This window comes from Bradyrhizobium sp. CB3481 (assembly GCF_029714305.1).
GTDB lineage: Bacteria > Pseudomonadota > Alphaproteobacteria > Rhizobiales > Xanthobacteraceae > Bradyrhizobium.
Window position 1 is genome coordinate 3,894,560 of the sequence record NZ_CP121647.1, and the last position, 227,178, is coordinate 4,121,737.

The following is a 227,178-nucleotide window of genomic DNA, read 5'->3' on the forward strand; positions in this document are numbered from 1 at the left end:
GCCACTTGTCGGTCGCGAGAATGAGATCGGCCTGCTTCTCGAGCACTGGGAGCGAGCCAAGGAAGGTGAGGGCCAGGTGTTGCTGCTGGCAGGCGAGCCCGGCATCGGCAAATCGCGCCTCGTGCGGGCGCTGCGCGGACGACTTGAAAATGAGCCGCATACGCCCCTGAGCCATTACTGCTCACCGCACCATCAGACCAGCCCGCTTCACCCCGTGATCGGCCTCTTGGAGCGGGCGGCAGGCTTCGCCGCGGACGATGCCGCCGCAACGAGGCTCGACAAGCTCGAGTCGCTGCTTGCGCTATCGACGGACGATGTGGCCGGGGTGGCCCCGCTGCTCGCGGCACTGCTGTCGCTCGATACGAATGCGCGCTACCCGCCGCTCGACATGAGCCCGCATCGGCAGAAGGAGCGGACGCTCGAGGAACTGGTCGATCAGGTTTTAGGCCTCGCAAGGCGCCGGCCGGTCCTGGCCCTCTACGAGGACGTGCACTGGGCAGATCCGACCTCGCTCGAGCTACTCGATCTTCTGGTCGATCGGGTGCAGGGCGCCTCGGTGCTGGTCCTTATCACCTTCCGGCCCGAGTTCGCGCCGCCGTGGATACGCTGCGCCCATGTCACCATGATGACCCTAAACCGGTTGAGCCGCCGGCAGGGCGCGGCCATGGTCGCGCGGCTGAGCGGCGGCAAGGCGTTGCCCCCTGTGGTGCTTGACCAGATCGTCGCCAAGACCGACGGCGTGCCGCTGTTCGTCGAAGAGCTGACACGGACGGTGCTGGAGGCCAATCTGCTCCGCGACGAGGGCGACCACTACGCGCTGGCCGGGCCTCTGCTGTCGATGGCGATCCCAGCCACGCTTCAAGAGTCGCTGTTGGCCCGGCTCGACCGGCTTGCCCCGGCCCGAGAGGTGGCCCAGGTCGGGGCTGCTATTGGCCGGGAATTCTCGCACGAACTGCTCGCCATGGCGGCGGCGCTGCCGCAGAGCGACCTGCAGGCGGGATTGGATGACCTCGTCGGTTCAGGCTTGGTCTTCCGGCGCGGCACGCCGCCTCAGGTGACCTACAGCTTCAAGCATGCGCTCGTGCAAGACGCCGCCTATGCGACCTTGGTGCGGGCGAAGCGGCAACGCTTGCACGCTCGGATCGCTGCCGCGCTCGAGCAGCATTTTCCGGAGACGGTGCAGGCGCAGCCCGAACTTCTGGCCCATCATTTCATGGAGGCGGGGCTGGCTGAACGGGCGATCGACTATTGGCTGAGAGCGGGACAGGCAGAGATCGCGCGCTCGGCCACGGCAGAGGCGATCACGCAACTGAGCAAAGGGCTCGAGTTGATCCCGGCTCTCACTAACGACGCCGCACGATGGAGGCAGGAACTCGAACTGCAAGTTGCCCTCGGTGTCGCGCTGATGGCAGCGAAGGGCTGGGCCGCACCGGAGGTCGGGCGGGCCAACGCACGGGCCCGAGACTTGTGCGAGCGCCTCGGCGACACCTCGCGGTTCTTCCCTGTTCTCTATGGGAAGTGGGTTTTTCACGTCGTGAGGGCGGAGCTCGAGGCCGGTCGAACTGCAGGCGAGGATTTACTCCACCGTGCCCAGGAACAGAACGATGCTGCCGCCGAAACCGTTGGCAACCGCATCGTCGGAACCGCTGAATTGCTTCGCGGCGAGTTAGGGGCTGCCCGCGCTCATTTGGAGCGGACGCTCGCTCTCTACGATCCGGCCGCACATCGGTCGCTCGCCTTCCTTTTCGCGCAAGATCCCCGCGTGGCGGGACTGTCCGTTCTGTCCTGGGGACTGTTCGCGCTCGGCTATCCCGAGCAGGCCCAAGCCAAGATCGAACAGGCATTGACGGACGCGAAGGAGTTGTCCCACCGCAACACTCTCGGATATGCCCTGCTTTACGGCTGCATCCTGTCGCAGCTCCGCCATGACAAAGACGAGGCCCGAGATCGGGCGAATGCACTGATCACACTTGCAGCCGAGCAGGACGCCCCGCACTTCCTCGGAGCCGGCATCATCATTCGTGGCTGGACGCTGGGCGAGGCTGGGGATTTTGGGACTGGCATCGCGCAGATCCGCGACGGGCTTGCGATGTGGCAGGCCACCGGAGCGGGTTTCCTGGTGCCCTATTTCCGAAGCCTGCTTGCCGAGGTCCACGGCCGGTCGGGCGCGGTGAACGAAGGCTTGGATCTCATTACCGAAGCGCTCGACCGAGCGGAAGAAACCAGCGAGGAGTGGTTCGAGGCCGAACTCCATCGGATCATGGGTGAGCTGACGCTGCGGTTGCCGAAGCCCGATCCAATTGCCGCGGAAGCACAGTTCGGACAAGCGGCTGCAACCGCGCGTCAACAAGGCGCCAAGCTGTGGGAGTTGCGAGCGGCGACCAGCCTTGCACGATTGTGGAGAGAACAGGGTCGGCGCGGCGAGGCTCACGACCTGCTCGCCCCGCTCTATAGCCAGTTCACCGAGGGCTTTGGGACACCAGATCTGCAGGCTGCCAACGCAATACTTCGAGAAACCACTGCGAGCTCCGAGCCGAGGATGGATCCCAAATGCCAGTAGTGGGTGCCTGCATACGATATGGCAGGTTGCCTTGGCCAAAATCGCCCGGACGGAATCAGGCATGAAGCCACCCGCGTTTGAATGTTTCTCAAAAGGTAGCTACGCATCTATGAGTATATGCCCTAGAGCATAATCCGGAAAAGTGTGAAGCGGTTTTCCGAAAAGATCATGCTCAAACAAAGACCTAAAGCGCGATGACGATTCATCCAAATCTCATCGCGCTTTAGTCCACCGCCCGTTCCCGCAAGCGCTGGGCATAGACATTGATCACGAGCGCCGCCAGCAGGATCAGGCCGCGGATCAATATCTTCAGAAAACTGTCGATATTGACGTGGTCGAGGCCGTTGTTGAGGACGCCGAGCACGAACAGGCCGACGATGGTGTTACCGATGCCGCCGCGGCCGCCAAAGAGACTGGTACCGCCGACTACGACGGCAGCGATCGAATCCAGCAAGTACGTGTCGAACTCGTTCTGCTGCGCGCTGCCGAAATGCGCGACGCCGAGCATGCCGCCGATGCCGGCGCAGACGGCCGAGATCACCATCACGCTGCCGAGGATGAGCTTGACGTTGAGGCCGGAATACTCCGCCGCCTCGCGGTTTCCGCCGACCATGTAGACGTAGCGGCCGAAGCGGGTGTAGGTCAGCACCAGATGGCCGCCGAGCAGCATCAGCGCCGCCACGATCACGATCCAGGGCACGCCGCCGATCGAGGTCGAGCCGAGCGTCGAGACCAGCGGCGGCACCTTGTAGGCGATCTGCCCGCGCACCAGCAGCGCCGAGATGCCGGCCGCGATCTGCATCATCGCCAGCGTCATGATGAAGGAGGGGATGCCGATGACCGTCAGTCCGAAGGCATTGACGAGTCCGAGCAGGGCGCACAGCGCCAGCGCGAGCAGGATCGCGGCCCATCCGGGCATCGGAACGTTGGCGATGTTGACGTAGGACTCCTGCAGCGTGAAATACGCCACCGCGATGCCGGTGACGTTGGCGATCGCCGCGATCGAAAGATCAATTTCGGCGCACAGGATCACGAAGGTCAGGCCGACGGCGATGATGCCGGTGACCGATATCTGCGTCAGGATATTGCCGAGATTGTCCAGCGTCGCAAAGGAGGGGCTGGCCACCGCGAAGAAACCGAACAGGCAGATCAGCGTCAGGAACGGCGCGATGTTGCGCATTTGCGAGCGCAGCAATGCGGCGAGCCGGTGCGGGCGTTTGCGATCCGCCGCAACTGTCGCGCTTTCACCCGTGGTCATATCCGGTCTCCTCACGCAGCTTCGAGCAGGCGGTCCTTGCTGATCCGTTCATTGGCAAATTCCCGCACCACCGTGCCGCGCTTGAGCACGAGGACGCGGTCGGCGAGCGAGAGCACCGTCTCCGGTTCGGTGGAGAGCACGATGATGGCGAGTCCCTTGTCGCGCAGGTCCCTGACGATGTGGATGACGTCGTTCTTGGCGCCGACATCCATGCCGCGGGTCGGCTCGCACAACACGAGCAGCCGCGGCGGATAGGTCAACCATTTCGCCAGCGCCACCTTCTGCTGGTTGCCGCCCGAGAGCATGCCAAGATCGAGCTCGACCGCGGCCGGGCGGATGCGGAGCTGCTCGACCTGGCGCGTCGCGATCGCGCGTTCACGCGAAGGCTTGAGCAGCAGGGAAGAGATGCGGTCGAGCACGCTGATCGAGATGTTCTTGTAGACCGGCTCCTGGTGAAACAGCATGTCGCGCCGGCTCTCGGGCACGAAGGCGACGCCGGCGCGCCGCGCATCGGCCGTGCTGCGGAAGGCCTTTTGACTGCCGGCGACGGCCAGCGTGCCCTGGTCCGGCCGGAGCTTGCCGAACAGAATGCGCGCCAGCTCGAGCTGGCCGCAGCCCATGAAGCCGTAGATGCCGAGCACCTCGCCGGCGCGGACGTCGAAGGAGACATCGCGCAGGCTGCGGGCGAGCGAGAGCCCGCTGGCATTCAGCACCACCGGCTTTTCGACGGCCGGCGGCAGCATGATGTCGTGCGTATAGGTCTCCTCCAGCGCCTCGCGGCCCCTACCGATCATCGCCTCGATCAGCGCCGACTTATTGGTCTCGGCGGCCCTGGTCTCCGCGACCTTCCGGCCGTTGCGGAACACCGTCACCACATCAGAGACGCGCAGGATGTCCTCGATGAAATGCGAGATGAAGACGATGCTGGTGCCTTCGTCGCGCAGCCGCTTCAGCGTCGCGAACAGCCGCTCGACCTCCGGCGGCGACAGCGCCGAGGTCGGCTCGTCGAGGATGATGATGCGGGCGCCCGAGAACAGCACGCGGGCGATCTCGATCAGTTGCTGCAGGCCGATCGGGAGGTCGCCGAGCCGCGACATCGGGTCGACGTCGATGCCGAAGCGCTTGAGCTGCTCGCCGGCCTCGCGCGCCATGCGCCGCCATTGCACGAGGCCGAGGCGGTTGGTCGGCTGGTTGCCGAGAAATACGTTCTCGGCGACCGACAGATCGGGCGCGACGCTGAGCTCCTGATGCACCATGGCGATACCGGCCGCATGGGCGTCGCGCACCGAGCGGAAGCGGGTTTCCTTTCCATCCAGCACAAAGCGTCCGGAAAAATCCGCATGCACGCCGGCGATGATCTTCATCAGCGTGCTCTTGCCCGCGCCATTCTCGCCGACGAGACCATGGATCTCGCCGGGCGACAGCGCAAAGTCGACACCACGAAGCGCCTCGACGCCGCCGAAGGCCTTCGTGATGTCGATGAGTTCGAGGATGGGCTGATGTCCCGAGGGCATTGATCAGATCAGGAAGTGATCCTCCATCCATTGCATGCCGGCCGCATTGGCCTTGGTCACTACGGGCCCGTCGGTGATGACGTGCTTCGGGATACCCTGTCCGCTCTTCTCGCCCGCGGTCACCGCGGCGACGCCGGCGATGATGGCGCCGCCATGGATGCGGCAGGAGGGGTTGCGCACGGTCGCGAACATGCGGCCTTCGCTCACCGCCTGGATTGCCGGCGGCATGGCGTCGACGCCGCCGATCAGGATGTTGGTGCGGTTGCGGGCCTTCATGATGTTGGCGGCGGCCAGCGCCATGTCGTCATTGTGGAAGAACGCCGCGTCGATCTGCGGATATTTGGTCAGATAAGTCTCCCACAGCCGCGCCGCCTTGGAGACGTCCCAGTCCGCCGGCTGGGTGTCGAGCACCTCGATGTTCGGGAACTGCTTGACGACGGATTCAAAGCCTTTGGCACGCCCTTGCGCGCCAGTGTGGCCGAGCGCGCCCTGTGTCATGATGATCTTGCCCTTGCCGCCGATGGCGTTGCACAGCGCCTGGGTCACCGACGCGCCCATGAATTCATTGTCGGGCGCCAGGAACGAATGGACCTTGATCTGGTCGAGCGGGGCGATCAGCGTGTCCATGTCGATCACGGGAATGCCGGCGTCGATCATCTTCTGCACGGGCTGGGTCAGCGTGCCGATGCCGAACGCCTGGATCGCGACGAAGTCCCATTTCTGCGAGGCCATGTTGTCGATGGCGGCGCGCTGCTTGACGGCGTCGAGCTGGCCGTCGAACCAGGTGACCTCGACGTTGAACAGCTTGCCCCACCATTCCGCCGCCTGCTTGCCTTGCGCGCACCAGGTGGCTTGCAGGCCGGCATTGGAGAACGCAGCCTTCAGCGGTTTCTCCGAACGCGCAGCTGCCGCCAGCGCCGAATTTATGCCGAGTCCCCCGAGCAGGGCGGTCGCTGCGCCAGCCGCGCCCGCCGCCTGAAGAAGGTCGCGCCTGGTCGTAACGGATTTGTCAGTTCCGGACATCGTTTGCTCCCTCGCTTATATTGTTATCGCCGTCGGCGTCGATTGCACGCGCCGCGGATCGAGGCAGTGTTTCACACTCGGCGCAATTGCGCCACGGGGTGACTTGATCGTCCGTATCAATGAGATCGGGGAAATTTTGCTGCGCGCCGCTTCACTGCGCTGCAACGAGGCTTTCGATCTCGCCGAGCAATTGCCGCCATGCTGCGTCGATATCGTCCGACCAGTCGGCGGCAATTACCTCACGCAGCGTCTGGGCGATCATGGCGAAGAACGCGACGAACAATTCGCGCGGCGTGCCATAGCCGTCATGGGACGAAACTTCCGAGGTGATCAGGCGGAAATGGCCAGTGCGCTCGCCGGCAAAGTCGAGGACGGCGTCGATCGTCAGCGCCAGCATCGAGCCCATGACGAGTTCGCCGCCGTCGGTGCGAAACAAGGCGCGCGCTTCTGGATGCGCGTCGAACAAGCGGCGATAGACCAGCGGCGTCAAATCTTCGCAGCGCGTGGCGGCCAGTTCAAAACTGCGCTCGATCGGATTTGACGATGCCATCATTGTCGTTTGCGATCGTCTCAAAAAAAAGAGCAGGGCTCGGAGCCCTGCTCAAAAATTGTGTCGACCCTTAATTTCCTCGAAAATTTAGATTTGATCTTGATTGTCGAGGCGACGCTGCTTGTGCGCGTCAGGGCTCCTCCCGAGACTTGGACCACCAAGCTTTGCCTCTCGGCCAGCCTGAGCTTGAATTGGTAGACCATCTTCTTCGTCTTGTCACCATTTTCGGCAACGTTTGTTCAAAATTCCAGCACTCTGCGAAATGATTGGGAAATTGCAACTGATAGTTGTTGGTTTAGCTGCAATACGCCCGAGGCTTGGTATCATGGTAGGGCGCCCTCCAAATGGCGCAAAAGGCGTCGCTTTCCGCCAGCATCTCTCCTTGAAGCTGCAACATAGTTCCGGGAACCTCGTCTCGACTTCGGACTCCAGAGGTGATTATGGTCTGAAGCGGATGGATTCGTGATGCGCGCGCGACTGAAGCATTTTCTGCCAATTGTCCTGATTGCCCTGGTGGTGCAGATTTTTGCGCCGATCGGCGCATGTTGGGCGGCAAGCATCGCCGCTTCCGATCCGCTCGCCGGCGCCGTGATCTGCCACGGCAATGGTGGCCAAGGTGCCGGGCAGGCCGATCAGATCAATCACCGCGCCCATGACGGATGTTGTTCGGTATGCAGCGTGCTGCATACCGGCGTGCCGGTTGACGTGCCGCACCTCGCGGCGATCGACGTCGATCGAGTTGCCGAGCAGGTGGCCTGGTTCGATTTTGCCTTCCGCCTGACGAACGCCCGGGCCGGCTCGCACGCGCAGGCCCGCGCGCCTCCCTCCATTTCCTGACTTCACTTGACCCTCGTCAATGGCGCGGCCCGTGGCTGTGCCAGTTCGTTCAGTTGAAGCAAGCCGGCCAAAGAGCTGGTGTCAGGAATGTCTTATGTACGCTCATCGTGCCTTGGGGAGCGCGAGCCTGCTGGTGCTCGGCAGCGCGCTATCCCTCATGCCCTCGAACGTGCCTGCCCAGACGGCGCTGCCGGCGGTGACTGTCGATGCGCCGCGCGCCGCCGCCGCCAGACCTGCGGCCCGCAAGCCCGCCGTGCGTGCTGCCGCCCGAACGCAGGCGAGGCCGCCCTCGGCCAACCCCGCGCCCGCGGCGTCGCTGACCGCAGGCATCACGCCGAGCGTGGCGCGCGCGCTGCTGTTTCAGGCGTCCAACGGCCAGACCGAGACGACCATCGACCGCAGCCGGTTCGACAACCGCCCGGCATTCTCCGTGGCCGACGTGCTGCGCGAGAGCCCGGGCATCTCGGTGAAGCAGGGCAACGGCCCGCGCGATATCGGAATCTCGATTCGCGGCTCCAACGCCCGCAACGGCTTTGGCATCCGCAACCTCGTGATCTTCGACGACGGCTTTCCGGTCACCCAGCCTGACGGGCTGTCGCGCAGCGACCTGATCGATCCCAAGGCCTATGGCGCGATCGACGTCATCCGCGGGCCATCGTCGGCGCTGTTCGGCAACTATGCCACCGGCGGCGCGCTCAACTTCCGCACCCGCCCGGGCCGCAGCATCGACGGGGTCGAATACGGCGTCGAGGGCGGCAGCTTCGGCTATCTCAACAATTACCTTGCCGCCGGCAAGCAAGTCGGCAATTTCGAATACTCGTTGTTTGCCAGCGACGCGCGCGGCGATGGCTTTATCGGCAATAGCTGGTTCAATACCCAGACGGTGAATTTTCTCGGCACGCTGCACGCGACGCCGGACGACCGTTTCACAGTCAAGTTTATTAATAACAATCTGGATACACGGCTGCCGCTCCGCCAGAATCTCACCCAGTATTATCAAAATCCGTTCCAGCAGGGCTGCACGACAGGCACGAACCTCGCGCTCGGATGCCCCACGGTGACGCTGAATAAGAACGGCTTCAATGCCATTGGCGGAACTGACACGGAAACCGCGGTGCAGGCGGGTCTCGGCCGCAACGACCGCCGGACCATCGTCGGCGGACGATGGGAGCACGACTTCGATAACACGACGACCTGGCGCAACCAGTTCGTGTTCGACGACCGCAACATCAGCCAGCCCACCGGCGCGACCAGCGCGATCGGCGATTTTCCGTCGTACAACTACATGAGCGACATCACCAAGCGCGGCGAGATTTTCGGTCTGGAGTCAACTGCGTATTTCGGCGCCTTCTACAACACGCTGACAGCGTCGAGCGATACGCGCATGTTGATGCCAGGCGGCAATGCAACGCTGGGCAGGCTGCAGAGCAACACGTGGAGCGAAACGACTAACTACGGCGTTCGGGCGCGCGAGGAGTTGAAGCTGGCGCCGCAACTGACGGCCGTTGCGGGAATCGGCTGGGAAACCACGCATCTGAAGGGAATCAATTCTGCCTACAATTACGGAAATTCGCCGGTCCCGAACCCGACGATCATTCCGACGACGGCCGACCGGCAATTCCAGAACACCGCGCCGGAGCTGGCGCTGCTCTACAAGCTCAATCCCGAATGGCTGTTCCGCGCGCGCGTTGCTACCGGCTACGGCACGCCGCAGATCGGAAACCTCTTCATTCTCCCAGACGGTACCAACGGCAACAACACGCAGCTCAGGACGCAGAAGAACATCGGCTATGACCTCGGCTTCGATTGGACGCCGAACAGCGCGCTCAAATTCAGCGCGACGGCCTTCTATGAGTTCTTCAAGGACGAGCTGGTGAGCCAGGCGACGCAGGTGGCGGGTGTCAGTTATATGTTCAACGCACCAAAGTCCGAACACCGCGGCGTCGAACTCGCCGCCGACTGGAAGTTCTATCCCGGCTGGCGCTTCACGGCGGCCTACACCTATCTCGATCAGTACTACACCGAATACACCGAAGACATCAGAAGTCCCGGTGCGGGCGGAACGGTCTTCAGCTTCAACCGTGCGGGCAACAAGATTCCCGGTATCTCGCCGCACGAACTGACGGCGCGGCTCGGCTACGAACAGATGTGGGGACCGCTTGCCGGGCTCGGAGCATTCGCCGAGGTGCAGTGGAAAGATTCGTTCTACATGGACAACGCCAATCTGCAGAAGGCACCCGGCTACGAACTGGTCAATCTCAACGTCCACTACAAGACTGACCTCCAGTCCGACTACTTCAAGTCGTTGAATGTCTACTTCGAAGTCAGGAACGTGTTCGACCGGACCTACATTGCCTCCGCCAACAATATCGGAAACACGGTCAATGCTGCCGGCTTCCAGGGTCTCAGCACCACCGGCTCGATCTACGCCGGCTCGCCGCGCGCATTCATGGCCGGGATGAGGCTGGCGTTCAAATGACCGGACCACAACGCAAGAGGAGTAAAGCCATGCTGCGAATGAGCCTGCTCGCGACGCTCGCTTTCACGCTTTGCCAGACCGCAGTGCATGCGCAGATGAGCCATCACCAGCATGCCTCGGAAGCGGCGTGCGAGGAGACGGCGCTGCGCTGTGCGTCGAAGGTTACACCGGCGTTTTCGTCAGATGGCACGCTGTGGCTTGCCTGGATGGCCGGCGGGCACATCTCGGTGGCGAGTTCGAAAGATCAGGGTCGGAGTTTTTCGGCGCCCCTTCAGGTGACGAAGGAAAAGTATACCCTCGACTGGGGGCCGGATGCGCGGCCGCAGATCGTGCTGGACAAAAACGGCGGCATCGCGCTGGCGTTTTCGACCTTTCGCGACAAGGCGTTCAACGGCCAAGTGTTCGCGACCAAGTCGGCCGATGGCGGTCAAAGCTTTGCTGAGCCGAAGCCGATCACGGCGAACAATGAGAGCCAGCGCTTTGTCGCGCTCGGTCTCGACACGGATGGTTCGGTGTTCGCGGCCTGGATCGACAAGCGCAACCGGGTGCCGGCGCGGGAGGGGGGCCGGAAGTACGAAGGGGCGGGGGTGTTCTTTGCGTCATCCAAGGACGGCGGCGCGACCTATTCGGAGACGCAGCTAGCCGCCGACAACACCTGCGAATGCTGCCGCCTCGGCCTCGCATTCGCCGGTCCCGGCCGTCCCGTGCTCGTGTTCCGGAACATTTTTGAAGGCGGCATTCGCGATCACGCGGTCATGACGTTTGCCGATCCGGCGACGCGCGGTGAGGTCCGCCGCGTCAGCCATGACGACTGGCAGATCGCCGCGTGCCCGCATCATGGCCCGAGCCTGTCGATCTCGTCGGCGGGCACCTATCACGTGGCCTGGTTCACCAACGGAAAGGCGCGCAAGGGGCTGTTCTATGCCCGCTCGCAGGACGAAGGCCGCAGCTTCTCCGATCCCATTCCGCTCGGCCGCGCCGACCGCAATCCGACGCGGCCTTACGTTCTGGCCGGCCCGCACGGCACCACCGTGGTCTGGAAGGAATTCGACGGCGAGAAGACCGCGGTCAATGCCATGACCTCGCATGACGAGGGCAAGAGTTGGTCGACGCCGTCGACAATCGCCACCACGACGGATACGTCGGACCACCCGATGCTGGTCAGCGACGGACAGAAAACCTATCTGTCCTGGATGACCAAGGCCGACGGTTATCGCCTGCTGCCGATTGGAGGTGGATCATGAGACGTCTGCTCCTTGCTCTCGTATTCCTCATCGCGTGCCTGGGCGAAGCGCCGATGGCCGAGTCGCCGTCTGCCGCGACGCTCAAGCCGTTCGTGCGGGGCAGCTGGCAGGAAATGCTGCGCGCGCATGCGGGCCGTCCGACGCTGGTGCATTTCTGGGGCGTCACTTGCGGCCCGTGCAAGGTCGAGCTGCCGCTGCTCGGCCAGTTCATGAAGGAACATCCCGAGCTCGACGTAGTCATGATCAGTGCCGATCTCGTTCCGAATCTGGAGGGGCCGACCCGCACGATGCTGCAGAAGGCCGGGCTTGCCTCGGCGGAGAACTGGATTTTCAGCGACGGCTTTGTCGAGCGCCTGCGGTTCGAGATCGATCCTGCCTGGCAGGGAGATATTCCCCGCACGCTGCTGATCGCGCGGGACGGAACGGTCACCACGATGGAGGGCTCGGCGGAAATGCCGGAGGTCGAAAAATGGCTGGGTCAGCAAAAGATGGCCGGCAAATAAAGCCGCACTCCCGGTATTGTGAATTTCAACGTTGTATTCTCAAGTTAAGGCAACAGCGGTCCCGGTGGTCCGCTGTGCCGCCATACTTCATCAATCGAAAGACATCCAATGAAACCCGTTCTGCAAGTCTTCGCCTTCGCGCTATTGGCACTGATCGGCGCGCCCGCACACGCCCAGGAAGTCAAGGCGGCAGACCTCGTCATCACACAGGCCTGGAGCCGCGCCACGCCCGGCGGCGCGAAGATTGCGGGCGGCTTTCTCACCATCGAGAACAAGGGAACTGCGCCGGACCGGCTGATCAGCGGCGCCAGCGATATCGTGGGCAAAGTCGAGATCCACGAGATGGCCATGAACAATGGCGTCATGACCATGCGGCCGCTCGACAAGGGCCTCGCCATCGAGCCCGGCAAGACCGTCAAGCTCGCGCCGGGCGGCCATCATCTGATGCTGATGGATCTCAAGCAGCCGTTCAAGCAGGGCGACAAGGTGCCGCTGACGCTCGAGTTCGAGAAAGCGGGCAAGGTCGCGCTATCGCTCGACGTGCAGGGCGTCGGCGCGCAGGCGCCCGCGGGTGAAATGAAGCACGACCATTCCGGCATGAAGAAATAGCCGGTGGTTTGCAGCAGGGGCGCATTTGCACCGTGCCCACCATCCATCGGTGGATCGCGCGAGGGTGGGTTTGCCTATCTTGCAAATTCAACAATTCACCGTCGAAACGAGCTACAAATCCTCGTTTTCAGAGGGTTTTTCGTGGCCTCCGGCCTTGTATTTTCGCACCCGATCCGGTTTCACTGCACCTTCTTCTGCCTAGCCCACTGATTCCTCGAGTTGACCCATGCGATTGTCGCGGTTTTTCCTGCCCATCCTGAAAGAGAATCCGAAAGAGGCGGAGATCGTCTCGCATCGTCTGATGCTGCGCGCGGGCATGATGCGGCAGGAAGCGGCCGGCATCTACGCCTGGCTGCCGCTGGGCTTCCGGGTATTGAAGAAAATCGAGCAGATCGTTCGCAAGGAGCAGGACCGCGCCGGCGCGCTGGAACTGTTGATGCCAACGCTGCAGCTCGCCGATCTCTGGCGCGAGAGCGGGCGCTATGACGCCTATGGTCCGGAGATGCTGCGCATCGCCGACCGCCACAAGCGCGAATTGCTGTATGGGCCGACCAACGAGGAAATGATCACCGAGATCTTCCGCGCCTACATCAAGTCCTACCGCAGCCTGCCGCTCAACCTCTATCACATCCAGTGGAAGTTCCGCGATGAGCAGCGTCCGCGCTTCGGCGTGATGCGCGGCCGCGAATTCCTGATGAAGGACGCTTACTCCTTCGACATCGACGAGGCGGCGGCGCGGCGCGCCTACAACAAGATGTTCGTGGCCTATTTGCGCACTTTCGCGCGGATGGGATTGAAGGCGATTCCGATGCGGGCCGAGACCGGTCCGATCGGCGGCGATCTCAGCCATGAATTCATCGTGCTCGCGGAGACCGGCGAGTCCGGCGTTTATTGCGACAGCAACGTGCTCGATTTGCCGATTCCGCCCGACGATGTCGATTATGACGGCGATCTGACACCGATCATCGAGCAGTGGACGTCGGTCTATGCCGCGACCGAGGACGTCCACGATGCCGCGCGCTACGAGCGCGAGGTGCCGGCCGACCGGCGCGTCAACACGAGGGGCATCGAGGTCGGCCAGATCTTCTATTTCGGCACCAAATATTCCGAGGCGATGAAGGCACTGGTGGCAGGGCCCGACGGCGTTGATGTGCCGATCCACGGCGGCTCCTACGGTGTCGGCGTCTCGCGCCTGGTCGGCGCCATCATCGAAGCCTGCCACGACGATGCCGGCATCAAATGGCCGGAAGCGGTGGCGCCGTTCACCGCCGTGATCCTCAATCTGAAGCAGGGCGATGCCGCGGTCGACGGTGCCTGCGAAAAACTCTATCGCGAGTTGCAGACCAAGGGCGTCGACGTGCTCTATGACGATACCGACCAGCGCGCCGGCGCAAAGTTCGCGGCCGCCGACCTGATCGGCATCCCCTGGCAGATCCTGGTTGGGCCAAAGGGTCTCGCCGAGGGCAAGCTCGAGATCAAGCGACGCAGCGACGGCTCGCGCGAGAATCTCAGTCCGGCGGAAGCGGTGGCGAAGATCGCGGGATAAGATATCCACCGGGGTGGTAATGTTGGCCAATGAGGCCACATTTGGCCCGAATCATGGGATTATCGAGTAATGGATGAAACCATGAACGAGACAGCCCGAACTCCGCCCTTTGCCCCCTTTGAGTGGCTGCTTTCCGGGCGCTACCTGCGGGCGCGCCGCAAGGAAGGATTCATCTCGGTCATCGCCGGCTTTTCCTTCCTCGGCATCATGCTCGGTGTCGCCACGCTGATCATCGTGATGGCGGTCATGAACGGTTTCCGCAAGGAACTTTTGGACAAGATCCTCGGGCTGAACGGCCACCTCCTGGTGCAGCCGCTGGAATCGCCGCTGACCGACTGGAAGGACGTCGCCGAGCGCATCAGCACGGTCGAAGGCATCCGTCTAGCCGCGCCGGTCGTCGACGGCCAGGCGCTGGCCTCGTCCGCCTTCAATGCCGCCGGCGTGCTGGTGCGCGGTATGCGCTCGGCGGACCTGAACAACCTCACCTCGATCGCCAAGAACATCAAGCAAGGCACGATGGAAGGCTTTGACGAGGGGCAGGGCGTGATCATCGGACGCCGCCTCGCGGATCAATTGTCGCTGCATGCCGGCGACACCATCACGCTGGTCGCGCCGAAGGGCGCCGTGACCCCGATGGGCACGACACCGCGCATCAAGCCCTACAAGGTGGCGGCGGTGTTCGAGATCGGCATGTCCGAATATGACGCCAGCTTCGTGTTCATGCCGCTGCCGGAATCGCAGGCCTATTTCAACCGCAAGGATGATGTCACCGCGATCGAGGTATTCACCACCAATCCGGATCGGATCGACGCGTTCCGCAAGTTCGTCACCGAAGCGGCCGGGCGGCCAGTGTTCCTGGTCGACTGGCGGCAGCGCAACTCGACGTTCTTCAACGCGCTCCAGGTCGAGCGCAACGTGATGTTTTTGATCCTGACCATGATCGTGCTGGTTGCCGCACTCAACATCGTCTCGGGACTGATCATGCTAGTGAAGGACAAGGGCCAGGACATCGCCATCCTGCGCACCATGGGCGCCTCGCAGGGCTCGATCATGCGGATCTTCCTGATCACGGGAGCTGCGATCGGCGTGGTCGGCACGCTCACCGGATTCTTCGTCGGCATGCTGATCTGCCTGAATATCGAATCGATCCGGCAGTTCCTGTCGTGGATGACGAACACCGAATTGTTCTCGCCGGAACTCTATTTCCTCTCCAAGCTGCCGGCCGAGGTCGATTTTGGTGAGACCACCGCGGTCGTGATCATGGCGCTGACGCTGTCGTTCCTGGCGACGCTCTATCCGTCCTGGCGCGCCGCGCGCCTCGATCCCGTCGACGCGCTGCGGTACGAGTGAGGACGTGATGGCCGAGGAGGCAGAAGACGTACCGGTTATCTATCTCCACGAGATAAAACGCGAGTACCGGCAGGGCGAGGCGACGTTGACCATCCTCAACGGCGCCAAGCTGGCGCTGTGGGCGGGGCAGTCGGTGGCGTTGGTGGCGCCATCGGGCTCGGGCAAGTCGACGCTGCTGCACATTGCGGGCCTGCTCGAAAGCCCCGACGACGGCGAGGTCTATGTCGCGGGCACGCCGACGTCGCAGCTCTCCGATGTCGACCGCACCCAGATCCGCCGCAACGACATCGGCTTCGTCTATCAGTCGCACCGGCTGCTGCCGGAATTCACCGCGCTCGAAAACGTCATGCTGCCGCAGATGATCCGCGGCCTCAAACGTTCCGAGACGATCAAGCGTTCGGAGGAGATCCTGGCCTATCTCGGGCTTAGCGATCGCATTTCGCACCGGCCGGCCGAACTTTCCGGCGGCGAGCAGCAGCGCGTCGCGATCGCGCGTGCAGTGGCCAATGCGCCGCGGGCGCTACTGGCTGACGAGCCGACCGGCAATCTCGATCCGCATACCGCCGATCACGTTTTCAAGGCGCTGATGCAACTCGTGCAGGCGACGCAGGTGGCGATGCTGATCGCCACCCACAACATGGAACTCGCCGGCCGGATGGACCGCCGGGTCTCGCTCGTCGACGGCCTGGTCGTCGAGCTCGAATAGCGGCAATCTTAGTAGGCAATCTCAGTAGACTTGGCGATACCGCTTGCGCACCGACGGCCCTTGGGCCTGCGCGTAATACGGGTTGACCACGCATTGTGCCGCGCGGCCCGATGCCGACATGTTGCATTGAGGCAGCGAGGTGTAGCGGCATTCGTAGTAGTTGATCCTGCCGTACACATGCAGGCAGACGGGGTAGCTGGGATCGTAGGTCTGGGCCTGCGCCGGCGCGGCTGCCGAAGCTGCTCCGATCGCCAAAATTGCCAAAGCCAGAATGCGCATCACAAGCTCCTATGCGATCAACGCCGCGGTCCGCTCTGCCGCAGCGCTTGCAATCTTCGGTTTTCAAGCAGACGACGCGGCAACGCCCGCGTCAAATCACGTTCACGCGTTGATTGCCTGCGGGCGGCGACAGCAGGAGCGGTCGCGAAATCTTGGTAGGGCCTAATACCTGCCGTAGCCGGGAGCGGGCGGGAGCGCGCGGCCGGGCAGTGGGCGATACCCAGCGCGCGGCGGTTCGCTTTCGCCGACATAATAGGGATTGGCGATGCATTGGAGGAAACGTCCCGAGGCGGTTGCCTGACACTGCTCATAACTTGTGAACGTGCAATAGCTCAGTGCCGGATACTCATCGCCCTGAAGGCAGAACGGATAGCGCGTGCCGACCGCTTCGGCGGGCGCAGCGCCGAGGGCCGCCAGTCCGGTTGCGGTCAAAACGGCCAGAACAGCTCTACGCATTTCGTGTCTCCTTCTCAGCGGATCGGCGCCGCACGTTGGTCGGAGGAAGCCGCACCGGCGCAATTTCGTCAACCGATTCCGGCCGCGCCAATCGCTGTACTATCAAAAGGGAACCTTTTTGCGGGCGCGCTTCGTCGCAATGTTTCAAAAAATGCTTGTGCGGCAACATTAACTTGCGTTCACAAAGTTGCGACCACAGTTGGGCCATTTGGTGCGCGTTGTTGCAGCGAGGTTACAGCAATTCGAACTGACGATGCTATGAGCATGCCGCGGCCTTGGGGGCTGTCAATAAAGGAACGGGAATACGAATGAAGAAGGTTTTGCTTGTTACGGCCAGTCTGATCGCGCTCGGCGCGGCTGCGCCGGCTATTGCTGCTGATCTCGCTGCGCGTCCTTACACCAAGGCGCCCCCGATGGTCGCGGCTGTGTATGACTGGACCGGTTTCTACATCGGCGTGAACGGCGGCTACGGTTCGAGCCGCAACTCCTGGGATCTGGTTGGCTTTGGCGCCGAGGGTTCGCATGACGCGACCGGCGGCACCGTCGGTGGCCAGGTCGGCTATCGCTGGCAGGCCGGCACCTGGGTGTTCGGCGTTGAAGCTCAGGGCAACTGGGCCGACTTCTCGGGCAGCAATGTGAGCCTGCAGGATAACCGCTTCCGCAACCATACCAACGTCGATGCGTTCGGCCTGTTCACTGGTCAGGTCGGTTATGCCGTCAACAACGTCCTGCTCTACGTCAAGGGCGGTGCCGCGGTGACCTCGAACACCTATCGCGTCAACACCATCGGCGGCGCGCTCGCTGGCGTCACTGGTGACGACACCCGTTGGGGCGGCACGATCGGCGCCGGCCTCGAATATGCCTTCGCTCCGAACTGGTCGGTTGGCGTCGAGTACAATCACCTGTTCATGCAGGATCGTACCTATAACTTCACCACACCGGCCGGCGCCGCCTTCGGCAGCGATCGCATCCGTCAGGACGTCGACCTCGTCACCGCCCGCGTGAACTACAAGTTCGGCGGCCCGTCGATCTCGAGGTACTGATCAGCGTTAGCTCTGAACAAGGAAGCCCCGGGGCGATGTCCCGGGGCTTTTTTGTTGCGGCGGGCGGGGGCCGGTTAACCACGCAGGGACGCTGGCCGGACCGGCCGCGAAAGGGCGCTTGACTCCGCGAACAAAAATAGAACAATGTTCCTCATATGTTCTCATCTCGTCAGGGAGTCGGATCATGTTGCGGATGTTCGTGGAAGAAGCTGCGGCGCTGGCCTCGATTGCGCTGTTTGTTGGAATGATCGCGGTCTGGGCCCAGGTGATTCCGCAGCTTTGATGCGGTGGCCCAAGCCGCCGAATCAAGCCGCCAGGCGGGGCTGGGGAAAAGCCGGATGGCGGGCGCGTCGCGTGCGTTCCGCGTGGACTCGGCAAGGCCGAGGCATCACCATTGCGGATAGCGAGTCGGAGTGCGGGAGCCTCCGACGATCGCTTCCCATCACGATGCAAGAGCCCGTTCAGCGACCATGTCCAGTGCCGGATTCGTCCATCTTCACGTTCATTCGGCCTATTCGCTGCTGAAGGGCTCGATCAAGATCGCCAAGCTCGGCGAGCTGGCGAAGGCCGACCGCCAGCCGGCGCTGGCGCTGACCGACACCGACAACATGTTCGGGGCGCTGGAATTCTCCGACAAGATGGCCGGCTACGGCATCCAGCCGATCGTCGGCTGCGAGCTCGCCGTCGATTTCGGCGACCAGGATCCCAATGCACGCAGCACGCTGGCTGCTGCGCCATCGCGAATCGTGCTGCTGGCGGCCAAGGAGCGCGGCTACCGCAGCCTGATGCGGCTGAACTCGCGGGCGTTCCTGGAGACGCCGGTCCATCAATCTCCGCACATCAAGCTTGAATGGCTGGAAGGCGAGGCCGAGGATCTGATCGCTCTGACCGGCGGGCCGGATGGTCCGATCTCGCTGGCGCTGCAGGCCGATCACACCGCGCTCGCGGCCGTGCGCTGCGAGCGGCTCGCGAATCTATTCGGCGATCGCCTCTACATCGAATTGCAGCGCCATGGCATCGACAAGGAGCGCCGCGTCGAGGGCGGCCTGATCGATCTCGCCTATGCCAAGGGCCTGCCGCTGGTCGCGACCAATGAGCCATATTTTGCGTCGAACGACGATTATGAGGCCCATGACGCGCTGCTCTGCATCGCCGGCGGCAAGCTGATCGCCGAGACCGACCGCGAGCAGCTCACGCCCGATCACCGCTTCAAGACCCGCGCCGAAATGGCGGTGCTGTTCGCTGACATTCCGGAGGCGCTGGCCTCGACGGTCGAGATCGCCGAGCGCTGCTCGTTCCGCCCGAGGACGCGCAAGCCGATCCTGCCGTTCTTCACCGTCGGTGCCGCATCAAGCCCGGATGCCGCCGCGGTCGAGGCTGCCGAGCTGAAGCGTCAGGCGGAGGAGGGGCTCGCGGAGCGCCTGCGCGTGCATGGTCTGTCGCCGAACACGACGGAGGAGGATTACAACAAGCGGCTCGCCTTCGAGCTCGACGTCATCGCGCGCATGAAATATGCGGGCTACTTCCTGATCGTCTCCGACTTCATCAAATGGGCCAAGGCGCAGGGCATTCCGGTCGGGCCGGGCCGCGGCTCCGGCGCAGGCTCGCTGGTGGCGTGGGCGCTCACCATCACCGACCTCGACCCGATCCGCTTTGGCCTGCTGTTCGAGCGCTTCCTCAATCCCGAACGCGTCTCGATGCCGGACTTCGACATCGACTTCTGCCAGGATCGCCGCGGCGAGGTGATCCAGTATGTGCAGCAGCGCTACGGCCGCGATCAGGTGGCGCAGATCATCACCTTCGGTACGCTGCAGGCGCGCGGCGTGCTGCGCGACGTCGGCCGCGTGCTGCAGATGCCTTACGGCCAGGTCGACAAGCTGACCAAACTGGTGCCGCAAAATCCGGCCGCGCCGGTGACGCTGGCGCAGGCGATCGAGGGCGAACCCAAGCTGCAGGCGTTCCGCGACGAGGACCCGGTGGTGGCGCGCGCCTTCGACATCGCCCAGCGCCTTGAGGGCCTGACGCGCCACGCCTCGACCCACGCCGCCGGCATCGTGATCGGCGATCGGCCGTTGAGCGAATTGGTGCCGCTCTATCGCGATCCCAAATCCGACATGCCGGTGACCCAGTTCAACATGAAATGGGTCGAGCCGGCCGGGCTGGTGAAGTTCGACTTCCTCGGCCTGAAGACGCTGACCGTGCTCGACGTTGCGTGCAAACTGCTCCGGCAGCGCAACATCCACGTCGACCTGGCGACCCTGCCGATCGATGACGCGCCGAGCTATCAGATGCTGGCGCGGGGCGATGTCGTCGGCGTGTTCCAGGTGGAAAGCCAGGGCATGCGGCGCGCGCTGATCGACATGCGCCCCGACCGTTTCGAGGACATCATCGCGCTGGTCGCGCTCTATCGCCCGGGCCCGATGGCCAACATCCCGACCTATTGCGCGCGCAAGCACGGCGATGAGGAGCCGGAATATCTGCACCCGGTGCTGGAGCCGATCCTGAAAGAAACCTTCGGCGTCATCATCTACCAGGAACAGGTGATGCAGATCGCGCAGGTGATGTCGGGCTATTCGCTCGGCGACGCCGACCTTCTCCGCCGCGCGATGGGCAAAAAGATCCGCGCCGAAATGGACAAGCAGCGCGACATCTTCGTCGCCGGGGCGGTCAAGAACGGCGTGCCGAAGGGGCAGGCGGAGACCATCTTCGAACTGCTGGCAAAATTCGCCGACTACGGCTTCAACAAGAGCCACGCCGCGGCCTATGCGCTGGTGTCCTACCACACCGCCTACATGAAGGCGCATTATCCGGTGGAGTTCTTGGCGGCGTCGATGACGCTCGAACTCAACAACACCGACAAGCTCTCGGAATTTCGCGCCGAGGCGCAGCGGCTCGGCATCAAGGTCGAGGCGCCGAACATCAACCGCTCCGGCGCCACCTTCGAGGTCGGCGAGAACACCATCTACTATGCACTTGCCGCGCTCAAGGGCGTCGGCCAGCAGGCGATCGACCAGATCGTCGAGGAGCGCAAGAAGGGTGCTTTCACCTCGCTTGCGGACTTCGCGGCCCGGGTCAATCCCCGCGCGATCAACAAGCGCATCATCGAGAGTCTCGCCGCCGCCGGCGCCTTCGACACGCTCGAATCCAACCGCGCCCGCGTCTTTGCCGGCGCCGATGCCATCCTCGCCGCCTGCCAGCGCAGCCACGAGGCGGCGACGATCGGCCAGAACGACATGTTCGGCAACGCTGCCGATGCGCCGACCATCATGCTGCCGCAGATCGAGCCGTGGCTGCCGGCCGAAAAGCTCCGCCGCGAATATGACGCGGTCGGCTTCTTCCTGTCCGGTCATCCGCTCGACGATTACGCGACCGTCCTGAAGCGGCTTCGCGTGCAGTCCTGGGCGGAATTCTCCCGCGCCGTGAAGACCGGCGCGACCGCCGGCCGGGTTGCCGCGACCGTGGTGTCGCGGATGGAGCGGCGCACCAAGACCGGCAACAAGATGGGCATCATGGGCCTGTCGGACCCGACGGGGCATTTCGAGGCGGTGCTGTTCTCCGAAGGGCTCGCGCAATATCGCGACGTGCTGGAGCCGGGGGCTGCCGTCCTGCTGCAGCTCGGCGCCGAGCTGCAGGGCGAGGACGTGCGGGCGCGGGTGCTGCATGCCGAGCCGCTGGACGACGCCGCCGCCAAGACCCAAAAAGGCCTGCGGATTTTCGTGCGCGACACCAAGCCGCTGGAATCCATCGCAAGACGGCTCAACATGCCCGAAACCACGCCATCGAACGGCTTGGCGAAAGGTCAGCCGGCAAAGCCTGCGCCTGCGCCATCGGGCGGCGCCGACGGCGACGTCTCGCTGGTCATGATGCTCGACCTGCAGACCGAGGTGGAGATGAAGCTGCCGGGCCGCTTCAAGGTCTCGCCGCAGATCGCCGGCGCGATCAAGGCGGTGGCGGGCGTTGTGGACGTGCAGACGCTGTGAGGCTCGATGAGCTTTCGACCGCACGGAAGCTGACAGTGCCCCCCACCGGGCTTGTTTCGGGGAAAGTGCTGAGCGCCTTGAGGAAATCCGGCGCGCGTCATTCGGTCGATTAGCAACGATTGAAGCAACATACTCCGATGGTCCTAAGCGGAAATTCAAACCGTGCGTGTTAGGATCGTCCGGGCTCACGCGGGCCTTTGGCGGCGAGACGGTCAAGGCTGCGCTTGACCTGGATCAATTCGCGAGCCGCGTCAGGCGGAATAATAATACAGCACGGGAGGAACAAGCGTGGCGCAGACCACCAAGGAGCATGCCGATCAGGTGCAGGCAACGGTGGCGCGCGGCTCGGCCGCGACGTCGGCCATGGTCGCGTCCTGGCGCCGCTCATCCAATTTTCATCGCCTCGATCCCGCCGAATGCAGCCTGCCGCGACGCTTGAGCGGGACCGAATTCGAACAGGCGCGGCAGCAGATCGAGCCGCTGGTCCGCGCCGCGCAGTCCAACCTTGATCGTCTGTTTCTAGCGGTCGGCGGGGTCGGCTGCTGCGTGCTGCTGGCCGACCGCAACGGCGTGCCTGTCGATCGGCGCGGCGCCGCTTCCGACGACGAGACGTTCAAGGCATGGGGCCTGTGGACCGGAACGGTCTGGAGCGAGGAATGCGAAGGCACCAATGGCATTGGAACCTGTCTTGCCGAACAACGCGCGCTGACCGTTCACCGCGACCAGCATTTCTACGCGCGCAACACGCTTTTAAGCTGCACCTCGGCGCCGATCTATGACCATGAGGGCAGGCTGGCCGCGGCGCTCGACGTCTCCTCCTGCCGCGCCGATCTCACCGAGGGCTTCGTCAATCTCATCGGCGTCGCCGTCGGTGACGCGGCGCGGCGGATCGAGATGGAGAATTTCCGCCTGGCATTTCCAAATGCCCGCTTCCTTTTTGCACCTGACATCAACCGCGGTGGCGGCGGGTTGATCGCGGTCGATGCCGACGACCTCGTCATCGGCGCGACGCGGTCGGCGCGGCTGGCGCTCGGGGTCAGCAGGGATTTTCTCAAGAAGCCGCTGCCGGCGGCGGACCTGCTCGGTGGTAGCTCCAGTCCGGCGCGGGATCTCGACCAGGCCGAGCGCGCCGCCGTGCAGCGCGCGCTGGCGCGCAGCAATGGCAACGTATCGGCCGCGGCCGAAGCGCTCGGCATCAGCCGCGCGACCCTGCACCGGAAGCTGCGGCGGCTCGATCTCCATCGCGCGCACTGAGGATTGTTTCGTGCGACTGTCGCAGTTCTGCGACACACGCGCAGACGATCCGGTTTCGACGGGCAGACAATAAACCCAGCCTTCGTCATGGTTTTCCTGAGCGCCGCATACAGCGACGCCATATCGAGGGAACAGCCATGAACAAGGTCGAATTTTCACGGACTGCGAAGGCCCCGTTCGAACGGCGGTACGGGAACTACATCAACGGAAAATGGGCCGAGCCGCGCTCAGGCCGCTACTTCGAGAATTTCTCGCCGGTCAACGGCCGGCTGCTGTGCGAGGTCGCACGCTCCGAAGCCAAGGATGTCGAAGACGCGCTCGATGCCGCGCACGCCGCCAAGGAAGCATGGGGCCGCGTCAGCGTTGCCGAACGCGCGCTGATCCTGAATCGCATCGCCGATCGCATGGAGGAAAACCTCGACCTGCTTGCGCTCGCCGAAACCTGGGATAACGGCAAGCCGATCCGCGAGACCACCGCGGCCGACGTGCCGCTCGCCATCGATCATTTCCGCTATTTCGCCGGCGCCATTCGCGCCCAGGAAGGCAGCCTCTCCGAAATCGATCATGACACCGTCGCCTATCATTTCCACGAGCCGCTCGGCGTCGTCGGACAGATCATTCCCTGGAATTTCCCGCTGCTGATGGCGTGCTGGAAGCTGGCGCCGGCGCTGGCCGCCGGAAACTGCGTCGTGCTCAAGCCGGCCGAACAGACCCCGGCCGCGATCATGGTATGGGCAGGGCTGATCGGCGATTTGTTGCCGCCGGGCGTGCTCAACATCGTCAACGGCTTCGGCCTCGAGGCCGGCAAGCCGCTGGCGTCCTCGCCGCGCATCTCCAAGATCGCCTTTACCGGCGAGACCTCGACCGGCCGCCTCATCATGCAATATGCAAGCGCGAACCTCATTCCGGTGACGCTCGAGCTCGGCGGCAAGTCGCCCAACATCTTCTTCAAGGACGTCACTGCCGAGGACGACGATTTCTTCGACAAGGCGATCGAAGGCTTCGTGATGTTCGCGTTCAACCAGGGCGAGGTCTGCACCTGTCCGAGCCGCGCGCTGATCCATGAATCGATCTTCGACCGCTTCATGGAGCGTGCCTTGAAGCGCGTCGAGGCGATCGTCCAGGGCGATCCGCTCGATCCGGCGACGATGATCGGCGCGCAGGCCTCGTCCGAGCAGTTGCAGAAGATCCTGTCCTACATCGACATCGGTCGCCAGGAGGGCGCGCAGGTACTGACCGGCGGGGCACGCAGCGAACTGCCGGGCGATCTCGCCGGCGGCTTCTACGTCAAGCCGACGGTGTTCAAGGGCAACAACAAGATGCGCATCTTCCAGGAGGAGATTTTCGGACCGGTTGTTTCGGTCACGACCTTCAAGGACGATGACGAGGCGCTCGCCATCGCCAACGACACGCTCTACGGCCTCGGCGCCGGTATCTGGAGCCGCGACGCCAGCCGGCTATACCGGTTCGGCCGCGCTATCCAGGCGGGCCGGGTCTGGACCAATTGCTACCACGCCTATCCGGCGCACGCCGCGTTCGGTGGCTACAAGCAATCGGGCGTCGGCCGTGAGACCCACAAAATGATGCTCGACCATTACCAGCAGACCAAGAACCTGCTGGTCAGCTACAGCCCGAAGAAGCTCGGCTTCTTCTGATCTGTAGTGAGAGGAATGGTGCGGCGCGCGCGGCCAATGCGGTCCGCGCGCCGCGCTGTTTTTCAAGAACTTGTCATCGTCTTTGCGATTCCGGCCACACCCGTTCCGTCGTATAGTTGCGCATCCAGGGGGAAGCTGTGCTGCATCACGTGAGTATCACCTGAAATAGCAGTGACGGAGGTCCGCCATGAAAGTCAAAGACGCAATGCACAAGGGCGTCGACTGGGTCAATCCCGATACGCCCATCACCGAAATCGCCAAGCTAATGCGCGAGCACGATATCGGCTGCATCCCGATCGGCGAGGACGACAAGCTGGTCGGCATGGTGACCGATCGCGATATCGTCTGCAAAGGACTTGCCAACGGCAAATTCGACGCCAATCGTGCCTTGGCGCGCGACGTCATGACCGACGGCATCCATTGCTGCCGGGAGGATGACGACCTTGCCAAGGCCGTGCATCACATGGAGTCGCTGCAGGTTCGCAGGCTGCCAGTCATCAACAAGAATAAGCGAATGGTCGGCATGATCAGCCTCGGCGACGTCGGCCGCCTGGCGCCCAATGATCTGCTGGCCGGATGCGTGAAGCACGTCGCGGCGCATCACTGACGTGCGGCCTCTTTGGGATCGCGGCGTCACACATCCTCTCGCGGCTGTTCAGCCACGAACAGCCGCCAATCTTCTGCTTGAATCACGTTGGCCGCGCGCCGCCTCAGTCGTGTGTGCTGAAGTGGCCGCGCCAGGCCTTCGCCGTCAGCCGTGCGAACTCCTCGCCGTCCATGCGGATCAGCGTCGCGTGGTCGCCGGCCTCCACGTAGATGTCCCGGTGCGGATCGATGCTGTTGTCGACGATGACGTCGAGCCCGTAACACTCACCAAGCGCCGGGATGGCGCCGCGCTCGCAATCCCCGAACAGACGTTCGATTTCATCCTCGCTCGCCAGGTCGACCTTGTGGCCGAGCTGACTTTTCAGCGCGGATAGATGCAGATGGTGCGAGGCCGGAAGCACGGCCATCATGTAGCCGCCGTCACGGCGCAGCACGACCGCCTTGGCCAGCGCCTCGCCGGAGACGTGGCAGGCTTCCGCCGTGCGCGTCGATGACATGGTCGGGGCATGGGCAATCAGGTCATAGCTGACGCCTTGGTCCAGGTATTTCTGCAGGGTCGGGGAAACGGTCATGGCGGCTCCTCCATTGCATGGGCAATCCGCCACATCGGAGGAACTCGCGCCACCGCCTCACGATGCGGGCGAACACGATCTAATGATAAGATACGCCCGCCGGGCGGTCGCCACAATGCCCAATTCTGTCAGGAACCGGGCGGAGCGGGCCGCCGTGCCTTGTTGCGAGCGCATTTGTTCAAGAAATGTTCAGCTCAAAGCGCCTTCGATACGGCGCGTGGGCGGCGACAGGGTGGGACCCATGCGGGCAGTTAGAAGTTTAACGATCCTTTCGGCGTGTCTCGTCACGATATCCGTTCTGGCGGGACATCTGAGCGATGCCGCCGCGCAGCAGCCGGAAAAGCGGATTGCGCTGGTGGTCGGCAACGGCGCCTACGCGCAATCGCCGCTGGCGACGGCGGTCAATGATGCGGGCTTGATCGCGCAGACCCTACAGGCGGCCGGTTTCGACGTGATCGGCGCCCGCGACCTCGACGGCGACACGCTGCGCAGGAGTTTTCGCGATTTCATCCAGAAGGCGGAAAGCTCGGGGCCGGATACCGTCGCGATGGTGTATCTCGCGGGCTACGGGCTGCAGCTCGCCGGCGACAATTATTTCGTGCCGGTCGATTCCGCGATCAACCGCGAAGCCGACGTACCGATCGAGGCGCTGCGGACCGGCGACTATATCCGCCAGCTGGCCTCGCTGCCGCTGAAGGCCGGCATCGTCGTGCTGGACGCGGCGCGGCAACAGCCTTTCGTCAATGGACAGATCGCAAGCGGTCTCGCGCTGGTCGAGGCCGATCCGCACATGCTGATCGCCTTCAATGCGGCGCCGGGAACGATCGCGCCGGCCGAGCAGGGGCCGTATGGCATCTACGCCCAGTCGCTGGCCGAGATGATCCGGACCGGCGGGTTGCCGCTGCCGGAGGTTTTCAATCGCCTCAGGCTGCGCGTCAACGAGGCGAGCAAGGGCGCGCAGGTGCCTTGGGACAGCCAGAAGGTCGATGCCGGCTTCACCTTCTTCGAGCGCGCCCCCGATGCGCCGGCCCCGGCGGCACCGGATCAGGCCGCCGCCGTCAAGGACAAGCCGATCCGCGATCTCGGCGTGCGGGACGCCTACGCCGCGGCGCTGGAGCGCGACACGCTACAGGGCTATGAGGAATTTCTCGGCGCCTATGCAAGCGATCCCTTGTCCAAACGGGTGAGGGCGATCGCGGCAGCGCGGCGCGAAGCGATCACATGGCGCCGCACCTACCGCACCGATACACCGAACGCCTATTGGTCGTATCTGCAGCGCTATCCGCGCGGGCCGCATGCCGCCGACGCGCGCCGCCGGCTGGCCATTCTCACCGCGCCGCTCGAGCCGCCGCCGACATTCGACGTCATCGACTACGATGTCCCGCCACCGCCGCCGGAAGAGATCATCTATGTCGATCGCCCGGTGCTGGCCTTCGGCGATCCCGAGTTCGATTTCGTCCCACCGCCGCCGGCGCCGGTCTACTATCTGCCGCCGCCGCCGGATGATTTCGTGGTGCTGGAGCCGCCGCCGCCGCCGATCGGGCTATTCATCCTGCCGCAGCCGGTGTTCGTGCCGATCCCGGTCTATGTCAGGCCGCCGCGCTATGTCGCGCCGCCGCCGAACAACGTCATCTTTGCCAACATCCATAATCGCGCCGCCATCGACAGCGTCATCAACCGGCGGGGGCCGCCGCCGCCCGCGGCCGGACCCGGGGAAAGGGCTGGCCGTCCCGGCTCGCCGGCGGTTGCGCCGGCGCAAGGAACCGCCACGCCGAGCCTGCCGCCCGCGGTCGCGCAGCGCGCGACGCTGATCCAGCAGGGCAAGGCGCCGGTACCACCGAGCGCCACGATCAATCCCGCAGTGAGGACCGGTTTGCCCGGCGCTCCCGCGGGACAGGCCGGACGGCCGAACGCGCCGCAGCCGGCAAACGCACCGGCCGCGACGCTGCCGTCGCCGCAGCCCCTGCCGAGGGCCAATGCGTTGCCGGTGCCGGGCGCCAGGGGCGCGCCGCCGCCACCGCCTAGCGCTGCAGTCAATCCAAACGCGAGGACCGCGCCCGGCACTCCGCCAACACCGCCCAGCGCGGCGGTCAATCCGAACGCGAGGACCGGGCCCGGCGCGCCACCGCCCAGCGCCGCGGTCAATCCGAACGCCAGGACTGCGCCCGGCACGCCGCCGCCCGCACCCGGCGTGACCGGCGCACGGCCTGCCATTGGCGCAACGGCTCCGGTCGGCCCGCCACCCCGAGGCACGCCGCCACCAAGCGCCGCCGCGCCATCGAGGCCATCAGCTGCGGTTGCCCCGCGACCTCAACCGCCGCCCGACGTGCGGCGAGCCCCGCCGCCCGCGGCGATCGCGGCAAGGCCGCCACCGCCGGCTGCGCGGATCAGCCCGGCGGCGCCGCCGCCCAGGATGGCCCCGCCACCTCCGCCGGCAAGGATGGCCGCGCCATCGCCTCCACCCAGAATGGCCGCGCCACCGGCGCCGCCGCCTCGCATGGCTGCGCCGCCGCCACGAATGGCTGCGCCGCCTCCGCCAGCCCCGCGGATGGCCGCTCCGCCGCCTCCGCGGATGGCTGCCCCGGCACCACCGCCACGGATGGCGGCACCGCCACCGGCGGTGCGCGCCGCGCCGGCCAGGAGCTGCCCGCCCGGCGCCCGCTGCTGAGTGTTAACGGGCCAGATCACTGGATCTGGCCCGGGACGGCTCCAAATCGCAGGGCTTGGGGGCTGAAAATCCAGCCGTATTTCCTTGCTTCTGGCTGGAATCCGGCTATATAGCGCGCCATCTCACACGGAAACATGGCTCTCAAAGGCCGTCCGGTGGCAACCGGGCCAGTCAGGCCCGTTTGCTCACACGTTTCCGGAGGAACCAACCGGAGAACTATACCTATGGCGCTACCCGATTTCTCTATGCGTCAGCTCCTCGAAGCTGGCGTGCACTTTGGTCACCAATCGCACCGCTGGAATCCGAAGATGGCGGATTACATTTTCGGTGCCCGCAACAACATCCACATCATCGATCTCGCCCAGACCGTGCCGATGCTGCACAACGCGCTGAAGGCGGTGTCGGACACCGTTGCCAAGGGCGGCCGCATCCTGTTCGTCGGCACCAAGCGCCAGGCGCAGGACGGCGTGGCCGATGCGGCGAAGCGCTCGGCGCAGTACTTCGTCAACTCGCGCTGGCTCGGTGGCACGCTGACCAACTGGAAGACGATTTCGGGCTCGATTAAGCGCCTGCGTCATCTCGACGAGGTGCTGTCGTCCGGCGAAGCCAACTCCTACACCAAGAAGGAGCGGCTGACGCTGCAGCGCGAGCGTGACAAGCTCGACCGTTCGCTCGGCGGCATCAAGGACATGGGCGGTCTTCCCGACATGATCTTCGTGATCGACACCAACAAGGAAGACATCGCGATCCAGGAAGCGCAGCGGCTGAACATTCCCGTTGCCGCGATCGTCGATACCAACTCCGACCCCAAGGGCATCACCTATGTGGTGCCGGGCAATGACGACGCCGGCCGCGCCATCTCCCTGTATTGCGACCTGGTGGCCCGCGCCGCCATCGACGGCATTTCGCGCGCGCAGGGCGATTCCGGCATCGACGTCGGCGCCGCTGTTCAGCCGCTCCGCGAGGAACTTCCGGCCACGGCCGAAACCTCTGGCTTCCAGGGCCTGGCCGGTCCCCGCGGCACTGCCGACAACCTCAAGAAGCTCACCGGCGTGTCGGGCACGATCGAGAAGAAGCTCAACGATCTCGGCATCTTCCACTATTGGCAGCTCGCCGAGCTCGATCACGATACCGCACACAAGATCGGCGAAGAGGTCGGTCTTCCGAGCCGGGCCGATGCCTGGGTCGCCCAGGCCAAGGCGCTCACTGCGGAAGCGGAATAATTGGTACGCCGCGTGGCCGGATCGTCCGGCCACCGGTTCTGTTCCTCAAGGCTTGAGCATTCCCTGGAGCTGACGATGGCACGGCGCAAAGCGCGCCGGGCCGGCCGCTCACAGGCAAGAAGGATATTCAACGATGGCAACGATCACTGCGGCGATGGTCAAGGAACTGCGCGAGTCGACCGGCGCGGGTATGATGGACTGCAAGGCCGCGCTCACTGAAACCAATGGCGACATGCAGGCGGCTCAGGACTGGCTGCGCAAGAAGGGCCTGTCCAAGGCTGCCAAGAAGGCCGGTCGCGTCGCGGCGGAGGGCCTGATCGGCGCGCTGACGTCGGGCACCAAGGGCGTCGTGGTCGAAGTCAACTCCGAGACCGACTTCGTCGCGCGCAACGAGCAGTTCCAGGGCCTCGTCAAGATGATCGCCCAGGTCGCTCTGCACAACAAGGCCGACGTCGAGGTGATCAAGGCTGCCAAGGTCGGCGACGTCACCGTCGAGGCTGCGATCAACGACGCGATCGCCACGATCGGCGAGAACATGTCGCTGCGCCGCGCCTCCTCGCTCGAGGTCAGCAAGGGCGTGGTCTCGAGCTACATCCATGGCGCGGTGATCGACGGCGCCGGCAAGATGGGCGTGCTGGTCGCGCTGGATTCGGCCGGCAAGACCGACGAGCTGGCCCAGCTCGGCCGCCAGCTCGCGATGCATGTCGCGGCGACCAATCCACTGGCGCTGGATTCGGCCGGCCTCGACCCGGAGACCGTGAAGCGCGAGAAGGACGTGCTGGCCGACAAGTATCGCCAGCAGGGCAAGCCGGAGAATGTGATCGAGAAGATCGTCGAGTCCGGCCTGAAGACCTACTACAAGGAAGTCTGCCTGCTCGACCAGGCCTTCATCCACGACACCGGCAAGTCGGTGGCGCAGGCGCTGAAGGAAGCTGAGGGCAAGGTCGGCGGACCTGTAAAGATTGCCGGCTTTGTGCGCTATGCTCTCGGCGAGGGAATCGAAAAGCAGGAATCCGATTTCGCGGCCGAGGTCGCGGCGGCCAGCGGCAAGAAGTAACCGCTGCGGTCACAGACTTCCGGCGCGATGCGCCGGAAGTCGCCTGCGCGGGACAAGGAAGCGATAAGCAATGGCTGACCCGGTCTATCGTCGCGTTGTGATCAAGCTCTCGGGCGAGTATCTCGCAGGCAGCCAGTCTTTCGGCATCGATCAGCCCACCATCGACCGCATCGCCGACGATCTGATCGCGGCCAAGAAGCTCGGCGTCGAAGTCGCCGTCGTGATCGGCGGCGGCAACATCATTCGCGGCGTGGAAGTGTCCTCGCGCGGCGTGTCGCGCCCGACCGGCGATACCATGGGCATGCTCGCAACCATGATGAACTGCCTGGCGCTGGAAGCCGCCATCGAGCGCAAGGGGACGCCGGCTCGGACCCTGTCGGCGTTCGTGATGCCCGAGATTTCCGAGCTGTTCACCCGCAGTGCGGCGCACAAATACCTCGCCGAGGGGCGCATCGTGCTGCTCGGCGGCGGAACCGGCAATCCGTTCTTCACCACCGACACCACGGCGGTGCTGCGGGCGGCCGAGATCGGGGCGGAGGTCGTGCTGAAGGCCACCAATGTCGACGGCGTCTACAGCGCCGATCCGAAAAAGGACCCGTCCGCCAAGCGTTTTGATCGTCTGACGCATTCGCAGGCGATCACCGGTGGCTACAAGGTGATGGATGCGACCGCATTCGCGCTTGCCCGCGAGACGTCACTGCCTATCATCGTATTCTCGATCGCCGAGCCGGGTTCGATCGGCGCCATCCTGCGCGGGACCGGCCACGGCACGGTGGTCGCCGGCTGATATGCCGGCGCAGTTTCGACCGCAGGCAAGCAAGACGCCGGCGGCTGGTTTCCAAGGAGGGGAGAGCGTTATGCCCACGCCCGGTTTTGACATCAACGAATTGAAGCGCCGCATGCAAGGCGCCACAAACTCGCTCAAGCATGAGCTGGGAGGCCTGCGGACCGGCCGCGCGTCGGCGTCGATGCTCGAGCCGGTGCAGGTCGAAGCCTATGGCTCGCACATGCCGCTGAACCAGCTGGCGACCGTCAGCGTGCCCGAGCCGCGCCTGCTTTCCGTCCAGGTATGGGACAAGTCGATGGTCAAGGCCGTGGAAAAGGCGATCGTCGATTCCAATCTCGGCCTTTCGCCTGCGACCGAAGGACAGGTGCTGCGTCTGCGGATTCCGGAACTCAACGCCGAGCGGCGCAAGGAACTGGTGAAGGTCGCGCATAAATACGCCGAGGCCGCCAAGGTTGCGGTCCGCCACGTTCGCCGCGACGGGCTCGATATCGTCAAGAAGCTCGAGAAGAATCACGAGATTTCCGAGGACGACCAGGAGCGGCTGGCTAACGAGGTGCAGAAGGCGACCGACGGAATGATCGCCGAAATCGATCAGTTGCTGGCGGCGAAGGAAAAGGAAATCCTCACCGTTTAATGACAACCTTCAAGCGTTGAGACTGGAACGGTTCAAGACTGGCCCTGGAATTTTGATGATGCCGAACGCCGCCGCCCCTGCCACGGAAGGACCGGATCGCTCCGTTCCGTTGCATGTGGCGATCATCATGGACGGAAACGGGCGCTGGGCGGCAGCGCGCGGTCTGCCGCGTGCCGAAGGTCATCGCCGCGGCGTCGAGGCGCTGCGCCGCGTGGTTCGCGCCGCCCATGAACTCGGCGTGCTCTATCTGACGATCTTTTCGTTCAGTTCCGAGAACTGGTCGCGGCCCGCGACCGAAATCGGCGATCTGTTCGGCTTGCTCCGCCGCTTCATTCGCAACGATCTGGCAACGCTGCATAGCGACGGGGTGCGCGTGCGGGTGATCGGCGAGCGGGAGGGGTTGGAAGCGGATATCTGCACGCTGCTTAACGAAGCCGAGGAACTGACCAAGGACAACACCAAGCTCAATCTCGTGGTCGCATTCAACTATGGATCGCGCCAGGAGATCGCCGGCGCCGCGCAGCGCTTGGCGCGCGAAGTCGCCGAAGGCAAACGCGATCCGGCCTCGATCGACGCCGATACGCTCGGCCGCTATCTCGATGCGCCCGATATCCCCGATCCCGATCTGATCATCCGCACCAGCGGCGAGCAGCGGCTGTCGAATTTCCTGATGTGGCAGGCGGCTTATAGCGAGCTCGTATTCGTGCCGATTCACTGGCCGGATTTCGACAAGGCGGCGCTGGAAAGCGCGATTGCCGAATATGCCAGACGGGAACGCCGTTTCGGCGGTCTGGCCGCGAAAACCGGATCGTGACCGAGGGCGAGGCCGCGCCGGCGGCAGCGAGCGGATCGGACAAGCGCAATCTCATCATGCGCGTCGCCGTGGCCGTCGTGCTGATACCGCTCGCCGTCGCGATCGCCTATGCGGGCGGCTTTTTGTGGACGGCACTGGTGACGCTTGCCGCGATCGGTCTGTTCGCGGAGTGGCTTGCGATCGTGGGCCTTTCCGGTGCGATGCGCATGACGGTGCCGGGCGTCGTTGCGCTTGCGGTTGCCGGGCTCTGTTTTGCACTTCATCGCCTGGATGCCGCGTTGGTCGTGCTGGCGGCCGGGCTCATCGCCGTCGCCGCGATGGCACCGGAGCGGCGTAACTGGGCGGCGGCGGGATTTTTGTATGCGGCGGCGGCGGAGATCGCCTCGGTGCTGGTCCGCCTCGATCCTGTGAAGGGATTTTCCGCCCTGATGTTCGTGCTGCTGGTCGTGTGGGTCACCGACAGCGGCGGCTATTTCGCGGGCCGCGGCATTGGCGGGCCTAAACTGTGGCCGCGCGTCAGCCCGAAAAAGACCTGGGCGGGCGCGATCGGCGGTTTTGCCGCCAGCCTTGCAGTGGCCGGCGGATTCTCTGCCTTAGACCTGGGCCGGGCAGGACCGTTATTGCTGGTTTCGGCAGTGCTTTCGGTCGTGTCGCAGCTCGGGGATCTCTTCGAATCCGCCGTGAAGCGGCGTTTTGGCGTAAAGGACTCAGGTCACATTATTCCGGGCCATGGCGGACTAATGGATCGCCTGGATGGTTTTGTCGCAGCCGTCGTCGTGGCGGCATTTTTGGGCTTTCTGCGGGCTGGCGCCGATGGCGTCGGCCGCGGTCTTATGGTTTGGTGATACGATGAGCGCAGTTCCATTGCGTAACAACAAGGCTGCGGCGGCTGCCGCACGCACGGTCTCGGTGCTGGGCGCCACCGGCTCGATCGGCGACAGCACGATGGATTTGCTGCGCGGCGCGCGCGACCGCTATCAGGTCGAGGCGCTGACGGCGAATTCCAATGTCGAGGCGCTGGCCAAACTCGCGAAGGAATTCGGCGCGCGGTTCGCCGCGATCGCCGATCCGGCGCGGCTGGGTGAGCTGAAGGCGGCGCTTGCCGGCACCGGCATCGCATGCGGCGCCGGCGAAAGCGCTATTATCGAGGCGGCTGCGCGTCCCGCCGACTGGGTGATGGCGGCGGTCAGCGGTGCAGCCGGCCTGAAGCCCGCTCTGGCGGCGGTCGATCGCGGCGCGGCGGTGGCGCTCGCCAACAAGGAATGCCTGGTCTGTGCCGGCGATTTCTTCATGCAGCGTGCGGCAAAGGCCGGCGCCTGCATCCTGCCTGCCGATTCTGAGCACAATGCGCTGTTTCAGGCGCTCTCGTCCGGCAATCGTGAAGAACTGGTGCGCGTGATCATCACGGCCTCGGGCGGGCCGTTCCGCACCTGGGCGCCGGCCGACATTGAGCAGGCGACGCTGGAGCAGGCGCTGAAGCATCCGAACTGGAGCATGGGTCAAAAGATCACGATCGATTCGGCCTCGATGATGAACAAGGGCCTCGAAGTCATCGAAGCTTCCTACCTGTTCGCGCTCTCGGCCGATGAAATCGACGTTCTCGTGCATCCGCAGTCGATCATTCACGGCATGGTTGAATTTTCCGATCGCTCGGTGGTGGCGCAGCTTGGCGCGCCCGACATGCGCATTCCGATCGCGCACTGCCTTGGTTGGCCCGATCGAATCGTCGGCCCATCGGCCCGGCTCGATCTCGCCAAAATCGGCCAGCTGACCTTCGAGGCGCCGGATTTCGAGCGGTTCCCGGGCTTGCGGCTGGCCTACGAATCGTTACGTACCGGACGTGGTGCGACCACGGTATTCAACGCCGCCAATGAGGTGGCGGTGGCGGCGTTCATCGCCGGAAAGATCCGGTTTGGATCGATCGCGCGCCTTGTCGAAGCCACCATGAACGACTGGATTCGCGCCGGAAACCTGGCGCCCCTGAGTTCGGCCGATGACGCGATTTCCGTTGACTATAACGCGCGAAATAGAGCCGCCTCCCTATTGCCTCAAATTGCCTTAAAGGCATCCTAGAGGGTTGGGGACGGAGCTTTGCTCTCGTCGAGGGGAACCTGATGACCGAATTTTTTCTGCATAGTTTCAATACGTTGAGCCACGGGCTCGTCGGCTACATCATCCCCTTTTTGTTCGTTCTGACCATTGTCGTGTTCTTTCATGAACTCGGCCACTTCCTGGTCGCACGCTGGGCGGGCGTGAAGGTGCTAACGTTCTCGCTCGGCTTCGGGCCGGAACTTGCCGGCTTCAACGACCGCCATGGAACGCGCTGGAAGATCTCCGCGATCCCGCTCGGCGGTTACGTGAAATTCTTCGGCGACGAATCGGAAGCCTCGACGCCCTCATCGGCCGAAACGCTCGCCCGCATGACCGAGGAAGAGCGGGCAGGCAGTTTCCACCACAAGAAGGTTGGCGCCCGCGCCGCCATCGTCGCCGCTGGTCCGATCGCGAATTTCATTCTGGCGATCGTTATCTTCACCTGCCTGTTCACCTTCTTCGGCAAGCCGAGCACGACGGCGCGGGTCGACAAGATCGAAGCCAGCAGCGCCGCCGAGCGGGCCGGGTTCCAGGTCGGCGACATCGTCACCGCCATCGACGGCAAGAAGATCGGCAGCTTCTCTGACATGCAGCGCTTCGTCAGCGTCCGCGCCGGCGAAACCATGACCTTTACCGTCAAGCGCGGCGATTCGACCTTGGATTTGAAGGGCACGCCGGAACTGCGTGAGGTGAAGGATCCCTTCGGGAACACGCAGCGGCTCGGCATTCTCGGCATCACCCGTGCGACATCACCGGGCGAAGCCACGACCGAGAAGGTCGATCCGGCAACCGCGCTCTGGCTCGGGGTCAAGGAAACCTACTTCGTCATCGAACAGACGCTCGCCTATATCGGGAACATTTTTACCGGCCGGGCCAGCGCCGACCAGATCGGTGGGCCGATTCGAATCGCCCAGATTTCGGGGCAGGTCGCGACCCTCGGGCTGATTCCCCTGCTGCATCTGGCGGCGGTGCTGTCCATCTCGATCGGGCTCTTGAACCTGTTCCCGGTTCCGCTGCTCGATGGCGGCCACCTTATGTTCTATACGGCCGAGGTGCTGCGGGGCCGTCCCTTGTCTGAAAAATCGCAGGAATACGGCTTCCGGGTGGGGCTGGTGCTGGTGCTGATGTTGATGGTGTTCGCTTTCTATAATGATTTCCATCAGGTGCCGTGGCTGAAGGGGCTTTTCGGCAGATCGTAGAAGCGGCTTTTTTGTGACGTTGCCCATTGGCAACGCCTTGGAATGAAATTGGAATTGCCGCGCTAAGTCTGGTTTGCCGCCCTGTCGAAATTGGCTACAAGCAATGCAACTTGGGAATCTGCCGGTTTCGTTGGGGAACGGGCCGGCATCGGAATGACGAGGGCGCGTTGCGCATGATGTTGGGAATGCGAGTGCGGGGGGGCTTGCTGGCCGCTCTGATCATGGTTGCCGCGCCGACGGGGGGTGCGCTGGTGTCTGCGCCGGCTGCGGCCCAGACCGTGGCGTCGATCTCCGTTGAGGGGAATCGGCGTGTCGAGGTTGAGACCATCCGTTCCTACTTCAAGCCAGGTCCCGGCGGCCGCCTTGGGCAGGCGCAGATCGACGACGGCCTGAAGGCGCTGATCGAGACCGGCCTGTTCCAGGACGTGCGAATCAACCAGGTCGGCGGCCGCTTGGTCGTGACCGTGGTCGAAAACGCCGTGATCGGCCGCATCGCCTTCGAAGGCAACAAGAAGGTCAAGGACGAGCAGCTCTCCGCTGAAATCCAGTCCAAGCCGCGCGGCACGTTCTCGCGGCCGATGGTCCAGTCGGATGCCCAGCGTATCGCCGAAATCTACCGCCGCTCGGGCCGTTATGACGTGCGCGTCACGCCTGAGATCATCGAGCAGCCGAACAACCGCGTCGACCTGGTCTTCACGATCACCGAGGGCAGCAAGACCGGCGTCAAGTCGATCGAGTTCGTCGGCAACGTCGCTTACTCCTCCTACCGCCTGAAGGACGTCATCAAGACGCGCGAGTCCAACCTGCTGAGCTTCCTCGGCGGTGCCGACGTCTACGATCCTGACCGGGTCGAGGCCGACCGCGACCTGATTCGTCGCTTCTATCTCAAGAACGGTTACGCCGACGTGCAGGTCGTCGCGGCGCTGACCGAGTATGACCCGGACAAGAAGGGCTTCCTCGTCACCTTCAAGATCGATGAGGGACAGCAATATCGCGTCGCCTCCGTCGACTTCCAGACCTCGATTCCGACGCTCGACGCCGCCTCGATGCGGAGCTTCTCACGCGTCAGCGTTGGCTCGGTCTACAACGCCGAGGCCCTCGAGAAATCCGTTGAGGAAATGCAGATTGAGGCGTCGCGGCGCGGCTACGCGTTCGCCGTGGTACGTCCGCGCGGCGATCGCAATTTCGAGCAGCACACCGTTTCGATCGTGTTTGCCGTCGACGAAGGCCCGCGCACCTATATCGAGCGCATCAACATCCGCGGCAACACCCGAACCCGTGACTACGTGATCCGCCGCGAGTTCGACCTGTCCGAAGGCGATGCCTACAACCGTGCGCTGGTCGATCGCGCCGAGCGCCGGCTGAAAAACCTCGACTTCTTCAAGAGCGTGAGGATCGTTACCGAGCCCGGCTCGTCGACCGACCGCGTGATCCTGATCGTCGATCTCGAAGAGAAGTCGACCGGCGACTTCTCGGTGTCGGGCGGCTACTCGACCACCGACGGTGCGCTGGCCGAAGTCAGTATCTCTGAGCGCAACTTCCTGGGCCGCGGTCTTTATGCCAAGGCAGCCGTGACCTACGGCCAGTATGCGCGCGGCGGCTCGCTGTCGTTCGTCGATCCCTATCTGTTCGACTACCGCGTCGCGCTCGGCCTCGACCTGTTCTATCGCGAGCAGCTGGCCAACAGCTACATCGCCTACGGCACCAAGACGTTGGGCTTCAGCCCGCGGCTCGGCTTCACCCTGCGGGAAGACCTCGCGCTGCAGCTGCGCTACTCGATCTATCAGCAGGAAATCTCGCTGCCGAGCCAGCTGGCGAACTGTAACAACGTGCAGTTCTTGCCTGACGGATCTCCGAATCCAAACTTCAATCCGAGCCCGGCCTTTGCGAATGCGAACGGCATCAGCCTGGTCTCCACAAACGGTCTCGGATGTTATTTCGACGGCGAAGCCTCGCTGCCGGTCCGCAGGGAGCTGCAGAACGGCAAGGCGCTGACCTCGGCGATCGGTTACTCGCTGAACTACAACACGCTTGATAATAACAAGAACCCGACCGACGGCTTGCTGATCGACTGGAAGCAGGACTTCGCCGGCGTTGGCGGCGATGTGAAGTACATCAAGTCGGCGATCGACGCGAAGTACTACACCCCGCTGGTCGCCGATATCGTCGGTTTGATCCACCTTCAGGGCGGCATCCTCAACCAGTTCGGCGGCAGCGAGCTGCGCATGCTCGACCACTTCCAGATGGGTCCAAATCTGGTTCGCGGTTTTGCGCCGAACGGCATCGGTCCGCGCGATATCAACCCCTTTGGCACGCGTGACGCGCTCGGCGGCACCAAGTACTGGGGCGCTTCGTTCGAACTGCAGATGCCGTTCTGGTTCCTGCCGAAGGAAGTCGGGCTCAAGGGCTCGGTCTATGCCGACGCCGGCGGATTGTGGGACTACAAGGGGCCGACGTCGTGGGCGGCAACGGGCGAGGTTAATCTGCCTGGTTGTATCCCGCCGACGCAGGCAACGGCGACGGCTGCGGCCACTCCTGGAACGTGTACCGGATTGCAGTACGACAACGGCAACGTCGTCCGTACCTCGGTGGGTGTCGGCATCATCTGGGCCTCGCCGTTCGGTCCGCTGCGCTTCGACTATGCGGTTCCGCTTACGAAGGGTCAGTTTGACCGCGTGCAGGAATTCAAGTTTGGCGGTGGCACATCGTTCTAAGGCGTCTTGACGCGAAGCGGACCTTAAGGTCCGCTTCGAGGACGCGGCGGAATAAGAGGAGAGGTCGGCTCCGTTCACCGGGGCCGACGCTCTGATGTGAGGGCCAGACTGCAGCGGGTAGAATGGCGCAGCCGATATTCTTCAAACAACCTCCTTCCTCAACGCTCGCCGAGCTGGCTGCGTTGACGGGAGCGGCATTGGTCGACTCCGCACGGGGCGATCACGTGATCAGGGGGCTGGCCTCGCTCGACGAAGCCGGTCCGATGCATCTGGCGTTCTTCGACAACCTCAAATATGTCGACCAACTCAAGGCGACCAAGGCCGGTGCCTGCCTTGTCAGCCCGCGCTTCGAGCAGCAGGTGCCCGCCCACGTTGCGGTGCTGCGCGCCGCCCAGCCGTTCCGCGCCTTCGTGAAGCTGGCGCGCGAATGGCACGCCGATGCGCTTCGGCCGCAGTCCTGGTTCGAGATTGACGGCATCGCACCGTCGGCGATCATCGACCCGTCGGCGCATCTGGAGGACGGCGTTATCGTCGATCCGCTGGCGGTGATCGGCCCGCGGGTCGAAATCGGCGCTGGAACCGTGATCGGAGCCGGCGCGGTGATCGGCGCCGACGTCAAGATCGGCCGCGACTGTAACGTCGGCGCGCGCACCGCGATCCAGTTTTCCCTGATCGGTAACAACGTCCTGATTCATCCCGGCTGCAGCATCGGGCAGGACGGCTATGGTTTCATCTTCTTCGGACCCGAGGGCCATCTCAAGGTGCCACAGACCGGCCGCGTCCTGATCCAGAACAATGTCGAGATCGGCGCCTCGACCACGATCGATCGCGGCAGCCTGCGCGACACCGTGATCGGTGAAGGCACCAAAATCGACAATCAGGTCCAGATCGGCCACAATGTGACCATCGGCAGGCACTGCCTGCTCGCGGCCCAGATCGGGCTCGCGGGCAGTCTGACGATAGGTGACAACGTGGCAATCGGCGCCAAAGCGGGACTTAACAATCACATCAAGATTGGCGATGGAGCGCAGATCGCTGCCATGAGCGCGGTTAAGGACGACATTCCTGCCAACGAACGCTGGGGCGGTCATCTAGCTCGGCCAACCCGGCAATGGTTTCGAGAGTCGCTGGCGCTTGAACGCTTGGCTCGCGATAGCGCAGCCCATTTAAAGGGCGAGGGGAAGGAGTGATGGAGGAAGCACCTGTCAGGTTCGAGCTCGTTGACATCAACGAGATCCTCAAGACCCTCCCGCACCGTTATCCGATGCTGCTGATCGACCGGGTGATCAAGATCCGGACCGACTACAGCGGCATCGGCATCAAGAACGTCACCTTCAACGAGCCGCCGTTTCTCGGCCATTTTCCCGAGCGTCCGGTCTATCCCGGCGTGATGATGATCGAGGCCATGGCGCAGACCGCAGGCGTGATCGGAATCAAGTCGGTCGAAGGCACCGAGAAGCCGCGCGCGGTTTATTTCCTGACCATCGACAAGTGCAAATTCCGAAAGCCGGTGATGCCCGGCGACACCGTCGAGTATCACATGCGCTCGATCGGGCGACGCAAGGCGATGTGGTGGTTTCACGGCGACGCCAAGGTCAACGGCACGGTCGTCGCCGAAGCCGACGTCGGCGCCATGCTGACCGACTGAACGCGCTTGGATCTATTCGCCACACAACTGGCGGATTTTTGATGTCTTTGCTCAATCGTTGGTAGTGGAACCCACGCCGAGGTCGATTGAGAGATTCTGCAGCCTGATTCCGGTTTGGGTCCCGCGCTTTTTCAACGGAGGCGTCCGTGAACAAGCTTGTGTCCTTTATTTCGTTTTTAGTCATTTTCCTCCTGGCGTCGCTGCCCACTGATGCGGCTGATCTGAACGGTCTGATTGCTTCGCTGAAGGGCGGCGGCTACGTCATCGTATTTCGGCACGGCGCCACCGACGACAGCCAGAAGGATGTCTATCCCTTCAAATTCGACGACATGAGCGCGCAGCGGCAACTGAACGACAAGGGCCGCGCGATGGCGCGCGAGCTTGGTGCGGCGCTTGCGAAACTGGGCGTGCCGATCGGCGAGGTCTATACCAGCCGCCTGAACCGCGCGGTCGAGACCGGCCGGCTGATCGGCGGCAAGGACGTCTCGCCAGTGGACGAATTGACCGACAGCGGCGCCGGCAGTGCGTCGTCAATGGCCAATCCCGACGGCAAGAACGTCAAGGTCGGACGTGCCGTGCGCGAGCTGGTCAGCGCGCCGCCGAGGGCCGGTGCCAACACTCTGGCCGTGACGCACAAGACCAACGTCACCGACGCCTTTGGCAAGGAGTTTGCCGATATCCGCGAGGGCGAGGCGCTCGTCTATAAGACGAGCGCTTCCGGCCAGGCCGCGTTCGTCGCGCGCGTGCAGGCGAGCGAATGGATCGCGCTGGCGGGCAGCTAGAGCATGATCCGGAAAAGTGTGAAGCGGTTTTCCGAAAAGATCATGCTCAAACAAAGACCTAAAGCGCGATGACGTTTCATCCAAATCTCATCGCGCTCTAGAAGGTAGCTGGGTCACGTCTTGAGATGTCGTTGCAGCCGATGTCGGATCGCCGACACAGTGTAATCACGTCGTCATGATGGCGGAACTTCATTGCTGGCTGCGACTTGATAATTCCGGTGGCAGATCGTCGGTGCCGAGAGGGCCGCATGAAATCGCTCGGATTGGCTGTCGTGCTGATGGGCTCGGCGGCTGTTTTTGCTGGAAGCGCAACGGCGCGCGACGACGGGCGTTACGCCAATTCGCCGCTCAAATCCTGGTTCGACAGCCTGAAAAGCGGCAAGGGGCCGTGCTGCTCCGATGCCGACGGCTCGGCCGTCTCTGACGTCGACTGGGAATCAAAGGACGGCCACTACCGCGTGCGGCTCGAGGGCCAGTGGGTCGATGTCCCCGACGATGCCGTCATTACCGAGCCGAACCGTGTCGGCCGCACCATGGTCTGGCCGATCAAGGGTACGTATGGAATAACGATCCGCTGCTTCCTGCCCGGCAGCATGACTTGAAAGCTCGTTCTGACGTTCGACAAGGCGCCGTCATCTGGCGGGCATCCCATTCGGATGCCTCGAAACACGCCGTAACCATACGTCACTAGACAGCCCTGGTATGCCGCGCTAACCACCGGAAAATGCGAGATATTCGCTGGGCAACGGATGGGCTGGCTTAAGTGATGGGTACGATCGATCCAACCGCGCGGGTTGAGGATGGCGCTGTGATCGGCGAGGGGACCACGATCGGTCCCTATTGCATTATCGGGCCTAACGTCGTGATCGGCGCAAATTGCAAACTGATCGCGCATGTGCACGTCACGGCGCAGACGACGATTGGCGATGGCTGCACCATCTATCCGTTCGTCTCCCTTGGCACCCCGCCACAATCGCTGAGCTACAAGGGCGAACTGACCAGGCTCGAGATCGGCGCCGGCTGCACCATCCGCGAATCCACCACCATGAATGCCGGGACGGTTGCCGGCGGCGGCGTGACACGGGTCGGCGACCGCGGCTATTTCATGAACTGCAGCCATGTTGGGCACGATTGCCTGGTTGGCAATGACGTGATTTTCGCGACATCGGCAACACTCGGCGGTCACTGCGAGATCGGCGATTTCGTCTTCATCGGCGGGCTCTCCGCGGTGCACCAGTTCACCCGGATCGGACCGCAGGTGATGGTCGGCGGCGTCTGCGGGGTGCGCGGCGACATCATTCCGTTCGGGCTCGCCAACGGCCAATATGCCAGCCTCGAAGGGCTGAACATCATCGGCATGAAGCGCCGCAAGTTTACCAAGGAGCGGCTCGCCAAGGTGCGCGCGTTCTATCAGAAGCTGTTTCACGGGCCCGGCGTCTTTGCCGAGCGGCTGAACGCGGTGCAGCCGATGGCCCGCGAGGATCCGGCGATAGCCGAAATCCTCACGTTCATCGCACAGGGCAAGCATCGTCCGCTCTGCCTTCCCGCCAGCGAGGGCAACAAGCAATGATGACGGGATCGCCGCGGCCATGACTTCAGCGGCTTCCGACATTTCGTCACCCGTCGGCGTCATCGCCGGCGGCGGCGCCATGCCGTTCGCGGTCGCGGATTCGCTGGTCGCGCGGGGGATCGCTCCGGTGCTGTTTGCGCTGCGCGGCGCCTGCGACGCGGAGCGCGTCGGCCGCTTTCGCCATCACTGGATTTCGGTCGGGCAGCTCGGGCGTGCGACAAAGCTGTTTCGCAGCGAAGGCTGCCGCGACCTGATCTTCATCGGCACCCTGCTGCGCCCCGCGCTGTCGGAGATCCGGCTGGACTGGGGAACGATCCGCGTTCTCGGCCGCATCTGGGCGGCATTCCGCGGCGGCGACGACCATCTGTTATCGGGGATTGGCCGCATCCTCGAACAGGACGGTTTCCGGATGGTCGGCGTCAGGGACGTGGCTCCCGATGTGCTGATGCCGGAGGGAAATATTGCGCGCGCCGCGCCTGATTCCGCAGGTATCGCCGACATCGCCAGGGGACGGGAGGTGCTTGGCGCGCTCGGCCCGTTCGATATCGGTCAGGCCGTCGTCGTGATCGACGGGCACGTGGTGGCGGTGGAGGACATCGAGGGCACCGACGGGCTTTTGGCGCGCGTGGCGCGGCTGCGCGAGGCCGGGCGGATCAGAGCCAAAGCGGGCCGCGGCGTGCTGGTGAAAGCGCCCAAGAGCGGGCAGGATTTGCGCTACGATCTGCCGACCGTGGGCGCCAGGACGGTCGAGGGCGCGGCGAAGGCCGGGCTCGCCGGTATCGCCGTGATCGCCGGCCATACGATTGCCGCTGACGCGCAGGCCATGATCGCGGCCGCCGACAGCGCTGGCCTGTTCATCCAGGGGCTATCAGCGTGACGCCGTCTCGCGCGACCGCCGGGATGGAGCGGAGGATATTTCTGATCGCGACGGAGGAATCCGGCGATCGGCTTGGCGCCAATTTGATGAAGGTGCTGCGCCAGCGTCTCGGCGACGGCGTGCGGTTCGAAGGCGTCGGAGGGCGCGCGATGGCGCGCGAAGGGCTCGACACGCTGTTTCCGATCGAAGAGCTTTCGATCATCGGGCTTGCCGCGGTCGTCAGGGAATTGCCGAAGATCCTCGGGCTGATCAAGGAAACCGCGATCGCCGTTACGGAAGCTGCACCGGATATCCTCGTCATCATCGACAGTCCGGATTTTACCCACCGCGTGGCGAAGCGCGTGCGTGCCAAGGACCCGTCGATTCCGATCGTCGACTATGTGTCGCCCTCGGTCTGGGCGTGGCGGCCAGGCCGGGCGCGCGCGATGCTGAAATATGTCGATCACGTGCTGGCGTTGCTGCCGTTCGAGCCCGAGGCCTATCAGCGCTTGCACGGGCCGCCCTGCAGCTATGTCGGCCATCCCCTGGTCGAACAATTGGCCTCGCTGCGCCCGAATGCGGATGAGGCCAAACGGCGGGCGGAATCGCCGCCGGTGCTGCTGGTGCTGCCGGGCAGCCGCCGCAGCGAAATACGCCACCACATGACGGTGTTCGGCCAGGCGGTGGGGCTGTTGCAGGAGCGGGGCGTCGCGTTCGAATTGATGCTGCCGACCATGCCGCATCTGCAGGAAACAGTGGTCGAGGCCGTAAAGGGCTGGCCGGTCCAGCCCCAGGTCGTGATCGGCGAGCAGGACAAGCGGGCCGCATTCCGGATCGCGCACGCGGCGCTCGCCAAGTCCGGCACCGTGACGCTCGAGCTCGCGCTGGCGGGCGTGCCGATGGTGACGGCCTACCGCGTCGGTGCCATTGAGGCGTTCATCCTGCGGCGGGCGATCCGCGTGTCGTCGGTGATCCTTGCCAACCTCGTGATCGGCAAGGACGTCATTCCCGAGTTTCTTCAGGAGGCGTGTACGCCCGAAAAGCTGGCGGAGGCGCTTGCCGACGTGCTGTCGGATTCGGCGCTGCGCCGCCAGCAGCTCGAGGCCTTCGCCACGCTGGATACGATCATGTCGACCGGCGATCAGCCGCCGAGCGTGCGCGCCGCCGATATCGTGCTTGCGACGATGTACAAGCCGCGGGTTTCGTAGGGATTTCGTAGGGTGGGCAAAGCGAAGCGTGCCCACCATCTTTCGGACTTCTCGGTGACAATGGTGGGCACGCTGCGCTTTGCTCACCCTACAAGGCTAACCCTTCCCACGAATACGAAAGCCGGACGCGGCGACCGCATCCGGCTTTTGTTTGTGGCGTAAGCGACGCTGCTTACTTGCGGCTATCCATCGGCACGTAGTCGCGGCGGGCGACGCCGGTATAGAGCTGGCGCGGACGGCCGATCTTCTGCTGCGGGTCCTCGATCATTTCGCTCCACTGGCTGATCCAGCCGACGGTGCGGGCGACCGCGAACAGCACGGTGAACATCGAGGTCGGGAAGCCCATCGCCTTCAGCGTGATGCCTGAATAGAAGTCAACGTTCGGATAGAGCTTGCGGTCGATGAAGTACTGGTCGGAGAGCGCGATCTTCTCCAGCTCCAGCGCCACCTTCAGCATCGGATCGTCGCCATGGCCGGTTTCCTTCAGCACGGCATGACACATCTTCTGCATGATCTTGGCGCGCGGATCGTAGTTCTTGTAGACGCGGTGACCGAAGCCCATCAGGCGGACTTCCGAGTTCTTGTCCTTCACCTTCTTGATGAATTCCGGAATCTTGTCGACCGAGCCGATCTCGGACAGCATCGCCAGCGCCGCTTCGTTGGCGCCGCCATGCGCCGGGCCCCACAGGCAGGCGATGCCGGCCGCGATGCAGGCGAACGGGTTGGCGCCGGAAGAGCCCGCGATACGCACCGTCGAGGTCGAGGCGTTCTGCTCGTGGTCGGCGTGCAGGATGAAGATCTTGTCGAGCGCGTCAGCCAGCACCGGGTTGATCTTGTACTCCTCGCAGGGCACCGCGAAGCACATGTTCAGGAAGTTCTCGGCAAACGAGAGCGAGTTCTTCGGATATATGAAGGGCTGGCCGATGGTGTATTTGTAGGCCATCGCCGCCAGCGTCGGGATCTTCGCGATCATCCGCATCGAGGCGATCATGCGCTGCTGCGGGTCGTTGATGTCGGTCGAGTCGTGATAGAACGCCGCCAGCGCGCCGACGCAACCGACCATGACCGCCATCGGATGCGCGTCACGGCGGAAGCCCTGGAAGAAGCGGGCCATCTGCTCGTGCACCATGGTGTGACGGGTCACGCGCGAGTCGAAATCCAGCTTCTGCGCCTTGGTCGGCAGTTCCCCGTAGAGCAGGAGGTAGCAGGTCTCGAGGAAATCGCCGTGCTCGGCAAGCTGCTCGATCGGGTAGCCGCGGTATTCGAGGATGCCGGCGTCGCCGTCGATATAAGTGATCTTCGACTGGCAGCTGCCGGTCGAGGTGAAGCCCGGGTCGTAAGTGAACATCCCCGCTTGGGCGTAGAGCTTGGCGATGTCGATGACATCTGGCCCCACCGTGCCGCTGAGGATCGGGAAATCGTAGGTCTTGTTACCAACCGTGAGCGTTGCAGTCTTGTTGCTGGATTTGGCGTCCATCGTGAATCCCCGATGAAATCGTTACGAAAAACCGTGCCACCTTGGTGCCATTCTCAAGGCAGCGGCAAGGAAGCCGGATTGTTCTAGAAGCGGCGCCAGATGGGTTAGCTTATTGCCCTGTGCACCGCAAGATGGCCGGAAACCCGTATAAGGTAGGGGCTAGCCGGCCGCCTGATCGGCGAGCCGGGCGAGGCATTCCTCCCGGCCCAGGACGGCCAAAACGTCGAAAATACCGGGGGAAGTGGTGCGCCCGGTCAGCGCCACCCGGAGCGGCTGGGCGACGGCGCCGAGCTTGAGGCCGTTTTGCTCGGCGAAATTCCGCATGGCGGCTTCCGTTGTCTCCGCATGCCAGTCGGTAACGGCTTCCAACGCAGTCCGCAGCCGGCCGATCAGGGCGCGGGTCTCCGGCGTCAGCAGCGCGGCGGCCTTGGCCTCGATCTGCAGCGGACGGTCGGCGAAGATGAAATAGGCGCCCGAGATCAGCTCGATCAGCGTCTTGGCGCGCTCCTTCAGGCTCGGCATCGCCCGCAGCAATTGCGCGCGCGTGGTGTCGCTCAGCTTCGCCTTGAGGTCAGCGCCTTCGGGGACGTAGTCGAGCACGCTCTCGAACTGCCTGAGCAACTCGCGGTCGTCAGCCTGGCGGATGTAGTGGCCGTTGAGGTTTTCCAGCTTGGCGAAATCGAACCGCGCCGCGGAGCGGCCGATCGCCGACAGGTCGAACGCGTCGATCATCTCCTGCGTAGAGAAGATTTCCTGGTCGCCGTGGCTCCAGCCGAGCCGGACCAGGTAATTGCGCAGCGCCGCCGGCAGGTATCCCATGGCGCGGTAGGCATCGACGCCGAGCGCGCCGTGGCGCTTGGAGAGCTTTGAACCGTCCGGCCCATGGATCAGCGGGATGTGCGACATGTTCGGAATGTGCCAGCCGAGCGCGTCGTAGATCTGCTTCTGGCGCGCGGCGTTGATTAAATGGTCGTCGCCGCGGATGACGTGGGTGACGCCCATGTCGTGGTCGTCGACCACGACCGCCAGCATGTAGGTCGGGGTGCCGTCGCCACGCAGCAGCACGAGGTCGTCGAGGTTCTCGTTCTGCCAGACCACGCGGCCCTGAACCTGGTCCTCGATCACGGTCTCGCCGGTCTGTGGCGCCTTGAGGCGGATTGTCGGCTTCATGCCTTCAGGCGCCCCGGCCGGGTCGCGGTCCCGCCACATGCCGTCATAGAGCCGGGTGCGGCCTTCCGCGCGTGCCTTCTCGCGCATCGCGGCCAGTTCCTCCGATGTGGCGTAGCAGCGGTATGCCTTGCCGCTGGCGAGCAGTTGCTCGGCTGCCTCGCGGTGCCTGGCGGCACGGCTGAACTGGTAGGTGACGTCGCCGTCCCAATCGAGCTCGAGCCATTTCAGCCCGTCGAGAATGGCCGCGATGGCCGCCTCGGTCGAGCGCTCGCGGTCGGTATCCTCGATACGCAGCAGCATCTTGCCGCCCGTCTTTTTGGCATACAGCCAGTTGAACAGCGCGGTCCGGGCTCCGCCGATATGGAGGAAGCCGGTGGGCGAGGGGGCGAAGCGTGTGACGACAGGATCAGTCATTACCGGGCAGCAAGGAGGTGGGAATTGGCGGTGGTGTATAGCAGGAACGGTGCATAACTAAAGCCTCAGCCACCGCAAAGTAGGCTTGGCTCACAGGGGCGAATTTGGCAGAAGGTTCGCCAATCCCTAACAGGAACTCGTAGATGACCACAGAACCGGTAACGGCAGAGGCGGGGCGCGACTTCATCCGCGACATCGTCCAGGCCGATCTCTCTTCCAAAAAGCACAGCCGGATCGTGACCCGCTTCCCGCCGGAGCCGAACGGCTATCTGCACATCGGGCACGCCAAGTCGATTGCCCTCAATTTCGGCATCGCCCAGGAATTTGCCGGCAAGTGCCATCTGCGCTTCGACGATACCAATCCGACCAAGGAAGAGCAGGAATATATCGATTCCATCCAGGCCGACGTGCACTGGCTCGGTTACGACTGGGGAACCGACCTCTATTACGCCTCCGATTATTTCGAGCGCCTGTACGACTGGGCGGAGAGGCTGATCAAGGCTGGCGACGCCTACGTCGACGACCAGTCGCAGGAGGAGATCCGCGTCAGTCGCGGCACGCTGACGGAACCCGGCAAGAACTCGCCGTTCCGTGACCGCACGGTCGAGGAAAACCTCGACCTCTTCCGGCGCATGAAGGCCGGCGAATTTCCGAACGGCGCCCGCGTGCTGCGCGCGAAAATCGACATGGCCGCGGGCAACATCAACCTGCGCGACCCCGTGCTCTACCGCATCCTGCATGCCGAGCACCCGCGCACCGGCACCAAATGGTCGATCTATCCGAGCTACGACTATGCCCATGGCCAGTCGGATGCGATCGAGGGCATCACCCATTCGATCTGCACGCTGGAATTCGAGGACCACCGGCCGCTTTATGAATGGCTGCTGGAAAAGCTGCCGGTGCCGTCCAAGCCGCGGCAGTATGAGTTCGCGCGTCTCAACCTCACCTACACGCTGCTGTCCAAGCGCGTGCTGACGCAGCTCGTGCGCGAAGGACACGTCTCTGGCTGGGACGATCCGCGCATGCCGACCATCGCGGGCCTGAAGCGGCGCGGTGTGCCGCCGGCGGCGGTGCGCGAATTCGTCAAGCGCATCGGCGTGGCGAAGGCCAACAGTGTGGTCGATGTCGGCATGCTCGAATTCTGCATCCGCGAGCACCTCAACAAGTCAGCGCAGCGCCGCATGGCCGTGCTGCGGCCGCTCAAGGTGGTGATCGAGAATTATCCGGAAGGCCAGGTCGAGGAGCTCGAGGCCGTCAACCATCCCGACGACCTCTCCGCCGGCACGCGAAAGATTTCGTTCGGCCGTGAGCTCTATATCGAGCGCGACGATTTCATGGAGAACCCACCGAAAAAGTTCTTCCGCCTGTCGCCGGGTAACGAGGTGCGGCTGCGCTACGCCTATTTCGTCAAGTGCACCGGCGTCATCAAGAACGATGCCGGCGAAGTCGTCGAGCTGCGTTGCACCTATGACCCAGCGACCAAGGGCGGCAATGCGCCCGACGGCCGCAAGGTCAAGGCGACCATGCACTGGCTGTCGGCGAAGGACTCGGTGCCGGCGGAAATCCGCGTCTACAACCAGCTATTCGCAAACCCGAGCCCGAACGCCGCGAATTTTGCCGCCGACCTCAATCCGGAATCGTTGGAAGTGCTGCGTGAGGCCCGGATCGAGCCGTCGGTCGCTGCCGATAATTCCGGCGAGGTGATGCAGTTCGAGCGCCAGGGCTATTTCGTGCGCGACAAGGATTCCGCCCCCGGTAAGCCGGTGTTCAACCGCACCATCGGCCTGCGCGACACCTTTGCCAAGGAAGTCGGCGGGAAGGGGTAGGTCGACGGTGCAAAGCGCGGCCGGGCGATCGTTCGCGAGGACGGCGACTGGAAGATCGCTAGCCGCCACGTCCTGTCCAAGACCCCGCTGATCGAGCAGTAGGTCCGCCACCCTATGACGCGAGGCTGAGGAAGATCGGCAGCCCGCGCTTGTTGGCGTAGATGGGACGGTAGCGTTCCGTGTTGTACGTGCTGGCGACGTCCAGCTTGCGCGGCCCCAGCTTGGCGTCGGGGATGGGGACCATTTGATAGCGCCCCTCCACCAGCGCCGACATTAGGCCGGTCTTTCCTTCCAGGATGGCATCGTAGGCCATATTGCCGAAGGTCAGGGCCACCAGCTTGTCCATGAAGTCCGGATCGCCCGATCGCAGATCGTAGGTGAGGTCGGAGGTGATCGTCTCTTCGCCGACGCGCCGCTTGATTTCATCTGCAAGCGACTCCGCCACGCTCGCCTTCTTGCGGTGACCATAGGCATCAGGCTCGCCATATTCCTGCACCGTGTAGCCCTCCCATGCGGCACCCTCGCTGAGCACGACCAGCGCGTAGTTGCTCGGGGTGGTACGCTTGTCCTCGAGGAGCAACTGGATCAGCTTGTCGAGATTGACCCTGTACTCCGGTATGACGCATCGTATCGAGGTTGCGTATGCGCTGAACAGCGCCGTAAATCCGGCATCGCGGCCAAAGACGCGGAAGATGCCGATTCGCTCGTGGGAGCCGACCGTGGTGCGTTGCCGCTGGATGGCGTCGCTGGCTCGGGTGATCGCGGTCGAAAAGCCGATGCAGTACTCGGTATTTCGGACATCGTTGTCCATCGTCTTCGGGATGGCGATAATCCTGACGCCGAGCTCGTTGAGCCTCGCCGCGTAACTCAGCGTGTCGTCGCCGCCGATGGCGATCAGATGTTCGATGCCGAGCCCCGAGAGGTTCGCCAGCACCTGGCCGGTGAGGTCCCACGTCCTGGCTGTGACGCCGTCGTTGGTGGTCGAGGAGGCTGGAAAGTCCTTCCCGACGAGATGATCGGGCAGCTTTTTCATCTTGGACGGATTGGTACGGCTCGAGTGCAGCACGGTCCCGCCGCGCCGGTCGATGATGCGTGTGTTCGCACGGCTTAGCGGGATGATGTAATGGGCCTTGCTGGCAGGAGCCTCGAGGTTCAGGTGCGTCAGAGCCTCCCAGCCACGGCGGAGACCGACGACCTCGATGTCGTCCTCACTGCCGCGATACGTCACGCTCTTGATCACGGCGTTGAGGCCGGGGACGTCGCCGCCGCCGGTGAGAATGCCAATGCGCTTTCTTACCATACCGACCTCCCAAGATTGGCATGTTTGGCACCTGCGTTGGGTCATGGTTCGTAAATAGCGGCACAGACTGGGGTGACCCGACCTGCAGGCAGACCGATCGTGACGCCGTATTACTCGGCCGCTTCCGGCTTGCGCTCCTCGCGCAACTGGAAGCGCTTCAGCAGCGCGGACACGGTGTCGCGGAAGCCGCCATACTCCAACTCGGAATAAGGCAGCATCGCTGCACCAGACCAGCCTTGGCTGCGCATCTCGATAGCTTTGCTCTGGGCGCGGCGACGGACCTCGTCCCACGCCGGGTTGTCGAAGAAATCGGTATAGGACTCCGAGAAGCGGCCATCCTTGTCGATCGAGAAGCCGGCGCAGGAAACGATCGGCAGGCAGTACATCCCCGTCACCGGTGTGTTGAGCGGCACGGGCATCAGCGGCATCACGTGCGAGCCGCGCGCATCGCCGCCGACGAAATGCGCCTTGGCGAACGGCGAGATGATTTCTTCCGGCGCCGGGAAAATTCCCTGGTTCCTGACGATCGCGACCGGATCATCCTTGCCGGTGTACTTGCCGGCAATCGCGTGAAGACGCTGCGCCGAAACGGCGACGGCGACCTCGCCATGGGTCCGGGAAATGATGCGATCAATGCCAAAGCGCTCGTTGTCGCGGAGCAGCGCGGCGATGTGGTAGCCATCCGCGGGCGCGTCGAGTTCGATCACGCTGTCGCCTGCCGTGTTGTCCATGTCGATGACATGGAAACGGAATCCCTTGATCATCGGCGGCAGCATCAGCCCGGCGCAATACATGGGATCGGCAAAGGTGAGATAGAGCGGCAGGTTGTAGGCGCCGGGGCCGCATTTGTCGGCGGCGAACACCATGAAAGACTCCGCAGGTCTCGTGCCCGAGAGGCTGTGGTCGAAGCTGAGCTCGGCGACGCCTGGGCCGGCGCCGCGGACGTTCCCGGACGGTGCGTCGGCGAGAAGATCCTGGCCGGCGCCATAAAGCCCGGAGGTTTTCGCTACCGAGGTGGCCGCGAGGAACGCCTTCCAGGCAAGTTGATGCACCGCGGAGCTTCCTTCGCCCCGTGTGTGCGTCATGATGATCGCAATGTCGTCTCCGGTGTGGCAGACGAAAGCATCGATCAGCAGGCCATCGCAGATCGCCTTCGCGACCTCGCCCTCGACAGCCGCCATCATGCGTGTGGACGGTTTCGTGTGGCCGCCAACGGAGCCTATGTCAGCCTTGATGACCGAAAGGGTGAGTCTCATGAGCGTTTCCTCCGACCCAGCGCAGCGCCTCGGCCTCGGCGCTCGCTGCGCCGGGGCACGGCGCTGCTCATTGGCGGAGAGAACGTGTCATGTTGCTGTAGGTTCCATCTGAAGTCATGGCGCCTCGGCTCGCTGCCGAGCTCAGCGAGTAGCATGGCAATTGCTGCGCGGCACGAGTCCGTTTTTGTGCTTTTCCAGACACTAGATGTCGTAATACAAATAGAATTCATATGGATGAGGCCGCAACCGGATCGGATCGACCTCTTTCTTCCGCTTGTAGTCGAGCCAGGTCTCGATCACGTCCGCCGTGAATACATCGCCGCGGAGCAGGAAGGCGTGATCGCGCTCCAGCGCGTCAAGCGCCTGATCCAGCGATCCCGGTGTCGACCTCACGTCCTTCGCTTCGGCGGGCGGCAGGTCATAAAGGTTCTTGTCGATCGGACTGCCCGGATCAATCCGGCTGGTGATGCCGTCGAGGCCGGCCATCAGCATCGCGGCAAAGGCCAGATAGGGATTACAGGAAGGATCCGGGGAACGAAACTCAACCCGCTTTGCACGCGGGTTCGGCGAATACATCGGAATTCGGCAGCAGGCTGAGCGGTTGCGCTGGGAATAGACCAGATTGATCGGAGCCTCATAGCCTGGCACCAGACGCCGGTAGGAGTTCGTGGTGGGGGCGCAGAGCGCGCACAGCGCCCAGGCGTGGGTCAACAGACCGCCGATGTAGTAGCGGCCGAGCTGGCTCAACTCGGCATAGTCGCCCTTGTCGTAGAACAGATTGGTCTCGCCCTTCCACAGCGACTGGTGAACGTGCATCCCCGAGGCGTTGTCCTCGAACAGCGGCTTAGGCATGAAGGTTGCGGTCATGCCGTGCTCGCGGGCGGTGTTCTTCACCACGTATTTGTAGATCATCAGATTGTCGGCCATGCGGGTGAGCGTCGTGAAACGCATGTCGATTTCGTTCTGGCCGCCGGTCGCGACTTCATGGTGATGGGCTTCGATCTGGATGCCGAGCTGTTCCATCGTCAGCACCATTTCGGTTCGGAGAGCCTGCATGCTGTCAGTTGGGGGAACTGGAAAGTATCCCTCCTTCGGACGCGGCTTGTGGCCCAGATTCGGCTCTTCCTCCTTGCCGGTATTCCAATTGCCTTCGCTGGAATCGATTTCGTGGAAGGCGTAATTGATGCCCTGTCCATAGCGCACGTCGTCGAACACGAAGAACTCCGCCTCCGGGCCGAAGTAGCTCGTATCGGCGGGGCCGGTGCCCGTCAGGTTGGTTTCGGCCTTCTGAGCGATGTAGCGGGCATCACGGCTATAGGGTTGACCGGTCACGGGGTCCCTGATGTTGCAGATCAGGACCAGGGTCGATGAAGGGGAATACGGGTCGAGGAAGGCCGTGGTCGGGTCCGGCACGACCAGCATGTCGCTTTCCTGAATCTCCTGGAAGCCGCGAATGGATGAGCCGTCGAATCCAATGCCTTCGCTCAGAGCGTCGATACTCGCTGCACCCGGCGGAATGGAAAAATGTTGCCACACCCCGGGCAAGTCGGTGAAGCGGAGATCTATCATCTGCACCTTCTTGTCCATGATCGACTTCACGAGATCTTCGGCCGTCGCACACTTCGGAAACATGGCTTCACTCCTGTCATGGAGAGCCGCATCTTGAGGTCGCGCCACCATTCAGCCGCGACGAAGCGGCCTGCAATGGGTTGTGGTTCTGCGTTGCCGCGCCGGCAGCCTCAGCTCTGGTGGGGCCCGCGCATGAGCTTCATCGCGTCTTCGATATGCCGCCAGGTTCTGGCCAGTTCGACCTCGCCGTTGGCCTCAAGTTCGATGGCGTTCTGGGCGGCTTCCGCGATGGCCTTGGGGCCATGTGCTTCCAGCAACTGTCGCGCATAGTCGTGGATTTCGATTTCTCGCATGGCGTCATGCTCCTCTCGTTCTGAACGCAACCGTGAATTCCAGTCGAGCCGAGAGCGGTAGACGTGTTGGCACCTGATCGTGCGCGAACAGTGTGCATCCAGCTGCGGCGCACTTGCAAGAGCGCTGTCGAGGGCGCTTTTCCGGGCGGTGGGTTGCCGGGATTGGCGGATGGCCCCGGGGCTAGGCACAGGCGGCAACACAGCGCAGGGCTGGACGGATGCGCTTTGAGAGCCGCACCACCATATCCATGGGAGAGGGAGGTGAGCATCATGCGCATGCGCATTCAACACTGGCAGGACGTTGCCAGCCTGGTGGTGGGTGCGTGGCTGGTCGTTTCGCCGTTTGTCCTGGGTTTGACCGGGGCAGCCGTTTGGCTAACCGTCGCACTCGGGTTAGGCGTCATCCTGTTTGCCGTCGAGGCATTCGTCATTCCTTCCTACTTGGAGGAATGGGGTGAGATGCTTCTGGGTGCGGCGCTCGTGGTAGCACCGTGGACGGTCGGCTACGAGCAGAGCGCAGCTGCGGTGAGCAGCGCGCTGTCGGGCCTGTTGGTGATCCTGTTTGCTGTCTGGGAGCTGATGACAGATCGTGACTTCAGCACCTGGTGGCACGATCGCTGGCATCACGGCGCTGGCTGAGGATGAGGGCGTTGGTCCTCTCGTCGACCGACCGCTATTGGTAGCGGTCGGCTGCGACGGGCATTGTCTTGAGCCTAACGGCCTCTCGCACAATCGCTGTCCACGCCGTTCCGTAAGACGGGCTCATCAATGGTGGACGAGCACATCGATGGCGGTAGATCGTGCCATGGGCTGCAGCGCACCACCAGCTCGCTAGCAGCCGCGGCAAATGCCCCGCATGGCTTTTGCGAGCTGGGCCTCGTCCGCGGTCATCGGCTCGTAGGGCTTTTGCTGCTCGGCCTCCCGGGCCTCGTTCGCCTTTTGCCGGGTGAGCCGCGCTGCTTCCTGGCGCTGATAGCAGGCTTCGCGCTCGGTGCGCGCCTCGATGAAGCGGCATTGTTCCGGCGTGGCGGCATAGCCGGAAGGGGAGGTGAGGACGATCGCAAGAAAAATCCAGGCCGCACGCTTCATGCCAGTTGTTGTCCTGATGCTCGATTCACCCCGCGCAATTGTAACCCCGGACGACATGCATTTCTTGCGGTTTCGTTGCGGGTGTCGGATTCAATGTGACGCATTGATCGGGGCCGTCAGCGCGGATCGCTCAACGATGGCGGAATGCCGCCGGTGACTTCCGACGTATCGCCGGAAATGCGCCAGGCCGCCACTCCGACGCATACCGTGAGCGTCAGAGCGATCATCAGCAGAAGCACGGAAGAAAACTGGCTCACATCGTATTCCGCAATGAACCTGAATTGCACAGAAACCAGCACGGCTGGCCGAGTCGATAAATGCAGTCAGGCTGACTTAATGGAGGTTTTCCACGGCGGATGAAGCATGTGCGGCGCTACCCGCTTGCGGCGAGCCTATCCGTCGGAGTGCATTTCCTGAGGTTTCTGCATCTGTTCTGCTAGCGGGCCCAATACACCGTCCGGTAGTCTTACACCCTTCACGAGATCGTAAGGTGTAGTCAAGGTGTAGGCTCGGTGGCGGAGCAGGGCGACACGTCGGGCCGAAAGCGCGGTTATGCCGGCACCTGGCCGCCGCGCGCCGCGGTGCCTGTCGGCCTTGCGCCGTCACCGCCTGCGTTCTGGCCGCCGCTGATCGAGACCCTGCGCGCCTGGGCGCGCGCCGAAACTGGCGCCGGGCGGCTGCTGCCCTGGGTGCCGGTCGCGTTCGGCTCGGGCATCGGGCTCTACTTCGCGGCCGATCATGAGCCGGTGCTGTCGGTGGCCGCCGGCCTGGCCATTGTGCTGTGCGCGGTGGCGGTCCTGTTGCGGCGGCAGAAATTCTTCCCCGCTGCCGTCATGATCGCAGCCGTCGCGTCCGGCTTTGCGGTCGCGACCTGGAAGACGGCGCGGGTGGCACATGGCGTGCTGGCGCGGCCGATGTTTTCGGTGTCGCTGACCGGCTTTGTCGAGACGCGGGACATCCGCGAGCGCACCGACCGTTTCGTCCTTCGCGTCGTCACCATGGAAAGCGCGCGCGGGACCACCAAGCTGGAGCGCGTGCGGCTGTCGGTGAAGAAGGGCGCGGCGCCCGATGTCGGCCGTTTTGTCGAGCTGAAGGCCCGGCTGTTGCTGCCGCTCGGGCCGGTGCGGCCGGGCAGCTATGATTTCAGCCGCGACATGTTTTTCGCCGGCATCGGCGCCTCCGGTTTCGTGATGGGCGCGATCAAGACGGCGGAGCCGCCGGAGGGCGGCGGGCTGCGCCTGCACTACTCCGCCTTCATGCAGGGCCTGCGCGATACGATCGACGCGCGGATCAGGACCACGCTGGAAGGCGACAAGCGCGCGATTGCGACCGCGCTGCTCACCGGGCGTCGGGACGCGATCTCGCCGCCGGTGAACGATGCCATGTTCATTTCCGGCCTCGGCCATGTGCTGTCGATTTCCGGCTACCACATGGCCGTCGTCGCCGGCGTCGTGTTCTTCGCGGTGCGGGCGCTGCTGGCGCTGTTTCCACTGCTCACGGTCGGTTACGCCATCAAGAAATGGGCGGCGGCCGCCGCGCTCGCGGCAGCCGCGTTTTATCTCCTGCTCTCCGGCGCCGAGGTCGCGACGCAAAGGTCGTTCTTCATGACGGCGGTGGTGCTGATCGCCGTTATGGTGGATCGCCGCGCCATCACCTTTCGCACGCTCGCGGTCGCCGCCTTGATCGTGCTGACGGTCGCGCCGGAGGCACTGGTGCATCCGAGCTTCCAGATGTCGTTTGCCGCCACCTTGGGCCTGGTGGCGCTGGTGCAGATCGGCATGCCGCGCCTGTTCGCAACCGCCGACCACACCGCCACCGCGCGGGCCGCGCTGTGGGGCGGCCGCGAGCTCACCATGCTGCTGCTGGCCTCCCTGGTGGCCGGGCTTGCCACCATGCCCTACGCGGCCTTTCACTTTCACCGGGTGACGCCCTACGGCGTTCTCGCCAACCTCGCGGCGATGCCGGTGGTGTCGGCTATCGTGATGCCGGCGGGCCTGCTCGGCCTCGTCGCCATGCCGTTCGGTTTCGATCGGCTGTTCTGGGCGATCATGGGTTTTGGCATCGACTGGATGATCGCGGTCACGCAATGGGTCGCGGCCTTGCCCGGCGCGGTCGGCCGCGTGCCGGCCTTCGGCATCGGCCCGCTGGTCGCGGCGAGCTTTGGCATCATCCTGCTCGGCCTGCTCCGCACGCCGCTGCGCTGGTCCGGCGCCGCATTGGTGCTTGTGGCGGCCATGTGGGCGGCGCGGGTGACGCCGCCGGACATCCTGATTTCCGCCGACGGCCGCCATGTCGGCGTTCGCGGTCAGGACGGCCGGCTGCATATGATGCACGCGGTGAAGGGCTCGCAGGATACGTTTCTCCTGAAGGAGTGGCTGGCGGCGGATGCGGATGCGCGCACCGTGGCCGATCCCTCGCTCACATCAGGCGTATCATGCGACGATTCCGGCTGCGTCGTGCCATCCGCCGGCGGCGCGCTGGTCGCGCAGGCGTTCCGGCCGGAAGCCTTTGCGGACGATTGCGAGCGCACGGCGCTGATCGTGACGCTGCGGCAGGCGCCAGCCGCCTGCGAGGCTTCCGTCATCGACGGCGGGCGATTGCGGCGCCAGGGCGCGATGGCGCTCCGGCGAAGCCGGGAGGGGCTTGCTGTCGAGGCGGTCAAGCCGCGCGGCATCGATCGGCCCTGGTCGCCAGCCGCAGCCGAGGACGGCGAGGCGGGCGCCGCGGTGCTGGCGCCACGCGTGCCGGCGCGTGCCGTCGATGCGACGCCGGCGGAGGCAGACCTTCAGGCGGAGGAATAGACGACGTTCAGTGCCCGTCGTGCGGAGGGCTTACCGGTATCTCGAACGCGCCGAGGTGAAATTCCTCCGGTGCGTCGGGGTCCGACGGCAGGTTGACCAGTGTGAACGAGGCGTCAGGGAATTGCTGCCAGATCGCGAGATCGTCGGCCGTGACCGTGAGCCAGCCATAGCGGAACATGTAGCGTCCCGGCTCGGTGACGCGTCCGGCTCTTTGCCATGTAACCTTGTTGACCACCGACTGCCCCTCGGCGCCGATTTTCCAGGCAATATAATATCACGTGATCCGCCGATTTGAACCGGCGGATCACGTGCGCGCGGCGTTTAGCCGGTCACGATGGAAGCGGCCGGAGGCGCTTCGACGGCCTTCGGGGCACGCTCGCCGCCGGTCTGGACCACCGGCAATTGCAGCACGGTCGCCCGCTGGCCTTCGCAAAGCTGCGTCACCAGCACGTGACTGCCATCGGGAAATTCGATCGCGTCATGGTGACGGTCGGCCACTTCGGGCTCGATCTGATTGAACTTGCCGACCCGCCACTCGGTGGTTCGCGTCCAGATCCAGCGGTTATCGTATCTGACGTCCTCGGCGAACGCCAGTTCGGTGCCGGGAAGCATGCAGACCGCCACTGCAGGCTCACGCTCTGACGCAAAGCCGCGGGTCGATGTACCGCGGAAGGTCGTGGTAACGAGCGTCTCGCCGACCCGGGCAGGGCGCGTCGCCACGGCGTGCAGGCTATAGTCACACATCGGATGGCTCCCTCGTTAGAGATAGCTGACCCGTGTCTGGAAGGAGGCACAGGCCTCTATCACAGTGGACTTTATCGTAGTGAAATTGGCAGAAGCATTTTCTTGGTTCTGGGCAATTCTGCGACGGGCCTACTGCGACCAAATCACAAGCGCGCTAGCGCGGCTTTTGTTCCTTCACGCAGCAAAAAACCCCGGCCGAAGGCCGGGGCTGGTATTGTCGCCGCGATGTACGCAAACCGACAGATCAATATTGAAAGATCAGTATTTGCGGTACAGCCCGATCAGCTTGCCCTGAATGCGGACCCGGTTGGGCGGCAGGATGCGGACTTCATAGGCGGCGTTGGCCGGCTCGAGCGCTATCGAGGCGCCGCGGCGGCGGAAGCGTTTTAGCGTCGCTTCCTCCTCGTCGATCAGCGCCACCACGATGTCGCCGGTGTCGGCGGTCTCATTGCGCTGGATCAGCGCCATGTCGCCATCGAGAATGCCGGCATCCACCATGGAATCGCCGCGCACTTCGAGCGCGTAATGTTCGCCGGAGCCGAGCATGTCAGGCGGCACGCTGATGGTGTGGCTGCGGGTCTGCAGCGCCTCGATCGGCGTACCGGCGGCGATCCGGCCCATGACGGGTACGGCGACCGGGCGATTGCCGTCGTCCTCGGCGACAGGCGGGGTCGAGGCGCGCTTGCCGAGCGTGCCTTCGATAACGCTCGGCGTGAAGCCACGGCGTCCGTTGCCGGCGGCGGCGAGCTCGGGCAGCTTGATGACTTCGATGGCGCGGGCGCGGTTGGGCAGGCGGCGGATGAAGCCACGCTCCTCCAGCGCCGTAATCAGCCGGTGGATTCCGGATTTCGAGCGTAGGTCGAGCGCATCCTTCATCTCGTCGAAGGAGGGCGGCACGCCGGCCTCTTTCAGCCGTTCATTGATGAAACGCAGAAGTTCGTACTGTTTGCGCGTAAGCATCGCGAGCAATCCCCCGGTTTGGCATCGTCCTTCGGTCTCGAATTTCAGGGCCCAGATCGCGGGAGTCCCCAAACTCCCAACCATAGACACTAGCACTCGAAACAAATCATGAACGGACACTATATGTTCGATATGTGTTCCGCAACCACTTAATTTCAGGTGAACGCATTGCGACAGCGGCCCGAAGCGCCATCTAGGGCGTCACTCCGGCAGGCGTAAGAGCTCGCAACGCGACCCCTTCACGGCAGCCGGCGCGAATGGCGGACGTATCACAAGTGCCCGTGCCGCAGCGAGATTCCCGAGCAGCGAGGAGTCCTGGTGGGTGACCGGCACGGCGGTCAGCGTGCCATCCTCGCGCTCTTCGAGACGGGCGCGGAGATAATCTTCGCGCTGGTCGTTGGCGGCAAGGTCGCGGCCCAAAACGGCGCTTTCCCTGACGTGATGGACGTGGTCGCGGCCCGATAATGCGCGAATCAGCGGCACCAGGAACAGGAAGCCGCAGACATAGGAGGAGACGGGATTGCCGGGCAGGCCGATCACCCGCATTGCGCCGAGCCTGCCATGCATCATCGGCTTGCCCGGCCGCATCGCGATCCGCCAAAAAGCCATCGTCGTCCCTTCGGCCTCGAGCGATCGCTTGACGAGGTCGTGGTCGCCGACCGAGGCGCCGCCCATGGTGATCAGGACGTCCGCTCCTGCCTCGCTAGCGCGGCGGATGCCTGCCGTGGTGGCCTCGACGGTGTCGGCGGCGACCCCGAGATCGATGACCTCGGCGCCCTCGTCCTCGGCCAGCGCCCGCAACGCATAACCGTTGGAATAGACGATCTGGCCGGGTCCGGGCGTCGTACCCGGCATCACCAGTTCGTCGCCGGTGGCGAGCATCGCGATTTTCGGTCGGCGGTGCACGGCGACTTGCGGATAGTTCATGCCGGCGGCGAGCGACAGGTCGCGGTCGGTGAGGCGGCGCCCACGCTTCAGCAGCACGTCACCCTCGCGGAAATCGACGCCGGCAGCGCGGATATGCCGCCCCGGGGCGGCGGCTTCGGTGATGGTGATATGATCGCCGTCGACCGCCGTGTCTTCCTGGATGATGACGGCGTCGGCCCCGTCAGGGATCACGCCGCCGGTGAATATCCGCACCGCTTCGCCTTGGCCGACCTTCCGTTCGAACGGGCGGCCGGCAGCGACCTCGCCGATCACTTTCAGCCGGGCGGAGAGATCGGCGGCGTCAGCGGCGCGCACCGCATAGCCGTCCATCGCCGACATCGCCTCAGGCGGCTGGGTCCGCCGTGCCGCGACGTCGCGCGCCAGCACGCGATGATGGGCGGCTTCGAGCGCGACCATTTCCTCGGGTAGCGGATCGGCGCCACTGAGGATCGCGGATAAGGCATCGGCAACCGGCATCAAGGCCACGGGCAGACCTCCTTATATTCCAAGTGCGGTCAATGCCCTTGCCACGTCATCCGTCGATGTCACGTGGATGGCAGAAAGGCCGCGCGCCCGCGCGCCTTCGATATTGGCGGCTGAATCGTCGAAGAACAGAATCCGCGACGCCGGCACGCCGATCGCTCTTATCACATGATCATAGGCTTCGGCGTCCGGTTTGCGCAAACCGATCGTCGAGGACAGGAATATCTCGCGGAAATGACTGAGCAACTCCGCATAGGCCTGCGAGAAATGCGCGACATGGGCCGGATTGGTGTTGGAAAAAGCATAGAGCGGCATCCGCCGAGCCGCACCGGCCAGAAGCGGCGCGATGCCGGGCATCTCGCCGGTGAAGATCGCGTTCCAACCCTCCAGGAACTGGGCGTCCGTGATGGCGATGCCGAGCGACTGGCGCAGGTTTGCAAAGAACGCGGCGTCGTCGATCCGGCCGATCTCGTGGTGCTTGAAACTGTCGTCGACAATGAAGCGCGCGGCGAGGTCGTTGGGCGTGCAGCCCGCATGGCCTGCCCAGCACGCCATCACGCGGTCGAGGCTGATATCGAGCACGACACGGCCGAGGTCGAACAATAGGACGTCGGCGGAATTGGGCGCTGGCGGAGAATTCATGGCAGTCGTTTACAAAACTGGCCGGGCATGGGCAACGGGCGGGCTGATTTCCGCGCGATCCGGCATTTAAGCCGCTGCATGAGCTGTGCTATGCGTTAGGTCAAAACAGGGAGCGGTGCATGAATATCCCAGGCAGAATTTTGAGCGCTGTGGCTGGACTGGCGCTACTGGCCGGACCGGCCTTGGCACAAAAGGGCCCGGCCAGATATGGCGAGGAGGACAAACCCAAGACGCCGGCCGAAATCGCCGCCGAGAAGGAGGCCGAGAAGGCCTACCAGAGATCGCTCGGTAACATTCCCCAGCAGCAGAAGAGCGACCCCTGGGGAACGATGCGCGGCGACAGCGCGCCGCCGAAAGCCGCCGCCAAGACCCTCGCCAAGCCCAAATCCGCCGAAGGCGCGGCAAAGTAAGAAGACACTTCCCGGCGCCATGCCGGGACAATGATGTCCAAAGGCCAGGGAAGCCACCGATGACGGAAACGCTGCTGTTTTCCCCGATGACGATCCGCGGCGTCACGCTGAAGAACCGCATCGTGGTGCCGCCGATGCATCAATATTCGGCGGTGAAGGGCTTTCCGACCGACTGGCATCTGATGAACGCCGGCAAGTTCGCCGCCGGCGGCGCCGGCCTGGTCGTGGTGGAATCGACCAAGGTCGAGCGGCGCGGTTGCGGCACAGTCGGCGATCTCGGCATCTGGGACGACAAGTTCATAGAGCCGCTCGGCCGCCTCGTCACTTTCATCAAGCAGCAGAACGCGGTCGCCGGCATCCAGCTCGGCCATTCCGGCCGCAAGGCGCGCGCGACGCGGCCTTGGGAGGGCGATCGGCCGCTGCAGCGGACCCCCGAGGTCGAGGATTGGGACGAGTGGGGCCCGGTGGCGCCGAGCGCGATTGCCCATAGCGAGCGCTGGCCGGCGCCGCGCGCGCTCGAGACAGGGGAAGTGAAGGATCTGGTGCAGACCTGGGGGCAGGCGGCGCGCCGCGCGCATGAGGCAGGGTTCGACGTGCTGGAGCTGCACGGCGCCCATGGCTACCTCGTGCATGAGTTCCTGTCGGAGCGCTCCAACCAGCGCAGCGACGAATATGGTGGTTCGGAAGCGGGCCGCATGCGCTTCCTGATCGAGGTGACGGAGGCCGTGCGCACGCATTGGCCCGACCACAAGCCGCTGTTCGTGCGTCTCTCGGTCGAGGACAATGCGGGCTGGGGACCGGAACAGAGCGTGCGGCTGGCAAAAATTCTCAAGGCGAAGGGCGTCGATGCAATCGACTGCTCCTCCGGCGGCATCACCGAAACGGCGCCGATCCTCGGCAAGGAAATCAAATACAGCTACCAGGTACCGCTGTCGGACCAGGTCCGGCGCCAGGCCGACATCATGACCATGGCGGTCGGCCTTATCATCCATGGCGACCAGGCCGAGCAGATCCTGCGGGACGGGCAGGCCGATCTGATCGCGGTCGGGCGGGAAATCCTCAACAATCCCAACTGGCCGATGGACGCGGCGCTGAAACTCGGCGTCGACGGCCCATTCCGCAACGTTCCGCCGCAATTCGGCTACTGGCTGGGCACCCGCGCCAAGCGCGGCTTCGGAACCAGCCCGTCGACGTGGCAAAAAGGGCTGCAGGAAGCCGGAAACGCCTCCTGAAAAACCCGTACTGCCCCGGCCGTGCGTGCCTTGATCCGACCAAAAAGCCATTGTGAGTTGGCGGTGCCGGGACAGGGGCGCCGATTCACCGGGATCGTGGGCGTCCGTTAGGGAAGGGACGCCCCCACATGCGCAGGAATTTCGCCTTTCTTCTCGGCACGGTGACGGGTGCGTGTCTGACCCTGGTCGTGGCCGGACCGCAAGGCGCCAACCTGGTGGCGGCGGCAAAGGCCGCAGCCCGTTCCGACACCTACAACCAGCTCAACCTGTTCGGCAGCGTGTTCGAGCGGATCAAGACCAGTTATGTCGAGAAGCCCGACGATTCCAAGCTGATGGAGGGCGCCATCAACGGCATGATCTCCGCGCTCGATCCTCATTCGCGCTACATGAATGAGAAGGGCTGGAGCGACATGCAGGAGACCACCCATGGCGAGTTCGGCGGGCTCGGCATCGAGGTCACGATGGAAGACGGCCTCGTCAAGGTGGTGACGCCGATCGACGATACGCCGGCGGCCAAGGCCGGCGTGCTGTCGGGTGACGTGATCACCCAGATCGACGACGAGGCGATCCAGGGCATGAGCCTCGAACAGGCGGTGAGCCGGATGAAGGGCCCCGCCAACAGCAAGATCCGGCTGAAGGTCCTGCGCAAGGGCGCCGCCGCGCCGATCGAGGTTGCCATCGTGCGCGAGATCATCCGGGTGCGGCCGGTCAAGTTCCGCACCGACGGCGGCGATATCGGCTACATCAGGATCACCCGTTTCAACGAGCAGACCACCGACGGCCTGAAGAAGGCGCTGGCCAACATCACAAGGGATATCCCGGCGGACAAGCTGGCCGGCTATGTCATCGACCTCCGCAACAATCCCGGCGGATTGCTTGATCAGGCGGTGTCGGTGTCGAGCGCCTTCATGAACCGCGGCGAGGTGGTCTCGACCCGCGGCCGTACCTCGGAGGAAACCCAGCGCTTCACTGCGCGCGGCGGCGATATCACCAAGGGCAAGCCGCTCGTCGTGCTGATCAATGGCGGCTCGGCCTCGGCTTCCGAGATCGTCGCCGGTGCGCTGCGCGACCACAAGCGCGCCACCCTGATCGGCACGCGCACCTTCGGCAAGGGCTCGGTGCAAACCATCATTCCGCTCGGGCAGGGCAACGGCGCGCTGGCGCTGACCACCGCGCGCTACTTCACGCCGTCGGGCCGCTCGATCCAGGCCCAGGGCATCGCGCCCGACGTCGAGGTGCTGCAGGACGTGCCCGACGAATTCAAGGGCCGCGCCGATCTGAAGGGCGAAGCCTCGATGCGCGGCCATCTCGCCGCCGAAGGCACCGAGCAGACCGGCTCGCAGGCCTATGTTCCGCCGAACGAAAAGGACGACAAGGCGCTGATCGCGGCCTTCAACCTGCTGCGCGGGGTCACCGTGAACGCGAACGGCCCGGCGATGGCCAAGCGCGCAGTGCCGAACTGACGGCAGCCGAGCCGCGGGGCGCGGATGCAAAATCGCGAAAACAACCCCATGCACAGTAGAATGGGGCTGCATTTCTGAGCTGCGGCGCGGTTCCGGCGCGCTTTTCTTCTTCACAATTCTCCCAGGAAACCATCGCTCGCTCGCGCGTTGTGCGTGAGGCAACCAGGGAGGATAGCGCATGCGAACCTCAATTCTCGCCATCATGATCGCTTTCGGAACCGCTAGCGCTATGCCAGCACTGGCTCAGCAATCGACAGCGCCTGGCCAGCAGCAGATGCAATCCAACAAGCAGATGCAGGAGGAAGCGGACAAGGGCATCAAGACCCGCGACTCCGGGGAGTCCGGATTTGTGGGAGAGCAGGAGAAGCCAGGGGCTGCCGCCCGCGCGCCAGGGCAACCCGGTCACAACAGCCAGACCACGACAGGTGCGGGTGCCGGCCGCGGTTCCGAGACCGGAAGCAGTCCGCGCTAGCTCAAGTTTCGATCTGCACGCGGATGAGCGGACCGCTTAGCGAGCGATCAGCAATAGCGGGATCGACGCAGTGATCGCCGCCGTAATCATGTGCTCTGGTTCTCGCCCTGATGCTGTCGTCAAGACGCGCGCGGCGGTCCGAAAAACCTCATCTCGTTTGAAACCTCCTCTTCGATCCGGCCGTACTTCGCACGGCGTGATTTTCATCGCGCCGGTTCCCGCTCGATTGTGTGTTTCAAACGGAGTTGCCATGTCGAAGAAACGGATTTTGCTCATCCTGATCCTGTCCCTCGGTTCGACCGGCGTCCTGCAAGCCAACCCGCTGGATTCGCCCGGCATCGTCTATATCGATGGGCAGCCATGCAACAGCGCGTGCCAATCCTACATGGCATGGTCGGCCGAGGCCTTGTCCCGCCGATACCGCGAGCACCACGAGACAAACGTCGCGGCTCCGGAAATCGAAAGACCCGCGCAAGCCGGTCCCGCACGGGCCGCAAGACAGCCGGCGCGTAGTTCTCGTGCCACGCCGCCGCGCGCGCCCGTTGCCGCATCGAAAACCGGGACGTCGAATACCAGGAAGGCCGCAACTCCCAATGCCGCGGCCGGCCGCAAGGATGTTCAGGCTGCCGCAGCAGCCGCAGCAAAGCCGATCTCCCGAAGTGTGGCTCAGGACAGTAAGCCGGAAAGCACCGGCAAGCCGGAGCCGAGCCAGACGGCGGCCGTTGCGCCGCCGCAATCCGTGGAAGCTCCCAAAGAGACCGTAACGCCCGAGGTCGTTCTGCCGCCGCCCGCCACGCTGGAGATTGCCGCGCCGGCGAAGCCTGCGACCGCCACCGGCAGCGAGGCTCCCACAGCGGCGGCGCGGACCATCCAGCAGCAGGTCGTCGAAGCGACCGGCATGGCCGACCTCGTCACCGCGATCGGGACAGGGCAGGCGCCAGCCGAGAAGCCGGGCAATCCGGAAACGGCATCCAGTGAGACCAAGGATGCCGGCAAGGCGGCTGCCGCATCGGATGAGAAGGCCGACAATCTGGTGGCGCTCGTTCTGGCGCGTCCCGAAATCAATTCGCTGTCCGACCTCAACAACCGCAACATCGCGATCGAGGAAAGGCAATCCGCATCGAGCGGCCGTGTCAGCGCCGCCTTCATGGCGGCAGGCGCTGCCGAGGTCCAGTTCAGCGAGGGCCAGCAAGGGGCGGTCGACCGTCTGATCCGCGGCGAAGTCCCGGCCGCCGTGCTGACGCTGGCCTCGCCGCAGGCCGCCGAGTGGTTTCCGGACATTGCGGGCTTCAGGACGTTCCGCGTTCCACTTGCGCAGAAGGCGCGGCTTTAGCTAGCCGCTGTACACAGCGTAGCGGCTAAGCCGAGCGCGCCTCGTTCTTCCGCTTGCGTGGGCGGACCGTGGGGGCCGCTTCGGGGTGCGGCAGATACTTCGACAGCATCGGCCGGATATCGGCCGCCGGCTTCGGCGGGCTGAACAGGTAGCCCTGCATTTCCGAGCAGCCGAGCTCGCGCAGCAATTCGCGCTGCTGCTCGGTCTCGACGCCTTCGGCTGTCGTCGTCATGTGGCGTTCGGCGGCGATGTTGACCACCGCCTGGACGATGCAGGACGAGCCCTCCGGCTCGGCGATATCAGATATGAAGCAGCGGTCGATCTTGATCTTGTCGAACGGGAAGCGCTGCAGGTAGCTCAGCGAGGAATAGCCGGTGCCGAAATCGTCGAGCGCGATGCGCACGCCAATGGCGCGCAGGTCGTGCAGCACCGCAAGCGCCGCTTCGTCGTCGCGGATCAGGACGGCCTCGGTGATCTCGAGCTCCAGTCGGCCAGCGGCGAGGCCGGATTCGGCGAGCGCCGCCATCACCTTCAGCGCCAGCGTGCCGCTTCTGAACTGGATCGGCGAGACGTTGACCGCGAGGCGGACATTGCCGGGCCAGCCCGCCGCTTCCTTGCAGGCCGTGGTCAGCACCCATTCGCCGAGCTGGTTGATCAGGCCGGTATCCTCGGCGAGCGGAATGAATTCGGCGGGCGAAATCATGCCGCGCTGCGGATGGCGCCAGCGCACCAGGGCCTCGCAGCCGGTGATCGCGTTGGTCTGCAGGCCGAGGCAAGGCTGGTAGTAGACCTCGAAACCGCCGTCGATGAGCGCCCGGCGCAGGTCCATCTCCAGGCTGCGGCGGGCGCGGACCTCGGCTTCCATGTCGGCTTCGAAGAAGCGATAGGTGCGGCGGCCGGCGGCCTTGGCGGCATACATCGCCAGATCCGCGTTCTTCAGTATCTGGTCGATGTCGGTGCCGTCCTGCGGCGCCAGCGCGATACCGATGCTGGCGTCGGTGGTGACCTGGTGGCCGAGGCACTGGTAGGGCGAGCGGATCGCCTCGAAGATGCGGCTGACCAGCATCATCACATCGTCGGTGTCCTCGATCCCGGTCTGCACGATGGCGAACTCGTCGCCGCCGAGCCGGGCCACGAAATCGCTCTTGCGTGCGCAAGCCGCGAGGCTGGCGGCAACCGATTTCAGCAATTCGTCGCCGATCATGTGCCCGAGGGAATCGTTGACGCTCTTGAATTCGTCGATGTCGATGTAGAGCACGGCCAGTTGCCGGCCGGGGGCGAGGTGAGACAATTCGCGCTTGAGCCGCTCATGGAACAGCGTGCGGTTCGGCAGTTCGGTCAGCGCGTCGTAATGGGCGAGGTGGGTGATGCGTTCCTCGGCGCGGCGGCGCTCGGTGATGTCTTCATGGGTAGCCAACCACCCGCCGTCCGCCACCGGCTCGTTGACGATCTGGATCGAGCGTCCGTCCGGCGTCGAGATCACCATGACGTTGCGGTGGGCAATGTCGCGCAGCACCTCGTTGAGATATTGATCGATATCGCCGACGAAGGAGCCGGTCTCCTTGCGATGGGCGATCACCTCGCGGAAGGTGCAGCCCGGCTTCACCACGTCGGCCGACAGGCCGTACATTTCCAGATAGCGCTTGTTGCAGATGATCAGCCGCTGCTTCGAATCGAACAGCAGCAGGCCCTGCGTCATGTTGTTGACGGCAGTATCGAGACGCTGCTTTTCCAGGGTCAGGCGCTGCTTCGACGCGCGATGCTGATGCGAAAGCTTGCGGACGACGAGAAACAGCAGGGCGGCAATCGCCACCACCGAAAGCCCGGTCACCGCGACCAGAATTGCGATCTGCTCGCGCCAGTCGGCCAACGCGGCCGAGGTCGTGGTCGAGGCGATGATCAGAAGCGGGAAATTCGTCAGCATGCGCGAGGCGATCAGCCGGTCCTCGCCGTCGATTGGGCTGGTGAGGCGTGAGGTGCTGCGGGGCAATTCGAAGATCTGCCGCTGGACGGCGGGGCCGTTCCTGAAATTCTTGCCGATCAGGTCAGCGACATGCGGGTAGCGGGCCAGCAGCGTGCCGTCGCTGTGATGCATGGCGATGGTGGCGGCGGGGCCGAGCGCGACGGTGGCGAAGAATTTTTCGAAATTGGCGGGCTCGATGCCCCGGCCGATGGCGCCGAGGAATTCGCCCTTGGGGCCGGTGACCTTGCGGGCGATCACCGTGGTCCAGGCGCCGGTGATGCGGCTATAGACTGGCTCGACCAGCATTTCCGGCGAGTGCGGGCTGGACTTGAAGGTCCGGAAGAAAGCGCGATCCGCCGAGTTGACCGGCGGCGCCGGCCAGGCAGCCGATGCATTGATCAAGTTGCCGTCGGCGTCGAAGATGTTGATGCCACCGACATAGGCCAGCGCGTCGAGCTTGGATTTCAGCATCAGATGGATGTCGTGAGCCGACATCCGCCGCTTGTAGTTCTCGGGCGTGGCGATCCCGCTGGACCGCATGAACGCGATCAGGTCCTTCTGGACGACCTGGAAATCTTCGAGCCGCTGGTCGAAATGACGTGCGAGCAGCAGCACGGTGTTTTCCAGCTCGCGTTCGCTGTTGCGCAGCGCGCGTTCGCGGAAATTGCCGGCCATGATGGTGGCACCGATCGCGATGGTCGCGATCAGGAACGTGCCACCCAGGATCAACCAGCGGATCGGGCCGCCGCGAAGGGCGGACGCGATCCTCAATGAACTGATGCCAGTCAAAGCCATGGAACGCGATCGCTGCCGGGAATTGAACCGCCGGAAGCGGCGTTCTCCCAACCCGGCCCATGACTTCGATAGCGTGGTGAAATGGAGTTGACGTTAGGAAGTCTGGTTAATGAAAGGTTAGCCCGGTGGCGAGCGGCTCCTCCGGCAACCACCGCGGATTGTCGCCTGGCAATGGAACCGGCGAGATACCCTCACTGCATGGATGTCGGGGATCGATGTGCGCGCTTGCGTGCAGAGCGGTCGATTGGATGGCTGCCGGCCACGGGCCTGTTCTGGTTGAGGCGAAGCCAGGCGTCACCGGTATAGGGATTGCCCGGGCCTTTGTTCTGGCAATTGGCGTTGGGATAGAAGAACGCGCAGTAGCCGGGTTCGCCCATAACCTGCTGTGCCATTGCGGGTGTCGTGGCGGGTGTCGCGATCATCACCAGCGCCGCCGCCGTACCAAGAAGCTTGTACATCGCCATCGGGATGCTCCTTGTGAAGCTCTCGCAAGAAGCAACCCCGCCATTGTGGGCTCATTCCTCGGTGTAGCGGTCACGCCAGCGTGAGCTCTTCAGGGCTTCGCGCGATAATGGCCGGATTTGCCGCCGAGCTTCTCGACGAGGTGAATGCCCTCGATGCGCACGCCGCGCTCGACCGCCTTGATCATGTCGTAGATCGTCAGGCACGCGACCGACACTGCGGTCAGCGCTTCCATCTCGACGCCGGTCGGCCCGGTGACCTTGACGGTTGCGCGGACGAGGCAGCCGGGAAGCTTCTTGTCGGGCGTGATGTCGACGGTCACCTTGGAAAGCGCCAGCGGATGGCACAGCGGGATCAGCTCGGAGGTGCGCTTGGCCGCCACGATGCCGGCGATGCGTGCGGTGCCCAGCACGTCGCCCTTCTTGGCGTTGCCTGACAAGATCAGCTCGAGCGTCGCCTTGGTCGTGACGACGCGGCCCTCGGCGACGGCGGTGCGCTCGGTTGCCGGCTTTTCCGAGACGTCGACCATCCGTGCTTCGCCGGATGAATCGATATGGGTGAGGGCGCCGCCGCCTTTGGAAGCCTTTCGCGCCATCGTCTAGCCGGTTCCGGTCGCGCGCGGCGCTGGGGTGCGCGCCAGCAGCGTGCGCGTCGCCGCCGTCACGTCTGCCTGCCGCATCAGACTTTCGCCGACCAGGAAGGTCGACATGCCGACGCGTTCGAGCCGGGCGAGATCGTCGGGCGTGAAGATGCCGCTTTCGCCAACCATCAGGCGGTCTCGCGGGATCAGCGGCGCCAGCGCCTCGCTGGTCGCCAGCGTGGTCTCGAAGGTGCGCAAATTGCGGTTGTTGACGCCGATCATCGGCGAACGAAGGTTTAGTGCGCGGTCGAGTTCGGCGCGGTCGTGGATTTCGATCAACACGTCCATGCCGAGCGCAATCGCGGCGTCCTCGATGTCCTTGGCCGCGGCGTCGTCCAGCGCGGCCATGATGATCAGGATGCAGTCCGCGCCATGGGCGCGGGCTTCCACCACCTGATAGGTGTCGAACAGAAAATCCTTGCGCAGCACCGGAAGATTGGTGGCCGCGCGCGCCGCCACCATGAAATCGAGATGGCCCTGGAACGATGGCGCGTCGGTCAGGACCGACAGGCACGCCGCGCCGCCGGCTTCATAGGCCTTGGCGAGAAGGGGCGGATCGAAATCGGCGCGGATCAGCCCCTTGGACGGCGAGGCCTTCTTCACCTCCGCAATCAGCGCGTAATCGCCGCGGGCAAGCTTCTCCCTGATGGCGCGGACGAAGCCGCGCGGCGGCGGCGCCGCCTTGGCCCGCGCTTCGAGTGCGGAGAGCGGATGCGCCTTTTTGGCGGCCGCGATTTCCTCGCGCTTATAAGCCTCGATCTCGGTCAGGATATCGGACATCTGACGCCTTTCGGATCAGCCGCGGGAGACCGCGATCAAATGCTTCAGCCGCGCGGCGGCGGCGCCGCTGTCGAGCGACTTCGCGCCGATCGCAACGCCTTCCGTCAAGGTCTTGGCGCGGCCGGCCACGATCAGGGCCGCCGCGGCGTTGAGCAGCGCGACGTCGCGGTAGGGGCTCGGGTGGCCGTTGAGCACGCTTTGCAGGGCCAGCGCGTTGGCGTCGGCATCGCCGCCCCGGAGCGCGTCGACATTGCAGCAGGCAAGGCCGGCGTCCTCCGGCTTTACCTCAAACGTGGTGATCTTGCCGCCATCGAGGCTGGCGACGAAGCTCGGGCCGGTAAGGGTGATCTCATCGAGCCCGTCGGAGCCGTGCACGACCCAGACGGATTCGGAGCCGAGATTTTTCAGGACCTGCGCCAGCGGCTGCACCCAATGCCTTGAGAATACGCCGACCATCTGCCGCTTGACGCCGGCGGGGTTGGAGAGCGGGCCGAGCAGGTTGAAGATGGTGCGGGTGGCGAGCTCGACGCGGGTCGGGCCGACATTCTTCATCGCCGGGTGATGCGCCGGCGCAAACATGAAGCCGATGCCGGCCTCGGCCACGCAGCGGCCGACCTGGTCGGGGGTGAGATCGATCTTGACGCCGAGCGAGGCCAGCACGTCGGCCGCGCCGGAGCGCGAGGACAGCGCGCGGTTGCCGTGCTTGGCGACGGGCACACCGGCACCAGCCACGATGAAGGCCGCGCAGGTCGAGACGTTGACCGATCCGGAGCCGTCACCGCCGGTGCCGACCACGTCGACGGCATCGTCAGGCGCCTTGACCCGCAGCATCTTGCCGCGCATTGCCGACACCGCCCCGGTGATCTCGTCGACGGTCTCGCCGCGGACGCGGAGCGCCATCAACAGGCCGCCCATCTGCGAGGGCGTCGCCTCGCCGGACATCATGGCGTCGAAGGCGGAGGCCGATTCTTCGCGCGACAGCGTCGCGCCGGTGGCGACTTTTCCGATGATAGATTTCAGGTCGTCCATCGCTTGGCTTTCAAAATCGCGGCATCATCCTTCGAGAGGCGGCCGAACGGCCGCTCCTCGGCATGAGATGCGTATCATTATGCTCAATTGTTGGCGCCCGTCACCTGCGCGAAGGCGGCCTGGTTGATCGAGGTGCCGATCTCGGACTCGATCTTCGCCACATATTGCGCGAGCTGCTCGTCGCTCAGGCTGCGCTGCAGCGTGTCCTTCAGCCGCTTGAACTCCTCCGAGGCGGTGTCGACCGGCGGCACCGTCACGTCGGTGACGCGGAAGACGATCCACTCGCTGCCGCCGGTGCCCGGCGTCTGGCCGACGCCGTCCTTCGGGGTGCGGAACGCCGCCGTGACGGCAGCCGTCGGCACGCCCGAAAGCGAGGCGTCGCGGCGGAATCCGGTCGCGGTCTCGACCTTGGCGCCGAGCGCGGCCGCTTCGGTGGCAAGGCTGCTGCCTTGCTCGACCTTCTGCACCATCTCGGTGGCCTTGGTGCGCAGCTTGTTCGAAATCTGGTCTTCGCGCCACTTCGCCTCGACCTGGGCGCGGACCTCGTCGAGCGGCCGCTCGCGCGAGGGCGTGATGCCGAGCACGTCGTACCAGGCATAGCCGCCGGCAAACTGGATCGGCTCGTTGTCGACCCCGATATCGCTGTTGAAGGCCTGCGAAACCACGTCGAGGCCGCGCGGAATGTTGGCGACCGGCTGGCCGTCGGGCGTGCGGCCGGAGCGGTCGACGGCTTCGATCGTCACCGGGGTCAGGCCGAGCTTCTGCGCGGCCTCGACCAGATTGGCGCCGCCGCTGCGCTCGTCTTCCATCTTGTTCTGGATCTCGTTAACCTTGGCGCGGGCGCGTTCGGTCGAGATTTCCTTCTTGATCTGCGCCGCGACGCTTTCAAAGGTCGGCGTCACGCCCGGCTCGACCTTGCCGACCTTGACCAGGGCGATGCCGAAGCGGCCCTGCACCGGCTGGCTGACTTCGCCCGACTGGAGCGAGAACGCCGCATCGGCAATCGCCGGATCGATGATCGCGTTCTTGGCGATCAGGCCAAGATCGACATCGGCGAGGTTGAGGTTGCGCTCCTTGGCGACGTCGTCGAACGACGTTCCCGACGTAATGCGGCTACGCGCGGCCTGCGCTTCGCTCTCGTTCGGAAAGAACATCTGCGAGACTTCGCGCTTCTCCGGCGTGCCGAACCGGTCGCGGCGCTGCTCGAAAACTTTCTTCGCGTCATCGTCGGAGACCTCGATCCATTTGCCGAGCTCTTCGGGGCTGATCACGACGAACGACAGCTTGCGGTATTCGGGCGCGCGGAACTGGGTCTTGCGATCCTCGAAATAGGCGGCGAGCGCCTCGGGCGAGGGCGGGTCGATGGTGCCGGCCTGCGCGGCATCGAGCTTGACGTACTCCATCGAGCGCTGCTCGTTCTGGAAGCGCGTCAGGGCGTCGACCAGTACTTTTGGCGGCTCCAGCCCGGCCGAGACGGTGCCGGCGATCTGGCGCCGCAAGCCGACGCGCCGCTGCTCGTTGAGATAACGCTGCTCGGTATAGCCGAACTGCCGGATCGTGGCCTGGAAGCGCTGCGGGTCAAACTTGCCGCCCAGCCCCTGGAAATTCGGATCGTTGTAGATCAGGCGCATGATCTCTTCCTGCGACTGCGCGAGCCCCATGCGCCGGGCTTCCTCATCCAGCGCGGCTTCGGCAATGGTCTGGCGCAGCACCTGCCGGTCGAGCCCGAAGGCGCGGGCCTGTTCGGAGGTCAGCGGACGGCCAAAGCTGCGACCGAGCTGCTGCAGCTTCTCCGTGTAGATCTGGCGGAATTGGTCGGTCGAAATCTCGATCTTGCCGACCTTGGCGAGCGACGACTGGCCGAATCCCTTGAAGATGTCGGCAATGCCCCACACTGCGAAACTGACAATCAAGACGCCCATCACGGTGGCCATGACAATCTTGCCGAGCCAGTTTGATGAGGCTTTCCGCATTCCTCGAAGCATGGGTCCAACTTGTTTTTTAAGGAGAGGGGAACCGGGTCGTACCCGCGGGAATTCGGTTCAGGACCGAATCCACAACAAGGCGTCACCGAGTTGAAAACGCATCATAAAGTGGCAAAAGCCCCCCGGCAACCTCGACCCAACGGACCAATTGAAGCGGTTAATGGCGCTGATATTGCCGCCCCGGTATCTGGAACTGGCCGCACGCCTCTGCTAGCGCATCTGCAACGCTGATTTTGCGGGGATAATCGACATGACCGACGCCATCCGGCCGCTGATCGCCGGCAACTGGAAAATGAACGGCCTGAAAGCTTCCTTGAGTGAATTCGAAGCCATGATCGCCGGCGCAGGCGCGCTGGCCGGCAAAGCCGACCTCCTGGTCTGCCCGCCGGCGACCTTGATCGCTCCTTTCGCCGACAAGGCGCTCGGCTCAAAGCTCACTGTGGGGGCGCAGGATTGCCACGCCAAGGCCTCGGGCGCCCATACCGGCGATCTCTCGGCGGAAATGCTGGCCGATGCCGGCGCCAGCGCCATTATTGTCGGGCATTCGGAGCGCCGCGCCGACCATGGCGAAACCGACGCGGTGGTCCGGGCGAAGGCGGAAGCCGTCTGGCGCGCCGGGCTGACGGCCATTGTTTGCATCGGCGAGACCCAGAAGCAGCGCGACGCCGGCCAGACGCTCGACGTCTGCGGCACCCAGCTCGCGGGCTCGCTCCCGGACGGTGCGACCTCGGCCAATCTGGTGGTGGCCTATGAGCCGGTCTGGGCGATCGGCACCGGGCTGACCCCGACACCGAAAGATGTCGAGCAGGTTCATCGCTTTATCCGCGGGGTTCTGACCAGCCGGTTTAAGGCTGAAGGTGGCAAGATCCGCATCCTCTATGGCGGCTCGGTCAAGCCTTCCAACGCGTCGGAGCTGATGGCAGTCCCCGACGTCAACGGCGCGCTGGTCGGCGGCGCCAGTCTGAAGGCTGTGGATTTTCTGGCGATTGCGGAAGCCTGTTAACTCAGGCCAGCACGCCTTCCTGCAATCGCTTCCAGTAGATCAGCGTGCCGGTCAGCCCGCCATGGGGCTTGAACGCGTAATCCGGGATGATTCCGGTCAGCTTGAAGCCGACGCGCTCGTAAAGGCCGGCCGCACCTTCGTCCTCGGCGGTATCGAGCACCAGGAGCCAGCGTTGATGCGCGATCGCCAAGCGTTCGGCCTCGCGTAGCAACGCGGTGGCGACGCCGCGGTGGCGGTGGCTGACGCGCGTCATCATCTTGGCGATCTCGGCGCGGTGCGGCTGGTTTGGCGGCAGATCGAGCAGCAGCGTCACGGTGCCGATCAGTTCGTCGCCGTCGAAGGCGCCAAGAACGATCCGCTCGCCGCGCTCTGCTGCAATGAGTGAATTCGACCAGAACGCCTCGGCGGCTTCCCGTGACAGCGGGTGCATGAAGCTGACCGAGCCGCCATTGGCCACCGTTTCGATCAGCAATTCACCAAGCGCCGCGCATACTTCGTACGAAGGCTTCAAGGCTTCGATCTTGATATCGGACATGATGACGAATTCCGCGTTCAGCTTTGATGATTGCAGGCGCGGGCGGCGCGCGCCCGCTTGATCTCGGCGATGCGCTCGACGTCCTCGACCTGCAGGTGGCGGCCGCGTTCGAGGATCTCCAGCGTGTATTCTTCGTAAGTCAGGCCCAGCCGCTCCGCCTTCTTGATGCGAAACGCGACGATGCCGGGCGAGGGGTTTTTCCAGGCCGCCCGATGCGCCGCCTTCCAGTAGAAGTAATTGCCGATGCCGCCATGGCCCCATTCCGGCGTGTGCTCGTCCTCGAGCGGCGGCCCGCCATTGTGGCCGGCGGAAATCGGATCGTCAGTGCTGGCTGGCTCTGTCGCGTCGCTGCGGCTGACGATCTCCAGCATCGGCATCAGCTCCGCACCAGCGCCACGACATAGGTGCAGGGCGCCGAGCTCTCATTGGCAAAGGTAGCTTCGGCCGGTGGACCGAAGCCGAGACAGTCGCCGGCGCGTAGCTCGTGACGCTCGCCGCCGTCGGTCAGCACGAGTGCGCCCGACAGCACCCAGAGCACCTGCCGGATGTGCGCGTAGGACGAGGCGGGCAGCGTCACGCGCTGCTTTGGCGGCATCTCGACCTTGATGATCTCGATGGGATGATCCGGCCGGTTGAACACCTGCCGGCGCAGGTAGCCGGTCTCGGGATCGCGCCACACGGCCTGGTCGGCGGCGCGCGACAGGCGATCGCCCTGGCCTTCGGCGCGTAGCATCAAGCCGGCGAGGGTGAGGTCGAAGGCGCTGGCAAGCCGGACCAGCACCACCGCGGTCGGGGAGACCTCAGCCCGCTCGATCTTGCTGATGGTGGCCTTGGAAACCCCGGAGCGTTCGGCGAGGTCGGCCAGCGACCAGCCGCGGCTGTCGCGTTCCAGCCGGAGGCGGTGGGCGAGGCGGGTGCTCAGGTCGTCTACTAAAGTATCCATTCGTCTATTATATGAGAAATTGCTGCGACGACAAGTCCCGAGCCGGGGCAGGGCGAGGGGATGTGCAGAGCCTTGCCACCACGCCTGCGGCAATTATCTCCACAGCGGCTGTTGGCGACGGGTTGGGGGTGACAATGCCCCGTCCAATCGTGTAACACCGCGCAACTTCAGGAAAACCCGCAAGCCCTTGCTGCAGCCGAAGCCCGGCGCCCTTGGCTTGTGACGGAAGGTTTTGAGATGCAGACCGTCATCATCGTCGTTCACCTCATGATCGTCACCGTGCTGATCGGTGCCGTGCTGCTGCAGAAATCCGAAGGCGGCGGCCTCGGCATGGGCGGCGGCGCCGGCTTCATGTCGAGCCGCGGCACTGCCAACCTCCTGACGCGGACGACGGCGATTCTGGCGGGGCTTTTCTTCCTGACCAGCATGGCATTGGCCTGGATGGCGGGCATCGATCGCAAGCCGGCCTCGATCCTCGGCGCGCCGGCGACGCAGTCGCAGCCGGGCGGCGCAACGCCGGTGGCTCCGCCGACCTCCGGCGGCGTGCTCGACACGCTCAAGAAAGTGGATGAACAGCAGGCCCCGTCGGGCCCGCAGGCACCGCGTTCGCAATAAAGCAGGGTGGCTATGCAGGACGGGCTCTACCGTCCTGCATCAGAACCTCCCATCAAGTATCTGAAATCGTTTCAATTTTAACGTCACCCACAGGCCGGCGAATAGTTTGCCCGCGCATGCGATTCGTTTTGGCGAATCGGGTCTGTGGCCTTAAAGGTAGGGTCCCATGGCGCGGTACATATTCATCACCGGCGGCGTGGTTTCTTCGCTCGGAAAAGGTCTGGCTTCAGCGGCACTCGGTGCCCTGCTGCAGGCCCGCGGGTACAAGGTCCGCCTCCGCAAGCTCGACCCCTATCTCAACCTCGATCCCGGAACGATGTCGCCGTATCAGCATGGCGAAGTGTTCGTGACCGACGACGGCGCCGAGACCGATCTCGATCTCGGCCATTACGAGCGCTTCACCGGACGTCCGGCTACCAAGGCGGACAACATCACGACGGGGCGCATCTACCAGGACATCATCAGCAAGGAGCGCCGCGGCGATTATCTCGGCGCGACCATCCAGGTCGTTCCGCACGTCACCAATGCGATCAAGGAATTCGTTCTCTCCGGCAACGACGAATTTGATTTCGTGCTGGTTGAGATCGGCGGCACCGTCGGTGATATCGAGGGCCTGCCGTTCTTCGAGGCGATCCGTCAGCTCAAGAACGAGCTGCCGCGCGACCACGCGGTGTATATTCACCTGACGCTGCTGCCCTACATTCCGAGCGCCGGCGAACTGAAGACGAAACCGACGCAGCACTCGGTGAAGGAGCTGCGCTCGATCGGCATCCAGCCGGACATCCTGCTCTGCCGCACCGACCGCGAAATCCCGAAGGAAGAGCGCCGCAAGCTCGGCCTGTTCTGTAACGTGCGCGAAAGCGCCGTGATCGAGGCGCGCGACGTAGACAACATCTATGCGGTGCCCGAAGCCTATCACGCCGCCGGCCTCGACGATGAAGTGCTGGCCGCATTCGGCATCAGCCCGAAAATTCCGCCGGCGCTGCAGAGCTGGAACGTCATCAACGAGCGCGTGCGCAACCCGGAAGGCGCGGTGACCATTGCCATCGTTGGCAAATACACCGGCATGAAGGACGCCTACAAATCGCTGATCGAGGCGCTCTCCCATGGCGGCATCGCCAACAAGGTGAAGGTCAATCTCGACTGGATCGAGAGCGAGGTGTTCGAGAACGAGGACCCGGCGCCGTTCCTCGAACACGTCAACGGCATTCTGGTGCCCGGCGGCTTCGGCCAGCGCGGCGCCGAAGGCAAGATCCGCGCGGCGCAGTTCGCGCGCGAGCGCGACGTGCCGTATTTCGGCATCTGCTTCGGCATGCAGATGGCGGTTATCGAAGCGGCGCGCAATCTGGTCGGCATCGAGGACGCGAACTCGACTGAGTTCGGCCCGACGAAAGAGCCGCTGGTCGGCCTGATGACAGAATGGCTGCGCGGTAACGAATTGGAGAAGCGCTCGCAGTCGGGCGATCTCGGCGGCACGATGCGGCTCGGCGCGTATCCGGCGACACTGAAGCGTGGCAGCCGCGTCTCGGAAGTCTATGGCGGCGCGCTGGAGATTTCCGAGCGCCACCGCCATCGCTACGAGGTCAACACGGCCTACAAGGATCGGCTTGAGCAGCACGGCCTGCGTTTCTCCGGCCTGTCGCCCGACGGCGTGCTGCCGGAGATCGTCGAATACGAGGACCATCCCTGGTTCATCGGCGTGCAATTCCACCCCGAGCTGAAATCGCGTCCGTTCGAGCCGCATCCGCTGTTTGCATCGTTCATTCAGGCGGCGGCAAAACAGAGCCGGTTGGTGTAGTTACGGGCCCGGTGATGGACTTTTCTTCACCCGCCCCTTGAGGGGGCGGGTCGGCTCGCATGTAGCGCAGCGAAATGCGAGACGGGGCGGGGTGACGGTCTCTCCACGTCCAACAGTGTGCGAGTGGAAAGACCGTCACCCCACCTCGGTTCGCATTGCATGCGAACCGATCCTCCCCCTCCAGGGCAGGATGAAAACGGTCCCACCTTTGACGAATGCGTCGATTGTTGCGACAACCTGCTACCGCAAGAACAACAATCCTTAGGAGCAAAGCCGATGATCATGGAAATGCGCGTCTATCGCTGCGTGCCGGGCCGCCTGCCGGCGCTGATGAAGCGGTTCGATACGCTGACGCTGAAATTGTGGGACAAGCACGGCATCAAGCAGGCCGGCTTCTACACCACGCTGATCGGCACCTCCAACCAGGAACTCACCTATTTCGTCGCCTGGGACTCGCTCGCCGACCGCGAGAGGAAATGGACCGCCTTCCAGTCCGATCCCGACTGGATCGCCGGCCGCGCCAAGAGTGAGGAGGACGGCCAGATCATCGACAACATCGTCAGCCAGCTTCTGGTGCCGACGGCGTTTTCGGCGGTGAAATAGCCGCGCGCGCAACCCTGACATTCAGGGATTAAACGGGGTTGATCCTTTCGGCACGGACCGGCATGGTCCGCGCCAGATATGAAGGAAAATCCGTTGAACGCGAATCTCAAAGCAGCCGCGGTTGTCTCGGTCGGCCCCGTCAAATTCGGCAACGAACTGCCGATTTCGATCATTGCCGGCCCCTGCCAGCTCGAAAGCCGGGCGCACGCGCTTGAAGTGGCTAGTGCCCTGAAGGAGATCGCGACGCGGCTCGGCATCGGCCTCGTCTTCAAGACCTCGTTCGACAAGGCCAACCGCACCTCAGGCTCGGCGGCGCGTGGTGTCGGCCTGGAGCAGGCGCTGCCGGTTTTCGCGGAGATCCGTTCTTCGCTTGGCCTTCCCGTGCTCACCGACGTGCACGAGCCGGCGCAATGCGCCGAGGCCGCGCAGGCGGTGGACGTGTTGCAGATACCCGCGTTCCTGTGCCGGCAGACTGATCTGTTGCTGGCGGCAGCGGCGACGGGCAAGGCCGTCAACGTCAAGAAAGGCCAGTTCCTCGCGCCGTGGGAGATGACCAACGTCGTCGCCAAGATCACCGGCGGCGGCAACCCGAATGTGCTGGTGACCGAGCGCGGCGCTTCATTCGGCTACAACACGCTGGTGTCCGATATGCGCGCGCTGCCGATCATGGCTCAGACGACGGGCGCGCCCGTGATCTTCGATGCCACCCATTCGGTGCAGCAGCCGGGCGGGAAGGGCTCCTCATCCGGCGGCCAGCGCGAATTCGTCCCGGTGCTGGCGCGGGCGGCGGTCGCCGTCGGCGTGGCCGGCGTGTTCATCGAGACCCACCCCGATCCCGACCGCGCGCCTTCGGACGGCCCCAACATGGTGCCGCTGCGCGAGTTCGAAGCGCTGGTGAAAACGCTGATGGAGTTCGACGCGCTCTCCAAGCGCGGCGCGCGCCAATGACGGTGTTGCAGTGAGTGCCGCCAGCGGTTTGCCGCCGGCGCTCAATATCATTGCGCTTGCGACCTTCTCCGCCGCGCTGTCCGCCCGCGCGCTCGATCCGGTGCTGCCGCATGTGGCGGAGGAGTTTTCGGTCAGCATTGCGACCGCCGCCAGCTTCGCCGCCGCCTTCGCCTTCACCTTTGCCATCATCCAGCCGGTGCTCGGGGCCTTCGCCGACATCTTCGGCAAGGCGCGGCTGATGATCGTCGCGCTGGCGCTGCTTGGCTTCGCCAACATTCTCGGAGCGATGGCGACGTCGATTCCGCTTTTGTATGTGAGTCGCATCCTGGCAGGCATCGGATCGGGCGGCGTGTTTCCGATTTCGCTCGGGCTGACCAGCGATCTGGTTGGCCCCGAGAAGCGCCAGATCGCGATCGGGCGCACGCTGGCCGGCGCCATGACCGGCAATCTCCTGGGCGCGACGGTATCCGGCCTGATCGGCGATTTCCTCGGCTGGCGCGGCGTGCTGGCCTTCCTCGGCGTGATTGTCGTCATCGCTTCGATCGTGGTCGCAATCGGGTTTCGCGGCGCCGCGCTGACCCATCCGCCGCGCACCAGCCTGTCGGCCCTCAGGCAGGGCTATCGCACCATCTTCACCAACCGGAACGCATATATCTGCTATTCGGCCGTGTTCATCGAAGGCTGCTGCGTGCTCGGCCTGTTTCCGTTCATCGCCTCGTTCCTGTTCGACCTTGGGCAGACCTCGCTGTCGATCGCGGGTATCGTCATCGCGGGTTTTGCCATCGGCGGGCTGTTCTACACCATGACGGTGTCGCGGCTGCTGCCTGTTATCGGCGTCAACGGCATGATCATCGGCGGCGCGGCGCTGGTCGGCGTGCAGCTCATGGCGGTTGCGCTGGGACCCGAATGGCGATTGCAACTGCTCGGCCTTGTCTTCATGGGCTGGGGCTTTTACATGATCCACGGCAGCCTGCAGGTTTTCGCCAGCGAACTCTCGGCGGAAGCGCGCGCCACCGCGCTGTCGCTGCACGCGTTCTTCTTCTTCATGGGCCAGACCGTCGGGCCGATCGCCTATGGTGCCGGCATCGAGCACGCCGGCAAGGTGCCGACGCTGCTCACCGCGGGGACGGTGATGATCGTGCTCGGCTTTGTCTGCGCCAAACTGCTGCGCCAGACGCGGCCGACGGATGCAGCCGTGACGTAGCCTGCGCCGCTGGAATATGCGTTAAACGAGCACAAATCGACTTCTATTTTTGCTTTTCGTTGACACTGGGACTCTAGGTTGTATGAGCGCGCCATTGCTGGAATGGAGCGTGGCGATCCGATCGAACTGCTGACTAAAGGCCCAAATGAACGGCAATATGGTTACGTTCCTAGGCGCTCACTTGAAGTCTATCCTCTATGGGATGCTATTCCTTGTTGTAGCCATTTCTCTTTTTGCCCATCACAGTTTGTTCAATAATTTGAAACGTTACGACCCGTCCCAGTGGCTTGCGCTCGGCAGTCCGAAATTGTTCAGGCTCCCGACCAAGCGAGACTTTACCGGAATAAATTCTATTCGGGATGAGAATCGCTTCTTGTGGTACATTATCTCGATGAAATACCGACGGAGCGAAAATCGGGAAATTCGCGCCTCAGGCCATATTGTATTTGGATGCTTGGTTGCGCTGTGGGGCATCGTCATATGTTTGCTGACGATAGGCCGCTAGGTTTACATCAATGCTGGCGCGCCTCACCCTCACCAACGCCAAAGTCGATCTGCTCAACGCCTATTAGTTTTGTACTCATACCCCGGCGCCTTGCCGCGCGAGCGGTTTAGTCCTTGGGTCATTCTCGACCGAGTCTGTGGGCTTTGCCCGTCCGTCTGATGTCCGCTTTGCCCCCAAAGCAACCGGTGCCGGGGCTCGGGCCAAGAGGGTTGTATTTGGCTGCACGCCTGTGATTCAAACTTCCAAACTGGGGGCTTCGGGAGAGTTTGGCCATGATCGAGGGGATCAGCGCGATCACACTGGGCACCCACGACATGCCGCGAGCGGTCCGGTTCTACCGCGCGCTCGGCTTTGAGGTTCTGCATGGCGGCGAAGCGGCGTCATTCACCAGCTTTCGCGCCGGAGCGGGCTATCTCAACCTGATCGCCCAGCCGGCCGAGCGGCGCTGGTCTTGGTGGGGACGGGTGATCTTCTACGTCGCCGATGTTGACGCACTTTACCACCGTGCGCTCGCGGCAGGTTTCGAGCCAACGACGGTGCCGCGAGATGCCGAATGGGGTGAGCGGTACTTCCACCTGGTTGACCCTGACGGCCACGAGCTCAGTTTCGCACGGCCCTTGCCGTCGGCATCGGTGCTATAGAATAAGCATGATTTTTGGAGCACCGGTACCCTCTGTGCGCTGACGCGGCTCTCCGGATCCGGATCATGCTCTTGCATTCGAAGCGGCCAGCCGTTCCAGGAGGAGCTGGAAGGGCGTATGGTGCTTTGATGATCCGCTGAACCTGGGAGGCAGTCATGCAGTTCAGGAGAACGGGACTATTGCTGCTCGGCGCGATCGCGCTTCCCGCCTCCGGGACCGCGCAAACCACGCCCGCTCCACCGGCAACTACACGAACAGTGGTCGCCGCAACCAAACTGGCGACCGTCACCGACGTACCGCTTTATTTCAAAGCGGTGAGCGTCACCCTTCACCCCGACCAGATGAGCGGCATCTCGGCGGCCAACGGCATCCTCTACCAGATGTCAGGTACGACCCAAGTCGCGCTCGATGGCGGTGCTAGAAGGCTCAACGCAGGAGAGGGGCTGTTCATCGCCCGCGGAAAGACCGCGGCGCTAAGGGCAGGTGCCAACGGGCCGTCTACTTTCCTCCACTTCTTGCTTGCTCCTGCCGATGACCTGGATCGGCCTGCCGAAAAGGCACCTCCTGCCGTGAGAGAATTATATCGCACAGCGGATCCGATCCCCAATCTGAAGCCAGGCAGTTATGATCTCAATCTCACGCGAGTCACGTTCCCGGCGGGGATGCCTTCCAACCCGCCACACCACCGGTCCGGCGCGGCACTATACTTCATCATCGCGGGTACCGGGGCCAACACGGTCGACGGTGAGACAGAAGCCAGGGGACCGGGCTCCTTGATCTATGAACCCTATGGCCTCGTGCACCAATGGGGAAACCCAGGCAACGAGCCGTTGATATTCCTGGCCTTCAACATCAATCCGGAAGGTGTGGCGGCCGTGCTTCCGGGCGCGCCAGCAAAGAAACAATAGTTGACGGCCGGGATCATCCCCGTCCGCGGTACGGCGCGACGCCCTGGTCCGGCACCCACACGTCCTTCGGCAGCTTGCCGGTCTGCCAGAACACATCGATCGGGATGCCGCCCCGCGGATACCAGTAGCCGCCGATGCGCAGCCATTTCGGCTTGATCTCGGTAGCGATGCGCTTGCCGATCATGACCGTGCAATCCTCATGGAAGGCGCCGTGGTTGCGGAAGCTCGCCACGAAGAGTTTGAGCGATTTGGATTCCAGCAGCCGTTGGTCCGGCACGTAGTCGATCACCAGATGCGCGAAATCCGGCTGTCCCGTCACCGGGCAGATCGAAGTGAATTCCGGGGCGGTGAAGCGGACCAGATAATTGGTGCCGGCTTGCGGGTTGGGCACGCCGTCGAGTTTTGCCTTTTCGGGGCTGTCGGGCCAGTCGACGGCCCGGCCGAGCTGCAATGATTGCGGCAATGATTTCTGCGATTTCTTGGCCATCATGATCGTCCTTTGCGCGCCGACATGGCCGCAACGGGCTGCGCTCGTCAACTGGGAGCTGATGCCGGGACCCACCCGATGGATCCCGGCTCTGCGGCGCATCACTGGTATGCTGCGCCGCGTCCGGGAAACGGGGCGGCGAGAAGCTTCACCAATGCCTGCCGCTCGGCGGCGTCCTCAATCCCGGGCATCGACATCCATAATCCCGGAAACATCGCGGCGGGATCGGTCAGAAAAGTATCGAGGCGCTTTTCGTCCCAGCGCAGCCCATCGTCGTGCGCCTTGCGCAGCGCCGGCGAATAATCGAACGCGGGATCCCCGGCCACCGTGCGGCCGATCAGCCCCGACAGATTGGGGCCGGGCAGGCCGCGCTCGGCGGGATCGAGGCTGTGGCAGGCGCGGCACGGCGTGAACGCCCGCGGGCCGCCTTCTTCCGCGAAGGCGGCAGCAGGCAGGAAAAACGACAGCAGGAGGACAGCGAAGAACCTCACGCAGCCGTCTGTATCACGACCAGGCGGTCATTGCCGGATTCGGCGCCCCAGGTTTCGCCGGGCCGGCCGTCGAGCTGACGCACATTCGCGCCCGATTTGTCGCTCGGAAACGCGTTGAATTGTTCGGTGACGGGATCGAAACGCACGATGGCGTTGCCGCCGAAATCAGAGAGCCAGACCTTATCCTTGTCGTCGACATAGACCGCGTAGGCGCGCGGATTGGTCCCGGGCAGCTTCCACGCCTTCCAGGAGCCGTCGGCGGCGGGGTCGTGCACCGACACCTGGCCGCTGTTCCATTCGCTGACCCAGATCCGGCTCTTCGAGTCCGACCATACCCGCCGTGCGCCCTGCTTCGGCGTCGACGGGTCGACCGCCGTCGCCTGGCCGCTCGACAGATCGATCTTGGCAATGTGATTGCCGGCGAGCGAGGCATACCAGACCTCGCCCTTCGGGGTGGCCGTGATCCCGTAGGGGCCGACGCCGCGCGGCGCCTTGAACACCTTCATGTCGCCCGATTTCGGATCGAGCCGGCCATAGATGCCGGACTGGCCGGTGAACCAGTAGATGCCGCTCTTGTCGAACACGCCGGTGTTGAGGTTGGCGTACGCCTCTTTTTCGGGCAGGCGGAACAGTGTCACCTTGTGATCGCCGGGGTCGACGCGCGCGATCGCGTTCTGTCCGCCCTCGGTCACCCACGGCGCGCCGTCGGGGCCGATGACGACGCCGTGAGGCGCCGCGCCCTTGCCGAGATTGATCAGCTTGAACGTGCCGTCCCGCGGGTCTAATTGCCCCAGCGTTCCGCTGCGCTGACCGGTGAACCAGATCGCGCCATCGCGAGCGGGTGTGACGTCATGCAAGCCTACACCGGCCTCGATCGGAAAATATTTGACCCGGAACGGGCCCTCTTGCGCGGCGGCGTTTCGCAGCAGCACGGGCGCGGCGAGGATTCCGGCGGCAGAGTTCCTGAGAAACTGACGGCGATTCATTGCGTTACCCCGGCTTGTGAACGTGAAGGTTCGGATGCCGATATCACTCTTGAACCAAGTCTATCCCGACCTAGTCCCACGTGGCGGAAAAGGCCGCCCTCCAAGCGTTCACATTTGCTTGCTTGCCGTGTAAGACGCCTCCGAAACCTGACCCCACCATCCAGGAAAGTTAAGACATGACCGCCATCGTCGACATCATTGGCCGCGAAATTCTCGATAGCCGGGGCAATCCCACCGTCGAAGTCGATGTGGTGCTGGAAGACGGTTCGATCGGCCGTGCCGCCGTCCCGTCCGGCGCCTCCACCGGCGCGCATGAGGCGGTCGAACTCCGGGACGGCGACAAGAAGCGCTATCTCGGCAAGGGCGTGCAGAAGGCGGTCGAGGCCGTCAATGGCGAAATCTTCGAAGCCTTGAACGATCATGCGGTCGAGGACCAGGTCCATCTCGACCAGATCATGATCGATCTCGACGGCACGCCGAACAAGAGCCGGTTAGGGGCCAACGCCATCCTCGGCGTCTCGCTGGCCTGCGCCAAGGCCGCGGCGGAATCCTTCGACATGCCGCTCTATCGCTATGTCGGCGGCACCTCGGCGCGAACGCTGCCGGTGCCGATGATGAACATCATCAATGGCGGCGTGCATGCCGACAACCCGATCGACTTCCAGGAATTCATGATCCTGCCGGTGGGCGCGGCAAGCTTCGCCGAGGCGCTGCGCTGCGGCTCGGAAATCTTCCACACGCTGCGGAGCGAATTGAAGAAGGCGGGCCACAATACGAACGTCGGCGACGAGGGCGGCTTTGCGCCGAACCTGCCGTCGGCGGATGCCGCGCTCGAGTTCGTCATGAGCGCGATCGGCAAGGCCGGCTATAAGGCCGGCAGCGACGTGATGCTCGGCCTCGACTGCGCGGCGACCGAGTTCTTCAAGGACGGTGCTTACGTCTATGGCGGCGAGAACAAGACCCGCTCGCGCTCCGAGCAGGCAAAATACCTCGCCGATCTCGTCGCGCGCTATCCGATCGTCACCATCGAGGACGGCATGTCGGAAGACGACATGGAGGGCTGGAAGGAATTGACCGACCTGATCGGCAAGAAGTGCCAGCTCGTCGGCGACGACCTGTTCGTCACCAACGTCACCCGGCTTGCCGACGGCATCAAGAACGGCCGCGCCAATTCGATCCTGATCAAGGTCAACCAGATCGGCACGCTGACGGAGACGCTCGCCGCCGTCGAGCTCGCGCACAAATACGGCTACACCTCGGTGATGTCGCACCGCTCCGGCGAGACGGAAGACTCCACCATCGCCGATCTTGCGGTCGCCACCAATTGCGGGCAGATCAAGACCGGATCTCTGGCCCGCTCCGACCGCACCGCCAAGTACAATCAGCTCCTGCGCATCGAGCAGCAGCTCGGGAGCCAGGCGAAATATGCAGGGAAGGCGGCGCTGAAGGCCTTGGCGTAACGCGCCGGTGCATCCAGATAAGACGAACACAAGGGGAGGGACCCACGATGAGCGACGGCAAAAGCGGGCTGCAACTGCGTTCGCTGCTCAAGAAGAGCGGCGAACTCGAATTGTCGCTGGTGGACGTCCCGACGCCCGAACCGGCCGACGACGAAGTCGTGGTCCGGGTTGAGGCGTCGCCGATCAACCCGTCCGATCTCGGCCTTTTGATCGGCCCGGCCGACATGTCGACCGCCAAGGTGTCGGGCAGCGCGGAGGCGCCGGTGGTCACCGCGAAGATGCCGGATGCGGCCATGCGGATGATGGGTGCGCGCCTCGATCAGTCGATGCCGGTCGGCAACGAGGGCGCCGGCGTCGTGATCCGGACCGGATCGTCTGATACGGCGAAGGCGCTGATGGGCAAGACCGTCTCGATGATCGGCGGCGCGATGTACACGCAGTACCGCACCATCAAGGTGAGGGACGTAATGGAATTGCCCGAGGGCACCACGGCTGCCGACGGTGCGTCATGGTTCGTCAATCCCTTGACCGCGCTCGGCATGACCGAAACCATGCGTCGTGAAAATCACAAGGCGCTGGTGCATACCGCCGCCGCCTCCAACCTCGGCCAGATGCTCAACAAGATCTGCATCAAGGACGGCATCGGCCTCGTCAACATCGTGCGCAGCAAGGAGCAGGCCGACATCCTGCACAAGATCGGCGCCAAATACGTCGTCGATTCCACCGCGCCGAGCTTTATGGATGACCTCACCAACGCGCTGGTGGAAACCGGTGCCACCATCGCCTTCGACGCCATCGGCGGCGGCAAGCTCGCCAGCCAGATCCTTACCGCGATGGAGATGGCGGCCAACAAGACCGCCAAGGAATACAGCCGCTACGGCTCCAACGTATACAAGCAGGTCTACATTTACGGCAGCCTCGACAACCGCCCGACCGAACTGAGCCGGGCGTTCGGCCTGACCTGGGGCGTCGGCGGCTGGCTTCTGACGCCGTTCCTGCAGAAGATCGGTCCGGCCGAAATCGGCCGCCTGCGCCACCGCGTCGCGTCCGAACTCAAGACCACGTTCGCCAGTCACTACACCAAGGTCGTGTCGTTGCAGGAGACGCTGCAGCTCGACAATATCGCGGTCTATAACAAGCGCTCGACCGGCGAGAAATTCCTGATCAATCCCAGCAAGGGCTGATGCGGGAGAGTTTCCTTGACCATCAAAATAGAGCAGGCCGTCCGAAGGGGCGGCCTGTTCTACGTCATGGAAGAATTTCGAACGCTAAGAATCACACTGACATGAAGTGAATGTTGAATTATCGGTGCGATTTCGATCCGGCGTTCTTTGGTTTTCTTTTTTGGTAAAGCACGCGCGTGGGATGCACGTTAGCTTCCTCGCGTTCGACAGCGCGTCTGATCCGCTGCAATTCGAAATAGGCCTTTGCAACGTCAAACCGAGCCTTTGGCGTCTCCGCTGATAATCGTTGTCGCATGTGAGCCCCTTCCGTAGAGAGCCCAAGACTAAACCCACTGTTGCATTTCGTCTGTACGCTCTAAGACGTAGAAGGACTGGTTCCACAACGCGGAACAAGTGGAATCCTGCATTGTCACCAGGGATACGCGGGGAAGCATCACGCTATCTTAAGCTGTGATGCGTTGGGCCGGGCTGGGCTTCATGCGACCACAGCGCGGCCCGCGGTCGTTAGTCATTCAGCAGATCGCGGACGGGGGATCGGCGGAATTTGGATCTAAAGGCGCCGGCTCGCGCCTTTCATGCACTTGCATCTATTTGGCGATCTGGCTAAGGGAGGGCAGGCGCTTGTCGCTGCAATGGGGAAATTCAAATGGCCACCTACACTATCGTCACGATCGTCGGCAGCCTTCGTAAGGAGAGCTTTTCACTCAAGATCGCCAATGCGCTCGCCAGGCTGGCGCCGCCTTCGCTCAAGCTCGACGTGACCACGCTGGAGAACATTTCCTTCTTCAACCAGGACCTCGAAGCCGCGCCCCCAGCCGACTGGCTGGCCTTGCGCGACAAGCTGCAGAAGTCGAATGGCGTGCTGTTCGTGACGCCGGAATACAATCGCTCGATCCCGGGTGTGCTCAAGAACGCCATCGACGTTGCCTCGCGCCCCTACGGCAAGAGCTCGTTCCTCGGCAAGCCGGTCGGCATCGTCGGAAACTCGCCCGGCGCGCTCGGCGGCGTCAGCGCGGTCAAGCATCTGCAGAACATCCTGCCCGGCATCTCCGGCCCGATCCTGGGCCAGCCCGAGGTCTACCTAAACGGCGTCGGCGATGCCTTTAACGACAAGGGCGAGCTCGTGAGGGAAGCGGTGCAGAAGGTGCTGCAGCAATATGTCGACGCGTTTGCTGCATTCATCGAGAAGCATAATAGATAAATACGTCTCTCAACTGTCATCGCCCGCGAAGGCGGGCGATCCAGTATTCCAGAGACATCAATGACCGATAGGCTGCAGCGTACTGGATACCCCGCCTTCGCGGGGTATGACGTTTGTGTTTTTCGCTATTCATCGCAATGACCCGGCGGGCTTCCTGCCCGCCGCCTTAGGAATCCGTTAACCCGGCCATCGCATCTTGGGCCATGGTCTCCCGCACCCGATTGAAATCCATTCTGACCGGGCTCGCCCTCTACACGATGGCGGCGCTGATGGTTGGCTATTTCGGCGTCAACGCCTATACCGGCAAATACGGACTGAACGCGCGCCAGGAGCTGGATCAGGAAATCATCGCCCTCACTTCCGAGCTGGCGCGGCTGAAGCGCGAGCGGGCGCAGGGCGAACAGCGGGTGTCGCTGCTGCGCTCCGACCGGGTCGACCCCGACATGCTGGACGAGCGCGCGCGCTTCCAGCTCGACTACGCCAATTCGCGCGACCTCGTCCGGATCAACAAGTCGAACTGACTGTCTGGCAGCGATGTGACGAACGCCGGCGTCGGGCCGATGCTGCCGGCACCGGTTCTGCAAATTTCAAAAAACCGCAAAATCGATTTCGAAAATGTCGTGTCTCGTTGCAGTGCGGCATAGCAATATTTTCTCCAGCGCACGCAATCCTTTCACGGCGGTTTGAGTTGGGATAGAGAGGGCTGATCCCGTCTTTCTTTCTCACCCCCGGAAATGCCATGGCTGCACCCAAGAAAAGCGTCGTCGCGAAGGAATCAGGGCTGGAGAAGGCAAACGGATCGCCACCGGAATTCACCAAGGCGCAGGAACTGGCCGCGCTACGCGACATGCTGCTGATCCGCCGCTTCGAGGAAAAGGCCGGCCAGCTCTATGGCATGGGCGCGATCGGCGGCTTCTGCCATCTCTATATCGGCCAGGAAGCCGTCGTGGTCGGCATGCAGATGGCCCTCAAGCCGGGCGATCAGGTCATAACCGGATACCGGGACCACGGGCATATGCTGGCCACAGGCATGTCCGCTAATGGCGTCATGGCCGAATTGACCGGCCGCCGCGGCGGCTACTCCAAGGGCAAGGGCGGCTCCATGCACATGTTCAGCATGGAAAAGAACTTCTACGGCGGCCACGGCATCGTCGGCGCCCAGGTCTCGCTCGGCACGGGCCTAGCGTTCGCCAACCGCTACCGTGGCAACGACAATGTCGCGCTGGCCTATTTCGGCGACGGCGCCGCCAACCAGGGCCAGGTCTACGAAAGCTTCAACATGGCGGAGCTGTGGAAGCTGCCCGTCGTCTACGTCATCGAGAACAATCGCTACGCCATGGGCACCTCGGTGAGCCGCGCCTCCGCACAGTCGGACTTCTCCAAGCGCGGCGCGTCCTTCAACATCCCGGGCAAGCAGGCTGACGGCATGGACGTCCGTGCGGTGAAGGCCGCCGCCGACGAGGCGGTCGCCTGGTGCCGCGCCGGCAACGGCCCCTTTATCCTGGAGATGCAGACCTACCGCTACCGTGGTCACTCGATGTCGGACCCTGCGAAGTATCGCACCCGTGATGAGGTGGAAAAAGTCCGCCACGAGTCCGACCCGATCGAGCAGGTGCGCAATCGCCTTCTGGCCGCCAAGGTCAGCGAGGACGAGTTGAAGAAGATCGACGCCGAGGTCCGCGAGATCGTCAACGCGTCGGCCGATTTCGCCCAACATGATCCCGAGCCTGATCCGTCCGAGCTCTGGACCGACGTCTACCGCTGAGCGCAGTCTTTTAGTTTCCGGAGCTACCATGCCGATTCAAGTTCTGATGCCTGCGCTGTCGCCCACGATGGAAAAGGGCAACCTCGCCAAATGGCTGAAAAAGGAAGGCGAGCCGATCAAGTCCGGCGACGTCATTGCCGAGATCGAGACCGACAAGGCGACGATGGAAGTCGAGGCGACCGACGAGGGCACGCTCGGCAAGATCCTGATTCCGGAAGGCACCGCCGATGTCGCCGTCAACACGCCGATCGCGATGATCCTGGCCGACGGCGAGAATGCCGCCGATCTCGCCAAGGCGCCGGCGCCTGCCGCCAAGGCCGCGGAGTCAGCGCCGCCGGCGGAGGCCAAGGCGGAAGCGCCGCAGCCGAAGGCCGCCGCTCATCCGACCGCGCCGACGTCTGTCAGCGAGCCCGAGCCGGAAGTTCCTGAAGGCACCGAGTTCATCACCCAGACCATCCGCGAAGCTTTGCGCGATGCGATGGCCGAAGAGATGCGCCGCGACCCCGATGTTTTCATCATGGGCGAGGAAGTCGCCGAATACCAAGGCGCCTACAAGGTGACGCAGAATCTGTTGCAGGAATTCGGCGCGCGGCGCGTAATCGACACCCCGATCACCGAGCACGGCTTTGCCGGCGTCGGCGTCGGAGCTGCGATGACGGGCTTAAAGCCGATCGTCGAGTTCATGACCTTCAACTTCGCCATGCAGGCGATCGACCAGATCATCAACTCCGCGGCCAAGACGCTCTATATGTCTGGCGGCCAGATGGGCTGCTCGATCGTATTCCGCGGCCCGAACGGCGCCGCCGCCCGCGTCGCCGCCCAGCACAGCCAGGACTATTCGGCCTGGTACTCGCAGATCCCCGGCCTGAAGGTGATCGCGCCGTTCTCGGCCGCCGACTACAAGGGCCTGCTCAAGGCCGCGATCCGCGATCCCAACCCCGTCATCTTCCTCGAGAACGAGGTGCTCTACGGCCATACCGGCGAGGTTCCGAAGCTCGACGATTATGTCGTGCCGATCGGCAAGGCGCGCGTGGTGCGCAAGGGCAAGGACGTCACCATCGTCTCCTGGTCGATGGGCATGAGCTATGCGCTGAAGGCCGCCGAAGAGCTCGCCAAGGAAGGCATCGAGGCCGAGGTGGTCGACCTACGCACGATCCGCCCGATGGACACCGACACCATCATTGCATCCGTGCAGAAGACCGGCCGTGCCGTAACGGTGGAGGAGGGCTGGCAGCAGTCCGGCGTCGGCGCGGAAGTCGCTGCGCGCATCATGGAGAACGCCTTCGATTATCTCGATGCGCCGGTGGCGCGGGTCTCCGGCAAGGACGTGCCGATGCCTTACGCGGCCAACCTCGAAAAGCTCGCTTTGCCGTCGGTGGCCGAGGTGGTCGCGGCCGCCAAGGCCGTTTGCTACCGTTAGGTTCTCACATGTCCGGTCCCAACGAACAGCCGCTGCCGCCTGACGTCATCGGCCGCGAGGATGCCGTCGAAGTTTTGCGCGCCTTCGTGGTCGACGGCGGACTCTCGATCGCATTCCAGCGCGCCTTTGAGGAACCCGATATGTGGGGCCTCCTGTTGGTCGATATCGCCCGCCACGCTTCCCGCGCCTATGCGCGCGAGAGCGGCTACACCGAGGACGAGGCGCTGGCGCGCATCGTCGATATGTTCGAAGCCGAGATCAACCGGCCGACCGACACGGGCTCCACCACGCCGCGGTCGCAACAGGGTCACTGACGATGCCGATCAACATTTTGATGCCCGCACTGTCGCCCACGATGGAAAAGGGCAACCTTGCCAAGTGGCTCAAGAAGGAGGGCGACAAGGTCAAGTCCGGCGACGTCATCGCCGAGATCGAGACCGACAAGGCGACCATGGAAGTCGAGGCGGTGGACGAAGGTACCCTCGCCAAGATCCTGGTGCCCGAGGGCACGCAGGACGTGCCGGTCAACGATGTGATTGCGGTGCTCGCCGGCGACGGTGAGGACGTGAAGGCGGCGAGTGCTGGGGCGGCGCCTGCAGCAAAGCCCGCCGAGGCTCCGAAGGAAGCTCCCAAGCCTGCCGCCGCCGCGCCGGCTGCCGCGCCAGCGCCTGCAGCGGCTCCAGCGCCGGCCGCACCGGCGCCCGCCGCCGCCAAGGGCAACGGTCACGCCCGCATCTTCTCCTCGCCCTTAGCGCGCCGTCTTGCCAAGGACGCCGGCATTGACCTTGCGCGCATCACCGGCTCCGGTCCGCATGGCCGCGTCATCGCGCGCGACGTCGAGGACGCCAGATCCGGCAAGGGCCTGAAGGCTCCGGCCGCTGCGCCTGGCGCCGCGCCGAGCATTGCGCCGGCGATGAGCGATCAGCAGATTCTCGCGCTGTTCGAACCCGGCTCCTACGACATCGTGCCGCACGACGGCATGCGCCGCACCATCGCGCAGCGCCTGACTGCGGCGACGCAGAGCATTCCGACCTTCTACCTCACGATCGACTGCGACATCGGCCGCCTGCTCGACGCGCGCGAGCAGATCAACGCGTCAGCGCCAAAGGACAAGGAGAAGAAGCCGCTCTACAAGCTCTCGGTCAACGACTTCGTCATCAAGGCGCTCGCGGTCGCGCTGCAGCAGGTGCCCGATTGCAATGTGAGCTGGACCGAGGCCGGCATGGTCAAGCACAAGCATTCCGACGTCGGCGTCGCCGTCGCCATGCCCGGCGGACTGATCACGCCGATCATCCGCAACGCCGAAACCAAATCGCTGTCGACCATTTCCAACGAGATGAAGGACCTTGCGGCCCGCGCGCGGACGCGAAAACTCAAGCCGCAGGAATATCAGGGCGGCACGTCGTCGGTTTCCAACCTCGGCATGTACGGCATCAGCCACTTCACCGCCGTCATCAACCCGCCGCAGTCGACCATCCTCGCGGTCGGCGCCAGCGAAGAGCGGGCGGTGGTTCGTAACGGCAAGATCGAGGCCGCGCACATCATGAGCGCGACGCTGTCCTGCGATCACCGCGCCATCGACGGCGCGCTCGGCGCCGAGCTGATCGGCGCGTTCAGGCGGCTGATCGAAAACCCCGTGATGATGATGGTGTGAGGCGAGGTAACCCGCATCGTCATTGCAAGCGCAGCGAAGCAATCCATCTCACCACCGGCAAGCTGGATTGCTTCGTCGCAAGTGCTCCTCGCAATGACGACCCAAGCAGCAAGTCCGGGCGCACGATGGGAACGAGTGAGTAGCCAATGTCCGATACATCCTTCGACGTCATCATCATCGGCTCCGGTCCCGGCGGCTACGTCACGGCGATCCGCGCCGCCCAGCTCGGCTTCAAGACCGCGATCATCGAAAAATCCTATCTCGGCGGCATCTGCCTGAACTGGGGCTGCATTCCGACCAAGGCGCTGCTGCGCTCGGCCGAGATCTATCACTACATGCAGCACGCCAAGGATTATGGTCTTTCCGCCGAAAAAGTCTCGTTCGATCCGAAGGCGGTGGTGCAGCGCTCGCGCGGCGTCTCGAAGCGGCTGAACGACGGCGTCGGCTTCCTGATGAAGAAGAACAAGGTGACGGTGATCTGGGGCGAGGCGTCGATCGACGCGCCCGGCAAGGTCACAGTGAAGAAGTCCGCCGTCGAGGCGCCGAAGGGCGCGCTGGGCGAGGGCGCCTATCAGGCCAAGCACATCATCCTCGCGACTGGCGCGCGGCCGCGCGTGCTGCCGGGGCTCGAACCCGACAAGAAGCTGGTCTGGACTTATTTCGAGGCGATGGTGCCGGATCGGATGCCGAAATCGCTGCTGGTGGTCGGCTCCGGCGCGATCGGCATCGAGTTTGCCTCGTTCTTCCACACCATGGGCGCCGACGTCACCGTGGTCGAGGTGCTGCCGCAGATTCTTCCCGTCGAGGATGCCGAGATCGCGGGCCTGGCGCGCAAGCGGTTCGAGAAGATGGGCATCAAGATCCTCTCCAACACCAAAGTGACAAAACTGGAGAAAAAGGCCGACAGCGTCGTCGCCACCATCGACGACGGCAAGAAGCCGCAGACGGTCGAGTTTGAGCGCGTGATATCGGCGGTCGGCGTGGTCGGCAATGTCGAAGGCCTTGGGCTGGAGAAGGTTGGCGTCAAGACCGACCGTGGCGTCGTCGTCATCGACGGCTATGGCAAGACCAACGTGCCAGGCATCTACGCGATCGGCGACGTCGCTGGCCCGCCGATGCTGGCGCACAAGGCCGAGCATGAGGGGGTGGTCTGCATCGAAGCCATCAAGGGCCTGCATCCGCACGCCATGGACAAGAACCTCATTCCCGGCTGCACCTATTGCCATCCGCAGATCGCCTCCGTGGGATTGACGGAAGCCAAAGCCAAAGAGGGCGGCCGCGAGATCCGCGTCGGCCGCTTCCCCTTCGTCGGCAACGGCAAGGCGATCGCGCTCGGCGAGGACCAGGGCCTCGTCAAGGTGATCTTCGACAAGAAGACCGGCCAGCTGCTCGGCGCGCACATGATCGGCGCTGAGGTGACCGAGCTGATCCAGGGCTACGTCGTCGCGATGAACCTGGAGACGACGGAAGAAGAATTGATGCATACCGTCTTCCCGCATCCGACGCTGTCGGAGATGATGAAGGAAGCCGTGCTCGACGCCTATGGGAGGGTGCTCAACATCTGACGCTGCCGTCATTGCCTGCGACAAACGCGTAGCGTTTGCGCAAAGGAGCGAAGCGACGAAGCAATCCATAGCGCCACGAGCCGATAGATGGATTGCTTCCACCTTCGCTCTTCGAGCTACGGCGGGCAAGTCGCTTCGGTCGCAATGACGAATTCAGAGACCACGTAAACAAGAAAGAAAACCAAGCGTGAAAGACAACGATAACCTCACCATCGAACGCCCGACCTTCGTCACCCACCTCGAATGCGCGATGGAAGGCGACCACTATCCCGCCGACCAGGTCCACAACCTCTCCAAGGCGGGCAAGCCGCTTTTGGTCCGCTACGACCTCGCTGGCGTGAAGAAGGCGCTGACCAAGGACGCGCTAGCCCAGCGCCCCGCCGACATGTGGCGCTATCGCGAGCTGCTGCCGGTGCGGAAGGTCTCCGACATCGTCAGCCTCGGCGAGGTGATGACGCCGCTGATCCGCTTGCCGAAGCTTTCGAAAAAGCTCGGCGGGGGTGAGATCGTCGTAAAAGACGAGGGACGGCTGCCGACCGGCTCGTTCAAGGCGCGCGGACTCGTGATGGCGGTGTCGATGGGCAAGGCGCTCGGCATCAGGCACATGGCGATGCCGACCAACGGCAATGCCGGCGCGGCGCTGGCGGCCTACGCCACCTCCTGCGGCATCAAGACCACGATCTTCTGCCCGGCCGATACCCCGGAAGTGAACGTCAGCGAGATCGAGCTGCAGGGCGCGACCGTCTACCGCGTCAACGGTCTGATCGATGATTGCGGCAAGATCGTCGGCGAGGGCAAAGCCAAAGCCGGCTGGTTCGATACCTCGACGCTGAAGGAGCCGTACCGGATCGAGGGCAAGAAGACCATGGGGCTGGAGCTCGCCGAGCAGCTCGGCTGGGAGATGCCCGACGTGATCTTCTATCCGACCGGCGGCGGCACCGGCCTGATCGGCATGTGGAAGGCGTTCGCCGAGCTGGAGTCCATCGGCTTCATCGGCTCGAAGCGGCCGCGGATGGTGGCGGTGCAGGCCGCGGGCTGCGCGCCGATGGTGCGTGCTTTTGAAGCAGGCACCGAGCATGCGCCACGCTGGGAAGACGCCCACACCATTGCGTCAGGTATTCGCGTGCCGCAGGCGGTCGGAGATTTTCTGATCTTGCGCGCGGTTCGTGAGAGCAAGGGATTTGCGATTGCGGTGCCGGACGAGAAGATTTCTGCTGCGCTCAGCGAGGTCGCGCGCGAGGAAGGGCTTTTGCTGTGCCCCGAGGGCGCGGCGACCTACGCCGCCTACCAGCAGAGCCTCGCCGAAGGTCGGGTTGCCAAGACCGACCGCGTCATGCTGTTTAACTGCGCGACAGGGCTTAAATACCCGCTGCCGCCGGTCACGCGCACGCTCGATCGTCACCAGCCGATCGACTACGCGAGCCTGTAGCGGCCGTCATTGCGAGCGCAGCGAAGCAATCCATCTCGCTCCGACGGTAGTATGGATTGCTTCGCCGCTTCGCTCCTCGCAATGACGAGGGTGGGCGCTTGAGGAGGTTATGATGCGAAGAATGGTTCTAGCCATACTTGCTGCTCTCGCATTTTCCGGCTCCGCTTTCGCCCAAAACTTCCCCTCCCGCCCCATCACCATCATCGTGCCGTTCTCGGCCGGCGGACCGTCGGACGCGATGGCGCGGATTCTCGCCGAGCGCATGAAGGTCTCGCTTGGCGAAACCGTGCTGGTCGAGAACGTGACGGGGGCGGGCGGATCGGTCGGCGTCGGCCGCGCGGTGCGCTCACCCGCCGACGGTTATACTATCAGCTTCGGCCATCTCGGCACCCACGTCGCCAACGGCGCGATCTACAAGCTCGGCTACGACCTCGTCACCGATCTCGAGCCGGTCGCGCTGTTGCCGAGCAATCCGATGATCATCGTCAGCAAGAAGGCGGTTCCTGCCACCTCGCTGAAGGAGTTTCTGGCATGGCTGAAGGCGCAGCCGGCGGCGCCGACCGCGGGCACTGCCGGTGCCGGTTCCGGCAGTCACATCGCCGGGCTCTATTTCGAGAATGTCAGCGGCATCAAGCTGCAATATGTGCCGTATCGCGGCACCGGACCCGCGATGAACGATCTCGTCGCGGGGCAGATCGACATGATCGTCGACCAGACCTCGAACTCGATCGGGCAGGTGCGCGCCGGCAACATCCGCGCCTATGCCATCACCGATTCCAAGCGCGTCGAATCGGCCGCCGATGTTCCGACCGTGGACGAGGCGGGGCTGCCCGGATTCCACATGACGCTGTGGTCCGGCCTCTGGGTGCCCAAGGACACGCCGAAGGACGTTATCGCAAAGCTCAACGCGGCGACGGTGGAAGCGTTGGCCGATCCCGCGGTGCGCAAGCAGCTCGAAAATTTGGGCTTGCAGATGCCGCCCAAGGACAAGCTCACGCCCGAAGCGCTCGGTGCCTGGCAGAAGGCCGAGATCGACAAATGGTGGCCGATGATCAAGGCAGCCAATGTGAAGGTGGATTGAGCCGGCCCCGGGGCGAGCGAATTTGAAAGAGCCGGGCGATGACGCGTGATACGGCCACTGGCCTTAACAATATTCACGATCGGCGGGAGTTCGTCAGGCGCCTAACCGAGACGATCGCCTGGTGCCGTGCGGTAGGCTCGCTATCGGAACCGAGAGCGTCCTTGCGAATGTGCAAGCCTACGCAGGAGGACCTGACATCCCAAAGTACTCAGGTCTTCAAAGTGTGTTTGGAGCGCTCGCGACGTCTCTCAGTTTCCGGAAGGCGCAATCTTTCGCCGGTTGCCGATCTCTGTGGTGGCCGGCTTCTGGCCTATTTCCCGGATGACAATCTCTGCTGTGGAACGGCAGAAGCAGAATCGCAGGGTTTTTTCGACGTCGACAACATCCCTCCATACGACACCTGGGTGTGGATGGTCCAAAATGTCAGAACCTTCGCTTATGCGGATGGCGTCCACGGCGAAATGGATGCGAACTATCTCGTCGCTTGGGTGCCGTCGGATTTTATCCAACTGGCAGGCGCTGGCCTTGCCGTAAATCCCGAGGCATGCATCCTGTGGCTCGATACGCTCGATGACGGGTTCGTGCGATCGCTTCGGCTCATGGGCTTTCTCGCTTAGGCGAAATCGACGGTTCGGCGCATCGCCGCCTGACGCAGCAGCTTACGCGCCGCGCCACTCTTCCATCCAGGTCCGCTCACTGCGAGCCCGTCGGAGGCGCCGCATTCACTTCCTGCGTATTGGCACGCTGGTCGGTCTTCGACGCCACCGCGGTGTCGCTTTCAAACCGTACGCGGTAGACCGCTAGATTCTCGATAACGCGCTGGACATAATTTCGCGTCTCCGAAAACGGGATGCGCTCGACCCAGTCGACCGCGTCGACCTTGGGATCGCGCGGATCGCCATAGGCCTTGACCCAGTCCCGCACCCGGCCACGGCCGGCATTGTAGCCGGCAAAGGTCATGATGTGATTGCCCTTGTATTCGCTCAGCAGCGCGCTCAGTTCGGCGGCGCCCATTTGCGTGTTGTAGACGGGATCGGAAACCATCCGGTCCCAGTCATAGCTGACGCCAAAGCGCTTGGCGGTGTCGCGTCCCGCTTCCGGCGTCACCTGCATCAGGCCGACCGCATTTGCCGCGGACTTGTCGCGCTGGTCGAACGCGCTCTCGGTGCGTGCTACCGAATAGATGATGCTGCGCTCGATCTCGGGAGCGACCTGGCGATGCGACGGGATCCCGATGGTGGGAAACGCGTAATGGTCGAGTGGCAGTCCACGCCCGAGCGAGCGCTTTCCGATCTGCAGCATGGCCCGGGCGTCGTCGCGTCGGCCTGTGAGCTCGCCGAGCGCTTCGAGCAAGGTTACATCGGAGCTTTGTTCGCCGAGATCGGCGGCAAAATAGAGGACGACATCGCGTTCACCGATCTCGTAGAGCATCTCGGCGGCGCGCAGGCGTTCGTCGGCGACTGGCGCATCGGCGGAGGCGAGAACGGGTGAGGGCGCGCGCAATTCGATCTGGCCGCGGCCAAGCCTGGCGCGCGCAAGCTGCCCGTAATAGGCGGTCGGATAGCGTGCGGCCGCTTCATAGCTCGAGCGCATCGAATCTTTCTCGCGGAGGGCTTCGGCGGCGCGCCCGCGCCAGTAGTGCGCCCGCGCCAGGACGGTCGGATTGACCTGTCCCTCATCGATGTGGGCGAAATGCCGGGCCGCGGTGGCGGGGTCGTCGAGGTAGCGCAGGGCAATCCAGCCGCACATGAAGTGGAAGTCGGACCGGTAGTATTCGTTGGCTGGCAGCGCGGCCGGACGGATCACATCGTAGGCCGTCTGGAACTTGCCGTCATCGAGCAGCTTGCGGGCGAGGGAGCGCCGCTCGCGCCACCATTGATCGGTGTCCTGCAACGCCATGGTCTCGGGAGCCGCGGCCAGCATCAGGCGGGCCGCATCGTCAATGCGATTCTGCGCGAGCATCCACTGGATGCGGCAAAGGGTGTAGCCGAGATCCTGCCGCGCCTCGACTGCGACATCGTCGAGCGCATCCTTCGCCTTGTCCGCTTTTCCCTTGACCGCGGCACAAGCCTTCACGATTGCAAGCTCGTCGTCGCCAAGGCGCTTTGCGGCGCGCTTCGCGCCGGCGAGGTCCTTGGCGCCGATGCGCCTGTCCATGCGCGCACGGTGATCGTCGCGATTGAGAAGGTCGCCGAACGAGCCGAGCGCTTCGGTCTCCAGGAGTTCCGACAATTCGTCCGATCGCCATGCGTTGCGCGCCAGCTTGGCCGCGCCGTCCCGATCGCCGTCCGCGAGCAGCACGCGCGCCATCGCCAACTTGCCCTTGGCACTGGCGGGCCGCTCGCCGGTGAAGCTGCGAACCGTCGCCGCGTCGCTGCGCTGCTCCCACAGCCGCGCCTCTGCGCGCCGCCGCAGCAACGCCGCGCTTGGCCATTCCGGATTAGCGGCGATGAAGGCCGCGTAACGGCTGAAAGGCGCTGTCGTGGCGGGGTGGCGCAGGATGAACCACTCGACGAGCTTCTGCGCCGCCGGATCCGCGATCCTGTTCCTGATGTCCGTTGCCTCTTCGGTCTTTGCCTTGCGCGCGAGATCGATGGCTTCTTTCACCAGCGCAAGATCGCCCGTCAGCGGCGCAACGGCCTCCTTGGGAGTAGACAAAGGCTCCGGCCGCTTCGCCTTGCGTTGTGCGGAAGCGTGCTTGGCGGGCCGATTTTTTCCGCGCGCGGCGCTGCGAGGGGAGCGAGCCTCCTTCGCCGCGTGCGACTTCTTGGTCGCTTCGTGCGCTTTCTGGGCGTGGGGCTTATGGGTGGCCCGCGCGGTCGCATCCGTCGAGAAGAGAGCGAGTCCGGCTAGCGTGAAAAAACAAGACAGCGAGCGTAGGCATCGGTTCATTCCATGGTCCCCCTGCGAAAGCCACGTCACAAACACCGTCAAATCCACGAGATCGCATGATGCGCGTGGCCCCAACCGCCCGAGAGGCTACCTCAACTCCCGAAGCGGAACTGTCACGTCAGCGCAACAAACGCGCGCAAATAAGGCGAAACTTAAGAGTTCCCACCTGGGCGGCGCGCGAATCGACTTCGGCCGAAGCGGGCATGCCGGGCTAAATGCCGCGACCGCGACCGCGATCAGGCCGCGTGCAAGCAGTCGTAGCCCCAGCATGGGCGAAGGCCTCACGAGATCTTCCGCATGTCGCGGAGCCTGTCATCACTGCGCGAGCGCAATTGCGCTCGTTGCTTGGCGCGCGTCCGCGACCCGGTGGCCGAGCCCGGGCTACATGCCGTGACGCAAACGCAGTCCAGCGCCCGGTGACTATGGAATCGAAACCGGACGCTGGAGAGCAAGGGCCGGGAGGCGGCCCTTGCCCGTGATCGTGTCTTGTTGCTCTTGGCTTAGCCGTGCATGGCGGCCATGGCGGTGGCTTCGTTGTGGTGACCGCCGTCGGTGCCGCCACCGGCCAGCACGCCATCGTCCTCGATATCGAAGTGCGCGCCGCCGTTGTCGCCGACCTTCTCGTAAGCGCCATACACCGTCTGGGTCACGGTGATATCGCTCTGCTTCACCAGGTTGCCGTAAACGGTGATGGTGCCGAGCAGATCCTCGTCATGCGCGCCGGCGTTGCCCTGCTGGCTGATGACGGTGATCACGCTGTAGTCGTTCTTGCCGTCGCCGTTGCTGTCCTTGTACTCGATCGACTTGACTTCGGCGGTGTGGGCCGAGATTTCGATCTTGTCGCCCTGGGCGCGATTGAAGTCGCGGATCACGTCGTTGCCGAAGCCGTCGACCCAGTGATCGTGAACCGCGCCGTTCTCGCCGGTGACGCCGACCCAGTCGATCGTGCCGTCAGCGTTGACGTGCTTGGCGACGATCTCGTCCTTCGCATTCACCATTCCTTCAAAGCGGAAGGTATCGCCGCCCGCGCCACCGGTGAGGGTGTCGTTGACCTGCTTGAACGCTGCGGTTTCCTCCGCGAAGATCTGCGTCTTGCCGTCCTGGGCCGCGACCATTTCGCCCGCGTCCGAACGGCTGAGCAGGGTGTCATTGCCGGCGCCGCCGTCCATCCGGTCGGCGCCGAAGCCGCCGACGAGAAGGTCGCTGCCGGAGCCGCCCGACAGGTTGTCGTTGCCCGAGCCGCCCCACAGCTTGTCAGCGCCGGAGCCGCCGTTGAGCGAGTCGTTGCCGGCCATGCCCGCGAGGGTGTCTTCGCTGGCACCGCCGGACAACATGTTGTTGCCCGTTGTCCCGTTCAGATGGTCATGCCCGGAAGTGCCGCCGCCGAACCTGGCGAAAAAATCTTCGAAGCCATTGTTGCCGAAGAGTTGGTTCAGATTAAAGCGTGCCATTATTCAAACCTCTTACTCAGAGGCCCCACGAGACTACAGACGACCACCCCGGATTTTGGGAATGCTAGGTGATGCGCAACGGGGAGAACGTGAGGCAGGATTCCCTCACCCGCATGGAAGGAAAAACAGCAAAACGGGCCAGTGGCTGGACGTGTGCGCGGCGGTTTTGCGCTTCGTCGGGGCAATATGGTGACGCGAAAGGCGCTCATGCGGCCAAGCGGCGCGCCAGCGCCTCATTTCCGGCAGCGCGCGAAAGCCCTGCGACAAATCGCGCGCCGCGTTGTTCTCTCTCGCTTATGAAGGACGACCTCGGCAACGCGCGTGGCGTGGACCGCATCATCGCGTGACGAAAACTGGCGAAAAAAGTGCCGGCCTGCACAAAAATGACGCGATCGCTTTCGAACGGAGGTGACGCGGGTCGCGATGTGGTGCGCGCAACTTACGTCGGCGCGACCAACGATCAGGCGCGGCGGTTCGAATCTCGTCTTGCGATTCCCTGTTGCGGTTCTTGGCGGCGCTCGGGGTTGCCGAAGTCACGTCGCTCGCGCGGAGGGCGACCTGCGCTGGCGTAACTCGCTGCTTAGTCACCTTCAGGTCGTCGACATCGCTCGCAAGAAATCATGCCGGCGCTGCTGCAACCACAAAACGCTACTCGATAAGTCCGATTAATGGTTGCCGTGGCGCCACGATTGTTGCGTGACCGCAACAGTGATCGAACATTTGGTTAATGGAACCGGCTGCCTCTTGCTTGCGCCGCTATTTAGCCACACCCCTCAATGAAACCATTTCTTTCTCAAGCTGATTAGCCACAGCGCCAGTGAGGCGACGGGAAATTGCTCCCGAGACCCGACAGGGAAATGGCCGAGGAAACAGGTTAGCGGATGGACGCCAAGGCCGACATCAAGAAGAGGTTGCCGAGCCGTCATGTGACGGAGGGGCCGGAGCGCGCCCCGCATCGGTCGTACCTCTATGCGATGGGGCTGACCACCCAGCAGATCCACCAGCCTTTCGTCGGCGTCGCCTCGTGCTGGAATGAGGCTGCGCCCTGCAACATCTCGCTGATGCGTCAGGCGCAGGCGGTCAAGAAGGGGGTAGCAGCCGCCGGCGGCACCCCGCGTGAATTCTGCACCATCACCGTGACCGACGGCATCGCCATGGGCCATGACGGCATGCGCTCGTCGCTGCCGTCGCGCGAGTGCATCGCCGATTCGGTCGAGCTGACCGTCCGTGGCCACGCCTACGACGCCCTCGTCGGGCTCGCCGGCTGCGACAAGTCGCTGCCGGGCATGATGATGGCGATGGTCCGGCTCAACGTGCCCTCGATCTTCATTTACGGCGGCTCGATTCTGCCGGGTAATTTCCGTGGCCAGCAGGTCACGGTGCAGGACATGTTCGAGGCCGTCGGCAGGCACTCGGTCGGCGACATGTCGGATGCCGATCTCGACGAGATCGAGCGGGTGGCCTGCCCGTCGGCCGGCGCGTGCGGCGCACAATTCACCGCCAACACGATGGCAACCGTGTCCGAGGCGATCGGCCTGGCGCTGCCCTATTCGGCCGGGGCGCCCGCGCCCTACGAGATTCGCGACGCGTTTTGCGCCGCCGCCGGAGAGAAGATCCTGGAGTTGATCTCGGCCAACATCCGGCCGCGCGACATCGTCACCCGCCGCTCGTTGGAGAACGCTGCCGCCGTCGTCGCTGCCTCGGGCGGGTCGACCAATGCTGCGCTGCACCTGCCGGCGATCGCGCACGAGTGCGGGATTAAGTTTGACTTATTCGACGTCGCCGAAATCTTCAAAAAGACACCATATGTCGCGGATTTGAAGCCAGGGGGCCGTTATGTTGCCAAAGACATGTTCGAGGTTGGTGGCATTCCGCTTCTGATGAAGACGCTGCTCGACAATGGCTACCTACACGGGGATTGCATAACCGTCACGGGCCGGACGATCGCCGAAAACCTCAAGAGCGTGAAATGGAATCCGCACCAGGATGTGGTGCGGTCAGCAGACAACCCGATCACCGTCACGGGTGGGGTTGTCGGGCTGAAGGGTAATCTGGCGCCGGAGGGTGCGATCGTGAAGGTCGCGGGCATGTCGAAGCTGAAGTTTACTGGTCCTGCCCGGTGCTTTGACCGCGAGGAAGACGCCTTCGATTCGGTCCAGAAGAAAACCTACCAAGAGGGCGAGGTCATCGTGATCCGCTATGAGGGGCCGCGCGGCGGTCCCGGCATGCGCGAGATGCTCTCGACCACGGCGGCGCTGACCGGGCAGGGGATGGGCGGCAAGATCGCCCTGATCACCGACGGCCGGTTCTCCGGCGCCACCCGCGGGTTCTGCATCGGCCATGTCGGGCCGGAGGCGGCGGTAGGTGGTCCGATCGCCCTGTTGCAGAATGGTGACATTATCGAGATCGACGCCGAGGCCGGTACCCTTAACGTAAAATTGACCGACGCCGAACTCGCCGAACGTAAAACCAAATGGGTGCCCCGACAGACAAACCATACGTCGGGTGCGCTGTGGAAATATGCCCAACAGGTTGGGCCGGCGGTGGATGGGGCTGTGACCCATCCTGGCGGTGCGCACGAGAAACAATGTTATGCGGACATCTAGGCGTATCATTCTTGCGTTGATGCTGGGCGCCGCGCCGGTGGCAGCCCCCGGATTCGCATTCGACGGCGCACCGGTGAAGCCGGACGCCACGCTGCCGGTCATGAACCAGCCCGCGGCCGCGCAGGCTGTTACGGCCCAGGCCTTGAAGAAGGTTCCTCCGGCACCGCCCGCCACGGCAACGGCGGTCAACGCACCTTCGCTGACGTCGCTGCAGTATGCCGCCGAAGGCGGCCATCCGGTCGCGCAGTGGAAGCTCGGGCGGATGTATGCGGATGGCGACGGCGTCGTTCAGGACGATCTGCGCGCCTTCGAATATTTCAGCCGCATCGCCAATGCGCATGCCGAGGACAGCCCGTCGGAGCCGCAGGCGACGATCGTCGCCAACGCCTTCGTGGCGCTCGGCCGCTACTATCTGAACGGCATCCCGAATTCGAAGATCAAGCCGGACACCGACCGCGCCCGGGAGATGTTCTCCTATGCCGCGTCCTATTTCGGCAACGCGGATGCGCAATACGATCTGGCGCGGCTGTACCTGAAGACGCCCGATGCCTCGCGCGACGATTTCCGCTATGGCGCGCGCTGGCTGGGTCTGGCGGCCCAGAAGGGCCAGCACCAGGCGCAGGCGATGCTCGGCCAGATGCTGTTCAACGGCGACCGCCTGCCGCGGCAGGCCGCCCGCGGCCTGATGTGGCTGACGCTGGCGCGCGACAATGCGGCCCCGGACGAGACCTGGATCCGCGAAAGCTACAACCGCGCCTTCGCCAAGGCCTCCGACGACGACCGCGCCACCGCACTGCAGATGCTCGAGCACTGGGTGCAGGGCAAGCGCGACTGACGCGCCGCCGTAGAGTGGGCAAAGGCGCGTCAGCGCCATGCCCGCCATCGTTCCCATTACACATTGATGATCCTCATGGTGAGGAGCGCATCTTCGCGCGTCTCGAACCATGCGGCCCCGCTGGTGCCATTCATCCTTCGAGACGCCGCTTTCGCGGCTCCTCATCAAGATGAGGTTTGACAGGCCACTCCGTCGTTCCGGCTACGCCGTCTCCAGGTCGAAATCCGCCCACACCGGCACGTGGTCGGACGGCTTTTCCCAGGCGCGGACGTAGCTGTCGATGCCGACATTGGCGAGGCGGTCGCCGGCCTGCGGCGACAGCAGGAGGTGGTCGATACGCAAGCCCCAGTTCTTCTGCCAAGCGCCGGCCTGATAGTCCCAGAAGGTGTAGAGGTTCGGCTCGTCTGTCACCGCGCGCAGCGCGTCCGTCAGCCCTAGCCCGAGCAGCGCCTGGAAGGCCTCGCGGGTCTGGGGCCGGAACAGCGCGTCATTGGTCCAGGCGGCGGGGTTATAGACGTCGGATGCGGCCGGAATCACGTTGAAGTCGCCTGCAAGCACCAGCGGCTCCTCCGCTTTAAGTCGCTCCTTCGAGTACTCAAGAAGCCGCGACATCCATTTGAGTTTATAGGGATATTTATCGGTGCCCGGTGGATTTCCGTTGGGCAGATAGAGGCAGGCGATCCGCATCACGCCGGTCTTGAGCGTAACCACGCCTTCGAGGAACCTGGCATGGGCGTCCTCGTCGTCGCCGGCCAGCCCCGACTTGGTCTCGTCGAACGGCAGTTTCGACAGCAGTGCAACGCCGTTGAAGGTCTTCTGGCCGTGGGTGACCACGTTGTAGCCAAGCGCCTCGATTTCGAGCCGCGGGAACGCCTCGTCGACGCATTTGATTTCCTGCAGGCAGACGATATCGGGCGAGCACTCCTTGAGCCAGGTCAGGAGGTGTTCGAGCCGCTGCCGGATCGAATTGACGTTCCAGGTGGCAATGCGCATGAAAAACGGGCCCGGGCTGGTTGCATGATCCGGGAAGTCCCGGTGTTTCATGCTTTAAAGAGAACTGTAACTACACATTTTCCCGCAGTGGCATACCATGTGCAGGAACGCTGTGGTAATCGTTTAGAAATAAGGCGCAAAAGTCGCCGTCAAGGGGCCGGAGAAGTTCGTCCCGTCCTTTGGGGACGGTGAGCGTGAAAAAAATTATGAAAAAGCGTAGCTTCATCCTTCTTGTCGGCGCCATCGCCATTGCCACGGCAGCCGGCTTCATCACCCGCTCCTCATGGATGGGCGGCAGCAGCAACGCCCAGGGCCCGCAGCGGCCGCGGATGGTGTCCGTGGAGCTCGCCAAGGCGGAGCGCAAATCCATGCCCGTCGATGTCGACGCGATCGGGATGGTGACGCCGATCTCCAGCGTCGCGCTGAAGTCGCGGCTGGAGACCACGATCGTCTCGGTTCATTTCGACGACGGCGCCAAGGTCAACGAGGGCGATCTGCTGTTCACGCTGGATAGCCGCCAGATCGACGCGCAGATCGAGCAGGCCGAGGGCGTGCTCGCCAAGGACCAGGCGCAGCTCGAAGGCGCGCAGCGCGACCTGCGGCGCTACAACGACCTCGTCGGCAAGGGCGCCACCACCCAAGTCAATGTCGACAATGCGAGGACGCAGTCTGACATCCTGACGGGAACGATCAAGGCCGACCAGGCCGCGCTCGACAATCTCCGGGTCCAGAAGAGCTACACCACGATCCGCGCCCCGTTCACCGGGCGCATCAGCGTTGCCAATGTGAAGGTCGGCAATTTCGTCCGCCCGGCTGACACCACCCCGCTGGCGGTGATCAACCAGATGGCGCCGGTCTATGTGACCTTCTCGGTTCCGCAGCGCGTGCTGGTCGATCTGCGCGAAGCCATGGCCAAGGGCGCTTCCGCCGTCACCGCCACCATTCCGAATTCGCAGCATTCCCAGAGCGGCAAGGTCGCGATGATCGAGAACACCGTCGATCAGACCACCGGCATGGTCACGGTGCGCGGCATCATGGCCAATGAGACCGAAGTGTTGTGGCCGGGCACGCTGGTGGCGACCAAGCTGATTATCCGGACCGAGGATTCGATCGTGGTGCCGACGGTCGCGGTGCAGCGCAGCCAGAGCGGCAATTTCGTCTTCGTGGTCAAGGACGGCGCGGCCAAGGTGCAGGCGGTCAAGGTCGACCGCACCGCGCAGGGCATGTCGGTGATTTCGGAAGGGCTGACAGGCGGGGAGGACGTCGTCGTCGACGGGCAATTGCTGTTGTCGGATGGAACGCAGGTCCAGCCGCGGGCCAAGAAGGCCGGGGCCTGACCGATGACGCTGTCCGAACTCTGCATCCGCCGCCCGGTCATGACAACGCTGATCACGGCGTCGATCATCGCGTTCGGCATCTTCGGTTTCCGCCTGCTGCCGGTCTCGGCGCTGCCGCGGGTCGATTTTCCGACCATCGCTGTAACAGCGACGTTGCCAGGCGCGAGCGCCGACACCATGGCGGCCTCGGTCGCCGGCGTCATCGAGCGCCAGCTCTCGACCATCGCCGGCATCTCGTCGATGTCGTCGAACTCGTCGCAGGGCACCAGTACCATCACGATCCAGTTCGATCTCAACCGCAACATCGATGCCGCTGCACTGGACGTGCAGACCGCGCTGACGATCGCGCAACGCCGGTTGCCGCGCGAGATGATCATCCCGCCGAGTTTCCGCAAGGTGAATCCGGCCGAGTTTCCGGTGCTGTTCGTGGTGCTCAACTCGCCGACGCTGCCGCTGTCCACCGTCAACGAATATGCCGAGATCAACCTCGGCCAGACGATCTCGCAAATTCCGGGTGTCGCCCAGGTCAGTGTCTACGGCGCGCAGAGATTCGCCATCCGCGTCCAAGCCGACCCCGAAGCCGCCGCAGCGCGCGGGCTGTCGCTGGAGGACATTCGCGCCGCGGTCTCGGCCGCCAACTCCTCCACACCGGTCGGCACGCTGAACGGGCCGAAGCAGGACGTGGCGTTGCAGGCCTCGGGCCAGATGGACAAGGCGATGGACTATCGCCAGATCGTAGTGGCCTGGCGCAATGGCTCACCGGTCAAGCTCGATGAGGTCGCGCGCATCTACGACAGCGTCGAGAATGACAAGATCGCCAGTTGGCTGAATGGCGACCGTTCCATCGTGCTCGGGATCCAGAAGCAGCCCGACGCCAACACGGTGGCGGTGGTCGATTCCATCCTGGCCAAACTGCCGACGCTGCGGGCGCAGATCCCGCCGTCGGTGTCGATCAACGTCCTGATGGACCGTTCGGTCTCGATTCGCCAAGCGGTGGCCGACGTCGAGGAAACGCTGCTGATCGCGGTCGGCCTCGTCATCCTCGTCATCTTCCTGTTCCTGCGCTCGGCGTCCGCGACCTTCATTCCCGCGCTGGCGGTTCCGATCTCGCTGATCGGCACCTGCGCGGTGATGTACGCGCTCGACTATTCCATCAACAACATGACGCTGTTGGCGCTGACGCTGTCCGTCGGCTTCGTGGTCGATGACGCCATCGTCATGCTGGAAAACATCGTTCGCCACATCGAGCACGGCATGCGGCCGTTCGAGGCGGCGCTGAAAGGCGCCCGCGAGATCGGCTTCACCATCATTTCGATCACCTTCTCGCTGATTGCGGTATTCATCCCGGTGCTGTTGATGGGCGGCATCGTCGGCCGCGTGTTCCGCGAATTCGCGGTTACCGTTTCGGTCGCGATCATCGTGTCCGGCTTCGTCTCGCTGACGCTGACGCCGATGCTGTGCGCCCGCGTGCTGCGGGCCCATGAGGCCAGCAAGCGTCCCAATATCGTGCTGCGCGCCTTCGAGGCGATGTTCGAGGCCTGGCTGCGCGCCTATGAATGGACGCTCGACTGGGTGCTGGCCCGCAAGTTCCTGATGCTGATGGTGACCTTCGCGACGCTGGGCGGCACCGTCTATCTCTACATGATCGTCCCGAAGGGCTTCTTCCCGCAGGAGGACACCGGCTTTCTGATCGGCGTCACGGAAGCAGCCACCGATACTTCGTTCGAGGCGATGAAGGAGCGGCAGCAGGCGCTGGTCGAGGTGCTGAAATCCGATCCGGCGATCGAGTACATCAATTCCACCGTCGGCGCCGGCGGGCCGAACACCACGGCGAATTACGGCCGCCTGTTCGTCGCGCTGAAGCCGAAGAAGGAGCGCGACCACCTCAACGCGATCATCGGGCGGCTGCGCGCCAATGCGCAGAAGATTCCCGGCATCCAGGCGTTCTTTCAGCCGATCCAGAATCTCAATATCGGCGGCCGGATTTCCAAGAGCCAGTATCAATACGTGATGCAGAGCGGCGACACCGAGTCGCTGTACCGCTTGGCGCCGGAGATGCGCGACAAGATCGAGAAGCTGCCGGGCCTGCTCGACGTCACCACTGACCTCTACATCAAGAACCCGCAGATGACGGTCGACATCGACCGCGAGAAGGCGGCTGTCTACGGCGTCACCGTCGATCAGGTGCGCAACCAGCTCTACAACGCCTACGGCACGCGCCAGGTCGGCACCATCTACATGCCGTCGAATGACTACCAGATCATCCTGGAGGTGCAGCCGCAGTTCAAGGTCGATCCGTCCGATCTGTCCAAGCTCTACCTGAAGACGCAGGCTGGCCAGACCATCCCGTTGTCGGCGGTGGCGAAACTGGTTCCGAGCGTCGGCCCGCTGCAGATCAACCACCAGGCGCAGCAGCCGGCGGTGACGATCTCCTTCAACCTCGCGCCGGGCTATTCGCTGGGCTACGCGGTCGACAAGATCACCGAGCTCGAGCAGGCTTCCAACCTGCCGGCGACAATCGCCACCGGCTTCTCCGGCACCGCGCAGGTGTTCCAGGATTCGCTGCGCGGGCAGGGCGTCCTGATCCTCGCCGCCGTGTTCGCCGCCTTCGTCATTCTCGGCATTCTCTACGAAAGCTTCATCCACCCGATCACCATCATCTCGGGCCTGCCGTCGGCCGGCATCGGCGCCATCCTGACGCTGATGCTGTTCGGGATGGAGATGTCTGTTATCGCGATGATCGGCATCGTGATGCTGGTCGGCATCGTCAAGAAGAACGCCATCATGATGGTGGATTTTGCGCTGGAGCGCCGCCGCGTCGGCCTCAGCGCCGAGCATGCGATCCGGGAAGCGGCGCTGTTGCGCTTCCGTCCGATCATGATGACGACGTTCGCCGCGATCTTCGGCACGCTGCCGATTGCGCTCGGCGCCGGCGCTGGCGCCGAGCTGCGCCAGCCGCTCGGCATCGCGGTGGTCGGCGGCCTCTGCCTGTCGCAGCTGCTGACGCTGTACATCACGCCGGTGATCTACATCTATCTCGACCGCATCGACCGCCGCCTGCGGCGCAAGCTCGAGCCGCAGTTCGAGGAGACGGGCGAGGGCGAGCGGCCGCACGTGGTCGCCGCCGAATGATGGCTTTCGCGCGCGCGATGCGGCCGGCTGCGCGGGCTGCCGCGTTGCTGGTCGCGCTCGCTGGCGCCATCGGCTTCGCCAACCCGGTACGTGCCGACGAGCCGATCGAGATCTTCGACGCTCATCTGCACTATAATTGGGAGCCAAAGCCCCATTTCAGGGTCGAGGAGGTGCTGGCGCTGTTCAAAAAGCATCGCGTGACCGGCATCCTTGCGACCAGCCGCCCGAACACCGGCACGCACGCATTGATGGACGCCAAGCCCCAAGGGCTGCAGATCGTCCCGTTCATCCGCCCCTACCGGGTGCGCGCCGATATCCAGACCTGGTTCGGCGATCCCTTGATCTTCGACCTCGTGCAGGACGAGTTCAAACGCGGCTATTACCGCGGCATCGGCGAATTCCACATCTCAGGCAAAGCGGCCGATACCGAGTGGGTGAAGAAAACCGTCGACTTTGCCGTCGAGCATGACCTCTATCTGCACGCGCACGCCGACGACGTCGCCGTCGAAATCCTGATGCGGCACAATCCGCGCGCCCGCATCATCTGGGCCCATACCGGTTTTTCGCTCGCGACCGATCGCGTGGCGGAGATGCTGACGAAATATCCAAAACTGTGGGGCGAATTGTCCTACCGCGGCGGCATCACCGATGGCGGCGGCAAGCTGACGGCGGAATGGCGTGCGCTGTTCGAGAGTTTCCCGGACCGCTTCCTGCTCGGCTCCGACACCTGGATCAACGAGCGCTGGGAGAGCTACGGGCAGATCATGGCCAGCTATCGCGCCTGGCTGTCGCAACTGCCGCCGAAGATCGCGACGCAGATTGCCCATGGCAATGCGCGGGCGCTGTTCGGCAGCGAGCGCTGAGTTTTTCGATTAGTCTAGTCTGGCGGTATCGCCGTAACGCAAGCGTCAGCCTTGATATGCCGTCACGGCATCCGTTGCAGGCCGATCTCGGGATCGTGGAAATTCGCGCCGATCCCTTCGCGATCGAGCCGGCGCAGGCCGATGGCAAGTTGCCTCAGGTCGTTGCGATGCGGACCGATCGGTAATTTGCGCGCACGCCGGAGCGCGTCGACGGCGTGCTTTTTGAGAGGCGTCAGTGCCTCACCTGACGAATTCTTCATCAAGCCAGCCCCAGGTTTGGAATTAACGCTCAAATACGACGCTTGACGATAGTGGGCGCTAAAACCGCGCGTCTGTTCGGAATCAGACGCATTGCAAATTTTTTAACGACACGCTGCCCCTGCGGTAGCGCAATCAAATCACGACCGCAGATTTCCGTTCAAGCTTCTGTCAGTCCAGCGTTGTCAATCCGCGAACTGGCCGGCCGCCTTGATGATTGGCGCCCAGCGATCGACCTCGCTGATCAGCTTTGCCTTCAGGGCTTTCGGCGTCGCTTCATGCTGCGGAACGGGCTCGGTGTTGATGTCGTTGAAGCGCTTTACGAGATCGGGGTCGCGCAGCGCTTCCTGCAGCGTCTTGGCAAGTTTCTGGACGATCTCGTCGGGTGTGCCCTTGGGCGCGTAGATGCCGTGCCAGGCGCCGACCTCAAAGCCTTTCAGGCCAGCCTCATCGGCGGCCGGAAGATCGGGCATCGACGCCAGCCGCGTCTTCGTCGTGATGGCATAGGCCTTGACCAGTTTTGAGGCGATCGGCGCCGTGGTGTTGGTGGTCTGGTCGCAGGAAAGGTCGATCTGCTTGGCGATCAGGTCGTTCATCACGGGCGCATTGCCCTTGTAGGGCACGGTGAGGATTTCCTTGCCGACCGCGGTCATGAACAGCATGCCACAAAGATGCGAGGCGGCGCCTAGCCCGGCATTGCCGAACGTCATCTTGTCGCCGTTGGCCTTGATGTAGGCGACGAGCTCGGCGAGCGTGTTCGGCGGCAGATCGGGCCGGCCGATGATGGTCATCGGCGCGTTGGTGACGAGGCCGATCGGGGCGAACGCCGTCTTGGTGTCGTAGGCCAGCTTGCGGTACAGCGTCGCCGCCGTGGAGATGCCGATGTGATGGATCAGGATCGTGTAGCCGTCGGGCTCGGCGCGCGAGGCGCGGGTGGCGGCGATGGTGCCGCCGGCGCCGGTGGCGTTCTCGACGACGATGCTCTGATTCAGGATTTTCGACATCGACTGCGCGGTCACCCGCGCCACCGTGTCGGTGGCGCCGCCGGCCGCAAACGGGACCAGCAGCGTGATCGGCCGGCTCGGGTAGTTCTGCGCCGGACTCGCGGAGCTGATCATCGCGAACGAGAGCGCGAGAACGGCCGTTGTCTTCATGTGCATGGACGTTTCCCTCTATTCTTGTTTTGATTTGTCGCGCGGGCATTTTTGCCTCGCGCCCGAGCCCATCGTGCAGATGATATCAATTACACGTTGGAGCTATGGATGGCGTCCACGACGGCGGCAGTGACGTCCTTCGTTGTCGCGGTGCCGCCGACGTCGGGGGTGGTGATCCCGGCGCCCGTGACCTTCTCCACGGCGCGCATCAGCCGCGCCGCGGCTTCCGTCTCGCCGAGATGATCGAGCATCTGCGAGGCCGTCCAGAAGCTGGCGACCGGGTTGGCGATGCCCTTGCCGGTGATGTCGAAGGCCGAGCCGTGGATCGGCTCGAACATCGAGGGGAAGCGCCGCTCGGGATCGATATTCGCGGTCGGCGCCACGCCGAGGCTGCCGGCCAGCGCGCCGGCGAGGTCGGACAGGATATCGGCGTGAAGGTTGGTCGCGACGATGGTATCGAGGCTCTGCGGCTTCAGCGTCATCCGCACCGTCATCGCATCGACCAGCATCTTGTCCCAGGTGACGTCAGGGAATTCCTTCGAGACTTCATCGGCGATCTCGTCCCACATCACCATGCCGTGCCGCTGCGCGTTCGACTTGGTGACGACGGTGAGGAGCTTTCGCGGCCGCGACTGCGCGAGGCGGAACGCGTAGCGCATGATGCGCTGGACCCCGACGCGGGTGAACACGGCCACTTCAGTACCGACTTCCTCCGGCAGGCCGCGATGCACGCGCCCGCCGCAGCCGGCATATTCGCCTTCGGAGTTTTCCCGCACGATCACCCAGTCGAGATCGCCGGGGCCGGCGTGGCGCAGCGGCGAGACGATGCCGGGCAGAATTCGGGTCGGCCGGACGTTGGCATATTGGTCAAACCCTTGGCAGATCGGCAGGCGCAGGCCCCACAGCGTGATGTGATCGGGGACATCGGGTGCGCCGACCGCGCCGAAATAGATCGCGTCGAATTTCTTGAGCCGGGCGAGCGCGTCGGCCGGCATCATCGCGCCGTGCTTGCGGTAGTAGTCGGAACCCCAGTCGAAGGTTTCGACGTTGAATTTGACGTCGCCGAGCCGTTTTTGCAGCGCTTCCAGCGTCTGTACGCCGGCGGCGATCACCTCGGGGCCGACGCCGTCGGCTGGAATGGCGGCGATTGAATATTCACGCATGGAAATCTCCGTGGATGGGTCTGCGCCCTATCCACGTCATTGCGAGCCAACGGGTCGCGCGAATGCGCGCCCGATGACGGGCTCCGCGAAGCAATCCATAGCGCCGCAAGCTGAGACATGGATTGCTTCGTCGCTTCGCTCCTCGCAATGACGGGGCGCCAGCAGGGTCTCGCTTTCCAGGCATCCTGCGGCCGCTTCCGCTTAATCGGCAACCGCCTCGCATTTATACAAAAAATTGATATAATCCCGTCCAGGAGGAGCAATGGACCTTCATCATTTGCGGTGCTTCGTGGCGGCTGCAGAAGAGCTGCATTTCGGCCGGGCGGCGCAGCGGCTCGACATGCTGCCGTCGGCGCTCGGACGTTTCATTCGCCTGCTCGAAGACGATCTCGGCACGCGGTTGATGACGCGCACGACGCGAAGCGTTGCGCTGACCGAGGACGGCGCGGTGCTCTTGAAGGAGGCGAGGGCGCTGGTGGCCCAGGCCGATGCGCTCGCCGGCAGATTCCGCACCCGCGGGCGCAAGCGCGCCGCAATCATTCGCGTCGGCGCCATCGACAGCGCCGCGGCGGGGCTGCTGCCGCGCCTGCTGCACGATTTCCGCAAGCGTCGCCCCGACGTGACCGTGCAACTGGTGGAGGACAAGACCGTGCGCCTGCTGCCGCGGCTGCTATCCGGCCGGCTTGATCTCGCCTTCGTGCGCCCGCCTGATCGGCCCGACAAGCGGCTGGAGTTTCTCTTCCTGCTGCAGGAGACCGCGGTCGTCGCGGTGGCCGAGCGTCATCCGCTGTCACAGCGCAAGCGCGTCACCATTGCCGATCTCGAAGACGAGCCGTTGATCGTGCCCGAGCGGCGCTCGCGACCGCACAGCCACGACCTCACCATGAAGCTGTTCGCGGAGGCCGGGCGCGAGGCCCGTGTCGCGCAGATTGCCGACGAGAAGCAGACCATCGTCAATCTCGTCTCCGCCGGCCTCGGCGTTGCCATCGTGCCGCGCTGGACCTCGCGGATGGCCACCCGCGGCGTCCGCTTCATCCGCCTTGCCGCCTCCGACATGAACAAGCTCCCGCTCGCCGCCGCTTTCACCCGCGGCACCCGCGATCCGGTGCGGGACGATGTGTTGGAAATGCTGAAGGCAGACTTGCCGCGCTACGCGCGGGAGGCGTAGGGGAAGATGCACCGCGAGAGCGCACGTCATAATCGGCTGTCATCGTCCGCGAAGGCGCGAAGGCGGACGATCCAGTATGCCGGAGACGCCAGTGATTGAGCGCTCGGCCGCGGCGTACTGGATCCTCCGCCTGCGCGGAGGATGACGGTGGTGTGAGTGGCGCGGCCGGAATGCCGTAGCTGGTACCGCGTAATTGCGCTCAGATCGAAAAGCTCGTCCCGCAACCGCAGGACGCCGTGGCATTCGGGTTGACCACGCGGAACGATGCGCCGATCAGATCGTCGACGAAATCGACTTCGGAGCCGGCGAGGAACGGCACCGAGGCCGGATCGACCAGCACCACCGCACCCTCGCGGGCGATCACGAGATCATCGTCGGCCTTGGCGTGGTCGACGTCGAATTTGTACTGGAAGCCGGAGCAACCGCCGCCCTCGACCGAGATGCGCAGCATGGCGCCGTCGCCTTCGCCCTTGAGGATTTCGCCGATGCGGCGGGCGGCCCGCTCGCTGACGGTGATGGCAGTGGTCATGACAATCGATCTCCGGCCCCGTCATACCCAATTCATTTGGTATGGCGGCTCAGGCATAGTTAAGTGCGTAATGTCGCGGAATCAAATGGATAAGGACTAAAAAATCGTGTCGGTCGGAATGGCTGCCCCCCGTGCGCCTTATGGCTGCGACCCCGATTCCAGCCGCGGCCGGCTGTTTGCGGAGCCGCCGAGCCGGACGCGGAGCCCGTTCCGGCGCGATTGCGACCGGGTGATCCATTCCACCGCGTTCCGTCGCCTCAAGCACAAGACGCAAGTTTTCGTGTTCCACGAGGGCGACCACTACCGGACGCGACTGACCCATTCGCTGGAGGTGGCACAGATCGCCCGCGCGCTGTCCCGCCAGCTTGGTCTTGATGAGGACCTCACGGAAACGTTGGCGCTGGCGCATGATCTCGGCCACCCGCCGTTCGGCCATGCTGGCGAGCGGGCCCTCGACAAGTGCCTGAAGGCCCATGGCGGCTTTGACCACAACGCGCAGGCGCTCCGGGTCGTGACCTCGCTGGAGCACCGATACCCCGAATTCGACGGGCTGAACCTGACGTGGGAATCGCTCGAGGGCATCGTCAAACATAACGGCCCGCTCGCCGAGCGGAGCGGGGCAGCGGCAGGGCCCCATCGCGACGCGGGGATTCCGATCGGCATCGCCGACTTCAACAAAAAATTCGATCTGGAGCTGTGGAGCTATGCCTCGCTAGAGGCACAAGTCGCCGCCTTCGCCGATGACATCGCCTATGACGCCCACGACATCGACGACGGCCTGCGCGCCGGCCTCTTCAATGTCGATGATCTCAAGGTAATGCCGCTCACCGCGGAGATCATCGCCGAGATCGATCGCCACTATCCCCATCTCGACGATGCCAGGCGCGGCGCGGAACTGGTACGCGAGCTGATCTCCTACATGATCTCGGCGGTCATGGCGGAAGCGGGCAGGCGGCTCGAAGCGGCGAGGCCGCAATCGGCCCATGACGTCCGCCACCACCATCAGCCGCTGGTCGCCTTTCCGCCTGAGGTCGCGGAGGAAGAGGCCGCCATCAAGGCGTTCCTGAAAGTGCACATGTACCGCCACCACCGGGTGATGCGGGTGATGGGGGAGGCCGAAGGCATTCTGTTCGACCTGTTCGCGCGCTACCAGGCCTCCCCCGGCGACCTGCCGCCGGAATGGATCGAAGGCACCGAGCGCGAGAGCGAGGCGGCGCGGGCGCGCCGGATCGGCAATTTCATCGCCGGAATGACCGATCGTTTTGCCTTAATCGAGCACCAAAGGCTTTTTGACTCGACCCCGGATTTGCGTTAGGCGGCGCCCCATGTCCGACAAGCCAGCTTCACAACACCTGTTTGCCGACGCGCTGGCGCGCGTGCAGGCGATCTGCGCCGCGCTCGCAGCGGAAGGCCAATGGCCCGCCGGTATCGATTTCTCGCGCGTCGTGGTCGAGCCGCCGCGCGATGCCAGCCATGGCGACATGGCGACCAATGCCGCAATGGTGCTGGCCAAGGACGCCAAGGTAAAGCCGCGCGATCTCGCCGATAAAATCGCGGAAAAATTGCGCGCCGACGATCTGGTCGCGGCCGTCGAGGTCGCCGGTCCCGGTTTCATCAATCTGACCCTGAAGCCAGAGGTCTGGGCGGACGAGCTGCGCACCATGCTGCGCGAAGGTGCGTCCTACGGCAAAAGCGCAGTCGGGCATGGCGACAAGGTCAATGTCGAATACGTCTCGGCCAATCCGACCGGGCCGATGCATGTCGGCCACTGCCGCGGCGCGGTGTTCGGCGACGCGTTGTGCGGCCTGCTACAGTTCGCAGGCTACGACGTCACGCGCGAATATTACATCAATGATGCCGGCGCGCAGGTCGACGTACTCGCGCGCTCCGCTTACCTGCGTTACCTCGAAGCGCTCGGCGAGGTCATCGGCGAGATTCCGGAAGGACTATATCCGGGCGACTATCTCGTTCCGGTCGGGCAGGCGCTCGCCGCCGAGCATGGCGACAGACTGAAGGCGATGGCCGATGCGGCGTGGCTGCCGATCGTGCGCGCCAAGGCAATCGCCATGATGATGGACATGATCAAGAGCGACCTCGCCGCGCTCAACATCAAGCATGACGTGTTCTTCTCGGAGCGGTCGCTGGTCGAGACCGGCAACAACAAGGTCACCGAAACCATCGATTTCCTGCGCGCCAAGGGCGACATCTATGAAGGTCGCCTGCCGCCGCCAAAGGGCAAGCCGGTCGAAGACTATGAAGACCGAATCCAGACGCTGTTCCGCGCCACCGCCTATGGCGACGATGTTGATCGTCCGCTGATCAAGTCGGACGGCTCCTACACTTATTTCGCGTCCGACATCGCCTATCACAAGAACAAGGTCGATCGCGGCTTCCTTGACATGATCGACGTGTTCGGCGCCGATCACGGCGGCTACATCAAGCGCATGCAGGCGGCGGTGAAGGGCGTCAGCGGCGGCAAGGCCGCGCTCGACGTCAAGGTCGTGCAGCTCGTGCGTCTGTTGCGCGCAGGCGAGCAGGTGCGGATGTCGAAACGCTCCGGGGATTTCGTCACGCTGCGCGAAGTGGTCGACGAGGTCGGCTCCGACGCGGTGCGGTTCATGATGCTGTTCCGCAAGAATGACGCCGTGCTCGATTTCGATCTTGCAAAGGTGCTCGAACAGTCGAAGGACAATCCTGTCTTCTACGTGCAGTACGGACACGCCCGCGGACATTCGATTTTCAAGAACGCGCGTGAAGTCGTTCCCGAACTGCCGGAGGACGACGCGGAGCGGCGCGCCTGGCTGGATTCTGCGCCGGTCGAGCGGCTGACAGATCCGGCCGAATTGGACCTATTGAAGCGGCTGGCGCTCTACCCCCGTATTATCGAGGGAGCCGCGGTCGCACATGAGCCACACCGAATCGCTTTTTATCTATATGATTTAGCCAGTGAATTTCACGCGTTGTGGACTAAAGGGCGGGATTTGCCCTATTTACGCTTCATTATGACTAATGATGCAGAGATCACGAGGGCGCGACTGGCGATGGTACAGGGCGTCGTCTCGGTTCTGGCATCGGGCTTAGCCGTTCTCGGCGTCCACGCTCCAACCGAGATGCGGTAGGCAGGGGCGAAGGCCTTCACGAATGGGGGTTCGTGAGGGTATCTGGCAGGGGCCGCTCGTCATGGTTTGTTTGACATGGCGAGTTTCTCGCTGTCCCGAAGGGGATGCATCATCACGATGGCTGATCGATATCAGAACCAAACTTTTCCCTCCGCTGCCGACCAGGCTCGCGGGGAAAACGATCCGCTTGCCGAACTCGCAAGGTTGATCGGACAGAACGACCCGTATGGGGCCGCCGCAAAGCCCGCGCCGCATCCGCTGCAGTCGCGGGCCAATGTGCGCCCACAGCAATACGATCCAGCACCGCCGCCGGAAGATCTCGATGCGCCGCGGAACCCGCCGAGCTGGATGCAGCGTGCGCGCCACGAAACCCCGCTGCCGCCAGTGTCTCCGCCTGTGCCGCAGGAGCCGGAGTACGAGGACGAGCCGGATTATCAGCCGGCCCCGGTGCATCCCTTGCATCGTTATTCGGCCCAGCAGCCGCCGCCGCTGCCTGCGCAGGACTATTACGAAGCTCCGCAGCAATATGCCGACGACCGGCAGCAGTATGCTGACGCGCCGCAGCACTATGCCGATGGCCGACAGCAATATGACGACCCGCAGCAGGATCCGTCGCGCTACGACGACGCGCTGTATGGACGGCTCGAGGACGGCGAGCATGATTATCAGCGCGATCCGGCCTATCCGGACGATCCCTACGCCTATCAGGGCGAGTACGAGGAAGAGCCCGAGCCGAAGAAGCGCTCGCGCGGTCTGATGACGGTAGCGGCGGTGCTGGCGCTGGCCGTGGTCGGGACGGGCGCTGCCTTTGCCTATCGCACCTTTGTCGGTTCGCCCCGCTCAGGCGAGCCTCCGATCATCCGGGCCGACAACAGCCCGACCAAGGTGGTGCCGGCACCTGCCGATGGCGGCGCCGCCAAGACGCCCGATCGCCTGCTGTCAGGCGATGGCGGCGAGAAGCTGGTGTCGCGCGAAGAGACGCCGGTCGATGTCAATTCACGGTCCGTCGGGCCGCGGGTGGTGTTTCCGCCGCTGAACCCAAACAGCAGCCCGCCGCCGGTGGCGAGCGTGTCGCCGTCAGCACCGATGGCTCCGGCCAATGCCAACGGCACGATGCCAAACAACGAACCGCGCCGAATCAGGACGCTCGCGGTGAAGGGCGATCCCGCGGAGAATGGCGGCGTTCCGGCTGGCGCCAGCGCGCCGACGCAGCGGCCGCCGACACGCAGTGCTGCTGCTGCCCCCCCGGCTGCAGCGCCTGCGCGTAACCCGGCCTCGGCCAATGCCAGCGCCAACACGCCGATGTCGCTCGCCCCGCAAGCGGGCGATCCGGAACCGCCACCGACCCGGATGGCGGCGACCAATCCAACCGCACCTGCCGCTCCGGAGGGCGGCGGCGGCTTCCTGGTGTCGGTGTCGTCACAGGACAGCGAGTCCGCGGCCAGAGAGGCGTTCCGCGTGGTACAGGGTAAGTACTCGTCCGTGCTCGGTTCCCGTTCGCCTGTTATCAAGCAGGTCAATCTGGCGGATGGGAAAACCAAATATCGCGCCATGGTCGGGCCCTACCGAACGCGGCAGGAAGCGGTCCAGTTCTGCACAGAGCTGAAAGCCGCCGGCGGACAGTGCTTTATCCCGTAGAATTATTGCCCGATTCCTTGACCCAGGGGCTGTGAGGGGCCTAATCGGCCCTCATGGCAAGCCGCGCATTCATCACGGGCGTATCGGGACTGGAGCTGACGGCGGCGGAGCGCGAGTTCCTCCGTGGCGAGCTGCCATGGGGCTTGATCCTTTTCAAACGCAACGTCGATACGCCGGATCAGGTATCTGCGTTGGTTGAAGAATTTCGAAGTCTCGTGGGCGAGACGGATGCCCCTGTTATGATCGACCAGGAAGGCGGGCGGGTGGCGCGGCTGACCCCGCCGCATTGGCCGGTCTATCCGCCCGGCGCTACCTTCGGCGCGCTCTACGACCTCGACAAGGCGCTGGGGCTACGGGCTGCCTGGCTCAGCTCGCGCCTGATCGCGGCCGATCTGGTCGATCTTGGCATCACCGTCGACTGCCTGCCGTTGGCGGATGTGCCGGTAGCGGGTGCCGACGCCGTGATCGGCGATCGGGCCTATGGAACCGAACCGGCCAAGGTCGCGGCGATTGCCCGGGCAGTCACCGGGGGCCTGGAGCAGGGCGGCGTGCTGCCGATCCTCAAGCACATTCCCGGCCACGGCCGGGCCACGGCGGATAGCCATTTCCGCCTCCCGACCGTTGAAAACCCGCAGAAGGAGCTGGAACGGACTGATTTTGCAGCATTTCAACCGCTCGCGGACCTGCCGATGGCCATGACCGCGCATGTTGTGTTTAGCGCGATTGACCCGGTCCAACCCGCGACGACATCTGCGACAATCATCAGCCAAGTGATTCGTGGCGTAATTGGGTTCCAGGGCTTGTTGATGAGTGATGACGTGTCGATGAATGCCCTGGCGGGATCGATCGCCGAGCGGACCCGCGCCATCGTCGATGCCGGCTGCGACATGGTCCTGCACTGCAACGGCAAGCTCGACGAGATGCGCGAAGTGGCGCGCGAGACGCCGGAACTGGCAGGCGAGGCCCTGGAACGCGCCAGGCGGGCGCTGGCCTCGCGGAGGCCGCCCGAGCCGTTCGACCGGCAAGCGGGAAGGGCCGAACTTGAAGCGTTGATGGATCGGGTAGGGACGGCATGACGGCTGAGATTCTATCGTTTGAGACTGGACGGCCCGCCGAGATCACCGAAGGCGAGCCGGCGCTCGTCGTCGACGTCGAGGGCTATGAGGGCCCGCTCGATCTGCTGCTCACGCTGGCGCGGCAGCAGAAGGTCGACCTCGCCAAGATCTCCATCCTGGCGCTCGCCGACCAGTATCTGACCTTCATCGAGGCGGCGCGGAAGATCCGCCTTGAGCTCGCTGCCGACTACCTCGTGATGGCCGCTTGGCTCGCCTTCCTGAAATCGCGGCTGTTGCTACCTGAACCGGCGACACCGGACGGGCCGAGCGCCGAGGAGATGGCGACCGCGCTCGCCAACCGGCTGCGCCGGCTTGAGGCGATCAGAGAGGCCGCCAACCGCCTGATGAACCGGCCGCAGTTCCAGCGCGATATTTTTCCGCGCGGCAATCCGGAATCGATCGCCGAGATCAAGCATCCCAAGTTCACGGCGACGCTGTTCGACCTGCTCACCGCCTATGCCACGCAGCGCCAGCAGCGCGTGTTGGCGACCGTGCACCTCGCCAAGCGCACGGTGTGGTCGCTCGCCGAAGCGCGCGCCTCGCTGGAGCGCCTCGTCGGCATGACCGAGTCCGAGGACTGGAGCTGCCTGGACGATTACCTGCTCAGCTACGTGGTCGATCCGTCCCAGAGAGCAACCGTGTTTGCGTCGAGCTTTGCCGCGGCGCTCGAACTGGTGCGCGAGGGAGAGATGGAATTGAACCAGAAAGAGGCGTTCGCGCCGCTGTATTTTCGTAAGCGCCCGCCGCAGGCAGCACAGCCCGCGCCGGATCTGACGGTCGAGTAAGTGGAAGGAGACCTAGCCATGGCAAGCCTGGCGGAAAAACGCATGGAAGATGCCGAGGATCATCCCATCGACCAGAATCAGAATACCGATCAGGCTGCGCGGCCCGAGGAATTGCGGCTGCTCGAAGCGCTGTTGTTCGCCTCTGCCGAGCCGATCGATCAGGCCGCGCTCGGCAAGCGGATGCCCGATGGCGTCGACGTCAAGGCGGCGCTGGCGCAGCTGCAGGCGGAATATGCCCCGCGTGGCGTGAACCTGGTGCGGGTCGCCAACAAATGGACGTTCCGCACCGCGGGCGACCTGTCGTGGTTGATGACGCGCGAAAGCACGGAAACGCGGCGCCTGTCGCGGGCGGCGATCGAGGTGCTCGCGATCATCGCCTATCACCAGCCGGTGACGCGTGCCGAGATCGAGGAAATCCGCGGCGTGGTCACGTCGAAGGGGACGCTGGACGTGCTGCTCGAAACCGGCTGGATCCGCCCGCGCGGCCGCCGCAAGACGCCGGGCCGGCCGTTGACCTTCGGCACCACCGAAGCCTTCCTCTCCCAGTTCAGCCTGGAAGCGCTGGGCGACCTGCCGGGCCTGGAAGAGCTGAAGGGTACGGGGCTGCTGGATTCGCGGCTGCCGTCCGGCTTTTCCGTTCCGACGCCGTCCGACGATGTCGCGCTGCGTGAGGACGAGGATCCGCTGGAGGCCGGGGACAATCTGGAACTGCTCCTGGCACCGGCGGCCGAGCCTGAAGAAGGCGGCGGAAGCAGCGAAAGCTAGTTCCGTCAGTCCCGCCGGCGGCCCGCTCAGGCGGGGTTAATGATAGCCATAATACGTAGCCGCGACAGCGATTTGCCGCGGCGTGGGTCCTTGTTTTTGACACCTCTCGGGCCTACCTTCCGCCCAAGCTTAGGCCGGAAGCCGGCCATCTCTTTTTGGAGGATTGCAGGATGGGTTCGCTTAGCATTTGGCACTGGATCGTCGTGATCGCAGTGGTCCTGCTGCTGTTCGGCCGCGGCAAGATTTCGGACCTGATGGGCGATGTCGCGCAGGGCATCAAGGCGTTCAAGAAGGGCATGCAGGACGACACCAAGGAGCCCGAAAAGCCCGCCGAGCCGGCAAAGACGATCGAGCACAACGCGGCGCCGACGGCGGCGCGGACGGATGTCGGCAGCAAGGCGGTCTGAACCAGGCATCTTGGACCCGGCGTCGGCTGACCGTCGCCGGTTTTAGAAAAGGCGCGGGCAGCTCCAAATCTTGGCTATGATGGATTGGGGCGCGGACGTCTCGCGCGAGCGGAAGAATTCATGTTCGACGTCGGGTGGAGTGAACTGGTCGTCATCGCGGTTGTCGCGCTGATCGCCATCGGCCCGAAAGAACTGCCGGGCGTGCTGCGCATGGTCGGGCAATGGATGGGCAAGGCGCGCAAGATGGCCGCCGAATTCCAGGGCCAATTCCAGGAAGCCATGCGCGAGGCCGAAATGGCCGACCTCAAGAAGAGCTTTGACGAGGTCAAGGAGACCGCCACCGCGATGTCTCCCGGTAACCTCATGACCTCCCTGCAAAAGGACGTCGACAGCGCCCTGCAGATCAGCGAGCCGGACAAGCCCGCCACGCCGGAAGCCGGCGACGCCCAGGTGGCAGGTGCCATCGGCGAGCCCGTCACCCCGACGACGCCGGCCGCACCGACGCCGGAGACGTTTGTCGAGGCCGAGGCCCATTCGGCCGCTGCCGAGCCGCTGGCGATCACCCGCGACGTTCAGGCGCCGGTTCAGCAGGATATTGCTCCGGCTTCACCTGACGTTCTCAAGGACGCCAAAGCGTCATGACGATCGAAGACATCGAGGCCAGCAAGGCGCCATTGATGGATCACCTGATCGAGCTGCGCTCGCGGCTGATCAAGGCGCTGCTCGGCTTTGGCATTGCGTTCATCTTCTGCTTCTTCTTCGCCAAGCAGATCTACAACGTGCTGGTTTGGCCGTTCGTCTGGGTGGCGGGCGCCGAGAATTCGAAGTTCATCTACACCGCGCTACTGGAATATTTCCTCACGCAGTTGAAGCTCGCGCTGTTCGGCGCCGCCTTCATCTCGTTTCCGATCGTGGCGACGCAGATCTACAAGTTCGTGGCGCCGGGCCTCTACAAGCATGAGCGCGGCGCGTTCCTGCCGTACCTGATTGCAACCCCGTTCTTCTTCGTGCTCGGCTCGCTGCTGGTCTATTTCGTGGTGCTGCCGATGCTAGTGCGCTTTTCGCTCGGCATGCAGCAGATGGGCGGCGACGAGACTGCGCAGATTCAATTGCTGCCCAAGGTCGGCGAATACCTTTCGCTGATGATGTCGCTGATCTTCGCCTTCGGCGTCGCCTTCCAGTTGCCAGTCATCCTGACGCTGCTGGGACGGATCGGCATCATCACCTCGAAAATGCTGCGCGAGAAGCGGCGCTATTTCATCGTCATCGCCTTCGTCATCGCGGCCGTGCTGACGCCGCCCGACGTCATCAGCCAGGCCTCGCTCGCGATCCCCCTGTTGGCCCTTTATGAGGGCGCCATCATCGCTGTCGCCATGGTGGAAAAGAAGGCCGCCGCGCAGACCTCGACGACACCGCCGTCCGCCAGCCCGCCTGCGGAAACCAATCCGGCGGAATAGGGCGCTCAGCGTGCTCCGCGATTGGTGTCATTCCCCGCGAAAGCGGGGAATCTAGTACGCCGCGGCTTGGCGGATTTATCTCGAACGGCTCTGGAATACTGGATCACCCGCTTTCGCGGGTGATGACAAGATGGTACTTGGGGCGCACCGTAAACAATCAACATAAATGCTCAATGTTTACGGGTGATGACCTCAGGACCGAACCCCTCATGCACGACATCAAAGCGATCCGCGACAATCCGCAAGCTTTTGACGCCGGACTGAAGCGCCGTGGACTGGCGCCGTTGTCGGCCGCGCTGCTCGCGATCGACGAAAAGCGCCGTGCGGCGATCCTGGCGTCCGAGCAGGCGCAGGCGCGCCGCAATGCGGCATCGAAAGAGATCGGCGAGGCCAAGAAAGCCAAGGACGAGGCGCGCGCCAGCAAGCTGATGGCCGAGGTCGCCGAGCTCAAGACCACGATGCCGGAGCTTGAGGCGGCGGCGAAGGCGGCCGATGAGGAGCTGGCGAAAGAGCTCGCCGCAATTCCCAATCTGCCGCTCGACGACGTGCCCGAAGGCGTGGACGAGCACGGCAATGTGCAGCGGCACATCTACGGCAATATCCGCAACTACGCCTTCACGCCAAGGCCGCATGACGATCTCGGCGGCGCGCTCGGCTACATGGATTTCGAGGCCGCCGCCAAATTGAGCGGCGCACGCTTCGTCGTGTTAAAGAAGGGGCTTGCACGGTTAGAGCGCGCGATCGGCCAGTTCATGCTTGACCTTCATACCAACGAGCACGGCTACACCGAGATCAATCCGCCGCTATTAGTGCGCAACGACGTGATGTTCGGCACGGGCCAATTGCCGAAGTTTGAGGACGATCAGTTCTGGGCCATCAAGGGCGAGCTGCTTGCCGCTCCTGACGAACGGTTGAAGACCGAACGTCTCGGCCTCATTCCGACCGCTGAAGTCTCCTTGACCAACCTCGTCCGCGAATCCATCGTCGACGAAAAAGAGCTGCCGATGCGGCTTACCGCGCTGACCCCATGCTTCCGCGCCGAAGCGGGCGCCGCGGGCCGCGATACCCGCGGCATGATCCGGCAGCATCAATTTACAAAAGTCGAGCTGGTGTCGATCGCAACGCCGGAAACCAGCCGCGACGAGCATGAGCGCATGCTGTCCTGCGCGGAGGAAGTGCTGCGCCGGCTCGGTCTGCACTACCGCGTAATGACGCTGTGCTCGGGCGACATGGGTTTTTCCGCGCAGAAGACCTACGACATCGAGGTCTGGATGCCCGGGCAGGGCGAGGGCGGGGCTTTCAGGGAAATCTCGAGTTGCTCGGTGTGCGGTGACTTCCAGGCGCGGCGGATGGATGCGCGCTCGCGCGGGCCGGATGGCAAACCGCGTTTCGTGCATACGCTGAATGGCTCCGGCACCGCGGTCGGCCGCGCGCTGATTGCGGTGATGGAAGTCTATCAGCAGCAAGGCGGCTCAATTGCCGTGCCCGACGTGCTGCAGCCGTACATGGGCGGGCTCAAAGTGATCGAGCACGACAAATAGCGCAAGGCAAAATGGCATTGCATCGCGACATCCTTTGGATCGGGAGGCAATGGGCTGTTACCGGCCACGGGATGCAATTGATCGATCAACGGCTAATGGGCGTCTTCGACATCGAGGTCGCCGATCTGTGGGACGACGATCTGATCGCGCGCATACATGCCAAGGCGTGGCTCAACAGCGCGGATTTCGACAAGGGGCTGGCGGTGGCGCGGGCGCGCCACAGGCCACCGGAGGCGGAAGTGGAGCTTCCCTCAGCCGCGCTCATTCCGATGATCGATTCCATCGAAGCGTCCCCGCCACCGCAACCAGAGCGGCCGCTTTCCGTCGAACCCGCGCCAATCACACCGGCCCCGCCGGCGGCTCCGATTCCGCCGCTTCTGCCCGCCGAATCGGTGAAACAGGCCTCGCCGGATCTGCAGATGAAAATGGACGGCGCCGCCAGATTTGCACGGCCGTGGCGCGTCTGGATGAAGAAAACCTGAGCGAATCGACTGGTTTGCCTCGGCGGCGATAGGGCGATAAGACGACCCCGGCGGCAGGGCCGACCGATCTCGAACAGAAGGCACTTTGACGGATGCGCATCCTCTGCACCAACGACGACGGCATCCATGCGCCGGGCCTGAAGATCGTCGAGGAGATCGCCCGCGCGCTGTCCGACGATGTCTGGATCGTGGCGCCGGAGCTCGACCAGTCCGGCGTCTCGCACTCGCTGTCGCTCAACGATCCGCTGCGGCTGCGCGAAGTCGGCCCGCGCCATTTCGCGGTGCGGGGCACGCCGACCGACTGCGTGATCATGGGCTCGCGCCACATCCTCGGCGAGAAGATGCCCGATCTCGTGCTCTCAGGCGTCAACAAGGGCCGCAACGTCGCCGAGGACGTCGTCTACTCCGGCACCATCGCCGGCGCGCTCGAAGGCACGATCCTCGGCATTCCGTCGTTCGCGCTGAGCCAGGAATTTTCCATTGAGACCCGCCACGCGCCGCTGTGGGACACCGCGCTGAAATTCGGGCCCGACATCCTGCGCAAGGTGATCGATGCCGGCGTGCCGAAGAACACGGTGATCAACGTCAACTTCCCCGCCTGCACGCCCGATCAGGTCAGGGGCATCAGCGTGACGCGGCAGGGCAAGCGCAATCTCGGCTTCCTGAAGGTCGACAAGCGCCATGACGGTCGCGGCAATCCCTATTTCTGGATCGGCTTTGAGCGTGCCGCGATGATGGATACGCCGGCCGAAGGCACCGATCTTGCCGCGCTGGCGGCGCACTACGTGTCGGTGACGCCGTTGCGGCTCGACCGTACCGACGAGGCATTTTCGGAAGCGCTGACGGCGACGTTGCGATAGGTCGAGCGGTATCCTCGAAATAGGATCGAGCGGTAACCTCACAACCAGTCGTCGTCCCCGCGAAGGCGGGGATCCAGTACGCCGCGGCTTCTCGATTCTATCGCAGGTCTCTGGGATACTGGATCATCCGCCTGCGCGGATGATGACAGCTGAATGGATGTTTACAGCTGAATGTGCGGCTGACGGCTTAAACCGGCGCGCTCTTCATCGTCGCGGCGATGACCTGCGCCAGCGTTTCGAGCTGGAATGGCTTCTGCAAAGCCGGGCGGTCGCGATATTCCTGGGGCAGGCCGGAGGAGCCGTAGCCGGTCGCAAAGATGAACGGGCGGTTGCGCGCCGTGATCAGTTCGGCCACCGGCGTGATCACCTTGCCGTTGACGTTGACGTCGAGAATGGCGAGGTCGAACTCGGTCGATTGCACGAGCTTGACCGCTTCGCCGATATCTCCAGCCTCGGCGGCTACGCTATGGCCCAACTCTTCCAGCATGTCGGCGACCATCATGCGGATCATGACCTCGTCTTCAACGAGGAAAACAGAACAGCCCGCCGGCCGTGTCGCTACCATGATGGATTCCTTGCCCTTCCGAGGGTCGAGGTTCGCAAAAAACGTCCCTTGGTGCAATGTCGACATCAACTGGCCCAGCACGCTCGAGGCGGACAGCAGCCGCGATTCCCGGCCCCTAACGCCGGGACGCGACTGCAGTTCCCACATTCGGAACCAAAAAGTTGAGGAAATTCTTCCTTAAGCGCGCATAGGCTATTACATCTCGGCGAGCCGAAGCATTCGATCGGCGGCAGCGCCTGCCACGAGACCGCAATGTCGCAAGAACCGCCCGAGAAGATGATGTTTCAGCTCACGCTGCGGCGGCGGGGGATCAGCGACCAGGCGGTGCTGCGGACCATGGAGGAGGTGCCGCGCGAGGCGTTCGTGGCATCAGGCGATCGCGACCATGCCTACCGCGACAGCGCGCTCGGCATCGCCTGCGGTCAGACCATCAGCCAGCCTTTCGTGGTCGCCTACATGACCGAGCAGCTGCAGCTTCAGAAGGACCACAAGGTGCTCGAGATCGGGACCGGCTCCGGCTATCAGGCCGCGGTGCTGTCGCGGTTATGCGCCCATGTGCTGACTGTCGAGCGCTACCGGACGCTCGCCGATGCCGCTCGCGCCAAGCTTGAAAGCCTCGGCTACTACAACATCGAGGTGCTGCTGGGCGACGGCTTCGACATCCCGCCCGGGGCCGGCGATTTCGACCGCATCATCGTCACCGCGGCGATGGAGCAAATTCCGGAAAAACTGCTGCAGCGGCTGCAGCCCGGCGGCATCCTGATCGCGCCGGTCGGCCCGCATCACGGCACCCAGACTCTGGTCCGTGTTACCAGGACCGAGAGCGGTTTCGAGCGCAAGGAGCTGGTCGACGTCCGCTTCGTCCCGGCGCTGCCGGGAATCGCGCGCGAGCTGTAAAAGCCCGGATTGGCGGTTCCCGCCAACATCTTATTCCAAGGGTTAAGCCGTTATTTACTCGGTACGTGTTTACTCAAAACAGTATTTTGTTGCGTACGAGTGAGTAACCATGTCCCGTCTCGCCGAGTTGCTTCGCTCGCGTCGGGTGCCGCAGGTCGCGGTGCTGGCGCTGATGTCGGTCGGCTTTGCCGGCTGCAGCGCCGATATGCAGACGCGCTTTTCCGACAGCTCGTTCTCCAATCCCTTTGCCTCCCAGCCCGAAGCCACCGGCACGGTGCGCGCTCCCGCCGCCGAACGCCGCGAGCCGCCGCAATACGCCCGCCCGCAGTCCCAGCAGGCGCCCCAATTCCAGTCCCAGTCCTTGCCACCTCCCGCTGTCGCTGCGCCGTCTGCGTATCCCGCCAGTTCGGGTGGGGTGTCGGGAGGAGGGCGCGGGGTTTCGTCCTATGCGCCGCCGACCCATTCGCCGATCGAAACCACGGCGACGGTGCCGCCGCGTTCGGTCGCCGCTGCGCGTCCGGCCGCGCCGGGCGGCACCACGATCATCGTCGGCACCAGCGACACGCTCGATATTCTGGCCAAGCGCTACAACGTTTCGCCGGCAGCGATCCTGCAGGCCAATGGCTACAAGGGCCCGCGCGTGCTGTCGCCCGGCCAGCAACTGATCATTCCGCGCCAGAGCGCCGTGGCGGCGGCCGCACCGGCTTCCGCACCGGCGGCCAGCAAACCCGTTGCCGTCTCGGCGTCTGCGCCAAGCGTCCATGTCGTCAATCGCGGCGACACGCTGATGAGCATCGCGCGCCGCAACCATGTGCCGGTGGCCGAGCTCGCGAAGGCCAACCACCTCGATCAGTCCGCCAAGCTCAGCCTCGGCATGAAGCTCACGGTGCCGGCCGCCAAGTCGGCTGCGGCCGCTGCGCCGGTGGCGCAGCCGGTCGCCGCGGCTCCCGCCCAGCCGGCCGCGCCGGTTGCAGCACCCGCGACCAAGGTCGCCGCGGTCGGCGGCCCGGCGCAGAGCGCGCGGCTCGCCTCTGCCACGACCAATATCGTGGAAGACAAGCCTGCCGCCGCGGAAGCTGCGCCGGTCAAGCCCAGCGAAGCCACCGGCGCGCTGCCGACCTTCCGCTGGCCGGTGCGCGGCAAGGTGATCACCAGCTATGGCGCCAAGACCAACGGCAAGTCGAATGACGGCATCAACCTGGCGGTGCCGGAAGGCACGCCGGTGAAGGCGGCCGAGGATGGCGTCGTCGCCTATTCCGGCAACGAGCTCAAGGGTTACGGCAATCTGGTTCTGGTGCGGCACTCCAACGGTTACGTCACCGCATATGCCCATGCGAGTGAGCTGATGGTGAAGCGCGGCGATACGATCAAGCGCGGCCAGATCATTGCCAAGTCGGGTCAATCGGGTGAGGTGGGGTCGCCGCAGCTCCACTTCGAAATCCGCAAGGGTTCGTCGCCGGTTGACCCGCTGCAATTCCTGAATGGGGCGTGAGTTGCCACCACACCCGTAGCTGTCGTCGCCCGGCTTGACCGGGCGATCCAGTATCCAGAGCAGTTGCGATTGAGCCGCAAAGCCGCGGCGTACTGGATCCCCCGCCTTCGCGGGGGATGACAGCGGATCGCTTGGCGTTCAGCGCACCCACGTCACGTGGTTACTTCCCCGAAAGCCGCACACCTAACCGTCCGGCCAGCTCCTGCGTGAACTGCCAGGCGACACGGCCCGAGCGGGAGCCGCGGGTGGTCGACCATTCCAGCGCCTCGCGCTCCAGCTCCTCGTCGCTGATCCCGATGCCGAAATGGCCGCAATAGCCGCGGACCATCGCGAGATATTCGTCCTGGCTGCAGCGGTGGAAGCCGAGCCAGAGGCCGAACCGGTCGGACAGCGACACCTTCTCCTCGACGGCCTCGCCCGGGTTGATCGCGGTCGAGCGTTCGTTCTCGATCATCTCGCGTGCCAGGAGGTGCCGGCGGTTCGAGGTAGCGTAGAGGATGACGTTATCGGGACGGCCCTCGATGCCGCCTTCCAGCACCGCCTTCAGTGACTTGTAGGAGGCGTCGTTGCCGTCAAAGGAGAGGTCGTCGCAGAACACGATGAAGCGGAAATCGGAACTGCGCAGCAGATCCATCAGGCCGGGCAGGCTCTCGATGTCCTCGCGGTGAATCTCGATCAGCTTGAGGCGGTCGGCCGGCTCGCGGTCGACATTGATGCTGGCGTGCGTCGCCTTCACCAGCGAGGACTTGCCCATGCCGCGCGCGCCCCACAACAGCGCGTTGTTGGCGGGCAGGCCGTCGGCAAAGCGCTCGGTGTTCTCGATCAGGATGTCGCGCATCCGGTCGATGCCCTTGAGCAGGCCGAGCTCGACGCGGCTGACGCGCGGCACCGGCGACAGGCGACCATCCGGGTGCCAGACGAAGGCGTCGGCGGCCCCGAACGGCTCGGGACTGATGGTCCCAGGGGCGGCGGCGGAGAGGTGACCGGCGATGGCTTCCAGGGCGGTCGCGATCCGCTCGGCAGCGGCGCCGTCGAGCGTGTTTGCCGGACGTTTTGTCGCGGTTTTCGCGGGCGCTCGGGAGGCGGCCTTGGGGGTGACGCGGGGCGTTGTTTTCTTGGCTTTTTTGGACATTTCCGGAGTTCCTGACGGCGCAGCCTTAACGGGCCTTGGAAGCTCCCGCAAGCGGCCTAAATCAGGGGGTGGCGAGCGTTGCAATTGGGCCCGCCGCCGCTATAGTCCGCGCGAATTTGCCCGGACCGGCGACATGCCCAGGCCGCTGCGCCCAGGCATGGCCGGTTCTTTTCCGTCTTAGCGAGGATTGTTCGAATGCTGATTACCCCTGCATACGCCCAGGCTGCAGCCGGAGGCGATGCCAACAGCATGTTGATGTCGCTGCTGCCGTTCGCACTGATCTTCGTGATCATGTACTTCCTGATTCTGCGGCCGCAGCAGAAGAAGGTCAAGGATCACCAGGAACTGGTCAAAAACATCCGCCGCGGCGACACGGTGGTGACCTCGGGCGGCCTGGTCGGCAAGGTGACCAAGGTGGTCGACGATGACCAGATCGAGTTCGAAATCTCGGATGGCGTCCGCGTCCGCCAGATGCGGCAGATGATTTCGGGCGTCCGCGCCAAAGGCGAGCCGGCCAAGGAAAAGAGTGAGGCCAAGGACGAGTCGTCCGCGAGCTGAGTTTTGCGCGCCGCTGACTGCGGCGCATTTTCCTGGAAGTGACGGGTCTACTCGATGCTGTATTTCTCGCGGTGGAAGGCGCTGGCGATCATTCTGACCGCGCTGATCGTCTGCCTGTTCGCGGTGCCGAACTTCTTCTCCCAGGAGCGGGTGAAGACCTGGCCCGTCTGGGCCCAGCGTCACATCGTGCTCGGTCTCGACTTGCAGGGCGGCTCGTATTTGCTGCTCGAAGTCGACGCCAACTATGTGAAGAAGGAAAAGCTCGAGCAGGTGCGCGACGAGGTGCGGCGCGTGCTGCGCGTCGACGCCAAGGTAGCCTACACCGGGCTTGCGGTCCGTAACGACGCGGTCGAAGTCCGCATCAGCCGAGAGGCCGATGTGGCGACCGCGTTGCCCAAGCTGCGAGACCTCGCGCAACCGATCGGCGGACTTCTGGGCGGCAGCGGGCAGCGCGATCTCGAGGTGAGCGATGCCGGCGGCGGGCTGATCCGCATCACGATCCCGCAGCCTGCGGTGCTCGACCGCATGCGCAAGACCATCGAGCAATCGATCCAGATCGTCGAGAAACGCGTCAACGAACTCGGCACCGTCGAGCCGATCATCCAGCGCCAGGGCACCGACCGCATTCTGGTGCAGGTGCCGGGCCTGCAGGATCCGACCCATCTCAAGGAACTGCTCGGCAAGACCGCGAAGATGGAATTCCGGATGGTCGACACCTCGGTGCCGCCGGACCAGGCCCAGGCGGGCCGGGTGCCGGCCGAATCCGAAGTGCTGATGAGTTCGACCTCGCCGAAGGTCCCCTATGTCATCAAGCGGCAAGTTCTGGTGTCGGGCGGCGACCTGATCGACGCCCAGCCGGGTTTCGACCAGCGCACCAATGAGCCGATCGTCAGCTTCAAGTTCAACAGTTCGGGCTCGCGCAAGTTTGCCCAGGCAACGTCGGAAAACGTCGGCCTGCCCTTTGCGATCGTGCTCGACAATGAAGTGATTTCTGCGCCCGTGATCCGCGAGCCGATCACCGGCGGCTCGGGGCAAATCTCCGGCAACTTTACCGTTCAGGCCGCCAACGATCTCGCGATCCTGCTGCGCGCCGGTGCGCTGCCGGCGCCGTTGACCGTGGTTGAAGAACGCACCGTTGGTCCGGGCCTCGGCCAGGATTCGATCGAGAAGGGCGAGCTTGCGGCTTATGTCGGCTCGATCATGGTCATCGTGTTCATGCTGGTGACCTATCGCCTGTTCGGCGTGTTTGCCAATGTCGCGGTCGCCATCAACGTCGCGATGATCTTCGGCCTGCTGTCGCTGCTCAATGCCACGCTGACGCTGCCCGGCATCGCCGGCATCGTGCTGACGGTCGGTATTGCCGTGGACTCCAACGTGCTGATCTATGAGCGCATCCGTGAAGAGCTGCGCCATGGCCGTAATGCGATTTCGGCGATCGACGCCGGATTCAGGCGCGCGCTGGCGACCATCCTGGACTCCAACATCACCACGTTCATTGCCGCCGCCGTGCTGTTCTACATCGGCACCGGGCCGGTTCGCGGCTTCGCGGTCACGCTCGGCATCGGCATCATCACCACAGTGTTCACCGCGTTTACGCTGACCAGCCTGATCGTCGCCGGCTGGGTACGATGGAAGCGGCCGAAGACCGTGCCAATTTGAGAATGCGGAGCCGGCTTTGACACAATACGTTCTCATCGGGCTGGGCGTTCTGATCGCCGTGCTCACCGTGGTGGCGATCTTCGACGTGCTGCCGCCGCTGCGCATCGTACCTGACGACACGCATTTCGATTTCACGCGCTTTCGCCGCATCAGCTTTCCGATCTCGGCTGCGCTGTCGATCCTCGCGATCGTGCTGTTCTTCACCCACGGGCTGAATTTCGGCATCGACTTCAGGGGCGGCACGCTGCTGGAAGTGCAGTCGAAGTCCGGACCAGCCGACATTGCCGCGATGCGGGCCAAGCTCAGCACGCTCGGCCTCGGCGAGGTTCAGCTTCAGCAGTTCGGTGATGCGACCAACGTCCTGATCCGCGTTGCCGAACAGCCCGGCGGCGACAAGGCACAGCAGGAAGCGGTGACCAAGGTCCGCGGCGCGCTCGGCGACAGCGTCGACTACCGCCGCGTCGAAGTGGTGGGGCCGCGCGTTTCCGGCGAATTGTTGGCCTTTGGCATGCTCGGCCTGATGCTGGCGATCATCGCGATCCTGATCTATCTCTGGTTCCGGTTCGAGTGGCAGTTCGCGCTCGGCGCCATGATCGCCAACGTCCACGACATCGTGCTGACGATCGGCTTCATGTCGATCTCGCAGGTCGATTTCGACCTCACCAGCATCGCGGCGCTGCTCACGATTCTCGGCTACTCGCTGAACGACACCGTCGTGATCTATGACCGCATTCGGGAAATGCTGCGGCGCTACAAGAAGATGCCGATGCCGCAGCTTCTCAACGAATCCATCAATTCGACGCTTTCGCGCTCAATCATCACCCACGTCACGGTGACGCTGGCGTTGCTCGCGCTGCTCTTGTTCGGCGGCCATGCGATCCACAGCTTCACGGCGGTGATGATGTTCGGCGTGGTGCTGGTCGGTACCTACACCTCGATCTTCATCGCCGCGCCGATCCTGATCTATCTTGGCGTTGGCGAGCACCGCGACGCGCCGGATACGCCTGCGAAGAAGTAATTCATCATGGCCAGTTCCTCGGACGCTCCACATCTTCCGAGGTCGGCGCCGATCGAAGCCTACGGCAAGGGCGGCTTCGCCTTCGCCGACATGTCGCATCGCGGCTCGCTGATGTGCCTGCCCGACGGCATCTGGGCCTGGCCGGTGACGAGGCCCGCCGAGATCGACGAATATTCCTTAGGCCAGGTGTTCAAGGCCGCCAACGCCATCGATACGCTGATCGTCGGCACCGGCACCGAGATCTGGGTGCCGCCACGCGGACTGCGCGAAGCGCTGCGTGCCGTGCGCGTGGTGCTCGATGCGATGCAGACCGGGCCAGCGATCCGCACCTATAACATCATGCTGGGCGAGCGGCGGCGCGTTGCAGCGGCATTGATCGCGGTACCATGACCGAGAGCGCGACGTCGAAAGCGTCTGCCGCGTTCTGCGCCGATCTGGTGCGCACGCATGACTTTACCCGCTATGCGTCGACGCTGTTTCTGCCGGCGGCCCAGCGCCGCGCACTGCTGTCGGTCTACGCCTTCAACGTCGAGATCTCGCGGGTGCGCGAGCAGGTCAGCCAACCGCTGCCCGGCGAAATGCGGCTGCAGTGGTGGACCGACATGCTTGATGGCGCCGGCCATGGCGGCGTCGAGGGCAATCCGGTCGCTGCTGAACTGTTGCAGACGATCGGCGAATTCCGCCTGCCGGTGGCGCCGTTGTCGCGGCTGATCGAGGAGCATCAGTTCGACCTCTACAACGACCCGATGCCGTCGATGGCGGCGCTGGAGGGTTACCTCACGGACACATCCGCGGCGCTGTTCTCGCTCGGCGCGCGGATCGCGGCGCCGCCCTCGCCGGCGATCGACCATCTCTCCCGCCATGCCGGTCTCGCCCAGGGTATTGCGCAGGTGGTCGGAGCGCTGCCGCTGGACGCCGCGCGGCGTCAGCTATTCCTGCCGCTGCAATTGCTGCAACAGCACGGCAGCGGGGTCGAGCAGGTCTATTCGGGCAAGCAGACGCCCAACATCCGCGCCGCGATCGACCAGCTGGTCGCAGAGGCACGAAACCATCTTCGCACGGCGTTCGAGCTGCTCGCGCATGTGCCGCCGGAAGTGCGGCCGGTATTCCTGCCGCTGGCGTTGGTCTACCGCGACCTCAAGCGCATGTCGCGCGCCGACGCCGATCCGTTCGTGCCGCACGCAACGTCACGGCTACGGGTCCTGTGGACGCTGTGGCGCGCGTCGCGGACGAAGGAGTTCGGCGGGTAGGTAGCCGCCCAATCAGTCGTCATACCCCGCGAAGGCGGGGTATCCAGTACGCCGCGGCCTTGCCATCTACACGAACGTCTCTGGAATACTGGGTCACCCGCCTGCGCGGGTGACGACATGTTGGAATCAGGCGCTACCGCGAATTCAACTCGCTGCTCTCGAAATTGAACCGATCCCGCAAATTCTTGCGGCTCTCCAGAATGTCCTTCAGGAACGCGCGATCGACGTCGCTCGTGATCAGTGGCTCGATCAGGTCGACCTGGTTCATCGCGACGAGCTGCAAGATCTCCGTCCGCGGCTTGCCGGCGGAGTCGCGCGGCAGCGCGTGCACGACCTGGATGTGCTCCGGCGCTCTGGTGCCCTTGGCTGCGCCAAGTTCGCTGCGCAACTGCTTTTCCAGTGCGACATCGTCGGCCTCGACAAAAGCGTACAATCCCACGCCAGCCCGGCGATCGGCGAAGGCCACGATCGCGGTGTCGCGCACGCCAGGATTCTGCCGGATCAGCTCGACGAGGACCGGCGCGTCGTTGACCAGCCGGCGGCCGCCGCCTTCACGATCGGTGAAGTTGAAGAGGCCGCGGGTGATCGCCTGATAGACCTTCTTGCCGGTCTTGAGCCAGAGGCTGGCGACGAAGGATTTGCGCGCCAGGATCTTGCGCTCCATCGGCGTGAGCGCCTGTGGCGCATAGCTGCGCTTGTGCTTGAGCAGATGCCGCAGATCCTCATAGGCCGCGATCCGGAACAGCCGGCTCCTCGTCTTGAAGCAGACGGCCAGCTGGAAGTCGGTCAGGTATGCGCGTCCGTCGCGGCCCACCAGCCAGTTCTGCTCCTTGGCGAGATCGTTGTGGCAGATGCCGGCGCGGTGCAGTCTGCGCAGCGCTGTCTTGGCGGAGCGGAAATAGGCGATGTCGCCATGCGGCTTTGCCAGATGCAGCGCGACGCCGTCGACAAAGCCCCGCACCAGCGCTCTTCGTCCGGCCCACAGCAGTTTCGGCCCGACATTGAGTTCGCGCGCCAGCGCCAGCGCGCGGCGCTCACGGGCGAACAGATGGCGAGCGAGGGGGTAGGACCAAACCGGCACCTGGTCGAGCCGGCGCAGCACCGCGTCGACCTCGCCGGCATCCGCGCGAAAGCGGCCGCGCTCGACGGTCGAGAATACGTCGCGCTTGAGCAGCACGCCTTCGGTCCAGCGCGCCGACAGGGTGGCGGCGTCGTCTCCGGTCAACGCCATGGCCTTACGCCGCCGCCGCTACGCGCAGATGATCCGCGATCCAGCGATCGAGGTCGACAAGCGCGCGGGCGCTGAGCGCCTGCTTTTTGGCGACGCTCTTTTCGTTGCCGCGCAGCCGCGTGCCGTCAGGCTTCTTGGTCGGCACACTGGCAAGCGGCGGGAACAGGCCGAAATTGATGTTCATCGGCTGGAACGAACGCGTTCCGGCCTCGATGGTCTCAATATGACCGCCGGTGATATGGCCGAGCAGCGAGCCCAGCGCGGTGGTCGCCGGCGGCGGTTCGAGCGACTGCGCGCGCGCATTGGCGGCGGCATAGAGACCGGCGATCAGGCCGATGCTGGCGGATTCCACATAACCCTCACAGCCGGTCATCTGGCCGGCAAAGCGCAGCCGCGGCTGCGCGCGCAGCCGCAGCTGGCCGTCCAGAAGCTTTGGCGAGTTGAGGAAGGTGTTGCGATGCAGGCCGCCGAGCCGGGCGAATTCGGCGTTCTCGAGACCCGGGATGGTGCGGAACACGCGCTGCTGCGCGCCGTAGTTCAGCTTGGTCTGGAAGCCGACGATGTTGTAGAGCGTGCCGAGCTTGTTGTCCTGCCGCAGCTGGACGATGGCGTAGGGCTTCACAGTTGGGTTGTGCGGGTTGGTCAGCCCGACCGGCTTCATCGGCCCGTGGCGCAGCGTCTCGTGGCCGCGCTCGGCCATCACCTCGACCGGCAGGCAGCCGTCGAAATAGGGCGTATTGGTTTCCCACTCCTTGAAGTCGACCTTGTCGCCGGCCAAGAGTGCCGCGACGAAGGCGTCATACTGCTCTTTCGTCATCGGGCAGTTGATGTAGTCGGCGCCGGTGCCGCCGGGCCCGACCTTGTCGTAGCGCGACTGAAACCATGCCACCGACATGTCGATGGAGTCCTTGTGCACGATCGGCGCGATCGCATCGAAGAAGGCGAGCGCGTTCTCGTCGGTCAGCGCGCGGATGGCTTCGGCCAGCGGGGCCGAGGTGAGGGGGCCGGTCGCAACGATCACATTGCCCCATTCGGCGGGTGGAAGTCCGGCGATCTCGCTGCGGTCGATCTCGATCAAAGGGTGCTCGTCGAGCGCCTTGGTGACGGCTGCGGAGAATCCATCGCGGTCGACCGCCAGCGCCCCGCCGGCGGGCACCTGGTTGGCATCGGCCGAGCGCATGATCAGCGAGCCCAGCCGGCGCATCTCGGCATGCAGCAGCCCAACGGCGTTGTTGGCGGCATCGTCCGAGCGGAACGAGTTCGAGCACACCAGTTCGGCGAGACCTTCGGTGCGGTGCGCCTCGGTCATCCGCAGCGGGCGCATCTCATGCAGGACGACGCGAACGCCCGCATTGGCGACCTGCCAGGCGGCTTCCGAGCCGGCGAGGCCGCCGCCAATCACATGGACGGTATCAGTTTGGGAGGTGGAGGAAATCATGCGCGCAGGGTTACCGCGTTTTCGCGCCAAGCGCACCTGCAATAGCGTTTTCAAGTGAAGCTGATGCTGACCCCGCGTGGAGGAAACACGTCAAACGAGAGGCAAAAACGACAACGCCCGCAGCGGGGCGGGCGTTATCCGTTCATTCACGGCCGAACAGGATCAGCCGTTATAGGTTCCAGCGGCAACGCGCGGAATGTCGGAACGATCGAGGCCGATATCGGCGAGTTCGCGATCGCTGAGCTGCGACAGTTCGCTGACATTGCGCTGATAATCCCGGAATGCCTGGATCATGCGGATGAGCGAGAGCAACATGGTAGTCTCCTTGCAGTTACGATTCACCCCTTCGAAAGGGCGTCAATCGTTGAAATGAATATAGCTCAGATTTTGCAGTGCAGAAGTTCCTATGTTGCGATGCAGCTAATCCCAAAACGCATGGCGATGGTAAGGTGCGCTTAACGTTTTGACGCAGTCCTTCGATTAGCTGGTAGAATCTCCCTTGAACCGTCCTGAGGCGGAAATAATGCCGTAATATTGCGGGGTTACGCGTAAGCCGCTGATTAATCGTGGAATCCATCGGGACATGCGTCGGGACGGTTCCCCATCGGCAGGAAAGTCATCTGCAGAATAAAGCGCGCTCGTAAGCGCTGCGTTTTGGAACTTTCTTATGCGCGAATCGCATGCGATGAATTGATCATAGATGAATTTACATTCATTATTATGTTGCAGCCGTTCGTGATCTCAAGGAGGGTTCTGAAGCAGCTCGGACCGTTGCCAGCGCGAGGGCGAAGCATGGGCATGCCGGCGGCCCCTGAATCGACCGCGGCGCGAGAGAGTAATGGCGTGACGCACCAATCGCTTTCTCGTGTGTTGAAACACGGCATGTCGATCGCTGAGTTGTCGCTGTGTCGAATGATTTTGCTGCGCGCGACAAATGATGCCGATGGAGCCGCGCATTCTTCCTTACCGGACCGTAATGAAAAAACGTGATTCCGCATAAGGGCGTTGCACGCCACGCTGGTGATCTCGCGCGAAGTTCATTCTCAAAGTTTCTACGCTTCGGCGAACAATTGCCGTTGCAGCGGCAATGGCGCCGCCTGCGCAAAAAACAAAAAAGGGAGTTACCATGCTCAACAAATTACTCGCAGCTACGGTCATAGCTGCCCTGGCCTATGCCGTTTCTCCCGCCGACGCCGCGCGAGTCAAAGCGGCCTGCAGCGGCGATAATCTGAGCAAGACCGAAACAACGGTCGAGAACATGGCGGATGGCGAGGGCAAGATCGCCGCGCAGAAGGAGATCGCGGCGGCCCAGGATGCGATGCTGAGCGGCAAGGCCGGCGCCTGCGCAGCGCATCTGAGCAAGGCGATGCAGGCGAGTGCGGCGAAATAGGTATGGTCACAAGGGGCCGGTCGTTGCGGCCGGCCCTTTGCGTTGCGGCTTAGGGGGCTCGCGAAAGCTGCGTGGCGAAGTAGGCGATCGTCCTGGCGTAGACCTCGCTCTTATTCCACTCCTTGATCGCAGCAAAATTGGCGCTGCCGGGCTCCCAGTCCTTGCCGCGCTGCCAGCCGTGGTTGGCGAGGAAGTTGGCGGTTGAGGCCAGCACGTCCGGTGCGCTGCGCAAGAGATCGCGGCGGCCGTTGCCGTCGAAGTCGACCGCGAACTTGACGTAGGACGAGGGCATGAACTGGGTCTGGCCGATTTCGCCGGCCCAGGCGCCGCGCAGGTCCTGCGGCGCGATATCGCCGCGCTCGACGATGCGCAGCGCATCCATCAGCTCGGCCTTGAACATGTCGGCGCGGCGGCAATCATAGGCCAGCGTCGCCAGCGCGCGCAGTGTCGGGAATTTTCCGATGTTGACGCCGAAATCGGTCTCCAGTCCCCAGATCGCCACCAGCACTTCGCCTGGCACGCCGTAGGCCTGCTCGATGCGGCTCAGCACGGAGCCATATTGCTTGAGCATGTTGGAGCCGCGCGTCATCCTCGGCGGCACCATGCGGCCGGAGAATTCCTCAAAGGTCTGGCTGAACACCTTTTGCGATTGGTCGCGGGCCAGCACGCTCTTGTCGAGCGTGACGCCGGAAAGTCCTGCCTGGATGGCGGAAGCGGATATTCCCTTGGCGGCGGCTTCCTTCTTGAAATCTTCCAGCCACGTTTCAAACGGGCCCGTGCCGCAGGGCGCGGCGAGCGCAGGCGCTGCAGAGATCAACAGCAGCATGCCCACAGTGAGAGTGCGCAAGGATAGGTGGGAAGTCATCGTGCCGTTCGCTCCACAATCGATGCGTGATCAACGTTAGTGTCCACGCCGTGTCGAATGTTCGAAGCAAGATCGGCCAAAACAAGGCTGATGTCGTCGTGCCAGATAGCATTCCGCCGAACATGCTCAATTCATCGTTAGTGAGCAGTGAACAGCGGACGCCGCCGGTCGGGCTTCGACCGGCGGCGTGAACGATCAGGGTTCCCCCATGCGGCCTATGCGCTATCCTTCTGCCGCCACGGGAACAGGTTGGCGGGGAAATCGGCGGCAGGCTTGCGCTCGCGGTGCGGGCGGGGCGGAAGCGGCTGTGGATTGAGTTCCGGCTCGATCGTTTCCCGATAGAGGTGCCAGGTGGCATGCCCGAGCAGGGGGATGACGACGGCAAGACCGAGGAAGAACGGTAGCGTTCCGGCGGCCAGCAGCAAAGCGACAATCAGGCCCCAGGCGGCCATCGGCACGGGATTGCGTGCGACCGCGCGCAGCGAGGTGACCATTGCATCGCCGGCGCTGGCGTGACGGTCGAGCATCAGCGGGAAGGAGACGACGCTGATGCAAAGCGCGACGAGAGCAAACACGAAGCCAACGCCACAACCGACGACGATCAGCCACCAACCTTGCGCTGTCGTAAGCACGCGTTCGGCGAAATTGTAGATGCCGGTGGCGCCTTCATAGCCGAACGCGGCGATGTAAAGCGCTTGTGCGGTTGCCACCCAGGTCACGAACAGTGCCAGCAGCAGCACGCCGAGCCCGAGCATGGCGCCGAATGATGGCGAGCGCACGACTTCAAGCGCATCCCACGCGGTCGCCTGTTCGCCACGTTCACGGCGCCGGCTCATCTCGTAAAGGCCGACCGCGGCAAACGGACCGATCAAGGCAAAGCCAGCGGCCAGCGGAAACAGCAGCGGTATCACCGAATAGCCGTGCACGGCGCGGGCCAACATTAATCCGAGCACGGGATAGATGACGCACAGGATGACCGCGTGGGTCGGAACGGCCTTGAAATCTTCCCAGCCGCGCTGCAGGGCCCGATGGAGTTCTGACAAGCCGATGGTTCGGATAACTGGGGCGTCGGCGGCATGCGGTCCGCTCTGCGCCATCGATGTGACATTGCCGTGATAGGTGGCCATGGTCGCTGTCTCCCTCGCGGCCGCATCGCACGCCTGTCGAAAGACGCTAATGCGACCTTTCATAAAACGATCACGATCCGGCCAGACGCGAAGACAGATAGCGGAACTGGCCATGTCGCGAACTGTAGTGGCAGCGTACTCCCAAACTGTGATCAACAACAGCGACAAACGAACTCACGCTTAGGTGAAGGTTTCGTTGGCAAGTGTCGCCCGGCTGGCTAGACTTGCCGGCGATCCGGACCGTGGTGCTGCGGATCAAACGGTGCCCGCCAGGACTCAAACCCCCTTCTCAAGTCATTGGGAGTGAACGATGAGCATTTTCGGAAAAATCATGAGCGCGATCTTCGGCAGCAAGGCGGATGCTGCGCCGGCCGGCGGCGGCACGGCTGCAGGGGGAGGGGCATCCGGTGCGGCCGCCGCTGCGCCGGCCGCCGCGACTGTCGATGTTGCGCCGATCCTCGACAAGGCCGTGGCGGCCAAGGGCGAGAAGCTGGCGTGGCGCACCTCGATCGTCGACCTGATGAAGGCGCTCGACATCGATTCGAGCCTCGGCGCGCGCAAGGAGCTGGCGAAGGAGCTCGGCTATACCGGCGACACCAACGATTCCGCGAGCATGAACATCTGGCTGCACAAGCAGGTCATGGCCAAGCTCGCCGCCAATGGCGGCAAGCTGCCGCCCGATATCAAGCACTGACGCTTGCCTCGCATGCGAAGGCCCGCAGCGATGCGGGCCTTTTTCTTTGCGATTGCAATGCAGCAACCTGCAAACGGTATCCACTTCGCGGGAAAAACGCTGTAGATACGCGAGTTGACAAGAAGACTCAGAGAATAAGGAGGACACCAATGAGCAATCTCGATCGCAGGACCGTTCTGGCCACCGGCGCGCTGGCGCTGGCCGGTACGGCCGTACAAGGCGAAATGGCCGCGGCGCAGGCCGGGCCGAAATCGATTTTTCCGGTTGGCACGACGACGATTCCGATCGTCGGTGAGACCGACGTGTTTCCGGTGCGGCGCATCTATTGCATCGGCCGCAACTACGCCGCGCATGCGCGGGAAATGGGATCTGATCCGAATCGCGAGCCGCCGTTCTTCTTTCAGAAGCCGACCGATGCGATTCAGAACGTCGCGATCGGCACCGTCGCCGATCACCCGTATCCATCGCTTACCAAAAACTATCATTACGAGGTGGAGCTGGTGGCGGCGCTGAAATCGGGCGGCACCAATATCCCGCCGGAGCAGGCGCTCGGCCATGTTTACGGCTATGCGCTCGGCCTCGACATGACGCGGCGCGATCTGCAGCGGGCGATGGGCGATGAGAAGAAGCCATGGGAGATCGGCAAGAGCTTTGACCGCGCCGCCGTGCTCGGGCCGATTCATCCCGCAGCCAAGACCGGACATTTCACCAAGGGCGCGATCTCGCTGGCGGTGAACGGCACGGTCAAGCAGAACTCCAACCTGCAGAACATGATCTGGAGCGTGGCCGAGCAGATTTCGAAATTGTCGGAAGCCTTCGAGCTCAAGGCGGGCGACATCATCTATTCGGGAACGCCGGAGAATGTCGGTCCGGTCGTGAAGGGCGACGTGATCCTGTGCAAGATCGAGGGCCTGCCGGATATGTCGATCCGGATCGTTTGAACCGGCCCACCCACCGTTGTCGTCCCCGCTAAAGCGGGGGTCCATAAGCACGGAGGGTCCTAATAGGCGGGACGCGCGCCGGATCCTGTCTTACATCGCGTGCAACAATTAGCGAGGCGGCGTATGGGTCCCTGCGTTCGCAAGGACGACAGCGAGCTTGTAGGGAATGCGCGCCCTCACGCCGTCAGATCGGCAAACTCCGGATTCCGGCGCAGATAGTCCACGACGAACCCGCAGCCGGCGATGACCTTGCGTCCGTCGGCGCGGATCAGCTCGAGCGCTCCCTTGATCAATTCGGAAGCGATGCCGCGGCCGCGCAGCGCGCGGGGTGTCTCGGTGTGGGTGATGATCACTGCCGATGGTGTCACGCGATAATTCGCAAACGCGACAGTGCCCTCGACATCGAGTTCGAAGCGGTTTTGAGCCTTGTTGTCGCGGACGGCGGCCATGCGGCGATTCCCGGATGAATAGCCCTTTCATTTAGGGACATGAACCCGCCGATGCAAACCGGCGACGAATGGGAAACAAATCGCCGGGGATCGACCATGGGTGGCTTGACTTGCCTGACCGCCATATTGCTGGGCACCGTAGCCGTGTCCGCGCAACCGCCTGCGGCATTGGCCCAAAGTGACCAGAGCTGGCAAAGCTGTATCAGCGTGACCACGCCGCCGGACGACAAGGTAGCCGCCTGCGGTGCCGTCATCGATGCCAAACCCGACAACAGCGCCCGGCTCGCCACCGCCTATTGCTTCCGCGGTCATGGCCTGATCGAGAAGCGCCAGCTCGATGCTGCGTTGTCCGATCTCAACGAGTCGATCCGTCTCGATCCCACCTCGGCCTGCGCGTTCACCAATCGCGGCCGCGCCTATGGCTTCAAGGGCGATCTCGATCGTGCGATCGCCGACTATGACGAGGCGATCCGGCTCGATCCGTCCTTTGCGCTGGCCTACAACAATCGCGGCGATGCCTGGCGGGGCAAGGGCGATCTCGATCGCGCCATTGCCGATTTCAGTGCCGCCATCAAGCACAATCCATCGCTCGCCATCGCCTATGGCAACCGTGGTTACGCCTATCACCGCAAGCGTGACATGGCACGGGCTATCGCCGATTACACGATGCAGATCAAACTGAAGCCGGACGTGCTCGCCTATATCAACCGCGGCAATGTCTATCGCGAGCTCGAGCAGCTTGACCGCGCTGCAGCGGACTATGGCGAAGTGATCCGGCTCGCACCATCGGATGCGCGAGGCTACCGCAACCGCGGGCTTATCCGCTTCTATCGGGACGACATCAAGGGCGGCCTTGCCGATTACGACAAGGCCCTGCAGTACGATCCGGCCGATGCCTATTCGTGGAACAACCGCGGCCTGGGCAGGATGCAGGCCGGCGACAAAGTGGGCGCGATTGCCGATTTCCGCAAAGCGCTGGAACTCAGTCCGGGCCTGAACACCGCGCGTGACGCCTTGCAGCGGCTTGGTGCGATGCAATAAGACCCCACGCGGCTTTTTTCTACCCCACGATGCCTTTCGGCGGGCCTTGCAACGCGATGCAGGGTTCCTACGTCTTTGGAATGACATACGCCGCCGAGGCGGCCGGGCTCGATATCGGAAATGCTGTGATCGCGGCCGCCGACGTATGCCTCTTTTTTCAAGGGGAGGTCTACAATGTCCGGCTTTAATTTCTTCAGCAAACATCGCACATGGGAAGACTGGTTCGGCATGCTGCTTGGCGTGTTGATCGTTGTATCGCCGTGGTTTCCCTTCTCCAGTCACGATGTCATGGATTCCGAGCGCAGCACCATGATCCTCAACACGTTCGTGGTCGGCATGCTGGTGTTCGGCCTGGCCCAGCTCGAATATGTCGCATTGCAGCGCTGGGAGGAGGTGGGGGAGGTCGCGCTCGGCCTCTGGCTGATGGCCTCGCCATTCGTCCTGGGTTACGCCGGCGACGAGATGCTTCGGGCCTGGCACATCGCCCTCGGCGCAATCGTCGCCCTGCTGGGGGCGCTTCAGCTCTGGCAGGACTGGCGCCTGAGCGATCAGGATCTGGCCGACCATCCGCAGTAGTTTCGCCTGTCCCGCCGGCCACGCACCGCGACCGGCGGACGCCGATGCCTGGTACTTGCGATGCCTAGTACTTGAATGAATCGACGAGCAGGGCGCGGACCGACCATGGGCTGCCGTCGACGGCACCCTTGATGTCGTCGATCTTCCATTGGCCGCCTTCGAGGACGAAATCGTAGCGGATGGTCTTGTCGGCCGCGTTGGCACGCGCATCGCGCTGGCGAGCCTCGATGGTGACGGCCATGGTAGCTTTGTCGGCCGCCTGCTTCTCGGCAGCGATCTTGTACGATTTGACGTCGGGATCCTGCGAGTTCGTGACGGGATCGAAGCCGACCGGCCCGCCATCACCCTTGCGCGTGCGGGCGTCCGCCTTGTTCCAGAGTGTGGCCAGCGCGTGCGACAGATATTTCGCCCGCGCCGCCTTGTTCTCGATCACAAACGTTCCGCCACCATCGCCCTTGCCCTTGATCACGCGGGTATAGATCGCGGTCAGGATGGCGGTGGGATCATCCGCCGCGCCGGCGTGACGCGGCAGGATCGCGGCCAGCACGACGGCTGCGCCCGATAAAATCAGTTTTCTGCGGGCAATCATTTGGCTTCCTTCAAATCGTTTTGCGTGAGGACTTGCGCAGGCGGGTCAGTTCGGTTGTAGCGGCCGCACGATTATCATCGCGGAAAGCGCCCGGCTTACGGATTTGAGCAGGCGTGCCGCTTTCTGCTATCGTCGTTGGATGTCTGTCTTTTCAAGCGTAATGGTTGGCTCCCTGTGACTGAAACCGTGACTATTCCGATCCCGCGCGGCGGCCTGGCGCGGATGTCGCGCCGGGTGATGAACTTAGGCCATCTCGCGACCCAGAATGCCCGCCGCCATGGCGATCGCGTCGGCTTCATCTGGGGCGACAAGTCCTGGACCTGGCGCCAGATCGATGCCGCCGTGTCGGCGCTGGCGGCTGGCCTTGCCGCGCGTGGGGTAGTCAAGGGCGACCGCATCCTGGTTCATTCCAAGAACTGCGACGAGATGTTCTGGTCGATGTTCGCGGCCTTCCGGCTCGGCGCGGTGTGGGTACCGACCAATTTCCGCCTGATGCCGGACGAGGTCGCCTATCTCGCCAGCGCCTCCGGCGCCAAGGCGTTTCTGTGCCATGGCGATTTTCCCGAGCATGCCGCGGCGGCGGCCAATCCGGCGCTCGAATTCATCTGGCGGATCGGCGAGGGCTCGCTCGGCGAGCGGGCGGTAAGCGATGTCATCGCGGCGCAGGCCGGCGTCAGGGTCGAGAACGCCGCGGTCGACTACGACGATCCGTGCTGGTTCTTCTTTACCTCGGGCACCACCGGGCGCTCCAAGGCGGCGGTGCTGACCCACGGCCAGATGGCCTTTGTCGTGACCAACCATCTTGCCGACCTGATGCCGGGCACGACGGAGATCGATGCCTCGCTGGTGGTCGCGCCGCTGTCGCATGGCGCTGGCGTACATCAGCTCGTGCAGGCGGCGCGCGGTGTGCCGACCATCCTGCTGCCGACGGAAAAGTTCGACATCGCCGAAGCGTTCCGGCTGATCGAGACGCATCGCGTCAGCAACCTGTTCACGGTCCCGACCATCTTGAAGATGATGGTCGAGCATCCGGCGGTCGACAAATACGACCATTCCTCGCTGCGCTTCGTGATTTATGCCGGCGCGCCGATGTACCGCGAGGATCAGAAGGCGGCGCTGAACAAGCTCGGCAAGGTGCTGGTGCAGTATTTCGGGCTCGGCGAGGTTACCGGCAATATCACGGTTATGCCGGCGATCCTGCACGATACCGAGGACGGCCCGCAGGTGCGCATCGGCACCTGTGGCTTCGAGCGCACGGGAATGCAGGTGTCGATCCAGGGCGACGACGGGCGCGAGCTCAAACCGTTCGAGACCGGCGAGATCTGCGTGATCGGGCCGGCCGTGTTCGCCGGCTATTTCGACAATCCCGAGGCGAACGCGAAGGCATTTCGCGACGGCTGGTTCCGTACCGGTGATCTCGGCCATATGGACGAGGAGGGCTTTGTCTACATCACCGGCCGTGCCTCTGACATGTACATCTCCGGCGGCTCCAACATCTATCCGCGCGAGGTCGAGGAGAAGATTCTCACCCATCCCGCGATCGGCGAGGTCGCCGTGCTCGGCGTGCCCGACCCGTTCTGGGGCGAGGTCGGCGTTGCCGTCTGCGTCGCGCGCGAGGGCGCTGCCGCCGTGAGCGAAGCGGAGCTCGCCGCGTTCCTGGCGCCGAAGGTGCCGCGCTACAAGATGCCGAAGCGCTTCTTCTTCTGGGAGGCGCTGCCGAAGTCCGGCTATGGCAAGATTCCGAAGCGGCTGGTCCGCGATGAACTGGAAGCGCGAGGGCAGCTTGATCTCATTGCCAAGTCGGGTGGCTGAGCCGATGCGCAGCATCGCGCAGCCGGGCACGCCCGTGCCCGAACGCATTCAATGGGTCGAGGCGCGCGGACGCGCATTCTCGTTCACGCTGCAGGCCGGCCTGCCGCTGCTCGAAGCCGCGCGCCGCGGCTTTGCCGACGCCGGATTTTCCGGCGGCGTTTTGAGCATGCGGGGAGGCGCGCTCGGGCCGTTCGCCTATGTGATGCCGGCGCTGTCGAAGACCGGCGCGAATGCGGCATTCTACAGCGATACCTTCCGGCCCTCCGGCATCACGCAGCTGAGGTGTGGCGCGATGACGCTCGGCGAGCGCGACGGCGCGCCGTTCTTCCATTGCCATGGGCTGTGGACCGAGACCGACGGCCATCTGCATGGCGGCCACATTCTGCCCGAGGAAAGCATCGTCGCCGAATCGTTCGCGGTGGAGGCGTTCGGCATCGATGGCGCGATGTTTACTGCAGAGCCTGACAGCGAAACCAATTTCAAGCTGTTCGGCCCTGTTGCGCGCGCCGCGACAGGTGCGAAGGCCGACAGCCGCGCTTTTGCGCTGCGGCTGCGGCCGAATCAGGATTTCGCCGCGGCGCTGGAGACGTTCTGCCGCCAGCATGGAATCCTGCGCGCGCGCATTCACGGCGGCGTCGGCTCCACGATCGGCGCGCATTTCATCGATGGCAGGAGCGTAGTGCCGTTTGCGACCGAGCTTGCGATCAAGGCCGGAAGCGTCGCGGCCGGCGCCGACGGCACGCTGCAGGCGGAGCTCGACATCGCACTGGTCGACTATCTCGGCGGCATCGCCGAAGGGCGGCTGATGCGCGGCGACAATCCGGTGCTGATGACGATGGAGCTGGTGCTGGAGGTGCTGTGACTGCGCACCTCATCACGGATTGTCGTGCCCCGCGAAGGCGCGGCACCCAGTACGCCGCGGCCCATCGATTTGATCACAGGCGTCTCTGGAATACTGGGTCACCCGCCCCAGTGCGCAATTGCGCACAAGGCGGGTGACGACAGTTCGAGTGGGGCGAGCCCTACGGTTCTCACCTGAAGTGATAGTTCACGCCAACCTTGATGGTGTGAAAGTCGATGGTACCGGAGTCTACCAACGGAGGGCCGCCGAAATTGTAGGCCTCGCTGCCGAGGCTGGTGAACATGTATTCGCCCTTGGCCGACCAGTTCGGCGCGAACATGTACTCGAGGCCGCCGCCGATGGTGTAGCCGGTATGAGTCTGGCTGTCCGAGAACGTCACGATGCCGTCCGAGATGGACCACTTCCTGTTGGCCCACGCATAACCGCCCTTGGCGTAGATCAGGGCGGCATCCATGGCGAAGCCGGCGCGGCCGGTCACGCTGCCGAATGAGTTGATCTTGGTTTCCTGCGTGACCAGGAAGCCGCCGGCGTCCTCGGTGAATCTGTCCTTGATGCTGGCGCCTGCGGCGTCGACTTCGACACCGAACACGAACTGGCTGCCCGGAAGCTGCCAGTTGTAGCCGACTGTGCCGCCGCCAAAGCCGCCGCTGCCAGCGTCGGTCTCCCAGCCATAGCCGCCCATCGCGCCGAGATAGAAGCCAGACCAATTGTACGCCGCAACCACCGCTGCCGGGGGAGCCTTGGCGTAGGGCCGCGCCGGCAGGTCGGCAGCCGAGGCCGCGGTCGCGACCGAAAGGGCCACACCAGCTAGAAGTAGTTGTTTCATATTCTGTCCCCTGTAGTTGAACACTCGTTTAATCCCCTGCGGGCCCCATCACGGACCGATTGAAGCGGCATGGTGACGTAACGTTCTTGGAAGCGGGCGCGAACGCGCCCAAAAGACTAGACTGCAAGCGACGTTTGCGCGGGTGTGACAACGTCGTTCGCTGATTAACTATAGGACATCCATGCCGGCAAAAATTGGACCGAAGCGCGTCCGCTCATTGACGTCGGCAGGTTGCTATTTCGACGGCAGTGCGGCGAGCTGTGGCGCGAAATGCGTTCGCGATTTGCGCGAGAGGCGAGGCGATGCGTTCGTATGATCGCGGTTGTTGGATTGCTTCGCTGCGCTCGCAATGACGAAGAAAATCGCGACGCACACGCCTCGTCATCCCCGCGCATGCGGGGATCCTGTACGCCGCGGCTTATCGGCTCAATCACTGTCCTCTCCGGAATACTGGATCGCCGTTTGCATCACCGCGGCTTGCGAACGTGAACGTTGATATCGAGATCGATATCGCTGACGCAGGTCTGTGTCGTGCGATGCGAGCGGCCTTCGTGCCAGCGGCCCTCGCGCGCATGGGCATCCTTGACGCCTGCCAGCTTCAGGCAGCGCCATTGCGGCAGAGGGCCTGAGCTTTCGCCGGCGAACTGCCAGGCCAGCACGACCTCTTCGCCGCTCTTGTTGGCGCCGATGATGTGCGGACATAGTTCGCGGCGGCGGCCGTCATAAAAGCAAACCACTTGCCGCGCGCTGAGGATAGCGTTGCGGAAGAAGACATAGGTGACGCTCGGCATTGGGTGTGCCATCTAGGATTGTAAGTTATTCCCTGTATAACCGTAACGAACGATTTTGTTTCCTTGAGATCTGAATCCAATGGCTTACAAACGCAATCGTACGATCAACCTGCCGGCGCCGTACCTGAGGCGAATCTGGCTCGAGCCCTCGCGCATCACAGATCGGGAATCCTATCCGTTCTGCCTGCCGTTGCTGCGCGACGATTTCGACCTGCGCTTCGAGCGGGCCACTACCATCATCGTCGGCGAGAACGGCACCGGCAAATCGACGCTGTTGGAAGGCATCGCGGCGCTGGCCGGCTATGATGAGGCCGGTGGTGGCAAGGGTTACATGCCGGTCGACCATTCATGGGCGCTGGAGAAAATGGGAGGCCAATTGTCCAGCGCGTTGCGGGCGAGTTGGCTGCCCAAGATCACCAATGGATGGTTCTTCCGCGCCGAAAGCTTTTTTTCGGTCGCCCGCTATCTGGACGAGATGGCCCAGCGATATCCGAGGGGAGGAGGCCCGCCACCCGATTTCCTCTCGCATTCCCACGGCGAAGGCTTTTTGCGCTTCTTCGAGGAACGCTGCCAGCGCCAGGGCATCTTCATCTTCGACGAGCCGGAATCGGCGCTGTCGCCCGGGCGTCAGATCGAGTTTTTGAAGCTGATGCGGCGGATGGAGGATATCGGCCATTGCCAGATCATCATGGCCACGCACTCGCCCATGCTGATGGCATACCCGAACGCGACGCTGCTGCGGCTGACGAAATACGGATTGGAGCCGGTGACGCTGAAGGATACCGACCACTACAAGGTCATGCGGGAGTTTTGCGAGGATCCGAAGGGATTCGTGGACGCGGCGATCGCGGAGTGAGGCGAGGTATTGACTTGCCGCACCAGCGGTTTCGCAACAGGGGCGCTTCCGGCCGATGCCACGAACCGGCCTTGTTTGCTGCGAGAATGCGGTAGGATAACAGCAAGCCCGCGCCGGCGGGCCGGTAAGACATTGGGGAAACGCATGAGAGCAACGATTGTAAGAGCTGCGGCAGTGATGGCGGCCCTGGGTGTAGTTGGGGCGGCTTTAACCGCGGCCTGGGCGCATGGGCCGACGCGCCAGAAGGTGCGGGAATCGATCGAGATCAACGCGCCGCCGGCGAAGGTGTGGGCCGCGATCGGCAATTTCCAGGACATGAGCTGGCTGCCGCCCGTCAGCAAGACCGAGGGCGACAAGGGCAATGCGATCGAGGCCACGCGGCGGCTGACGCTGGCCGGTGGAGCGACGGTCGATGAGGAGCTCTACAAATACGATGCCGAGAAGATGACCTATTCGTACCGGATCACCGCCGTCGACGTGAAGGTGCTGCCGGTCACCAACTATTCGTCCACCCTGACGGTTGCGCCGAGCGCCGACGGCAAGGGCAGCAGCCTGGAGTGGGCCGGTGCGTTCTATCGCGGCTTTCCCAACAACGATCCGCCGCCGGAGCTGAACGATCAGGCCGCGGTGAAGGCGGTGAGCGAGCTCTATAAAGCGGGTCTTGAGGCGCTGAAGAAAAAGGTCGAAAGCGGAAGCTGATCGTGCGGGGCCTCGCACTGGCGGCGCTCGTCGCCAGCATCGGCGCAACCTTGGCCGGGCAAGGTTGCGCGGAGGAGGCATTCGTCACCAATCAGCTCAGCGAAAACCTGACGATCGTCGACCTCGCGACGTCGCGGCCAGTCGCGACCATCGCGATCGGCGGCAAGCCGGCCGGCGTCGCTGTGACGCCAGATGGACGCTTCGCCTATGTGACAAGCCCCGACGCCAAGGCGGTTACGGTGGTCGATGCTGTCGCACGCCAGGTCGTCGGCAAGATCAATGTAAGCGGCGGCCCGCTCGGCGTTGCCGTGGCGCCGGATGGCACGGCTGTCTATGTCGCCGACTGGTACGCCGCGGCGGTGCGGGTGATCGATCCGAAGGAGCAACGCGTGGTCGCCGATATCGCGGTCGGCGCCTCGCCGTCGGGGCTTGCGGTAACGCCGGACGGGCGGCTGTTGCTCTCGGCCGACCGCGATGCCGACAGCGTCTCCGTCGTCGATACTTCGACACGCGAACGCCGGGCCACAATCAAGGTCGGCACGCGCCCGTTCGGCATCACCATCGATATGGAGGGGCGGCGCGCCTACACCGCCAATGTCGGATCGAACGACGTCTCCGTGATCGACATTGCCGGTCAAAAGGAGATCGGACGCGTCAAGACGGGTCTGCGCCCCTATGCCGTCGCGCTCGCCCAGGGCCGCGGGTTCGTCACCGACCAGTATGGCGGCACCGTCAGCGTGTTCGATCTCGCGAGCCTCGTGCCGGTCAAGCACATCAATGTCGGCGAGTATCCGGAGGGAATCGCGGCGACGGCGGACGGCCGGCAGATCGTGGTGGCAAACTGGGAGAGCAACTCGATCAGCATTATCGATGCGGCCGAGCTGAAGGTGACCGGCGAGATCAAGGTCGGCGACGGACCAAGGGCGTTCGGAATGTTTCTCAGGCGGTAGGTCGCGGGAAGGTGCGTAGGGCGGGTTAGCCCAACGGGTCCGCGTAACGCGCGGCCCGATGACAGGCTCCGGCGTAACCCGCCGCTCTCGCCGAGCGAGTGGCGTGGCGGATTACGCTTCGCTAATCCGCCCTACAAGCTATAATGCCGGGAAGCAGAGAAGACAGGGAGGTCACCATGCCGCATACCCTGGTGCCCAGTGACCGCGTCGAGCATGTCAGCGTCTACTGCCGCGACGGCACAAGGCTCGGCTCGATCGAACGCCTGATGCTCGACAAGACCAGCGGAACGGTCGCCTACGCCGTGATCAAGACCGGAGGCCTGCTCGGCAGCCACCACCATTGTCCGATAAGGTGGGACGCCCTCCGGTTTGATCCGGCACGTCAGGCCTACCAGACCGACGTCACGCCGGAAGACCTGCGCGCCGGTCCGTCGGAGCTGGATGACGACGCCTTTGATTGGGGCGACCGCTCGCGCCCGCATCCGCGTTACTGGGGCGTATAGTACGTCAGCGCGATTGCCGAAGGCGTGCTCGTGCTGGCGGCGAGAAAGAAAGTGACGGGTTGCTCTTCGGCAATCCGCACTACGTTTGCGGGCGTGAGCAGTATCAATAATCCGGATGGAGCGGACGAATGGACATTCGATCGACGCTGACGGAGCTATGTGAGGCCTTCAACGCGCACGATCTTGATCGCATCATGGCGTTCTTCTCTGACGATTGCATCCTGGAGATGCCAAGGGGAAACAGGCCTTGGGGCGCTCGTTTCGAGGGCAAGCGGAACGTGCGAGAAGCGTTGGCGACACGCTTCGAAGGCTTGCCTGATGTCCATTACGGCAACGGCGAACACTTCGTGGATTCGGCTGCCGATACCGGCATCTCGAGATGGACTCTCACCGGCACCACCCGCGAGGGAGTGAGAAAGGAGGTCCAAGGGTGCGACTTCTATACGTTTCGCAACGGCAAGGTGATCCGCAAGGATTCATATTGGAAGATCGTGGAGTAACAGAACCGCAGGTGGGTAGAGCGAAGCGAAACCCATCATTATTCTTTACCTTGTGGCAAAGTTGATGGGTATCGCTTCGCTCCACCCATCCTACGCGCTGGGGTGATCGGCGCCCCCGCGTTATTAGACGGTGTAGAGTTGCAGCGTCGGTAGGGGCTGTGGCCGCTGCTTCGAACAGGGAAGCTCAAAAGGCGTCTACTCCGCCGCCTCACTAGCCCCCGCACTCTTCCGCGGCTTGCCATCCGCCTTCTTCAGCACCGGTGCCAAAAACTTCCCCGTATAGCTCCGCGGCGCTTTCACGATGTCCTCGGGCGGCCCCCAAGCCACGATCTCTCCGCCGCCGTCGCCGCCTTCTGGGCCGAGGTCGATGACCCAGTCGGCGGTCTTGATGACTTCGAGGTTGTGCTCGATGACGACGACCGTGTTGCCTTGCGCGACCAGCTCGTGCAGCACCTCCAGGAGTTTGGCGACGTCGTGGAAGTGCAGGCCGGTGGTCGGCTCGTCCAGGATATAGAGCGTGCGGCCGGTGGCGCGCTTTGACAGTTCTTTCGCCAACTTGACGCGCTGGGCTTCGCCGCCGGACAGCGTCGTCGCCTGCTGGCCGACATGGATATAGTCCAAGCCGACGCGGTGCAGCGTCTTGAAGGTCTCGCGCACGCGCGGGACGGCCTTGAAGAATTCGGCGGCTTCTTCCACCGTCATGTCGAGCACATCAGAGATCGACTTGCCCTTGAACAGGACTTCCAGGGTCTCGCGGTTGTAGCGCTTGCCCTTGCAGGTGTCACAGGTGACGTAGACGTCGGGCAGAAAGTGCATCTCGATCTTGATGACGCCGTCGCCCTGGCAAGCCTCGCAGCGGCCGCCCTTGACGTTGAAGGAGAAGCGGCCGGGCTCGTAACCGCGCGCCTTGGCTTCGGGCAGGCCGGCGAACCATTCGCGGATCGGCGTGAAGGCGCCAGTATAGGTCGCCGGGTTGGAGCGCGGGGTACGGCCGATCGGGGACTGGTCGATGTCGATGATCTTGTCGATATGCTCGAGACCCTCGATGCGGTCGTGCGGCGCGGCGCCCTCGCTGGCGTTGTTCAGCTTTCGCGCGATGGCGCGGTAGAGCGTGTCGATCAACAGCGTCGACTTGCCGCCGCCGGAGACGCCGGTGACGCAGGTGAAGAGTCCCAGCGGAATTTCCGCCGAGACATTTTTGAGGTTATTGCCGCGGGCGTTGACGACCTTGATGGTGCGCCGATGGTTCGGCGGCCGACGCTCGGGGATCGGCACCGATAACTCCCCCGTGAGATATTTGCCGGTCAGCGACTTCGGATTGCGCATGATGTCTGATGGCGTGCCCTGCGCCACGATGTGGCCGCCATGCATGCCGGCGCCGGGGCCGATGTCGAGCACGTAGTCGGCGAGGCGGATCGCGTCCTCATCATGCTCGACGACGATCACGGTATTGCCGAGGTCGCGCAGCCGCTTTAGCGTTTCCAACAGTCGCGCGTTGTCGCGCTGGTGCAGGCCAATCGAAGGCTCGTCCAGCACGTAGAGCACGCCTGTGAGCCCCGAGCCGATCTGCGATGCCAAACGGATGCGCTGGCTCTCGCCGCCGGACAGCGTACCGGAGGAGCGGGAGAGCGTGAGATAGTTCAGCCCGACATCGAGCAGGAAGGACAGCCGCTCGCGGATCTCCTTCAGCACGCGTCCGGCGATCTCGTTCTGCTGCGCGTTAAGCGCCTTCGGGACGCTTTCAAACCATTCGCCGGCGCGCTTCACCGAGAGTTCGGAGATCTCGCCGATATGCTTGCCGCCGATCTTGACGCAGAGCGCCTCCGGCTTGAGGCGGTGGCCGTTGCAGCCCGCACAGGGGATGTCGGAGAAATACTTGGCCAGTTCCTCGCGCGCCCATTCGCTCTCGGTCTCGCGGTAGCGGCGCTCGAGATTGGTGATGACGCCCTCGAACGGTTTCTTGGTGTCGTAGGAGCGCACCCCGTCCTCATAGGAGAACTTGATCTCGTCGTCGCCGGAGCCGTACAGCAGCGCGGCCTGCGTCTTCTTCGGCAGGTCCTTCCACTTGGTATCGAGCGTGAACTTGTAGAACTTGCCGAGCGCGGTCAGCGTCTGGATGTAATAGGGCGAGGAGGACTTGGCCCACGGCGCAATCGCGCCCTTGCGCAGGGTCAGCTCCTTGTCGGGGATGACGAGGTCTTCGTCGATATGCTGCTCGACGCCGAGGCCGCCGCAGGCTGGGCAGGCGCCATAGGGGTTGTTGAACGAGAACAGCCGCGGCTCGATCTCGGGGATCGTGAAGCCTGATACGGGGCAGGCGAATTTTTCCGAGAACAGGATGCGCTCGGGCCCGCTCTTGTCGTGGATCTTGGCGGTCTTCTTGTCGGACTTCTTCTCCTCGGTCGCCGCCGGCGCGTCGGCATATTCGATCACAGCCAAGCCTTCGGCGAGCTTGAGCGCAGTCTCAAAGCTCTCAGCGAGGCGCTGGCCGAGGTCGGGGCGCACCACGATGCGGTCGACCACGACGTCGATGTCGTGCGGGAATTTCTTGTCGAGGGTAGGCGGGTCCGACAGTTCATAGAAGGTGCCGTCGATCTTGACGCGCTGAAAGCCCTTCTTGAGCCATTCGGAGAGCTCCTTCTTGTACTCGCCCTTGCGGCCGCGCACGACCGGCGCCAGCAGATAGAGGCGGATGCCCTCAGGCAGCGTCAGCACGCGGTCGACCATCTGCGAGACCACCTGGCTTTCAATCGGCAGTCCCGTGGCCGGCGAATAGGGCACGCCGACGCGCGCCCATAAGAGGCGCATGTAGTCGTAGATCTCCGTGACGGTGCCGACGGTCGAGCGGGGATTCTTGGACGTCGTCTTCTGCTCGATCGAGATCGCCGGCGACAGCCCGTCGATCTGGTCGACATCCGGCTTCTGCATCATCTCCAGGAACTGGCGCGCATAGGCCGAGAGCGATTCGACGTAGCGGCGCTGACCCTCGGCATAGATGGTGTCGAAGGCGAGCGAGGATTTGCCGGAGCCGGAAAGGCCGGTGAACACGACGAGTTTGTCGCGGGGAATCTCGAGATCGACGTTCTTGAGATTATGCTCGCGCGCCCCGCGAATGGTGATCGCACGCGATGCGGAGCCGGCGGTCTGTTGGCGCTTCGCCCTTAGCACTTCATCCATATCGGCATTTCCAGGCGCGCAGGTCGCGCACCGAGTTGGGCGCGCATGGCCAGGCGGGAAACCGGGATCAGGCGCCGATGATTGAAAGTCGGAACATAGGAAGAACGGTAAGGAATTTCCAGTGCCGTGCGCGAATCATCAACGGATTGTTTTGCGCTATCAGTGTTTTGGCAGCAGCGGTCAGCAGGTGGATGCGGAATGGCGCAAAAGAAAAGCCTCCGTTCCGGATGTGGAACGGAGGCTGTTTAGCAAGAAAGCTGAAGGCTCTTGTTTGAACGCGGTTCTTGAAGGAGCGGCGATAGCTTCTCCGGTCGCGCACTTAGAAGTGGTAGTTCACACCAACTTGGACGCTGTGCAGGTTGAGTTCTCCGGTCGCCAAGCCCCCTGGAACGGCGGCGGTGAAGTAGTTCTGGCTCTCGAAGCTGCGATAGAGGTACTCGGCCTTGACCGACCACTTCGGCGCGAACATCACCTCGACACCGGCACCAGCGGCCCATCCGGAGTGGATCTTGCTGTCCGATACGCTCGCGCCAAGCGCCGAGAGTGTCAGGCGATTGTCGGCCCAAGCATAGCCGGCGGTGCCGTAGACCAGTACTTGGTCGAAAGCGTAGCCGACGCGGCCACGCACCGTGCCCATGTCGCGGATCCGGGTCTCGACCGCGGCGACAGCCGGGTTGCCCACCCTTGCGCCGATATCTGCCCAGGCGGCATCGGCCTCGATGCCGAGAACGACGTTGCCCATCTGCCAGTTGTAACCAGCAGTGCCGCCGGCGAAACCGCCGCTGATTGAGCCGATGCCATCGCCGTTTTCGCTGGCGTAGCCGCCCATCGCGCCGAGGTAGAAGCCGGTCCAGTTGTTGATCGCAATCGCTGCGGCGGGCGCCTTGGTATAGGGTCTTGCACCAAGATCGGCGGCGATCGCGGGCGCCATCCCAAGCGCGATCAAGCCAGTGGTCGTCAGCAGAATCTTTTTCACTTTTCTTTCCTTTCGCGGCTCTCGAACGCAACTCCCTCAGCCGTCAATTTGAGGTTGCTCCTGCGTATAGCCGAGGTGCCGCCGGATTCCTGTCTCCCGAAAACCACATCCGCGGCAAATGTAGGTAATATGCAACCGTCGCGAGTGGCACGGTTCCAAAATACAACCAAACAAAAAGGCCGGCGTAACGCCGGCCTTTCCGTATTCCCGTGTTGCAGCAGTGATCAGTACTTTGCGATGACCGGGCCGCCCCAGCGATAGTTGACGCGAACGGTGACGAGATCGACGTCCTGGCGGATCCGATCGCTGCCGAAGGGGAGGGCCCCCACGGTGGTGACAAAGTTGTGGGTGCGGTCCTGCATGAACAGATGGTTGTATTCGACACCGGCCGACCAGTTGGGAGCAAAGCCGAATTCAAGGCCCGCACCGACCACGCCACCCCAGCGGGTGTCGTCACCGGTGGTAGCAACCACGGCGTTCGTCGCAGCATCACGGATGCGGAAGCGATCCGCCGTAACGGCCGCACCGCCCTTGACATAGAACAGAACGTTATTGGCGGCCCAGCCGACCTGGCCCGTGATCAGGCCGAACGCATCGATGCGCGATTCGTTGCGGAGCGTCGCATCGAACAGGCTCACATTGCTGCCCCTGAAGTCGGCCCAGTTGCCCTGGCCTTCAAGGCCGAACACCCAGGTGCCGGTCTGCCAGCGATAACCGAGCTGACCGCCGGCGGTGCCGCCGGTTGCGTCGTGGCAGCCTTCGGGAAAGGCCGGAACGACAGGAGCCACGCCGTCATTGGTGAGATCCCAACACTTGTGGCTCGAACCCCAACCGCCGTTGGCGCCGATGTAGAAGCCGCTCCAGTCATACACAGCAGCGATCGGAGCAGGCGGCGCCTTGGTGTAGGGGCGCGCCGCAAGGTCGGCGGCCGCTGCAGGCGCGGCGAACGCGATGAAAGCAACTGTACCCAATAGAACCTTCTTCATGGTGTCTATCTCCAGATATTGTCCGCTTCTGTGGTCCCCGAAGCGTCCGTGGTGACGCGAGCGCCGCGCCGCTGGATGTATTTGATATCGCGACTCGCCCAGAAATGGCGTCTCCAAAAAGCCACACCGAAAAACCAAGTGTGTGGAACCAAGCTAATGATTTGTTAGGGGAAAGTGGAACTTTGGCGGGAACCTTCGGGTTCCATTCCGAGTTCATTGTGGTTTCCCGTGAGTTCCCGTGGTTCGCTCGGAGGTTGCGTCGTTATGATCTGAGCGAGTAGATAGAACAAAGCTGGAACATTGGGCGCCGCGATGCTATATGTGGATAACCGCTGGCTCGCGAAGGGATCGCGGGATCAGCGGGGCCTGCGAGCGTATAGGGTCGGTCCGGAAGGTCCGAAGAGCGGACACGAAAATTAGACAAGCGACAGGTCAAGAATTGAAACGGCTGCAGGAACGCGGCCGGAGCAGGGATTTTTGCCGGCGATATCGAGTGGAGAGCTGTGATGGCGGGAAGCGTGAACAAAGTGATTCTGATCGGCAACCTCGGCAAGGATCCTGAAATCCGGCGGACCCAGGACGGGCGGCCGATCGCCAATCTGAGCGTTGCGACGTCGGAGACCTGGCGCGACAAGGCGACCGGCGAGCGTAAGGAAAAGACCGAGTGGCACCGCGTCGTGATCTTCAACGAGGGTCTCTGCAAGGTCGCCGAGCAGTATCTGAAGAAGGGCGCCAAGGTTTACCTCGAGGGCGCGCTGCAGACGCGCAAATGGACCGACCAGAGCGGCGTCGAGAAGTACTCGACCGAGGTCGTGCTGCAGGGTTTTAACTCGACGCTGACCATGCTCGACGGTCGCGGTGGCGGTGGTGGCGGCGGCTTCGGCTCCGACGATGCCGGCGATTTCGGCTCCAGCGGCCCGGCTAGCTCCGCGCCGCGGCGCGCGGTGGCGGCGGGCAGCCGCAACAGCGACATGGACGACGACATCCCGTTCTGAGGCAAAACTATCCGCCATGCGCGTCGCAACGATTTCGCTCGCGAAGGCGGGCGGGTCCGTGCGGCCCGTCGTCGATTAATATTTACATGAGGTCTTTCCCCTAAGCTGCGCGCCGTCTCGAATGTCAACTTGAGATGGAGCGCCGAGCATGAGCCTCGCACCGCTGTTGGAGGCCCCGGAAACGATCCCGCTGCACGCGTTTGCTGCCATCGCAGCGTTTGCCCTCGGCCTCGTGCAGTTCGCCGCGCCAAAGGGAACGCTGCCGCACCGGACCCTCGGCTGGATCTGGGTGGTGCTGATGGCGGCAGTTGCGATCAGTTCGCTCTGGATCCACGAGATCCGCCTGGTCGGGCCGTTCAGCCCGATCCATATCCTGTCGGTCTTCGTGCCGGTCATGCTGGTGCTCGCGGTGCTGCATGCGCGCCGGCACAATGTCCGCGGCCACAAGAAGGCGATGACGTCGATCTTCTTTGGCGCGCTGATTATCGCCGGCGTGTTCACCTTCCTGCCCGGACGGATCATGCATGCGGTGGTTTTCGGCCCCTGAGGCGGTGGTAAGGAAGCACCGTTTTGGCGGTGTGTTTTCGGCCCGGAAATAGCCGTCCCGGCAGCCCCCGGAAAACCGCCTTGCGACGCGTTAAGTCCATGAAAAAACGAGCGGAAAAACAGCTCTGCCCGACGGCTTCGGGGTGGTGATCGGCCCCCTGATGCGCTATATGATTCTCCACTCAGAACTGACCTGGATCCCCCTTTGTCCGACAACGAAGACGACAAGCCCGGCGAGCCGCCGGAGTCCTCCGACATCCGTCCCGTTTCCATCCTCGACGAGATGAAGCGCTCCTACCTCGATTACGCCATGAGCGTGATCGTGGCACGCGCGCTGCCGGATGCGCGCGACGGCCTCAAGCCCGTGCATCGCCGCATTCTTTACGCGATGCACGAGAACGGCTTCGAGTACAACAAGTCGTACAACAAGTCGGCGCGCACGGTCGGCGACGTCATCGGTAAATACCATCCCCACGGCGATCAGTCGGTCTATGACGCGCTGGTGCGGCTCGCGCAGGATTTCTCCATGCGCGAGCCCCTGATCGACGGACAGGGCAATTTCGGCTCGGTCGACGGCGATACGGCGGCGGCCATGCGCTACACCGAATCCCGGCTGACCAAGATCGCGCAGACCTTGCTCGACGACATCGACAAGGACACCGTCGATTTCCAGGCGAACTATGACAGCCGTGACACCGAACCGACGGTGCTGCCGGCCAGGTTTCCCAACCTTCTGGTCAATGGCGCCGGCGGTATCGCCGTCGGCATGGCGACCAACATCCCGCCGCACAATCTCGGCGAAATCATCGATGCCTGTGTGGCGCTGATCGACAATCCCGCGCTTGCCATCGACGATCTCATCAACATCGTGCCGGGTCCGGATTTCCCGACCGGCGGCATCATCCTGGGACGCCAGGGCATCCGCTCGGCCTATCACCTCGGCCGCGGCTCGATCGTGATGCGTGGCAAGGTGACGATCGACACCATCCGGAAAGATCGCGAAGCGATCATCATCACCGAAATTCCCTACCAGGTGAACAAGGCGTCGATGGTCGAACGCATCGCCGAACTGGTGCGCGAGAAGAAGATCGACGGCATCTCCGATCTGCGCGATGAATCCGACCGCGACGGTTACCGCGTCGTGGTCGAATTGAAGCGCGACGCGGTGCCTGACGTGGTGCTGAACCAGCTCTATCGCTTCACGCCGCTGCAGACCAATTTCCCGGCCAACATGGTGGCGCTCGACGGCGGCCGTCCGCAGGTGATGAACCTGAAGGACCTGCTGACGCTGTTCATCGCCTTCCGCGAGCAGGTGGTCACGCGGCGCACGAAATTTCTGCTCAACAAGGCCCGCGACCGCGCCCACATCCTGGTCGGCCTTGCGATCGCGGTCGCCAATATCGACGAGATCATTCGCGTCATCCGGACCTCGCCCGATCCGAACACCGCGCGCGACACGCTGATGTCGCGCGACTGGCCGGCGCGGGATGTCGAAGCGATGATCACGCTGATCGACGATCCTCGGCACCGGATGTCGCCGGACGGCACCGCGCGGCTGTCGCTGGAACAGGCCAAGGCGATCCTCGACCTGCGCCTGCAGCGGCTCACCGCGCTCGGCCGCGAGGAGATATCCGAGGAGCTCGACAAGCTCGCGGTGGAGATCGCCGACTATCTCGACATCCTGCGCTCGCGCGCGCGCGTGCAGGCGATCATCAAGACCGAGCTCGGCGCCGTGAAGGACGAATTCGCGACGCCGCGCCGGACCGTCATCGTCGAGCAGGAAGGCGAGGTCGAGGACGAGGACCTGATCCAGCGCGAGGACATGGTGGTCACGGTCTCGCACGCCGGCTACGTCAAGCGCGTGCCGCTCTCGACCTATCGCGCCCAGCGCCGCGGCGGCAAGGGCCGCGCCGGCATGCAGACCCGCGACGAGGATTTTGTCTCGCGGCTGTTCGTCGCCTCGACGCATACGCCGGTGCTGTTCTTCTCCTCGAAGGGCCAGGTCTACAAGGAAAAGGTCTGGCGGTTGCCGATGGCGGCGCCGAACGCGCGCGGCAAGGCGATGATCAACATCCTGCCGCTGGAGCAGGGCGAGCGCATCACCACCATCATGCCGCTGCCGGAGGATGAATCCTCCTGGGCCAATCTCGACGTGATGTTCGCCACCACAGGCGGCACCGTCCGTCGCAACAAGCTATCCGACTTCGTCGATGTCCGCCGCTCCGGCATCATCGCCATGAAGCTCGGGGAAGGCGAGGCGATCGTCGACGTGCAGATCTGCACCGAGCACGACGACGTGTTGCTGACGGCCGCCGGCGGCCAATGCATCCGTTTCCCCGTCACCGACGTGCGCGTCTTCACCGGCCGCACCTCGATGGGCGTCCGCGGCATCGCGCTGGCAGAAGGCGACAAGCTGATCTCGCTGGCGATCCTGCGCCATGTCGAGACCACCTCGGACGAGCGGGTAGCCTACTTCAAGATGCGCCGCGCGGTGGCCGGCGAGACCGCGGCCGAAGAGCCCGTCGAGGGCGAGGGCGAGGAGAGTACCGGCTCGCTGCAGCTCTCGCAGGAGCGCTACGCGGAGATGTCGGCGCAGGAGCAGGTGGTGCTTACGGTCTCCGTCAACGGCTATGGCAAGCGCACCTCGTCCTACGAGTACCGCACCACCGGCCGCGGCGGCAAAGGCATCGTCGCGATGAGCGTCAACAACCGCAACGGCAAGCTGGTGGCGTCATTCCCGGTCGAGCACAGCGACCAGATCATGCTGGTCACCGACAAGGGCCAGCTGATCCGTTGCCCGGTCGAGGACATCCGCATCGCCGGCCGCTCGACGCAGGGCGTCATTGTGTTCGACACCGCCGATGACGAGCACGTGGTGTCGGTCGAGCATATCTCGGAAGACGAGAACGGCGAGAACGGGAACGGCGGCTAAGGCTGCCGTAGCCCGGTGAGCGCAGCGAGACCCGGGAAAGCTCATCCGCGGTAAGATTGTCACCGGATATCGCTTCGCCCATCGAGGCCACGCGCTCATCAGTCCCCAGCCGCCGCCAGCGGCGCTTCGCGGGGCATGACGATGCGGAATTTCGTTCCTGCGCCCTGCCTGGTTTCCAGATTGATCCGGCCGCCCAGGCGGTTGGTCACGATGTTATGGACGATGTGCAGCCCGAGGCCGGTGCTGCCCTGGTCGCGCCTGGTGGTGAAAAACGGATCGAAGACCTGGCGCCGGACCTCCGGGCTCATGCCACAGCCGTCGTCCGAAAACAGCACCTCGACATTGTGTTTTCCCGACGCCTGGGCCGCAATGTGGACGGAGCCGCGCGTGCCGTCCGGATAGGCGTGCACCGCGGAATTGATCACCAGATTGGTCAGCACCTGGCCGTAGGGGCCGGGATAGCTGTTCATGGCAAGATCAGGCTCGCATGCGACGTTGACCACGAGGTTTCGGCGCAGCCCGAACCGCAACCCCTTCACGACCTGTTCGGTCACCTCTGCGAGATCGAAGCCGCGCCGGTCCGAAACGTTGCGATCGGTCGCAACCTGCTTGAACGACTGGATCAGGTCGATCGCGTGATTGAGGTTGATCATGACCTGCGACGCCGCCTCCCGGCTTGACGCAATGAACTCGGTCAGGCTCGAACGGCGCACGCCGCCGCTCGCGACATCGGCTTCGAACCGATCCGCCTTGTTGATGAAGGCGGAGGCGACCGTCAGGCTGGTGCCGACGGGGGTGTTGAGCTCGTGAGCGACGCCGGCCACCAGCCGTCCCAGCGCGGCGAGCTTCTCGGTTTGTATGAGACCGTCCTGAGCGGCGCGCAGATCGTCGAGCGATTGCGACAATTGCGTCGTGCGGGCCTGCAGCTCGGTGAACAGCCGTGTGTTCTCGATGGCAATCACCGCCTGGCCGGCAAAGGTTTTCAGAAGCTCGACCTGCGGCTTGGGAAACAGTTTCGGCTCGAGCCGCATCACCGCGATGGCGCCGATCGCGACGTCGTCGCGCAGCATCGGTACGACGAGGATGCTGCGATAGCCTGATGCTCTCTGCAGCTCGCTGTACCCGCCGGAGACGAGCACATCCGGCTCGTGCACGACGCGGCGCTCGCGGATGGCGACCGAGATCAGGTTGCCGCTGGTGAGCGGAGCAGGGTAGGCCTTCTCCACCGCGGCGATCGATTCCGGGGAGAACTGGTCGTATGCGACCAGATGAACATGATCGCCGTCCCGGCGATAGATGGCGCTGAGCACGCTGTGGCAAAGCCGGGCGGCGTTCTTGATGATCCTGTCGAACACCGGCTGGATGCCGGTCGGCGAGTCCGAGATCAGGCTCAAAACCTCGGCGGTTGCGGCCTGCCGCTCCCTGGCTTCCTGCAGTTCGAGCCTAAGCTGTTCGACCTCCGATATGCCGGACGTTTCGGCTCTTGCTCTTGCGGCCTTCTTTTTCGCAGGGCTGGAGGCGGTCGCGGCCCTTGGTGGACCGCGGCGCTTTGCCGTGGTCGCACGGCTTTTCGATCTCGTTGGTCTATCGCCAGCTTTCATCACCTGCCCCAACTCGCCAGATAAGCTATCGCATCGGCCTCAGCCAGCAACGGGAAAATGGCGTCCAATGGGCGGCGGCGCTGCGGTTTCGGGGCGTCGCGCGTGTTGAAGCCGGAATGGCGAAGCGAGAAGCCCGGGACGAGCGGCGATAACCTCTGTTTGATTTACCGCTTGGCCTGACGGGCCAGCACGCGGTCGACCATCTGCGCGGCCGTTCCGAGATAGTTGGATGGTTCGCACAAGGCGGCTAGCTGATCGCGCGGCAGGGCGGATGCGATGGTGGGACGGCGCAGCAACGCGTCCAGTAGGCCATCGCCGCGCTCGAAAGCGTCGCGGCAGGCGGCGTAGACCTCATCATGCGCGCTCTGGCGGCCGAGCGCGGGCGCGAGCCCCATCATGACGGCTTCGGCGACGATCAGGCCGCGCGTGGAATCGAGGTTTTTCTTCATCGCCGCCGGTTCGACGATCAGGCCCGAGAGCATGAACTGCGCCTGCGCCAGCGAGCCGGCGGTCAGCAGGCAGGCCTGGGGTAAAGAGAGCCATTCGCAATGCCAGGGTCCGGTAGCGCGCTCGAGATCCTGCACCATCGCATCCAGCATCAGCGAAGCGGCGTCGCGCGAGGCCTTGGCGTTGGCCAGCAGGATTTCCGAGGAGATCGGATTACGCTTCTGCGGCATGGTCGAGGATGCGCCGCGATGCGAGGAGAACGGCTCGAACACCTCGCCAATCTCGGTCGCCATCAAAATCATGACATCGTAACCGATCTTGCCGAGCGCGCCGCAGATCACGGCCAGCGTCTGCACCATCTCGACCAGCCCGTCACGGGCGACGTGCCAGGTGATGTCGGGCTCATTCAGATCGAGCGCCCGCGCGTAAGCCGCGCGCACGTCCAGTCCGCGGTCGCCGAGCGAGGCCAGCGTGCCCGCGGCGCCGCCGAGCTGGGCCTGCAGCGCGCGGGGTTTGGCCTGCGCCAGCCGTTCGGCCGAACGTTGCAGCGCCGACAGCCAGATCGCCGCCTTGTGGCCGAAGGTAACAGGCAGCGCCTGCTGCAGATGGGTTCGCCCGGCCATCGGCGTATCGCGGTGGCGGCGGGCCAGACTGGCGAGCGTATCCATGACCTCGGCGAGTTGGGCCTCGATCAGGATCACCGCCTCGCGCAGTTGCAGCACGGTCGCGGTATCCATGATGTCCTGGGTGGTCGCGCCCCAGTGCAGATAGCGGCCGGGCTCGCCGAGCGCCTGCGACAGCTGACGGACCAGGCCGACGATGGGATAGCCGACATTCTCGGTGTCACGCTTCAATTGCGCATGATCGAGCACTACCGCCGGGGCCTGCCGCGCAATCGCCTCGGCCGCCTCGCGCGGAATGACGCCGGTTTCGCCCTGCGCCGTGGCAAGCGCCACTTCGGCCTGTACATAGGCCTTGAGCAGGGCATCGTCGGAAAACACCGCCCGCATGGCCGGCGTGGAGAAGACGTCGCGATAGAGGACGCTGTCGAACATGGTGCTGGCCACCGCGGTCATTTCACTCCCTGCTGGCTTCTGCGGCCATAGGATTGACGCGGTGGCATCTGTCAAGCGCGGGTGCGAGAGATCATCGGCCGGCGCGACCGGCAGGCCAGATTATGCGCCTAGATAGGCGCGCCGCCGCCCCAAAACGCCAGCGGCGAGCAGGGGGGCATCCCTGCTCGCCACGATAGCGTTCCTTGGAGGAGTTGGAACGAAAATCCTTGCCGCTTACGGAGTGCGGTCGGCGGTCACCAGGCGGGCTTCCTTGACCACCGACTTGGAGCCGGCGGTACGCAGGCACGAGGCCTCAAAGTTCGGCCAAGCCTGCTGCGAGCAGTCCTTGCTGACGGTGCGGATATCCAAGCGGTCGCCCTTGGCCAGTGCCTGCGGCACGCTTGCTTCGACCTGAGGAGCAAAGCCGGGCAGTACGGTCAGCGCAGCGGCGATGAATGCGGCGGCAGCAACCGCGGTAAAAGCCTTGATCATGACGGTCCCCTGAGATGGGCCTTGGCGGCCCGTCGTTTCGTTGGGGAGGTTGTAGTTAACGCAAGTTTCCGGCTGTCTTCGCGGCCGCGGAAAATGGTTTCGTCCCGGCCGAGTTTTGTTTCGTCGGGCTGGCTGCGACGAAACAATCGCCGGCAGCAGCGGCTTTTCGGGAATTCGGCCATTGGCCGATCCAATTCAGGCCAATGGGCCAGATGGGAACCCGCGTGGCTTGCCGGGCCGCCCGGGGCGCGGTAGACGGGGCCTATGCCCCGTATCGCGCTCTATCCCGGTTCCTTTGACCCCATCACCAACGGCCATCTGGACGTGGTCCGGCACGCCGTGCCGCTGTGCGACCGCCTGATTGTGGCCATCGGTGTCCATTCCGGCAAGAAGCCGCTGTTTTCGACCGAGGAACGGCTCGAGATGGTTCGGGCGACCTGCGAGCCGATCGCGCAACAGGCCGGCTGCGCGTTCGACTGCACTACCTATGACAACCTCACCGTCACCGCGGCGCGGCAGGTCGGTGCGACCATCATGATTCGGGGCCTGCGCGACGGAACCGATATGGACTACGAAATGCAGCTTGCCGGCATGAACGAGGTCATGGCACCCGAGGTGCATACCGTGTTCGTGCCGGCATCACCCGCGGTCCGCCCGATCACCGCGACGCTGGTGCGCCAGATCGCCGGCATGGGCGGCGACTTCTCCGCCTTCGTGCCGCCATCGGTTGCAGCCAGCCTGAAGAAGAAATTTGCGGGCTGACGCGCACCTGCGCGCCCCGACGCTTTCCTGTTTCACATCAGCGGAGCTTTCATGATCCGAATTCTCGCCGTTCTTGCCGCACTGTTCCTCGCCGCGCCCGCCGTCGCCCAGCAACTGCCCGCCGGTCTCGACAAGGCGAATGCGATCGTGATCGACACCACCAAGGGCCGCATCGTGATCAAGCTGCGCAACGACCTTGCGCCCCAGCATGCCGAGCGCATCAAGCTGCTCGCGCGCGAAGGTTACTACAACAACGTGCCTTTCCACCGCGTGATCGAAGGGTTCATGGCGCAAACCGGCGACGGCAAGAACTTCAACGGCACCGGCGGCTCGAAATACCCGAACCTGCCGGCCGAGTTCTCCAACGTGCCCTACAAGCGCGGCATCGTCGGCATGGCGCGCACCAGCGATCCCAATTCGGCGAATTCGCAGTTCTTCATCATGTTCGCGGAAGGCGCCTCGCTGAACGGCAAGTACACCGTGATCGGCGAGGTGGTGTCCGGCATGGACGTCGTCGACAAGATCAAGCGCGGCGAACCGGTCGTCGATCCCGACAAGATGGTGAAGGTGCAGGTCGCATCCGACATCAAGTGAGGCAATGAGGCCGGCGCGGCGCAGCTCTTCGTTCTGGATTGCTGCCGCGCTGGTGTGGCTTGTGTCGGATGTATCGGCTTCGGCGCAGCCACAGCAGCTCGACACGCTCAAGGATGTGTTCGCCAGATTGCATTCGTGCTGGCGGCCGCCGCCAGGCCCGGGCGTCAGCCCGCTCGATATTACCGTCGTCGTCAGTTTCAACCGCGAAGGGGCGATTCTTGGTCAACCCAGGATTACCTATGAAACCGCAGGCGCCGGCGACAGTGACCGGATCGCGTACCGAATTGCGGTGATGGAAACATTGCAACGCTGTACGCCGTTGCCATTTACCGAGGGACTCGGCGGTGCGATTGCCGGCCGGCCTTTGGCGGTCACTTTCAGAACCCGTAAACGTCCACCCAAACCGGAAGAGAAAAGAGCATGGCTGATACAGAAAATACTTTGATCCTTGAGACCACCCAAGGCCCGGTCACCATCGAGATGCGTCCCGACCTCGCGCCTGGCCACGTCGCCCAGATCAAGAAGCTGGTGCGCGACGGGTTTTACGACGGCATCGTGTTCCATCGCGTCATCGAAGGCTTCATGGCGCAGACCGGCTGCCCGCACGGCACCGGCACCGGCGGTTCCGGCAACAAGCTGAAGGCCGAGTTCAACAAGGAGCCGCACGTCCGCGGCACCGTGTCGATGGCCCGCGCGGCGAATCCGGATTCCGGCGACAGCCAGTTCTTCATCTGCTTCGACGACGCCTCCTTCCTCAACGGCCAGTACACGGTCTGGGGCAAGGTCACCTCGGGCATGGAGAACGTCGACAAGATCAAGCGCGGCGAGCCGGTGCAGAACCCGGATAAGATCGTCAAGGCGCGGATGGCGCTGGACGCTGCTTAGCTTTCACAACTCACTCTAATGTCATGCCCCGCGAAGGCGGGGCATCCAGTACTCGCCAGCGTTGGTAATAAGAGCGGTCTGTGAGTACTGGATCGCCCGCCCCAGTGCGCAATTGCGCACAAGGCGGGTGATGACGGCTTGGGCCATGCGCACCGATCTCTTCGACTTCGAACTCCCCGCGACAAGCATCGCGCTGCGGCCCGCCAGTCCGCGCGATGCCGCGCGTATGCTGGTGGTGAAGGGCGACGGCGTGCTGCACGACCGCACGGTCGCCGAACTGCCGCGCTGGCTGGAGCCGGGCGATCAGCTCGTTGTCAACGACACCAAGGTGATCTCCGCCCAGCTCAAGGGCCGTCGCATCGGCCGCGAGACCGAGCCGAAGATCGAGGCGACCCTGATCAAGCGGCTGGACGGCTCGCGCTGGCGTGCGCTGGTGAAGCCCGCCAAGAAGCTAGCGCCCGGCGACACCGTGCGCTTCGGCAATGAGGGCAAGGTGTGCCTGCTCGGCCATCTCGATGCCGAGGTCGAGGCCAAGGGCGAGGAGGGCGAGATCACGCTGTCGTTCTCGTTCCACGGCCCGGCGCTGGACCAGGCCATCGCCGATCTCGGCACGCCGCCATTGCCGCCCTATATCGCCAGCAAGCGCACGCCCGACGATCGCGACGCCGCCGACTACCAGACCATGTTTGCAGCCAATGAGGGCGCGGTCGCCGCGCCGACCGCAGGACTGCATTTCACGCCGGCGCTGGAAGCGGCGCTGTGCGAGCGGGGCGTCGCTCTGCACCGGCTGACGCTGCATGTCGGGGCCGGGACCTTCCTGCCGGTCAAGGTCGAGGAGACCTCCGAGCACAGGATGCATGCCGAGTGGGGTTCGATCTCATCGGATACAGCGGCGGCGCTGAACGATGCGCGCGCGCAAGGTGGACGCATCGTCGCGGTCGGCACCACCTCGCTGCGGCTGCTCGAAAGTGCCGCGCGCGAAGACGGTATCATCCAGCCGTTCGAGGGCGAGACCTCGATCTTCATCACGCCGGGCTACCGGTTTCGCGCGGTCGATATTCTCCTGACCAATTTCCATCTGCCGCGCTCGACGCTGTTCATGCTGGTGTCGGCCTTCTCGGGCCTCGAAACGATGAAGCGGGCCTATGCCCACGCCATCGCCGCCGGTTACCGCTTCTATTCCTATGGCGATGCCTGCCTGCTGTTTCGCGCGCGAAGCTGACACGGTCTTTCGGCCGCGGGTCAGGAAAAGAAGCCCGCCGAGGGCGGGCTAAAGGTTCAGGGAGGAAGCGCTCTGACAATCAAGCGCCACGGTTGTATGTCTTCGATTCGGCCGCTTCCGAAAAGATCGTAGTACTACCGTCTCTCGGCGCATCGTGCCGCGTGACCAACAGGGGAACTGCATGAGTTTTTCCAGTATTTTTGCGCGCTTGGTCGCGCTGGTCGGCGCTGGCGCACTGTTTTGGCGTCGGATGCAGGGCGCGCAGCCGAAGGCGGCCTGGGGCAGCACCCCCGCAATTCCTACCGCCAGGCCGCAAGGCGCCATCCCGACGCTCAAGATGCCGACCGCGCAGGGCTGGAGCGAGGGACAGAAGCCGGCCGCGGCGCCCGGGCTCAAGGTCAACGCCTTTGCCAGGGATCTGGACCATCCGCGCTGGATCAACGTCATGCCCAATGGCGACGTCCTGATCGCCGAGGCGACGCAGATCGCCGGAAAGCCCAGAAGCGTATTTCACTATGCGATGCAGGCGACGATGCGGCGTGCCGCGGCGCTCGGCGTCAGTGCCGACCGCATCACGCTATTGCGCGACCGCGATGGCGATGGCGTCGCCGAGGGGCGCGGGATCTTCATGGACGGGCTGAGCCAGCCGTTCGGCATGGCGCTGGTCGGTGACACCTTCTACGTCGGCAACACCGATGGCGTGGTCGCCTTTCCCTATGTCGCAGGTAGCGACCGCATTACGGCCGAAGGACGCAAGCTCGTCACCTTCAAGCCCGGCGGGCACTGGACGCGCAGCCTGTTGCCGAGCCCCGATGGCACGAAGCTCTACGCCGGCGTCGGCTCGCTCAGCAACATCGCGGAGATGGGGATGGAGGTCGAGGAGGGCCGCGCCGCCGTCTATGAGCTCGATCTGGCAGGCGGCACCAGCCGCATCTTCGCCAGCGGCCTGCGCAACCCCGTGGGGCTCGCCTTTGAGCCCAACACTGGCGTGCTCTGGACCGTCGTCAACGAGCGCGACGGCCTCGGCGACGAGACGCCGCCGGACTATCTGACCTCGGTGCGCGACGGCGGCTTCTACGGCTGGCCCTATTGCTATTGGGGCCAGACGGTCGACGACCGCGTGCCGCAGGACCCGGCGATGGTCGCGAAAGCCATCCAGCCGGATTACGCGCTCGGCGGCCACACCGCCTCGCTCGGCCTGTGCTGGATGCCGGCGGGCACGCTGCCGGGCTTTCCCGACGGCATGGTGATCGGCCAGCACGGCTCCTGGAATCGCAGCACGCTCAGCGGCTATGCCGTCGTCTTCGTTCCCTTCGAGAACGGCCGCCCCTCCGGCCCGGCGGGGGATATTTTGACGGGCTTTCTCGCGCCCGATGAGAAGGTCTCGTACGGGCGGCCAGTCGGCGTCACGCTCGGTCCCGATGGCTCGCTGCTGGTCGCCGACGACGTCGGCAATTGCATCTGGCGGGTGACGGGAGCGTAGGTACGTAGGGTGCGGTAGGTGGGCAAAGGCGCACTTGCGCCGTGCCCACCATCGTGCCGCATCGTCAGTCTGAATGGTGGGCACGCTTCGCTTTGCCCACCCTACAAGATCATCACGCCATCGCGCGCTGCGGGAGCAACTCCGCGATCTGGATCGCATTCAGCGCCGCGCCCTTCAGTAGCTGATCGGCCGAGACGAACATCGAGATCGAGTGGCCGGAAGCGTCGCTGAGATCCTTGCGGATGCGGCCGACGAGAACATCATCCTGGCCTGAGGCATCGATCGGCATCGGGAAGTAGTTCTTCGCGCGGTCGTCGACGATTTTCACGCCCGGCGCCTTCGACAGGATCGCGCGCACCTCGTCCTCGGTGATCGGCTTCTCGCATTCGAAGGTGATCGCCTCGCAATGGGCGCGCAGCACGGGCACGCGCACGCAGGTGACGCCGATGGCGATCTTCTCATCCTCGAAGATCTTGCGGGTCTCCTTGATTACCTTGGTCTCTTCGTCGTTGTAGCCGGTCTCCGGGTCGATCGCCGTGTTGTGGCTGAAGACGTTGAAGGCGTAGGGCAGCGGGATCACCTTGGGCGTGAACGGCCGGCCATCGAGGTAGGCACGGGTCGATTCCACGAGCTCTTCCATGGCCGCGGCGCCGGCGCCGCTCGCTGCCTGGTAGGTCGAGACAATCATGCGCTTGATGCGGTTCTGCCGGTGGATCGGCCACAGCGGCACCAGTGCCGTGATCGCCGAACAGTTCGGATTGGCGATGATACCCTTATGATCCCTGATGCGGCCCGCATTGATCTCCGGGATTACCAGCGGCACGTTCGGATCCATGCGGAAGGCGGAGGAATTGTCGACGACTACCGCGCCGGCCTTCACGGCAGCCGGTGCGAACTTGCGCGAGATGCTGCCGCCGGCCGAGAACAGCGCGATGTCGACGCCCTCGAACGACTTCTCAGTGAGCTCCTCGATGACGATGCTCTGCCCGCGGAATTCGACGGCCTTGCCGGCCGAGCGGGCGCTGGCCAGCGCCTTGAGCTTGCGGACGGGAAAATTGCGCCGGTTCATCGTGGCGATGAATTCGGCGCCGACGGCGCCGGTCACGCCGGCAATGGCAACAACGGGTTCGTAGCTCACGGGTCTGTCCTCTCTGGGCATCAATGGTCTGGGCAATAAAAAAGCCCCGGTCCTTTTCAGGCGGGGCTTCGGTTCGGATGTTGCGGTCGTTCGACTACGCGCGCGCGGCTCCCGAGCCCCCGGAGGGTGCTTTGGTTTTCGCGGTGGTTTTGGTCGAGATCGTCATGGCGTGGACTTATGCGGCAGCCTGGCGCCGCCGTCAATGGGTTTCAGCCGGCATCTGGCTGCAACGGGGCCTGAGGTGCCTGTCATCGCCGTCTTGCGACGGCAGGAGGCGCGAGGATCACCTCTTTCATGTCGCCGCCGCTGATGACGACGATCGCGAAATTCAGCCGGTTGCGCTGGCGGATCAGGCCGCCGCTGATCGCCTTGCCGGATGCCGCGTATTCGGCGACGCGAACGGCATCCGCCAGCTGGTACCGGATCGTCTTGAGCGCGGCGAGATTGCTGCGGTCCTCGGCATCGAGCTCCTTCAGCGGCAGCGCGGCTTCGCCGCCGACGACCTCGCCGGTCGTGGCGTTGACGGCGTGGTGCCAGATGCGGTCATTGTGCAGGATCTTTACCCGGTAGACCGGCGCATCAGGCGCGCCGTCGAAGCTGACATCGGCAGTTGTCGCGCCGGCATGCAGGGCTTCGGCAATCGCCATCGCCTGGCTGAGCGAGACCGCCGTGCCCCGAAAGAGTTCGAGTTCGCGGCTGATCGCCTTCTGGTCGGACGCGGCGCCATCCTCGGCCTCGTTGTGGACCGCGGCCGGCTCATCGGTTGGCGAGGCGAGGGCATACACGGGGGCAGGGAGGATCATCGCCACCAGGGCGATCGCGAGCAATGGTCTCCAGCCGGACTTACGCATCTTGCAGCCTCCATCCATGAGCCTGTCTATCCCGAGACTGCTCTGCCGGCGGAACCGCCGGACCACCCTCGTACAACGCGCGGCCGACCCTTTGGGGGACATCGGGTCGGCCGCGGAGCGTCGCAAACGGAGCTGAATCGCCGTTTGCGGCGATGAAGCGGCGCAGGCTCCCGCCGGGGACCCGTTAGCAGGAACCTGCACTTCGCTTGTAACAAAACCATACCGTATCGTTTTATTTTGGGCAATGAGGCTGGCGGGCCGTGAACGTGTTCTCACGGAATTGTCAGCGGGAAGCGCGCCGCCGGACGGTTCCCTTGGGGGTGGTGGGCTGAACGCGGCTCGGCGGCCCGAGCGCGCCGGCCAGGAACAGCCTGATCGCCGAGCGCATGCGCTTTTCGGCGGACTTCATCTCGAGCGGCGTTCCGAACGTCGCCATGCGGTGGGTGTGACCGACCACCACGTCGAGAAACACCTCGGCCGCAATGCCGGTATCCTCGACGTCCATCGCGCCTTGCGCGACCAGATGATCGAAGAAGCGCGCGGTCGTCGAAACCGCCTTCAGCCAGCCCTCTTCCTTGCCGAGCTTGGCGATATCGGGAAAGTTGATGGCCTGCGATGTCATCATCCGGCTGAACGCGACGGCGTCGGGCCCGCAGGTGAACATCAGCATCTCGCGCCCGACCTCGATCAGGCGCTGCTCGACCGAGATGTCCGAGGGACGCGTAAGCTGCACCTCCGCGGCTTCGGCAAGCGGCGCCAGCCAGCGGTCGATTTCGCGCCTCAGCACTTCCGCGAACAGGCCGCGCTTGTCGCCGTAGCGCGCATAGACGGTGGGCTTGCTGACGCGGGCTGCCTCGGCAACCGCATCAAGCGAGGTTGCATCATAGCCCCGGTCTAGGAAAAGACGGGTGGCAACCTCGATCAGGCGCTGATCGCGCTCGATGGCGGCGCTTTTCGTCGGCCGCCCGCCGCGCGACTTCGGGATGTTCCGTTTCGCCGGCCTGGCCTTGGTCGCAGTCAATCCCATGCCCAATGATTCCTGCGCGGTCCTGATAACAGTCATTGCTCTATAACGTGCAGCAAGAGGGGCGTCATGGCGAATCTGGCCCAAACCGCTCTCCGTTCCCCGCATGCTGCGCAACGCGCCGCCCCTTGGCGGCGTGGTGCGCTGCTGATCCGGGGCCACGGTCCTCGTTCCCCGGCCTGGCTCATGGCACCGTCGAGGTCCAGGCGTGGCCCGACGCTGCTTTCTCATACCCATACTGATAGAGCACGCGCATATAGCCGGTGTCGAATCCCTCCTTGGGCGAGGCGGGATAGTCGCGCTCGATATAGGACAGATGAAAACCCCAGCGGTTGCGCTTGGCGAAATCATAGGTCGAGAAGATCACCGAGCGGGTCTGGGATTGGGTGATTGACGACAGGCTGCGTGAGGCGACATCGAGCGTGCTGTTGGACACCAGCTCAAAGGTCCGTTCGAGCTTCTTGTTGACGAGAATGTAGATGTTCATCCGGCTGTTGGCCGGCAGGCGGCCCTGCAGGATCAGCGCGTCCGGCAGTGTCAGAACCGGCGCGGTGACGCCGCCGTCGACATGCATCTCCTGAAAACGTCGGCCCTGGCCCTCGGCCTCGATCAGGATCGGCGGGAAGACCAGCGGGATACTGGCCGAAGCCGCCATCACGTCGCGAAACAGATGCAGCGCCTCGGGCGAGCCGACCGCGGCGATTTTCCCCATGTCCCAAACCGCAGTGCGCTGGGTGTCGAGATCGGTCGTCACCACGAGCAGCTTGCGGCCCTTGGCGTCCTCGCGCGCCACGGCCGCCAGGATTTCCGGCCCGACGTAGCGGGCCACGAGCTCGCGCAATCGCTTGTTGCCAAATAGGCCGGATCCGAACAGCACGCGGATGATGCTGGGATCGTCGAGCAGGCTTTCCGCGATGCCGCTGGTGTAGACCTCCCGCAGCGTGTCGTCATATTGGGGCCCGAGAAACGCGAAGGGCGCAATCAGGCCGCCGGTGCTGACGCCCGAAACCACCGAGAAGGCCGGGCGGGTGCCGGCCGCGGTCCAGCCGTTCAATACGCCCACGCCGTAGGCGCCATCGGCGCCGCCGCCGGAGAGCGCGAGATAGGTCCTGGTCGAAGAGGGGGCCTCTTTCTCGAAACGGAATTTGGTGACGGGCTCGTCGGTGTAGCGCCGCAGACCGTCGAGATCGAGCACGCGGGCGGTGCTCGCATCCGCGGCGCTGTAAGGCGTCCGTGGCAGCGACGTGCAGGCGGCCAGGGCCAGGTAGCACGCCAGAGCGGCCGAGCCGAGCAGGCGTGAGCCCTTTCTCCAGATCCGAAGGTCGGAACGGATTGATTCAGTCAGGAAATGGGGGGAGGGCATTCGCGGTCAGTCACCGTACATGTACTTGCCGCCATAGCCCTCATCGGCCGCAGCGCCCCGTCCTGCCCATCCATAAAACTATACGGTATCGTTTTATTTAACAAGCCGAAAGCTGGGTGGATCGACCGTCGGGCGGTGTCGCCCGACGGTCACAGGGACAATCAGATCTGCGCGAAGCCGCCGTCCACAAAGACCTCGCTCCCGGTCATGAAACTGCTGTCGCCGGACGCCAGGAAGGCGGCCGCCGCAGCCGTTTCAGTCGGATCTCCGAGACGGCCGAGCGGCGTGCCCGCGCCCATCCCGTTCATGCCCGCTGCGCCGACGACCTCCATAGCCAGCTCCGTCCGCGTCGGTCCCGGCGAGAGTACGTTGACGCGAATGCCGGTACCTCTCAGGTCCAGCGCCCAACTGCGCGCGAAGTTGCGGATCGCCGCCTTGGTTGCGCTGTAGACGCTGAAACTAGGCGTTCCCATGACCCCGGTGCTCGAACCGGTCAGGATGATCGACGCCCCGGCTGCCATCAGCGGCAGGCCCTTCTGCACAGTGAAGAGCGTACCTTTGACGTTGGTGTCGAAGGTCTGGTCGTAATGCTCGGGCGTGATCTCGCCGAGCGGCACCAACTCCCCGGGTCCCCGCATTGGCAAACAGGATGTCGACGTGGCCTCGCTCCACCTTCACGGTCCCGAATAGCCGGTCGAGATCGGCGAGATCGCTGACCGAGCCCCTCACGGCGCGCGCATTCGACCCAAGCTGCACCAGTGCGGCATCGAGCGCAGCCTGTCGCCGCCCGAAGATGTAGACGAACGCGCCTTCCGCGACGAAGCGCTTGGCGGTCGCGAGCCCGATACCGCTTCCGCCTCCCGTTACCACCGCCGTCTTGCCTTTTAGCCTGTTCATATCGTGCCTCCATTTTCAGGTGGCACTTAGCTGGCAGGGTACATACCTATCGACAAGTATGCACCTTTTGGTAAGTATAAAAATATGATCTCGACACCTGACCCCATCGCCAATTTCACCTGCGGGCTCGACGCCACGCTGCGCGTGATCTCCGGCAAGTGGAAGCCATTGGTCCTGTACTTCCTGCTTCAGGGACCGAACCGCTATGGCGAGCTCAAACGAGCGGTTCGCGGCGTCAGCGACAAGGTGTTGATCCAGCAACTGAAGGAGCTTGAGGCCGATGGCATTCTGAGGCGCACCGACTACAAGGAAGTGCCGCCGCGGGTGGATTATTCGCTCACGCCCTTGGGACACAGCCTCGCTCAAGCCCTCGCGCCGCTATGCACGTGGGGAACGGAAAACATGGCCGAGGTGGCCCGCGTCCTTGCCCAGCGCGAAGCCTGGAGCGCCGGAAAGGGCTGAGCCTGGACCGCCGCACGGGGCGGTTGATCGGCCGTTCCCGGCACGCAATAAGCAGCGCCATGAATCTTCCCGCCAATCTTCCCAATCATTTCGAGTTGCTCGCCACCGACGGCACCGCCCGGACCGGCCGCCTCACCACACCCCACGGCGTCGTCCGGACACCCGCCTTCATGCCGGTCGGCACCGCGGGCGCCATGAAGGGCATGCACTGGCGCGAGGTGCGCGATGCCGGCGCCGATATCGTGCTCGGCAATACCTATCATCTGATGCTGCGGCCAGGCGCCGAGCGGATCGCTGCGCTCGGAGGCCTGCAGACCTTCACCGGGTGGAACGGGCCGATGCTGACCGACTCCGGCGGCTTCCAGGTGATGTCGCTGTCCGACCTGCGCAAGGTGAGCGAGAAGGCGGTGACCTTCCGCTCGCATATCGATGGCGCCAAGGTCGAATTGTCGCCGGAACGCTCGATCGAGGTGCAGCGGCTGCTCGGCTCCGACATCGCCATGCAGATGGATGAGTGCGTGCGGCTGCCGGCGACGCGCGACGACATTGAGCGCGCGATGCGGCTGTCGCTGCGCTGGGCCGAGCGAAGCAAGCAGGCGTTCGAGAGCGCCCCTGAGGGCTATATGCTGTTCGGCATCGTGCAGGGTGGCGATGTCCCCGAACTGCGCCGAACAAGTGCGCGCGAACTCGTCGACATCGGTTTCCACGGTTATGCGATCGGCGGGCTCGCGGTCGGCGAGCCGCAGGCGGTGATGCTGGCGATGATCGAGGAAGCCGCACCGCTGCTGCCGGCGGACCGCCCGCGCTACCTGATGGGCGTCGGCACGCCGGAAGATTTGCTGGAAGCGGTGGCGCGCGGCATCGACATGTTCGATTGCGTGCTGCCGACCCGCAACGGCCGCCACGGCATGGCGTTCACCCGCTTCGGACAGATCAATCTGCGCAACGCGCGCCACGCCGACGATCCGCGCCCGCTGGATGAAGAAAGTGATTGGCCTTCGGCGCACAACATCTCGCGCGCCTATCTGCATCATCTGGTGCGGTCGGGCGAAACGCTCGGCGCGATGCTGCTGTCGGAAATCAACGTGGCCTATTTCCAGCACTTGATGCAGGGCATGCGCGACGCGATTGCACAGGGTTCGTTTGCCGACTTCCGCGAACGCACGCGCGCCGGATGGGCGAAGGGCGATATACCGCCACGGATGTGACTTCAGAGGTAGATGACGCACCCGTTGGCTTCCAGCTCCGAAAACCATCGCGGCGGTTCCAAAGTGGTGATCCAGCGAAGGTCAAGCTTCTCAAGACGCGGCAGCGCGATCAGGCCCTCAGGCAGGCTGGTGACGGGATTTCCGCGCAGGTCGATCTGGCGCAGCTCGCGCATCACACGGACGGAGTCCGGCAGCGTCGCAAGCTGATTGTTACGCAGGTGAAGCTCCCGCAGGTTCGTCAGCTGCGAGATCGACGGCGGAAGCTCCGTCAGGCGATTGTCCGTAACGCGCAGTTCAATGAGACCCACCATGGTCGTGACGATCTCGGGGAAAACTTCGAACGCGTTCCCGCTGATGTTGAGGTACCGCAAGCGCCGGAGGCGGCCGAGCGAGTCCGGAAGCTGCGTCAGCCGGTTATCGTGCAAATAGAGGAAGTCGCGCAGCTCTTCGAGACGGCCGAGACCGGCCGGCAGCTCAGACAGTCTGTTATGGCCGAGGTCGAGCATCCGAAGCTGGCGGAGATCCCCCACGCGTTCCGAAATCTCGGTCAAATCGTTGTCGGCCAGAACGAGCGCCTGCAGGTCGGTCCTGCGCCATATCTCATCCGGTACGGCGCCCAGCCTCTGCTTCCAGAGGGAAAGATGTGGTTTCAACTCGCCCATCGCCGGATCGCATATAACGCCGAAGCCAACTCCCTCTCTCGCGCGCCGGTCAACTAGCGCAAATTCATTTGCAGAGACGGCGTGCGATGCGGAATGGTTAGAATTTTAGGGATCAAAAACAAACGCGCGCCGGATGGGCGCGCGTGACCTTGCTAGCGATGGAGCTTACATGTCAGTTGCAGGCGAACCTCTTGACCGAATGCTTGGTCACGAATCCGTAACCGCAGGTGTCGCAGGTCCAGAGATAGCTGATCACGTTGTCGTTGAGGTAGGCGGAGGCTTCCGCTGCCACCATGGTATCGGCACACACAGGGCACGTCGGCAAATCAGATCCACGCGGATCGGGCCTAAACGCTACGGTCGACCGGACTTCAGCAAACGCTGCCATCGTGATCTCCTTCGCGGTCCGAGCCCGAAGGCTCAGCTCACTACGAAAGTATACACCAAAATCTTTGACGATGTCGCAACACAAATGCGTTGATTTCGCGATATTTAGTCACGTTCTTGTTTTGCAATGCAGCGAATTCTTCGCGCCTGCAATTCCGCCTTGCGCAGCGCGGCGACAGACTTCTAAGTAGGATAGCGCCAATTTTCCCGACATCAACGTCGACAGGAGTGCGAGATGGATGCGTCGTCAGCCACGAGTGCGGTGCAGCGCCCAGGGCGCGGCCGGGTGTTCGACTCCATCGTCGACGCGATCGGCGATACGCCGATCGTCCGCCTGCGCAAGCTGCCGGAGGTGAATGGTGTTAGCGCAACCATCCTCGCCAAGCTCGAATACTTCAATCCCGCCGCGAGCGTGAAGGACCGCATCGGCGCGGCGATGGTGATTGCGATGGAGAAGGCCGGTGTGATCAACGCCGATACGGTGCTGATCGAGCCGACGTCGGGCAACACCGGTATCGCGCTGGCGTTCGTCGCGGCCTCGCGCGGCTATCGGCTGAAGCTGGTGATGCCGGAATCCATGTCGATCGAGCGGCGCAAGATGCTGGCGTTTCTCGGCGCCGAGATCATCCTGACGCCGGCCGCCCAAGGCATGAAGGGCTCGATCGCAACAGCGGAGGAACTGGTGCGGACGACGCCCAACGCTGTGATGCCGCAGCAGTTCAAGAACCTCGCCAATCCCGAAATTCATCGGCGCACCACGGCCGAGGAGATCTGGAACGACACTGGCGGCAACATTGATTTCTTCGTCGCCGGCGTCGGCACCGGCGGCACCATCACCGGCGTCGGGCAGGTGTTGAAGCCGCGCAAGCCGTCGTTGCGGATCGTCGCTGTCGAGCCAGAGGAAAGTCCGGTGCTTGGCGGCGGACAGCACACGCCGCACAAGATCCAGGGCATCGGCGCCGGCTTTATTCCGGACATTCTGGATCGCTCGGTGATCGACGAGATCGTCAGGGTCAACGGCCCGACGGCGATCGAGACCTCCCGCGCGCTGGCGCGGATGGAAGGCATTCCCGGCGGCATTTCCTCCGGCGCCGCCATTGCGGCGGCGCTGGCGATCGGTAAGCGCCCCGAGGCCGCCGGCAAGACCATCCTCGCGATCGTGCCGTCATTCTCCGAGCGCTATTTGTCGACCGCATTGTTTGAAGGAATCTAGTGATGGCAGACCAGCCCCGCCGGCCGCGAACCCTGAACGACGCACGCACCGAGGCCGAGGCCGCCTTCAAGCGGGCCACCGCCAAGGTCGCGGAAGCGCCGCCAAAGACGGTCACCGTGCCCGGCGTTCGCGAGCAGGTCACGCTGCGCATCGACCAGGATGTGCTGGAATGGTTTCAGGAGGGCGGGCCGGGTTGGCAGGACCGCATCAACGAAGCGCTGCGGAAGGCGGCCGGCAAATAGCACGCTGCGATCGAAATCGATTTCGGATACGCAAAAGAGATGCGCAAAAGAAAAGGCCCGGGATCGCCCCGGGCCTTTTTGCTGGCTCTGCTGGCCGTCAGCGCAGCATGCCGCCGACGACGCCGCCGATAAACCGACCGGCGCCAGCGGGGTCGGGACCGGGAGCGGGAGCGCTATATTGGCGCTGCGGCGGGGCCTGCTGCGGCTGCGGTTGGGCCTGGACGGTGCTCGGGGCGGCGCGGCGCGGCTTCGGCTTTTCCTCCTCGGAAACCGCCGGCGCCGCGGCGACGATCTCGGTCAACAGCGCCTTGTGCTGCAGCCTGTTGAGATAGCCGCTCTTGGGATAGCCGCGTGCGGCCTGCCAGCGCGTGATCACCGCACGGGTCGGCGCGTCGAACTGGCCGGTGGCCTTGGTATCGAAGCCGAGTCCGGTCAGGCGGCGCTGCACGTCGCGGCGCTGGCCCTTGTCGAGCCCGATCTGGTCCTCGGTGGTCTGGTTCGCTTCCTCCTTGAAGGTCGCGGGATCGATGCCGGTGGTCAGGTTGCGGGTCGCGTCCTTTTCCTTCGCGCCGCTTTCCAGCGAAGCGATCCGCGACAGCGCCAGCGAGCGGAACTGACCGTTGGGATAATTGGTCAGGTAGGCATTGTACTCTTCCGGCTTGGTCGAATCCTTGATCGAGCGCCAGAACTCCAGTTCGACGTCCGAGCCTGCCTTGGCGCCTGCGGCCGGCGCTGCCGCCGCCACCGCGCCCGGCGCGGGCGCGCCGTTCAGATAGACCGCGCCGATCAGGTTGGTGTGGCCCCAGGGGAGCTGGCCCTTGTTGGTCTCCTCATTGACCTGGGCGCGGACCTTGGTCATCGCCTGCTGGATCTCGACGCCGGGCTGGGTGAGGTTGGCGAGCAGGGCGCGGGTGAACGGGCTGTTGCCGCCTTCCTGGCCGTCGAGCGCGGTCTGGCCCGGGCCGGTCGCGAACGCGATCAGGGTGCCCTCGCCGGACTTCATCTCGGCAAGGCCGGTCTGCACGTTGACGCTGCGGGTCGCTGAGTTCGACTTGATCTTGGCGGCGAACGGATTGTCGCGGCAGGCATCTAGGAACACGAGCTTGACCTTGGCATCGCCCATGGTCTGCTCGAGGGTGAGGTCGATATTGATGGCCGCGCCGAGCTTCACATCCATTTCCGATTTGATGTCGGCGTCGATCGGTAACAGATAGTTCGTGCCCGAGATGGCGATGCCGTGACCGGCATAGAAGAACAGCGCGACATCGGCGCCTTGCGCCTTCTTGCCGAAATCGAGCAGCCGTTCCGTCATCTTGTCGCGGGTGAGATTGGAGCCCTCGACCACGTCGAAGCCGACATTGCGCAGCGCGGAGGCCATCGCCTTGGCGTCGACGGTCGGGTTTGGAAGCGGCGCGACGTTCTTATAGGTGCCGTTACCGACGACGAACGCCACACGCTTTTCAGCGCTGGCGGTACCCGCCGCAAAGATCATGCAAACAGCGGACAAAATGAGGGTTTTAAAACGCATAGGAATCCCCCTGCAGAATCGAAAAGATTTGGCAGCAACGCTGGCGGGACATTACAAAAAACCGCCTGCTTCGCACCACAAAAAAGCAGGCGAAAAACCAAATCCGGAGCCATCCGTTACCTTCTCGACACGCTTCCTTACGTGATCTAGATCACAGCGCGGGAAATAAAATCCAGCCTTGGCAGATTCCCTTGGCGATTCCCTGCGTCACTTTTGGACGCGCGCCGGCGAGGCGTTAGGCTTCAGGTTCAACAGATTGCCGGTGAGGATCAGCACGGCGCCGGTCACGGTGAACAGATCGAGCCGCTCCGAGTAGATCAGCCAGCCGGCGGCGGCGCTCAGGGGAACCCGCAGAAAATCCATCGGGATCACCACGGTCGCGTCTGCATGCAGCATCGCGCGCGCCATGCAGTAGTGCGAGAACGTGCCGCAAAAAGCGATCACGACCACCCAGAACCAGAGATGGGCAGCGGGCCACTGCCAGACATAGAGCGCGGGAAACAGGCCCGCGGCCGACTGCACCACCAGCATCCAGAACATGATCGCGAGCGGCTGCTCGGTACGCGTCAGCGATTTCACCATCGCGACCGAAACGCCGAACCCGAGGGCGGCGCCAAGCGCAATCAACTGCCCGGGATTGATTTCGCTGGTGGCCGGACGAACGATCACGACCACGCCGACGAGGCCGAGTACGATCGCCGCGATCTTCCAGACCGTCATGCGCTCGCCGAGAAACGTCGCGGCGAGAAGCGCGGTCCAGATCGGCATGGTGAATTCAATGGCCACCACCTGGCCGATCGGGATCAGCGTCAGCGCAAAGAACCAGCCAAGCTGTGCGCCATAATGGATGATATTGCGCGCCACGTGCTGCGGCAGGCGCGTCGTTTTCATCGCCGCCAAGCCACCGCTCGCGTGGATCAGCGGATACAGCATCAGGAAGCCAATGATCGAGCGCATCTCCATGAGCTGGAACACGTTGATCTCGCGCGCGGCCTCGCGTCCGGCGATCGCGATCACCAGCATCAAGGTGAGCCAGCCGGCCATCCACAGCGCGGCCAGGGGTTTCGAAGGTGTGCGATCCATGTGTGAGGCGAGGGGTTGGGCAGGCGGGTAGCGGCGAACCCGCCACAACCCGCCACAATTAGCAACGTGCAAATGCGCGGGGGCAGCGATGCGCCGCGCCGCAAATTCGCTGTGGGAGCAACCGGCGGTCAATGCTAAGAGCGCGGGTCTTCAGGGAGGACTTACGCATGCGCATCTTGCAACCGGCCGAATGGTCGAAACCCCGCGGCTTCTCGCACGGCGTCGAATTCGGCGCTTCGGGCAAATGGATCGTGCTGGCCGGCCAGACCGGCGGCGACGAGAAGGGCGAGTACGCCCCTGACATGGCCGCGCAGGTCGGCACCGCGCTGCGGCGCATCGTCAAGCTGCTCGGCGAAGCCGGGGCAGGACCCGAGCACATTGTGCGCCTGACCTGGTATTTGACCAGCCGCAGCGAGTACGAAGCGGCAGGGCCCGGTATCGGCGCGGCCTGGAAGGAAACGCTGGGGCGCAATTTCCCGCCTTCGACGCTGCTCTATATCGAAGGGCTGGTCGACTACCGGGCGAAAGTCGAAATCGAAGTCACGGCCTTCGTGCCCACGGCCTGAAGGCCCACGAAGACCTGCCATTGCTACAAGGGAAAATTCCGACCATGACCATCTCCCGACCGACCACCGCTGACTTCGTGACTGCCTTCGCGACCGGCTGGCCCGAACAGCAGCCCCACATCATGGTGCTGTCGTTGACGACGCATAAGGGCGTGCAGGATTTTGCTTTCAACAAGGAGCAGGCCTTGCTGATCGCCAAGACGATCAAGGAGACCGCGGCGAAGCTCGAGAAGCCGAAGACGAGCTGAGGAAAATTCCGGCTGTCGTCGCCCGCCCCAGTGCGCAATTGCGCACAAGGCGGGCGACGACAATCATTGTGGCCTACCTACTTCGACAGCGAAATATTCGCGGCGCGGAACTGGCTGTCGGCGCGCAGTGCGATGTGCTGCTTGTTGCCGGTGGTCTTCAGCGAGATGTTGGCGGCAAAGCCGGCCGCCTGGGCGACGACCTGGAAGCTGCCGCCGGCGCCGCGGCCCTGAATGGTGCCGCCGACATTGCGGCTGGATTCAGTCCAGGTGCCGCTGACTTCACCGCCGGCTGCAACGACCGCTGCCGAGAGGTTGAACTTATAGGCGTCGCTGGCGCAGGTGAGGGCCATCTCCATGCTTGGTCCGGCTACCTTGTAAATTGCGCGGCAACGAATCCGCTCGCTCGAACCGTCGTCGAGGGTCACAGTGCCGCCGCCGGACCACGAGCCGGCCATGCCCGCGAAGGCGCTCGATTGCGCCTGGCTCGGCGAGGCCGCGGACGCGGCCATAAAAAACGCGACGGCTGCAAATGTCAGCCGCCGCGCTTGGACGAAAGATTGTGAGGTCTGGCTTGCCTTACTGACGGGACGCTTCCCATCGACCGCTGCACGCGACACCAGCTGAAGCCCCATTCCATTTCCCCGATCCGGAGTTGCCACTGAGTTGACCGTTCGCATATGCACCATTGATCGAGACTCGCACAAGTCCCCCGCTGCCGACCGTGCCGGAGACCGGGCCGCCGGAAATCTTGCCGTCGGCGACATTCACCGACGCGGTAGTCTGCGCATCGCAACTGCCCGTTTTTGTGACGACGGTAACCTGCCACAGGCCGTCATAGGGGCTCTGGGCGGAGGCGGGAGCGGTGGCAAGGGTGGCGGCGGACGCAAGAAACGAAACAAGCAACAGGTTGCGGATGCGGTTGGAGCGCATGGGTCAGATCCCCGAATTGTGTGTGATGGAGCGCCTTATCTTGTCACAATGTGTTCAAACTTGGGTGCGACGCAGCACTGAGGAAAGTTCCCGGGATTTCAAACACATCAAGGTGAATCCGGTTCCGGGCGGGGAACGAAAAATTCGCCGATTCCGCCCAATTTGACCGCGATTCGAGAACCCCTTACGGTATTATGGTGGGGATCAGTGTTTGGCGTCCGAAAGGCTCGGCGCCTGGGTGGCGAACTCCTCCTCCTGCGGTGTGGCCGGGAGGTTGTTGTGGGTCTTGGCGTGAAAAATGACGTCAGTCAGCAACTTCTGACCTAGCGGCGCCAGCGCGCGCTCCCAGAGTTCGCGGGCCGTCTCGCCCTTCCTGACGAAGACCCATTCCTGCGCGGCGATGGCGCCCGCATCCATTCGGTCGGCGAGATGGTAGACGGTGCCGCCGGCGATGGGATCGCCCTCCTTGATCGTCCATTCGACCGCAGCGATGCCGCGATGGCGGGGCAGCAGCGAGGGGTGGTAGCCGATGCCGCCGAGTTTAGAAGCCGCCAGCGCTTCCCGGGTGACACGGGCATGGCTGTGCGCGGTCACGATCAGGTCGGTATTGGGGGCAATTTCCGAGGCTGCGACCCGTTTCGGATCGGCCTGTACGATGAGATCGACCCCCGCGGCCCGCGCGGCGGCGGCAAGCCGGTCCTCGCCATCGTGAACGACGACGCGGACGATATCGACCCCTTGTTCGCGCAGCGTGTTGAATGTTGTCACGCCAAAATGGCGGGAACCGACCAGGGTAATCCGCATACGTTCCGTCCGTCGTTAATCAGGCCGACATGCCCTAGCACACCCTGGCGGGCTGTTTCGATGCCGCCCCAACGGCTTTTGGGTTATCAACAAGGCGCGGCGGCCGACCAGCCCCTTGATAGCGCGGCGTCGCCTGCGAAGCCTGGTCACCACGAGAGGATTCGCAGCGTGGGCTTGGAATAAGCGGGGATCGGCGGCGCGGCCGGTTCGGACCGTTGCTCGGCCGCCATTTGCAGGCACGCCCGCAGGTCGGCGCTGCATTGCTTCATCTGGTTGCGCAGCTCGCGCCGGGAGAAGGTGGTGAGCGAGGAATCGCCAAGCTGCTGCCAGGCATCGCGCAGCCATTGCTGCAGGGCGCGGATATCGGCTTCGAGGACCTCAGGCTGGTTCATGCCGGGCAGGATCTCAGACGTGATCGCGCCATGATTAGGTCTGATTCTCACAGCGCCGCCTACTCCGTAACAAGGCGGAGAGCGCAAAAAGCCGCGCTGGAGGCGAGGGAACGCCCGCCTTACATGACGGTTGGTGCTCCCTGGAGAGTTCGATGACCCGCCATCCGGCGCTTGTTCTCATCGTCGCGCTTGCGCTGATCGCCCCCGCAAAGGCATTCGCGCAGCTGACGCCGCCGGCTGGCTCGGCCGGCGCGGGTAATTCGCCGATCTCGGGCGTGCCGTTCGGCCCGGCCAATCCGAGCGCGCTTTCCGACCCGAGCGGGATTGGTAATGCCGCAAGGATTCCGCCGCTCCAGCCCAATCCTCGGCCTCCGCCGCTGCCGCCGGTATTGTCCAACCGTACGGTTGATACGCCGTCGCCGCGCGCGCGTCCGGTGACGCCGCCCGGCGCGTCGCAGCGGATCTACAGCGCGCGTCAGGCCTATCCGCGCAAGCCGCCGGTTCGGCAGCGGGGCCGCCCCCAAGTGAGCACATTCACCGGCATCTGCCGTGGCTGCTAGCGGCCGGCGCGATCGCGACAGGAACGATTTTCTCCCGGCGGACTTATCCGAAGTTAAAGCGCAACACTCATGCGTGCTGGTTCCTGCATGGCTGATGCCGCGTATTGCAAATTGCCCTTGCGGCAGGGATGACAGGCATGAACCTCCAGCAGCGGACGGCCAAGACACTTCCCCAAAAGGGCCTGTCTGACACCTCAGAGCTTGCCCGCATGCCCCATGAAGAATGGCTGGGCGCGCGTGAAGACAAGCTTGCCGTTACCTTTGAACATGTCGGGGTCGGGATCGTCGAGATCGATCAGGCCGGGCGGCTGCTGCGCGTCAACCAGAAGGTCTGCGATCTCATGGGCTATGAGGCAGCCGATCTGCTCGGCCGCTCCGTCTTCAACGAAACTTCGCCCCCCGACGTCGCGCAGGACCTTGCACTATTCAGGCGGCAGATCGCCGGGGAGATCGATCGCTACACGATCGAAAAGCGTCTCGTCCGCAAGGACGGTTCATGCATCTGGGTGGAAGTAACATCCTCAAGCGTCCGCGATGCATCGGGGAATTTCCTTTACGCGGTGCGCGTTCAGCACGACATCAGCGCCCGCAAGCAAACCGAACAGGCGCTGGCGCGCCGCAGCGAGGAGCAGGCGGCGCTGTTCCACTTTTCCGAAAGGCTGCAATACGCCACGTCGCTGCCCGACGTTTACAACGCCGCCCTTGATGCCATCCTGGCGGCGCTCGCCTGCCAGCGCGCTTCCATCCTCTTGTTCGACGACAGCGACGTGATGCGTTTCATCGGATGGCGCGGCCTGTCGGACGGTTACCGGCGGGCGGTCGAAGGCCATTCGCCGTGGAGCAGGGATGAGGGCAATCCGCGGCCGGTCTATTTCGAGGACGTCGGCAAATCGGATATTTCTGACGCGCTGAAAGAAGCGATTGCGCAAGAACGCATCGCGGCCGTTGCCTTCATTCCGATCCTGATCAGCGGCCGGCTCGCCGGCAAGTTCATGGCCTATTACGACCGGCCGCATCCCTTCGAGGAACCGGAGCTGGACGTCGCGTTGACGCTGGCGCGGCAACTTGGCTTCGGCATCGCGAGGCTGCGCGCGGAAGAGGCGAGACGTGCCGCAGAGGAGCAAGCGCAGCAGCTTGCCTCGATCGTGGAATCCTCCGACGATGCCATCGTCAGCAAGGATCTGAACGGCATCATCCGCACCTGGAATTCAGGCGCCGAGCGGCTGTTCGGCTACAGCGCTGGCGAGGTCATCGACAAGCCCGTGACCATTCTGTTCCCGCCAGGGCGCGAAGATGAGGAGCCCGGCATTCTCGCGCGCATCCGGAACGGCGAGCGCATCCATCATTACGAGACGGTTCGCCGGCGCAAGGACGGCACCCTGCTGGACATTTCGCTGACTGTCTCGCCGGTGCGCAACGGCAGCGGGAGCATTGTCGGCGCATCGAAGATCGCCCGCGACATCACTGATCGCAAGGCGGCCGAACGCAAGCTGCGCGAGAGCGAGCAGCGTCTTTCGGAGTTGCTGGCAGCAATACCGGCGGCGGTCTACACCACCGACGCGCAGGGCAAGATCACCTACTTCAACCCGGCGGCAGTCGAATTCTCAGGGCGCACGCCGGAGCTCGGCAGCGACGAATGGTGCGTGACATGGAAATTGTTCATGCCTGACGGCACGCCGCTTCCGCATGACCAGTGTCCGATGGCGGTGGCGCTGAAGGAAGGGCGCGCGGTGCGGGGCGCCGAGGCGGTCGCCGAGCGGCCGGACGGCACGCGGGTGCCCTTCATTCCGTTCCCGACGCCGCTGCGGGATTCATCCGGCAACGTCGTCGGCGCCATCAATATGCTGGTCGACATCAGCGAGCGGCGGCAGGCGGAAACCCAGCAGCGGCTTTTGCTCGACGAGCTCAACCATCGCACCAAGAACAACATGCAGATGCTGCAATCGCTGCTGTTCGCGGCGGCCAGGACCGCGCATAGCGACGAGGCGCGAAAGGTCTTGAACGAAGCCAGCGCGCGGATCGCGGCCATGGCGGCGGCCCAGCGCGTGCTGTACGGCCGAAGCGATGCGAGCCGGTTCGCGGCGGAAGAATTCTTGCCGGCGGTCTGCGAAACCATCCGTCAGTTGCTGCCCTCTGGTGCGCGCATCGACTGCGGCGCGGCGCGCGGCGTGCTTTCCAACGATGTGGCGATGCCGCTCGCGCTGATATTGAACGAGCTCCTGACCAACGCCGTAAAGCACGGCGTCAAGGACGATGCGTCACGGGCCGTTCGCGTCAACCTGGCTGGCGGCGAGGGCGGGCGGCTGGTGCTCTGCGTCGAGGACGATGGCGAAGGGTTTGACCTCGAGGCGGTGCGCCGGACCTCATCCGGGCTTCAGCTCGTGCTCGGCCTTGCGCGCCAGCTGCGCGGAACGTTGTCCGTCACGAAAAATCCTTCGCGAGCGTGCGTCGATTTTCCCGCCGCGAAAATCTAGAGCTGTAACCGATGCCGCAGCATAATGCAGGGCACCTGGTGTCGCCATCTGAGCAGGACCGCACTGCGCCGCCGCCTGCCGAAGAAGCGCGACAGATGCAGGACAGGCAGGGGCCGGTCCGCGTCCTCATCGTCGAGGACGATTTCTTGATCGCCATGCAAACCGAAGTCGCGCTGACCGCGGCCGGCTTCGCCGTGGTCGGTCCGGCCACTACTGCCGAGGAGGCGGTCGAGCTGGCCCGCGAAGCACAGCCCTGGCTCGCCGTGATGGATATCCGCCTTGCCAGCCATCGCGATGGCATCGATGCCGCGCGGGAATTGTACGAGGACCTCGCCATCCGCTGCATCTTCGCCACCGCGCATGACGATGCACATACCCGTGGACGGGCGGAGCCCTATGCCCCGCTCGGATGGCTGCCCAAGCCCTACACCATGGCCTCGCTGGTCACCGTGGTCGCCGAGGCCGTCGCGCTGTTGAAGCGGCCGTAGCGTATCTCCGTCGGTTGCGCCCGAGTTTGGCGGGCCATCGCGCCCAGGTTTGGAACTTCCCGATTTTTCCCGAATTTGGTCCGGAGCATGACGAGAGGATGCCAATGGCCAAGCGCTGGAGTGCCGAAGACATCGACGAACTCAGGAAGCTGTCCCAAGAATATTCAGTTCAAGCGATTGCCGAAAAAATGGATCGCACTGTCGGCGGCGTGGCGTTCAAGGCCCATCAATTGGGCGTGCCGCTCAAGTCGCGCGCGCAGGCAGCCGATCCGAGCTATCCGGATTTAGATTGGGCTAATTCCGGCGAGAACAAATCTGTGCCTGACGAGATCCAGTCGGGCTGAACCACTGCGGGCTTTGCCTCAGGCGAAGTTCTCGCCGGCAAAATCAGGCATCGGTGCGATAGGCATCCAGCGCGTGCGCGGCGAAGATGCCGACGCTGACGAGTGCGAGAATCGCTGAGAGTTCGATCATTGCTCCATCTCCCGCGTGCTCATGGCAGCGAGGAATCTGCCGCGTGACTGGTTCCAGATGAAATCGAAGATGAGTTGCATGTTGGCGTCCCTGTTTTCCTGACAACGAGGGACACGGCAGTTTGTTTCAGGTGCCGGTTGAGGCCAACGCTGAATGCGGCGTCGGCGCGGCGAAAGCTAGACCGAAAACGGCAGGACGTTCGGCCAGCGTTTCTTCATGCCCGCCGCAACCTGGAAGGCGAGGCGATTTTCCGTCCGGACGGCCAAGACCGGCTTGGCTTGCATCCGACGGTCAGCCGCCCGCTGCCGACCGCGCTGGCGCCTGACATATCGTTTGGATCGCGTATGCATCGGCATCGTTCCGGATATTTATGATCCTCTCACCGAGATTGCGGCTCGGCCATCAGGCCGGCTTTTTGCGGTGAGAGTGCGGCGCACAAACGGTTTTGCTTTGGCCTCACGCGAATCTGAGCGAAGCTTGGGTAGCGGCATGTCATTGGGGATGACCATGGACGTTGTCGAGCTTGTGATTTACGGCTTGCTGGCAGTGTGGGGACCGCCTCTGTTGTTCGCGGCATATCTGTTGCGGCCGCTCAAATAAGCTGCCTTGCAATCCAGACGAAGCAACCGGCCGGCCATCGCGATCACGACGGCGATCAGGTAACGCACGTTCAGCCATACAGGACACGCTGCACTTCCTTGAGAAGACAAGGCCGCCAGGCGATGCTGATCGCCAGACGGCCTTGCTGGTGTGGGCCCGGACGCTTGGGGAACGTCCGGTGCTTGATCACTAGGCAAGCGCGCCGAGCGCGGCAACCGAACTCGCAACTTAACCTAACCGGTCAACGTTACTGCGCCCCCGTTCGGACCGGTTCAGCACCGGCTCATTGGGCCGCGCCGGCATGCTCCGACAATCTTTCCGCTCTGTTCACTTATGGACAGACGCTGCAGCTTTTTCCCGAGTTAATGCGGCTTTCCACGTCAATTCGTATTTGCCCGTCGTCCGGCGGTCGCCAATGACCGCCGGACTATTTGCAATCGGGGAGGGAAGCCTGCCGTCGTTTCACGCGGCCCGCCAAAACCTACGCCAGAACCAATTGGCTCCGGCTGTGCTTGGTGAGCTCGTCGCAAAGCGCGGCAATCGTTGCCCGCAGATTGTCCCGCCGCGTCATCAGGGCGCGTGCCGCCATCGGAAATGCGAAGTGGTCCGGATCGCGCGTCGGGCTGCCCTGCAATTCGGCCTCGATGCTCTGATCGAGCAGGATCGCGGCATTCTTCAAATCCTGCACCACGGCTTCGGTCTGCTGCCGGTTCCGCTGAAGCGCGTCGATCATGGCGAGCCGCTTGCGTTCCTCGATGGCACGCTTTTTCGCCTGTGCGGGGGTCTGTTGCTCAATGCCTGTCTCAAGATGGTACTGCCGGGTCATCTGTCACTCCGCGATGGCACAAGGCCGGATGGCTTGCGTATTGCTGTGATGCAAGAGCAAGAGGTCTGCCAATCCCGACGAAACAGCCGCCCAAAGGCGGTCTATCCGTATTCATGCGGGGTGAGGGGCTGCGTGGCGGGGGGGCGGGTTTGCCGTGGGCAACTAACACAAGCGGACAGGAGTCACCTGGCAGCGATCCCAGCGACCGGTCACGGCCAGCCGAATGTAGCTGTGGCTACTCCGCTAGGGGATAGCCGCGATTGCGCTCGTATTTGCGACGATGCTTTGCAGAGATCAAAGCGCGGGACAAATACCCGGCGCCAAATCCGATGGCAAACACTGCTGCCACCAGCAACACGGAGGATTCGATATCCATGGCGTCTCACTCGTTGCCTGCCCAGTTCGACCCTGGACGACGTCAATTGCGCTGCCCCCAGTTCTGTTCCTGATTTTCCCGAAAGAGCTTCGCCTTCAGGGAAAACGGCGGCCAACTACGATTTCCGCGATCGAATGACGGTTGATCGTTTGCCGTTGCTCACGGGGTCAGCGGGCGTAGTCACGCGCTTCCCGCGCCCTTCCGGCCGTATTCGCCGGGATGCCATCATGCTCGGCTTTGAAGTCCTCCGTCTCTTCAGCGGCGGGATGCCTGGTGTCGTCGATATGGCCGTGCAGAGAGGCGGGATCTGCTTCGACCTCCGTACGCCGCGTCAACGCAAGGCCGACAAAGCCTGCGAGCACAAGAACGATCCCGCCTATCATCATCCAATGCGGTAAGCCCAAGGCTGCCATCGCTCGCTCCTGACAAGGGAGTGAAAGCCTTTCGCGACGTTTCGTCCGTCCGCCATTCGACTTAGGAACCGGAAGCGGCAGCGGCGCAGACGCAGGCGGGAGTACTGCGGATCCCCCCTCTCCCGGGGCTTCAGCGGGAATTCTCCAACGCGCCGCCGCGGCGCGTTGCGTATGGCCGGGGGCTGCTGGAGTCGGAGCCTTCGCGCGTCGAAAATCCGCGCAGGCGCTGCGCCGAGGAGCTATGATCGCTGACGGAGTGCTGACGGCGGATCTGGCGCTATGGATGCAGTCCCGGCCTACTTTTCATCCACTCGTTGCCTCCGGCACAGGGCGCCGCATCCTGCCGGAATCGCCTCTGACCTCGGCACCGCGATGGCCGCAAACCGTGCAGACGAACAGGGTTTTCAGATCGGACAGCCGCAGGCTCTGGGGCCAGCAGCTAGTGTCGATCACGACCGAATGCGTGCAAATGTCGTCGCCGCAGAACACATGTAGCCGTCGAGAGCCGGACCGCCGCATGTCGCCAAGGGTAATTATCTGCTCGCGTGACATGCGTGCGATTTTGCCAAGAGCAACATGCAGCCGGAATATGCCAAACGGTATAGATTGACCGAGTGGCGAGGCCGGGCGCTTTGTCTTTCGCAAGCTGGACCTGGGCAAGGAGAGGCTTGCAAGAAGGGGGCGGGGCCGCTTCGAGGGCAACTTGAAGCGGCCCCTGGTTCGCGCAGGACGTACGTGGGGGGTAGGCCAATCTGCGCGACTTGCCGTCACGCTAGACCTCTCTTTGGACCGGCCGCAACGAGACTTGACGGTTAAGCTTGGCAGTTAAGCTTGATACGGCGTGCGCGGGTTAATATTGGAACCGGCCAGCGACTGTGAGCGGATCAAGAACCGATCCGGCAGCTAAGAAGGGTGGCGGTAGCCCGGAAGCTTGTCGAGCGTCGACGAGGACGATCAGGCGGCGAGATTGATCGGTGCAGAGAGCTTGTCCGGCGGGACCACCACTACCTCAATTTGAGAGGTCGTTTTATCGAGCCGTCCACAGTTCGTGCAATGAAACAAATGGCTGATCAAATCCCTCGCCTCCAGGGTGGACCGAGTCCATTTCATGTCGATGTGACATGACGGGCAAATTGGAGGCTCCAATGCTTCGAATGCTCGTCTGATTCTATCCACCATCGCGCCGCGTGCCCGATTTCGTCATTCCGTCCTTGACGACGGCGCAGATTATCTCGGCCGCCAGCGCCGGTCGGCATTGTAATTAACAGAAGAGCGGAATTGTCCAGTGACATCCAATACCCGCCTTTGGCATCGGACAGCCATGAATATTTCAGGCGGGACCGGGGAGCCGTGACCTTTGACGGGACGATGATGACCGCGCGACGTTATGGATGGCGGTCGGCGTTCTCACCGCCAGCCTGCTCGCGGGATAGGTCCGCCAGGTCCGCCTGAACCCCGGCGCCGTGATGGCCGCAAACCTGGCAGACGAATAGGCGTTCCACATCGGATAGCCGCAGGCTTTGCGGCCAACAGTCGGCGTCGACCACGATCGAATGCCCGCATTTGCGGTCGCCGCAGACCACATGAAACAGGCGGTGGCCTGATCGCTGCACGTGCCCGAGGGTGATATTCTGATTGTGCATCATGCACCGGAGACTGCCAGCAATCCCACCGCCACCTGAATATGCCATCTGGTATAGATGGGAGCTGGCGGCCAGCGTCGGCGGCCAGGGTGGTGGCGTGGCTACAGGGGTAGACGCCGGGCTCCAGCATCGCTCATGGTAATTTTCTCTTCGCGCGGCATGCGCCCAATTCTGCCAAGAATCGGCCGCAGCCTGAAAGAGCCATTCCGGAGGTGACCGGCTGTGGCACTGGCCCGGCGCGTGTCGTCCGGAAGCGTCGTGCGTCGGGCCGCCCGCTCACACGGATTTGCCGTCTTGTCCCGGCATAGTGATTCGGCGCTCGAAAGAGCGCGCCTTGAGAGACGGCTCTGGCGCATTAGCCCCCAGCCCCGCGCCAGAGCCGTTTGTCTTGCCGCGACATTTAATTCGATACTGGTGACCCGGCTTGTCGACCTCGGCAGAGATCGCAACTGTCGCGCTTGTGTATAGCCGGCGCTGACTCAAGCCAGCGGCGGCATCTCTGTGCTTGCGGGGCCATGAGGTCTTTGTCGGTAGCCGGACAGACGCGGTCGCGCGGGCGGGGTATTCTTGGATTGCTGGCCTCGCCCCCTAGCCAGCGACTCCTCCGACGGGTAGCGGCCTCGGCGCGTTGCGTATTTGCCGGGGCCGCACCACCTGGGCCCGCTTTCCACGCTGAAAATCCGGTCGCACATCGGCATGACATGCGACGGCCTGACATGATCTGCCTAGCGGGCGGCATGCAGGACGGCTTGAGTGGCCGCAATGGTGGTCACTGCAAACGAAATGCTGCTTGATATCCAAGAACCTTGCGTGATCCGGCGAGCAGGGCAGTCGAGTGGCTGCAGCGAGGCCGACAAATTTAATTTAAGCGACAGAAACTCGCCTAATTTAGCGGCCAAGAGCGCCGTCAGCGGGCGCCTGATGCAACACGGAACCATCCTGCGGAGTGGAATAATACCGATCATCCAGGTCGATGGCTCTTGCGTATTGGACTCCTGCAACTTTGCAATGTTTTGGTTTAATCGCGAGAGGATGGAAATGATTAAGCGAGGAGATCGGGTAAAACTCACGGCGCGCGTCGCAGCCGCTTTCAATAACAACAAGCGTCCGGGTAGGTTTGATTGGACCGCTCGACGAGGCGTGGTCGAGCGCATCTCCGCGAACAAAGTACATGCCTTTGTCCTTTGGGAAGGTCGGAAAACACCCGACGAGTTGCCGATCAATGGCATTGAGCCAGGATAGAATAGAGCGTGGTTTATTGAATCCGAAGCTCGTCTAGGTTTGCTCCAGTTGCCAGCAGTTCGACGACCCACCGCGGCGTCTTTCCGCGTCCTGACCAAGTCTCCAATGGGTTTGTCGGGTTGCGATATTTCGGTTCAACTTTGGGGTAGGGGCGACGTTGCGGAATGTCCTTCGGAGATCCGCCGAACTTACGACCAAGCTCATCTAGTTGGCTTTGGAGCTTTTGCTTTTCGCTCTCCAGCCTGCGATCAAGGACATCAAGGATTTCCTGATGCAGGTCCCATAGATCATCGAGGTGCATCTTTTCCAGGTCGAGTCTTTGCATTCCCCATCCCCCAAAGCAGGGAAGGCTTATTGATTCGCGTTGCTGGGAAGTAAATGGCCAACAAACGACCGCCCGAAGCGGTCTTTGTATCAAGCCGGCCGACACAATCGAAGGGATGATGGCAAAAATCCGATACGCTCAGCTCTGGGGATATCGTGGTGAGCTTGGAAGCATCACCGGCGGCTGCGAGGCGGCAATGGCGCTATCGATCTTCAGCGACATCGAGCGCTTGGCAGCGAAAGCATCCTCCTGATATTTCTAGGCCCGCCGGTTGCTCGGGCGGGCCTCTCGCGAGGGGAAAGTGTCATGCCTAGAGAGTGTGGCACTCCAGCTTGTCGTGATGCGCGCTTTATGCTCGACTGTCGGCGCGTCTTTTTTCCAAGTTTAGGGAGAGCTGAGCATGAAGAAAACAATTCTTGTCGGTGTTGCGATCCTCGCTGTCTCCACTTCCGGCGCTTTGGCAGCCAAGAAAATGGCGAAGCCGAAGCCAGCACCTGCCGCCGCCACGGCCACGACCACGGCTGCCGCACCTCCGCCCATGTTGGGCCAGGTTAGTGCCGCTGACCGCGCGCTATATGAGAAAAGTCAACGCGAGTCCGGCATGAAGAAGAAGTAGAGGGACAAGCTGCTCCAGCGCGCGCTGGATGGCTAGATGAGTGAGGCCGCCTCAGTTGGCGGCCTCTTTCATTCCAGAACCTCGTACTCAAAGGCCGCGCCTTTGGGATCGTTTTCCTCGAACCATTTTTCAGCGGCGTCCACAGTGGCGAACACCACACTTCCTAGCCCTCGATGCGTAGGTAATTTGGCGGGCTTCTCCAGACACGCCAGATGGTGTGATGTTGCTCTAAATTTGGGCAGACCGCGCTTTCTCGGGCCGCCAACCTTCCGCCAGATGTGACAGCTAGATAAAACTGGGTTTGGAAAAACGGGAGCCTGCCGGGAGGTGAACGGCCAACAAAGAAAGACCGCCCGAAGGCGGTCTCTGTAAGTGGATCTAAGGTCTTATGAGATCGCGGAGGCGGTTGTCTGATTGCGTCGACGATAGGCGAGATATCCAACGCCGGCAAAACCGAGGATCATCATTGCCCAGGTCGAGGACTCGGGCACTGGTGCGACGGCCGTAATAGTGCCAGTAAGATTTACGCCATTATCCTGGGTCTTCACGGTCAGGCCGTTGATATGCACATCAAAAGATCCACCGGCAAATAGGTAGGATTCGGTCGAATCGCTAAACGTTATGACCACCTGACCGTTTGATCCTGTCGTGGCCGTACCCTGCAACACTGCTGTAAAAACATTGTCGGAGCCCGGTCCGTTTGAGACCGATGCAGGGGCGGTGAACGTAATTGCAAGATTAAGAACGTCGTTGTCGTAATTGTCGAAATTGGTCCCCCGGTTCAAGTCGAGGTTGCCGAAATTCGTGACGTTGAGAACACCGCCCGAGGTGGTTCCACTAAAGCTTCCGCCGGTAAAGACTAGATTCTCGTCCGAGGTGTTGGACAGGAAAGTGTTGCAACCTGAGCCAAAACACGCCGCCGTCGTTCCGGTAAAAACTACTTCAGCTTGAGCGGCGCCCGATGAAATGGTGAATGCGAGTCCAAGGATGCCGAATAGATGTGAAATTCTCATGAGATCCCCATTAAGATAGAATCAATAAACTGCGTGACTACTCTCATAGATTCGCACTGCCCCAAACAATTGCAGGTAGTTTGAGCCGATTTCGGCAGTTGAGCCGTATTCTTACGGGCTGCATCTCCCCAGCTTGTGACCATGCCAGCCAGCAAACGCGAACAGTCGAAGCAAATCCGAATAATTCGCCCATGCTCACTCCTCCGCTCTTCCGAGGCGTGCGCCCATGACATGCTTTGAGAGTTTCCCCGCGAAGGTTTAGTCAGCGAATCAAGGTGGTGGATATACGCCCTTCAGCCTTTGACGTGCCGCGATTCAGGCGAGCTATCGATCGCCAAGGAACGGTCTTTTAAGCCTGGCCGCTGCGGAGGCTCCTATTTCGAAGTAGGCCGGGTGGGCTGCGGTTTGGCAACGCTGTCCAGGAAACTGAGTGCTATCTCGATCTTGGTCAACTCGCTCTCGATCTGCTCACGTTGTTCTTCGCTCAGGCCTTGTGTCAGGTGCTGCTCGAGTTGCCGCTTTCGTGTGCGGAGGTTGTTCAACGTCGTCACGTTGCCAGTCTCCCGGTTGCCAGCGAAAGGGGCGGGGCCGCTGCGAGGGCGTCGAAGCGGCCCCTAATCGCGCAGTACGCGGCAGTAACGGGGGCCATCTGCGCGACTAGCAGTCACGCTATGCCTATGCAGAGCGGCCGCAACTTAACTCAGTTGTTAAGCTTGATCTTCGAGTTGCGAGTTAAAACTGGAACTGCAGCAAGGGGGCGGCAGCGACTGTCTTGCGCAGCGATCGGATGGCGACTGGCGGCGCCATCGGCAGGCAAGTCACCGGAGCATTCTGCCGATCACAGCGACGGGCCGTTCTAAGGATAGGATTGCCCATGCCCACGCGAGCCGATCGGTGATCTGTGTCGAGAGCCCAATGATCCGAAGAGCCACTGTCTCTCCGTATTCTACTCGATAACGTGAGAAAGAGCCGTTCCATGCTAACTCGTGGACGATGTACGAGAGGAACGAGGCGATGGCCGCGATACCGGCTGTATGGCCGGCCGTCGTGATGTGTCCTGTGGTCCAGAAAGAAATCGCAAAAATCTCGGCGGTTCCGATCAGCCGCCACGTCACCGCCTTCGCAATCGTCTTGCGCATTGGGATGCTCTGCTGAATTTCGGGGAGATTTTAGAGGGTCCATGGACCGCTCAACTGCTGATCATCCTAATCGATAAAACTTTATCGACAATCGAAAGCAATTGTTAAGGTTACCGCCGGCGGACGAGCGGCTGAGCGCGACCCGATCTTTGCGGCCATCGAAGCCCACAAGGCAGCTGCCGCCGCAACGGAGGCCGTCCAACGTCGGATGGCCGCCCTTGAAGATGAATTGCAAGCCACGGGACGGCTCCAGACCGAAAGGCGCCTGGAGGACGAGCGCCAGCGCGGGGAGGAGATCCAGGAGGCGTTAAACGAGGCGTGGCATGTCGAACAGGACGCCCCTTACGAACTGCTGAACATCGATCCGACGACCGCGGCGGGTGTTATTGCACTGCTGACTTATGCCACGGACTTCGACGATGCGATGTACGGCATGGGTTGGCCTGCGACATAAGCGGAGAGGACTGGAAGGGCTCTCGAACCTGGCAGCATTGTGCGCTCGCCAATCTCGTCGAGGTCCTGCCGAAGCTTATGCCGCTGTCGCCGTGTTTGCTGATCTGGCTCGGCTTTGCGGATCGCCAAGGCGTGTGCATCGTCGATTCCTGAGCTTCAGGTCAGCGTAGGTTGCCTACCCGGGGCGAGCGGTTCGCGGACTTGGAGCGGACACGAAAAATAGATCGCCAAAGAGCGGCTCGCTATGTTTGTAGACCATTGATAATACTGGAGAATTGGTGAGCGCGGAGGGACTCGAACCCTCGACCCCATGATTAAAAGTCACGTGCTCTACCGCCTGAGCTACGCGCTCACTTGCCGCGCTGTGTAGGGGGCGGGCCCTTACGGGTCAATAGCGGCGGCGTGGCAAATTCGTGGTTTGCTCCAAGGACAATTCCCTTTGGATAGCTAACGCTTAAGTCAGCTTCTTCAACCGTCCGCCACCCTCCATCCACTGCGGTTAATTGCCCTCCGGAGCGCTAATTGGCCTCCCGGCGGACTTCCGAGGCGACCGGCTGCGACTGGGGGGTGACCGTCGGCAGGCTGACCGGGCGCAGCCCGATCAGTTCCGCGGTCCGCACTGCGCTGTTGCGCCAGAAGGCGAAGGAATTGGCGCGGGAATTTTCCAAAAGCGCGATCGCCACGGCCGACAGGAACGGCAGGCTCTGCAGCACCAGCACGCCGGCGAAGATGTAGATCTCGCGCACCTGCTTGAAGCCGTTGGTGACGACCAGCACGGCGGCGCCGATCAGGAGCAGCACGCCGATCACGGCTTCCCAGAACGCCTGGAATTCGATCGACATCCGCGACAGGCCGCCCTTGGAGGTGCGGGCGAAGGCGATGTGCTCGGTGATCAGGCCCTGCGCCACGGCGCGCGAGACGGTCCACTGCACGCTCATCGCCGCGATCATGGCGCCGAGCATCTGGCCCGCCTTGATGTTCACGCGCAGGCGGTAGAGCGACAGGAAATGCGCCAGCGAGACGACAAAGGAGGCGATGATCGGCAGCGTCAGGATCTTGTCGGGGATGGCGATGTCGGCAAAGGCGACGATCGGCACCCAGATCAGGTTGAGGATCGCGACCACCACGCCGAGGCTCTCGGCACCCAGCCAGTTTAGCCAGCCCAGCGAGAATTCGCGGCGCTGATCCGGCGTCAGCCGGCTCGCGCCGGGCAGGAACCGCCGCCAATGCTTCTTGACGATCTGCAGCCCGCCATAGGCCCAGCGGTGGCGCTGCTTCTTGAAGGCTTCATAGGTGTCGGGCAGGAGGCCCTCGCCGTAGCGCACATTGGTGTAGTGCGTCAGCCAGCCCTGTTCCTGGATGGTCAGGCCGAGATCGGTGTCCTCGCAGATGGTGTCGCTCGACCAGCCGCCGGCCATGTCCATCGCCGAGCGGCGCACCAGGCACATCGTGCCGTGCACGATGATGGCGTTGTGCTCGTTGCGCTGGACCATGCCGATGTCGAAGAAGCCGGCATATTCGCCGTTCATGATGTAGTGCATCAGCGACAGGTCGCCGTCGCGATGCTCCTGCGGCGCCTGCACCAGGCCGACGCGCGGGTCGGCAAAGGCCGGGACGAGGTCCTTCAGCCAGTCCGGATGCACCACATAGTCGGCGTCGATGATGCCGATGATCTCGGCGTCGGCAGCCGTGCGTTCCATGGCGATGCGCAGTGCGCCGGCCTTAAAACCTTTCACCTTCTCGGCGTTGATGAACTTGAAGCGTTCGCCGAGCGTGCGGCAGTGGTCCTGGATCGGCCGCCAGAATTCCGGATCGGGCGTGTTGTTGATGATGCAGACGCACTCGAAATTCGGATAATCGAGCCGCGACACCGCATCCAGCGTCTGCTTCAGCATCTCGACCGGCTCGAAATAGGCGGGAATGTGGATCGACACTTTCGGGAAGGCGACGTTCTCGCCGATGGTGGCGGGCGCCAGCGGCGCGCTGTTGGCGATCAGCCGGCGCGGGCCGTGGCCGAAGGCGACCGCCGCGATTTCGTCGATGCGCGCCATCGCGATCAGGATCAGCGGCACCAGCAGGATCAGGCCAAGCGTCAGCGCGAAGGCCGAACCCAGCACGAAGTAATGCCCGTCCCAGTAAGCGAACACGGTGGCGGCCCAGGCGCCGACGCCGTTGGCTGCGGCGGAGAGAACCACGGCCTGCATCACCGTGGGCCGGTCGAGGCGCAGGATCGGCAACGACAACAGAATGCCGACCAGCACCGCGATCAGCGCCAGCTTCCAGTAATTCGGGTTTACGATCGGACCAGTCCAGTTGAATTTCGCGTCGCGCGAGGTGTCCAGGATACCCCAATAGGGACCGACGCCGCCTTCGTTGAACTTCCAGGGCTTATCGATCGCTTCGACGATGTTGTAGTCCATGCCGATGGCCTCGGCGCGCCCAACGAAATTGCGCAACACCGCGGCCTGTTCGAACCTGCCAGGCTCGGCGTTGCGCAAATTATAACCGGCGCTCGGCCAGCCGAATTCGGCAATCACGACCCGTTTCCCGGGAAACTGGTCGCGGAGCAGCTGATACATGGCGACGGACTGATCGACCGCCTGCTTGTCGGTGAAGTGTTCCCAATAGGGCAATACGTGCGCGGCAATGAAATCAGCGGAGTTGGCAAGCTGGGGATGGTCGCGCCAGATGTGCCAGATCTCACCTGTCGTTACCGGGACGTTGACGGACTTCTTGATCCGCTGGATCAGGCGTCCCAGACGATAGACGTTGTTTTCTGCAATCGCCCAGTCCACGGCCAGCGCGCGCTTGTCGTCGGGCTGCGCCCGGGCTTCCCGAAGTCGCTGCTCTTCTTCGTTGAGGATGCGCGAGCTTTCTTCGGTATCGAGTCCGGTGATACGAGCGCTTTCCGCGGGGTCGCCTCCGGATTTGGGAATCGGTCCCAGGTTCTCAAGCGGGACTGCATCGCCGCGGTATACCGTTTCGTTGCCGACGACGACGCCAATGACATTGCTGTTGCGCCGAGCCAGTTCGATTACGGCCTCGATCTCACGTTTGTTGCGGTCCTTGTCTTTGCCGATCCAGGCGCCGACCGTGACCTTGAGGCCGAACTCCGCAGCAATCGGCGGCACCAGCTCGTTACCTTCCGTCGATCCGTAGAGACGAATCGCCCGCGACAGCGTCGCAAGTTTCTTCAAGTCGGCGCGAATCTTCTCCGCATCGCCCTCGGCGGTGATGTGGTCCGGTTCGAACGGCGTGTAGGAAAGGCTGGGCAGGATGCCGCGGAAATCAGGCGCCGGCTGCTTTTCCTGGAACAGGCCCCACAGCCCAGCGTGAGCTGCAGTTACAAACAGCAGAACGGCTACGACGGCACGCATCGGAGACTAAACCATACGGGGCTGCGATTTATGGGAAGCGAACCTGTCCCCTAGGTTCGACCGGCACGGCGGCGTCATAAGGATAGTCCTGCCCTGCGTTTTCACAACTGGTATGACGCCATGACTTTTTTAAGGACGGCGTTTCAGGTGCGCGACTGGTCCAAACGTCGGACAAATAGGATCGTTCCGGTGAACGTATCCTGAATGGCGGACGTCTATTTTGCCGGCGGAGCAGGGGCTGCGCTGGGGGTCGGCGAGGGCGACGCTGAGGGGGCCGGCGTCGCATTGCCGGCGGTCGCGGGTGCAGCCGGCGCAGGGCTGGCGGCGGCCGTCTGGGGCTGGGCGCCCGGATTGATCCAGCAGGCGTGGACCTTGTCGTCCAGGCTCCGCGGCACCTTGTCGTCGATCTGTCCGCCAAACCGGGTCAGGCAGCGGAAGGTCGCCTGGACATGGCCGCCGGGGCAGCCGAACCGATCGTAGAGGTCGAGGTGACGGAACGCGGTGTCGAGGTCGTCGCGCCACATCAGGCGCACGACCCGCCGGCCGAGCCAGACGCATTCCGGGTTTCCGCCCGGCCCGTTGATGGCCTGGGCGGCCTCGACGAATTCGTCGGTTTTCCGCTGATTCTCCTTGGCGGGATCGGCCTGGTTGCCGGCCGCGGGTTTGCCTTGATCCTGGGGGGCGGGGGTGCCGCTCTGGGCAAGCGTGCCCGCCGATCCGATCAGGAGCGCCAGGCCGGCAGCGGCAAAGCGCGTCAAAATCGCAACTCTTGGATCAAGCACCCGTCGACGCATACATTCCCCGATCAAAGTTTCCGGCCGCGCCAGCGGCCGGGTGGTGGTTAGGCTTGTTGCCGCCCAAATTGGTCCCCATTGCGGCGGAGACGTTGTCGATTCACATGCCGGGTATTTCAGATTTTGTCCAGCAAAGTCACAACTTTATCGCAGCGGCGGCTAAACTGCCGCAGCCGAGGCGGCGCAATAGGGACATCGTACATCTTGGCAGAACGCCGTTGAACGGGTAATCGACGGGCCCCGCCCGGAGGATGGAACCGATTTCTCTTCGTACGCCGCTGGCGCTTCTCCTTTCGTCACTCGCTATGATCGCGGCCCTGTGGTGGTGGCTCGCCACGCCGATCACGCTTGCGCGCGCGCCGATCGACCCTACGGCCAAGCTGCAATGTGTGTCCTATGCGCCGTTCCGCAACGGCCAGACGCCGCTGATCCCGACCACGCAAATCCTGCCGGAACAGATCGCGCAGGACCTGGCGCAACTCGCCAAGATCACCGACTGCGTGCGGACCTATTCGATCGAGAACGGGCTCGACCAGGTGCCGGCGCTGGCGGCCAAGGTCGGGCTGAAGGTGATCCAGGGCATCTGGCTCTCGAGCAACCGCACCAAGAACCTCGCGCAGATTGCCGTCGCGATCGAGCTGACCAAGGAACATCCTGACGTCATCACGGCGCTGGTTGTCGGCAACGAGGTGCTGCTGCGCGGCGAGATGACGACGTCCGACCTTGCCGCCCACATCCGCTCGGTGAAGTCCCGCGTCAGCGTGCCCGTTACCTATGCCGATGTCTGGGAATTCTGGCTGCGCAACCGCGAGATCTACGACGCCGTCGACTTCGTCACCATTCACATCCTGCCGTACTGGGAAGACATGCCGGTGCGCGCGAAATTCGCCGCCTCTCATGTCGACGACATCCGCAAGCGGATGGCGGCGGCGTTTCCGAACAAGGAAATTTTGATCGGCGAGACCGGCTGGCCGAGCGCAGGGCGGATGCGCGATGGCGCGCTGCCCTCGCGCACCAACCAGGCGCGCGTCGTCTCCGAAATCCTCGACCTCGCCAAGCGCGAGAAATTCCGCGTCAATTTGATCGAAGCCTATGACCAGCCGTGGAAGCGGCAGCTCGAAGGCACCGTCGGCGGCTATTGGGGCATGATCGACGACGCGCAGCGGGCGGTGAAATATCCGCCGGGCGAACCGATCAGCAATTATCCGTTCTGGAAGATCCAGATGGGATGCGGCATGGCGCTCAGTGCCCTGGTGTTTTTGGCCGGCTGGCTGACGCTGCGGCGGCGGCCGTGGAAGCCGGGGGTTGCGGCGTGGATCGCGGTCGGCACCTCGGCGACGACAGCCGGCATGCTGCTCGGCGTCGCCGCGGACAAGATGTGGTTCGAGAGCTACGGCTTCGGCGGCTGGCTGCAATGGGGCGCGCTGCTCGCCGCCGCGATCGCCTCACCGATGCTGTGCGCCAACGCGGCGATGTCGGGACGGCCGCTGCCGACCTTCCTCGAGCTGATCGGACCGCGCAACTTCCGCGCCAAATCGGTGCTGCCGGCGCTGCTCGGTCTCGTGCTGGTCGTGACCTCCCTGATTGCGGCGGCAACCGCCCTCGGCTTTGCGTTCGATCCGCGCTACCGCGACTTTCCGTTCGCCGCGCTGACCATGGCGGTGGTGCCGTTCGCGGCCTTGATGCTGCTCAACCGGCCGAAAGAGGGCACGCGGCCGATCGCCGAAGCCTCGTTTGCCGGCCTCCTGGCCGCCTCCGCGCTGTTCATGGCCTTCAACGAGGGCGGCCAGAACTGGCAGTCGATGTGGACCTGCGCGATCTATTTGCTGCTGGCGCTCACGCTGTGGCGGGCGCGGGCCGTGCAAAGCCCAGAATGAGTAGCCCGATCGCAATTCCCGACAGCTGGATATTATAGAGCACGATGCCGAAGCCGGCCGCGATCAGTCCGCCGGTGAGCAGCACGATCGACGGCCGCATCACGTGAAGCGTCGCGATGACCAGCGCGGTGATGCCAAACACCGAATTCTTGAACAGATAGGTGGCGAGCGACCGCGCCTTGCACAGCATGCTCTGCAGCCCGGCGTCGCAGGCCAGCGCGACCGTCGAGAGTTCGACGGCGAGATAGCGCAGATAGAGGGCGTAGCCGACGGTGACGAATCCGACCACCAGCAGAAATTGCACTTGATACGGCGTGAGCCGGAACGGGGCTTTTTTCATGCGCGCAATATGGTCGGGATTGGCTGATAGCACAACCGCAAGAACAGCTGCGTGCCTGCGCCGACAATGCAGGTCGGAAATGCCCGGTAACGTGATGGTGGCAAAAGGTTTATTGCTGGTTCTTCTTGTTGAAGATGGACGACAAGGTCGGTTGCGGTGAAGGCGGCGGCGGCGCTTCCGGTTTCTTTGCGACCTCCTCGATAGCAGCCACTGCGGCGGCCGCTCGCTTGGCGGTGACGCGTCGCCGCGCCGGCGGCTTGGCCGCCGCCGGCGGATCATCCATCGACAGCCGCTGGCCGTCGAAGATCGTGGTCTCGCAGGGACGGTTGTTCTCGGCCATGACGGCGCAGATCTTGGCGGCGGCACCGGCGTCGTGCAGCGGGCCGGCAACCAGGCGAAGCTGCATGCCGAGCCCGGTCGTGCTTTCCTTGATCACGATGATCGGACGCAGCGCCGCCAGCGCCGCGTTCGACCGCGATTTCAATAGCCCGCGCCACAACGCGCGCAGACCGTTGACCGAATTGGCGGTGCCGAGATCGACGCCGAATTCGGTCCGCTGCAGCACGACCTTCGGCGCGTCATCCGCTTCCGCATCTCCCGACGCCGACGCCACGACATCGGGGATCGGGCCCGCAATGACCGCGCCCGGCGTCTTGCCGGGCTCGACCAGCCTGCCGGCTGCCGGATCAGGCGGCGCCATCATCGACGGGGCGGCCATCAGCGGCGTGGCGGGCAATGGTTTTGCCGGCTCCGCCGGGTCGGCTTTTGCAGCATCCGATTTGGCCGTACCGGTCTTGGCGGCGTCCTTGGCGACGGCGGAGGCGGTCGGCGGCTCGCTGGCAGCGGGCGCGGGCGCGGCAGCCGGGGCGGTGGCGACCGGCGCGACGGGCGGGGAAGGCGGCTGATTTTGCGCGGCGGGCGGTTCCGCGCGGGCAGCCGGCGCCGGGGCGGAACCCTGCCTGGCGATGGCGCCGGTGACGGACTCGAGCCCCTGTTCCAGGCCGGTGACGCGGGCATATAGCCGGTCGCGGTCGGTATTGAGCGTCTCGATCGCCGCCGCCAGCCGTCGCGCCTCGTTGTGGGTTTCCTTGGCCACCGTCTGGATCTGCTGCGCCTGCCGCGCAAGGTCGGCGGCGGCGACCTGCTCGCGCCGTATCCCGAGCGAGGACTGGTTGGCCATCACGGCCAGGATCACCGCAGCCGTAGCGCCAACGCCCCAGGACGCGACCCGCCACAGCGTGCGGCGGTCGAGTTCGTTTTCCTCGGCCAGCAAACCGCCCAGCACCCCGCCGGCGTCATCCGCCCCGAGATCCCCAAGATGGTCGGATTTTTTGGCCAAGCGCCCCTGGCCCTCCTCAAGGCCTGCCGAATCACAGGCCAAAGATTAACAGGAAAAGCGCCGGCCACTTGAATCCAGACCTTTTCGGGGCGGCGAATCGGTTTGATCTCCACGGGAAAACAATTAAAGACGCCCGGCAAACCAGCTCGCCTGATACTTTCCGTCATGGCCGGGCTAAAGCGCGAAGCGCGTTTTCGCGCTAGATGTCCCGGCCATCCACGCCTCCCTTGCTCGATGAGGAAAAGACGTGGATGCCCGGCACAAGGCCGGGCATGACGAGGCAATGAGACTCTGAGGAACCGAATGACTGCTCGATCCAGCCTGACTGTCGTTCTTGCGGCCGGCGAGGGCACGCGCATGCGCTCGTCCAAGCCGAAAGTGCTGCACGAGGTCGCCGGCCAGTCGCTGCTGGCAAACGTGCTGAACGCCGCCCCGCACGGACCGGGCTCGGCGCTGGCGGTCGTGATCGGGCCCGACCATAAGGCTGTCGCCGAGGAGGCGAGGCGCGTGCGGTCCGATGTCGCCACCTTCGTCCAGGCCGAACGGCTCGGCACCGCCCATGCCGTGCTTGCCGCCCGCGAGGCGATCGCGCACGGCGCCGACGATCTGCTGGTGGCGTTCGGCGACACCCCCTTGATCTCGGCCGAGACGTTCGAACGGCTGCGCGCGCCGCTGGCCAAGGGCGCGGCGCTGGCCGTTCTCGGCTTCCGCGCCGCCGATCCGACCGGCTATGGCCGGCTGCTGCTCGAGAACGGCCGCCTGGTCGCGATCCGCGAACATGCCGACGCGAGCGATGAGGAGCGCAAAGTCACGCTGTGCAATGCCGGCGTGATGGCCTTCGCGGGTGCCCGCGCGCTGGAAATCCTGGACCGCATCGGCAATGCCAACAGCAAGGGCGAATATTATCTGGTCGATGCCGTCGAAATCGTCAGGGAAATGGGATTGGAGGCCGTCGTGATCGAAACCAGCGAGGATGAAGTGCGCGGCATCAACAACAAGGCGCAGCTCGCTGAGGCCGAAGCCGTGATGCAGGCGCGGCTGCGCCAGGCCGCGCTCGACGCCGGCGTGACCCTGATCGCCCCTGAGACGGTCTATCTCGCCGCCGACACCACCTTCGGCAGCGACGTCACCATCGAGCCCTTCGTGGTGATCGGCCCCGGCGTGACCATCGCCGATGGCGCGGTGATCCATTCCTTCTCGCACATCGTGCAGACCTCGATCGGCAAGAAGGCCTCCATCGGCCCCTATGCGCGCCTACGCCCTGGCACCGCGCTCGGCGAGGGCGTTAAGATCGGCAACTTCGTCGAGACCAAGGCCGCGACGATCGACGCGGGCGCCAAGGTCAACCATCTATCTTATGTCGGCGACGCCCATGTCGGCGCCAATTCCAACCTCGGCGCCGGCACCATCACCTGCAACTATGACGGCTTCTTCAAGCACAAGACCACGATCGGCGAGGGCGCCTTCGTCGGCACCAACTCCTCACTGGTCGCCCCGGTGAAAATCGGCAACGGCGCCTATATTGGCTCGGGCTCCGTCATCACCAAGGACGTGCCTGACGATGCGATGGCCGTCGAGCGCAGCCCGCAAAGCAACCGCGAGGGCGGGGCGGCACGGTATCGCGAGATGAAGCTGCGGGCGAAGGAAGGGAAGAAGGGGTAGGCTGGTGAGCTCTACGCTTGAGATTGAGGGGCAAGATGAGGCGCCTATTTCTCGTTCTCGGTGCGTTGGCTTGCCTCCTCATACCCGCTCTCGGCTTTTACGCTGTCCTGCGACTTGAAACGGCTCCTGTTTCGGAAGCCGAAACAATTGGCGTCTACGAGGTGGCAAACTGGGCGATTACCGACTGGGGAGACGGGGCAACGCTGACGCTCAACAAAGACAATAGGTACGTACAGTCAATTCGGTTGAAGAACGGCAAAAGCCGCGATTCATCCGGCACCTACGCGATCGTCCGCGTAGGTGCGGATTTGTCAGTGCGGTTCTTCAATTTTGAGCTCATTCCCTCATTTGGGTTCGGCGCGCGTACTGACCACTGGGCGACCCAGGTGTGGCGCAACTGGCGCGGCCGCGTGCAGTTCTGCTACGATTCTGATGTGGGCTACTGCTACGTCAGGAAAGATTGATTCCACGCCAGCAAGTTTAGTAAGCGTCGCTCGGATGAGCGCAGCGACATCCGGAATTACGACTTATCCCGCACATCACTGTGCTCATCGGGCTCGCGGTGAACAGCCATGATCGGGGGCGCTGCGTTCGTGCTGTGAAGCATAGCCTCTTGTCAGCTATAGCGCGCCCAGACGTCTCAGATTCCAAACGGCCAATTCGTTGCTCGATTTCTTCTGAAACGACGGAACAAGTGCTTTCCTAAAGCGTTTGATCGCTCGGTTGATCGATTGGTTTCTCGCACCATCCCGCGCCAACCGTGACGAGTGCCGATAAAGACCGATGCCACGGGTGACAGGCGTCCGACGGGACCGACGTCTCAAGGCTAGCGGTCCGAAGGCCAGGGTCCAAGCGGCCAGTGCAAAGCGAGGATCAACCCTGCGGCAGCCGCCAGTCTGTCCGCAGCTAAACTGGCAATGTAATGCGAGGCGAAAGCAAAGGGCCACCGGTCGCTCCGGTGGTCTTTTTCGTGGGTTGCTGCCGAGCCGCTGTCTCGAATGCCGAAGGGCGGTTTATCCGCGCATGCTTTCCTCGGCATCGGACGCTTCTGAGCTATCTCGTGAATGGCGCTGATTGCGCACACCCTTCACAACACTGTTATTGCGACGCGTCGCACTCTTCGTCTCCCTCAACTGGGCGTCCGGCGCCTGTTGTTGTACCCTTCGCAGAGCAATCGCATGATCGCCCGGAGGATTTCCATGACCGCCGTCCTACTCAACCGCCGGAACCTCCTCGCTGCCGGCGGCTCCATCCTCGCTACCGGTGTCTCCGGGCTGCTGCCCGCCCGAGCGGAAGGCCTCGCACCGACTCTTTCGATGTCCGGCGGAGCCAACAACTACATCAAGGGCGCGGCGATCGTGGATCGGATCGGCAAGGGGGGCTTCTGGATGAGCGGCACGGTGCGCCGGGCAGGCGACGGGGCGCCGCTGGCCGGGCAGCGCATCCAGATCTGGGCGCACACGACCGAAGGGCGGGAGCACGAGCCGCAGAGTCATGGTGCCACGCTCACCGACAAGAACGGGGCGTTCCGCCTGGAGATACCGCAGATCATTCCGGTCTTTGGCCAACCGCATGGTCACCTCGCCTATGACAGCGGTGAATTCAAAACCGTCTTCCTGCGTCCCGTGATGCGGAGCGCAAAGGATACCAGCCTGGAGGCGCACTTCGTCCTTCAGCCGGCCTGACCGAATTGGGAATACAGGAATGAGATTGGCAAAGGTGACCCTGATCTGGGCCGCCCTTGCAGCCGCCATTGGCGTACCGATCGCCGCTGCAGCAGTGAGCCCGCTGCTCGCATGGCGCGACTGGGTCTACATACTGGCCAGCTTCGCTGGGATTGTCGCTCTTAGCCTTGTGCTCGTTCAGCCTTTGCTGATTGGCGGATACCTACCGGGACTGTCAGCTTATCGTGGACGGCGCACACATCACTGGATCGGCGGCGCGCTGGTCATGGCGGTGGTGATCCACGTCGGGGGCCTTTGGATCACCAGTCCCCCTGATATGATTGACGCCCTTCTGTTCTCATCGCCGACGCCGTTTTCCCCCTGGGGCGTGGTCGCCATGTGGGCCATCTTCACCGTCGCGATGGTAGCTGCACTCCGCCGGCGATTGGGACTGCGAGCGCGGACCTGGCGTATCGTCCATATGCCCCTCGCTATTGTCATCGTCGTAGGAGGTGCGGTCCATGCCATACTGATCGAGGGGACGATGGAGACGGTCTCGAAGGCGGTGCTTTGCGCGCTGGTCCTCGCGGCGACCGCAAAGGTCATGGTTGATCTACGCGTGTGGAGAAGGCGAAAGACGTTGCGCGGAGAGAGCGTGGCGCGACAGTAAACCGAGCGGAGCTGATGGGGGCAATGACGGACGTGGCACCATGTCGTTACTGTGTCGGTAGGCGCCTCATTTAAGCCCTCGGGCAATCTTGCCTTTGATCTTCTCCGCATCCGCTGGGTCCGGCTTGAGCGATAACGCCAGCTCCCAGGATTTACGCGCCTCGTCCTGGCGGCTCGTCCGCCAGTACGCATCGCCAAGATGGTCTCTGGTTTCGCTGCTGTTTGGCTCGAGCGCGGCCGCGCGCTCCATGAGCTTGATCGCCTCCTGATAGTCGCCGCGACGGTAGTACGCCCAGCCGAGGCTATCGAGAATGTTGCCGTCATCCGGCTTGAGCTTGGCGGCCTTCTCGAGCAGCGCCAGGCCTTCCTTCAGCTTGATATTCCGGTCGATCCAGTTGAAGCCGAGCTGATTGAGAACCGAGGGCTGATCTGGATCGAGCTCCATCGCCTTGAGAAAATCCGCCTCGGCCTGGGGCCATTTGCCGAGCCGCTCATAGCTCACGCCGCGAAGCTGCCAGTAGAGCCAGTGCGCCTTCTCCGGCTTGCCGGCCAGCTCGATCGCCTTGCTGTAATCTTTCACGGCGCGTTCGAAATCGCTTTTGCCGCGGTAGGCATCGGCGCGAAGGCCATAGGCGCGCGCATTTTTCGGATCGAGGCGGATCGCCTCGCTGAAATCCCGGATGGCGCTGATATTGTCGCCCTTGTCCTGGTAGGCATGGCCGCGATTGAAATAGGCCGCCACATGTTTCGGGTCGAGCCGGATGGCCTGGTCGAAATCCCTGATGGCACGGTCGCTATCGCCCTTGCTGGAATAAGCGCTGCCGCGGTTGTAATACGCCTTCGCATCTTTCGGATCGAGCTGGATCGTCTCGTCGAACTGCCGGATGGCGCGATCGTAATCGCCCATGAAGAAGTAAACCGACCCGCGGTTGAAATGGGCCGCGACATGTTTCGGGGCGAGGCGGATCACCTCGCCGTAATCCTCGACCGCACGGGCGTTGTCGCCCTTGTCCTTGTAGGCATTGCCGCGATTGTAATACGCGACCACATATTTCGGATCGAGCCGGATCGCCTCGTCGTAATCCTTGATGGCGCGGTCGTTATCGCCCTTGTGGGCGTAGGCGGTGCCGCGGCTGTAATGGACCATCGCATCCTTGGGATCGAGCCGGATCGCCGCGTCGAATTCCCCGATGGCGCGGTCGCGATCGCCCTTGTGGGCGTAGGCAACGCCGCGATTGTAATAGGCAGCCGCATATTTCGGGTCGAGGCGGATCGCCTCGCTGTAATCCTTGATGGCGCGGTCGTTGTCGCCTTTCCCCTTGTAGGCATTACCGCGATCGAAATAAGCCGCCACATATTTCGGATCGAGCCGGATGGCCTCGTCGAAATCCTTCCTGGCCCGCGCGGCGTCTCCCTTGTCTTGATAGGTCCGCCCGCGAATCTCGTAGGCCAGCGCATATTTCGGATCGAGCCGGATCGCCTCGTCGTAGTCCCTGATGGCGCGGTCGTAGTCGCCCTTGAAGAAGTAGGCGCCGCCACGATGCAAATGGGTGCTGGCATTCTTGGGATCGAGGCGGAGCGCCTCGCTGTAATCGCTGATGGCGCGGTCGTGATCGCGCTTGCCGGTGTAGGCAAGCCCGCGATTGAAATAGGCCTTGGCAAAATTCGGGTCGAGGCGGATCGCCTCATTATGATCGGCGATAGCGCGGTCGCTGTCGCCCTTGCCGGCGTAGGCATTGCCGCGATTGCTGTAGGCATCCGCAAATTTCGGATTGAGGCGGATCGCCTCGCCGAAATCCTTGATGGCGCGGTCATAGTCACCCTTGCTGTGGTAGACCTTGCCGCGACCTTCGTAAGCGAGCGCGTATTGCGGATTGATATGGATGGCCTCGTCGAGATCCGCGATGGCGCGATCGTAATCGCCCTTCGCGTGGTGCGCGCGGCCGCGCGCGTTATAGGCGCGTATAATTTTGGGATCGATGCGGATCGCCTCGTCGTAATCCTTGATGGCGCGGTCGTAATCGCGCCTGGAGTAGGCATAGCCGCGGTTGACATAGGCGTTGGCGCGGCTCGTCTCGCTCTCCGCCGTGCCGCGCGCCAGCACAGCCGTGCATCCGGCGATCTTGCGATCCTCGTCGCCGATTTGCCCGCAATCCTCCCACGCCCTGTCCGCGGCGCGGGTCGGCGGCGCCAGCACGGTCAGGAACGTCACAGCCAGGAAAAGGCAACGCCAGGACATTTCATCCTCATTCAAAGCGCCCAGGCGAGGGCATCTCGATATCCGCTTTGGGCTAAACCCGTAAGTCGCTACGACGCGCTACCGGGTTCAAATTGGTCGGTGCTCCGGGCTTGGCGTCGATCGGGGTCCCAGGTTGGGGAATCCGTAGGGTGGGCAAAGGAGCGTAAGCGACGTGCCCACCATCGATCACCGAGTGTGTTGCTCGATGGTGGGCACGCTTCGCTTTGTCCACCCTACGGCACCGTCAATGTGACTGCCCGACGGGCAAATCAGTTCCGATTTTCGGAAATAAACGTCAAGCGAACAGTTTCCGATAATCAGAAATATTTCGCTTCCGTTTTCACCCAAATCGGCGGCATAACTGCGCCCGTCTCACCGCGAGATGAGGGGCGTTGGCCATCGTCACCGACGCGCGGGGAGATGCGATGGACGCCGATGCCATGACGGACGAGTGTGGCTAACGCGTACGGTGAAGTCGTGTGGTTCTGGCGCCGTGGTGCTGGCGTTAAGCCCGAAGGTAGCGAAAGCCGCTCGCGGGCGACGGAGGCAAAAGAGCCGTTCTCCGGGAAGAGCGCGAAGTAAGCCGTAAAGCCATTGCGCAGGGAAGGCCGGGATGCTCCCGCCGAACCTGTATGCTCGTGTGCATGCTTTTTTTGCGCATAACCGCACACGAGACCGCGGGTGCGGCGTGCACCCGGTCTTCCCTGCGCCCTCATTTTCGATGGGGGCAACAGAAGATGCAAACCTCGGGCAATCCATGTCGCGAGAATGCTGCCTCATACTCAGTTGTCGTCACCCGCGCACGCGGGTGACCCAGTATTCCAGAGACAGCAGTGATTGAACCGAGAAACCGCGGCATACTGGATCCCCCGCCTGCGCGGGGGATGACAGGCGTGTGTTGGGTCGCTGTCTCCGGGGCGTTTCGAAGGAACAGGGCCCTCCGTTAAGCTTTCCGCTTAAGACTGTCTCAATACGCAACAATTATTGAGTACCGGTCGGCCTGCCATTGCCGCTAAGAGAGACGCGGGTTGCGACGCGTTCCGTCGATTTGGGGAAATTGAACCGCATGTGCGGCATTGTCGGCATTCTTGGAAAAGCTCCGGTCGCGGAGCTCCTGGTGGATTCACTCAAGCGGCTTGAATATCGCGGCTATGATTCGGCCGGCGTCGCCACGCTGGAAGGCGATCATCTTGAACGCCGCCGCGCCGAAGGCAAGCTGAAGAACCTGGAAAAGCGGCTCGACGCCGAACCGCTGCAGGGCCACACCGGCATCGGCCACACACGCTGGGCGACCCACGGCAAGCCGACCGAGAACAACGCGCATCCGCACGCGACCGAGCGCGTGGCGGTGGTCCACAACGGCATCATCGAGAATTTCCGCGAGCTGCGTGAGGCGCTGGAGAAGAACGGCGCGGTCTTCAAGACCGAAACCGATACCGAGATCGTGCTTCATCTCGTCGACAGTTTTCTGCAGAAGGGCATCAAGCCGGTCGAGGCGGTGAGGGCGGCGCTGTCGGAGCTGCGCGGCGCGTTCGCGCTCGGCTTCATCTTTGCCGGCAATGACGATTTGATGATCGGCGCGCGCAATGGCCCGCCGCTCGCGGTCGGCCATGGCGACGGCGAAATGTATCTGGGATCGGACGCGATCGCGCTCGGGCCGTTCACCGATATGATCAGCTATCTCGAGGACGGCGACTGGGTGGTGCTGACGCGCATGGGCGCCACCGTCTACGACAAGAACAATGCGATCGTGCAGCGCGAGGCGGTCAAGCACAGCGCCGCGACCTCGCTGGTCGACAAGGCCAACTACCGCCACTTCATGGCCAAGGAGATCCACGAGCAGCCCGAAGTGGTCGGGCATACGCTGGCGCGCTATGTCGACATGGCGAGCGAGCGGGTGATGCTGCCGGTCAAGCTGCCGTTCGACTTCAAGGACATCCAGCGCATTTCGATCACGGCCTGCGGCACCGCGAACCTTGCCGGCTACGTCGCCAAATACTGGTTCGAGCGGCTGGCGCGCCTGCCGGTCGAAATCGATATCGCCTCCGAATTCCGCTACCGCGAGGCGCCGCTCCGCAAGGGCGATCTTGCGATCTTCATTTCGCAGTCCGGCGAGACCGCCGACACGCTGGCCGCGCTGCGCTACGCCAAGGCCGAGGGCGCTCACACCCTGTCTGTCGTGAACGTGCCGACCTCGACGATCGCGCGCGAAAGCGAAACCGTACTGCAGACGCTCGCCGGTCCCGAGATCGGCGTCGCCTCGACCAAAGCCTTCACCTGCCAGTTAATGGTGCTGGCCTCGCTCGCGGTCGCCGCCGGCAAGGCGCGCGGCGAATTGTCCGATGAGGACGAGGCCAAGCTCGTCCACGGCCTCGTCGAGATCCCGCGCCTGATGACGGCGGCGCTGACCATCGAACCGCAGATCGAGAAGCTGGCGCGCGACCTCTCGAAATCGAAGGACGTGCTCTATCTCGGCCGCGGCACCAGCTATCCGCTGGCACTGGAGGGCGCGCTGAAGCTGAAGGAAATCTCCTACATTCACGCCGAGGGTTATGCCGCCGGCGAGCTCAAGCACGGGCCGATCGCGCTGATCGACGAAAATATGCCGGTCGTGGTGATCGCGCCCTATGACCGTGTGTTCGAGAAGACCGTCTCCAACATGCAGGAAGTCGCGGCCCGCGGCGGCAACATCATTTTGATGACCGACGCCAAGGGCGCGGCGGAGGCCACCGTCGACAGCCTGGTCACCATCGTGCTGCCGGACATGGCGGCGACGTTCAGCCCGATGGTCTATGCCGTCCCGGTGCAGCTGCTGGCCTATCATACCGCCGTGGTGATGGGCACCGACGTCGACCAGCCGCGAAATCTCGCGAAATCGGTAACGGTCGAATAGTCAAGTGACAATTGGCTGTCACGCCGGCTCTTCAAAAACCTGCTAGGATGGCTTAGCTGCATCAAGCCGGCTGCTCTGACCTGGAACCACGGATGAACCGCGAAGAACTGCCCCCGACGACGCCTCCGGACGCCCCCTTGCCGGAGGAAGCGCACCCGCCGGGGCTGATGGCCCGTTTCCGGAACTATTTTCTGACCGGACTGATTGTCGCAGGGCCGGTCGCGATCACCCTCTATCTGACCTGGTGGTTCGTGAACTGGGTGGACAGCATTGTCCGTCCATTCGTGCCGACGGTCTACCGTCCCGAAACCTACCTGCCGTTCGGTCTGCCCGGCTCCGGGCTGATCGTTGCCGTGGTCGCGCTGACGCTGCTCGGCTTCCTCACTGCCAATCTGATCGGCCGGACGCTGGTCGACCTCGGCGAGCGGTTGCTCGGCCGGATGCCGGTGGTGCGCGCGATCTATCGCGGCCTCAAGCAGGTGTTCGAGACGCTGTTCTCCGGCAAGGGATCGAGCTTTCGCCGGGTCGGCCTGGTCGAATTTCCTTCGCCCGGCATGTGGTCGATCGTCCTGATCTCGCAGGCGCCGAGCGCCAATGTCGCCAGCCAATTGCCCGGCGAGGAGGAGCATATCTCGGTGTTCCTGCCCTGCGCGCCGAACCCGACCACGGGCTTCTTCTTCTACGTGCCACGCAGCAAGATCATCGAAGTCGACATGACGACCGAGGACGCCGCGACACTGATCATGTCCGCCGGCGTGGTGCAGCCCGGCTCCGATCCGCAGAAGCGCAACGCGGCATTGGCCGGCATGGCGAACGCCGCGCGCGTGGCGAACACCGCCGCCGGGCTGAAGCCGGCGCCGGCAAAGGTGAAGGTGGAATAGGGCGCGCGATTCTCCCACCGTCATTGCGAGCGAAGCAATCCATCTCTCCGCACGGGGATAGATGGATTGCTTCGTCGCTTCGCTCCTCGCAATGACGGATAGATAGGCTGACACATGACCAAGACCATCGAAGGCATTATTCCCGTGATGATCACGCCGTTCACCGCGGGCGGCGAGATCGACTATCCCGGCCTCGGCCGTCTCGTGGAATGGTACATCGATAACGGCTCGGACGCGCTGTTTGCGGTCTGCCAGTCCAGCGAGATGCAGTTCCTCAGCCTCGACGAACGCGTCGCGCTGGCGGCCTTCGTGAAAAAGGCCGCCGCGGGCCGCGTGCCCGTGATCGCCTCCGGCCACATCAGCGAAAGCCTCGACGACCAGCTTGCCGAGCTGACCGCGATTGCCTCCACCGGCGTCGACGGCATGGTGCTCGTCACCAACCGGCTCGATGCGAAGCGTGAAGGCGGAACGAAATTCACCAACGACCTGAACTGGCTGCTCGACCGGCTGCCGAAAGAAATCCCGCTCGGCCTCTACGAATGTCCGGCGCCTTATCGCCGCCTGCTCACCGACCATGAGCTGAAATTCTGCGCGGCCAGTGGCCGCTTCATCATCCTCAAGGACGTCTCCTGCGACCTCGAAACGGTGAAGCGGCGGGTGGCGCTAGCGAAGGGGACGCCGCTCGCGATCGTCAATGCCAATGCGGCGATTGCCTTCGACGCGATGAAATCAGGTTCGCGCGGCTTCACCGGCGTGTTCACCAACTTCCATCCCGATCTCTACAAGTGGCTGATGACCGAGCATGCTGACCATCCGGCGCTGGCCGACGAACTGTCGGTGTATCTCGCGCTGTCAGCGATGGCCGAGCCGATGGGCTATCCCAAGCTCGCAAAATTCTACCACCAGCGTCTCGGCACGTTCTCCTGCACCGACAGCCGCGCGGTCACGTTCGATATCCACGAAAAGTTCTGGGCGCTGGACGCCTTGCTCGACAAGATCGTCGAGGGCACCGAGCACTACCGGCGCCGCATCGCCGCCGTTGAGGCGAGCAAGACCTATCCCGCGCCGATCAGCGGCACAGCCTCATCGCGCTCATACAGGTAAAGCAGGCAGCGCAGCGCCTCGCCGCGCTCGCCCTTGAGTTTTGGATTGTCCTTCATGATGCGCAGCGCCTCATCGCGCGCCTGCGTGATCAGCTGGGCGTGCACATCGGAGCGGGCGATGCGGTAGCCGGGCAGGCCGCTCTGGCGGATGCCGAGCACATCGCCTTCGCCGCGCAGCTTGAGGTCCTCCTCGGCGATCCGAAAGCCGTCGGTGGTCTCGCGGATCACCTTCAGCCGCGCCTTCGACATCTCGCCGAGCGGCTCCTTGTAGAGCAGCAGGCAGGTCGACGCCTCCGAGCCGCGCCCGATCCGGCCGCGAAGCTGATGCAGTTGCGCAAGCCCAAAACGCTCGGCGTTCTCGATCACCATGATGGTCGCCGCAGGAACGTTGACGCCGACCTCGACCACCGTGGTCGCCACCAACAGCCCGATCTCGTGGGCGGCGAACTGCGCCATCACGCGGTCCTTGTCCGTCCCCTTCATCTGGCCGTGGACGAGGCCGACCTTGTCGCCAAAACGCTGCTGCAGTTTCTCGAAACGCTCCGTCGCGTTGGTGAGATGCTCGGTGCCTTCGGCCTCCGATTCCTCCACCAGCGGGCAGATCCAGTAGACCAGCTTGCCGGCCTTGAGCGCGCGGCCGACCGCGTCGACGACTTCGTCGAGCCGGCTCGCCGGAACCGCGCGGGTTTCGATCGGCTGGCGGCCGGCCGGCTTCTCGCGCAGCTCCGAGACATCCATGTCGCCGAAATATGTCAGCACCAGCGTGCGCGGTATCGGCGTTGCGCTCAGCACCAGCACATCGACCGCTTCGCCCTTGTTGGTCAGCGCCAGCCGTTCGCGCACGCCGAAGCGATGCTGCTCGTCGACCACAGCCAGCGCCAGCGACTTGAAGATCACGTCGTCCTGGATCAGGGCGTGGGTGCCGACCAGGAAATCGATCTCGCCGGCCTCGAGCTGCGCCAGAATCTCGCGGCGCTGCTTGCCCTTCTCGCGGCCGGTCAGGATCGCGACACGGAGGCCGGCGCGTTCGGCCAGCGGAGCGATGGTCTTGATATGCTGGCGGGCGAGGATCTCGGTCGGCGCCATCAGCGCCGCCTGCTTGCCGGCCTCGACGACCGCAGCGGCGGCCAGCAGCGCGACCACCGTCTTGCCGGAGCCGACGTCGCCCTGCAGCAGCCGCAGCATCCGCACCGGCTGGCGCAGATCGTCGGTGATGGCGGCGACCGCATCACGTTGTGAGGATGTCAGCGCGTAGGGGAGAGCATCGATGATCCTATGGCGCAGATGGCCGTCGCCGGCGTTGCGGTCACCGGCCGGCCGCCGCAGTTGCGCGCGCACCAGCGCCAGCGCCAGCTGACCGGCGAGCAACTCGTCAAACGCGAGCCGCGACCAGAACGGGCCGTCGGGCAAGATATCGGTGAGCTCGACGGGCACATGCACGCGGTTCAGCGCCTGGCTGACCGGCGGAAAGCTGCAGCGGCGCATCACTTCCGGGCTGATCCATTCAGGCAGCTCAGGCAGCTTCTGCAGCGCCTGCGCGATCGCGCGGCGGAGCGAACCCAGCGCGAGGCCTTCGGTCAAGGGATAGACCGGATCGATGCCGGACAGTTTTGAAAACGCCGCCTCGTCGACGACGCGGTCGGGATGCACGATCTGCGGAATGCCGTCATACATCTGCAGTGTGCCCGAGACGTAGCGCTTCTCGCCGACCGGCAGCAATTTCTCGACATAGCCGGGCTTGGCCCGGAAGAACGTCAGCACCACGTCGCCGGTATCGTCTGAGGCATAGACTAGGTAGGGCGCGCGGGAATTGCGCGGCGGGGACGGCCGGTGGCGGTCGACGGTGACCTCCAGCGTCACCACGGTTCCCACCGCGGCCTCGCGGATCTTCGGCCGCGCCCGGCGGTCGATCACGCTCGCCGGCAAATGCAGCAGCAGATCGACCAGCCGCGGCGTCTCATCGCGCGAGAGCAGATAGCGCAACAGCTTGTCCTGCTTCGGCCCGACGCCAGAAAGGGTCGTGACCGGTGCAAACAAGGGATTGAGCAAAGTGGGGCGCATTGCAAAACCTAAGACCGTTTCGTGCCGTCATGCGCGGGTTTGAGCGAGACGTCCACGGCTATTTTCAGCTCAGATCGGCTACGACACCCGGAACGCCTCGCCCTTGAACCACTTCACCGGCCGGCCGCGCTCGAGCCGATCATGCGCGGCATGCGCATCGCTCCGCGCGGTGATCGCTGCCAGTTCGCCCTGCAGCCGGAGCAGTGCCCCGATCCGCTCCAGGGCCAGCGCCTTGTTGCGGTGCTGCGAGCGTTCCTCCCGCACGACGATCGAGAGGCCGCTCGCGATGTGCGTAGCGCGAACCGCGCTCTCGGTCTTGTTCTGGTGCTGGCCGCCGGGGCCGCCGGCGCGGAAGGCCTCGAAGCGGACGTCGTGGGCCGCGAGCGCCTTCGGCGCGCCCGGCAGCGGGGGAAGCTCGAATACGCCGATGAACCAGTTCTTCCGCTTGTGATGCGGCCGGACCGGGCTTTGCGCCACCCACTGAATCGCGCCGACCCACGGCCGGGTGAACGTCGCCGCTGCCTCGCCATGGATCACGACGATGGCCGAGGCGGGGCCGTGCCCGTCCGGATTCTGCCCCTCCACGCAGTCGGTTTCGAGACCGAGCGACGCTGCCTCGGCGGCGAGCGCTGCAACGGCCTTGCGGACCGCGATCCGGCATTCCGCCGGACCGCGTCCGCTGGTGAAGAGAAGGCGGATCATCGGCGATCCTCCTTCCAGGACTTGTGCCGCTTGCCGCCGCCGGATGCGACATCGGACTGTGCCTTCTTGAAGGTCACCAGCGGCCGGAACGTCGCGACCACGCGGGCGAGGCCGAACTCGACGAGGTCGTCGATCACGCGTTCGATGTTCTTGTAGGCCTCCGGCGCCTCTTCCGCGAGCAGGCCGCGATCCCCGCAGACGACGATGCCGCCATAGGGATTGCGCTCCAGCCGTGCGACGTCCGACTTCTTCACCCTGATACGGCCGTGCATGGAAGCGCGATCGTATTTGCGGCCGGCACCATGCGCGAGCGAGGCGAGGGCCTCGGTTTGCATTCCGGCCAGCGGCTCCACCAGATAGGACAGCGTGCCGCGTGAACCTGGCACCGGGACAAGCCCACGGTCGGATGCCGCCGCACCTTTCCGATGCAGCGCCAGCGCGCCGTCCTGCCGCTCGACCATGTTGTGCGGCAGGTCGTTGATGGCGCGCAGGTGCGCCCGCGCAGCCGCTGCGGCGCGTTCGGCGATGATGCGGCGGTTGAGCCTGGCCCACTGCACGGCGTGGTCGTGCGCGCCCATGTAGGCTCGGCCCTCGTCGCTGGCCGGGTCAAACGCCACCTGCCCATCGCGCAGGATGCTCTCCAGGATCGAGTTGCCAAGGCCGCGCGAACCGGAATGGACCAGGACATAGGCGCGGTCGCGGTCCAGCCCCTCTTGCGCGGCGATCTCAGGCGCCAGGATTTCCTCCACGGCCTGGACCTCGCAGAAGTGGTTGCCGCCGCCGATGCTGCCGAGCGAGGCATCGAAGGCACTCGTGCGGAGACCAGCGGCAGTAAGGACACCACTGGTATCGCCATCCCACGGTTGGTCGAGCGCGTGCAGCCGCTCGGCCAGTTGGTCGAGACGCAGCTTGCGCGCGGCGACATCGAGCTGAAACAGCCCCATGCCGCAGCCGATGTCGGAGCCGACCAGCTGCGGATGAATCCGGTCAGCTAGAACGGCGCAGCCGACAGGGCCGTATTTGCCGGGATGAAGATCCGGCATGGCGGCCACCGCCTGGACGCCGGGCAATCCGGCGACCTGCTGCAGTTGAAGCGTAGCGTTGCCCTCGATCCAGGATTTGGACGAAGCGAAGACATGGATCGGCGCAGAGCCGTCCACCTTGGGAAAATTGCCCATTGAAAGACTTTCAGGAGACTGAGAATCGTCGGCGCGACGCCAGCACAGATATTGCTGAAAAAAGCGCGCGAGTTCCCAAGCGGCACCGCTAACGCAGGCGCTCTTAGGCGATGCCCTCGACGGGGCGGCGAGACATTGATGTCATCGAGCCTTCTCCCTGCTGACCGCGCCGGGATCGGCGGCGGAACGGGGCAGACACATAGCGGCGAAATCGAAAGGCTGCAACCCCTGGCTACGGCGACTTTGAGGCAACGCACGCCGGTGGGCAGGGGCGATGAAGCGCCTCACGAGCAGCACGCGCCACTTTCGCATGGGCCTGTGGTCGAAACGGTACTGACAATCGGGGATGCCAGGACTATATCAACCACGCCCGGCACGTCCGGGCATTTCGCGTTCGAACGGAATGGGACAATGACGGGTACGACACGATCGAGCGGCGGCCTTGACGACCGCCGCAAGCGGCTTTTGTTTCGCTGCTGGCATCGCGGTACCCGCGAGATGGATCTCATCCTCGGCCGCTTCGCGGACGCCGAGATCGCAGCCATGCGCGACGATGAACTGGCCGAGCTCGAACGCCTGATCGAGGTGCCCGATCCCGACCTCTATGCCGCGCTGACCGGCGACCAGCCGCTGGCGGGCGAATATGGCGGCCCCTTGTTCGACCGCATCAAGGCGTTCCGCGCCGTGGACCACGACGTATGAAGTCACCCGTCAAATCACCTGCGGCGCTATTGGCCCCCGGCCGCGCGCTGACTTTCGCCAATGTCGCAGAGGGTGCCGAAGGCCTCGTCATTTCGGATCTTGCTCGGGCGGTCGCGGCGAAACCGAAACCGCCGGCCGTAAGCCTTGCGGTGGTGTGCCGCGATGGCCCGCGGATGCAGCAGCTCGCGCGGGCGCTGGAGTTCTTCGCGCCCGATCTGCCGGTGATGCAGTTTCCGGCCTGGGACTGCCAGCCCTATGACCGCGTGTCGCCGCATGGCGGCATCCTGGCGCAGCGTCTGACCACGCTGGCGCGGCTATCGCGCCTGCAGGGCAGCGACAAGCCGCTGATCGTGCTGACGACCGTGAACGCGATCGTGCAGCGCGTGCCGGCGCGCGAGGTGGTGGCGGCGCAGGCGTTGTCGGTCGCGCCGGGTCATGTCGTGCCGATGGACTCGATCGTCGCCTGGCTGGAGCACAATGGTTATAACCGCTCCTCCACGGTACGTGAGCCCGGTGAATATGCCGTGCGTGGTGGCATCCTCGACCTGTTTCCGGCCGGGCTGGAGCAGCCGGTGCGCTTCGACTTTTTCGGCGACAGCCTGGAATCGATCCGCACCTTCGATGCGGAAACCCAGCGCACGTTGCTCGACATGCGCGCGCTCGACCTGGTGCCGATCTCGGAATTCCAGCTCGTCACCGAAACCATCCGCCGTTTCCGCATGGGCTATGTCGCGACGTTCGGCGCGCCGCAGCGCGACGATCAACTCTATGAGGCTGTCAGCGAAGGCCGCCGCCATCCAGGCATGGAGCACTGGCTGCCGCTGTTCCAGGAGCGGATGGACACGCTGTTCGACTATCTCGACGGCGCGCCTGTAGCGATCGAGCCGCAGAGCGAGGACGCCGCCCGCGAACGCTTCAAGCAGATCGCGGATTATTACGAGGCGAGGCGCGAGGCGCTGGAGCATCCGGGGTCAGGTGCGATCTACAAGCCGCTGCCGCCGGATCGGCTCTATCTGGCGGAAACGGAGTGGACGACGCGGCTGGGCGAGGCTGCCGTCGCGCGGCTGACGCCATTTGCGGTGCCCGATGGCGCCGCCGACGTCTTCGACGCCGGGGCGAGGCAGGGCCGCAACTTCACGCCGGAGCGCACTGACACTTCGGTCAATGTGTTCGAATCCGTGGTGGCGCATGTGCTGGCGCTGCAGGCGCAGCGCAAGAAGGTGGTGATCACGCTGTGGAGCGAGGGCTCGCGCGACCGCATGGCGAGCATGCTGAGGGACCACAAGCTCGTCAACATCACCAGCGTCAATACCTGGCGGACGGTGCAGGCGACGCCGCGCAACGAGGCCATGCTGGCGGTCGTCGGC

General features: G+C 63.8%; 213 protein-coding genes, 1 tRNA gene and 3 pseudogenes (2 of these 217 only partly in view). 130 read left to right on the forward strand and 87 right to left on the reverse strand.

The genetic code is table 11. From position 1 onward, the window contains the following. Window positions 1–2,560, forward strand: partial view of an adenylate/guanylate cyclase domain-containing protein gene (locus tag QA643_RS18935; RefSeq protein ID WP_283034584.1) — the 3' portion only. 836 nt of this gene lie to the left of the window's left edge; the window shows 2,560 of its 3,396 coding nt (coding positions 837–3,396); its start codon lies off the left edge, out of view; its stop codon occupies window positions 2,558–2,560. A gap of 223 nt (window positions 2,561–2,783) precedes the next feature. On the opposite strand, the gene QA643_RS18940 is transcribed toward QA643_RS18935, so the two are convergent. The 4 genes from QA643_RS18940 to QA643_RS18955 form a co-directional block, all read right to left on the reverse strand. Continuing rightward, the gene (locus tag QA643_RS18940) at window positions 2,784–3,818 is read right to left on the reverse strand and encodes an ABC transporter permease (RefSeq protein ID WP_283034585.1); all 1,035 of its coding nucleotides are present in this window, start codon (window positions 3,816–3,818) and stop codon (window positions 2,784–2,786) included. Window positions 3,819–3,829: 11 nt separating this feature from the next. After that, entirely contained in the window at window positions 3,830–5,332 is a 1,503-nt protein-coding gene (locus QA643_RS18945; protein WP_283034586.1) for a sugar ABC transporter ATP-binding protein, read from the reverse strand. Window positions 5,333–5,335: 3 nt separating this feature from the next. Beyond that, a complete protein-coding gene (locus QA643_RS18950) occupies window positions 5,336–6,355 on the reverse strand; it encodes a sugar ABC transporter substrate-binding protein (RefSeq protein ID WP_283034587.1) in 1,020 nt (339 codons plus the stop codon). A 151-nt stretch (window positions 6,356–6,506) separates the two neighbouring features. Further along, on the reverse strand, window positions 6,507–6,908 hold the full coding sequence (locus tag QA643_RS18955) for a globin (protein ID WP_283034588.1): 402 nt from the start codon (window positions 6,906–6,908) through the stop codon (window positions 6,507–6,509). A gap of 462 nt (window positions 6,909–7,370) precedes the next feature. Between QA643_RS18955 and QA643_RS18960 the strand changes: the two genes are divergently transcribed. The 8 genes from QA643_RS18960 to QA643_RS18995 all read left to right on the forward strand — a co-directional run bounded on the left by QA643_RS18960 (window position 7,371) and on the right by QA643_RS18995 (window position 16,179). Further along, on the forward strand, window positions 7,371–7,742 hold the full coding sequence (locus QA643_RS18960) for a DUF2946 family protein (RefSeq protein ID WP_283034589.1): 372 nt from the start codon (window positions 7,371–7,373) through the stop codon (window positions 7,740–7,742). A gap of 94 nt (window positions 7,743–7,836) precedes the next feature. After that, window positions 7,837–10,221 (forward strand): TonB-dependent receptor, encoded by a 2,385-nt coding sequence (locus tag QA643_RS18965; RefSeq protein ID WP_283034590.1) that lies wholly within the window; start codon window positions 7,837–7,839, stop codon window positions 10,219–10,221. A gap of 29 nt (window positions 10,222–10,250) precedes the next feature. Further along, the gene (locus tag QA643_RS18970; RefSeq protein ID WP_283034591.1) at window positions 10,251–11,465 is read left to right on the forward strand and encodes a sialidase family protein; all 1,215 of its coding nucleotides are present in this window, start codon (window positions 10,251–10,253) and stop codon (window positions 11,463–11,465) included. Further along, a complete protein-coding gene (locus QA643_RS18975; protein ID WP_283034592.1) occupies window positions 11,462–11,968 on the forward strand; it encodes a TlpA disulfide reductase family protein in 507 nt (168 codons plus the stop codon). Before QA643_RS18970 ends, QA643_RS18975 begins: the two co-directional genes overlap by 4 nt. A gap of 108 nt (window positions 11,969–12,076) precedes the next feature. Beyond that, window positions 12,077–12,577, forward strand: coding sequence for a copper chaperone PCu(A)C (locus tag QA643_RS18980; protein ID WP_283034593.1), 501 nt, complete (start codon window positions 12,077–12,079; stop codon window positions 12,575–12,577). A 226-nt stretch (window positions 12,578–12,803) separates the two neighbouring features. Further along, window positions 12,804–14,123, forward strand: a complete 1,320-nt coding sequence (proS, locus tag QA643_RS18985; RefSeq protein WP_283034594.1) for a proline--tRNA ligase — start codon at window positions 12,804–12,806, stop codon at window positions 14,121–14,123. 69 nt (window positions 14,124–14,192) lie between these two features. After that, complete coding sequence (locus QA643_RS18990) at window positions 14,193–15,473, forward strand: lipoprotein-releasing ABC transporter permease subunit (RefSeq protein ID WP_283034595.1); 1,281 nt, start codon at window positions 14,193–14,195, stop codon at window positions 15,471–15,473. Window positions 15,474–15,480: 7 nt separating this feature from the next. Beyond that, a complete protein-coding gene (locus QA643_RS18995) occupies window positions 15,481–16,179 on the forward strand; it encodes an ABC transporter ATP-binding protein (RefSeq protein ID WP_283034596.1) in 699 nt (232 codons plus the stop codon). 21 nt (window positions 16,180–16,200) lie between these two features. On the opposite strand, the gene QA643_RS19000 is transcribed toward QA643_RS18995, so the two are convergent. Further along, window positions 16,201–16,458: a DUF3551 domain-containing protein gene (locus QA643_RS19000; protein ID WP_283034597.1), complete on the reverse strand. Its 258-nt coding sequence runs from the start codon at window positions 16,456–16,458 to the stop codon at window positions 16,201–16,203. A gap of 162 nt (window positions 16,459–16,620) precedes the next feature. Continuing rightward, window positions 16,621–16,914, reverse strand: a complete 294-nt coding sequence (locus tag QA643_RS19005; protein ID WP_283034598.1) for a DUF3551 domain-containing protein — start codon at window positions 16,912–16,914, stop codon at window positions 16,621–16,623. 308 nt (window positions 16,915–17,222) lie between these two features. On the opposite strand from QA643_RS19005, the gene QA643_RS19010 reads away from it, so the two are divergent. From QA643_RS19010 to QA643_RS19030, 5 genes are all read left to right on the forward strand, one after another. Next, window positions 17,223–17,957 (forward strand): outer membrane beta-barrel protein, encoded by a 735-nt coding sequence (locus QA643_RS19010; protein WP_283034599.1) that lies wholly within the window; start codon window positions 17,223–17,225, stop codon window positions 17,955–17,957. Window positions 17,958–18,427: 470 nt separating this feature from the next. Beyond that, window positions 18,428–21,937, forward strand: a complete 3,510-nt coding sequence (gene dnaE / locus QA643_RS19015) for a DNA polymerase III subunit alpha (protein WP_283034600.1) — start codon at window positions 18,428–18,430, stop codon at window positions 21,935–21,937. A 288-nt stretch (window positions 21,938–22,225) separates the two neighbouring features. Beyond that, window positions 22,226–23,191: a helix-turn-helix domain-containing protein gene (locus QA643_RS19020; protein ID WP_283034601.1), complete on the forward strand. Its 966-nt coding sequence runs from the start codon at window positions 22,226–22,228 to the stop codon at window positions 23,189–23,191. 137 nt (window positions 23,192–23,328) lie between these two features. Further along, complete coding sequence (gene adh, locus QA643_RS19025) at window positions 23,329–24,846, forward strand: aldehyde dehydrogenase (RefSeq protein ID WP_283034602.1); 1,518 nt, start codon at window positions 23,329–23,331, stop codon at window positions 24,844–24,846. A gap of 187 nt (window positions 24,847–25,033) precedes the next feature. After that, window positions 25,034–25,453, forward strand: a complete 420-nt coding sequence (locus QA643_RS19030; RefSeq protein WP_283034603.1) for a CBS domain-containing protein — start codon at window positions 25,034–25,036, stop codon at window positions 25,451–25,453. A gap of 103 nt (window positions 25,454–25,556) precedes the next feature. Here the strand turns inward: QA643_RS19030 and QA643_RS19035 are convergent, their stop codons facing one another. Further along, complete coding sequence (locus QA643_RS19035) at window positions 25,557–26,024, reverse strand: YbaK/EbsC family protein (protein WP_283034604.1); 468 nt, start codon at window positions 26,022–26,024, stop codon at window positions 25,557–25,559. A 241-nt stretch (window positions 26,025–26,265) separates the two neighbouring features. Here QA643_RS19035 and QA643_RS19040 point away from each other — a divergent pair, with 241 nt between their 5' ends. The 17 genes from QA643_RS19040 to lpxB all read left to right on the forward strand — a co-directional run bounded on the left by QA643_RS19040 (window position 26,266) and on the right by lpxB (window position 45,275). After that, window positions 26,266–28,692: a caspase family protein gene (locus tag QA643_RS19040; RefSeq protein WP_283034605.1), complete on the forward strand. Its 2,427-nt coding sequence runs from the start codon at window positions 26,266–26,268 to the stop codon at window positions 28,690–28,692. Between the two features lie 224 nt (window positions 28,693–28,916). Further along, window positions 28,917–29,915, forward strand: coding sequence for a 30S ribosomal protein S2 (locus QA643_RS19045; RefSeq protein WP_283034606.1), 999 nt, complete (start codon window positions 28,917–28,919; stop codon window positions 29,913–29,915). A 133-nt stretch (window positions 29,916–30,048) separates the two neighbouring features. Further along, window positions 30,049–30,972, forward strand: coding sequence for a translation elongation factor Ts (gene tsf / locus QA643_RS19050; protein WP_283034607.1), 924 nt, complete (start codon window positions 30,049–30,051; stop codon window positions 30,970–30,972). A 70-nt stretch (window positions 30,973–31,042) separates the two neighbouring features. Then, window positions 31,043–31,759: a UMP kinase gene (gene pyrH / locus QA643_RS19055; protein WP_283034608.1), complete on the forward strand. Its 717-nt coding sequence runs from the start codon at window positions 31,043–31,045 to the stop codon at window positions 31,757–31,759. 70 nt (window positions 31,760–31,829) lie between these two features. Next, the gene (frr, locus tag QA643_RS19060; protein ID WP_283034609.1) at window positions 31,830–32,393 is read left to right on the forward strand and encodes a ribosome recycling factor; all 564 of its coding nucleotides are present in this window, start codon (window positions 31,830–31,832) and stop codon (window positions 32,391–32,393) included. A 58-nt stretch (window positions 32,394–32,451) separates the two neighbouring features. Then, complete coding sequence (locus QA643_RS19065) at window positions 32,452–33,207, forward strand: isoprenyl transferase (RefSeq protein ID WP_283034610.1); 756 nt, start codon at window positions 32,452–32,454, stop codon at window positions 33,205–33,207. Further along, complete coding sequence (locus QA643_RS19070; RefSeq protein WP_283034611.1) at window positions 33,204–34,052, forward strand: phosphatidate cytidylyltransferase; 849 nt, start codon at window positions 33,204–33,206, stop codon at window positions 34,050–34,052. The genes QA643_RS19065 and QA643_RS19070 overlap by 4 nt, the downstream gene beginning before the upstream one ends. A 4-nt stretch (window positions 34,053–34,056) precedes the next feature. Further along, entirely contained in the window at window positions 34,057–35,280 is a 1,224-nt protein-coding gene (gene dxr / locus QA643_RS19075) for a 1-deoxy-D-xylulose-5-phosphate reductoisomerase (RefSeq protein ID WP_283034612.1), read from the forward strand. Window positions 35,281–35,321: 41 nt separating this feature from the next. Further along, complete coding sequence (gene rseP, locus QA643_RS19080) at window positions 35,322–36,497, forward strand: RIP metalloprotease RseP (RefSeq protein ID WP_283034613.1); 1,176 nt, start codon at window positions 35,322–35,324, stop codon at window positions 36,495–36,497. Window positions 36,498–36,670: 173 nt separating this feature from the next. Then, entirely contained in the window at window positions 36,671–39,211 is a 2,541-nt protein-coding gene (bamA, locus tag QA643_RS19085) for an outer membrane protein assembly factor BamA (RefSeq protein ID WP_283034614.1), read from the forward strand. Window positions 39,212–39,333: 122 nt separating this feature from the next. After that, on the forward strand, window positions 39,334–40,401 hold the full coding sequence (gene lpxD / locus QA643_RS19090) for a UDP-3-O-(3-hydroxymyristoyl)glucosamine N-acyltransferase (protein ID WP_283034615.1): 1,068 nt from the start codon (window positions 39,334–39,336) through the stop codon (window positions 40,399–40,401). Then, window positions 40,401–40,859, forward strand: a complete 459-nt coding sequence (gene fabZ / locus QA643_RS19095) for a 3-hydroxyacyl-ACP dehydratase FabZ (RefSeq protein WP_283034616.1) — start codon at window positions 40,401–40,403, stop codon at window positions 40,857–40,859. Before lpxD ends, fabZ begins: the two co-directional genes overlap by 1 nt. Before the next feature lie 146 nt (window positions 40,860–41,005). Continuing rightward, on the forward strand, window positions 41,006–41,641 hold the full coding sequence (locus QA643_RS19100) for a histidine phosphatase family protein (RefSeq protein WP_349253281.1): 636 nt from the start codon (window positions 41,006–41,008) through the stop codon (window positions 41,639–41,641). A 248-nt stretch (window positions 41,642–41,889) separates the two neighbouring features. Beyond that, window positions 41,890–42,243 carry a hypothetical protein gene (locus QA643_RS19105; protein WP_283034617.1) on the forward strand — a complete coding sequence of 118 codons (354 nt, stop codon included), beginning with the start codon at window positions 41,890–41,892 and terminating at the stop codon, window positions 42,241–42,243. A gap of 164 nt (window positions 42,244–42,407) precedes the next feature. Further along, window positions 42,408–43,211, forward strand: a complete 804-nt coding sequence (lpxA, locus tag QA643_RS19110) for an acyl-ACP--UDP-N-acetylglucosamine O-acyltransferase (RefSeq protein WP_283034618.1) — start codon at window positions 42,408–42,410, stop codon at window positions 43,209–43,211. Window positions 43,212–43,230: 19 nt separating this feature from the next. Then, entirely contained in the window at window positions 43,231–44,088 is an 858-nt protein-coding gene (gene lpxI / locus QA643_RS19115; RefSeq protein ID WP_283034619.1) for a UDP-2,3-diacylglucosamine diphosphatase LpxI, read from the forward strand. Window positions 44,089–44,111: 23 nt separating this feature from the next. Further along, window positions 44,112–45,275, forward strand: coding sequence for a lipid-A-disaccharide synthase (gene lpxB, locus QA643_RS19120; protein ID WP_283034852.1), 1,164 nt, complete (start codon window positions 44,112–44,114; stop codon window positions 45,273–45,275). A 172-nt stretch (window positions 45,276–45,447) separates the two neighbouring features. On the opposite strand, the gene gltA is transcribed toward lpxB, so the two are convergent. Both gltA and gltX read right to left on the reverse strand, forming a co-directional pair. After that, window positions 45,448–46,752: a citrate synthase gene (gene gltA / locus QA643_RS19125; protein WP_283034620.1), complete on the reverse strand. Its 1,305-nt coding sequence runs from the start codon at window positions 46,750–46,752 to the stop codon at window positions 45,448–45,450. 159 nt (window positions 46,753–46,911) lie between these two features. Beyond that, a complete protein-coding gene (gene gltX, locus QA643_RS19130) occupies window positions 46,912–48,336 on the reverse strand; it encodes a glutamate--tRNA ligase (RefSeq protein WP_283034621.1) in 1,425 nt (474 codons plus the stop codon). A 143-nt stretch (window positions 48,337–48,479) separates the two neighbouring features. Between gltX and QA643_RS19135 the strand changes: the two genes are divergently transcribed. Further along, window positions 48,480–50,162: a glutamine--tRNA ligase/YqeY domain fusion protein gene (locus QA643_RS19135; RefSeq protein ID WP_283034622.1), complete on the forward strand. Its 1,683-nt coding sequence runs from the start codon at window positions 48,480–48,482 to the stop codon at window positions 50,160–50,162. Between the two features lie 112 nt (window positions 50,163–50,274). Here QA643_RS19135 and QA643_RS19140 read toward each other — a convergent pair whose 3' ends face one another. From QA643_RS19140 to QA643_RS19155, 4 genes are all read right to left on the reverse strand, one after another. After that, on the reverse strand, window positions 50,275–51,462 hold the full coding sequence (locus QA643_RS19140; RefSeq protein ID WP_283034623.1) for a 6-phosphofructokinase: 1,188 nt from the start codon (window positions 51,460–51,462) through the stop codon (window positions 50,275–50,277). Between the two features lie 110 nt (window positions 51,463–51,572). Then, window positions 51,573–52,718, reverse strand: coding sequence for a fructose-1,6-bisphosphatase (locus tag QA643_RS19145; protein ID WP_283034624.1), 1,146 nt, complete (start codon window positions 52,716–52,718; stop codon window positions 51,573–51,575). A 201-nt stretch (window positions 52,719–52,919) separates the two neighbouring features. Continuing rightward, window positions 52,920–54,350: a type I glutamate--ammonia ligase gene (gene glnA / locus QA643_RS19150; protein WP_283034625.1), complete on the reverse strand. Its 1,431-nt coding sequence runs from the start codon at window positions 54,348–54,350 to the stop codon at window positions 52,920–52,922. Window positions 54,351–54,457: 107 nt separating this feature from the next. Continuing rightward, window positions 54,458–54,640 carry a hypothetical protein gene (locus QA643_RS19155; protein ID WP_283034626.1) on the reverse strand — a complete coding sequence of 61 codons (183 nt, stop codon included), beginning with the start codon at window positions 54,638–54,640 and terminating at the stop codon, window positions 54,458–54,460. A 276-nt stretch (window positions 54,641–54,916) separates the two neighbouring features. Between QA643_RS19155 and QA643_RS19160 the strand changes: the two genes are divergently transcribed. Then, window positions 54,917–55,279 carry an SPW repeat protein gene (locus QA643_RS19160; protein WP_283034853.1) on the forward strand — a complete coding sequence of 121 codons (363 nt, stop codon included), beginning with the start codon at window positions 54,917–54,919 and terminating at the stop codon, window positions 55,277–55,279. A 192-nt stretch (window positions 55,280–55,471) separates the two neighbouring features. Here QA643_RS19160 and QA643_RS19165 read toward each other — a convergent pair whose 3' ends face one another. Then, window positions 55,472–55,729, reverse strand: a complete 258-nt coding sequence (locus tag QA643_RS19165; protein ID WP_283034627.1) for a hypothetical protein — start codon at window positions 55,727–55,729, stop codon at window positions 55,472–55,474. A 116-nt stretch (window positions 55,730–55,845) separates the two neighbouring features. Next, the gene (locus QA643_RS19170; protein WP_283034628.1) at window positions 55,846–55,986 is read right to left on the reverse strand and encodes a hypothetical protein; all 141 of its coding nucleotides are present in this window, start codon (window positions 55,984–55,986) and stop codon (window positions 55,846–55,848) included. A gap of 255 nt (window positions 55,987–56,241) precedes the next feature. Between QA643_RS19170 and QA643_RS19175 the strand changes: the two genes are divergently transcribed. Then, a complete protein-coding gene (locus QA643_RS19175) occupies window positions 56,242–58,530 on the forward strand; it encodes a ComEC/Rec2 family competence protein (protein WP_283034629.1) in 2,289 nt (762 codons plus the stop codon). 7 nt (window positions 58,531–58,537) lie between these two features. Here the strand turns inward: QA643_RS19175 and QA643_RS19180 are convergent, their stop codons facing one another. The 5 genes from QA643_RS19180 to QA643_RS19200 all read right to left on the reverse strand — a co-directional run bounded on the left by QA643_RS19180 (window position 58,538) and on the right by QA643_RS19200 (window position 62,286). Further along, window positions 58,538–58,765, reverse strand: coding sequence for a hypothetical protein (locus QA643_RS19180; RefSeq protein ID WP_283034630.1), 228 nt, complete (start codon window positions 58,763–58,765; stop codon window positions 58,538–58,540). 86 nt (window positions 58,766–58,851) lie between these two features. Next, complete coding sequence (locus QA643_RS19185; RefSeq protein ID WP_283034631.1) at window positions 58,852–59,274, reverse strand: hypothetical protein; 423 nt, start codon at window positions 59,272–59,274, stop codon at window positions 58,852–58,854. A 258-nt stretch (window positions 59,275–59,532) separates the two neighbouring features. After that, window positions 59,533–60,234, reverse strand: coding sequence for a transcriptional repressor LexA (gene lexA / locus QA643_RS19190; RefSeq protein WP_283034632.1), 702 nt, complete (start codon window positions 60,232–60,234; stop codon window positions 59,533–59,535). A gap of 201 nt (window positions 60,235–60,435) precedes the next feature. Then, window positions 60,436–61,647, reverse strand: coding sequence for a gephyrin-like molybdotransferase Glp (glp, locus tag QA643_RS19195; RefSeq protein WP_283034633.1), 1,212 nt, complete (start codon window positions 61,645–61,647; stop codon window positions 60,436–60,438). A gap of 12 nt (window positions 61,648–61,659) precedes the next feature. Next, entirely contained in the window at window positions 61,660–62,286 is a 627-nt protein-coding gene (locus QA643_RS19200; protein WP_283034634.1) for an HAD family phosphatase, read from the reverse strand. Between the two features lie 119 nt (window positions 62,287–62,405). Between QA643_RS19200 and QA643_RS19205 the strand changes: the two genes are divergently transcribed. From QA643_RS19205 to QA643_RS19225, 5 genes are all read left to right on the forward strand, one after another. Beyond that, window positions 62,406–62,696, forward strand: a complete 291-nt coding sequence (locus QA643_RS19205) for a hypothetical protein (protein ID WP_283034635.1) — start codon at window positions 62,406–62,408, stop codon at window positions 62,694–62,696. A 59-nt stretch (window positions 62,697–62,755) separates the two neighbouring features. Then, window positions 62,756–63,928: an NADH:flavin oxidoreductase/NADH oxidase gene (locus tag QA643_RS19210; RefSeq protein WP_283034636.1), complete on the forward strand. Its 1,173-nt coding sequence runs from the start codon at window positions 62,756–62,758 to the stop codon at window positions 63,926–63,928. Between the two features lie 128 nt (window positions 63,929–64,056). Next, a complete protein-coding gene (locus QA643_RS19215) occupies window positions 64,057–65,391 on the forward strand; it encodes a S41 family peptidase (RefSeq protein WP_283034637.1) in 1,335 nt (444 codons plus the stop codon). Between the two features lie 178 nt (window positions 65,392–65,569). Continuing rightward, window positions 65,570–65,863: a hypothetical protein gene (locus QA643_RS19220; protein ID WP_283034638.1), complete on the forward strand. Its 294-nt coding sequence runs from the start codon at window positions 65,570–65,572 to the stop codon at window positions 65,861–65,863. Window positions 65,864–66,113: 250 nt separating this feature from the next. After that, complete coding sequence (locus QA643_RS19225; protein WP_283034639.1) at window positions 66,114–67,196, forward strand: hypothetical protein; 1,083 nt, start codon at window positions 66,114–66,116, stop codon at window positions 67,194–67,196. Window positions 67,197–67,221: 25 nt separating this feature from the next. On the opposite strand, the gene QA643_RS19230 is transcribed toward QA643_RS19225, so the two are convergent. From QA643_RS19230 to QA643_RS19255, 6 genes are all read right to left on the reverse strand, one after another. Then, complete coding sequence (locus QA643_RS19230) at window positions 67,222–69,954, reverse strand: EAL domain-containing protein (RefSeq protein WP_283034640.1); 2,733 nt, start codon at window positions 69,952–69,954, stop codon at window positions 67,222–67,224. Window positions 69,955–70,145: 191 nt separating this feature from the next. Next, window positions 70,146–70,418 (reverse strand): hypothetical protein, encoded by a 273-nt coding sequence (locus QA643_RS19235; RefSeq protein WP_283034641.1) that lies wholly within the window; start codon window positions 70,416–70,418, stop codon window positions 70,146–70,148. A gap of 89 nt (window positions 70,419–70,507) precedes the next feature. After that, on the reverse strand, window positions 70,508–71,011 hold the full coding sequence (gene moaC, locus QA643_RS19240; RefSeq protein WP_283034642.1) for a cyclic pyranopterin monophosphate synthase MoaC: 504 nt from the start codon (window positions 71,009–71,011) through the stop codon (window positions 70,508–70,510). Window positions 71,012–71,014: 3 nt separating this feature from the next. Further along, complete coding sequence (gene trpC / locus QA643_RS19245) at window positions 71,015–71,836, reverse strand: indole-3-glycerol phosphate synthase TrpC (protein ID WP_283034643.1); 822 nt, start codon at window positions 71,834–71,836, stop codon at window positions 71,015–71,017. Window positions 71,837–71,851: 15 nt separating this feature from the next. Next, a complete protein-coding gene (trpD, locus tag QA643_RS19250; RefSeq protein ID WP_283034644.1) occupies window positions 71,852–72,865 on the reverse strand; it encodes an anthranilate phosphoribosyltransferase in 1,014 nt (337 codons plus the stop codon). Between the two features lie 83 nt (window positions 72,866–72,948). Further along, window positions 72,949–74,850 (reverse strand): peptidylprolyl isomerase, encoded by a 1,902-nt coding sequence (locus QA643_RS19255; protein WP_283034645.1) that lies wholly within the window; start codon window positions 74,848–74,850, stop codon window positions 72,949–72,951. Window positions 74,851–75,100: 250 nt separating this feature from the next. On the opposite strand from QA643_RS19255, the gene tpiA reads away from it, so the two are divergent. Then, complete coding sequence (tpiA, locus tag QA643_RS19260; RefSeq protein WP_283034646.1) at window positions 75,101–75,853, forward strand: triose-phosphate isomerase; 753 nt, start codon at window positions 75,101–75,103, stop codon at window positions 75,851–75,853. A gap of 1 nt (window position 75,854) precedes the next feature. Here the strand turns inward: tpiA and QA643_RS19265 are convergent, their stop codons facing one another. Genes QA643_RS19265 through QA643_RS19275 form a run of 3 tightly spaced genes read right to left on the reverse strand, consistent with a single transcriptional unit; the run spans window position 75,855 to window position 77,331 of the window. Next, the gene (locus QA643_RS19265) at window positions 75,855–76,388 is read right to left on the reverse strand and encodes a GNAT family N-acetyltransferase (RefSeq protein ID WP_283034647.1); all 534 of its coding nucleotides are present in this window, start codon (window positions 76,386–76,388) and stop codon (window positions 75,855–75,857) included. 17 nt (window positions 76,389–76,405) lie between these two features. Further along, complete coding sequence (locus tag QA643_RS19270; protein ID WP_283034648.1) at window positions 76,406–76,759, reverse strand: hypothetical protein; 354 nt, start codon at window positions 76,757–76,759, stop codon at window positions 76,406–76,408. Window positions 76,760–76,764: 5 nt separating this feature from the next. Further along, window positions 76,765–77,331: an XRE family transcriptional regulator gene (locus tag QA643_RS19275; protein ID WP_283034649.1), complete on the reverse strand. Its 567-nt coding sequence runs from the start codon at window positions 77,329–77,331 to the stop codon at window positions 76,765–76,767. A gap of 237 nt (window positions 77,332–77,568) precedes the next feature. On the opposite strand from QA643_RS19275, the gene secG reads away from it, so the two are divergent. From secG to QA643_RS19310, 7 genes are all read left to right on the forward strand, one after another. Next, the gene (gene secG, locus QA643_RS19280; RefSeq protein ID WP_283034650.1) at window positions 77,569–77,946 is read left to right on the forward strand and encodes a preprotein translocase subunit SecG; all 378 of its coding nucleotides are present in this window, start codon (window positions 77,569–77,571) and stop codon (window positions 77,944–77,946) included. 166 nt (window positions 77,947–78,112) lie between these two features. Then, window positions 78,113–79,744, forward strand: coding sequence for a CTP synthase (locus QA643_RS19285; RefSeq protein WP_283034651.1), 1,632 nt, complete (start codon window positions 78,113–78,115; stop codon window positions 79,742–79,744). 276 nt (window positions 79,745–80,020) lie between these two features. Further along, a complete protein-coding gene (locus QA643_RS19290) occupies window positions 80,021–80,347 on the forward strand; it encodes an NIPSNAP family protein (RefSeq protein ID WP_283034652.1) in 327 nt (108 codons plus the stop codon). A 93-nt stretch (window positions 80,348–80,440) separates the two neighbouring features. After that, a complete protein-coding gene (gene kdsA / locus QA643_RS19295; protein WP_283034653.1) occupies window positions 80,441–81,295 on the forward strand; it encodes a 3-deoxy-8-phosphooctulonate synthase in 855 nt (284 codons plus the stop codon). Window positions 81,296–81,305: 10 nt separating this feature from the next. After that, on the forward strand, window positions 81,306–82,499 hold the full coding sequence (locus QA643_RS19300; protein WP_283034654.1) for an MFS transporter: 1,194 nt from the start codon (window positions 81,306–81,308) through the stop codon (window positions 82,497–82,499). Window positions 82,500–83,276: 777 nt separating this feature from the next. Then, window positions 83,277–83,645 carry a VOC family protein gene (locus QA643_RS19305; RefSeq protein ID WP_283034655.1) on the forward strand — a complete coding sequence of 123 codons (369 nt, stop codon included), beginning with the start codon at window positions 83,277–83,279 and terminating at the stop codon, window positions 83,643–83,645. A 155-nt stretch (window positions 83,646–83,800) separates the two neighbouring features. Beyond that, entirely contained in the window at window positions 83,801–84,553 is a 753-nt protein-coding gene (locus tag QA643_RS19310; RefSeq protein WP_283034656.1) for a cupin domain-containing protein, read from the forward strand. 13 nt (window positions 84,554–84,566) lie between these two features. Here QA643_RS19310 and queF read toward each other — a convergent pair whose 3' ends face one another. The 3 genes from queF to QA643_RS19325 all read right to left on the reverse strand — a co-directional run bounded on the left by queF (window position 84,567) and on the right by QA643_RS19325 (window position 86,517). Beyond that, complete coding sequence (gene queF, locus QA643_RS19315; RefSeq protein WP_283034657.1) at window positions 84,567–85,040, reverse strand: preQ(1) synthase; 474 nt, start codon at window positions 85,038–85,040, stop codon at window positions 84,567–84,569. 101 nt (window positions 85,041–85,141) lie between these two features. Next, on the reverse strand, window positions 85,142–85,531 hold the full coding sequence (locus tag QA643_RS19320; RefSeq protein ID WP_283034658.1) for a hypothetical protein: 390 nt from the start codon (window positions 85,529–85,531) through the stop codon (window positions 85,142–85,144). Beyond that, the gene (locus tag QA643_RS19325; RefSeq protein ID WP_283034659.1) at window positions 85,528–86,517 is read right to left on the reverse strand and encodes a lyase; all 990 of its coding nucleotides are present in this window, start codon (window positions 86,515–86,517) and stop codon (window positions 85,528–85,530) included. Before QA643_RS19325 ends, QA643_RS19320 begins: the two co-directional genes overlap by 4 nt. A gap of 176 nt (window positions 86,518–86,693) precedes the next feature. On the opposite strand from QA643_RS19325, the gene eno reads away from it, so the two are divergent. The 12 genes from eno to QA643_RS19385 all read left to right on the forward strand — a co-directional run bounded on the left by eno (window position 86,694) and on the right by QA643_RS19385 (window position 99,893). After that, entirely contained in the window at window positions 86,694–87,977 is a 1,284-nt protein-coding gene (gene eno / locus QA643_RS19330) for a phosphopyruvate hydratase (protein WP_283034660.1), read from the forward strand. Window positions 87,978–88,024: 47 nt separating this feature from the next. Next, complete coding sequence (locus QA643_RS19335; protein ID WP_283034661.1) at window positions 88,025–89,161, forward strand: zinc-binding dehydrogenase; 1,137 nt, start codon at window positions 88,025–88,027, stop codon at window positions 89,159–89,161. A 646-nt stretch (window positions 89,162–89,807) separates the two neighbouring features. Further along, window positions 89,808–90,362: an NADPH-dependent FMN reductase gene (locus tag QA643_RS19340; RefSeq protein WP_283034662.1), complete on the forward strand. Its 555-nt coding sequence runs from the start codon at window positions 89,808–89,810 to the stop codon at window positions 90,360–90,362. Between the two features lie 203 nt (window positions 90,363–90,565). Further along, window positions 90,566–90,883, forward strand: coding sequence for a septum formation initiator family protein (locus QA643_RS19345; RefSeq protein WP_283034663.1), 318 nt, complete (start codon window positions 90,566–90,568; stop codon window positions 90,881–90,883). Window positions 90,884–91,101: 218 nt separating this feature from the next. Next, complete coding sequence (pdhA, locus tag QA643_RS19350) at window positions 91,102–92,127, forward strand: pyruvate dehydrogenase (acetyl-transferring) E1 component subunit alpha (RefSeq protein WP_283034664.1); 1,026 nt, start codon at window positions 91,102–91,104, stop codon at window positions 92,125–92,127. A gap of 28 nt (window positions 92,128–92,155) precedes the next feature. Beyond that, the gene (locus QA643_RS19355) at window positions 92,156–93,547 is read left to right on the forward strand and encodes a pyruvate dehydrogenase complex E1 component subunit beta (protein WP_283034665.1); all 1,392 of its coding nucleotides are present in this window, start codon (window positions 92,156–92,158) and stop codon (window positions 93,545–93,547) included. An 8-nt stretch (window positions 93,548–93,555) separates the two neighbouring features. After that, on the forward strand, window positions 93,556–93,861 hold the full coding sequence (locus tag QA643_RS19360) for a DUF5076 domain-containing protein (protein WP_283034666.1): 306 nt from the start codon (window positions 93,556–93,558) through the stop codon (window positions 93,859–93,861). Window positions 93,862–93,863: 2 nt separating this feature from the next. Continuing rightward, window positions 93,864–95,201 carry a pyruvate dehydrogenase complex dihydrolipoamide acetyltransferase gene (locus QA643_RS19365; protein WP_283034667.1) on the forward strand — a complete coding sequence of 446 codons (1,338 nt, stop codon included), beginning with the start codon at window positions 93,864–93,866 and terminating at the stop codon, window positions 95,199–95,201. A gap of 146 nt (window positions 95,202–95,347) precedes the next feature. After that, the gene (gene lpdA / locus QA643_RS19370; protein WP_283034668.1) at window positions 95,348–96,766 is read left to right on the forward strand and encodes a dihydrolipoyl dehydrogenase; all 1,419 of its coding nucleotides are present in this window, start codon (window positions 95,348–95,350) and stop codon (window positions 96,764–96,766) included. Between the two features lie 187 nt (window positions 96,767–96,953). After that, on the forward strand, window positions 96,954–98,195 hold the full coding sequence (locus QA643_RS19375; RefSeq protein ID WP_283034669.1) for a threonine synthase: 1,242 nt from the start codon (window positions 96,954–96,956) through the stop codon (window positions 98,193–98,195). 112 nt (window positions 98,196–98,307) lie between these two features. Next, window positions 98,308–99,276, forward strand: a complete 969-nt coding sequence (locus tag QA643_RS19380) for a tripartite tricarboxylate transporter substrate binding protein BugD (RefSeq protein WP_283034670.1) — start codon at window positions 98,308–98,310, stop codon at window positions 99,274–99,276. Window positions 99,277–99,314: 38 nt separating this feature from the next. Continuing rightward, window positions 99,315–99,893, forward strand: a complete 579-nt coding sequence (locus tag QA643_RS19385; RefSeq protein WP_283034671.1) for a hypothetical protein — start codon at window positions 99,315–99,317, stop codon at window positions 99,891–99,893. Between the two features lie 76 nt (window positions 99,894–99,969). Here QA643_RS19385 and QA643_RS19390 read toward each other — a convergent pair whose 3' ends face one another. Further along, window positions 99,970–102,168, reverse strand: a complete 2,199-nt coding sequence (locus QA643_RS19390; protein ID WP_283034672.1) for a lytic transglycosylase domain-containing protein — start codon at window positions 102,166–102,168, stop codon at window positions 99,970–99,972. 500 nt (window positions 102,169–102,668) lie between these two features. After that, on the reverse strand, window positions 102,669–103,619 hold the full coding sequence (locus tag QA643_RS19395; protein ID WP_283034673.1) for a hypothetical protein: 951 nt from the start codon (window positions 103,617–103,619) through the stop codon (window positions 102,669–102,671). A gap of 881 nt (window positions 103,620–104,500) precedes the next feature. Between QA643_RS19395 and ilvD the strand changes: the two genes are divergently transcribed. Both ilvD and QA643_RS19405 read left to right on the forward strand, forming a co-directional pair. After that, window positions 104,501–106,225 (forward strand): dihydroxy-acid dehydratase, encoded by a 1,725-nt coding sequence (gene ilvD / locus QA643_RS19400; protein ID WP_283034674.1) that lies wholly within the window; start codon window positions 104,501–104,503, stop codon window positions 106,223–106,225. After that, window positions 106,212–107,060 (forward strand): tetratricopeptide repeat protein, encoded by an 849-nt coding sequence (locus tag QA643_RS19405; RefSeq protein ID WP_283034675.1) that lies wholly within the window; start codon window positions 106,212–106,214, stop codon window positions 107,058–107,060. The genes ilvD and QA643_RS19405 overlap by 14 nt, the downstream gene beginning before the upstream one ends. Window positions 107,061–107,261: 201 nt before the next feature. On the opposite strand, the gene xth is transcribed toward QA643_RS19405, so the two are convergent. After that, window positions 107,262–108,053, reverse strand: a complete 792-nt coding sequence (xth, locus tag QA643_RS19410; protein ID WP_283034676.1) for an exodeoxyribonuclease III — start codon at window positions 108,051–108,053, stop codon at window positions 107,262–107,264. A gap of 206 nt (window positions 108,054–108,259) precedes the next feature. Here xth and QA643_RS19415 point away from each other — a divergent pair, with 206 nt between their 5' ends. Genes QA643_RS19415 through QA643_RS19425 form a run of 3 tightly spaced genes read left to right on the forward strand, consistent with a single transcriptional unit; the run spans window position 108,260 to window position 113,385 of the window. Next, window positions 108,260–109,390 (forward strand): efflux RND transporter periplasmic adaptor subunit, encoded by a 1,131-nt coding sequence (locus QA643_RS19415; RefSeq protein ID WP_283034677.1) that lies wholly within the window; start codon window positions 108,260–108,262, stop codon window positions 109,388–109,390. 3 nt (window positions 109,391–109,393) lie between these two features. Next, window positions 109,394–112,522, forward strand: a complete 3,129-nt coding sequence (locus QA643_RS19420; RefSeq protein WP_283034678.1) for an efflux RND transporter permease subunit — start codon at window positions 109,394–109,396, stop codon at window positions 112,520–112,522. Further along, window positions 112,519–113,385 carry an amidohydrolase family protein gene (locus tag QA643_RS19425; protein ID WP_283034679.1) on the forward strand — a complete coding sequence of 289 codons (867 nt, stop codon included), beginning with the start codon at window positions 112,519–112,521 and terminating at the stop codon, window positions 113,383–113,385. The genes QA643_RS19420 and QA643_RS19425 overlap by 4 nt, the downstream gene beginning before the upstream one ends. Window positions 113,386–113,447: 62 nt before the next feature. On the opposite strand, the gene QA643_RS19430 is transcribed toward QA643_RS19425, so the two are convergent. The 3 genes from QA643_RS19430 to QA643_RS19440 form a co-directional block, all read right to left on the reverse strand. After that, the gene (locus QA643_RS19430; RefSeq protein ID WP_283034680.1) at window positions 113,448–113,648 is read right to left on the reverse strand and encodes a hypothetical protein; all 201 of its coding nucleotides are present in this window, start codon (window positions 113,646–113,648) and stop codon (window positions 113,448–113,450) included. 180 nt (window positions 113,649–113,828) lie between these two features. Further along, the gene (locus QA643_RS19435) at window positions 113,829–114,797 is read right to left on the reverse strand and encodes a tripartite tricarboxylate transporter substrate-binding protein (RefSeq protein ID WP_283034854.1); all 969 of its coding nucleotides are present in this window, start codon (window positions 114,795–114,797) and stop codon (window positions 113,829–113,831) included. A gap of 89 nt (window positions 114,798–114,886) precedes the next feature. Then, window positions 114,887–115,960, reverse strand: coding sequence for a tartrate dehydrogenase (locus QA643_RS19440; RefSeq protein ID WP_283034681.1), 1,074 nt, complete (start codon window positions 115,958–115,960; stop codon window positions 114,887–114,889). 262 nt (window positions 115,961–116,222) lie between these two features. Here QA643_RS19440 and QA643_RS19445 point away from each other — a divergent pair, with 262 nt between their 5' ends. Then, entirely contained in the window at window positions 116,223–117,128 is a 906-nt protein-coding gene (locus tag QA643_RS19445) for a LysR family transcriptional regulator (RefSeq protein WP_283034682.1), read from the forward strand. Between the two features lie 199 nt (window positions 117,129–117,327). Here QA643_RS19445 and erpA read toward each other — a convergent pair whose 3' ends face one another. Continuing rightward, window positions 117,328–117,657: an iron-sulfur cluster insertion protein ErpA gene (gene erpA / locus QA643_RS19450; RefSeq protein WP_283034683.1), complete on the reverse strand. Its 330-nt coding sequence runs from the start codon at window positions 117,655–117,657 to the stop codon at window positions 117,328–117,330. Between the two features lie 106 nt (window positions 117,658–117,763). Between erpA and QA643_RS19455 the strand changes: the two genes are divergently transcribed. The 12 genes from QA643_RS19455 to surE all read left to right on the forward strand — a co-directional run bounded on the left by QA643_RS19455 (window position 117,764) and on the right by surE (window position 129,826). Next, a complete protein-coding gene (locus tag QA643_RS19455) occupies window positions 117,764–118,972 on the forward strand; it encodes a deoxyguanosinetriphosphate triphosphohydrolase (protein ID WP_283034684.1) in 1,209 nt (402 codons plus the stop codon). Window positions 118,973–118,982: 10 nt separating this feature from the next. Continuing rightward, a complete protein-coding gene (gene argS, locus QA643_RS19460) occupies window positions 118,983–120,776 on the forward strand; it encodes an arginine--tRNA ligase (RefSeq protein ID WP_283034685.1) in 1,794 nt (597 codons plus the stop codon). A 117-nt stretch (window positions 120,777–120,893) separates the two neighbouring features. After that, a complete protein-coding gene (locus QA643_RS19465) occupies window positions 120,894–122,414 on the forward strand; it encodes an SPOR domain-containing protein (RefSeq protein ID WP_283034686.1) in 1,521 nt (506 codons plus the stop codon). Between the two features lie 53 nt (window positions 122,415–122,467). After that, entirely contained in the window at window positions 122,468–123,490 is a 1,023-nt protein-coding gene (gene nagZ, locus QA643_RS19470) for a beta-N-acetylhexosaminidase (protein ID WP_283034687.1), read from the forward strand. Continuing rightward, a complete protein-coding gene (locus tag QA643_RS19475) occupies window positions 123,487–124,314 on the forward strand; it encodes a ScpA family protein (protein ID WP_283027536.1) in 828 nt (275 codons plus the stop codon). Before nagZ ends, QA643_RS19475 begins: the two co-directional genes overlap by 4 nt. An 18-nt stretch (window positions 124,315–124,332) precedes the next feature. Next, window positions 124,333–125,079 carry an SMC-Scp complex subunit ScpB gene (scpB, locus tag QA643_RS19480; RefSeq protein ID WP_283027537.1) on the forward strand — a complete coding sequence of 249 codons (747 nt, stop codon included), beginning with the start codon at window positions 124,333–124,335 and terminating at the stop codon, window positions 125,077–125,079. Between the two features lie 170 nt (window positions 125,080–125,249). Next, a complete protein-coding gene (locus QA643_RS19485) occupies window positions 125,250–125,486 on the forward strand; it encodes a twin-arginine translocase TatA/TatE family subunit (protein ID WP_283027538.1) in 237 nt (78 codons plus the stop codon). A gap of 120 nt (window positions 125,487–125,606) precedes the next feature. Then, on the forward strand, window positions 125,607–126,128 hold the full coding sequence (tatB, locus tag QA643_RS19490) for a Sec-independent protein translocase protein TatB (protein ID WP_283027539.1): 522 nt from the start codon (window positions 125,607–125,609) through the stop codon (window positions 126,126–126,128). Then, complete coding sequence (tatC, locus tag QA643_RS19495) at window positions 126,125–126,943, forward strand: twin-arginine translocase subunit TatC (RefSeq protein ID WP_283027540.1); 819 nt, start codon at window positions 126,125–126,127, stop codon at window positions 126,941–126,943. Before tatB ends, tatC begins: the two co-directional genes overlap by 4 nt. 209 nt (window positions 126,944–127,152) lie before the next feature. Further along, window positions 127,153–128,484, forward strand: coding sequence for a serine--tRNA ligase (gene serS, locus QA643_RS19500; RefSeq protein ID WP_283027541.1), 1,332 nt, complete (start codon window positions 127,153–127,155; stop codon window positions 128,482–128,484). 11 nt (window positions 128,485–128,495) lie between these two features. Continuing rightward, window positions 128,496–128,966 (forward strand): hypothetical protein, encoded by a 471-nt coding sequence (locus QA643_RS19505; protein WP_283027542.1) that lies wholly within the window; start codon window positions 128,496–128,498, stop codon window positions 128,964–128,966. A gap of 92 nt (window positions 128,967–129,058) precedes the next feature. Further along, window positions 129,059–129,826 carry a 5'/3'-nucleotidase SurE gene (surE, locus tag QA643_RS19510; RefSeq protein ID WP_283027543.1) on the forward strand — a complete coding sequence of 256 codons (768 nt, stop codon included), beginning with the start codon at window positions 129,059–129,061 and terminating at the stop codon, window positions 129,824–129,826. 187 nt (window positions 129,827–130,013) lie between these two features. Here surE and QA643_RS19515 read toward each other — a convergent pair whose 3' ends face one another. Further along, window positions 130,014–130,391: a response regulator gene (locus QA643_RS19515; protein WP_283027544.1), complete on the reverse strand. Its 378-nt coding sequence runs from the start codon at window positions 130,389–130,391 to the stop codon at window positions 130,014–130,016. Window positions 130,392–130,670: 279 nt separating this feature from the next. Between QA643_RS19515 and QA643_RS19520 the strand changes: the two genes are divergently transcribed. Further along, window positions 130,671–131,288 carry a protein-L-isoaspartate(D-aspartate) O-methyltransferase gene (locus QA643_RS19520; RefSeq protein ID WP_283034855.1) on the forward strand — a complete coding sequence of 206 codons (618 nt, stop codon included), beginning with the start codon at window positions 130,671–130,673 and terminating at the stop codon, window positions 131,286–131,288. 109 nt (window positions 131,289–131,397) lie between these two features. Further along, window positions 131,398–132,780: a LysM peptidoglycan-binding domain-containing M23 family metallopeptidase gene (locus tag QA643_RS19525; RefSeq protein WP_283027545.1), complete on the forward strand. Its 1,383-nt coding sequence runs from the start codon at window positions 131,398–131,400 to the stop codon at window positions 132,778–132,780. Window positions 132,781–132,940: 160 nt separating this feature from the next. Here QA643_RS19525 and QA643_RS19530 read toward each other — a convergent pair whose 3' ends face one another. Then, window positions 132,941–133,912, reverse strand: a complete 972-nt coding sequence (locus tag QA643_RS19530; protein WP_283027546.1) for an ATP-binding protein — start codon at window positions 133,910–133,912, stop codon at window positions 132,941–132,943. Between the two features lie 195 nt (window positions 133,913–134,107). Between QA643_RS19530 and yajC the strand changes: the two genes are divergently transcribed. Genes yajC through QA643_RS19555 form a run of 5 tightly spaced genes read left to right on the forward strand, consistent with a single transcriptional unit; the run spans window position 134,108 to window position 138,397 of the window. After that, a complete protein-coding gene (yajC, locus tag QA643_RS19535) occupies window positions 134,108–134,470 on the forward strand; it encodes a preprotein translocase subunit YajC (RefSeq protein WP_283027547.1) in 363 nt (120 codons plus the stop codon). A 54-nt stretch (window positions 134,471–134,524) separates the two neighbouring features. Further along, complete coding sequence (gene secD, locus QA643_RS19540; protein ID WP_283027548.1) at window positions 134,525–136,129, forward strand: protein translocase subunit SecD; 1,605 nt, start codon at window positions 134,525–134,527, stop codon at window positions 136,127–136,129. A 16-nt stretch (window positions 136,130–136,145) separates the two neighbouring features. After that, a complete protein-coding gene (gene secF, locus QA643_RS19545) occupies window positions 136,146–137,147 on the forward strand; it encodes a protein translocase subunit SecF (RefSeq protein ID WP_283027549.1) in 1,002 nt (333 codons plus the stop codon). A gap of 6 nt (window positions 137,148–137,153) precedes the next feature. Continuing rightward, window positions 137,154–137,537, forward strand: coding sequence for an Mth938-like domain-containing protein (locus QA643_RS19550; RefSeq protein ID WP_283027550.1), 384 nt, complete (start codon window positions 137,154–137,156; stop codon window positions 137,535–137,537). Continuing rightward, a complete protein-coding gene (locus QA643_RS19555; RefSeq protein ID WP_283027551.1) occupies window positions 137,534–138,397 on the forward strand; it encodes a phytoene/squalene synthase family protein in 864 nt (287 codons plus the stop codon). The genes QA643_RS19550 and QA643_RS19555 overlap by 4 nt, the downstream gene beginning before the upstream one ends. A 133-nt stretch (window positions 138,398–138,530) precedes the next feature. On the opposite strand, the gene QA643_RS19560 is transcribed toward QA643_RS19555, so the two are convergent. The 3 genes from QA643_RS19560 to QA643_RS19570 all read right to left on the reverse strand — a co-directional run bounded on the left by QA643_RS19560 (window position 138,531) and on the right by QA643_RS19570 (window position 141,381). Then, window positions 138,531–139,628, reverse strand: coding sequence for a serine/threonine protein kinase (locus tag QA643_RS19560; protein ID WP_283027552.1), 1,098 nt, complete (start codon window positions 139,626–139,628; stop codon window positions 138,531–138,533). A gap of 4 nt (window positions 139,629–139,632) precedes the next feature. Next, window positions 139,633–141,066, reverse strand: a complete 1,434-nt coding sequence (gene trmFO / locus QA643_RS19565; RefSeq protein WP_283027553.1) for a methylenetetrahydrofolate--tRNA-(uracil(54)-C(5))-methyltransferase (FADH(2)-oxidizing) TrmFO — start codon at window positions 141,064–141,066, stop codon at window positions 139,633–139,635. 162 nt (window positions 141,067–141,228) lie between these two features. Beyond that, a complete protein-coding gene (locus tag QA643_RS19570) occupies window positions 141,229–141,381 on the reverse strand; it encodes a DUF1127 domain-containing protein (protein WP_016846063.1) in 153 nt (50 codons plus the stop codon). 477 nt (window positions 141,382–141,858) lie between these two features. On the opposite strand from QA643_RS19570, the gene QA643_RS19575 reads away from it, so the two are divergent. Together QA643_RS19575 and QA643_RS19580 are read left to right on the forward strand one after the other, a co-directional pair. Continuing rightward, window positions 141,859–142,056: a hypothetical protein gene (locus QA643_RS19575; protein WP_283027555.1), complete on the forward strand. Its 198-nt coding sequence runs from the start codon at window positions 141,859–141,861 to the stop codon at window positions 142,054–142,056. 97 nt (window positions 142,057–142,153) lie between these two features. After that, window positions 142,154–142,456 (forward strand): hypothetical protein, encoded by a 303-nt coding sequence (locus QA643_RS19580; RefSeq protein WP_283027556.1) that lies wholly within the window; start codon window positions 142,154–142,156, stop codon window positions 142,454–142,456. A gap of 49 nt (window positions 142,457–142,505) precedes the next feature. Here the strand turns inward: QA643_RS19580 and QA643_RS19585 are convergent, their stop codons facing one another. Next, window positions 142,506–143,321 carry a lytic murein transglycosylase gene (locus QA643_RS19585; protein ID WP_283027557.1) on the reverse strand — a complete coding sequence of 272 codons (816 nt, stop codon included), beginning with the start codon at window positions 143,319–143,321 and terminating at the stop codon, window positions 142,506–142,508. A 215-nt stretch (window positions 143,322–143,536) separates the two neighbouring features. Then, the gene (locus tag QA643_RS19590) at window positions 143,537–144,448 is read right to left on the reverse strand and encodes a DUF2189 domain-containing protein (protein ID WP_283027558.1); all 912 of its coding nucleotides are present in this window, start codon (window positions 144,446–144,448) and stop codon (window positions 143,537–143,539) included. Window positions 144,449–144,758: 310 nt separating this feature from the next. Here QA643_RS19590 and QA643_RS19595 point away from each other — a divergent pair, with 310 nt between their 5' ends. Together QA643_RS19595 and QA643_RS19600 are read left to right on the forward strand one after the other, a co-directional pair. After that, entirely contained in the window at window positions 144,759–145,142 is a 384-nt protein-coding gene (locus QA643_RS19595; protein ID WP_283027559.1) for a DUF3597 domain-containing protein, read from the forward strand. 149 nt (window positions 145,143–145,291) lie between these two features. Beyond that, window positions 145,292–146,083: a fumarylacetoacetate hydrolase family protein gene (locus QA643_RS19600; protein WP_283027560.1), complete on the forward strand. Its 792-nt coding sequence runs from the start codon at window positions 145,292–145,294 to the stop codon at window positions 146,081–146,083. A 176-nt stretch (window positions 146,084–146,259) separates the two neighbouring features. Here the strand turns inward: QA643_RS19600 and QA643_RS19605 are convergent, their stop codons facing one another. Beyond that, entirely contained in the window at window positions 146,260–146,532 is a 273-nt protein-coding gene (locus QA643_RS19605; protein WP_283027561.1) for a GNAT family N-acetyltransferase, read from the reverse strand. Window positions 146,533–146,628: 96 nt separating this feature from the next. Here QA643_RS19605 and QA643_RS19610 point away from each other — a divergent pair, with 96 nt between their 5' ends. Together QA643_RS19610 and QA643_RS19615 are read left to right on the forward strand one after the other, a co-directional pair. Beyond that, the gene (locus QA643_RS19610) at window positions 146,629–147,573 is read left to right on the forward strand and encodes a tetratricopeptide repeat protein (RefSeq protein ID WP_283027562.1); all 945 of its coding nucleotides are present in this window, start codon (window positions 146,629–146,631) and stop codon (window positions 147,571–147,573) included. A gap of 174 nt (window positions 147,574–147,747) precedes the next feature. Continuing rightward, a complete protein-coding gene (locus QA643_RS19615) occupies window positions 147,748–148,149 on the forward strand; it encodes an SPW repeat protein (RefSeq protein ID WP_283027563.1) in 402 nt (133 codons plus the stop codon). A 64-nt stretch (window positions 148,150–148,213) separates the two neighbouring features. On the opposite strand, the gene QA643_RS19620 is transcribed toward QA643_RS19615, so the two are convergent. Further along, window positions 148,214–148,738 (reverse strand): DUF3828 domain-containing protein, encoded by a 525-nt coding sequence (locus tag QA643_RS19620; RefSeq protein WP_283027564.1) that lies wholly within the window; start codon window positions 148,736–148,738, stop codon window positions 148,214–148,216. Between the two features lie 237 nt (window positions 148,739–148,975). Here QA643_RS19620 and QA643_RS19625 point away from each other — a divergent pair, with 237 nt between their 5' ends. Further along, a complete protein-coding gene (locus tag QA643_RS19625; protein ID WP_283034856.1) occupies window positions 148,976–150,550 on the forward strand; it encodes an acyl-CoA synthetase in 1,575 nt (524 codons plus the stop codon). A 4-nt stretch (window positions 150,551–150,554) separates the two neighbouring features. Beyond that, complete coding sequence (locus QA643_RS19630; protein WP_283027565.1) at window positions 150,555–151,412, forward strand: DUF296 domain-containing protein; 858 nt, start codon at window positions 150,555–150,557, stop codon at window positions 151,410–151,412. Window positions 151,413–151,581: 169 nt separating this feature from the next. Here QA643_RS19630 and QA643_RS19635 read toward each other — a convergent pair whose 3' ends face one another. Continuing rightward, the gene (locus tag QA643_RS19635; RefSeq protein ID WP_283027566.1) at window positions 151,582–152,238 is read right to left on the reverse strand and encodes an outer membrane protein; all 657 of its coding nucleotides are present in this window, start codon (window positions 152,236–152,238) and stop codon (window positions 151,582–151,584) included. Window positions 152,239–152,705: 467 nt separating this feature from the next. After that, on the reverse strand, window positions 152,706–153,029 hold the full coding sequence (locus QA643_RS19640; protein WP_283027568.1) for a hypothetical protein: 324 nt from the start codon (window positions 153,027–153,029) through the stop codon (window positions 152,706–152,708). 79 nt (window positions 153,030–153,108) lie between these two features. Between QA643_RS19640 and QA643_RS19645 the strand changes: the two genes are divergently transcribed. The 5 genes from QA643_RS19645 (at window position 153,109) to QA643_RS19665 (ending at window position 156,537) form a co-directional block, all read left to right on the forward strand. Further along, window positions 153,109–153,885 carry an AAA family ATPase gene (locus QA643_RS19645; protein ID WP_283027569.1) on the forward strand — a complete coding sequence of 259 codons (777 nt, stop codon included), beginning with the start codon at window positions 153,109–153,111 and terminating at the stop codon, window positions 153,883–153,885. Between the two features lie 144 nt (window positions 153,886–154,029). Continuing rightward, window positions 154,030–154,584, forward strand: coding sequence for an SRPBCC family protein (locus QA643_RS19650; RefSeq protein ID WP_283027570.1), 555 nt, complete (start codon window positions 154,030–154,032; stop codon window positions 154,582–154,584). Window positions 154,585–154,586: 2 nt separating this feature from the next. Next, window positions 154,587–155,534 carry a cytochrome D1 domain-containing protein gene (locus QA643_RS19655; RefSeq protein WP_283027571.1) on the forward strand — a complete coding sequence of 316 codons (948 nt, stop codon included), beginning with the start codon at window positions 154,587–154,589 and terminating at the stop codon, window positions 155,532–155,534. 176 nt (window positions 155,535–155,710) lie between these two features. After that, complete coding sequence (locus QA643_RS19660; protein ID WP_283027572.1) at window positions 155,711–156,037, forward strand: PRC-barrel domain-containing protein; 327 nt, start codon at window positions 155,711–155,713, stop codon at window positions 156,035–156,037. 128 nt (window positions 156,038–156,165) lie between these two features. Further along, window positions 156,166–156,537: a nuclear transport factor 2 family protein gene (locus QA643_RS19665; RefSeq protein WP_283027573.1), complete on the forward strand. Its 372-nt coding sequence runs from the start codon at window positions 156,166–156,168 to the stop codon at window positions 156,535–156,537. A gap of 195 nt (window positions 156,538–156,732) precedes the next feature. Here the strand turns inward: QA643_RS19665 and uvrA are convergent, their stop codons facing one another. The 3 genes from uvrA to QA643_RS19680 form a co-directional block, all read right to left on the reverse strand. Beyond that, window positions 156,733–159,714 (reverse strand): excinuclease ABC subunit UvrA, encoded by a 2,982-nt coding sequence (gene uvrA / locus QA643_RS19670; RefSeq protein ID WP_283027574.1) that lies wholly within the window; start codon window positions 159,712–159,714, stop codon window positions 156,733–156,735. Between the two features lie 319 nt (window positions 159,715–160,033). Then, window positions 160,034–160,690, reverse strand: a complete 657-nt coding sequence (locus QA643_RS19675; RefSeq protein ID WP_283027575.1) for an outer membrane protein — start codon at window positions 160,688–160,690, stop codon at window positions 160,034–160,036. Between the two features lie 224 nt (window positions 160,691–160,914). Continuing rightward, window positions 160,915–161,676, reverse strand: a complete 762-nt coding sequence (locus QA643_RS19680; protein ID WP_283027576.1) for an outer membrane beta-barrel protein — start codon at window positions 161,674–161,676, stop codon at window positions 160,915–160,917. A gap of 506 nt (window positions 161,677–162,182) precedes the next feature. Between QA643_RS19680 and QA643_RS19685 the strand changes: the two genes are divergently transcribed. The 3 genes from QA643_RS19685 (at window position 162,183) to gyrA (ending at window position 166,149) form a co-directional block, all read left to right on the forward strand. Beyond that, window positions 162,183–162,671, forward strand: a complete 489-nt coding sequence (locus QA643_RS19685; protein WP_283027577.1) for a single-stranded DNA-binding protein — start codon at window positions 162,183–162,185, stop codon at window positions 162,669–162,671. A 148-nt stretch (window positions 162,672–162,819) separates the two neighbouring features. After that, window positions 162,820–163,218 (forward strand): DUF2306 domain-containing protein, encoded by a 399-nt coding sequence (locus QA643_RS19690; RefSeq protein ID WP_283027578.1) that lies wholly within the window; start codon window positions 162,820–162,822, stop codon window positions 163,216–163,218. 204 nt (window positions 163,219–163,422) lie between these two features. Next, the gene (gene gyrA, locus QA643_RS19695; protein ID WP_283027579.1) at window positions 163,423–166,149 is read left to right on the forward strand and encodes a DNA gyrase subunit A; all 2,727 of its coding nucleotides are present in this window, start codon (window positions 163,423–163,425) and stop codon (window positions 166,147–166,149) included. 98 nt (window positions 166,150–166,247) lie between these two features. On the opposite strand, the pseudogene QA643_RS19700 reads toward gyrA, so the two are convergent. The 4 genes and pseudogenes from QA643_RS19700 to QA643_RS19715 all read right to left on the reverse strand — a co-directional run. Next, a pseudogene (locus QA643_RS19700) lies at window positions 166,248–167,045 on the reverse strand (ATP-binding protein); the annotation flags it as partial. A 108-nt stretch (window positions 167,046–167,153) separates the two neighbouring features. Then, window positions 167,154–167,750: pseudogene (locus QA643_RS19705) on the reverse strand (GAF domain-containing protein); the annotation flags it as partial. Window positions 167,751–167,914: 164 nt separating this feature from the next. Next, complete coding sequence (pcaB, locus tag QA643_RS19710) at window positions 167,915–169,273, reverse strand: 3-carboxy-cis,cis-muconate cycloisomerase (protein WP_283027580.1); 1,359 nt, start codon at window positions 169,271–169,273, stop codon at window positions 167,915–167,917. 213 nt (window positions 169,274–169,486) lie between these two features. Further along, window positions 169,487–169,744 carry a hypothetical protein gene (locus QA643_RS19715; RefSeq protein ID WP_283027581.1) on the reverse strand — a complete coding sequence of 86 codons (258 nt, stop codon included), beginning with the start codon at window positions 169,742–169,744 and terminating at the stop codon, window positions 169,487–169,489. A 264-nt stretch (window positions 169,745–170,008) separates the two neighbouring features. On the opposite strand from QA643_RS19715, the gene coaD reads away from it, so the two are divergent. The 6 genes from coaD (at window position 170,009) to QA643_RS19745 (ending at window position 174,690) form a co-directional block, all read left to right on the forward strand. Continuing rightward, window positions 170,009–170,506: a pantetheine-phosphate adenylyltransferase gene (coaD, locus tag QA643_RS19720; protein ID WP_283027582.1), complete on the forward strand. Its 498-nt coding sequence runs from the start codon at window positions 170,009–170,011 to the stop codon at window positions 170,504–170,506. Window positions 170,507–170,557: 51 nt separating this feature from the next. After that, a complete protein-coding gene (locus QA643_RS19725) occupies window positions 170,558–171,100 on the forward strand; it encodes a peptidylprolyl isomerase (protein WP_283027583.1) in 543 nt (180 codons plus the stop codon). Window positions 171,101–171,104: 4 nt separating this feature from the next. Continuing rightward, window positions 171,105–171,545 carry a hypothetical protein gene (locus QA643_RS19730; RefSeq protein ID WP_283027584.1) on the forward strand — a complete coding sequence of 147 codons (441 nt, stop codon included), beginning with the start codon at window positions 171,105–171,107 and terminating at the stop codon, window positions 171,543–171,545. Continuing rightward, entirely contained in the window at window positions 171,521–171,985 is a 465-nt protein-coding gene (locus tag QA643_RS19735) for a peptidylprolyl isomerase (protein ID WP_171713391.1), read from the forward strand. Before QA643_RS19730 ends, QA643_RS19735 begins: the two co-directional genes overlap by 25 nt. Window positions 171,986–172,130: 145 nt before the next feature. Continuing rightward, on the forward strand, window positions 172,131–173,207 hold the full coding sequence (queA, locus tag QA643_RS19740) for a tRNA preQ1(34) S-adenosylmethionine ribosyltransferase-isomerase QueA (RefSeq protein ID WP_283034857.1): 1,077 nt from the start codon (window positions 172,131–172,133) through the stop codon (window positions 173,205–173,207). A gap of 181 nt (window positions 173,208–173,388) precedes the next feature. After that, on the forward strand, window positions 173,389–174,690 hold the full coding sequence (locus QA643_RS19745; protein ID WP_283027585.1) for a sorbosone dehydrogenase family protein: 1,302 nt from the start codon (window positions 173,389–173,391) through the stop codon (window positions 174,688–174,690). A gap of 112 nt (window positions 174,691–174,802) precedes the next feature. Here the strand turns inward: QA643_RS19745 and QA643_RS19750 are convergent, their stop codons facing one another. From QA643_RS19750 to QA643_RS19770, 5 genes and pseudogenes are all read right to left on the reverse strand, one after another. After that, entirely contained in the window at window positions 174,803–175,849 is a 1,047-nt protein-coding gene (locus tag QA643_RS19750; RefSeq protein ID WP_283027586.1) for an aspartate-semialdehyde dehydrogenase, read from the reverse strand. 227 nt (window positions 175,850–176,076) lie between these two features. Next, window positions 176,077–176,679, reverse strand: coding sequence for a PepSY domain-containing protein (locus tag QA643_RS19755; RefSeq protein WP_283027587.1), 603 nt, complete (start codon window positions 176,677–176,679; stop codon window positions 176,077–176,079). A gap of 283 nt (window positions 176,680–176,962) precedes the next feature. Beyond that, window positions 176,963–177,706 carry a TetR/AcrR family transcriptional regulator gene (locus QA643_RS19760; protein ID WP_283027588.1) on the reverse strand — a complete coding sequence of 248 codons (744 nt, stop codon included), beginning with the start codon at window positions 177,704–177,706 and terminating at the stop codon, window positions 176,963–176,965. Window positions 177,707–177,887: 181 nt separating this feature from the next. Beyond that, window positions 177,888–179,066 (reverse strand): patatin-like phospholipase family protein, encoded by a 1,179-nt coding sequence (locus QA643_RS19765; protein WP_283027589.1) that lies wholly within the window; start codon window positions 179,064–179,066, stop codon window positions 177,888–177,890. A 161-nt stretch (window positions 179,067–179,227) separates the two neighbouring features. Beyond that, a pseudogene (locus QA643_RS19770) lies at window positions 179,228–179,963 on the reverse strand (SDR family oxidoreductase). An 84-nt stretch (window positions 179,964–180,047) separates the two neighbouring features. Between QA643_RS19770 and QA643_RS19775 the strand changes: the two are divergent. Together QA643_RS19775 and tgt are read left to right on the forward strand one after the other, a co-directional pair. After that, the gene (locus tag QA643_RS19775) at window positions 180,048–180,425 is read left to right on the forward strand and encodes a helix-turn-helix domain-containing protein (protein WP_283027590.1); all 378 of its coding nucleotides are present in this window, start codon (window positions 180,048–180,050) and stop codon (window positions 180,423–180,425) included. Window positions 180,426–180,484: 59 nt separating this feature from the next. Next, window positions 180,485–181,633, forward strand: a complete 1,149-nt coding sequence (gene tgt, locus QA643_RS19780) for a tRNA guanosine(34) transglycosylase Tgt (RefSeq protein ID WP_283027591.1) — start codon at window positions 180,485–180,487, stop codon at window positions 181,631–181,633. A 2-nt stretch (window positions 181,634–181,635) separates the two neighbouring features. Here the strand turns inward: tgt and QA643_RS19785 are convergent, their stop codons facing one another. Together QA643_RS19785 and QA643_RS19790 are read right to left on the reverse strand one after the other, a co-directional pair. Beyond that, entirely contained in the window at window positions 181,636–182,295 is a 660-nt protein-coding gene (locus QA643_RS19785; protein ID WP_283027592.1) for a leucine-rich repeat domain-containing protein, read from the reverse strand. A gap of 172 nt (window positions 182,296–182,467) precedes the next feature. Next, window positions 182,468–182,683 (reverse strand): hypothetical protein, encoded by a 216-nt coding sequence (locus QA643_RS19790; protein WP_283027593.1) that lies wholly within the window; start codon window positions 182,681–182,683, stop codon window positions 182,468–182,470. Window positions 182,684–182,917: 234 nt separating this feature from the next. Here QA643_RS19790 and cysK point away from each other — a divergent pair, with 234 nt between their 5' ends. Together cysK and QA643_RS19800 are read left to right on the forward strand one after the other, a co-directional pair. Next, the gene (gene cysK / locus QA643_RS19795) at window positions 182,918–183,895 is read left to right on the forward strand and encodes a cysteine synthase A (RefSeq protein WP_283027594.1); all 978 of its coding nucleotides are present in this window, start codon (window positions 182,918–182,920) and stop codon (window positions 183,893–183,895) included. A 2-nt stretch (window positions 183,896–183,897) separates the two neighbouring features. Beyond that, window positions 183,898–184,137: a BrnA antitoxin family protein gene (locus QA643_RS19800; RefSeq protein ID WP_283027595.1), complete on the forward strand. Its 240-nt coding sequence runs from the start codon at window positions 183,898–183,900 to the stop codon at window positions 184,135–184,137. A 97-nt stretch (window positions 184,138–184,234) separates the two neighbouring features. On the opposite strand, the gene QA643_RS19805 is transcribed toward QA643_RS19800, so the two are convergent. Next, a complete protein-coding gene (locus QA643_RS19805) occupies window positions 184,235–185,665 on the reverse strand; it encodes a caspase family protein (RefSeq protein ID WP_283027596.1) in 1,431 nt (476 codons plus the stop codon). A 207-nt stretch (window positions 185,666–185,872) separates the two neighbouring features. Then, window positions 185,873–186,748 carry a DMT family transporter gene (locus tag QA643_RS19810; RefSeq protein ID WP_283027597.1) on the reverse strand — a complete coding sequence of 292 codons (876 nt, stop codon included), beginning with the start codon at window positions 186,746–186,748 and terminating at the stop codon, window positions 185,873–185,875. 167 nt (window positions 186,749–186,915) lie between these two features. On the opposite strand from QA643_RS19810, the gene QA643_RS19815 reads away from it, so the two are divergent. Both QA643_RS19815 and QA643_RS19820 read left to right on the forward strand, forming a co-directional pair. After that, window positions 186,916–187,314 (forward strand): RidA family protein, encoded by a 399-nt coding sequence (locus QA643_RS19815; protein WP_283027598.1) that lies wholly within the window; start codon window positions 186,916–186,918, stop codon window positions 187,312–187,314. Between the two features lie 44 nt (window positions 187,315–187,358). After that, the gene (locus tag QA643_RS19820; protein ID WP_283027599.1) at window positions 187,359–187,562 is read left to right on the forward strand and encodes a hypothetical protein; all 204 of its coding nucleotides are present in this window, start codon (window positions 187,359–187,361) and stop codon (window positions 187,560–187,562) included. A gap of 77 nt (window positions 187,563–187,639) precedes the next feature. On the opposite strand, the gene QA643_RS19825 is transcribed toward QA643_RS19820, so the two are convergent. The 4 genes from QA643_RS19825 to QA643_RS19840 form a co-directional block, all read right to left on the reverse strand. Beyond that, on the reverse strand, window positions 187,640–188,071 hold the full coding sequence (locus QA643_RS19825) for a hypothetical protein (RefSeq protein ID WP_283027600.1): 432 nt from the start codon (window positions 188,069–188,071) through the stop codon (window positions 187,640–187,642). A 67-nt stretch (window positions 188,072–188,138) separates the two neighbouring features. Next, on the reverse strand, window positions 188,139–188,492 hold the full coding sequence (locus QA643_RS19830; RefSeq protein ID WP_283027601.1) for a hypothetical protein: 354 nt from the start codon (window positions 188,490–188,492) through the stop codon (window positions 188,139–188,141). 204 nt (window positions 188,493–188,696) lie between these two features. Then, the gene (locus QA643_RS19835; RefSeq protein WP_283027602.1) at window positions 188,697–189,296 is read right to left on the reverse strand and encodes a formyltransferase family protein; all 600 of its coding nucleotides are present in this window, start codon (window positions 189,294–189,296) and stop codon (window positions 188,697–188,699) included. Window positions 189,297–189,442: 146 nt separating this feature from the next. Continuing rightward, a complete protein-coding gene (locus QA643_RS19840; RefSeq protein WP_283027603.1) occupies window positions 189,443–189,739 on the reverse strand; it encodes a hypothetical protein in 297 nt (98 codons plus the stop codon). A 101-nt stretch (window positions 189,740–189,840) separates the two neighbouring features. Here QA643_RS19840 and QA643_RS19845 point away from each other — a divergent pair, with 101 nt between their 5' ends. The 4 genes from QA643_RS19845 to QA643_RS19860 all read left to right on the forward strand — a co-directional run bounded on the left by QA643_RS19845 (window position 189,841) and on the right by QA643_RS19860 (window position 193,554). Continuing rightward, entirely contained in the window at window positions 189,841–190,248 is a 408-nt protein-coding gene (locus tag QA643_RS19845) for a hypothetical protein (RefSeq protein WP_283027604.1), read from the forward strand. A gap of 137 nt (window positions 190,249–190,385) precedes the next feature. After that, window positions 190,386–192,722 (forward strand): PAS domain S-box protein, encoded by a 2,337-nt coding sequence (locus QA643_RS19850; protein ID WP_283027605.1) that lies wholly within the window; start codon window positions 190,386–190,388, stop codon window positions 192,720–192,722. An 11-nt stretch (window positions 192,723–192,733) separates the two neighbouring features. Further along, window positions 192,734–193,210, forward strand: coding sequence for a response regulator (locus QA643_RS19855; RefSeq protein ID WP_283027606.1), 477 nt, complete (start codon window positions 192,734–192,736; stop codon window positions 193,208–193,210). A gap of 104 nt (window positions 193,211–193,314) precedes the next feature. After that, a complete protein-coding gene (locus QA643_RS19860) occupies window positions 193,315–193,554 on the forward strand; it encodes a hypothetical protein (protein WP_283027607.1) in 240 nt (79 codons plus the stop codon). A gap of 1,211 nt (window positions 193,555–194,765) precedes the next feature. Here the strand turns inward: QA643_RS19860 and QA643_RS19865 are convergent. The 4 genes from QA643_RS19865 to QA643_RS19880 all read right to left on the reverse strand — a co-directional run bounded on the left by QA643_RS19865 (window position 194,766) and on the right by QA643_RS19880 (window position 197,545). Continuing rightward, window positions 194,766–195,110 (reverse strand): hypothetical protein, encoded by a 345-nt coding sequence (locus QA643_RS19865; protein ID WP_283027608.1) that lies wholly within the window; start codon window positions 195,108–195,110, stop codon window positions 194,766–194,768. A 235-nt stretch (window positions 195,111–195,345) separates the two neighbouring features. Continuing rightward, the gene (locus tag QA643_RS19870) at window positions 195,346–195,486 is read right to left on the reverse strand and encodes a hypothetical protein (RefSeq protein WP_283027609.1); all 141 of its coding nucleotides are present in this window, start codon (window positions 195,484–195,486) and stop codon (window positions 195,346–195,348) included. 167 nt (window positions 195,487–195,653) lie between these two features. Continuing rightward, window positions 195,654–195,899 (reverse strand): hypothetical protein, encoded by a 246-nt coding sequence (locus QA643_RS19875; protein WP_283027610.1) that lies wholly within the window; start codon window positions 195,897–195,899, stop codon window positions 195,654–195,656. Between the two features lie 1,385 nt (window positions 195,900–197,284). Further along, window positions 197,285–197,545 carry a hypothetical protein gene (locus QA643_RS19880; RefSeq protein WP_283027611.1) on the reverse strand — a complete coding sequence of 87 codons (261 nt, stop codon included), beginning with the start codon at window positions 197,543–197,545 and terminating at the stop codon, window positions 197,285–197,287. 759 nt (window positions 197,546–198,304) lie between these two features. Here QA643_RS19880 and QA643_RS19885 point away from each other — a divergent pair. Continuing rightward, on the forward strand, window positions 198,305–198,784 hold the full coding sequence (locus tag QA643_RS19885) for a hypothetical protein (RefSeq protein WP_283027612.1): 480 nt from the start codon (window positions 198,305–198,307) through the stop codon (window positions 198,782–198,784). 13 nt (window positions 198,785–198,797) lie between these two features. Here the strand turns inward: QA643_RS19885 and QA643_RS19890 are convergent, their stop codons facing one another. Then, on the reverse strand, window positions 198,798–199,109 hold the full coding sequence (locus QA643_RS19890; RefSeq protein WP_283027613.1) for an H-NS histone family protein: 312 nt from the start codon (window positions 199,107–199,109) through the stop codon (window positions 198,798–198,800). Between the two features lie 115 nt (window positions 199,110–199,224). On the opposite strand from QA643_RS19890, the gene QA643_RS19895 reads away from it, so the two are divergent. Next, window positions 199,225–199,362, forward strand: a complete 138-nt coding sequence (locus tag QA643_RS19895; RefSeq protein WP_283027614.1) for a hypothetical protein — start codon at window positions 199,225–199,227, stop codon at window positions 199,360–199,362. Between the two features lie 147 nt (window positions 199,363–199,509). After that, window positions 199,510–199,725, forward strand: a complete 216-nt coding sequence (locus QA643_RS19900) for a hypothetical protein (RefSeq protein WP_283027615.1) — start codon at window positions 199,510–199,512, stop codon at window positions 199,723–199,725. Between the two features lie 386 nt (window positions 199,726–200,111). Here QA643_RS19900 and QA643_RS19905 read toward each other — a convergent pair whose 3' ends face one another. From QA643_RS19905 to QA643_RS19915, 3 genes are all read right to left on the reverse strand, one after another. After that, window positions 200,112–200,738 carry a PEP-CTERM sorting domain-containing protein gene (locus QA643_RS19905; protein WP_283027616.1) on the reverse strand — a complete coding sequence of 209 codons (627 nt, stop codon included), beginning with the start codon at window positions 200,736–200,738 and terminating at the stop codon, window positions 200,112–200,114. A gap of 374 nt (window positions 200,739–201,112) precedes the next feature. Then, complete coding sequence (locus tag QA643_RS19910) at window positions 201,113–201,289, reverse strand: hypothetical protein (RefSeq protein ID WP_283027617.1); 177 nt, start codon at window positions 201,287–201,289, stop codon at window positions 201,113–201,115. 267 nt (window positions 201,290–201,556) lie between these two features. Next, window positions 201,557–201,877, reverse strand: coding sequence for a DUF2061 domain-containing protein (locus QA643_RS19915; protein ID WP_283027618.1), 321 nt, complete (start codon window positions 201,875–201,877; stop codon window positions 201,557–201,559). A 208-nt stretch (window positions 201,878–202,085) separates the two neighbouring features. On the opposite strand from QA643_RS19915, the gene QA643_RS19920 reads away from it, so the two are divergent. Then, a complete protein-coding gene (locus tag QA643_RS19920; protein ID WP_283027619.1) occupies window positions 202,086–202,331 on the forward strand; it encodes a hypothetical protein in 246 nt (81 codons plus the stop codon). A 275-nt stretch (window positions 202,332–202,606) separates the two neighbouring features. Here the strand turns inward: QA643_RS19920 and QA643_RS19925 are convergent. The 3 genes from QA643_RS19925 to QA643_RS19935 form a co-directional block, all read right to left on the reverse strand. Then, window positions 202,607–202,682, reverse strand: a tRNA-Lys gene (locus QA643_RS19925). A 166-nt stretch (window positions 202,683–202,848) separates the two neighbouring features. Continuing rightward, the gene (locus QA643_RS19930; protein WP_283027620.1) at window positions 202,849–205,707 is read right to left on the reverse strand and encodes a glycosyltransferase; all 2,859 of its coding nucleotides are present in this window, start codon (window positions 205,705–205,707) and stop codon (window positions 202,849–202,851) included. Between the two features lie 215 nt (window positions 205,708–205,922). Beyond that, entirely contained in the window at window positions 205,923–206,501 is a 579-nt protein-coding gene (locus tag QA643_RS19935; RefSeq protein ID WP_283027621.1) for a beta-1-3, beta-1-6-glucan biosynthesis protein, read from the reverse strand. A gap of 251 nt (window positions 206,502–206,752) precedes the next feature. On the opposite strand from QA643_RS19935, the gene QA643_RS19940 reads away from it, so the two are divergent. Further along, window positions 206,753–208,378 (forward strand): beta-(1-6) glucans synthase, encoded by a 1,626-nt coding sequence (locus QA643_RS19940; protein WP_283027622.1) that lies wholly within the window; start codon window positions 206,753–206,755, stop codon window positions 208,376–208,378. Here the strand turns inward: QA643_RS19940 and QA643_RS19945 are convergent. Next, window positions 208,338–208,718, reverse strand: a complete 381-nt coding sequence (locus tag QA643_RS19945) for a hypothetical protein (protein WP_283027623.1) — start codon at window positions 208,716–208,718, stop codon at window positions 208,338–208,340. The genes QA643_RS19940 and QA643_RS19945 overlap by 41 nt on opposite strands. A 109-nt stretch (window positions 208,719–208,827) precedes the next feature. After that, complete coding sequence (locus QA643_RS19950) at window positions 208,828–210,057, reverse strand: hypothetical protein (RefSeq protein ID WP_283027624.1); 1,230 nt, start codon at window positions 210,055–210,057, stop codon at window positions 208,828–208,830. A gap of 303 nt (window positions 210,058–210,360) precedes the next feature. Between QA643_RS19950 and glmU the strand changes: the two genes are divergently transcribed. The 4 genes from glmU to QA643_RS19970 all read left to right on the forward strand — a co-directional run bounded on the left by glmU (window position 210,361) and on the right by QA643_RS19970 (window position 214,053). Beyond that, window positions 210,361–211,719 carry a bifunctional UDP-N-acetylglucosamine diphosphorylase/glucosamine-1-phosphate N-acetyltransferase GlmU gene (gene glmU / locus QA643_RS19955; RefSeq protein ID WP_283027625.1) on the forward strand — a complete coding sequence of 453 codons (1,359 nt, stop codon included), beginning with the start codon at window positions 210,361–210,363 and terminating at the stop codon, window positions 211,717–211,719. Between the two features lie 35 nt (window positions 211,720–211,754). Continuing rightward, window positions 211,755–212,183 (forward strand): hypothetical protein, encoded by a 429-nt coding sequence (locus QA643_RS19960; protein WP_283027626.1) that lies wholly within the window; start codon window positions 211,755–211,757, stop codon window positions 212,181–212,183. Window positions 212,184–212,918: 735 nt separating this feature from the next. After that, entirely contained in the window at window positions 212,919–213,404 is a 486-nt protein-coding gene (locus QA643_RS19965) for a Twin-arginine translocation pathway signal (protein WP_283027627.1), read from the forward strand. 19 nt (window positions 213,405–213,423) lie between these two features. Then, window positions 213,424–214,053 (forward strand): ferric reductase-like transmembrane domain-containing protein, encoded by a 630-nt coding sequence (locus QA643_RS19970; protein ID WP_283027628.1) that lies wholly within the window; start codon window positions 213,424–213,426, stop codon window positions 214,051–214,053. A 66-nt stretch (window positions 214,054–214,119) separates the two neighbouring features. Here QA643_RS19970 and QA643_RS19975 read toward each other — a convergent pair whose 3' ends face one another. Next, window positions 214,120–216,291 (reverse strand): tetratricopeptide repeat protein, encoded by a 2,172-nt coding sequence (locus tag QA643_RS19975; RefSeq protein WP_283027629.1) that lies wholly within the window; start codon window positions 216,289–216,291, stop codon window positions 214,120–214,122. Between the two features lie 1,066 nt (window positions 216,292–217,357). Here QA643_RS19975 and glmS point away from each other — a divergent pair. The 3 genes from glmS (at window position 217,358) to QA643_RS19990 (ending at window position 221,169) form a co-directional block, all read left to right on the forward strand. Continuing rightward, entirely contained in the window at window positions 217,358–219,184 is a 1,827-nt protein-coding gene (gene glmS / locus QA643_RS19980) for a glutamine--fructose-6-phosphate transaminase (isomerizing) (RefSeq protein ID WP_283027630.1), read from the forward strand. Window positions 219,185–219,351: 167 nt separating this feature from the next. Further along, window positions 219,352–220,065, forward strand: coding sequence for a DUF502 domain-containing protein (locus QA643_RS19985; RefSeq protein ID WP_283034858.1), 714 nt, complete (start codon window positions 219,352–219,354; stop codon window positions 220,063–220,065). A 114-nt stretch (window positions 220,066–220,179) separates the two neighbouring features. Next, the gene (locus QA643_RS19990) at window positions 220,180–221,169 is read left to right on the forward strand and encodes a dihydrodipicolinate synthase family protein (protein ID WP_283027631.1); all 990 of its coding nucleotides are present in this window, start codon (window positions 220,180–220,182) and stop codon (window positions 221,167–221,169) included. On the opposite strand, the gene recG is transcribed toward QA643_RS19990, so the two are convergent. From recG to QA643_RS20005, 3 genes are all read right to left on the reverse strand, one after another. Further along, window positions 221,121–223,229, reverse strand: a complete 2,109-nt coding sequence (recG, locus tag QA643_RS19995) for an ATP-dependent DNA helicase RecG (RefSeq protein ID WP_283027632.1) — start codon at window positions 223,227–223,229, stop codon at window positions 221,121–221,123. The two genes, QA643_RS19990 and recG, sit on opposite strands and share 49 nt — an antisense overlap. A gap of 78 nt (window positions 223,230–223,307) precedes the next feature. Beyond that, window positions 223,308–223,931 (reverse strand): peptide chain release factor H, encoded by a 624-nt coding sequence (prfH, locus tag QA643_RS20000; protein WP_283027633.1) that lies wholly within the window; start codon window positions 223,929–223,931, stop codon window positions 223,308–223,310. Continuing rightward, window positions 223,928–225,109, reverse strand: a complete 1,182-nt coding sequence (locus tag QA643_RS20005) for an RNA ligase RtcB family protein (protein ID WP_283027634.1) — start codon at window positions 225,107–225,109, stop codon at window positions 223,928–223,930. Before QA643_RS20005 ends, prfH begins: the two co-directional genes overlap by 4 nt. 411 nt (window positions 225,110–225,520) lie before the next feature. On the opposite strand from QA643_RS20005, the gene QA643_RS20010 reads away from it, so the two are divergent. Together QA643_RS20010 and mfd are read left to right on the forward strand one after the other, a co-directional pair. Continuing rightward, window positions 225,521–225,811, forward strand: coding sequence for a succinate dehydrogenase assembly factor 2 (locus QA643_RS20010; RefSeq protein WP_283027635.1), 291 nt, complete (start codon window positions 225,521–225,523; stop codon window positions 225,809–225,811). Then, window positions 225,808–227,178, forward strand: partial view of a transcription-repair coupling factor gene (gene mfd / locus QA643_RS20015; protein WP_283027636.1) — the beginning only. The gene runs 2,148 nt beyond the window's last position; 1,371 of the gene's 3,519 nt are visible here — the first part of the coding sequence; it begins with the start codon at window positions 225,808–225,810; the stop codon falls past the right edge of the window. Before QA643_RS20010 ends, mfd begins: the two co-directional genes overlap by 4 nt.

Excerpts from the sequence above, each read along its gene's own strand:
- QA643_RS18940 (WP_283034585.1), bottom strand. The coding sequence starts at position 3,818 with ATGACCACGGGTGAAAGCGCGACAGTTGCGGCGGATCGCAAACGCCCG.
- QA643_RS18945 (WP_283034586.1), bottom strand. The coding sequence starts at position 5,332 with ATGCCCTCGGGACATCAGCCCATCCTCGAACTCATCGACATCACGAAG.
- QA643_RS18950 (WP_283034587.1), bottom strand. The coding sequence starts at position 6,355 with ATGTCCGGAACTGACAAATCCGTTACGACCAGGCGCGACCTTCTTCAG.
- QA643_RS18955 (WP_283034588.1), bottom strand. The coding sequence starts at position 6,908 with ATGATGGCATCGTCAAATCCGATCGAGCGCAGTTTTGAACTGGCCGCC.
- QA643_RS18960 (WP_283034589.1), top strand. The coding sequence starts at position 7,371 with ATGCGCGCGCGACTGAAGCATTTTCTGCCAATTGTCCTGATTGCCCTG.
- QA643_RS18965 (WP_283034590.1), top strand. The coding sequence starts at position 7,837 with ATGTACGCTCATCGTGCCTTGGGGAGCGCGAGCCTGCTGGTGCTCGGC.
- QA643_RS18970 (WP_283034591.1), top strand. The coding sequence starts at position 10,251 with ATGCTGCGAATGAGCCTGCTCGCGACGCTCGCTTTCACGCTTTGCCAG.
- QA643_RS18975 (WP_283034592.1), top strand. The coding sequence starts at position 11,462 with ATGAGACGTCTGCTCCTTGCTCTCGTATTCCTCATCGCGTGCCTGGGC.
- QA643_RS18980 (WP_283034593.1), top strand. The coding sequence starts at position 12,077 with ATGAAACCCGTTCTGCAAGTCTTCGCCTTCGCGCTATTGGCACTGATC.
- proS (WP_283034594.1), top strand. The coding sequence starts at position 12,804 with ATGCGATTGTCGCGGTTTTTCCTGCCCATCCTGAAAGAGAATCCGAAA.
- QA643_RS18990 (WP_283034595.1), top strand. The coding sequence starts at position 14,193 with ATGGATGAAACCATGAACGAGACAGCCCGAACTCCGCCCTTTGCCCCC.
- QA643_RS18995 (WP_283034596.1), top strand. The coding sequence starts at position 15,481 with ATGGCCGAGGAGGCAGAAGACGTACCGGTTATCTATCTCCACGAGATA.
- QA643_RS19000 (WP_283034597.1), bottom strand. The coding sequence starts at position 16,458 with ATGCGCATTCTGGCTTTGGCAATTTTGGCGATCGGAGCAGCTTCGGCA.
- QA643_RS19005 (WP_283034598.1), bottom strand. The coding sequence starts at position 16,914 with ATGCGTAGAGCTGTTCTGGCCGTTTTGACCGCAACCGGACTGGCGGCC.
- QA643_RS19010 (WP_283034599.1), top strand. The coding sequence starts at position 17,223 with ATGAAGAAGGTTTTGCTTGTTACGGCCAGTCTGATCGCGCTCGGCGCG.
- dnaE (WP_283034600.1), top strand. The coding sequence starts at position 18,428 with ATGTCCAGTGCCGGATTCGTCCATCTTCACGTTCATTCGGCCTATTCG.
- adh (WP_283034602.1), top strand. The coding sequence starts at position 23,329 with ATGAACAAGGTCGAATTTTCACGGACTGCGAAGGCCCCGTTCGAACGG.
- QA643_RS19030 (WP_283034603.1), top strand. The coding sequence starts at position 25,034 with ATGAAAGTCAAAGACGCAATGCACAAGGGCGTCGACTGGGTCAATCCC.
- QA643_RS19035 (WP_283034604.1), bottom strand. The coding sequence starts at position 26,024 with ATGACCGTTTCCCCGACCCTGCAGAAATACCTGGACCAAGGCGTCAGC.
- QA643_RS19040 (WP_283034605.1), top strand. The coding sequence starts at position 26,266 with ATGCGGGCAGTTAGAAGTTTAACGATCCTTTCGGCGTGTCTCGTCACG.
- QA643_RS19045 (WP_283034606.1), top strand. The coding sequence starts at position 28,917 with ATGGCGCTACCCGATTTCTCTATGCGTCAGCTCCTCGAAGCTGGCGTG.
- tsf (WP_283034607.1), top strand. The coding sequence starts at position 30,049 with ATGGCAACGATCACTGCGGCGATGGTCAAGGAACTGCGCGAGTCGACC.
- pyrH (WP_283034608.1), top strand. The coding sequence starts at position 31,043 with ATGGCTGACCCGGTCTATCGTCGCGTTGTGATCAAGCTCTCGGGCGAG.
- frr (WP_283034609.1), top strand. The coding sequence starts at position 31,830 with ATGCCCACGCCCGGTTTTGACATCAACGAATTGAAGCGCCGCATGCAA.
- QA643_RS19065 (WP_283034610.1), top strand. The coding sequence starts at position 32,452 with ATGCCGAACGCCGCCGCCCCTGCCACGGAAGGACCGGATCGCTCCGTT.
- dxr (WP_283034612.1), top strand. The coding sequence starts at position 34,057 with ATGAGCGCAGTTCCATTGCGTAACAACAAGGCTGCGGCGGCTGCCGCA.
- rseP (WP_283034613.1), top strand. The coding sequence starts at position 35,322 with ATGACCGAATTTTTTCTGCATAGTTTCAATACGTTGAGCCACGGGCTC.
- bamA (WP_283034614.1), top strand. The coding sequence starts at position 36,671 with ATGATGTTGGGAATGCGAGTGCGGGGGGGCTTGCTGGCCGCTCTGATC.
- lpxD (WP_283034615.1), top strand. The coding sequence starts at position 39,334 with ATGGCGCAGCCGATATTCTTCAAACAACCTCCTTCCTCAACGCTCGCC.
- fabZ (WP_283034616.1), top strand. The coding sequence starts at position 40,401 with ATGGAGGAAGCACCTGTCAGGTTCGAGCTCGTTGACATCAACGAGATC.
- QA643_RS19105 (WP_283034617.1), top strand. The coding sequence starts at position 41,890 with ATGAAATCGCTCGGATTGGCTGTCGTGCTGATGGGCTCGGCGGCTGTT.
- lpxA (WP_283034618.1), top strand. The coding sequence starts at position 42,408 with ATGGGTACGATCGATCCAACCGCGCGGGTTGAGGATGGCGCTGTGATC.
- lpxI (WP_283034619.1), top strand. The coding sequence starts at position 43,231 with ATGACTTCAGCGGCTTCCGACATTTCGTCACCCGTCGGCGTCATCGCC.
- lpxB (WP_283034852.1), top strand. The coding sequence starts at position 44,112 with ATGGAGCGGAGGATATTTCTGATCGCGACGGAGGAATCCGGCGATCGG.
- gltA (WP_283034620.1), bottom strand. The coding sequence starts at position 46,752 with ATGGACGCCAAATCCAGCAACAAGACTGCAACGCTCACGGTTGGTAAC.
- gltX (WP_283034621.1), bottom strand. The coding sequence starts at position 48,336 with ATGACTGATCCTGTCGTCACACGCTTCGCCCCCTCGCCCACCGGCTTC.
- QA643_RS19135 (WP_283034622.1), top strand. The coding sequence starts at position 48,480 with ATGACCACAGAACCGGTAACGGCAGAGGCGGGGCGCGACTTCATCCGC.
- QA643_RS19140 (WP_283034623.1), bottom strand. The coding sequence starts at position 51,462 with ATGGTAAGAAAGCGCATTGGCATTCTCACCGGCGGCGGCGACGTCCCC.
- QA643_RS19145 (WP_283034624.1), bottom strand. The coding sequence starts at position 52,718 with ATGAGACTCACCCTTTCGGTCATCAAGGCTGACATAGGCTCCGTTGGC.
- glnA (WP_283034625.1), bottom strand. The coding sequence starts at position 54,350 with ATGTTTCCGAAGTGTGCGACGGCCGAAGATCTCGTGAAGTCGATCATG.
- QA643_RS19155 (WP_283034626.1), bottom strand. The coding sequence starts at position 54,640 with ATGCGAGAAATCGAAATCCACGACTATGCGCGACAGTTGCTGGAAGCA.
- QA643_RS19160 (WP_283034853.1), top strand. The coding sequence starts at position 54,917 with ATGCGCATTCAACACTGGCAGGACGTTGCCAGCCTGGTGGTGGGTGCG.
- QA643_RS19165 (WP_283034627.1), bottom strand. The coding sequence starts at position 55,729 with ATGAAGCGTGCGGCCTGGATTTTTCTTGCGATCGTCCTCACCTCCCCT.
- QA643_RS19185 (WP_283034631.1), bottom strand. The coding sequence starts at position 59,274 with ATGTGTGACTATAGCCTGCACGCCGTGGCGACGCGCCCTGCCCGGGTC.
- lexA (WP_283034632.1), bottom strand. The coding sequence starts at position 60,234 with ATGCTTACGCGCAAACAGTACGAACTTCTGCGTTTCATCAATGAACGG.
- QA643_RS19200 (WP_283034634.1), bottom strand. The coding sequence starts at position 62,286 with ATGAATTCTCCGCCAGCGCCCAATTCCGCCGACGTCCTATTGTTCGAC.
- QA643_RS19205 (WP_283034635.1), top strand. The coding sequence starts at position 62,406 with ATGAATATCCCAGGCAGAATTTTGAGCGCTGTGGCTGGACTGGCGCTA.
- QA643_RS19210 (WP_283034636.1), top strand. The coding sequence starts at position 62,756 with ATGACGGAAACGCTGCTGTTTTCCCCGATGACGATCCGCGGCGTCACG.
- QA643_RS19215 (WP_283034637.1), top strand. The coding sequence starts at position 64,057 with ATGCGCAGGAATTTCGCCTTTCTTCTCGGCACGGTGACGGGTGCGTGT.
- QA643_RS19220 (WP_283034638.1), top strand. The coding sequence starts at position 65,570 with ATGCGAACCTCAATTCTCGCCATCATGATCGCTTTCGGAACCGCTAGC.
- QA643_RS19225 (WP_283034639.1), top strand. The coding sequence starts at position 66,114 with ATGTCGAAGAAACGGATTTTGCTCATCCTGATCCTGTCCCTCGGTTCG.
- QA643_RS19230 (WP_283034640.1), bottom strand. The coding sequence starts at position 69,954 with ATGGCTTTGACTGGCATCAGTTCATTGAGGATCGCGTCCGCCCTTCGC.
- QA643_RS19235 (WP_283034641.1), bottom strand. The coding sequence starts at position 70,418 with ATGGCGATGTACAAGCTTCTTGGTACGGCGGCGGCGCTGGTGATGATC.
- moaC (WP_283034642.1), bottom strand. The coding sequence starts at position 71,011 with ATGGCGCGAAAGGCTTCCAAAGGCGGCGGCGCCCTCACCCATATCGAT.
- trpC (WP_283034643.1), bottom strand. The coding sequence starts at position 71,836 with ATGTCCGATATCCTGACCGAGATCGAGGCTTATAAGCGCGAGGAAATC.
- trpD (WP_283034644.1), bottom strand. The coding sequence starts at position 72,865 with ATGGACGACCTGAAATCTATCATCGGAAAAGTCGCCACCGGCGCGACG.
- QA643_RS19255 (WP_283034645.1), bottom strand. The coding sequence starts at position 74,850 with ATGCTTCGAGGAATGCGGAAAGCCTCATCAAACTGGCTCGGCAAGATT.
- tpiA (WP_283034646.1), top strand. The coding sequence starts at position 75,101 with ATGACCGACGCCATCCGGCCGCTGATCGCCGGCAACTGGAAAATGAAC.
- QA643_RS19265 (WP_283034647.1), bottom strand. The coding sequence starts at position 76,388 with ATGTCCGATATCAAGATCGAAGCCTTGAAGCCTTCGTACGAAGTATGC.
- QA643_RS19270 (WP_283034648.1), bottom strand. The coding sequence starts at position 76,759 with ATGCTGGAGATCGTCAGCCGCAGCGACGCGACAGAGCCAGCCAGCACT.
- QA643_RS19275 (WP_283034649.1), bottom strand. The coding sequence starts at position 77,331 with ATGGATACTTTAGTAGACGACCTGAGCACCCGCCTCGCCCACCGCCTC.
- secG (WP_283034650.1), top strand. The coding sequence starts at position 77,569 with ATGCAGACCGTCATCATCGTCGTTCACCTCATGATCGTCACCGTGCTG.
- QA643_RS19285 (WP_283034651.1), top strand. The coding sequence starts at position 78,113 with ATGGCGCGGTACATATTCATCACCGGCGGCGTGGTTTCTTCGCTCGGA.
- QA643_RS19290 (WP_283034652.1), top strand. The coding sequence starts at position 80,021 with ATGATCATGGAAATGCGCGTCTATCGCTGCGTGCCGGGCCGCCTGCCG.
- QA643_RS19305 (WP_283034655.1), top strand. The coding sequence starts at position 83,277 with ATGATCGAGGGGATCAGCGCGATCACACTGGGCACCCACGACATGCCG.
- QA643_RS19310 (WP_283034656.1), top strand. The coding sequence starts at position 83,801 with ATGCAGTTCAGGAGAACGGGACTATTGCTGCTCGGCGCGATCGCGCTT.
- queF (WP_283034657.1), bottom strand. The coding sequence starts at position 85,040 with ATGGCCAAGAAATCGCAGAAATCATTGCCGCAATCATTGCAGCTCGGC.
- QA643_RS19325 (WP_283034659.1), bottom strand. The coding sequence starts at position 86,517 with ATGAATCGCCGTCAGTTTCTCAGGAACTCTGCCGCCGGAATCCTCGCC.
- eno (WP_283034660.1), top strand. The coding sequence starts at position 86,694 with ATGACCGCCATCGTCGACATCATTGGCCGCGAAATTCTCGATAGCCGG.
- QA643_RS19335 (WP_283034661.1), top strand. The coding sequence starts at position 88,025 with ATGAGCGACGGCAAAAGCGGGCTGCAACTGCGTTCGCTGCTCAAGAAG.
- QA643_RS19340 (WP_283034662.1), top strand. The coding sequence starts at position 89,808 with ATGGCCACCTACACTATCGTCACGATCGTCGGCAGCCTTCGTAAGGAG.
- QA643_RS19345 (WP_283034663.1), top strand. The coding sequence starts at position 90,566 with ATGGTCTCCCGCACCCGATTGAAATCCATTCTGACCGGGCTCGCCCTC.
- pdhA (WP_283034664.1), top strand. The coding sequence starts at position 91,102 with ATGGCTGCACCCAAGAAAAGCGTCGTCGCGAAGGAATCAGGGCTGGAG.
- QA643_RS19355 (WP_283034665.1), top strand. The coding sequence starts at position 92,156 with ATGCCGATTCAAGTTCTGATGCCTGCGCTGTCGCCCACGATGGAAAAG.
- QA643_RS19360 (WP_283034666.1), top strand. The coding sequence starts at position 93,556 with ATGTCCGGTCCCAACGAACAGCCGCTGCCGCCTGACGTCATCGGCCGC.
- QA643_RS19365 (WP_283034667.1), top strand. The coding sequence starts at position 93,864 with ATGCCGATCAACATTTTGATGCCCGCACTGTCGCCCACGATGGAAAAG.
- lpdA (WP_283034668.1), top strand. The coding sequence starts at position 95,348 with ATGTCCGATACATCCTTCGACGTCATCATCATCGGCTCCGGTCCCGGC.
- QA643_RS19380 (WP_283034670.1), top strand. The coding sequence starts at position 98,308 with ATGCGAAGAATGGTTCTAGCCATACTTGCTGCTCTCGCATTTTCCGGC.
- QA643_RS19385 (WP_283034671.1), top strand. The coding sequence starts at position 99,315 with ATGACGCGTGATACGGCCACTGGCCTTAACAATATTCACGATCGGCGG.
- QA643_RS19390 (WP_283034672.1), bottom strand. The coding sequence starts at position 102,168 with ATGAACCGATGCCTACGCTCGCTGTCTTGTTTTTTCACGCTAGCCGGA.
- QA643_RS19395 (WP_283034673.1), bottom strand. The coding sequence starts at position 103,619 with ATGGCACGCTTTAATCTGAACCAACTCTTCGGCAACAATGGCTTCGAA.
- ilvD (WP_283034674.1), top strand. The coding sequence starts at position 104,501 with ATGGACGCCAAGGCCGACATCAAGAAGAGGTTGCCGAGCCGTCATGTG.
- QA643_RS19405 (WP_283034675.1), top strand. The coding sequence starts at position 106,212 with ATGCGGACATCTAGGCGTATCATTCTTGCGTTGATGCTGGGCGCCGCG.
- xth (WP_283034676.1), bottom strand. The coding sequence starts at position 108,053 with ATGCGCATTGCCACCTGGAACGTCAATTCGATCCGGCAGCGGCTCGAA.
- QA643_RS19415 (WP_283034677.1), top strand. The coding sequence starts at position 108,260 with ATGAAAAAGCGTAGCTTCATCCTTCTTGTCGGCGCCATCGCCATTGCC.
- QA643_RS19420 (WP_283034678.1), top strand. The coding sequence starts at position 109,394 with ATGACGCTGTCCGAACTCTGCATCCGCCGCCCGGTCATGACAACGCTG.
- QA643_RS19425 (WP_283034679.1), top strand. The coding sequence starts at position 112,519 with ATGATGGCTTTCGCGCGCGCGATGCGGCCGGCTGCGCGGGCTGCCGCG.
- QA643_RS19435 (WP_283034854.1), bottom strand. The coding sequence starts at position 114,797 with ATGAAGACAACGGCCGTTCTCGCGCTCTCGTTCGCGATGATCAGCTCC.
- QA643_RS19440 (WP_283034681.1), bottom strand. The coding sequence starts at position 115,960 with ATGCGTGAATATTCAATCGCCGCCATTCCAGCCGACGGCGTCGGCCCC.
- QA643_RS19445 (WP_283034682.1), top strand. The coding sequence starts at position 116,223 with ATGGACCTTCATCATTTGCGGTGCTTCGTGGCGGCTGCAGAAGAGCTG.
- erpA (WP_283034683.1), bottom strand. The coding sequence starts at position 117,657 with ATGACCACTGCCATCACCGTCAGCGAGCGGGCCGCCCGCCGCATCGGC.
- argS (WP_283034685.1), top strand. The coding sequence starts at position 118,983 with ATGTCCGACAAGCCAGCTTCACAACACCTGTTTGCCGACGCGCTGGCG.
- QA643_RS19465 (WP_283034686.1), top strand. The coding sequence starts at position 120,894 with ATGGCTGATCGATATCAGAACCAAACTTTTCCCTCCGCTGCCGACCAG.
- nagZ (WP_283034687.1), top strand. The coding sequence starts at position 122,468 with ATGGCAAGCCGCGCATTCATCACGGGCGTATCGGGACTGGAGCTGACG.
- QA643_RS19475 (WP_283027536.1), top strand. The coding sequence starts at position 123,487 with ATGACGGCTGAGATTCTATCGTTTGAGACTGGACGGCCCGCCGAGATC.
- scpB (WP_283027537.1), top strand. The coding sequence starts at position 124,333 with ATGGCAAGCCTGGCGGAAAAACGCATGGAAGATGCCGAGGATCATCCC.
- QA643_RS19485 (WP_283027538.1), top strand. The coding sequence starts at position 125,250 with ATGGGTTCGCTTAGCATTTGGCACTGGATCGTCGTGATCGCAGTGGTC.
- tatB (WP_283027539.1), top strand. The coding sequence starts at position 125,607 with ATGTTCGACGTCGGGTGGAGTGAACTGGTCGTCATCGCGGTTGTCGCG.
- tatC (WP_283027540.1), top strand. The coding sequence starts at position 126,125 with ATGACGATCGAAGACATCGAGGCCAGCAAGGCGCCATTGATGGATCAC.
- serS (WP_283027541.1), top strand. The coding sequence starts at position 127,153 with ATGCACGACATCAAAGCGATCCGCGACAATCCGCAAGCTTTTGACGCC.
- QA643_RS19505 (WP_283027542.1), top strand. The coding sequence starts at position 128,496 with ATGGCATTGCATCGCGACATCCTTTGGATCGGGAGGCAATGGGCTGTT.
- surE (WP_283027543.1), top strand. The coding sequence starts at position 129,059 with ATGCGCATCCTCTGCACCAACGACGACGGCATCCATGCGCCGGGCCTG.
- QA643_RS19515 (WP_283027544.1), bottom strand. The coding sequence starts at position 130,391 with ATGGTAGCGACACGGCCGGCGGGCTGTTCTGTTTTCCTCGTTGAAGAC.
- QA643_RS19520 (WP_283034855.1), top strand. The coding sequence starts at position 130,671 with ATGTTTCAGCTCACGCTGCGGCGGCGGGGGATCAGCGACCAGGCGGTG.
- QA643_RS19525 (WP_283027545.1), top strand. The coding sequence starts at position 131,398 with ATGTCCCGTCTCGCCGAGTTGCTTCGCTCGCGTCGGGTGCCGCAGGTC.
- QA643_RS19530 (WP_283027546.1), bottom strand. The coding sequence starts at position 133,912 with ATGTCCAAAAAAGCCAAGAAAACAACGCCCCGCGTCACCCCCAAGGCC.
- yajC (WP_283027547.1), top strand. The coding sequence starts at position 134,108 with ATGCTGATTACCCCTGCATACGCCCAGGCTGCAGCCGGAGGCGATGCC.
- secD (WP_283027548.1), top strand. The coding sequence starts at position 134,525 with ATGCTGTATTTCTCGCGGTGGAAGGCGCTGGCGATCATTCTGACCGCG.
- QA643_RS19550 (WP_283027550.1), top strand. The coding sequence starts at position 137,154 with ATGGCCAGTTCCTCGGACGCTCCACATCTTCCGAGGTCGGCGCCGATC.
- QA643_RS19555 (WP_283027551.1), top strand. The coding sequence starts at position 137,534 with ATGACCGAGAGCGCGACGTCGAAAGCGTCTGCCGCGTTCTGCGCCGAT.
- QA643_RS19560 (WP_283027552.1), bottom strand. The coding sequence starts at position 139,628 with ATGGCGTTGACCGGAGACGACGCCGCCACCCTGTCGGCGCGCTGGACC.
- trmFO (WP_283027553.1), bottom strand. The coding sequence starts at position 141,066 with ATGATTTCCTCCACCTCCCAAACTGATACCGTCCATGTGATTGGCGGC.
- QA643_RS19570 (WP_016846063.1), bottom strand. The coding sequence starts at position 141,381 with ATGTTGCTCTCGCTCATCCGCATGATCCAGGCATTCCGGGATTATCAG.
- QA643_RS19575 (WP_283027555.1), top strand. The coding sequence starts at position 141,859 with ATGGGCATGCCGGCGGCCCCTGAATCGACCGCGGCGCGAGAGAGTAAT.
- QA643_RS19580 (WP_283027556.1), top strand. The coding sequence starts at position 142,154 with ATGGCGCCGCCTGCGCAAAAAACAAAAAAGGGAGTTACCATGCTCAAC.
- QA643_RS19585 (WP_283027557.1), bottom strand. The coding sequence starts at position 143,321 with ATGACTTCCCACCTATCCTTGCGCACTCTCACTGTGGGCATGCTGCTG.
- QA643_RS19590 (WP_283027558.1), bottom strand. The coding sequence starts at position 144,448 with ATGGCCACCTATCACGGCAATGTCACATCGATGGCGCAGAGCGGACCG.
- QA643_RS19595 (WP_283027559.1), top strand. The coding sequence starts at position 144,759 with ATGAGCATTTTCGGAAAAATCATGAGCGCGATCTTCGGCAGCAAGGCG.
- QA643_RS19600 (WP_283027560.1), top strand. The coding sequence starts at position 145,292 with ATGAGCAATCTCGATCGCAGGACCGTTCTGGCCACCGGCGCGCTGGCG.
- QA643_RS19605 (WP_283027561.1), bottom strand. The coding sequence starts at position 146,532 with ATGGCCGCCGTCCGCGACAACAAGGCTCAAAACCGCTTCGAACTCGAT.
- QA643_RS19610 (WP_283027562.1), top strand. The coding sequence starts at position 146,629 with ATGGGTGGCTTGACTTGCCTGACCGCCATATTGCTGGGCACCGTAGCC.
- QA643_RS19615 (WP_283027563.1), top strand. The coding sequence starts at position 147,748 with ATGTCCGGCTTTAATTTCTTCAGCAAACATCGCACATGGGAAGACTGG.
- QA643_RS19620 (WP_283027564.1), bottom strand. The coding sequence starts at position 148,738 with ATGATTGCCCGCAGAAAACTGATTTTATCGGGCGCAGCCGTCGTGCTG.
- QA643_RS19625 (WP_283034856.1), top strand. The coding sequence starts at position 148,976 with ATGAACTTAGGCCATCTCGCGACCCAGAATGCCCGCCGCCATGGCGAT.
- QA643_RS19630 (WP_283027565.1), top strand. The coding sequence starts at position 150,555 with ATGCGCAGCATCGCGCAGCCGGGCACGCCCGTGCCCGAACGCATTCAA.
- QA643_RS19635 (WP_283027566.1), bottom strand. The coding sequence starts at position 152,238 with ATGAAACAACTACTTCTAGCTGGTGTGGCCCTTTCGGTCGCGACCGCG.
- QA643_RS19640 (WP_283027568.1), bottom strand. The coding sequence starts at position 153,029 with ATGCCGAGCGTCACCTATGTCTTCTTCCGCAACGCTATCCTCAGCGCG.
- QA643_RS19645 (WP_283027569.1), top strand. The coding sequence starts at position 153,109 with ATGGCTTACAAACGCAATCGTACGATCAACCTGCCGGCGCCGTACCTG.
- QA643_RS19650 (WP_283027570.1), top strand. The coding sequence starts at position 154,030 with ATGAGAGCAACGATTGTAAGAGCTGCGGCAGTGATGGCGGCCCTGGGT.
- QA643_RS19660 (WP_283027572.1), top strand. The coding sequence starts at position 155,711 with ATGCCGCATACCCTGGTGCCCAGTGACCGCGTCGAGCATGTCAGCGTC.
- QA643_RS19665 (WP_283027573.1), top strand. The coding sequence starts at position 156,166 with ATGGACATTCGATCGACGCTGACGGAGCTATGTGAGGCCTTCAACGCG.
- uvrA (WP_283027574.1), bottom strand. The coding sequence starts at position 159,714 with ATGGATGAAGTGCTAAGGGCGAAGCGCCAACAGACCGCCGGCTCCGCA.
- QA643_RS19680 (WP_283027576.1), bottom strand. The coding sequence starts at position 161,676 with ATGAAGAAGGTTCTATTGGGTACAGTTGCTTTCATCGCGTTCGCCGCG.
- QA643_RS19685 (WP_283027577.1), top strand. The coding sequence starts at position 162,183 with ATGGCGGGAAGCGTGAACAAAGTGATTCTGATCGGCAACCTCGGCAAG.
- QA643_RS19690 (WP_283027578.1), top strand. The coding sequence starts at position 162,820 with ATGAGCCTCGCACCGCTGTTGGAGGCCCCGGAAACGATCCCGCTGCAC.
- pcaB (WP_283027580.1), bottom strand. The coding sequence starts at position 169,273 with ATGACCGCGGTGGCCAGCACCATGTTCGACAGCGTCCTCTATCGCGAC.
- QA643_RS19715 (WP_283027581.1), bottom strand. The coding sequence starts at position 169,744 with ATGATCAAGGCTTTTACCGCGGTTGCTGCCGCCGCATTCATCGCCGCT.
- coaD (WP_283027582.1), top strand. The coding sequence starts at position 170,009 with ATGCCCCGTATCGCGCTCTATCCCGGTTCCTTTGACCCCATCACCAAC.
- QA643_RS19725 (WP_283027583.1), top strand. The coding sequence starts at position 170,558 with ATGATCCGAATTCTCGCCGTTCTTGCCGCACTGTTCCTCGCCGCGCCC.
- QA643_RS19730 (WP_283027584.1), top strand. The coding sequence starts at position 171,105 with ATGAGGCCGGCGCGGCGCAGCTCTTCGTTCTGGATTGCTGCCGCGCTG.
- QA643_RS19735 (WP_171713391.1), top strand. The coding sequence starts at position 171,521 with ATGGCTGATACAGAAAATACTTTGATCCTTGAGACCACCCAAGGCCCG.
- queA (WP_283034857.1), top strand. The coding sequence starts at position 172,131 with ATGCGCACCGATCTCTTCGACTTCGAACTCCCCGCGACAAGCATCGCG.
- QA643_RS19745 (WP_283027585.1), top strand. The coding sequence starts at position 173,389 with ATGAGTTTTTCCAGTATTTTTGCGCGCTTGGTCGCGCTGGTCGGCGCT.
- QA643_RS19750 (WP_283027586.1), bottom strand. The coding sequence starts at position 175,849 with ATGCCCAGAGAGGACAGACCCGTGAGCTACGAACCCGTTGTTGCCATT.
- QA643_RS19755 (WP_283027587.1), bottom strand. The coding sequence starts at position 176,679 with ATGCGTAAGTCCGGCTGGAGACCATTGCTCGCGATCGCCCTGGTGGCG.
- QA643_RS19760 (WP_283027588.1), bottom strand. The coding sequence starts at position 177,706 with ATGGGATTGACTGCGACCAAGGCCAGGCCGGCGAAACGGAACATCCCG.
- QA643_RS19765 (WP_283027589.1), bottom strand. The coding sequence starts at position 179,066 with ATGCCCTCCCCCCATTTCCTGACTGAATCAATCCGTTCCGACCTTCGG.
- QA643_RS19775 (WP_283027590.1), top strand. The coding sequence starts at position 180,048 with ATGATCTCGACACCTGACCCCATCGCCAATTTCACCTGCGGGCTCGAC.
- tgt (WP_283027591.1), top strand. The coding sequence starts at position 180,485 with ATGAATCTTCCCGCCAATCTTCCCAATCATTTCGAGTTGCTCGCCACC.
- QA643_RS19785 (WP_283027592.1), bottom strand. The coding sequence starts at position 182,295 with ATGGGCGAGTTGAAACCACATCTTTCCCTCTGGAAGCAGAGGCTGGGC.
- QA643_RS19790 (WP_283027593.1), bottom strand. The coding sequence starts at position 182,683 with ATGGCAGCGTTTGCTGAAGTCCGGTCGACCGTAGCGTTTAGGCCCGAT.
- cysK (WP_283027594.1), top strand. The coding sequence starts at position 182,918 with ATGGATGCGTCGTCAGCCACGAGTGCGGTGCAGCGCCCAGGGCGCGGC.
- QA643_RS19800 (WP_283027595.1), top strand. The coding sequence starts at position 183,898 with ATGGCAGACCAGCCCCGCCGGCCGCGAACCCTGAACGACGCACGCACC.
- QA643_RS19805 (WP_283027596.1), bottom strand. The coding sequence starts at position 185,665 with ATGCGTTTTAAAACCCTCATTTTGTCCGCTGTTTGCATGATCTTTGCG.
- QA643_RS19810 (WP_283027597.1), bottom strand. The coding sequence starts at position 186,748 with ATGGATCGCACACCTTCGAAACCCCTGGCCGCGCTGTGGATGGCCGGC.
- QA643_RS19815 (WP_283027598.1), top strand. The coding sequence starts at position 186,916 with ATGCGCATCTTGCAACCGGCCGAATGGTCGAAACCCCGCGGCTTCTCG.
- QA643_RS19820 (WP_283027599.1), top strand. The coding sequence starts at position 187,359 with ATGACCATCTCCCGACCGACCACCGCTGACTTCGTGACTGCCTTCGCG.
- QA643_RS19825 (WP_283027600.1), bottom strand. The coding sequence starts at position 188,071 with ATGGCCGCGTCCGCGGCCTCGCCGAGCCAGGCGCAATCGAGCGCCTTC.
- QA643_RS19830 (WP_283027601.1), bottom strand. The coding sequence starts at position 188,492 with ATGCGCTCCAACCGCATCCGCAACCTGTTGCTTGTTTCGTTTCTTGCG.
- QA643_RS19835 (WP_283027602.1), bottom strand. The coding sequence starts at position 189,296 with ATGCGGATTACCCTGGTCGGTTCCCGCCATTTTGGCGTGACAACATTC.
- QA643_RS19845 (WP_283027604.1), top strand. The coding sequence starts at position 189,841 with ATGACCCGCCATCCGGCGCTTGTTCTCATCGTCGCGCTTGCGCTGATC.
- QA643_RS19850 (WP_283027605.1), top strand. The coding sequence starts at position 190,386 with ATGAACCTCCAGCAGCGGACGGCCAAGACACTTCCCCAAAAGGGCCTG.
- QA643_RS19855 (WP_283027606.1), top strand. The coding sequence starts at position 192,734 with ATGCCGCAGCATAATGCAGGGCACCTGGTGTCGCCATCTGAGCAGGAC.
- QA643_RS19860 (WP_283027607.1), top strand. The coding sequence starts at position 193,315 with ATGGCCAAGCGCTGGAGTGCCGAAGACATCGACGAACTCAGGAAGCTG.
- QA643_RS19865 (WP_283027608.1), bottom strand. The coding sequence starts at position 195,110 with ATGACCCGGCAGTACCATCTTGAGACAGGCATTGAGCAACAGACCCCC.
- QA643_RS19870 (WP_283027609.1), bottom strand. The coding sequence starts at position 195,486 with ATGGATATCGAATCCTCCGTGTTGCTGGTGGCAGCAGTGTTTGCCATC.
- QA643_RS19875 (WP_283027610.1), bottom strand. The coding sequence starts at position 195,899 with ATGGCAGCCTTGGGCTTACCGCATTGGATGATGATAGGCGGGATCGTT.
- QA643_RS19880 (WP_283027611.1), bottom strand. The coding sequence starts at position 197,545 with ATGATGCACAATCAGAATATCACCCTCGGGCACGTGCAGCGATCAGGC.
- QA643_RS19885 (WP_283027612.1), top strand. The coding sequence starts at position 198,305 with ATGGTGGTCACTGCAAACGAAATGCTGCTTGATATCCAAGAACCTTGC.
- QA643_RS19890 (WP_283027613.1), bottom strand. The coding sequence starts at position 199,109 with ATGCAAAGACTCGACCTGGAAAAGATGCACCTCGATGATCTATGGGAC.
- QA643_RS19895 (WP_283027614.1), top strand. The coding sequence starts at position 199,225 with ATGATGGCAAAAATCCGATACGCTCAGCTCTGGGGATATCGTGGTGAG.
- QA643_RS19900 (WP_283027615.1), top strand. The coding sequence starts at position 199,510 with ATGAAGAAAACAATTCTTGTCGGTGTTGCGATCCTCGCTGTCTCCACT.
- QA643_RS19905 (WP_283027616.1), bottom strand. The coding sequence starts at position 200,738 with ATGAGAATTTCACATCTATTCGGCATCCTTGGACTCGCATTCACCATT.
- QA643_RS19915 (WP_283027618.1), bottom strand. The coding sequence starts at position 201,877 with ATGCGCAAGACGATTGCGAAGGCGGTGACGTGGCGGCTGATCGGAACC.
- QA643_RS19920 (WP_283027619.1), top strand. The coding sequence starts at position 202,086 with ATGGCCGCCCTTGAAGATGAATTGCAAGCCACGGGACGGCTCCAGACC.
- QA643_RS19930 (WP_283027620.1), bottom strand. The coding sequence starts at position 205,707 with ATGCGTGCCGTCGTAGCCGTTCTGCTGTTTGTAACTGCAGCTCACGCT.
- QA643_RS19935 (WP_283027621.1), bottom strand. The coding sequence starts at position 206,501 with ATGCGTCGACGGGTGCTTGATCCAAGAGTTGCGATTTTGACGCGCTTT.
- QA643_RS19940 (WP_283027622.1), top strand. The coding sequence starts at position 206,753 with ATGGAACCGATTTCTCTTCGTACGCCGCTGGCGCTTCTCCTTTCGTCA.
- QA643_RS19945 (WP_283027623.1), bottom strand. The coding sequence starts at position 208,718 with ATGAAAAAAGCCCCGTTCCGGCTCACGCCGTATCAAGTGCAATTTCTG.
- glmU (WP_283027625.1), top strand. The coding sequence starts at position 210,361 with ATGACTGCTCGATCCAGCCTGACTGTCGTTCTTGCGGCCGGCGAGGGC.
- QA643_RS19960 (WP_283027626.1), top strand. The coding sequence starts at position 211,755 with ATGAGGCGCCTATTTCTCGTTCTCGGTGCGTTGGCTTGCCTCCTCATA.
- QA643_RS19965 (WP_283027627.1), top strand. The coding sequence starts at position 212,919 with ATGACCGCCGTCCTACTCAACCGCCGGAACCTCCTCGCTGCCGGCGGC.
- QA643_RS19970 (WP_283027628.1), top strand. The coding sequence starts at position 213,424 with ATGAGATTGGCAAAGGTGACCCTGATCTGGGCCGCCCTTGCAGCCGCC.
- QA643_RS19975 (WP_283027629.1), bottom strand. The coding sequence starts at position 216,291 with ATGTCCTGGCGTTGCCTTTTCCTGGCTGTGACGTTCCTGACCGTGCTG.
- glmS (WP_283027630.1), top strand. The coding sequence starts at position 217,358 with ATGTGCGGCATTGTCGGCATTCTTGGAAAAGCTCCGGTCGCGGAGCTC.
- QA643_RS19985 (WP_283034858.1), top strand. The coding sequence starts at position 219,352 with ATGGCCCGTTTCCGGAACTATTTTCTGACCGGACTGATTGTCGCAGGG.
- QA643_RS19990 (WP_283027631.1), top strand. The coding sequence starts at position 220,180 with ATGACCAAGACCATCGAAGGCATTATTCCCGTGATGATCACGCCGTTC.
- recG (WP_283027632.1), bottom strand. The coding sequence starts at position 223,229 with ATGCGCCCCACTTTGCTCAATCCCTTGTTTGCACCGGTCACGACCCTT.
- prfH (WP_283027633.1), bottom strand. The coding sequence starts at position 223,931 with ATGATCCGCCTTCTCTTCACCAGCGGACGCGGTCCGGCGGAATGCCGG.
- QA643_RS20005 (WP_283027634.1), bottom strand. The coding sequence starts at position 225,109 with ATGGGCAATTTTCCCAAGGTGGACGGCTCTGCGCCGATCCATGTCTTC.
- QA643_RS20010 (WP_283027635.1), top strand. The coding sequence starts at position 225,521 with ATGACGGGTACGACACGATCGAGCGGCGGCCTTGACGACCGCCGCAAG.